The organism is Variovorax paradoxus, assembly GCF_030815855.1.
GTDB classification, from domain to species: Bacteria; Pseudomonadota; Gammaproteobacteria; order Burkholderiales; family Burkholderiaceae_C; genus Variovorax; species Variovorax paradoxus_M.
Genome location: NZ_JAUSXG010000001.1, coordinates 1,512,976 through 1,739,800, shown reverse-complemented (window position 1 = coordinate 1,739,800; position 226,825 = coordinate 1,512,976). Strand labels below are relative to the sequence as shown.

The 226,825-nt window shown below is 66.8% G+C and carries 202 protein-coding genes, 2 tRNA genes and 1 riboswitch (2 of these 205 running past the window's edge); of the genes, 116 read left to right on the top strand and 88 right to left on the bottom strand.

What is annotated here, in order from left to right; genetic code table 11:
* The 6 genes from QFZ42_RS08050 to QFZ42_RS08025 all read right to left on the bottom strand — a co-directional run.
* Window positions 1-36 carry the 5' end (the start) of a branched-chain amino acid ABC transporter permease gene (locus tag QFZ42_RS08050; protein ID WP_307700467.1) on the bottom strand. The gene continues 948 nt to the left of window position 1, outside the view, so 36 of the gene's 984 nt are visible here — the first part of the coding sequence; it begins with the start codon at window positions 34-36; the stop codon falls past the left edge of the window.
* Between the two features lie 151 nt (window positions 37-187).
* Window positions 188-916 carry an ABC transporter ATP-binding protein gene (locus QFZ42_RS08045; protein WP_307700466.1) on the bottom strand — a complete coding sequence of 243 codons (729 nt, stop codon included), beginning with the start codon at window positions 914-916 and terminating at the stop codon, window positions 188-190.
* Window positions 917-1,055: 139 nt separating this feature from the next.
* Window positions 1,056-1,823, bottom strand: coding sequence for an ABC transporter ATP-binding protein (locus QFZ42_RS08040; protein ID WP_307700465.1), 768 nt, complete (start codon window positions 1,821-1,823; stop codon window positions 1,056-1,058).
* A 39-nt stretch (window positions 1,824-1,862) separates the two neighbouring features.
* Window positions 1,863-3,320, bottom strand: a complete 1,458-nt coding sequence (locus QFZ42_RS08035; protein WP_307700464.1) for an extracellular catalytic domain type 2 short-chain-length polyhydroxyalkanoate depolymerase — start codon at window positions 3,318-3,320, stop codon at window positions 1,863-1,865.
* A 173-nt stretch (window positions 3,321-3,493) separates the two neighbouring features.
* The gene (locus QFZ42_RS08030) at window positions 3,494-4,681 is read right to left on the bottom strand and encodes a substrate-binding domain-containing protein (protein ID WP_307700463.1); all 1,188 of its coding nucleotides are present in this window, start codon (window positions 4,679-4,681) and stop codon (window positions 3,494-3,496) included.
* A gap of 198 nt (window positions 4,682-4,879) precedes the next feature.
* A complete protein-coding gene (locus tag QFZ42_RS08025) occupies window positions 4,880-6,418 on the bottom strand; it encodes a sigma-54 interaction domain-containing protein (RefSeq protein ID WP_307700462.1) in 1,539 nt (512 codons plus the stop codon).
* 157 nt (window positions 6,419-6,575) lie between these two features.
* Here QFZ42_RS08025 and QFZ42_RS08020 point away from each other — a divergent pair, with 157 nt between their 5' ends.
* The 5 genes from QFZ42_RS08020 (at window position 6,576) to QFZ42_RS08000 (ending at window position 14,491) form a co-directional block, all read left to right on the top strand.
* Entirely contained in the window at window positions 6,576-7,298 is a 723-nt protein-coding gene (locus QFZ42_RS08020; RefSeq protein ID WP_307700461.1) for a CerR family C-terminal domain-containing protein, read from the top strand.
* Window positions 7,295-8,782 carry an efflux transporter outer membrane subunit gene (locus QFZ42_RS08015; protein ID WP_307700460.1) on the top strand — a complete coding sequence of 496 codons (1,488 nt, stop codon included), beginning with the start codon at window positions 7,295-7,297 and terminating at the stop codon, window positions 8,780-8,782. Before QFZ42_RS08020 ends, QFZ42_RS08015 begins: the two co-directional genes overlap by 4 nt.
* Entirely contained in the window at window positions 8,779-10,008 is a 1,230-nt protein-coding gene (locus tag QFZ42_RS08010; protein ID WP_307700459.1) for an efflux RND transporter periplasmic adaptor subunit, read from the top strand. Before QFZ42_RS08015 ends, QFZ42_RS08010 begins: the two co-directional genes overlap by 4 nt.
* Complete coding sequence (locus QFZ42_RS08005; protein WP_307700458.1) at window positions 10,005-13,115, top strand: efflux RND transporter permease subunit; 3,111 nt, start codon at window positions 10,005-10,007, stop codon at window positions 13,113-13,115. The genes QFZ42_RS08010 and QFZ42_RS08005 overlap by 4 nt, the downstream gene beginning before the upstream one ends.
* Window positions 13,116-13,525: 410 nt before the next feature.
* The gene (locus QFZ42_RS08000) at window positions 13,526-14,491 is read left to right on the top strand and encodes an IS110 family transposase (protein WP_307699896.1); all 966 of its coding nucleotides are present in this window, start codon (window positions 13,526-13,528) and stop codon (window positions 14,489-14,491) included.
* A 440-nt stretch (window positions 14,492-14,931) separates the two neighbouring features.
* Here the strand turns inward: QFZ42_RS08000 and QFZ42_RS07995 are convergent, their stop codons facing one another.
* The 3 genes from QFZ42_RS07995 to QFZ42_RS07985 form a co-directional block, all read right to left on the bottom strand.
* Window positions 14,932-16,446 (bottom strand): tripartite tricarboxylate transporter permease, encoded by a 1,515-nt coding sequence (locus tag QFZ42_RS07995; protein ID WP_307700457.1) that lies wholly within the window; start codon window positions 16,444-16,446, stop codon window positions 14,932-14,934.
* Between the two features lies 1 nt (window position 16,447).
* Complete coding sequence (locus QFZ42_RS07990; protein WP_307700456.1) at window positions 16,448-16,984, bottom strand: tripartite tricarboxylate transporter TctB family protein; 537 nt, start codon at window positions 16,982-16,984, stop codon at window positions 16,448-16,450.
* 125 nt (window positions 16,985-17,109) lie between these two features.
* Window positions 17,110-18,069 (bottom strand): Bug family tripartite tricarboxylate transporter substrate binding protein, encoded by a 960-nt coding sequence (locus QFZ42_RS07985; protein WP_307700455.1) that lies wholly within the window; start codon window positions 18,067-18,069, stop codon window positions 17,110-17,112.
* Between the two features lie 126 nt (window positions 18,070-18,195).
* Here QFZ42_RS07985 and QFZ42_RS07980 point away from each other — a divergent pair, with 126 nt between their 5' ends.
* The 4 genes from QFZ42_RS07980 (at window position 18,196) to QFZ42_RS07965 (ending at window position 21,601) form a co-directional block, all read left to right on the top strand.
* Window positions 18,196-18,876, top strand: coding sequence for a response regulator transcription factor (locus QFZ42_RS07980; RefSeq protein WP_307700454.1), 681 nt, complete (start codon window positions 18,196-18,198; stop codon window positions 18,874-18,876).
* Window positions 18,873-20,294, top strand: a complete 1,422-nt coding sequence (locus tag QFZ42_RS07975; protein ID WP_307700453.1) for a sensor histidine kinase — start codon at window positions 18,873-18,875, stop codon at window positions 20,292-20,294. The genes QFZ42_RS07980 and QFZ42_RS07975 overlap by 4 nt, the downstream gene beginning before the upstream one ends.
* A gap of 3 nt (window positions 20,295-20,297) precedes the next feature.
* On the top strand, window positions 20,298-20,732 hold the full coding sequence (locus tag QFZ42_RS07970) for an RNA-binding S4 domain-containing protein (RefSeq protein WP_307700452.1): 435 nt from the start codon (window positions 20,298-20,300) through the stop codon (window positions 20,730-20,732).
* A gap of 62 nt (window positions 20,733-20,794) precedes the next feature.
* Window positions 20,795-21,601 carry a PPK2 family polyphosphate kinase gene (locus tag QFZ42_RS07965; protein ID WP_307700451.1) on the top strand — a complete coding sequence of 269 codons (807 nt, stop codon included), beginning with the start codon at window positions 20,795-20,797 and terminating at the stop codon, window positions 21,599-21,601.
* Window positions 21,602-21,647: 46 nt separating this feature from the next.
* Here QFZ42_RS07965 and QFZ42_RS07960 read toward each other — a convergent pair whose 3' ends face one another.
* The 7 genes from QFZ42_RS07960 to cysS form a co-directional block, all read right to left on the bottom strand.
* Window positions 21,648-22,316, bottom strand: a complete 669-nt coding sequence (locus tag QFZ42_RS07960) for a hypothetical protein (protein ID WP_307700450.1) — start codon at window positions 22,314-22,316, stop codon at window positions 21,648-21,650.
* Between the two features lie 438 nt (window positions 22,317-22,754).
* Window positions 22,755-22,847, bottom strand: a tRNA-Ser gene (locus QFZ42_RS07955).
* Window positions 22,848-22,873: 26 nt separating this feature from the next.
* Window positions 22,874-24,142, bottom strand: coding sequence for an aspartate kinase (locus QFZ42_RS07950; protein ID WP_307700449.1), 1,269 nt, complete (start codon window positions 24,140-24,142; stop codon window positions 22,874-22,876).
* 67 nt (window positions 24,143-24,209) lie between these two features.
* Window positions 24,210-25,187, bottom strand: coding sequence for a tRNA lysidine(34) synthetase TilS (gene tilS / locus QFZ42_RS07945; protein WP_307700448.1), 978 nt, complete (start codon window positions 25,185-25,187; stop codon window positions 24,210-24,212).
* A 13-nt stretch (window positions 25,188-25,200) separates the two neighbouring features.
* Window positions 25,201-26,181: an acetyl-CoA carboxylase carboxyltransferase subunit alpha gene (locus QFZ42_RS07940; RefSeq protein ID WP_307700447.1), complete on the bottom strand. Its 981-nt coding sequence runs from the start codon at window positions 26,179-26,181 to the stop codon at window positions 25,201-25,203.
* Window positions 26,182-26,197: 16 nt separating this feature from the next.
* A complete protein-coding gene (locus QFZ42_RS07935) occupies window positions 26,198-26,851 on the bottom strand; it encodes a DNA-3-methyladenine glycosylase family protein (RefSeq protein WP_307700446.1) in 654 nt (217 codons plus the stop codon).
* Window positions 26,852-26,868: 17 nt separating this feature from the next.
* A complete protein-coding gene (gene cysS / locus QFZ42_RS07930; RefSeq protein WP_307700445.1) occupies window positions 26,869-28,245 on the bottom strand; it encodes a cysteine--tRNA ligase in 1,377 nt (458 codons plus the stop codon).
* Window positions 28,246-28,437: 192 nt separating this feature from the next.
* On the opposite strand from cysS, the gene QFZ42_RS07925 reads away from it, so the two are divergent.
* From QFZ42_RS07925 to QFZ42_RS07900, 6 genes are all read left to right on the top strand, one after another.
* On the top strand, window positions 28,438-29,028 hold the full coding sequence (locus QFZ42_RS07925) for a tetratricopeptide repeat protein (protein ID WP_307700444.1): 591 nt from the start codon (window positions 28,438-28,440) through the stop codon (window positions 29,026-29,028).
* Window positions 29,029-29,105: 77 nt separating this feature from the next.
* Window positions 29,106-29,711 carry a peptidylprolyl isomerase gene (locus QFZ42_RS07920; RefSeq protein WP_307700443.1) on the top strand — a complete coding sequence of 202 codons (606 nt, stop codon included), beginning with the start codon at window positions 29,106-29,108 and terminating at the stop codon, window positions 29,709-29,711.
* Between the two features lie 29 nt (window positions 29,712-29,740).
* Entirely contained in the window at window positions 29,741-30,253 is a 513-nt protein-coding gene (locus QFZ42_RS07915) for a peptidylprolyl isomerase (RefSeq protein WP_307700442.1), read from the top strand.
* A gap of 32 nt (window positions 30,254-30,285) precedes the next feature.
* Window positions 30,286-31,056, top strand: coding sequence for a UDP-2,3-diacylglucosamine diphosphatase (locus QFZ42_RS07910; protein ID WP_307700441.1), 771 nt, complete (start codon window positions 30,286-30,288; stop codon window positions 31,054-31,056).
* Between the two features lie 8 nt (window positions 31,057-31,064).
* Window positions 31,065-31,856 (top strand): M90 family metallopeptidase, encoded by a 792-nt coding sequence (locus QFZ42_RS07905; RefSeq protein ID WP_307700440.1) that lies wholly within the window; start codon window positions 31,065-31,067, stop codon window positions 31,854-31,856.
* Window positions 31,857-31,949: 93 nt separating this feature from the next.
* Window positions 31,950-32,546: a hypothetical protein gene (locus QFZ42_RS07900; RefSeq protein ID WP_307700439.1), complete on the top strand. Its 597-nt coding sequence runs from the start codon at window positions 31,950-31,952 to the stop codon at window positions 32,544-32,546.
* 78 nt (window positions 32,547-32,624) lie between these two features.
* On the opposite strand, the gene QFZ42_RS07895 is transcribed toward QFZ42_RS07900, so the two are convergent.
* Window positions 32,625-35,573, bottom strand: a complete 2,949-nt coding sequence (locus QFZ42_RS07895; RefSeq protein WP_307704191.1) for a DUF349 domain-containing protein — start codon at window positions 35,571-35,573, stop codon at window positions 32,625-32,627.
* A 132-nt stretch (window positions 35,574-35,705) separates the two neighbouring features.
* Window positions 35,706-39,542, bottom strand: coding sequence for a DUF748 domain-containing protein (locus QFZ42_RS07890; RefSeq protein ID WP_307700438.1), 3,837 nt, complete (start codon window positions 39,540-39,542; stop codon window positions 35,706-35,708).
* A 593-nt stretch (window positions 39,543-40,135) separates the two neighbouring features.
* On the opposite strand from QFZ42_RS07890, the gene QFZ42_RS07885 reads away from it, so the two are divergent.
* The 3 genes from QFZ42_RS07885 (at window position 40,136) to nrdR (ending at window position 42,912) form a co-directional block, all read left to right on the top strand.
* A complete protein-coding gene (locus QFZ42_RS07885; protein WP_307700437.1) occupies window positions 40,136-40,993 on the top strand; it encodes a lytic transglycosylase domain-containing protein in 858 nt (285 codons plus the stop codon).
* Between the two features lie 41 nt (window positions 40,994-41,034).
* Window positions 41,035-41,161: riboswitch (ZMP/ZTP riboswitch) on the top strand.
* Between the two features lie 41 nt (window positions 41,162-41,202).
* A complete protein-coding gene (gene glyA, locus QFZ42_RS07880) occupies window positions 41,203-42,447 on the top strand; it encodes a serine hydroxymethyltransferase (protein ID WP_307700436.1) in 1,245 nt (414 codons plus the stop codon).
* A gap of 21 nt (window positions 42,448-42,468) precedes the next feature.
* A complete protein-coding gene (nrdR, locus tag QFZ42_RS07875; RefSeq protein WP_007836918.1) occupies window positions 42,469-42,912 on the top strand; it encodes a transcriptional regulator NrdR in 444 nt (147 codons plus the stop codon).
* A 33-nt stretch (window positions 42,913-42,945) separates the two neighbouring features.
* Here the strand turns inward: nrdR and QFZ42_RS07870 are convergent, their stop codons facing one another.
* Genes QFZ42_RS07870 through pilV form a run of 6 tightly spaced genes read right to left on the bottom strand, consistent with a single transcriptional unit; the run spans window position 42,946 to window position 50,138 of the window.
* Entirely contained in the window at window positions 42,946-43,512 is a 567-nt protein-coding gene (locus QFZ42_RS07870) for a GspH/FimT family pseudopilin (protein ID WP_307700435.1), read from the bottom strand.
* Window positions 43,500-43,925 carry a type IV pilin protein gene (locus tag QFZ42_RS07865; RefSeq protein WP_307700434.1) on the bottom strand — a complete coding sequence of 142 codons (426 nt, stop codon included), beginning with the start codon at window positions 43,923-43,925 and terminating at the stop codon, window positions 43,500-43,502. The genes QFZ42_RS07870 and QFZ42_RS07865 overlap by 13 nt, the downstream gene beginning before the upstream one ends.
* A complete protein-coding gene (locus QFZ42_RS07860; protein ID WP_307700433.1) occupies window positions 43,922-47,890 on the bottom strand; it encodes a pilus assembly protein in 3,969 nt (1,322 codons plus the stop codon). The genes QFZ42_RS07865 and QFZ42_RS07860 overlap by 4 nt, the downstream gene beginning before the upstream one ends.
* Before the next feature lie 33 nt (window positions 47,891-47,923).
* The gene (locus QFZ42_RS07855; RefSeq protein WP_307700432.1) at window positions 47,924-48,577 is read right to left on the bottom strand and encodes a pilus assembly PilX family protein; all 654 of its coding nucleotides are present in this window, start codon (window positions 48,575-48,577) and stop codon (window positions 47,924-47,926) included.
* Window positions 48,574-49,554, bottom strand: coding sequence for a PilW family protein (locus QFZ42_RS07850; protein ID WP_307700431.1), 981 nt, complete (start codon window positions 49,552-49,554; stop codon window positions 48,574-48,576). Before QFZ42_RS07850 ends, QFZ42_RS07855 begins: the two co-directional genes overlap by 4 nt.
* Window positions 49,555-49,562: 8 nt before the next feature.
* On the bottom strand, window positions 49,563-50,138 hold the full coding sequence (pilV, locus tag QFZ42_RS07845; RefSeq protein WP_307700430.1) for a type IV pilus modification protein PilV: 576 nt from the start codon (window positions 50,136-50,138) through the stop codon (window positions 49,563-49,565).
* A gap of 164 nt (window positions 50,139-50,302) precedes the next feature.
* Between pilV and ribD the strand changes: the two genes are divergently transcribed.
* From ribD to QFZ42_RS07795, 10 genes are all read left to right on the top strand, one after another.
* Entirely contained in the window at window positions 50,303-51,439 is a 1,137-nt protein-coding gene (gene ribD, locus QFZ42_RS07840; RefSeq protein WP_307700429.1) for a bifunctional diaminohydroxyphosphoribosylaminopyrimidine deaminase/5-amino-6-(5-phosphoribosylamino)uracil reductase RibD, read from the top strand.
* 87 nt (window positions 51,440-51,526) lie between these two features.
* Complete coding sequence (locus QFZ42_RS07835; RefSeq protein ID WP_307700428.1) at window positions 51,527-52,210, top strand: riboflavin synthase; 684 nt, start codon at window positions 51,527-51,529, stop codon at window positions 52,208-52,210.
* Window positions 52,207-53,361 (top strand): bifunctional 3,4-dihydroxy-2-butanone-4-phosphate synthase/GTP cyclohydrolase II, encoded by a 1,155-nt coding sequence (gene ribBA, locus QFZ42_RS07830; protein WP_307700427.1) that lies wholly within the window; start codon window positions 52,207-52,209, stop codon window positions 53,359-53,361. Before QFZ42_RS07835 ends, ribBA begins: the two co-directional genes overlap by 4 nt.
* 6 nt (window positions 53,362-53,367) lie before the next feature.
* Window positions 53,368-53,829 (top strand): 6,7-dimethyl-8-ribityllumazine synthase, encoded by a 462-nt coding sequence (gene ribH, locus QFZ42_RS07825; RefSeq protein ID WP_307700426.1) that lies wholly within the window; start codon window positions 53,368-53,370, stop codon window positions 53,827-53,829.
* Entirely contained in the window at window positions 53,826-54,374 is a 549-nt protein-coding gene (gene nusB / locus QFZ42_RS07820) for a transcription antitermination factor NusB (protein ID WP_307700425.1), read from the top strand. The genes ribH and nusB overlap by 4 nt, the downstream gene beginning before the upstream one ends.
* 52 nt (window positions 54,375-54,426) lie before the next feature.
* Window positions 54,427-55,623, top strand: coding sequence for a pyridoxal phosphate-dependent aminotransferase (locus QFZ42_RS07815; RefSeq protein ID WP_307700424.1), 1,197 nt, complete (start codon window positions 54,427-54,429; stop codon window positions 55,621-55,623).
* Window positions 55,620-56,078, top strand: a complete 459-nt coding sequence (locus tag QFZ42_RS07810; protein ID WP_307700423.1) for a YbgC/FadM family acyl-CoA thioesterase — start codon at window positions 55,620-55,622, stop codon at window positions 56,076-56,078. Before QFZ42_RS07815 ends, QFZ42_RS07810 begins: the two co-directional genes overlap by 4 nt.
* Window positions 56,075-56,797, top strand: coding sequence for a protein TolQ (gene tolQ, locus QFZ42_RS07805; RefSeq protein WP_307700422.1), 723 nt, complete (start codon window positions 56,075-56,077; stop codon window positions 56,795-56,797). Before QFZ42_RS07810 ends, tolQ begins: the two co-directional genes overlap by 4 nt.
* A 15-nt stretch (window positions 56,798-56,812) precedes the next feature.
* The gene (locus QFZ42_RS07800) at window positions 56,813-57,250 is read left to right on the top strand and encodes an ExbD/TolR family protein (RefSeq protein ID WP_307700421.1); all 438 of its coding nucleotides are present in this window, start codon (window positions 56,813-56,815) and stop codon (window positions 57,248-57,250) included.
* 3 nt (window positions 57,251-57,253) lie between these two features.
* Complete coding sequence (locus QFZ42_RS07795; protein ID WP_307700420.1) at window positions 57,254-58,174, top strand: cell envelope integrity protein TolA; 921 nt, start codon at window positions 57,254-57,256, stop codon at window positions 58,172-58,174.
* Between the two features lie 80 nt (window positions 58,175-58,254).
* Here the strand turns inward: QFZ42_RS07795 and dnaE are convergent, their stop codons facing one another.
* Window positions 58,255-61,770 carry a DNA polymerase III subunit alpha gene (gene dnaE / locus QFZ42_RS07790; protein WP_307700419.1) on the bottom strand — a complete coding sequence of 1,172 codons (3,516 nt, stop codon included), beginning with the start codon at window positions 61,768-61,770 and terminating at the stop codon, window positions 58,255-58,257.
* Window positions 61,771-61,918: 148 nt separating this feature from the next.
* On the opposite strand from dnaE, the gene QFZ42_RS07785 reads away from it, so the two are divergent.
* Window positions 61,919-62,704 (top strand): sulfurtransferase, encoded by a 786-nt coding sequence (locus QFZ42_RS07785; protein ID WP_307700418.1) that lies wholly within the window; start codon window positions 61,919-61,921, stop codon window positions 62,702-62,704.
* Between the two features lie 34 nt (window positions 62,705-62,738).
* Here QFZ42_RS07785 and QFZ42_RS07780 read toward each other — a convergent pair whose 3' ends face one another.
* From QFZ42_RS07780 to QFZ42_RS07765, 4 genes are all read right to left on the bottom strand, one after another.
* Window positions 62,739-63,650 (bottom strand): pirin family protein, encoded by a 912-nt coding sequence (locus QFZ42_RS07780; protein WP_307700417.1) that lies wholly within the window; start codon window positions 63,648-63,650, stop codon window positions 62,739-62,741.
* Between the two features lie 15 nt (window positions 63,651-63,665).
* Window positions 63,666-64,229 carry a flavodoxin family protein gene (locus QFZ42_RS07775; protein WP_307700416.1) on the bottom strand — a complete coding sequence of 188 codons (564 nt, stop codon included), beginning with the start codon at window positions 64,227-64,229 and terminating at the stop codon, window positions 63,666-63,668.
* 51 nt (window positions 64,230-64,280) lie between these two features.
* The gene (locus tag QFZ42_RS07770; protein WP_307700415.1) at window positions 64,281-64,718 is read right to left on the bottom strand and encodes a DoxX family protein; all 438 of its coding nucleotides are present in this window, start codon (window positions 64,716-64,718) and stop codon (window positions 64,281-64,283) included.
* A gap of 69 nt (window positions 64,719-64,787) precedes the next feature.
* Window positions 64,788-65,489 (bottom strand): pirin family protein, encoded by a 702-nt coding sequence (locus QFZ42_RS07765; RefSeq protein ID WP_307700414.1) that lies wholly within the window; start codon window positions 65,487-65,489, stop codon window positions 64,788-64,790.
* Window positions 65,490-65,662: 173 nt separating this feature from the next.
* Between QFZ42_RS07765 and QFZ42_RS07760 the strand changes: the two genes are divergently transcribed.
* The 6 genes from QFZ42_RS07760 (at window position 65,663) to trmB (ending at window position 70,189) form a co-directional block, all read left to right on the top strand.
* Window positions 65,663-66,616, top strand: a complete 954-nt coding sequence (locus QFZ42_RS07760) for a LysR family transcriptional regulator (RefSeq protein WP_307700413.1) — start codon at window positions 65,663-65,665, stop codon at window positions 66,614-66,616.
* 89 nt (window positions 66,617-66,705) lie between these two features.
* On the top strand, window positions 66,706-66,978 hold the full coding sequence (locus tag QFZ42_RS07755) for a type II toxin-antitoxin system Phd/YefM family antitoxin (protein WP_307700412.1): 273 nt from the start codon (window positions 66,706-66,708) through the stop codon (window positions 66,976-66,978).
* Window positions 66,975-67,298 (top strand): type II toxin-antitoxin system RelE/ParE family toxin, encoded by a 324-nt coding sequence (locus QFZ42_RS07750; RefSeq protein ID WP_307700411.1) that lies wholly within the window; start codon window positions 66,975-66,977, stop codon window positions 67,296-67,298. The genes QFZ42_RS07755 and QFZ42_RS07750 overlap by 4 nt, the downstream gene beginning before the upstream one ends.
* 122 nt (window positions 67,299-67,420) lie before the next feature.
* Window positions 67,421-68,512, top strand: coding sequence for an NAD(P)/FAD-dependent oxidoreductase (locus QFZ42_RS07745; protein WP_307700410.1), 1,092 nt, complete (start codon window positions 67,421-67,423; stop codon window positions 68,510-68,512).
* A gap of 7 nt (window positions 68,513-68,519) precedes the next feature.
* Window positions 68,520-69,446, top strand: a complete 927-nt coding sequence (gene gluQRS, locus QFZ42_RS07740; protein WP_307700409.1) for a tRNA glutamyl-Q(34) synthetase GluQRS — start codon at window positions 68,520-68,522, stop codon at window positions 69,444-69,446.
* Window positions 69,443-70,189, top strand: coding sequence for a tRNA (guanosine(46)-N7)-methyltransferase TrmB (gene trmB / locus QFZ42_RS07735; RefSeq protein ID WP_307700408.1), 747 nt, complete (start codon window positions 69,443-69,445; stop codon window positions 70,187-70,189). The genes gluQRS and trmB overlap by 4 nt, the downstream gene beginning before the upstream one ends.
* A 27-nt stretch (window positions 70,190-70,216) precedes the next feature.
* On the opposite strand, the gene pdxR is transcribed toward trmB, so the two are convergent.
* On the bottom strand, window positions 70,217-71,662 hold the full coding sequence (gene pdxR, locus QFZ42_RS07730; protein ID WP_307700407.1) for a MocR-like pyridoxine biosynthesis transcription factor PdxR: 1,446 nt from the start codon (window positions 71,660-71,662) through the stop codon (window positions 70,217-70,219).
* A gap of 92 nt (window positions 71,663-71,754) precedes the next feature.
* On the opposite strand from pdxR, the gene QFZ42_RS07725 reads away from it, so the two are divergent.
* Both QFZ42_RS07725 and QFZ42_RS07720 read left to right on the top strand, forming a co-directional pair.
* Entirely contained in the window at window positions 71,755-72,504 is a 750-nt protein-coding gene (locus QFZ42_RS07725) for an NAD-dependent epimerase/dehydratase family protein (RefSeq protein ID WP_307700406.1), read from the top strand.
* Window positions 72,501-73,031 carry a cupin domain-containing protein gene (locus QFZ42_RS07720; RefSeq protein ID WP_307700405.1) on the top strand — a complete coding sequence of 177 codons (531 nt, stop codon included), beginning with the start codon at window positions 72,501-72,503 and terminating at the stop codon, window positions 73,029-73,031. The genes QFZ42_RS07725 and QFZ42_RS07720 overlap by 4 nt, the downstream gene beginning before the upstream one ends.
* A 255-nt stretch (window positions 73,032-73,286) precedes the next feature.
* Here the strand turns inward: QFZ42_RS07720 and QFZ42_RS07715 are convergent, their stop codons facing one another.
* From QFZ42_RS07715 to QFZ42_RS07705, 3 genes are all read right to left on the bottom strand, one after another.
* The gene (locus tag QFZ42_RS07715) at window positions 73,287-74,066 is read right to left on the bottom strand and encodes an alpha/beta fold hydrolase (RefSeq protein WP_307700404.1); all 780 of its coding nucleotides are present in this window, start codon (window positions 74,064-74,066) and stop codon (window positions 73,287-73,289) included.
* A gap of 274 nt (window positions 74,067-74,340) precedes the next feature.
* Complete coding sequence (locus QFZ42_RS07710; protein WP_307700403.1) at window positions 74,341-75,123, bottom strand: SDR family oxidoreductase; 783 nt, start codon at window positions 75,121-75,123, stop codon at window positions 74,341-74,343.
* On the bottom strand, window positions 75,120-75,284 hold the full coding sequence (locus tag QFZ42_RS07705; RefSeq protein WP_307700402.1) for a hypothetical protein: 165 nt from the start codon (window positions 75,282-75,284) through the stop codon (window positions 75,120-75,122). Before QFZ42_RS07705 ends, QFZ42_RS07710 begins: the two co-directional genes overlap by 4 nt.
* Window positions 75,285-75,383: 99 nt before the next feature.
* On the opposite strand from QFZ42_RS07705, the gene QFZ42_RS07700 reads away from it, so the two are divergent.
* Window positions 75,384-76,313 (top strand): LysR family transcriptional regulator, encoded by a 930-nt coding sequence (locus QFZ42_RS07700; protein WP_307700401.1) that lies wholly within the window; start codon window positions 75,384-75,386, stop codon window positions 76,311-76,313.
* Window positions 76,314-76,360: 47 nt separating this feature from the next.
* On the opposite strand, the gene arr is transcribed toward QFZ42_RS07700, so the two are convergent.
* Both arr and QFZ42_RS07690 read right to left on the bottom strand, forming a co-directional pair.
* Window positions 76,361-76,756 (bottom strand): NAD(+)--rifampin ADP-ribosyltransferase, encoded by a 396-nt coding sequence (gene arr, locus QFZ42_RS07695; protein WP_307700400.1) that lies wholly within the window; start codon window positions 76,754-76,756, stop codon window positions 76,361-76,363.
* Between the two features lie 73 nt (window positions 76,757-76,829).
* Entirely contained in the window at window positions 76,830-77,543 is a 714-nt protein-coding gene (locus QFZ42_RS07690; protein ID WP_307700399.1) for a FadR/GntR family transcriptional regulator, read from the bottom strand.
* 201 nt (window positions 77,544-77,744) lie between these two features.
* On the opposite strand from QFZ42_RS07690, the gene QFZ42_RS07685 reads away from it, so the two are divergent.
* The 9 genes from QFZ42_RS07685 to QFZ42_RS07645 all read left to right on the top strand — a co-directional run bounded on the left by QFZ42_RS07685 (window position 77,745) and on the right by QFZ42_RS07645 (window position 87,306).
* On the top strand, window positions 77,745-78,935 hold the full coding sequence (locus QFZ42_RS07685; RefSeq protein ID WP_307700398.1) for an ABC transporter substrate-binding protein: 1,191 nt from the start codon (window positions 77,745-77,747) through the stop codon (window positions 78,933-78,935).
* 91 nt (window positions 78,936-79,026) lie between these two features.
* Window positions 79,027-80,127: an ABC transporter ATP-binding protein gene (locus QFZ42_RS07680; protein ID WP_307700397.1), complete on the top strand. Its 1,101-nt coding sequence runs from the start codon at window positions 79,027-79,029 to the stop codon at window positions 80,125-80,127.
* Entirely contained in the window at window positions 80,124-81,047 is a 924-nt protein-coding gene (locus tag QFZ42_RS07675; RefSeq protein WP_373423318.1) for an ABC transporter permease, read from the top strand. The genes QFZ42_RS07680 and QFZ42_RS07675 overlap by 4 nt, the downstream gene beginning before the upstream one ends.
* Before the next feature lie 2 nt (window positions 81,048-81,049).
* Window positions 81,050-81,892 carry an ABC transporter permease gene (locus QFZ42_RS07670; protein ID WP_307700395.1) on the top strand — a complete coding sequence of 281 codons (843 nt, stop codon included), beginning with the start codon at window positions 81,050-81,052 and terminating at the stop codon, window positions 81,890-81,892.
* Window positions 81,893-81,903: 11 nt separating this feature from the next.
* Window positions 81,904-83,106 (top strand): mandelate racemase/muconate lactonizing enzyme family protein, encoded by a 1,203-nt coding sequence (locus QFZ42_RS07665; RefSeq protein WP_307700394.1) that lies wholly within the window; start codon window positions 81,904-81,906, stop codon window positions 83,104-83,106.
* A gap of 4 nt (window positions 83,107-83,110) precedes the next feature.
* Window positions 83,111-84,091: an aldose 1-epimerase gene (locus QFZ42_RS07660; protein ID WP_307700393.1), complete on the top strand. Its 981-nt coding sequence runs from the start codon at window positions 83,111-83,113 to the stop codon at window positions 84,089-84,091.
* Window positions 84,084-84,989, top strand: a complete 906-nt coding sequence (locus tag QFZ42_RS07655) for a dihydrodipicolinate synthase family protein (protein WP_307700392.1) — start codon at window positions 84,084-84,086, stop codon at window positions 84,987-84,989. The genes QFZ42_RS07660 and QFZ42_RS07655 overlap by 8 nt, the downstream gene beginning before the upstream one ends.
* A gap of 1 nt (window position 84,990) precedes the next feature.
* Entirely contained in the window at window positions 84,991-85,956 is a 966-nt protein-coding gene (locus QFZ42_RS07650) for a Bug family tripartite tricarboxylate transporter substrate binding protein (RefSeq protein WP_307700391.1), read from the top strand.
* 189 nt (window positions 85,957-86,145) lie between these two features.
* Window positions 86,146-87,306: an ABC transporter substrate-binding protein gene (locus tag QFZ42_RS07645; protein WP_307700390.1), complete on the top strand. Its 1,161-nt coding sequence runs from the start codon at window positions 86,146-86,148 to the stop codon at window positions 87,304-87,306.
* A 10-nt stretch (window positions 87,307-87,316) separates the two neighbouring features.
* Here the strand turns inward: QFZ42_RS07645 and QFZ42_RS07640 are convergent, their stop codons facing one another.
* Entirely contained in the window at window positions 87,317-88,036 is a 720-nt protein-coding gene (locus tag QFZ42_RS07640) for a Crp/Fnr family transcriptional regulator (RefSeq protein WP_307700389.1), read from the bottom strand.
* Window positions 88,037-88,138: 102 nt separating this feature from the next.
* Between QFZ42_RS07640 and QFZ42_RS07635 the strand changes: the two genes are divergently transcribed.
* The 10 genes from QFZ42_RS07635 (at window position 88,139) to QFZ42_RS07590 (ending at window position 99,366) form a co-directional block, all read left to right on the top strand.
* A complete protein-coding gene (locus QFZ42_RS07635) occupies window positions 88,139-88,729 on the top strand; it encodes an HD domain-containing protein (RefSeq protein ID WP_307700388.1) in 591 nt (196 codons plus the stop codon).
* 23 nt (window positions 88,730-88,752) lie between these two features.
* Window positions 88,753-89,520 (top strand): class II aldolase/adducin family protein, encoded by a 768-nt coding sequence (locus tag QFZ42_RS07630; RefSeq protein ID WP_307700387.1) that lies wholly within the window; start codon window positions 88,753-88,755, stop codon window positions 89,518-89,520.
* Between the two features lie 99 nt (window positions 89,521-89,619).
* Window positions 89,620-90,498, top strand: coding sequence for a bile acid:sodium symporter family protein (locus tag QFZ42_RS07625; protein WP_307700386.1), 879 nt, complete (start codon window positions 89,620-89,622; stop codon window positions 90,496-90,498).
* Between the two features lie 7 nt (window positions 90,499-90,505).
* On the top strand, window positions 90,506-91,432 hold the full coding sequence (locus tag QFZ42_RS07620; protein ID WP_307700385.1) for a LysR family transcriptional regulator: 927 nt from the start codon (window positions 90,506-90,508) through the stop codon (window positions 91,430-91,432).
* A gap of 77 nt (window positions 91,433-91,509) precedes the next feature.
* Window positions 91,510-92,937, top strand: coding sequence for an FAD-dependent tricarballylate dehydrogenase TcuA (gene tcuA / locus QFZ42_RS07615; RefSeq protein ID WP_307700384.1), 1,428 nt, complete (start codon window positions 91,510-91,512; stop codon window positions 92,935-92,937).
* Complete coding sequence (tcuB, locus tag QFZ42_RS07610) at window positions 92,921-94,147, top strand: tricarballylate utilization 4Fe-4S protein TcuB (protein ID WP_307700383.1); 1,227 nt, start codon at window positions 92,921-92,923, stop codon at window positions 94,145-94,147. Before tcuA ends, tcuB begins: the two co-directional genes overlap by 17 nt.
* Window positions 94,148-94,182: 35 nt before the next feature.
* Entirely contained in the window at window positions 94,183-94,971 is a 789-nt protein-coding gene (locus QFZ42_RS07605; RefSeq protein WP_307700382.1) for a class II aldolase/adducin family protein, read from the top strand.
* 83 nt (window positions 94,972-95,054) lie between these two features.
* The gene (locus tag QFZ42_RS07600) at window positions 95,055-96,032 is read left to right on the top strand and encodes a Bug family tripartite tricarboxylate transporter substrate binding protein (RefSeq protein WP_373423380.1); all 978 of its coding nucleotides are present in this window, start codon (window positions 95,055-95,057) and stop codon (window positions 96,030-96,032) included.
* Between the two features lie 25 nt (window positions 96,033-96,057).
* Window positions 96,058-97,029 carry a D-2-hydroxyacid dehydrogenase gene (locus QFZ42_RS07595; RefSeq protein WP_307700380.1) on the top strand — a complete coding sequence of 324 codons (972 nt, stop codon included), beginning with the start codon at window positions 96,058-96,060 and terminating at the stop codon, window positions 97,027-97,029.
* A 57-nt stretch (window positions 97,030-97,086) separates the two neighbouring features.
* Window positions 97,087-99,366 carry a glycoside hydrolase family 3 N-terminal domain-containing protein gene (locus tag QFZ42_RS07590; RefSeq protein WP_307700379.1) on the top strand — a complete coding sequence of 760 codons (2,280 nt, stop codon included), beginning with the start codon at window positions 97,087-97,089 and terminating at the stop codon, window positions 99,364-99,366.
* 103 nt (window positions 99,367-99,469) lie between these two features.
* On the opposite strand, the gene QFZ42_RS07585 is transcribed toward QFZ42_RS07590, so the two are convergent.
* The 8 genes from QFZ42_RS07585 to urtA form a co-directional block, all read right to left on the bottom strand.
* Complete coding sequence (locus tag QFZ42_RS07585; protein WP_307700378.1) at window positions 99,470-99,820, bottom strand: alpha/beta hydrolase; 351 nt, start codon at window positions 99,818-99,820, stop codon at window positions 99,470-99,472.
* A gap of 148 nt (window positions 99,821-99,968) precedes the next feature.
* Complete coding sequence (locus QFZ42_RS07580; RefSeq protein WP_307700377.1) at window positions 99,969-100,316, bottom strand: FmdB family zinc ribbon protein; 348 nt, start codon at window positions 100,314-100,316, stop codon at window positions 99,969-99,971.
* Window positions 100,317-100,323: 7 nt separating this feature from the next.
* On the bottom strand, window positions 100,324-101,556 hold the full coding sequence (fmdA, locus tag QFZ42_RS07575) for a formamidase (protein ID WP_307700376.1): 1,233 nt from the start codon (window positions 101,554-101,556) through the stop codon (window positions 100,324-100,326).
* A gap of 27 nt (window positions 101,557-101,583) precedes the next feature.
* Window positions 101,584-102,273 (bottom strand): urea ABC transporter ATP-binding subunit UrtE, encoded by a 690-nt coding sequence (gene urtE, locus QFZ42_RS07570; protein WP_307704190.1) that lies wholly within the window; start codon window positions 102,271-102,273, stop codon window positions 101,584-101,586.
* 327 nt (window positions 102,274-102,600) lie between these two features.
* On the bottom strand, window positions 102,601-103,344 hold the full coding sequence (urtD, locus tag QFZ42_RS07565) for an urea ABC transporter ATP-binding protein UrtD (protein WP_307700375.1): 744 nt from the start codon (window positions 103,342-103,344) through the stop codon (window positions 102,601-102,603).
* Between the two features lie 19 nt (window positions 103,345-103,363).
* Window positions 103,364-104,569 (bottom strand): urea ABC transporter permease subunit UrtC, encoded by a 1,206-nt coding sequence (gene urtC / locus QFZ42_RS07560; protein WP_307704189.1) that lies wholly within the window; start codon window positions 104,567-104,569, stop codon window positions 103,364-103,366.
* 34 nt (window positions 104,570-104,603) lie between these two features.
* Window positions 104,604-105,518, bottom strand: a complete 915-nt coding sequence (gene urtB / locus QFZ42_RS07555) for an urea ABC transporter permease subunit UrtB (RefSeq protein ID WP_307700374.1) — start codon at window positions 105,516-105,518, stop codon at window positions 104,604-104,606.
* Between the two features lie 140 nt (window positions 105,519-105,658).
* Window positions 105,659-106,924: an urea ABC transporter substrate-binding protein gene (urtA, locus tag QFZ42_RS07550; RefSeq protein ID WP_307700373.1), complete on the bottom strand. Its 1,266-nt coding sequence runs from the start codon at window positions 106,922-106,924 to the stop codon at window positions 105,659-105,661.
* Window positions 106,925-107,184: 260 nt separating this feature from the next.
* Between urtA and QFZ42_RS07545 the strand changes: the two genes are divergently transcribed.
* On the top strand, window positions 107,185-110,580 hold the full coding sequence (locus QFZ42_RS07545; RefSeq protein WP_307700372.1) for a hybrid sensor histidine kinase/response regulator: 3,396 nt from the start codon (window positions 107,185-107,187) through the stop codon (window positions 110,578-110,580).
* Entirely contained in the window at window positions 110,558-111,463 is a 906-nt protein-coding gene (locus QFZ42_RS07540; protein ID WP_307700371.1) for a response regulator transcription factor, read from the top strand. Before QFZ42_RS07545 ends, QFZ42_RS07540 begins: the two co-directional genes overlap by 23 nt.
* 59 nt (window positions 111,464-111,522) lie before the next feature.
* Here QFZ42_RS07540 and QFZ42_RS07535 read toward each other — a convergent pair whose 3' ends face one another.
* Both QFZ42_RS07535 and QFZ42_RS07530 read right to left on the bottom strand, forming a co-directional pair.
* Complete coding sequence (locus tag QFZ42_RS07535; RefSeq protein WP_307700370.1) at window positions 111,523-111,969, bottom strand: hypothetical protein; 447 nt, start codon at window positions 111,967-111,969, stop codon at window positions 111,523-111,525.
* 138 nt (window positions 111,970-112,107) lie between these two features.
* Window positions 112,108-113,259 (bottom strand): sensor histidine kinase, encoded by a 1,152-nt coding sequence (locus tag QFZ42_RS07530; RefSeq protein ID WP_307700369.1) that lies wholly within the window; start codon window positions 113,257-113,259, stop codon window positions 112,108-112,110.
* Between the two features lie 406 nt (window positions 113,260-113,665).
* On the opposite strand from QFZ42_RS07530, the gene QFZ42_RS07525 reads away from it, so the two are divergent.
* Together QFZ42_RS07525 and QFZ42_RS07520 are read left to right on the top strand one after the other, a co-directional pair.
* On the top strand, window positions 113,666-114,484 hold the full coding sequence (locus tag QFZ42_RS07525) for a substrate-binding domain-containing protein (protein ID WP_307700368.1): 819 nt from the start codon (window positions 113,666-113,668) through the stop codon (window positions 114,482-114,484).
* 57 nt (window positions 114,485-114,541) lie between these two features.
* Entirely contained in the window at window positions 114,542-115,285 is a 744-nt protein-coding gene (locus QFZ42_RS07520; protein WP_307700367.1) for a transporter substrate-binding domain-containing protein, read from the top strand.
* Window positions 115,286-115,309: 24 nt separating this feature from the next.
* Here QFZ42_RS07520 and QFZ42_RS07515 read toward each other — a convergent pair whose 3' ends face one another.
* The 4 genes from QFZ42_RS07515 to alaS form a co-directional block, all read right to left on the bottom strand.
* Window positions 115,310-115,720, bottom strand: a complete 411-nt coding sequence (locus QFZ42_RS07515) for a hypothetical protein (RefSeq protein WP_307700366.1) — start codon at window positions 115,718-115,720, stop codon at window positions 115,310-115,312.
* Window positions 115,721-115,737: 17 nt separating this feature from the next.
* Window positions 115,738-117,960, bottom strand: a complete 2,223-nt coding sequence (locus QFZ42_RS07510) for a M1 family metallopeptidase (protein ID WP_307700365.1) — start codon at window positions 117,958-117,960, stop codon at window positions 115,738-115,740.
* Window positions 117,961-118,641: 681 nt separating this feature from the next.
* Window positions 118,642-119,673 (bottom strand): 2-dehydropantoate 2-reductase, encoded by a 1,032-nt coding sequence (locus tag QFZ42_RS07505; protein WP_307700364.1) that lies wholly within the window; start codon window positions 119,671-119,673, stop codon window positions 118,642-118,644.
* Window positions 119,673-122,297 carry an alanine--tRNA ligase gene (gene alaS / locus QFZ42_RS07500; protein ID WP_307700363.1) on the bottom strand — a complete coding sequence of 875 codons (2,625 nt, stop codon included), beginning with the start codon at window positions 122,295-122,297 and terminating at the stop codon, window positions 119,673-119,675. The genes QFZ42_RS07505 and alaS overlap by 1 nt, the downstream gene beginning before the upstream one ends.
* 248 nt (window positions 122,298-122,545) lie before the next feature.
* On the opposite strand from alaS, the gene QFZ42_RS07495 reads away from it, so the two are divergent.
* The gene (locus QFZ42_RS07495) at window positions 122,546-123,367 is read left to right on the top strand and encodes a ferritin-like domain-containing protein (RefSeq protein ID WP_307700362.1); all 822 of its coding nucleotides are present in this window, start codon (window positions 122,546-122,548) and stop codon (window positions 123,365-123,367) included.
* Between the two features lie 128 nt (window positions 123,368-123,495).
* A complete protein-coding gene (locus QFZ42_RS07490) occupies window positions 123,496-123,894 on the top strand; it encodes a hypothetical protein (RefSeq protein ID WP_307700361.1) in 399 nt (132 codons plus the stop codon).
* A 24-nt stretch (window positions 123,895-123,918) separates the two neighbouring features.
* On the opposite strand, the gene QFZ42_RS07485 is transcribed toward QFZ42_RS07490, so the two are convergent.
* Complete coding sequence (locus QFZ42_RS07485; protein ID WP_307700360.1) at window positions 123,919-124,218, bottom strand: hypothetical protein; 300 nt, start codon at window positions 124,216-124,218, stop codon at window positions 123,919-123,921.
* Window positions 124,219-124,315: 97 nt separating this feature from the next.
* The gene (locus QFZ42_RS07480) at window positions 124,316-124,699 is read right to left on the bottom strand and encodes a hypothetical protein (RefSeq protein WP_307700359.1); all 384 of its coding nucleotides are present in this window, start codon (window positions 124,697-124,699) and stop codon (window positions 124,316-124,318) included.
* A 404-nt stretch (window positions 124,700-125,103) separates the two neighbouring features.
* Between QFZ42_RS07480 and QFZ42_RS07475 the strand changes: the two genes are divergently transcribed.
* Both QFZ42_RS07475 and QFZ42_RS07470 read left to right on the top strand, forming a co-directional pair.
* On the top strand, window positions 125,104-125,457 hold the full coding sequence (locus QFZ42_RS07475; protein WP_307700358.1) for a HigA family addiction module antitoxin: 354 nt from the start codon (window positions 125,104-125,106) through the stop codon (window positions 125,455-125,457).
* Window positions 125,458-125,591: 134 nt separating this feature from the next.
* Window positions 125,592-125,665 (top strand) — tRNA-Gly (locus QFZ42_RS07470).
* 23 nt (window positions 125,666-125,688) lie between these two features.
* On the opposite strand, the gene QFZ42_RS07465 is transcribed toward QFZ42_RS07470, so the two are convergent.
* A complete protein-coding gene (locus QFZ42_RS07465; protein ID WP_307700357.1) occupies window positions 125,689-126,456 on the bottom strand; it encodes a TIGR04325 family methyltransferase in 768 nt (255 codons plus the stop codon).
* A 31-nt stretch (window positions 126,457-126,487) separates the two neighbouring features.
* Entirely contained in the window at window positions 126,488-127,378 is an 891-nt protein-coding gene (locus QFZ42_RS07460) for a class I SAM-dependent methyltransferase (RefSeq protein ID WP_307700356.1), read from the bottom strand.
* A gap of 708 nt (window positions 127,379-128,086) precedes the next feature.
* Between QFZ42_RS07460 and QFZ42_RS07455 the strand changes: the two genes are divergently transcribed.
* The 21 genes from QFZ42_RS07455 to QFZ42_RS07355 all read left to right on the top strand — a co-directional run bounded on the left by QFZ42_RS07455 (window position 128,087) and on the right by QFZ42_RS07355 (window position 159,480).
* Entirely contained in the window at window positions 128,087-135,517 is a 7,431-nt protein-coding gene (locus QFZ42_RS07455) for an amino acid adenylation domain-containing protein (protein WP_373423317.1), read from the top strand.
* Window positions 135,514-140,517 (top strand): non-ribosomal peptide synthetase, encoded by a 5,004-nt coding sequence (locus QFZ42_RS07450; protein ID WP_307700354.1) that lies wholly within the window; start codon window positions 135,514-135,516, stop codon window positions 140,515-140,517. The genes QFZ42_RS07455 and QFZ42_RS07450 overlap by 4 nt, the downstream gene beginning before the upstream one ends.
* A 6-nt stretch (window positions 140,518-140,523) precedes the next feature.
* Window positions 140,524-141,240 (top strand): 4'-phosphopantetheinyl transferase family protein, encoded by a 717-nt coding sequence (locus QFZ42_RS07445; RefSeq protein WP_307700353.1) that lies wholly within the window; start codon window positions 140,524-140,526, stop codon window positions 141,238-141,240.
* Window positions 141,241-141,313: 73 nt separating this feature from the next.
* Window positions 141,314-142,132 (top strand): alpha/beta fold hydrolase, encoded by an 819-nt coding sequence (locus QFZ42_RS07440; RefSeq protein WP_307700352.1) that lies wholly within the window; start codon window positions 141,314-141,316, stop codon window positions 142,130-142,132.
* Between the two features lies 1 nt (window position 142,133).
* Entirely contained in the window at window positions 142,134-143,054 is a 921-nt protein-coding gene (locus QFZ42_RS07435) for a hypothetical protein (RefSeq protein WP_307700351.1), read from the top strand.
* A 46-nt stretch (window positions 143,055-143,100) separates the two neighbouring features.
* Window positions 143,101-144,291 (top strand): polysaccharide biosynthesis/export family protein, encoded by a 1,191-nt coding sequence (locus tag QFZ42_RS07430; RefSeq protein ID WP_307700350.1) that lies wholly within the window; start codon window positions 143,101-143,103, stop codon window positions 144,289-144,291.
* A gap of 53 nt (window positions 144,292-144,344) precedes the next feature.
* A complete protein-coding gene (locus QFZ42_RS07425) occupies window positions 144,345-146,660 on the top strand; it encodes a polysaccharide biosynthesis tyrosine autokinase (RefSeq protein ID WP_307700349.1) in 2,316 nt (771 codons plus the stop codon).
* Window positions 146,657-147,319 carry a sugar transferase gene (locus QFZ42_RS07420; protein WP_307700348.1) on the top strand — a complete coding sequence of 221 codons (663 nt, stop codon included), beginning with the start codon at window positions 146,657-146,659 and terminating at the stop codon, window positions 147,317-147,319. Before QFZ42_RS07425 ends, QFZ42_RS07420 begins: the two co-directional genes overlap by 4 nt.
* Window positions 147,320-147,383: 64 nt before the next feature.
* Window positions 147,384-148,361, top strand: coding sequence for a GDP-L-fucose synthase family protein (locus QFZ42_RS07415; RefSeq protein WP_307700347.1), 978 nt, complete (start codon window positions 147,384-147,386; stop codon window positions 148,359-148,361).
* A gap of 36 nt (window positions 148,362-148,397) precedes the next feature.
* Window positions 148,398-149,726, top strand: a complete 1,329-nt coding sequence (locus QFZ42_RS07410) for a hypothetical protein (RefSeq protein ID WP_307700346.1) — start codon at window positions 148,398-148,400, stop codon at window positions 149,724-149,726.
* 9 nt (window positions 149,727-149,735) lie between these two features.
* Complete coding sequence (locus tag QFZ42_RS07405) at window positions 149,736-150,833, top strand: glycosyltransferase (protein ID WP_307700345.1); 1,098 nt, start codon at window positions 149,736-149,738, stop codon at window positions 150,831-150,833.
* Window positions 150,830-151,771 carry a hypothetical protein gene (locus QFZ42_RS07400; protein ID WP_307700344.1) on the top strand — a complete coding sequence of 314 codons (942 nt, stop codon included), beginning with the start codon at window positions 150,830-150,832 and terminating at the stop codon, window positions 151,769-151,771. Before QFZ42_RS07405 ends, QFZ42_RS07400 begins: the two co-directional genes overlap by 4 nt.
* Before the next feature lie 58 nt (window positions 151,772-151,829).
* A complete protein-coding gene (locus tag QFZ42_RS07395; protein ID WP_307700343.1) occupies window positions 151,830-152,762 on the top strand; it encodes a hypothetical protein in 933 nt (310 codons plus the stop codon).
* 28 nt (window positions 152,763-152,790) lie between these two features.
* Entirely contained in the window at window positions 152,791-154,056 is a 1,266-nt protein-coding gene (locus tag QFZ42_RS07390; protein WP_307700342.1) for a polysaccharide biosynthesis protein, read from the top strand.
* On the top strand, window positions 154,053-155,300 hold the full coding sequence (locus QFZ42_RS07385) for a glycosyltransferase WbuB (protein WP_307700341.1): 1,248 nt from the start codon (window positions 154,053-154,055) through the stop codon (window positions 155,298-155,300). Before QFZ42_RS07390 ends, QFZ42_RS07385 begins: the two co-directional genes overlap by 4 nt.
* Window positions 155,301-155,420: 120 nt before the next feature.
* Window positions 155,421-156,146, top strand: coding sequence for a LuxR C-terminal-related transcriptional regulator (locus QFZ42_RS07380; RefSeq protein WP_307700340.1), 726 nt, complete (start codon window positions 155,421-155,423; stop codon window positions 156,144-156,146).
* 34 nt (window positions 156,147-156,180) lie between these two features.
* Window positions 156,181-157,692: a mannose-1-phosphate guanylyltransferase/mannose-6-phosphate isomerase gene (locus QFZ42_RS07375; protein ID WP_307700339.1), complete on the top strand. Its 1,512-nt coding sequence runs from the start codon at window positions 156,181-156,183 to the stop codon at window positions 157,690-157,692.
* A 9-nt stretch (window positions 157,693-157,701) separates the two neighbouring features.
* On the top strand, window positions 157,702-157,986 hold the full coding sequence (locus QFZ42_RS07370) for a hypothetical protein (RefSeq protein WP_307700338.1): 285 nt from the start codon (window positions 157,702-157,704) through the stop codon (window positions 157,984-157,986).
* A gap of 35 nt (window positions 157,987-158,021) precedes the next feature.
* Window positions 158,022-158,615, top strand: coding sequence for a hypothetical protein (locus tag QFZ42_RS07365; protein ID WP_307700337.1), 594 nt, complete (start codon window positions 158,022-158,024; stop codon window positions 158,613-158,615).
* An 81-nt stretch (window positions 158,616-158,696) separates the two neighbouring features.
* The gene (locus QFZ42_RS07360) at window positions 158,697-158,927 is read left to right on the top strand and encodes a hypothetical protein (protein WP_307700336.1); all 231 of its coding nucleotides are present in this window, start codon (window positions 158,697-158,699) and stop codon (window positions 158,925-158,927) included.
* A gap of 7 nt (window positions 158,928-158,934) precedes the next feature.
* Complete coding sequence (locus QFZ42_RS07355; RefSeq protein ID WP_307700335.1) at window positions 158,935-159,480, top strand: 2'-5' RNA ligase family protein; 546 nt, start codon at window positions 158,935-158,937, stop codon at window positions 159,478-159,480.
* Here QFZ42_RS07355 and QFZ42_RS07350 read toward each other — a convergent pair.
* The 4 genes from QFZ42_RS07350 to imuA all read right to left on the bottom strand — a co-directional run bounded on the left by QFZ42_RS07350 (window position 159,477) and on the right by imuA (window position 165,964).
* Window positions 159,477-160,418 (bottom strand): hypothetical protein, encoded by a 942-nt coding sequence (locus QFZ42_RS07350; protein WP_307700334.1) that lies wholly within the window; start codon window positions 160,416-160,418, stop codon window positions 159,477-159,479. The two genes, QFZ42_RS07355 and QFZ42_RS07350, sit on opposite strands and share 4 nt — an antisense overlap.
* A gap of 69 nt (window positions 160,419-160,487) precedes the next feature.
* A complete protein-coding gene (locus tag QFZ42_RS07345) occupies window positions 160,488-163,844 on the bottom strand; it encodes an error-prone DNA polymerase (RefSeq protein ID WP_307700333.1) in 3,357 nt (1,118 codons plus the stop codon).
* Window positions 163,837-165,189 (bottom strand): Y-family DNA polymerase, encoded by a 1,353-nt coding sequence (locus QFZ42_RS07340; protein WP_307700332.1) that lies wholly within the window; start codon window positions 165,187-165,189, stop codon window positions 163,837-163,839. The genes QFZ42_RS07345 and QFZ42_RS07340 overlap by 8 nt, the downstream gene beginning before the upstream one ends.
* The gene (gene imuA, locus QFZ42_RS07335) at window positions 165,158-165,964 is read right to left on the bottom strand and encodes a translesion DNA synthesis-associated protein ImuA (RefSeq protein ID WP_307700331.1); all 807 of its coding nucleotides are present in this window, start codon (window positions 165,962-165,964) and stop codon (window positions 165,158-165,160) included. Before imuA ends, QFZ42_RS07340 begins: the two co-directional genes overlap by 32 nt.
* A 120-nt stretch (window positions 165,965-166,084) precedes the next feature.
* Here imuA and QFZ42_RS07330 point away from each other — a divergent pair, with 120 nt between their 5' ends.
* Together QFZ42_RS07330 and QFZ42_RS07325 are read left to right on the top strand one after the other, a co-directional pair.
* Window positions 166,085-167,212, top strand: coding sequence for an ABC transporter substrate-binding protein (locus tag QFZ42_RS07330; protein ID WP_307700330.1), 1,128 nt, complete (start codon window positions 166,085-166,087; stop codon window positions 167,210-167,212).
* A 324-nt stretch (window positions 167,213-167,536) separates the two neighbouring features.
* Complete coding sequence (locus QFZ42_RS07325) at window positions 167,537-168,370, top strand: aldo/keto reductase (RefSeq protein ID WP_373423316.1); 834 nt, start codon at window positions 167,537-167,539, stop codon at window positions 168,368-168,370.
* A gap of 15 nt (window positions 168,371-168,385) precedes the next feature.
* Here the strand turns inward: QFZ42_RS07325 and QFZ42_RS07320 are convergent, their stop codons facing one another.
* From QFZ42_RS07320 to QFZ42_RS07290, 7 genes are all read right to left on the bottom strand, one after another.
* Window positions 168,386-169,360: a Bug family tripartite tricarboxylate transporter substrate binding protein gene (locus QFZ42_RS07320; protein ID WP_307700329.1), complete on the bottom strand. Its 975-nt coding sequence runs from the start codon at window positions 169,358-169,360 to the stop codon at window positions 168,386-168,388.
* Between the two features lie 14 nt (window positions 169,361-169,374).
* A complete protein-coding gene (locus QFZ42_RS07315) occupies window positions 169,375-170,511 on the bottom strand; it encodes a porin (RefSeq protein WP_307700328.1) in 1,137 nt (378 codons plus the stop codon).
* A 112-nt stretch (window positions 170,512-170,623) separates the two neighbouring features.
* Window positions 170,624-172,324 carry a dihydroxy-acid dehydratase gene (gene ilvD, locus QFZ42_RS07310; RefSeq protein ID WP_307700327.1) on the bottom strand — a complete coding sequence of 567 codons (1,701 nt, stop codon included), beginning with the start codon at window positions 172,322-172,324 and terminating at the stop codon, window positions 170,624-170,626.
* Window positions 172,321-172,776, bottom strand: coding sequence for an aconitase X swivel domain-containing protein (locus QFZ42_RS07305; RefSeq protein WP_307700326.1), 456 nt, complete (start codon window positions 172,774-172,776; stop codon window positions 172,321-172,323). The genes ilvD and QFZ42_RS07305 overlap by 4 nt, the downstream gene beginning before the upstream one ends.
* A 196-nt stretch (window positions 172,777-172,972) precedes the next feature.
* Window positions 172,973-174,268 carry an aconitase X catalytic domain-containing protein gene (locus tag QFZ42_RS07300; protein ID WP_307700325.1) on the bottom strand — a complete coding sequence of 432 codons (1,296 nt, stop codon included), beginning with the start codon at window positions 174,266-174,268 and terminating at the stop codon, window positions 172,973-172,975.
* Between the two features lie 42 nt (window positions 174,269-174,310).
* Window positions 174,311-175,153 (bottom strand): IclR family transcriptional regulator, encoded by an 843-nt coding sequence (locus QFZ42_RS07295; RefSeq protein ID WP_307700324.1) that lies wholly within the window; start codon window positions 175,151-175,153, stop codon window positions 174,311-174,313.
* Between the two features lie 82 nt (window positions 175,154-175,235).
* Window positions 175,236-176,687 carry an FAD-dependent oxidoreductase gene (locus QFZ42_RS07290; protein ID WP_307700323.1) on the bottom strand — a complete coding sequence of 484 codons (1,452 nt, stop codon included), beginning with the start codon at window positions 176,685-176,687 and terminating at the stop codon, window positions 175,236-175,238.
* Window positions 176,688-176,852: 165 nt separating this feature from the next.
* Here QFZ42_RS07290 and QFZ42_RS07285 point away from each other — a divergent pair, with 165 nt between their 5' ends.
* Both QFZ42_RS07285 and QFZ42_RS07280 read left to right on the top strand, forming a co-directional pair.
* A complete protein-coding gene (locus QFZ42_RS07285) occupies window positions 176,853-177,851 on the top strand; it encodes a Bug family tripartite tricarboxylate transporter substrate binding protein (protein WP_307700322.1) in 999 nt (332 codons plus the stop codon).
* The gene (locus QFZ42_RS07280; RefSeq protein WP_307700321.1) at window positions 177,848-178,861 is read left to right on the top strand and encodes a Bug family tripartite tricarboxylate transporter substrate binding protein; all 1,014 of its coding nucleotides are present in this window, start codon (window positions 177,848-177,850) and stop codon (window positions 178,859-178,861) included. Before QFZ42_RS07285 ends, QFZ42_RS07280 begins: the two co-directional genes overlap by 4 nt.
* Before the next feature lie 21 nt (window positions 178,862-178,882).
* Here QFZ42_RS07280 and QFZ42_RS07275 read toward each other — a convergent pair whose 3' ends face one another.
* Window positions 178,883-179,755, bottom strand: a complete 873-nt coding sequence (locus QFZ42_RS07275) for an alpha/beta fold hydrolase (RefSeq protein WP_307700320.1) — start codon at window positions 179,753-179,755, stop codon at window positions 178,883-178,885.
* A 43-nt stretch (window positions 179,756-179,798) separates the two neighbouring features.
* The gene (locus QFZ42_RS07270) at window positions 179,799-180,623 is read right to left on the bottom strand and encodes a DODA-type extradiol aromatic ring-opening family dioxygenase (RefSeq protein WP_307700319.1); all 825 of its coding nucleotides are present in this window, start codon (window positions 180,621-180,623) and stop codon (window positions 179,799-179,801) included.
* A 99-nt stretch (window positions 180,624-180,722) separates the two neighbouring features.
* On the opposite strand from QFZ42_RS07270, the gene QFZ42_RS07265 reads away from it, so the two are divergent.
* On the top strand, window positions 180,723-181,664 hold the full coding sequence (locus QFZ42_RS07265; protein ID WP_307700318.1) for a LysR family transcriptional regulator: 942 nt from the start codon (window positions 180,723-180,725) through the stop codon (window positions 181,662-181,664).
* Between the two features lie 30 nt (window positions 181,665-181,694).
* Window positions 181,695-183,554 (top strand): ABC transporter ATP-binding protein, encoded by a 1,860-nt coding sequence (locus QFZ42_RS07260; RefSeq protein ID WP_307700317.1) that lies wholly within the window; start codon window positions 181,695-181,697, stop codon window positions 183,552-183,554.
* An 8-nt stretch (window positions 183,555-183,562) separates the two neighbouring features.
* On the opposite strand, the gene QFZ42_RS07255 is transcribed toward QFZ42_RS07260, so the two are convergent.
* Window positions 183,563-183,991, bottom strand: a complete 429-nt coding sequence (locus tag QFZ42_RS07255; RefSeq protein WP_307700316.1) for a VOC family protein — start codon at window positions 183,989-183,991, stop codon at window positions 183,563-183,565.
* Window positions 183,992-184,064: 73 nt separating this feature from the next.
* Here QFZ42_RS07255 and QFZ42_RS07250 point away from each other — a divergent pair, with 73 nt between their 5' ends.
* The 7 genes from QFZ42_RS07250 (at window position 184,065) to QFZ42_RS07220 (ending at window position 191,069) form a co-directional block, all read left to right on the top strand.
* Window positions 184,065-184,685 (top strand): TetR/AcrR family transcriptional regulator, encoded by a 621-nt coding sequence (locus QFZ42_RS07250; RefSeq protein WP_307700315.1) that lies wholly within the window; start codon window positions 184,065-184,067, stop codon window positions 184,683-184,685.
* Between the two features lie 424 nt (window positions 184,686-185,109).
* Complete coding sequence (locus QFZ42_RS07245) at window positions 185,110-186,510, top strand: DUF2868 domain-containing protein (RefSeq protein WP_307700314.1); 1,401 nt, start codon at window positions 185,110-185,112, stop codon at window positions 186,508-186,510.
* Window positions 186,511-186,514: 4 nt separating this feature from the next.
* Window positions 186,515-187,927, top strand: a complete 1,413-nt coding sequence (locus QFZ42_RS07240) for a GTPase/DUF3482 domain-containing protein (protein ID WP_307700313.1) — start codon at window positions 186,515-186,517, stop codon at window positions 187,925-187,927.
* Between the two features lie 136 nt (window positions 187,928-188,063).
* Entirely contained in the window at window positions 188,064-188,423 is a 360-nt protein-coding gene (locus QFZ42_RS07235; protein WP_307700312.1) for a hypothetical protein, read from the top strand.
* Window positions 188,424-188,515: 92 nt separating this feature from the next.
* Window positions 188,516-189,136 carry a PAQR family membrane homeostasis protein TrhA gene (trhA, locus tag QFZ42_RS07230; RefSeq protein WP_307700311.1) on the top strand — a complete coding sequence of 207 codons (621 nt, stop codon included), beginning with the start codon at window positions 188,516-188,518 and terminating at the stop codon, window positions 189,134-189,136.
* Between the two features lie 93 nt (window positions 189,137-189,229).
* On the top strand, window positions 189,230-189,670 hold the full coding sequence (locus QFZ42_RS07225) for a helix-turn-helix domain-containing protein (RefSeq protein WP_307700310.1): 441 nt from the start codon (window positions 189,230-189,232) through the stop codon (window positions 189,668-189,670).
* A 97-nt stretch (window positions 189,671-189,767) separates the two neighbouring features.
* A complete protein-coding gene (locus QFZ42_RS07220; RefSeq protein ID WP_307700309.1) occupies window positions 189,768-191,069 on the top strand; it encodes a UDP-N-acetylglucosamine 1-carboxyvinyltransferase in 1,302 nt (433 codons plus the stop codon).
* 9 nt (window positions 191,070-191,078) lie between these two features.
* Here QFZ42_RS07220 and bla read toward each other — a convergent pair whose 3' ends face one another.
* A complete protein-coding gene (gene bla / locus QFZ42_RS07215) occupies window positions 191,079-191,969 on the bottom strand; it encodes a class A beta-lactamase (protein WP_307700308.1) in 891 nt (296 codons plus the stop codon).
* Between the two features lie 208 nt (window positions 191,970-192,177).
* On the opposite strand from bla, the gene QFZ42_RS07210 reads away from it, so the two are divergent.
* The 8 genes from QFZ42_RS07210 to QFZ42_RS07175 all read left to right on the top strand — a co-directional run bounded on the left by QFZ42_RS07210 (window position 192,178) and on the right by QFZ42_RS07175 (window position 198,297).
* Window positions 192,178-192,816, top strand: a complete 639-nt coding sequence (locus QFZ42_RS07210) for a CDP-alcohol phosphatidyltransferase family protein (protein WP_307700307.1) — start codon at window positions 192,178-192,180, stop codon at window positions 192,814-192,816.
* Between the two features lie 35 nt (window positions 192,817-192,851).
* Window positions 192,852-193,433: a glutathione S-transferase family protein gene (locus QFZ42_RS07205; protein WP_307700306.1), complete on the top strand. Its 582-nt coding sequence runs from the start codon at window positions 192,852-192,854 to the stop codon at window positions 193,431-193,433.
* A gap of 9 nt (window positions 193,434-193,442) precedes the next feature.
* Window positions 193,443-194,084 (top strand): histidine phosphatase family protein, encoded by a 642-nt coding sequence (locus QFZ42_RS07200; protein ID WP_307700305.1) that lies wholly within the window; start codon window positions 193,443-193,445, stop codon window positions 194,082-194,084.
* A 45-nt stretch (window positions 194,085-194,129) separates the two neighbouring features.
* Complete coding sequence (locus tag QFZ42_RS07195; RefSeq protein WP_307700304.1) at window positions 194,130-195,092, top strand: DnaJ C-terminal domain-containing protein; 963 nt, start codon at window positions 194,130-194,132, stop codon at window positions 195,090-195,092.
* 2 nt (window positions 195,093-195,094) lie between these two features.
* The gene (locus QFZ42_RS07190; RefSeq protein WP_307700303.1) at window positions 195,095-195,406 is read left to right on the top strand and encodes a chaperone modulator CbpM; all 312 of its coding nucleotides are present in this window, start codon (window positions 195,095-195,097) and stop codon (window positions 195,404-195,406) included.
* Between the two features lie 104 nt (window positions 195,407-195,510).
* Complete coding sequence (chrA, locus tag QFZ42_RS07185; protein ID WP_307700302.1) at window positions 195,511-196,905, top strand: chromate efflux transporter; 1,395 nt, start codon at window positions 195,511-195,513, stop codon at window positions 196,903-196,905.
* A gap of 10 nt (window positions 196,906-196,915) precedes the next feature.
* Window positions 196,916-197,842 carry a Fe-Mn family superoxide dismutase gene (locus tag QFZ42_RS07180; RefSeq protein ID WP_307700301.1) on the top strand — a complete coding sequence of 309 codons (927 nt, stop codon included), beginning with the start codon at window positions 196,916-196,918 and terminating at the stop codon, window positions 197,840-197,842.
* Window positions 197,839-198,297, top strand: coding sequence for a chromate resistance protein ChrB domain-containing protein (locus QFZ42_RS07175; protein WP_307700300.1), 459 nt, complete (start codon window positions 197,839-197,841; stop codon window positions 198,295-198,297). Before QFZ42_RS07180 ends, QFZ42_RS07175 begins: the two co-directional genes overlap by 4 nt.
* A gap of 39 nt (window positions 198,298-198,336) precedes the next feature.
* Here QFZ42_RS07175 and QFZ42_RS07170 read toward each other — a convergent pair whose 3' ends face one another.
* The 5 genes from QFZ42_RS07170 to QFZ42_RS07150 all read right to left on the bottom strand — a co-directional run bounded on the left by QFZ42_RS07170 (window position 198,337) and on the right by QFZ42_RS07150 (window position 203,144).
* Complete coding sequence (locus QFZ42_RS07170; protein ID WP_307704187.1) at window positions 198,337-198,972, bottom strand: DUF2894 domain-containing protein; 636 nt, start codon at window positions 198,970-198,972, stop codon at window positions 198,337-198,339.
* Between the two features lie 71 nt (window positions 198,973-199,043).
* Window positions 199,044-199,697 carry an OmpA family protein gene (locus QFZ42_RS07165; RefSeq protein ID WP_307700299.1) on the bottom strand — a complete coding sequence of 218 codons (654 nt, stop codon included), beginning with the start codon at window positions 199,695-199,697 and terminating at the stop codon, window positions 199,044-199,046.
* Window positions 199,697-201,793: a DUF802 domain-containing protein gene (locus QFZ42_RS07160; RefSeq protein ID WP_307700298.1), complete on the bottom strand. Its 2,097-nt coding sequence runs from the start codon at window positions 201,791-201,793 to the stop codon at window positions 199,697-199,699. Before QFZ42_RS07160 ends, QFZ42_RS07165 begins: the two co-directional genes overlap by 1 nt.
* Window positions 201,790-202,482, bottom strand: a complete 693-nt coding sequence (locus QFZ42_RS07155; RefSeq protein ID WP_307700297.1) for a DUF3348 domain-containing protein — start codon at window positions 202,480-202,482, stop codon at window positions 201,790-201,792. The genes QFZ42_RS07160 and QFZ42_RS07155 overlap by 4 nt, the downstream gene beginning before the upstream one ends.
* A 128-nt stretch (window positions 202,483-202,610) precedes the next feature.
* Complete coding sequence (locus tag QFZ42_RS07150; RefSeq protein WP_307700296.1) at window positions 202,611-203,144, bottom strand: DUF2867 domain-containing protein; 534 nt, start codon at window positions 203,142-203,144, stop codon at window positions 202,611-202,613.
* A gap of 165 nt (window positions 203,145-203,309) precedes the next feature.
* On the opposite strand from QFZ42_RS07150, the gene QFZ42_RS07145 reads away from it, so the two are divergent.
* The 3 genes from QFZ42_RS07145 (at window position 203,310) to QFZ42_RS07135 (ending at window position 207,405) form a co-directional block, all read left to right on the top strand.
* The gene (locus QFZ42_RS07145) at window positions 203,310-206,399 is read left to right on the top strand and encodes a helix-turn-helix transcriptional regulator (RefSeq protein ID WP_307700295.1); all 3,090 of its coding nucleotides are present in this window, start codon (window positions 203,310-203,312) and stop codon (window positions 206,397-206,399) included.
* A 110-nt stretch (window positions 206,400-206,509) separates the two neighbouring features.
* Window positions 206,510-206,869, top strand: coding sequence for a group I truncated hemoglobin (locus QFZ42_RS07140; RefSeq protein WP_307700294.1), 360 nt, complete (start codon window positions 206,510-206,512; stop codon window positions 206,867-206,869).
* A gap of 65 nt (window positions 206,870-206,934) precedes the next feature.
* Window positions 206,935-207,405, top strand: a complete 471-nt coding sequence (locus tag QFZ42_RS07135) for a cupin domain-containing protein (RefSeq protein ID WP_307700293.1) — start codon at window positions 206,935-206,937, stop codon at window positions 207,403-207,405.
* Window positions 207,406-207,450: 45 nt separating this feature from the next.
* Here QFZ42_RS07135 and QFZ42_RS07130 read toward each other — a convergent pair whose 3' ends face one another.
* The 4 genes from QFZ42_RS07130 to metE form a co-directional block, all read right to left on the bottom strand.
* Complete coding sequence (locus QFZ42_RS07130) at window positions 207,451-207,726, bottom strand: DUF4242 domain-containing protein (protein ID WP_307700292.1); 276 nt, start codon at window positions 207,724-207,726, stop codon at window positions 207,451-207,453.
* A 212-nt stretch (window positions 207,727-207,938) separates the two neighbouring features.
* Window positions 207,939-208,280, bottom strand: a complete 342-nt coding sequence (locus QFZ42_RS07125; protein WP_307700291.1) for an alpha/beta hydrolase — start codon at window positions 208,278-208,280, stop codon at window positions 207,939-207,941.
* A 190-nt stretch (window positions 208,281-208,470) separates the two neighbouring features.
* Window positions 208,471-209,340 carry a hypothetical protein gene (locus tag QFZ42_RS07120; RefSeq protein WP_307700290.1) on the bottom strand — a complete coding sequence of 290 codons (870 nt, stop codon included), beginning with the start codon at window positions 209,338-209,340 and terminating at the stop codon, window positions 208,471-208,473.
* A 58-nt stretch (window positions 209,341-209,398) separates the two neighbouring features.
* Window positions 209,399-211,753, bottom strand: a complete 2,355-nt coding sequence (gene metE, locus QFZ42_RS07115) for a 5-methyltetrahydropteroyltriglutamate--homocysteine S-methyltransferase (RefSeq protein ID WP_307700289.1) — start codon at window positions 211,751-211,753, stop codon at window positions 209,399-209,401.
* 101 nt (window positions 211,754-211,854) lie between these two features.
* On the opposite strand from metE, the gene QFZ42_RS07110 reads away from it, so the two are divergent.
* Entirely contained in the window at window positions 211,855-212,781 is a 927-nt protein-coding gene (locus tag QFZ42_RS07110; RefSeq protein WP_307700288.1) for a LysR family transcriptional regulator, read from the top strand.
* Here the strand turns inward: QFZ42_RS07110 and gcvA are convergent.
* Complete coding sequence (gene gcvA / locus QFZ42_RS07105) at window positions 212,750-213,694, bottom strand: transcriptional regulator GcvA (RefSeq protein WP_307700287.1); 945 nt, start codon at window positions 213,692-213,694, stop codon at window positions 212,750-212,752. The genes QFZ42_RS07110 and gcvA overlap by 32 nt on opposite strands.
* Window positions 213,695-213,793: 99 nt before the next feature.
* Between gcvA and QFZ42_RS07100 the strand changes: the two genes are divergently transcribed.
* Both QFZ42_RS07100 and QFZ42_RS07095 read left to right on the top strand, forming a co-directional pair.
* A complete protein-coding gene (locus QFZ42_RS07100; RefSeq protein WP_373423315.1) occupies window positions 213,794-215,248 on the top strand; it encodes an amidase in 1,455 nt (484 codons plus the stop codon).
* A 4-nt stretch (window positions 215,249-215,252) separates the two neighbouring features.
* The gene (locus QFZ42_RS07095; RefSeq protein WP_307700286.1) at window positions 215,253-216,518 is read left to right on the top strand and encodes an MFS transporter; all 1,266 of its coding nucleotides are present in this window, start codon (window positions 215,253-215,255) and stop codon (window positions 216,516-216,518) included.
* 12 nt (window positions 216,519-216,530) lie between these two features.
* Here the strand turns inward: QFZ42_RS07095 and mmsB are convergent, their stop codons facing one another.
* The 5 genes from mmsB to QFZ42_RS07070 are packed head-to-tail and all read right to left on the bottom strand — an operon-like array spanning window position 216,531 to window position 221,677.
* Window positions 216,531-217,427, bottom strand: a complete 897-nt coding sequence (mmsB, locus tag QFZ42_RS07090) for a 3-hydroxyisobutyrate dehydrogenase (protein ID WP_307700285.1) — start codon at window positions 217,425-217,427, stop codon at window positions 216,531-216,533.
* A gap of 30 nt (window positions 217,428-217,457) precedes the next feature.
* Window positions 217,458-218,573 (bottom strand): enoyl-CoA hydratase/isomerase family protein, encoded by a 1,116-nt coding sequence (locus QFZ42_RS07085; protein WP_307700284.1) that lies wholly within the window; start codon window positions 218,571-218,573, stop codon window positions 217,458-217,460.
* A gap of 28 nt (window positions 218,574-218,601) precedes the next feature.
* Entirely contained in the window at window positions 218,602-219,756 is a 1,155-nt protein-coding gene (locus tag QFZ42_RS07080) for an acyl-CoA dehydrogenase family protein (RefSeq protein ID WP_307700283.1), read from the bottom strand.
* A complete protein-coding gene (locus QFZ42_RS07075; protein ID WP_307700282.1) occupies window positions 219,753-220,136 on the bottom strand; it encodes a lysozyme inhibitor LprI family protein in 384 nt (127 codons plus the stop codon). Before QFZ42_RS07075 ends, QFZ42_RS07080 begins: the two co-directional genes overlap by 4 nt.
* Before the next feature lie 17 nt (window positions 220,137-220,153).
* Window positions 220,154-221,677, bottom strand: a complete 1,524-nt coding sequence (locus tag QFZ42_RS07070; RefSeq protein ID WP_307700281.1) for a CoA-acylating methylmalonate-semialdehyde dehydrogenase — start codon at window positions 221,675-221,677, stop codon at window positions 220,154-220,156.
* Window positions 221,678-221,817: 140 nt separating this feature from the next.
* Here QFZ42_RS07070 and QFZ42_RS07065 point away from each other — a divergent pair, with 140 nt between their 5' ends.
* A complete protein-coding gene (locus QFZ42_RS07065) occupies window positions 221,818-222,729 on the top strand; it encodes a LysR family transcriptional regulator (protein ID WP_307700280.1) in 912 nt (303 codons plus the stop codon).
* Window positions 222,730-222,855: 126 nt separating this feature from the next.
* Here QFZ42_RS07065 and QFZ42_RS07060 read toward each other — a convergent pair whose 3' ends face one another.
* The 3 genes from QFZ42_RS07060 to QFZ42_RS07050 all read right to left on the bottom strand — a co-directional run bounded on the left by QFZ42_RS07060 (window position 222,856) and on the right by QFZ42_RS07050 (window position 225,768).
* Complete coding sequence (locus QFZ42_RS07060) at window positions 222,856-224,241, bottom strand: CoA transferase (RefSeq protein ID WP_307700279.1); 1,386 nt, start codon at window positions 224,239-224,241, stop codon at window positions 222,856-222,858.
* Between the two features lie 83 nt (window positions 224,242-224,324).
* A complete protein-coding gene (locus QFZ42_RS07055; RefSeq protein WP_307700278.1) occupies window positions 224,325-224,963 on the bottom strand; it encodes a 3-oxoacid CoA-transferase subunit B in 639 nt (212 codons plus the stop codon).
* A gap of 1 nt (window position 224,964) precedes the next feature.
* Window positions 224,965-225,768, bottom strand: a complete 804-nt coding sequence (locus QFZ42_RS07050) for a CoA transferase subunit A (RefSeq protein ID WP_307700277.1) — start codon at window positions 225,766-225,768, stop codon at window positions 224,965-224,967.
* 101 nt (window positions 225,769-225,869) lie between these two features.
* Here QFZ42_RS07050 and QFZ42_RS07045 point away from each other — a divergent pair, with 101 nt between their 5' ends.
* A complete protein-coding gene (locus tag QFZ42_RS07045; protein WP_021007927.1) occupies window positions 225,870-226,436 on the top strand; it encodes a LuxR C-terminal-related transcriptional regulator in 567 nt (188 codons plus the stop codon).
* 146 nt (window positions 226,437-226,582) lie between these two features.
* Window positions 226,583-226,729, top strand: a complete 147-nt coding sequence (locus QFZ42_RS07040; protein ID WP_307700276.1) for a hypothetical protein — start codon at window positions 226,583-226,585, stop codon at window positions 226,727-226,729.
* Between the two features lie 63 nt (window positions 226,730-226,792).
* On the opposite strand, the gene QFZ42_RS07035 is transcribed toward QFZ42_RS07040, so the two are convergent.
* On the bottom strand, window positions 226,793-226,825 hold the final stretch of the coding sequence (locus QFZ42_RS07035) for a hypothetical protein (RefSeq protein ID WP_307700275.1). The gene runs 738 nt beyond the window's last position; 33 of the gene's 771 nt are visible here — the last part of the coding sequence; its start codon lies off the right edge, out of view; the stop codon is at window positions 226,793-226,795.

The window sequence follows — 226,825 nt, the reverse complement described above, 5'->3', positions numbered from 1 at the left end:
AAGCAGGGGCTTCCAGTCGAAGTCGAGCGCCTTCATGAGCGGGTCTCCTCTTGCTCTTGCTCCTTCCCCCCCTGGGGGAAGGTTGGGATGGGGGCTGACGGCACTCGCAAGGCCGTGCCGTATCGAAGGCCGCGGGCCCCCACCCCAGCCCTCCCCCAGAGGGGGAGGGAGAAATACGTCGAATACGTCATAGAGCCAGTCCCAGCAGCGATTGCTGCAATTGCGCATCCGCGGAGAACGCCGCCATGCTGCCGCTGTGCACCACGCGGCCGTTGTCCATCACCGCGACGTTGTCGCCCAGGCGTTGGGCGAAGTTGATGTTCTGCTCCACCAGGAGAATCGTCACGCCACTGCGCTTGAGCTCGGCGAAGGCGTCGATCATGTTGTTGATCATCACGGGCGCAAGGCCTTTGCTGGGCTCGTCGATCAGCAGCAGCTCGCGCGGCTCTACGATCGCGCGCGACACGGCCAGCATCTGCTTCTGCCCGCCCGAGAGTTTGCCGGCCGGGTGGTTCCAGAATTTCTCGACCGCGGGGAAGAGCTTGAAGATCCACTTGAGCCGCGTGTCGTCGATCTGCTCGGCGTTCTTCGCGCCGCGGGCGGCGAGCAGCATGTTCTCCTTCACCGTGAGGTCGGAGAAGATGCCCATGTTCTCGGGCACGTACGCAACGCCCAGGCCGGCGATCTGCGGCGTCTGCATCGCGGTGATGTCCTTGTCCGCAAAGCGCACCCTGCCCTCTGACGCATGCCACAGGCCCATGATGGTCCGCAGCGTGGTCGTCTTGCCCGCGCCGTTGCGGCCCAGCAGCATGGTGAGCTGGCCCTTGGGCACGTGCAGGTCGACGCCATGGAGGATGTGGTACGCCCCGATGTGCGTCTGCACGCCTTCGAGGGTCAAGAGGTTCGTAGCGGTCATCGGTCTTGCTCCTTCCCCTTCCGGGGGAAGGCTGGGATGGGGGCAAGCGGCGCTTGCAAGGTTGCTGCGACGTGAAGGCCGTCGGCCCCCACCCCTGCCCTCCCCCAGCGGGGGAGGGAGAGATTCATCGTCAGACGCGTCATGCAGCCGCCTCCTTCGCAATGCCCAGGTAGGCTTCTTGCACCACCGGCGAGGCAATCACCTCGGCCGGCTCCCCATCAGCCACCAGTGTGCCGTTGTGCAGCACGATGATCCGGTCCGCAAGCTCGCGCACCACGTCCATCTTGTGCTCGACCAGCAGGATGGTCTTGCTCTTGTCCTGCTTGAGCTTGCGGATCAAATCGAGAATGACCGGCGCCTCGGCCGCGTTCATGCCGGCCGTGGGTTCGTCGAACATGAAGACCTTGGGCTCCAGTGCCATCAAGAGCGCTACTTCGAGCTTGCGCTGATCGCCGTGCGGCAGGCTTGCCACGATTGCATGCTCGCGCGACTTGAGCGCCACGTCGGCGAGGATCTGATCGGCGCGCTCGGTCAGCGCCTTGTGGTCGCTCCAGATGCTCCACAGGTTGAGCCCGCGCCGATGCGCGCCCTCGCGCGTGGCCTGCACCGCAAGGCGCACGTTCTCCAGCACCGTGAGGTTCGGGAACAGGTTGGTGAGCTGGAAGGCCCGCCCCAGCCCCGCATGCGTGCGTGCGGAAGGCGACAGGCCCGAGAGCGATTGCCCATCGAGCGACACCGTGCCCGCGCTCGCCTTGAGCTGGCCCGAGATCAGGTTGAAGTACGTGGTCTTGCCCGCGCCGTTCGGGCCGACGATGGCCGTCAGTGTGCCCGGCGCGAAGGCGCAGCTCACGCTGTTGACGGCCACGTGCCCGCCGAAGCGGATGGTCAGATCTCGGGTCTCAAGCATCGTTGGTCATTGCAAAAAGAAAATAGCGTTTGCTGGGCCTCAGCAGGTGCCGATCACGTAGTAGTTGGGCCCGGTCTGCTTCAGCGTCGTGGTGACGTAGATGTTCCACAGCCCCATGGCCTGCGCCGAACCGTAGGCATAGGTCAGGCCATACAGCGCGTAGGCGCGCCCGGCCACGGTGTGCGCATAGTTGCTGGCGGTGTAGCAGGTGCCGCCGCCACCGCTGCCAGCCAGGGTGGTGCCCGTGGCCGCGGCCGACATCGTGCCCTGCGCGTTGCTCGCGTCCAGAGCCGCCACGGTCCAGCTGTAGGTGGTGGAGGCCGCCAGTCCGGTGTCGGTGTAGTTGGTGCCGGCCACGGGTGCAGCGTTGACCTTGCTGCCGCCGCGGTAGACGTTGTAGCCGCTCGCACCCGAGACGCCGGCCCAGCCGATCACCATGCTGCTGCCGGTCGCGCCCGAAGTGCCGACGCCGGTGGGCGCAGGCAGCGACGAGCCGCCGCCGGAGCCGGTCACGCGGTCGACCATGGCCTTGAGCGCCGCCATCTGCGGGCCCGACTTCTTTGCGTAGTTTGCGTTGTCGTAGCCCCACCAGTCCCAGCAGCTGTTGGTGGCTGCGGTGCTGGTCTGCGGGTAGATCAGCACGATGTTGTTGGTGTCGGCCCAACGGTTGTAGCCCGTCTTGCGCACGTACTGATCCGAGACGTCGGTGTAGTTCTGCTTGCAGCCATGCAGCACCATGTGTACGCGGCACGAGGCCGTGGTGCAGGCCTGCGGCACGTAGATCCAGCCGGTCGCAGCCACGCCGTGGCCGGTGACGAATTCCGACTGGTTGAACTCGGTGAAGGTGCCGCCCAGCGTGCCGTTGTTGCGCGGGTTCAGCGGGCCGTAGAGATGTGTCAGGATCTCGCCCGCAAGATCGAAGCCGCAATTGTTGATGTAGGGCGCGGCGGTGGTGCTGCAGGCACCGCCGTAGTCGTCGGTGACCATCGCATGGCCCGCTCCGATGTTGTTCTTGTAGACGGTGTTGGCCGCGGGCACGAAGCTCTGGTAGTAGGTCTTCAGGTCGTCCATCACTGCCTGCTTGACGGTGTTGTCCGAGGTGCCGGAGAACAGGTACACCTTGGAGCCCGTCATGTTCGACACCGGGTCGATCGCGCCGCTGGCGGCCCAGCTGTTGGTGGTACTCACTAGCGACGACACCGGAATGCTGCTGCCGTGCGCCATGCAGCGCCCGGTGGCGTTGAGCACCGAGCCTTCGGCGCAGTAGTACGGCCCGCCGGCGACCACGCCCGCGCCGCGCTTGAAGGTGGCCGAATAGGCCACGTGCAATTGCACGGCCATGAAGCCGCCGGCCGAGAGGCCGGACACGCTCACCTCCGCCGGGTTGGCGCCGAGAGACGGCAGCGGCACTGCCGCGGTTGCCGTGCAGGCATGCGCGCCAAACGCCATTGCCGCCGCCGCGGCCAATCCCTTCCAGTTCCATCGCATCGCTGCCATCGCTGTCTCCTTCTGTTGTAGGTGTGTCGAACGCTTGCTTGATTGCTGACGAATCGGCCGTTGCTTGCGCCGCGCCCGCGCCACGAAGGCGCAGGCTGGCGCTTCGCCCGGAGGCCATCCGGGGCGAAGAGAGTGCGGCCAAGGGCCGCGGGTACCAGGTGCCGGGCTACCGATCAGCGCTTGTTCTTGATCGGGACGTCCATCTCTTCAGGCTTGATCTCGCGCACCAGCTCGGGCACGCCCCACGCAAACGCCGGGTCGGCCTTGATCTTGAAGTGGTACATCGACTGCATCGCCTGATGGTCTTCCTTGCGGAAGGTCATCTTGCCCTTGGGCGTGTCGAAGCTCATGCCTTCCATGGCGCCGATGAGCTTGTTGGTGCCGGTGTCGCCGCCCGTCTTCTTGAGCGCCGTGACCACTGCCATGGCGGCCGAGAAACCGCCGGCCGTGAAGAAGTCCGGCGGCGTCTTGAACTCCTTGTAGTGCGCCGACACCAGCGCTTCGTTCACAGGATTCTTCGGAATGCCGAAGTAGTAGTACGCCGCGCCTTCCATGCCCGGCAGGTTCTTGTAGGCCGCCATCGCCGGCAGGATGTTGCCACCGGTGGCAATCTCGATGTTGTAGCGCTTGAGGTCGAGATCGACGATCTTGAACGGGTTGCCCGCACCGGCCCAGACGATCCAGATGATCTTGCGGCCCGGCTGGTCTTTCAGCTTGTCGATCAGGCGCTGCGCGCCGGCCGTGAAGTCGGTGGTGGCGGGCGGGAGATATTCCTCATGCACCAGCTTCGCCTTCTTGAGCGCCGCGCCGAAAGCCTTCACGCCGTCGCGGCCGAAGGCGTTGTCCTGTGCGAGCGTGGCCACGGTCACGCCGGCCTTGTCGATCGCCACCGCGTTGGAGATCGCGTCCTGGCTCGAATTGCGGCCGGTGCGGAAGATGTACTTGTTCCACTTGTCGCCGGTGATCGAATCGGCCACCGCGGGCTCCACGATCAGGATCTTCTTGTACTCCTCGGCCACCGGCAGCATGGCGAGCGCCACGCCCGAGGCCGTGGGGCCCACCGCGAGCGCGGCCTTGTCATCCGAGTAGGCGGCAGCCAGCAGCGACTTGCCGAGGTCGGGCTTGCCCTGGTCGTCCTTCTCGATGACCACCAGCTTCTTGCCATTGACCGTCATCGTGCCGCCGGTGGCGTAGTCCAGGCCCATGGTGAAGCCGGTCTGCGTCTGCTTGCCGTACGCCTCGAGCGGACCGGTCTTGCTGTAGATATGGGCGATGCGGATTTCGTTGGACTGGGCCCAGGCGGGTGCAGTGACGGCGCAGGCAGCGAGTGCGGCCAAAGCGACGAGGTGGCGACGGTTCATTCTTTGTCTCCTTTGATAGGTGACTGAATATTGCACAGTTCGTGCCACACACCAACTCGTTGATTACAAAGGTTTCTTCATTGGGAGATAGCCCGCACCGACTGAACTTAGAACACTTGATGTGCATTAATTTCAGGCAACTGTTTGAATTTCAGTCAGGGTTTCCGAGGGTGCGTGCGCCCTGTTCGGCCGCGCGGTTCAAAGTCCCTGGCTGGTCATCCGCTCATACAAGGTCGCGCGTGAAATGCCGAGCAGCCTCGAGGTCGCCAGCTTGTTGCCGCCCGTGGCGGCGAGCGCCGCCGCAATGGCCTTGCGCTCCAGTTCCGCGACCTGTTGCGCGAGCGGCCGCAGCAAGGCTGCCTCTTCATCGGCATCGTGGCCCGTGTGCGATGTGTCGGGCAAGGCAATCTGCTCCAGCCCCGCTTCGCGCAGGATGCTTTCGAGCTGCGCGGCGTCGATGCGCTGCGAATCGCTGCGCATCGTCACTTGCTCCAGCACGTTGCGCAGTTCGCGGATGTTGCCGCGCCAATGCTGGCCGGCGAGCAACGCCAGCGCATCGGGCGTGAGCTCGGGCGGGGCCTCGCCGCTGCGCAGCGCCATGTCTTCGCCGAGTGCTTCGACCAGCGCCGGGATGTCGCTACGCCGTTCGCGCAATGGCGGTACGCGCAGCGGCAGCACATTGAGGCGGTAGTACAGGTCTTCGCGGAACAGGCCGCGGCGCACCAACTCGGGCAGGTCGCGCGAGGTGGCCGCGATCACGCGCGCATCGAAGGGCACGAGCTTGTTGGAGCCGAGCGGCTCGATCTCGCCCTCCTGCAGCGCGCGCAGCAGCTTGGCCTGCAGGCCGAGCGGCATGTCGCCGATCTCGTCGAGGAACAGGCTGCCGCCGTCGGCGAGCTTGAACTTGCCTTCGCGCCCGCGTCGGTCGGCGCCGGTGAAGGCGCCGGGCGCAAAGCCGAAGAACTCGGCCTCCAGCAGCGTGTCGGGCACGGCCGCGATGTTGACGCTGACGAACTGCCCCTTGGATCGCGCCGATGCCGCATGAATCGCATGCGCCAATAGCTCCTTGCCGGTGCCGGTTTCGCCGAGCAGCAGCACCGGGCTCGTCGACTGCGCGGCGCGTCGCGCATGGCGCTTCACCTCCACCGCGGCCGGGCTGCTGCCGATAAAGCTCGCAAAGGTGTATTTCGAGCGGCGCTGGCCGTCGGCCGCATGCAGGTAGAGCGGGTTGTTGCGCTGGCTCGCCAGCTCGCGCCGTGCATCGTCGAGGTCGCGCTGCAGCAGCGCAAACTTGCTGATCAGCGGCTGCAGCGTGGTTTCGGGCTGGTCGAACAACACGATGCCGATCGCGCCGATGACCTCTCCCGCCCCGCCCTCGCGCCCGTCGTGCTCGGCGCGCAACGGGATGCGGCTGACAACGAAAGTACCCGCTTTGTTGGTGAGCAGGTCGACCAATATCGGCTCGCCGGTTTCGAGCACGCGCCGCATCTGCGTGTTGGGAATCACGTCCTCGACCATGTGGCCCATGAACTGGTCGATCGAGGAAAAACCCAGCGCCGGCAGGAAGCGCCGGTAGCCTTCGTTCACCCACACGATGCGCCCGCTGCGGTCGACCAGGAACATGCCCTGGCTGATGCTCGAAAACAGATGGAACATCGAGCGCGCGGCCAGCGCGAGGATGCCCTCGGCGTCGAGAGGCAATGCGGGCGGTACGGCAACAGGCGGAGCGGCGGACATGGGCGGATCGTAGCGCGCATCAATCGGCGCCGAATCGGGCATCAATGCGGCGGCGGAAATGTCCAGAATGCACATTTGCCCGGCCAGTGCGAAGAAAGCCCTCATGCAGCGATAAGTAAATCAATCGTTTGATTAGCTGCATGCTTTAATCGCGGGCATGAGCGCCACAGCCCTCCGAGCCCTTTCCGCCCGTGCCCCGCGCAGCGATGGCGTCGAAGCGCGCCAGCGTCTTCTCTACGCCGCGCTTGCCCTCTTTGCGGCCAACGGCTATGCCAAGACCTCGACGCGCGAGATTGCGCGCGCGGCCGATGTGAATATCTCTGCCATCAGCTACTACTTCGGCGACAAGGCCGGGTTGTACGCCGCCACTTTCGGCGAACCGATGGGCGGCAACGCGGGCGATTTCATCCCGCTCTACGCAGCGCCGGAGCTGGCGACGGAAGAAGCCCTGCACATCTTCTTCACGCACATGATCGAGCCCCTCAAGCAGGGGGAGATCGTGCGGCAATGCATCCAGCTGCACATGCGCGAGATGCTCGAGCCCACCAGCCAGTGGGCCGAGGAACTGGAGCGCGACATCAAGGGCCCTCACAATGCCATCGCGGGCGTGCTGTGCCGCCGCCTCGGCCTCGCACGGCCCGACGACGATGTGCATCGGCTGACCTTCGCCATCACCGGCCTGGCCATGCAGCTCTTCGTGAGCCAGGACCTCGTCGAAGCGATACGCCCCTCTTTGCTGAATACGGCGCGCGGCGTGGACACGTGGGCGCAACGCCTCACGGGCTATGCCATTGCGCTGGTCGAGGCCGAAGCCCTGCGCCGCAAGACGGCCGCCAGGCCCGCGCCCGCATCCGCCCGTTCCGGGAGAAAGAAGACATGAGACGACTCCGATCGATTGCAGCCCTCTGCCTGCCGCTGAGCCTCGGCCTTGCCGGCTGCGGCCTGACGCGTCCGCCGGCCACGGTGGAGGCGCCGTTCCCCGCGCAGTGGCATGCGCCTCTGCCCCACGGCGGCTCGCTCGCGTCGCTGGCCGACTGGTGGCGCCAGCTCGACGACCCGCTGCTGGTCGAACTCATTGCAGCGGCTGAGGCCGCAAGCCCCAATCTTGCAAGCGCCGCGGCGCGCGTGGCCGAGGCGCGTTCCACGCGCGTGCAGGCCGGCGCGGCGCTGCTGCCCAACCTCGACGGCACGCTCTCGGCGAGCCGCGGGGTCTCGGGCTCGTCCTTCGGCTCGGGCGCAACGAGTTCGTCTTCCAGCAGCAGCACCGCCATCGCGCCGGTGACCACGTTGCAGGCCGGCCTGCAGTCCAGGTGGGAGATCGACCTGTTCGGCCGCCTGCGCGCCGACCGCGATTCGGCCGAGCAGAAGCTCAACAGCGCCACCGCCAAATGGCACGACGCGCGCGTGGCCGTCGCGGCCGAAACCGCCAACGCCTATTTCGCCGAACGCGCCTGCCAGCAGCAACTGCGAGTGGCCGAGTCCGACGCCAAGTCGCGCGGCGAAACCGCGCGGCTTACCGATCTTTCGGCGCGCGCCGGCTTCACCGCGCCGGCCGATGCCGCGCTGGCACGCGCCAGCGCCTCCGACGCATCGGGCCGTCTGACGCAGCAACGCGCCCAATGCGCGGTGCAGCGCAAGGCGCTGGTGGCGCTCAGCGGCATCGACGAGTTCACGCTCGAACAGAAGCTCGCCGCCTCGCCCACGCAGCGTGCGCTGCCGGTGGTCGGCAGCATCGCCAGCGTGCCGGCAGAGGCCATCTCGCAGCGGCCCGATGTCTATGCGGCCGAACTCGGCGTGGCATCGGCCAGCGCCGACGTGGGTTCCGCCGAAGCCGAGCGCTACCCCAAGCTCAGCATCTCGGGCTCCATCGGCCGCATGCAGATCCGCACCAGCGGCTTCCGGGAATCGCTCGACACGTGGACGATCGGTCCGGTGTCGCTCACCGTGCCGCTGCTCGACGGCGGCGCCCGCGCGGCCAACAGCGATGCGGCCAAGGCGCGCTACACCGAAGCCGTGTCGCTCTACCGCGCGAACGTTCGGCAGGCGGTGCGCGAGGTGGAGGAAGCGCTGGTCAACCTCGACGCCACCGATGCACGCACCACCGATGCCGACGCCGCGGTGAAGAACTACCAGGCCTCCTTCGACGCCACGCAGGCCCGCTACAGCAGCGGCTTGGCCAGCCTGTTCGAACTCGAGGATTCGCGCCGCACGCTGTTCACGGCGCAAACCGCGCGCGTCTCGCTGCAGCGCGAGCGCACCGAAGCCTGGGTGGCGCTCTACCGCTCGATGGGCGGTGGCTGGGCCCGTCCCGAATCGCTCTCAATGACCTCCAACCCGGCCGCCAAGGCCGCGACGTCGCCATGAAAAGAATCAAACGCTCTACCCTCGTCATCGCGCTGCTGGCGCTCGTCGTCGTCATTGCCGCGGCGGTGTGGCTGACGCGCAAGCCCGCAAACGAACCCGGCACCCCGCCCGCGGCCGCCAAGAGCAAAGACGGCGCACCGCCCCCGCGGCCGACGTTGACGGTCACGGTCGCCAAGCCCGAGCTCACCGAGCTGACGCTCACGCTGGCAGCCAACGGCAACGTGGCCGCCTGGCAGGAGGCCAGCGTGGGCTCCGAATCCAGCGGCCTCAAGCTCGCCGAAGTACGTGTGAACGTGGGCGACGTGGTGAAGAAGGGCCAGCTGCTCGCCGTCTTCTCGCCCGAAACGGTGCAGGCCGACATCGCGCAGTCGCGCGCCTCGCTGGCGGAAGCCAGGGCCACCGCAGCCGATGCGGCCGGCAATGCGGCGCGCGCGCGCACGCTCCAGGCCACCGGCGCATTGAGCCAGCAGCAGATCAACCAGTACCAGACGACCGAGCAGACCGCCAAGGCCCGCGTGGAGGCCGCGGAGGCCGTGTTAAAGGCGCAGGAAGTGCGCGGGCGCAACACGCAGGTGCTGGCACCCGACGACGGCGTGATCTCGTCGCGCACCGCCACGGTCGGCAGCGTGGTGGCCGCCGGCACCGAATTGTTCCGGCTGATCCGCCAGGGCCGGCTCGAATGGCGCGCCGAGGTCACCTCGGCCGAGCTCAGCCGCATCGCGGTGGGCACCACGGCCTTCGTGGTGAGCGCAAGCGGTGCGCAGGTGCGCGGCAAGGTGCGCAGCATCGCGCCCACGGTCGATCCGCAAACGCGTGCGGCGCTGGTCTATGTCGACCTGCCGAACGTGCAGCAGAACACCGGCATCAAGGCCGGCATGTTCGCGCGCGGCGACTTCGAACTCGGACGCAGCTCTGCGCCGACCGTGCCGCAGGCCTCCATCGTTCCGCGCGACGGCTTCAACAACGTGTTCATGCTGCTGCCCGACAACCGCGTGGCGCAGCTCAAGGTGCAGACCGGCCGCCGCGTCGGCGAACGCGTCGAAATCACCAGCGCGCTGCCCGAGGGCGCGCAGATCGTGGTGCAAGGCGCCGGCTTCCTGAACGACGGCGACCTGGTGCGTGTCGTGGCCTCAACACCGGCAGCAGCGGGAGCCCAGCCTGCCGCTGCGCCTGCATCGTCCGCCGCGGGCAACGCGGGCACCAACGAAACGAAGGCACGCCCATGAATGTTTCCGCATGGTCCATCCGCAACCCGATTCCGGCGGTGATGCTGTTCGTGCTGCTCACCTTCGGCGGGCTGCTGTCGTTCAACGCCATGAAGGTGCAGAACTTTCCGGACATCGACCTGCCGACCGTCACGGTCTCGGCGTCGCTGCCCGGCGCCGCACCTTCGCAGCTGGAGACCGACGTTGCGCGCAAGCTCGAGAACTCCATTGCCACGGTGCAGGGCCTGAAGCACATCACCACCAAGGTGCAGGACGGCGCCGCCACGCTGATTGTCGAGTTCCGTCTCGAAAAGCCGGTGCAGGAAGCCGTGGACGACGTGCGCTCGGCGGTGCAGCGCGTGCGCTCCGACCTGCCGGCCGACGTGCGCGACCCGGTGGTCACCAAGCTCGACTTCGCGGCACAGCCGGTACTGGCCTTCACCATCGCCTCGTCGCGCATGGATGGCGAGGCGCTGAGCTGGTTCGTCGACAACGACGTGACCAAGAAGCTGCTCGCGCTGCCCGGCGTCGGCGCGGTGAACCGCGTGGGCGGCGTCACGCGCCAGGTGCACGTCGACCTCGACCCGGCCAAGCTGCAGGCGCTGGGCGCTTCGGCGGCCGACATCTCGCGCCAGCTGCGCCAAGTGCAGACCGAAAGCGCGGGCGGCCGCATCGACCTGGGCGGCAGCGAGCAGCCGGTGCGCACGCTGGCCACCGTGCAGTCGGCCGACCAGCTTGCCGACATGCAGATCGCCCTTTCGGACGGCCGCCGCATCCGGCTCGACCAGGTGGCGCGCATCAGCGACACCATCGCCGAGCCGCGCGCCGCGGCGCTGCTCAACGGCAAGCCGGTGGTCGGCTTCGAAGTGGCCCGCAGCCGCGGCGCCAGCGAGGTGGAGGTGGGCCGCGCCATCCAGAAGGCGCTGGGCGAGCTGCGCGCGCAGCGCCCCGACATCGAGCTGACGGAGGCCTTCAACTTCGTCGACCCGGTGGAAGAAGAGTACGACGGCTCGCTGCACCTGCTGTACGAGGGCGCGATTCTGGCGGTGATCGTGGTGTGGCTGTTCCTGCGCGACTGGCGCGCCACTTTCGTCTCGGCCGTGGCACTGCCCATGTCCGTGATTCCGGCCTTCATCGGCATGCACCTGCTGGGCTTTTCGGTCAACGTGATCTCACTGCTTGCGCTCTCGCTGGTGGTCGGGATCTTGGTGGACGATGCCATCGTGGAGGTGGAAAACATCGTGCGCCACCTGCGCATGGGCAAGTCGCCGTACGAGGCCGCAATGGAGGCGGCCGACGAAATCGGCCTGGCGGTGATCGCCACCACTTTCACGCTGATTGCGGTGTTCCTGCCCACGGCCTTCATGAGCGGCGTGGCCGGCAAGTTCTTCAAGCAGTTCGGCTGGACGGCATCGCTGGCGGTGTTCGCTTCGCTGGTGGTGGCGCGGGTGCTCACGCCCATGATGGCGGCCTACATCCTGAAGCCGGTCGTCGGCGCAGAAAAGGAACCGCGCTGGCTCACGGCCTACATGCGCGCGGTGGAATGGAGCACGCACAACCGCTTCAAGACGATGGTGCTGGCCACCCTCTTCTTCTTCGGCTCGCTGGCAATGATTCCGCTGCTGAAGACCGGCTTCATTCCGCCGGACGACAACTCGCAGACGCAGATCTATCTCTCGCTCGCGCCCGGCTCCACGCTCGCGCAGACCACCGCAGCCGCGGAAGAAACGCGAAACCGCGTGATGCAGATCAAGCATGTGAAGAGCGTCTACACCACGGTGGCGGGCGGCAGCGCGGGCGGCGATCCGTTCGCCAACTTCGGCACGCCCGAAACGCGCAAGGCCACGCTGACCATCAAGCTCGACGACCGCGGTGACCGGCCGCGCAAGCAGGTGATCGAGAACCAGATTCGCGCCGCGCTCGAAACGCTGCCCGGCGTGCGCAGCACCGTCGGCCTTGGCGGTTCGGGCGAGAAATACATTCTTGCGCTGACCGGTGAAGACCCTGCTGCCTTGGCCAGTGCAGCCAGCGCGGTCGAGAAAGACCTGCGCACCGTGCCCGGCCTCGGCAACATCACCTCCACCGCGAGCCTGATCCGCCCCGAGATTGCCGTGCGCCCCGACTTTGCGCGCGCCGCCGACCTGGGCGTGACAAGCTCCGCCATCGCCGAGACGCTGCGCGTCGCCACGCTCGGCGATTACGACCAGGCACTGGCCAAGCTCAACCTCGCGCAGCGGCAGGTGCCGATCGTGGTGAAGCTCGAGGATTCGGCGCGGAAGAATCTCGACCTGCTCGGCCGCCTCTCGGTGCCCGGCACGCGGGGCCCGGTCATGCTCAGCCAGGTGGCTTCACTGACGATGGAAGGCGGCCCCGCAGTCATCGACCGCTACGACCGCTCGCGCAACGTCAACTTCGAGATCGAGCTCTCGGGCGTGGGCCTCGGCGACGCCAAGGCCGCCGTCACCTCGCTGCCGTCGATCCAGAAGCTGCCGCCCGGCGTGCGCGTGACCGAGATCGGCGACGCGGAAGTGATGACCGAGCTGTTCGCGAGCTTCGGCCTTGCGATGCTCACGGGCGTGTTATGCATCTACATCGTGCTGGTGCTGCTGTTCAAGGACTTCCTGCACCCGGTGACGATTCTTTGCGCATTGCCCTTGGCACTCGGCGGAGCGTTCGTGGGCCTGCTGATCGGTCAGAAGGCTCTTTCGATGCCTTCGCTGATCGGGCTGATCATGCTGATGGGCGTCGCGACCAAGAACTCGATCCTGCTGGTGGAATACGCCATCGTGGCGCGCCGCGACCACGGCATGAGCCGCTGGGATGCCCTGCGCGACGCCTGCCACAAGCGCGCACGGCCCATCATCATGACCACGCTGGCGATGGGCGCGGGCATGTTGCCGATTGCGGTGGGCATCGGTACCGCCGACTCGAGCTTCCGCTCGCCGATGGCGATGGCGGTGATCGGCGGGCTGATTACTTCTACGGTGCTGAGCTTGCTGGTGGTGCCGGCTGTGTTCACTTATGTGGACGACATCGAGCACTGGATTCGGCGTACGGCGCGCAAGCTGCGGGGGCAGCCGGCGGATCCGCATATTGATGATGACTTGGTGGAGGGGCCGGCCAGTTAACTCGGGCTCTCTTTGACGCTGCGCGGCGTTTGCTTCCGGAGGCCGGGTCTCGCCCCGGCGGGCGACTCACTTTCTTTGCTTCGCCAAAGAAAATAAGCAAAGAAAGGCGACCCTACTGTCTGCGTCCCTCCGCTGCGCTACGGGCAACCTGCGGTGCTCGATTCCGGCGGGGGTCCGCAGAACTCGCTTCGCTTGTATGGTTGAGGCGCTGGGGTGGAGGGACTCGTTGCGCATTCGGCCGCGGCAGCGGACCGACGGTTTTGAGATTTCTCCCGCCCCACCTTCCAACGTCGATTAGGAACTGAGCGGAGCTCCGTTTTTGGACGGGGCGACCGCCGATCTAGACGCAAGCAAACGTCGTCGGTGGGCTGCACCCCAGCTTGGCAAATTGTCCAACCGGAGGTGTCGTCATGCAAGAGCCAACCCTGTTTATCGGCGTGGATGTTTCCAAGGCCGAATTGGTCATTTCTCTGGGGTCTGGGCACCGGCCTCGCAGCGTGGTCAACAATGCCGCGGGCATTGCCGATTGGCTGCGGGAAGTGCCGCCCCATGCCCTGGTCGCCATGGAATCCACCGGGCGGTACCACGGTCTGTTGGCGCACCTTGCAAGCCAGGCTGGCCTGAAGGTGTTCGTGCTCAATGCACGCGACGTGCACTTCTACGCTCAAGCCTTGGGAATGCGGGCCAAGACAGATGGCGTTGACGCCCAGCTCATCGCTCGCTATCTGGCGGAACACCACGGTCATCTGCATCCCTGGCAGCCGGCCAGCGCAGTGCAGCAACGACTGCAAGATCTGCTCACGCGCCGAGCGCAATTGGCGGCGCAGCGCTCGGCCTTCAAGCAGATCGTGACGGGTGTGGACGCCAGCGATATCGACACCGGCGAGTTGCAAAGGGCCTTCGATACCCTTCTGAAGGCAATGGATAGCAGGATGCAGGAGTTGGTTACCAGCGATCCGCGGCTGTCCGCTGGCTGCCAGAGATTGCTCACGATCACCGGTGTAGGACCGCAGACCTCGGTGTTGCTGGCGACGCTGTTCAGTCGCTTCAACTTCGGCAATACCGATGCCTTGGTGGCCTATTGCGGACTCGATCCAAGACCCAACGATTCGGGTGCCCGGCATGGGCGACGTCGCTTGAGCAAAAAGGGGCCGTCGCTGTTGCGCCGACAGATCTATCTGGTGGGCTTTGCTGCAAGTCGTAGCAAGGCGCTCAGGCCGTTGTATGAGGCCATTCGGGCCAAGGGCTTTGCAACCACTGCGGCCTTCATCATTCTCGGGCGCAAGCTGCTGCGCGTGGCGTTTGCTGTTTGGAAAGGTACGCAGTCGTTCGATCCGGCCCGGTTGATGCCGAAGAATGACTTGCAAAAAACATAGAACCTCAAACAGCTGCGGCCCTGATCCCGCCTCCATCTGCGCTCCTCGGCGCATACAGAAGGGGTGGGAGCGGGCGGCCTTCGCTTCGCTCGGCCCCAACAGCCAACAGCCAACAGCCCAACTCAATACCAACCACCGCGGCGCGCAGCGCCGCGGTGGCTTGGTGGCCGAGCGAAGCAAAGGCCCGTTCGGTTTCCAAGCCCCTCTGTATGCGCCGAGGAGCGCAGGGTTTCGCGGATCAGGGCTCGCAGCTGTTTGAGCGAAGCGAGTTCTGCGAGACCCCGCGAAACCCGAGCACCGCAGGTTGCCCCGTAGCGCAGCGCAGGGGTCGCAGACAGTGGGGTCGCCTTTTCTTTGCTTACTTTCTTTTGGCGAAGCAAAAGAAAGTGAGTCGCCCGCCGGGGCGAGACCCGGCCCCGAAAAACAAACCAGTCAAAGAGTCAGGCCGCTAGCCGAGCCAACTTCCGATCACTCATCCGCTTCGCAACCCGCGGCAACACCAGCACAGCCACGATGATGACCACCAGCGTGATCGACATCGGCCGCTGGAAGAACACCGAAGCGCTCCCTTCGCCGATCGACATGGCATTGCGCAACTGCGCTTCCGCAAGCGGCCCAAGAATCATCCCCACCACCACAGGCGCGGTCGGAAAGTCGAAGCGCCGCATCACCACGCCGAGCAGGCCGATGCCATAGAGCAGGAACAGGTCGAACGCGCTTTGGCGCATGCCGTAGGCACCCACCGTCGCGAAGATCAAGATGCCCGCATAGAGCTGCGGCTTCGGAATCTTCAGCAGCTTGACCCACAGGCCCACCATCGGCAGGTTCAGCACCAGCAGCATCACGTTGCCGATGTAGAGCGAGGCGATCAGTGCCCACACCAGCGCGGCCGATGTGGTGAAGAGTTGCGGGCCCGGCTGAATGCCGTAGTTCTGGAACGCACCCAGCAAAATGGCCGTGGTGTTCGACGTGGGAATGCCCAGCGTCAACAGCGGAATCAGCGCCGCGGTCACGGTCGCGTTGTTGGCGGCTTCCGGACCGGCCACCCCTTCGATGGCGCCCTTGGTGCCGAACTCGGCCTTGGCGTCCGCGTCCTTGGCCAGTTTCTTTTCCGTCGCATAGCTCAGGAAGGTCGGAATCTCGGTGCCGCCGGCCGGGATGCAGCCGAACGGCGTGCCAATGGCCGTGCCGCGCAGCCACGCCGGAATCGAGCGCTTCCAGTCGCGCGCCGTCATGTGCACGCGGGTCAGCGTGTTCTGTGCTTCGACCACTTTGCCTTCATAGAGCACGGCGTACAGCACTTCAGCCACCGCGAACAGGCCCACCGCCACCAGCACGATCTCGATGCCGTCGAGCAGCTCGGGAACGCCGCCGGTGTAGCGGCCCTGGCCCGAGATCTGGTCGAGCCCGACGCAGCCGGCCGCAAGGCCGATGAACAGCGCCGTCATGCCGCGCAGCGTGCTCTTGCCGAGCACCGCGCTCACGGTGGTGAACGCCAGCAGCATCAACAGGAAGTACTCGGGCGGCCCGAGCTTGACCGCGAACTCGGCCACGAAGGGCGCGAACAGCGTGACGATGACCGTGGCGATGGTGCCCGCCACGAAAGAGCCGATGGCGGCGGTGGCGAGCGCAGCGCCAGCCCTGCCGCTCTTGGCCATCTTGTTGCCTTCCATCGCCGTGACCATGCTCGCCGTTTCGCCCGGCGTGTTGAGCAGGATCGACGTGGTCGAGCCGCCGTACATGGCACCGTAGTAGATGCCCGAGAAGAAGATCATCGAGGCCGTGATATCGACCTTGCCGGTAATCGGCAGCAGCATGGCCACCGCCACGGCAGGGCCGATGCCGGGCAGCACGCCGACGGCCGTGCCCAATGCACAGCCCACCAGGCACCAGAGAAGATTGGCAGGGGTGATCGCCGCGGCGAAACCCGTCATGAGTGCGTTGAAGATTTCCATGTCAGAGCCACCCCGTGGTCGTGAGGCCCGGCAGGTTGATGGCCAGGAACTTGGTGAACATCCAGAACACGGGCGCGGAAATGAGCCCGCCCGTCAGCAGATCGATGGCCCAGGTGCGCGGCGAGTTGGCCGAAGGCTGGCCGCTTGCACGGCGCAGGCCCTGCACGGCGAGCACGTAGCACAGCGTGCAGCTCAGGATGAAGCCGAGTTGCGTGATGAGCGCCGCGTTGAGCAGCAGGCCGGCCGATACCCAGACGAAGCCGGGCCAGTACGCGTGCTCCGCGCCCGTCGGTGCATCAAGCTCGCGAAAGCCGCCCGTACGTGCTTCCCAGAGAATCCAGCCGCCGCACAAGGTGAGCACACCCGACACCAGCCAAGGCAGGAAGTTGGGGCCGACGCCGCCATAACCTGCTTCGGAAGAAATGCCGATGGCGCCGAAAGCCAGCGCCAGGCCGGTCAGCAGCACACCGGCGCCGACCAGGGTTTGCGGCCAGGTGGCCGCAGATTGCGGCGAGACCGAGGATTCTGGAGTTGTCATTTTTTGCTCCCGCAGTCAGGGAATGGAACGGGGCCCGTCAAAGGCCCCAATGGTTCGAAAGAGCCCCCGCCGCTTCCAGAAACACCGCGGCCCGGTGTTGCCGGGCCGCTGGGGGCGAGCCAAATTCAGATCATTCCGGACTTGGCCATGATGGCGCGCAGGCTCGCGAAGTCGTCGTCGACGAACTTGGCAAAGGCCTCGCCCGAAAGAACGGCCGGCGTCCAGTCGTTCTTCTTGAGCGACTCGGCCCACGACGGGCTCTTGAGCGCCGCCAGCACCATGTCGGTCAGCGCCTTGCGCTGTTCGGCGGTGATGCCGGGCGCGCCGTACACGCCGCGCCAGTTGCCGATTTCGACGTCGATGCCCTGCTCCTTGAGCGTGGGCACGTTGATGCCCGGCAGGCGCTGCGCGGACGTAACGGCGATGGCCCTCATCTTGCCGGCGGCGATGTATTCGGCAAATTCGCTGTAGCCGCTGCCGCCGACGGTGACGTTGCCGCCCAGCACGGCGGCAGTGGCTTCGCCGCCTCCCCGGAAGGCCACGTAGTTGATCTTCGATGGATCGGCGCCGACCTTCTGCGCGATCATGGCCGCGGCGATGTGCTCGGTGGAGCCGCGCGAACCGCCGCCCCACTTGACACTGCCCGGGTCTTTCTTGAGCTGGTCGACCACATCCTTCATGGTCTTGAGCGGCGAGTTGGCCGGCAGCACGAACACGTTGTATTCGGTCGTCGTGCGGACCAGCGGCGTGGCTTGCGACAGATTGACCGGCGGCTTGCCGGTGATGATGCCGCCGAGCATGACGGAGCCCATCACCATGAGCGCGTTCGGATCGCCCTTGGAGCCGTTCACGAACTGGGCCAGGCCCAATGCGCCCGCGGCGCCGCCCTTGTTGTCATAGGTGACCGTGTCGGCCAGCTTGGCTTCGGTCAGTGCCTTGCCCAGCGCGCGGCCCGTGGTGTCCCAGCCACCGCCCGGGTTGGCTGGAATCATCATCTTGACGTTGGCTGCGGCGCGCGCCGACAACGGCAGGGCTCCGGCGGCGGCCAGCGCGGCCAATGACTTCAAAAAGGTGTCGCGACGCATCGTTGTCTCCTGAGAACTAAAGAAAACCTGACTTGGACCTGAGCCGCTATCATGCGCCGCCCCGCTGTCAGTTGGCTGTCCACCGGACTGGGGAAAACACCGAAGTACCATTCCCCACCTCACCCCATGAAGCTGCTGCTGGTCGAAGACGATCCCTCGATGCAGGTCACCCTGCAGCGCGCCCTCGCCCGCAACAAGATCGACGTGCGCATCTGCGGCGACGGCGCCCTGGCCGTCGAGCAGTGGCGCCAGCTGGAGCCCGACGTGGTGGCGCTCGACCTGAGCCTGCCGAACCTCGACGGCCTGCAGGTGCTGGCCCAGGCGCGGGCCGCCGGGCTGCGCACGCCCGTGCTGCTGCTCACCGCCCGCGGCACGGTGGGCGACCGCATCATGGGCCTGAATGCCGGGGCCGACGACTACCTGCCCAAGCCCTTCGACCTCGACGAACTCGAGGCACGCATCCGGGCGTTGCGCCGGCGCCACCAGAACGCCGGCCCCGATGTGGGCCTGAACCCCCAGGAGGTGGGCGGACTGCGCTTCGAACCGGAAAGCGGCGCGGTCTACCACCGCGGCGGCATCCTAGAACTCACGCCGCGCGAGCTGGCGCTGCTCAAGGCGCTGATGATGAAGCCGGGCCACGCGGTGAGCAAGGAACGGCTCTTCGAACTGGTGTTTCCGGGCGAAACCGATGTTCAGTACGAAGCCGTGGAAGTGGTCGTGTATCGCCTTCGCAAGAAGCTGGCGGGCACCGGCGCCGCGCTGATGACGCTGCGGGGCCTGGGCTATCTTTTGCGCGCGGAGCCATGAAGAAGGCCCTGTCGCTGCGCGCGAGGCTGCTGTTCGGCATTCTCGCGCCGGTGGCGCTGTTCATCGTGATCAACAGCGTGAGCCTGTACCGGCAGAGCCTGGCCGCGGCCACCACGGCCTACGACCGCACCCTGCTCGCGTCGGCCAAGACCATCGGCGAGCAGCTCGACGTGGAAGGCTATGACGAAGGAGCGCGGTTGCGTGCCATCGTGCCCTATTCCGCGCTCGAGGCCTTCGAGGCCGACAACCGCAGCCGGCTTTTCTACCGCGTCTCCGCGCTCGACGGTGAAATGGTCTCGGGCTTTGCCGAACTGCCGTTCTGGCGCGGCCGCATTCCCGACCGGGGCGCATATTCGGCGCTGGTCGATTTCTACGATGCGCGCTTTCGCGACCAGCCGGTGCGCGTGGCGGTCTTGCTGCAGCCCGTCGCCAGTGCCAAGGGCCGCGGCATGGCCGTGGTGCAGGTGGCTGAAACCCTCGAGCTGCGCGAAACGCTGGTGCGCAAGCTGCTCGTCGACATGCTGTGGCGCCAGCTGCTGCTGATGGGCGTCATCGCGCTGGTCACGGTGTTCGTGGTGCAGCGCGCCACGCGGCCGGTACGCGAGCTCGGCGAGGCCATCGAGAAGCGCGCGGCCGACGATCTTTCTCCCATCGATGCGCCCGATGCGCCGCGCGAACTGCGGCCGTTGGTCGACGCCACCACCGAGGTCATGGGCCGGCTGCAGCGCCTGCTCGACCACCAGAAGCGCTTCGTGCGCGACAGTGCGCACCAGTTGCGCACGCCGCTCGCGGTGCTGAAGGCCCAGGTGCAATCGGCGAGGCGTGGCGACGTAGCGCCCGATCAGGCGCTGAGCGAGATCAGCCAGACCGTGGAACGCGCCACGACGCTTGCCAACCAGATGCTGTCGCTCGCCAAGGTCGAGCAATTGCGCCAGCAGCCGGAATCAGTGCCGCTCGAGCTCGGCGAAGTGGTGCGGCAGATTGCACTGGACCTGTCTCCGCTGATCGCCGACAAGGCGCTCGACTTCGAACTGGCGATGGACCAGCCCGTGACGGTGCGTGCGCACCAATGGATGCTGCAGGAGCTCACGCGCAACCTGCTGCACAACGCCATCAAGCACAGCCCGCACGGCGGCGCCCTGTCGGTGATGGTCCAGCGCACGGCCGAAGAGGCGGTCTTGACGGTGCGCGACGAGGGGCCCGGCATTTCGGCTGAATTGCGCCAGCGCCTGTTCGCGCCCTTCTCTGCCGGCGACACGGGCAGCGGCTCCGGGCTGGGCCTCGCGATCTGCCGCGAGATCGTGCTGGCGCTCGGCGGACGCATCGATCTCGACAATCGCGGCGTGCGGGAAAATTCCGCACAGGGGGTCGGGCTCGACGCTGTCGTGCGGCTCCCCGTCTACCACCACAATTCCTGAACTATGGATCGCCTGCGCATCGACAAATGGCTTTGGGCCGCCCGCTTCTTCAAGACGCGATCCCTGGCTGCGGACGAAATCGGCAAGAACCGGGTGCAGGTGAACGGCGATGTCGCCAAGGCCTCCCGCGAGGTCAAGGCGGGCGATACCGTCGCCATCCGCCTCGGTGCGTTGACACGGACAGTCACGGTGCGCGGCCTGAGCGGCCAGCGCGGTCCCGCTCCCATCGCACAGCAGCTCTACGAAGAAACGCCAGAGAGCATCGCCGCGCAGGCCGCCGCGCGCGAACAGCGCCGCATGGGCAGCGAGCCGGCACTGGCCATCGAGCAAGGTCGGCCGACCAAGCGCGACCGCCGCGAACTCGACGGCGCGGCGCGCCATGCCGACTGGGACAACCGCTGGAGCGCTTCCATCGACCCGGACGACACCGACCGCTGATTGCCGATCATTGACGCCCCTGATCGCGTACGCTGCGTGTCTTTTGCACGGAGTCCCGGGTCATGGCCAGCCTCAAGAAATACCGCGTCGACAGCAAGTTCAAACTCGCGCAGGTGAGCCCCGGCGACACGCCCTTCCTGGAGGGCAACGAAGCCGCGCAAGTCGCCGAGATCGACGCCCTGGCGGCCGAACTCGACGAAATGCAGGACCTGCTGCATGCCGAAGGCCGCCGCAAGCTCCTGCTGGTGCTGCAAGGCATGGACACCAGCGGCAAGGACGGGACCGTGCGCTGGGTTTTTTCGCGCACCTCGCCGCTCGGCGTTCGTGTCACCGCCTTCAAGGCGCCCAGCGACGACGAACGCGCGCACGACTACCTCTGGCGCTGCCACGCAGTAGTGCCGCGCACGGGCGAAATCGCGGTGTGGAACCGCAGCCACTACGAAGACGTGCTGGTGCCCGTAGTCGAAGGCTGGATCGACAAGGCCGAGGCCAAGCGCCGTTATGCGCAGATCAACGATTTCGAGCGCCTGCTGGTCGAGACCGGCACGGTCGTCGTCAAATGCATGCTGCACATCGACAAGGACGAGCAGCGCGAACGCCTGCAGGCGCGCATCGACACGCCCGGCAAGCAATGGAAGTTCAGCATGGGCGACCTCGAGGTGCGCACCAAGTGGAACGCGTACCAAGAGGCCTATGACAAGGCGCTGCGCGCCACCTCCACCGATCACGCACCCTGGTACGCGATACCTGCCAACCACAAGCGGCACCGCAACCTGATGATTGCGCAGTTGCTGATGAAGACCCTGCGGCAGATGAAGCTCAAGGCGCCGCCCGCCGACCCGGCGCTCAAAGGCATGATCATCAAGTGAGCGTTGCCCATGCGTGCCCAGGCAGGCCGGCACGCTCGGGCGTTGGTCAGGAGCGGCGAATGACCGGCTGGCCCAGCACCCGGCACTTGCCGAATTCGCAGCGCACGGCCCAGGTCGCCCCGTTCGAGCAGGGCACGCTGTAAGACTCGTAGCCGGGGCCCTTGGCCGTCAGTTCCGCCCGCGGCTGGATGCTGCAGCGACCGGCCTTGGCGAGCACTTCGGCGTTGTAGGTGTCCACGCCCGTGCGGCGCGGCGCCAGCACCACTTCGGGATTGAAGGAGTGGCCGTAGAAAGTGTCGCGCACGTTCGGGTCCAGATTGCGGTAGCCGCGCTTGGCCATGCAATGCACCAGCGCGATCTGCTGGTGTTCGGCAATCAGCTCGGCATCGGGCCGGTAGGACATGTCGATCACGGCTGCCGCAATCCCCCCCTGCGCGGCCGCGGCCACAATGCCCTGGCCGTGCACGGTGATCAGGCCGAGGCCCAGCGCCAGCCACATGGCGTCGCCCGTTTCGCTGCGCGCGGTGATGCGCGTCGCCGCGATGCGGCAATCGGCCACGTCGCTGTCGTAGCGGGCCTTGTCCACGCCTTCCATGGCCACCATGGGCACATAGGAAAGCCCCGACCCCGTTCCAGGTTCCGTCGGTGTCGGCGGCGTGCTGACGCACCCGGCCAATGCAACAACGGCGCACACGACGCTCAGCAGCAGCTTCATGGAGATCCCTCGTCCTCTTCGCGATAATTCGGGCGATTTAACCATACAGATGGTTACTTTTGTCCCTGTTTTGTCGCAAAGCTGCGACGTCGCGAGCCATTGGGTGAGATTTATTTGTTCTCGTTCAGAACGAACAGAAAGATGCGCGCCTGCTCGCAATTCGCCTTCGGAAAATTTGAATACTTTGGCAAACCTTTTCACTTCAGGCGCGCTCGTGGCCTGGCTTCGGTCAGAAAAACGTATGGGCCGGAATCGGGCAACTGACCGGGCATGACACGGCCCGAGCATCCTCGAAGGCCTCGCGGCCAAACTCGACCGAACCGCAAAGATGAGAAGCAGGCGCTGCTACAACTGAGCGCGCTGATCAACGCCTTGCCGGAGGAAGGCGAGCAAGAAAAAAGCCCTGTCAATCCGAAGATCAACAGGGCTTCACTAGCTTGGCGGAACCGGAGGGATTCGAACCCTCGATGAGGCTCTACACCCCATACTCCCTTAGCAGGGGAGCACCTTCGGCCACTCGGTCACAGTTCCTGAAAGAAGCCGAGATTATGCCACTGTCAGGCGGCCGGTTGGTCCAGATCGAAGGCTTTGTGCAACGCGCGCACGGCCAATTCCATATATTTTTCGTCGATGACGACCGACGTCTTGATCTCGCTGGTCGAAATCATCTGGATGTTGATGCCCTCTTCGCTCAGCACGCGGAACATCTTGCTCGCCACGCCGACGTGGCTGCGCATGCCGATGCCGACGATGCTGACCTTGCAGATCTTGGTGTCGCCCACGATCTCGGTCGCGCCCAGCGAGGGCATGACCTTCGACTGCAGCAGGTCGACGGTCTTCGCGTACTCGTTGCGGTGCACGGTAAAGCTGAAGTCGGTGCGGCCGTCCTTGCTGAGGTTCTGGATGATCACGTCGACCTCGATGTTGGCGTCCGCCACGGCACCGAGGATGTGATACGCGATGCCCGGCTTGTCGGGCACGCCGAGCACCGAGATCTTGGCTTCGTCGCGGTTGAAAGCGATGCCGGATACGACGGCTTGTTCCATGTTTTCGTCTTCCTCGAAAGTGATCAGCGTGCCGGACTTGGCCTCTTCATTGATGTCGATGTCCCAGGGCGTGAAGCTCGAAAGCACACGCAGAGGAACCTTGTATTTGCCGGCGAATTCCACCGAGCGGATTTGCAGCACCTTGGAGCCTAGGCTCGCCATTTCGAGCATCTCTTCGAAGCTCACGGTCGAGAGGCGCCGCGCATCGGGCTCCACGCGCGGGTCGGTGGTGTAGACGCCGTCCACGTCGGTATAGATCAGGCACTCGTGCGCCTTCATGGCGGCGGCAATAGCCACCGCCGAGGTGTCGCTGCCGCCGCGGCCCAGCGTGGTGATGTTGCCGGCGTCGTCCACGCCCTGAAAGCCGGTGATGACCACCACCTTGCCGGCGTCCAGGTCGGCGCGCACGCGTTCGTCGTCGATGCTCTCGATGCGTGCCTTGGTGTACGAGTTGTCGGTGCGCACCGACACCTGCCAGCCCGCGTAGCTCACGGCTTCCATGCCTTCGGCTTGCAGCGCAATGGCCAGCAGCGCGGACGACGCCTGTTCGCCGGTCGAGGCGAGCATGTCGAGCTCGCGCCCGTGGGCGTCGCTCGGTTTGCTGGGCGCCAGTTCCTTGGCCAGGCCGAGCAGGCGATTGGTTTCGCCGCTCATGGCACTCGGGACCACGATCATCTGGTGGCCGGCGCGTGCCCACTTGGCAACGCGCTTGGCGACATTCTTGATGCGCTCGGTCGAGCCCATCGACGTACCGCCGTATTTGTGAACGATCAATGCCATGGGTGAATTCAGAGAAAGAGAAAGGGCCGCTTCACTCCCGAGTGCCAGCGCGGCGCCCTGCAAGCCGTCAGCGCGAAGCCTTGGACGAGGGCGGGGCATTGTACCAATGCAGCAAATCACCCCTTCGTTCGATGAAGCCGTTGGCCACCTTGAGGTGGATCCGATGGCCGCGCGTGGTGCAGGCACGCACCTGGCCGAGCAGCTGGTCGAGCTGCGCCGCGCTGGGCGCGCAGCCGTGCGCCTGCATCAGCCAGTGCCGCAGCACATTGGCCTGCCGCGCACGCGAAAGCCCCTGCAGACTGGCGATGCGGGGCGGATGGCCCACCACGGCAAGGTCTTGCGCCGCGAGTTCGCCCAGCAGTTCCTGCGCCTGCGCGGCATGGCCGATGCTGCGGGCAAAGGTGGTGCGGAATTGGGGGAATGTGCGCTCCAGCGCGGGCAGCAGTACCGCACGGATCCGGTTGCGGGTGTAGCGCTCGTCTTCGTTGGTCGGGTCTTCGATCCAGGGCAAATCGAGACCTTCCAGCCAGGCGTGGATATCGGCGCCGGGCACTGACAGCAGCGGCCGGTAGATGTCGAGTCCAGCGCGCTGCGCATGGGCCGGCATGGCAGCCAGACCCGGCAACCCCGCGCCCCTGGACAGGGCGAGCAGCAGTGTCTCGACTTGGTCGTCGGCATGGTGCCCGAGAACTATTGATTTGACAGCGCCAGCCGGCAGGCCCGCACCGGCCATCGCTGCAAAAGCGTCATAACGGGCACGCCGCGCCGCATCCTCGGGACTGTCGCCCTGCGCGTGCCGAGCGTCGACGCGGTGCACCATCAATGGAACACCCAGGCGCTCGCACACGGCGACGCAATGCTGCTCGAAATCGTCGGCGGCAGCCTGCAGGCCATGGTGCACATGAAACGCGACCACCTGCCCCGGCCACGCCGAGGCGCAAGCGGCCAGCAAGGCCGTGGAATCCGCACCGCCGCTGAAGCCCACTGCCAGCGGCAGATGCGCCGGCTCGAACGCGGCCATTGCGCGTTCGAAGGCTTCGTTCATGGAGCGCGCTTGCTTATCTGCCGGTATCGGCCTTGGTGTCGTTGAAGCGCCCGTAGCTTTGCAGGCGTTCGTAGCGGCGGTCGAGCAGCTCCTTCGGCTTCAGGTCGCTGACCTGGCGGAAGGCGTCGTTGAGCGCGCGCTTGAGAAATGCGGCCATCTGGCGATGGTCGCGGTGCGCACCGCCGACCGGCTCGTTCACGATCTTGTCGACCAGGCCCAGGGCCTTCAAGCGATGCGCGGTGATGCCGAGAGCGTCGGCCGCTTCCTGTGCCTTGTCGCTGGTCTTCCAGAGAATGGAGGCACAGCCTTCGGGGCTGATCACCGAATAGATCGAGTACTGCAGCATCACAAGCTGGTCGCCCACCGAAATGGCGAGCGCGCCGCCGGAGCCGCCCTCGCCGATGATGGTCACGATGATCGGCACTTCGAGTTGCGCCATTTCGTAGATGTTGCGGCCGATGGCCTCGGACTGGCCGCGCTCCTCGGCATCGATGCCGGGATAGGCGCCCGGGGTATCGACGAAGGTGAAGACCGGCAGCTTGAACTTCTCGGCGGTCTTCATGAGGCGCAAGGCCTTGCGGTAGCCCTCGGGCTTGCTCATGCCGAAGTTGCGCGCGGTGCGCTCCTTGGTGTCGCGCCCCTTCTGGTGGCCGAGCACCATGCATGGCGTGCCGTTGAAGCGCGCGAGGCCGCCCACGATCGACAGGTCGTCCGAAAAATGCCGGTCGCCGTGCAGCTCGACGAAATCGGTGAAGATTTCGTTCACGTAGTCGAGCGTGTAGGGGCGTTCCGGATGCCGCGCGATCTTGGTGATCTGCCAGGGGCTCAGGTCGCTGTAGATATCCTTGGTGAGCTGCTGGCTTTTCTTGCCGAGCTGGTCGATTTCCTCCGAGATGTCGACCGCCGATTCGGTCTGTACATAGCGCAGTTCTTCGATCTTGGATTCGAGTTCAGCAATGGGCTGCTCGAAGTCGAGGAAGGTTCGTTTCGCCAACGTCTTCTCCTGTTGTTCAGTATGCGACCGGTACCGGGTCGAGCGAGCGCCAAATATACCAAGTTGCCACGCTGCAAAAAGGCGCCCAGGCCACGGCGACGTCGCGGGCATCGCTGCGGCTCACCGGATCGCCCGAAAAATAATTCACGCTGATGCCGTTGAGCAGCCCCAGGTCATCGACCGGCAGCACATTGGGGCGCATCAGGTGAAAGATGAGGAACATTTCGGCCGTCCAGCGGCCGATGCCGCGAATGGCTACGAGCTCTTCGATGATGAGCTCATCCGACATGTCCTTCCAGGCGTCGACGTGCACCGCGCCCGAATCGAAGTGGATGGCCAGGTCGACCAGGTACTCGACCTTGCGCGCCGACAGCCCCGCCCCGCGCATGTCGTCGACCTTGAGCTTGAGCACGTTGGCCGGCGTAAGCTTTCGCGGCAGCAGCGCGAACTTGTCCCAGACGGTTTGCGCGGCTTTCACCGAAATCTGCTGGCCCACGATGCTTCGCGCGAGCGTGGTGAACGCATCGCCGCGCGACTCGAGGCAGGCATCGCCGAACTTCGGGATCAACCGCTTCATCACGCGGTCTTTCTTCGCCAGGTGCTTGCAGGCCTCTTCCCAGTAGTCCGGCGTGTAGATCTGGACCGTCGGATTCTTCGATGAAGCAGGCATGGGGTTGGTGGTTCCGTTCACTGCGCTGCGGCCCAGGTCGTGCCCGTGGGCGAATCCTTGAGCACGATGCCCTGCGCCAGAAGGTCGCTGCGAATGCGGTCCGCCTCGGCGAAGTTCTTCGCAGCCTTGGCGGCCGCGCGGGCGTCGATCTGCGCCTGGATGGTTGCTTCGTCCAGCGTGGCGCCGGCACGCAGGAAGCCGGTCGGATCGCTCTGCAGAATGTTCAGGCATCCGCCCAGCGCCTTCAGCAGCCCGGCTTGCGCGGGCGAGCGCGTGCGGTTCACTTCGCCCGCCAGATCGAACAGCACGGCAACAGCTTCGGGCGTTGCAAAGTCCTCGTCCATGGCGGACTTGAAGCGTGCCGCATAGGGGTCGTTCCAGTCGATGGCCACGGTCTGCGGCGCCACCAGATCGAGCGCCGTATAAAGCCGCTTGAGCGAATTGCGGGCGTCGTCGAGATGCACGTCGCTGTAGTTGAGCGGCCGGCGATAGTGCGCGCGCACCACGAAGAAGCGGATGGTTTCGGCGTCGTACTTCTTGAGCACGTCACGGATCAGGAAGAAGTTGCCCAGGCTCTTGGACATCTTCTCGTTGTCAGTCACGATGAAGCCGTTGTGCATCCAGTAGTTGGCCAGCGGCTTGCCGGTTGCGCCTTCGCTCTGCGCAATTTCGTTCTCGTGATGGGGAAACTGCAGGTCTTCGCCGCCGCCGTGAATGTCGAGCGTTTCGCCGAGCAGTTCGCAGGCCATGGCCGAGCATTCGATGTGCCAGCCGGGACGGCCCGGGCCGAACTCGCTGGCCCATTTCACCTCTTCGGGTTCAGTCGCCTTGGCACTCTTCCAGAGCACGGGGTCGAGCGGGTCGTCCTTGCCGTCCAGCACGGCCACGCGCTCGCCGGCGTGCAGCTCGTCGATGGACTTGCCGCTGAGCTTGCCGTAGCCCGGGAACCTGCGAATCGCGTAGTTCACATCGCCGTTGTCGGCACGATAGGCCAGCCCCTTCTTCTCGAGCGTGCCGATCATCGACAGCATCTGCGGGATGTAGTCGGTGGCGCGGGGTTCGTGCGCTGGCCGCTCGATGCCGAGCGCGTCGGCGTCTTCGTGCAGCGCGTCGATCATGCGATCGGTGAGCGAGCGGATCGTCTCGCCGTTCTCGACGGCGCGGCGGATGATCTTGTCGTCGATGTCCGTGATGTTGCGCACGTAGGTCACGCCATAGCCGCTGGCCTTGAGCCAGCGCTGCACGACGTCGAACGCGATCATCGAGCGGGCATGGCCCAGATGGCAGAGGTCGTAGACCGTCATGCCGCACACGTACATGCGCACCTTGCCAGGTTGCAATGGGGAGAATTCCTCCAATTCACGCGAGAGCGTGTTGTAGATGCGCAGACTCATGAGGCTCGGAAAACGTCGCTTCGCGCTCGTGCGGTACGGGCGAACGACGTTGAATTTCAGGGGTGACGGGACAGTGGCCACGAGGGGTTGGACATGGCCCCTCGGCTACAATGCACCGCAGTATAAACGGCTGCTGCCGTGTACATTCCGGGTGTTTTCGAGGCCCGCATTCCCCAATCTTGCCGAGGCTTCATGAAGCACGTCGCGTTCTCCAAACTCTCCATCGCCTTCGCATTGCTCTTCAGCCTGTGGGGTTCCGCCGCGTACGCCAACGACTACGACGACGTGAATACGCTGCTGCGCCAAGGCAAGTCGAACGAAGCGCTCGCCAAGGCCGATGCCTATATTGCGGGCAAGCCGCGCGATCCGCAGATGCGCTTTCTGCGGGGCGTGATCCTCACCGAACAAAAGAAACAGAACGAGGCGATCGCCGCGTTCACGCAGCTGACGCAAGACTTTCCGGAACTGTCCGAGCCGTACAACAACCTGGCCGCGCTCTACGCATCGCAGAGCAAGTTCGATCAGGCACGCGCCGCGCTGGAGCAGGCGCTCAGACTCAACCCCAATTACGCCACCGCGCATGAAAATCTCGGCGACGTCTATGCGCGCCTGGCAGCCCAGGAGTATGTGCGGGCGCAGCAATTCGCCAGCACCAACGCCAGCGTTGCGCCCAAGCTCTCGCTGATCCGCCAGATCTTCAACCCGAAGACCGAGGCGCAAGCCGCCACCCTGCCGGCCGCTCCGCCGGAAGTCCGCAAGCCGGTCGGCCGCCCCAGCAAGTAACTGGCCGCCAGTGCATTGGCCACGGCAACTTGCGTTGCCGGGCTTGCACCCCACATCATTCGCACACGGAGCTTTCCTTGACGACCCAAGCCTTCTTCACTTCCCCGTCCACCCGATTCAGCCGCCGCGGCGCGCTCGCGTTGGTGGCCTCGCTGGCCCTGGCCGGTGCCGTGCATGCGCAGCAGGCCGGGCCGCGCGTGAAGCTCGCCACCTCGGCCGGCGACATCCTGGTCGAACTCGACCAGGCCAAGGCGCCCAAGACGGTCGAAAACTTTCTGCAATACGTCAACGACAAGCACTACGACGGCACCGTGTTCCACCGCGTGATCGACGGCTTCATGATCCAGGGCGGCGGCTTCACGGCCGACATGCAGCAAAAGCCCACGCGCGCGCCCATCGCGCTGGAAGCGAGCAACGGCCTGAAGAACGACAGGTACACCATCGCCATGGCGCGCACCGGCAACCCGAACTCGGCCACCTCGCAGTTCTTCATCAACGTGAAGAACAACGACTCGCTCAACGCGCCCAACCCCGACGGCTACGGCTACACGGTGTTCGGCCGGGTCGTGTCGGGCACCGACGTGGTCGACAAGATCCGCGCCGTGCAAACCGGTAACAAGGGCGGCATGCAGAACGTGCCGCTCGAGCCCATCATCATCAAGTCCGCCACGCTGGCGAAGTAATTTCCGAACATCCGAAAGAAGGACTCCTCATGAGCAACCCCAAAGTCGAACTGCACATCAAGAACTACGGCGTGATCACGCTCGAACTCGACAGCGCCAAGGCGCCCAAATCGGCCGAAAACTTCGTCAGCTATGTGAAGAACGGTCACTACGACAACACCGTGTTCCATCGCGTGATTCCGGGCTTCATGGTGCAAGGCGGCGGCTTCGAGCCCGGCATGAAGCAAAAGCCCACCGGCGCTGAAATCGAGAATGAGGCCAACAACGGTCTCAAGAACGACAACTACACCGTGGCCATGGCCCGCACGAGCGCACCGCACTCGGCCACCGCGCAGTTCTTCATCAACGTGTCCGACAACGGCTTTCTGAACCACACCGCTCCTTCGGCCCAAGGCTGGGGCTACGCGGTGTTCGGCAAGGTCACCGGCGGCACCGACGTGGTGGACAAGATCAAGGCCGTGAAGACCGGCCGCAAGGGCTTCCACGACGACGTGCCGCTCGAAGACGTGGTGATCGAAAAGGCTGTCGTCGTCTCCGAGTAACGACCGCGCACGAGATCAGGCGCAGCATCGGCATGGCGGCACATCCGGCTTTCAGGGAACTGCTCGCCCCACCCACGTGGCGCACCGTCGACCTGATTTCCGACCTGCATCTGCAGGCCGATGAGCCCGCCACCTTCGAGGCTTGGCAGGGCTATCTGCAGACCACACCGGCCGATGCGCTGATCATCCTCGGCGACCTGTTCGAAGTCTGGGTGGGCGACGACGCGGCCGCCCTGCCCGGCTTCGAAGCCCGCTGCGCCGAACTGCTGCGCCGCACCGCCGAACGGCTGCCGGTGTACTTCATGCATGGCAACCGGGACTTCCTCGTCGGCCCGGCGCTCGCCGCCCAGTGCGGCTTCACGCTGCTCGACGACCCCACGGTGCTGGTGCTGCACGGTGAACGCTGGCTGCTGAGCCATGGCGACATTCTTTGCCTGGACGACACCGACTACCTCAAGTTCCGCGCCCAGGTGCGCACGCCCGAATGGCAGGCCGCTTTTCTGGCTCGGCCCCTGGCCGAGCGCCGGGCGCTCGCGCGGTCCATGCGCGCGCAAAGCGAAGACCGCAAGCGCGATCCGGCAGCGCGCTGGGCCGACGTGGATGGCGGTGCCGCGCGCCAGTGGCTTCAGCAGGCGCGCGCAGGCACGCTGGTGCACGGCCATACGCACCGGCCCGCTGACCACGATCTCGGAGACAGTCTCAAGCGCATCGTGCTGAGCGATTGGGACGCCGCGGCCCATCCGCCGCGCGCGCAGCTGCTCTGCCTTTCCCCCGCTGGCGCACAGCGCGTCGACCTGCGCTAGCTGCCGCAATGTTCAAGTGGCTGCGCCGTTTGCGCGCCCTGCCCCCGATTCCCGAGGCTGCCTGGCAGTCCACGCTCGAGCGCTACGCGTTCCTTGGCGAACTGCCCTATGCCGCGCAACAACGGCTGCGTATCCTCGCGGCCGAATTTCTGCGCGACAAGGAATTCCATGGCACCCAGGGCTTCGTCATCACCGATGAGGTCGCGCTGGCCATCGCCGCACAAGCGGTGCTGCCGGTACTGAACCTGAAGGCCGGGCTGGACTGGTACGACGATTTCGTCGGCATCGTGGTGCACCCGTCCGAGGTCGTTGCCCGCCGAAAGATCGTCGACGAAGCGCAGGTGGTGCACGAGTACGACGAAGTGGTGGCCGGCGAAGCCATGGACCGCGGGCCGGTGATGCTGAGCTGGCAGGATGTGCTCGCGAGCAGCATCACAAGCGACGGCGGCTACAACGTCGTGATCCATGAATTCGCCCACAAGATCGACATGCGCGGAGGCGACGCCGATGGCTGTCCGCCGCTACCGCCCGGTTTTGCCGGCAAGAGCAATGCGCGGGAAGCCCGCGCCGCCTGGCTTGCGGTGCTGCAGCCCGCTTATGAAGATTTTCGCGAAAAGACGATCCTCGCCGATCGCTTCGGCGCCGAGCCGCCATGGCTCGACGACTACGGCGCGGTCTCGATCAGCGAATTCTTCGCGGTGGCCTGCGAAGCCTATTTCGTGAATCGCGCGGCGTTCGGGCGCGACTTCCCCGAAGTGCTCGCGCTCTTTGATGAATTCTTTCTTCCTAAACAGGCGTAAAGCTACGCCCAGCTTAAGTAGTTCGCTACTCGATCGATAGCAATTCACCCCTTACCATTCACGAGTTATCAACTCGGAAAAAAGGTAAACAACATGAGGGATTGGTTCTATCAACTCACCGGCAAGGCATGGATCGCGCTGCTGTTTGGCGTTGGCATCCTGGGGTGGGCGGCGTACGCGCAAATCAAGGCCGGCGCCGACACGCATGGCACGGCGGTGGAAGATCTGGTTGCCAAGCGCGGGACTGTCGTCAGCGGCAGTGAGATCACCGAAACCGCCAAGCGCCGCCGCGGCGGCAGCACCACCCGCCATTATTTCGTGCTCGACGCCAAACTGGCCGACGGCAGCACCGAGAAATGGCGCGTGGACTATGCGGTGGGCCGCAAGAAGCTCGAACCCTTGATCGACGAAGCCATCGAGGTTCGCATCGATCCCTCGGACAACAACCTGGTCTACGAGGTCAAGCTCAAGGGCCAGCCGGTGGTCACGCTGGCCGACGTGCAGAAGATCATGGAAACCAAGGACAAGGCCGCGGCGTCGAGCGCCACGGACAAGGGCACACTGATCGTCGGTGCCCTCGCGCTGCTGCTGGGCATTGGCGGGTTGCTCATCCGGCGCAAGATAGCCAGCGGCTACGCGGCAGCGCAAGCGGCGATGGTGCAGATGCCCACGATCGGCGAGAAGGTCTAACCGCCTGCAACGGCCGGAGCGCCTCAAAAAAAACGGCGCCCCGCGGGGCGCCGTTTTTCATGGCCGGGCGTCGGCGCCTTACTTGCGCAGCAGCGCCTTCAGCGCGTTCTGCAGGCGGCGTGCGCTGGCAGCGTCGTGCGCTGCAGCCAGCACCTTGCCAGCATCCTGGCCCCAGGTCTGGGCTGGAACCGGGTCGCCCCGCTTCGTCAGCAGCTTGAGCTGCAACGCGCGGCGCGCATCGAGCTGCTCGGCAGGCGTCGGCACTTCGGCGGCCATTTCGAGGCGCAACAGTGCCTCGGCGGCTTCATCGGGAGCGGCCTTGGGGGCCGAGCCGATGGCTTGAGACCAGCCGCTGCGCACCGCGGGCGTTACCGCGCGCCCCAGTTCCTGAACGCTGGGCAGCTTCGAGGCATCGCGCTGCTCCCAGGCGCCGAGCACTTGCGTGAGCGCTTCGCCGTGGGCCTGGGCCGCCAACTTGCGCAGCGCCATGTCCGCACGCTCGAGCGCTTCGCGCTGCGCCCGGAAGGCCGCGTCGCCGAGCCGCGGACCGCGGTCTTCGAAACGCGGCGGCCGGTCGCCGAAACGTCCGGCCGGTGCACCGCGGTCACCGCGGTCACCCCGGCCGTCGGGACGGGGCGCGCCGCGGTCGCCGGGGCGACCCGGGCCGCCCGGTCCGGAACGGGCACCAGCGCCATCGCGCCGGTCGCCGAACCGGCCACCGGCACGGCCTGCGGGAGCGGCTTCGGCCTTCTTGTTGCCGGGACGGTCGTCGCCGCGAACGGCAACCACGGGCTTGGGGGCCGGCTTCGGCGGCGCAGGGGGTGCCTTGGCTTCTTCGGCCGAAGCGGCTTCGTCGCCTTCATGCGCCGCGCCGTCGGCACGCGCCGAAGAGTCGGCGCCGTCGTCCGGCGCCACGAGGTCGGGGGCGGCAGCCGGGGCCGACTCGGTGCGCGTGCCGGGCAAGGCTTCCGCATCGCTCGAGCCCGGCGCCTGTTCGGCGCTTTCGCCGAATTCGGCTGCGGCCTGTCCGGGTGCAACCACGTCGGTGGCACCGACCGGGGGGCCGTCGCTGGATGCGGCGGTTGCCGGCTCCGCCTTCGTGGCGAGAGCCGGCGGGGGCGCCTCGCCGCGCAGCGCGGCTTCGAGCCGGGCGATGGCGGCGCGGATCTTCTGCACGTCGCCGCCGGCGTTGGCAGCGTCGAGCGCCTTGGAGGCCTCGAGCACATGGCGGTCATGTTCGCTCATCGCGGTCGCGGACTTCTCGCGCTCCGCCGTTTTGCGATTGAAGGCTTCGTCGATGGGTGCGCGAAATGCGTCCCACAGCTTCTGTTCGTGGCGGCGGTCGAGCGGCACGCTCTGGGCCTCGGCCTGCCAGCGCTGCTGCAAGGCCTTGACGGCATCGATGCGCAGCATCGGCTGAGCGCCGAGTTCGGCGGCCTCGGCGATCATGGCCTGGCGCCGTTCGATGCTGGCTTTTTGGGCCGCCTCGAAAGGAGCGCGCGCGGCACCGAATGCCTCGTTCCATAGCGGTTGCAGCTCGGCGAAGACCTTCTCGCCCACGTGACCGCCATCGCGCCAGCGGTCGGCGAACTGGTGCAGTGCACGGTTGTGCGCCTTCAGATCGGTGGCGTCGGCATGCTCGGCCGCCCAGGCCTTGACTTCTTCGATCAGGGCGACGCGATGGGCGCGGTGCTCGGCCGCATCGGCGCGAACCTTTTCGAGCCAAGCCTCCACCACCTTGTGGGCTTCGTTGCAGGCCTCGTCGAAGCGCTTCCAGAGCGCATGGTTGGGCACGCCGCCCTGGTCGGCCTGCTTCCACTGGTCGCGCAGCGAACGCAGCGTTTCCTGCATCTTGCGGCCGCCGAGCGCCTGGCCTTCGGGGCGCTTGAGCAGGCCTTCGGCCTTGGCGACGAGGTCTTCGCGCACCTTGTCGGCGCTCCAGCGCTGCCAGCCTTCGAGTTCGCCCGCTGCCACCAGCGCCGCATGCACACGGGCTTCGAGCGGCGCATCGACCAGCTTGCCGTGCTCCTTGAGCACCGCGCGCAATGCGGCGGCCGCACCGGCGCTGGCTTTGCCGTGGCCCTCGGCGGTTTCCTGTTCGAGCTTGGCAAGGGCCGCCTGCACGGCTTCTTGCGCCGCTGCGCGCACGGACGGATCGACCTTGGGCGCCGCGGGTTTGGCGGGCGCCGCCTTGGGCGCGACCACTTCGCCGCGCGCGGTGCGGAGTTCGTCGGCCCACACCGGCACCGGCGGCAACGGTGCCGCAGCATCGGCAGCCGCGGCCTGCGCCTGCGCCAGCGCGGCATGGAACGCGTCGGACACGACCAGCAATTGCGCCTTCGACGACTCGAGCTGCGGGGCAAAGCGGGCGTCGAGGCTGTTCCAGTTGGCATCGGCCGTGATGTCGGCCGCCTGCTGCTGCCAATGGCTCACGTCGGCGCGCAGCGATTCCTCGGCGGCCTGCGCGTCCTGCCAGCCCTTGGTCGAAAGCACTTCGAAGCGCTGCGCGAGCAGCACCGCGGCCTCGCGGTGCACCTGCGCGCGATGCTGCAGGTCTTCGATGCCCTTCACACGCTCGGCGAGCTGCACCTTGAAACCCGCGAGCGGCTCGCGCGAAAGCGGCGCACCGGCCTTGGCGGCGTCACGCTGCCAGGCGAGCGCATCGGCGATGTTGAGCTTGGACTGGGCCAGCAGCGCCTCTGCCTTTTGGGCCCATTCGGCGGCGATGGCCTCCTGGCCCTTGGCGCGCTTGAGCTCGTCGAGTTTTTCGCGCAAGAGGCGCGCCGCGCCCTTGTCGCGGCCGCTCAGCTCCTTGAAGACCTCCTGCATCTGCTCGGGCGCGGGGTTGCCCGCGAGCCAGTCGCGGATGCGCGCGGCGCGCTCGCCCGAGGTTGGCGCGGTGAAGGCGCCGCCGGTGAGCGTGTCGAGGGCCTGGAGGTCGTGTGGCTTGGAAGAAGTAGAGGTCACTTGCGCGAGATCGTTGTCTGAAGAGAGAAAGCGAAGGCGCCGGCAAAGGCCGGCGCACATCGACATTTTCACCCAGTTGTGGCGGGCGGTTGAATTCCCTGCCGGGACAGCAGCCAAATGACTGCCGGAAGGCTGGGCGGGCTGCCTACATATATAGCAAGCGCGCGAAAAAAACCAAGTGTCTCTTCTTCTTCACCGCATGGCCAGGTCGAGTTCGGCGCCGGGCTTCCAGTCGGCCCCGCTCGCCTTGGTTTTCACGGCGCCGAGGAACAGGCGTTCGCTCGGAAGCTTCTGCGCCAGGAGGTAGTCGCGCACCACGGCACCGCGCTCGACGGCCAGCTGCCGCATCGACTCCTCGTCGACCGGAATGCTCGTGAGCAGCAGGGTTTCCATTTCCTTGACCGGCAAGTCCTTGGCCAAGCCGACCATGTTGCGCGGCTTGGTGATGTCGGAGCGCTTGTACACGGCGGTCAGCAACTCGGGGTATTCGGCATCGGTAACCGGCGGCACGTCGGTGCCCGCCTGGCCGCCGCGTACCGCCGCGCGCCGCTTCTCGGCCTGGGTCAGCTGGCGCAGGCGCTGGCGCTGGTAGGCCTCGCGCTCCCGCTCGAGGCTGGAAGTGCCGACCACGGTCATCTGCAGGTTCGGCCGCTCCACCAAGGCCTTCACGACTTTGTCCAGGCCTTCTTTCGCGCTGGTGCCGAGCACCGAACTGCCGGGTTCGAACGTGATGGTGCTCGATTCACCGCTGCCGCCGCCGAGCCCCCCGGTCAGCAGGCTGAACGGCGATGTCGCGGCCTTGACCACGAGGTTGACGATCGCCTTGAAGATCAGCGGGCCGATGCTGAACTGCGGATCGTTGAGCGAACCGCTGAGCGGCAGGTCGACGTCGATCACGCCGTTGCGGTCGGCCAGCAACGCCACCGCGAGCCGCACCGGCAGGCTGTTGGGGGCGCCCTGCACTTCATCGCCGAACTGCAACTGGTTGAGCACCAGCTTGTTGGTGGCCGTGAGCTGGCCGTCGGCCGCGATCTTGTAGTTGACGTCCATGCTCATCTTGCCGCGCTCGATGCCGTGGCCCGAATAGCGCACCGAGTACGGCGACAGCGGGGCCAGGTCGAGATCGCGCATCTTGGCGGTGACGTCGAGCTCGAGCGGCTTGGCCAGCGGATTGAGCTTGCCGGTAATTTCCAGCGCGGCCGTCTGCTGCGCCTTGCCGCGCAGTTCCAGGTCGGCCAGCGCGGGGCGTCCGCTCTCGCCCTTGGGCGGGTTCGACGAAAAGGAGCTGAGCTTGCCGGTCAGTTCGCTCAGGTCGGCCGAGTAGTTGGGCTTGACGAACAGGTCGGTGAAGTCGATTCGGCCGTTGACCATGCTCATCGGGCCGAAGTTGATGACCGGCTTGGGCCCGCTATCGGTTTCGGCCTGCGCGGTGGCAACAGGCGCCGAAGCCGGCCTGGCCGGCTCGGGGCTGCCGCCGACCATGGCCTCGGCCGACGCCGGGGCGCCGCCCGACTGCGGCGGAGTACGGGTGGTGGTGCTTGTTCCGCCCAGGCTCCTGCGGGTCTTCGCCTCGGCGCTGGTCGCGGCGGCCGCATTGGCTTCCGCTTCGCCCTTCTTCGTCAGGTTCAGCAGGTTCAGCCGCCCGGTGGGGTCGACGATCACCCGGGCGAAGAAGTCGGTCAGGGTGGTTTCGCGCACGTCGACCGCCGGTGCCGCATTGGGCGCCATGCTCACCTGCAGGCCGCGCAGGCTCAGGGTCTTCCAGCTCAGCAGCTGGTTGGTGTTGCGGTCGAAACCGGGCGACTGGGTGAGCGAGACGCTGTTGGCGCGGAAGTCGTCGAGCGCGGTGTCGCCGGCCAGCTTCAAGGTCATGCCGGCCGGTGCGCTTGCATAGCGCACGGTGCCGCGGTAGCTCGCGAAGGCGCGGCGAATGTCGACATTGAGTGCATCGGCGTAGTAGGCCTTGAAGGCATGGGCGGGAAACGACGCCACGTCGAGGCGGCCTTCGGCCGAGAGCGGTTTCAGCACCACATGGCCCTTGTAATCGAAGCGGCCCGGCTCGCCGCGCCGCGAGCCGATACGGCCTGAAATCTCCAAGGGCGATACCGTGCTGGTGTCAGGTGCGACTTTTTGTGCCTTCAGATCAAGGGCCGTGACCTCGACCGCGACCGGCGTGGCGCTGGCCTTGTCCGCATACGAAAGATCGCCATTGGCCACCGCCAACGTGCCGATGGTCAACGCCCAGGGCTTGGTGTTTGCATTGGCATTGGCATTGGCATTGGCATTGGCATTGGTGCCGGGCGCTGGCCCGGTGCCCGCGGGCTTGGACGCGGCCGCCTTAGCCTCCGCGGCTCCGCCGGCCGGCGTCTTGAGCCAGCGCTCGAACATCCAGCGCTTTTCGCTATCGCGCTCTATATGCACCTTCGGGTTGGTGGCGGTGAACGAGGCCACGTTCAGCGTGTGCTTCGTCATGTCGACTTCGGCGTCGACCAGTTCGAATCGGCCGACGCTCGCCAGCGCGGTCTTCGCCTGGGTGAGCGCCAAGCCATCCACGGCCAGTCGCCGCGCCTTGAACCTGAGATCGGGCTGGGCCCAGGCGATGTCGACCTGCCCGCTGAGCTTGCCGTCGAGCGTGGGCTCCAGGCTGTGCGCCAGATAAGGCGCCGCCAGCGACAACGGCAGCGCATCGACTTCGGTCTGCACATCGGCCACCTTGTCGGTGGCACTGCCCTGGAACTTGAGCGTTGCGCCGCCGATGGCGGTGCTGCCGTTGAACTGCGCCGGCTTCTGCATGGGCCAGGTGACGCCGGTCACTTCGAGGCCGAGCGCGCTCGCCTCGACGGCGGCGGCCGGCTGAACGGTTTCGTCGCGCCATCCGATGCGCCCGCTGCTGAGAGCCACTTTGTCGACCTGAACCTTCAGCGTCGGCTTTGCGGCGGCCTTGCCGTCCGGGGCGCTTGCCGCCGCGGCGGGCGCCGGGGCCGCCACCTTTTCCGCAGCCCCGGTGGCCGGATCGGTGGCGAGCAGGTTGAGCTGGCCTTTCGCATCGCGCGCGACCGCGAGTTTCGGATTGGTCAGTGCAACTTCGCTCAGATGAAACACCGATTCCAGCGGGCGCACGTCCGCCAGTGCCAGCTTGAGCCCATCGAAGCCCAGCAGGTCCCGTCCCCGCGCGTCGCCGAGCTTGGCGCCATGGGCCTCGACGGTGCCGGTGATCTTCAGGCCGGCCGTGGCCGCCTGCGCAAAGTCGATCTTCAAGTCGGCATCCAGGCTGCCCGCCTGCAGCTTCACCGGCAGACCACCCGGGAGGTAACCCAGGTAGGGCACCAGGTCCAGGCCCTTGAACTGCACATGAGCGTCGGTCTTGCGGCTTTCGGCGAAGGGCGTTGTGAGCGCAGCCGAATCGAACTTGCTGCCGTTGAGCGTGAAGGCGAGTTTGGGCTCGGTATTGACGTCGCGCTTGGAGGCCAGATTGCTCAGGAACGGCACGTTGAGCACGAAATCGCGCAGCTCGTGCTTGCGTTTGACGGTCTGGTCGTCGAAGTCGACCGCGCCGTTCTTGATCGAGATGTTGTAGATCGCGAAGCGCGCCGGCTCGGCCTTGGGGTCTGGCGGCGGGCCGGCCGCGAGCTTGGCCACGATGTCGTCGATGTCGTACTTGCCGTCGGCAAGGTGCGTGAGCAGGACGGCCGGCGACTCGACGGTGACCGCGTCGATCACCGGCGCCAGGCGCACGAGCGACTGCAGTTCGGCGTCGGCGTAGATGCGCTTGACCGCCACCTGGGGCCGGCTGCCGTCCGCTGTGGCAATACGGAGATCGTTCAGCGCGAGTTCGAGGGTCCAGGGCTTGAAGTCGATCTTGCCGACGGTGACCTGCCGGCCGAGTTTCTCGCTTGCGATCTTCTGGATCTGGCTTTTGGCGATGGGCGGTACCGCCAGCCAGGCAATGACCCACAGAGCCAGAAGAACGAGCAAGGCGACGATCCCACGTCGCATCCATTTGTTTTGTTTGAGCGAAGCTACATCCATCGCGGAAGTGTGCCGCAAAGAGGGACGAAGCCAGAAACAAGAAAGCCCGGCAATTCGACGAATGTCTCATTACCGGGCTTGATGGCGGGCATAAGACCCATGCCATCGTTTCGCGCGACCGGAAGTCAATGGTTCCTGCCGTGCTGGCAGCAAGAGATTGCCACCATGGATCCTCCATCGTTCCAGCCCTTGACTTGCACCTCGGGCTGCCGGATTTCGGAAAACCGCCTGAGAACTCAGGCCTGTTTAGATTAGGCGTCGGACGCTTGCATTGCAATCCCCGCCTCCAAGGGATTTCCCTGGTGCATGAATCAAAAGGTTGGTTTTGTTTAAATATGTAATCACATAAGAAAATAGATCCTTATGCTTGACCGAGTATTTAGCCACGCTAGAATCCGCCTGCCCCTGGCCTGCCCCAGACCCAGCAGGGGCCCCTGAACCCGCTGCCGAACTCCCCCGGCTTGATCAGGTCGCCGCGCCCTCACCCCTACACCTCCACGCGCGGAGCCTGATTCGTACCAATCCAAGCGCCGCTGCCTTCATCCATCGCCCTCCGGGCGCTGCGATCAGGTGCCGCATAGAAAGGAAGAGCGATGAACAAGGCGTTTGATGCCACGGCCCGCGGGCTAAGGACCTTTGCGTCCGATGTGGCAGACGGCTTTTTTGAGATCACCCACAACGGGTTTGCACTGGTCGGCCTGGCCATCGTGTTCGCGGCGCTCGCCCTCGTGGCACGGCCCGACCTGCGCCAGACCGGCGAAGAGCAGCTCATGGGCTGGCTCCAGTCGCGCAAGCCCGCGCCCGAAGCCACCGACCTGGAGCCGACCGCCATCGTGCGCACCACGGCCGCAAGCCCCGGCGACCTGCCCAAGCAGCAGGCCGCCGTGGCTTATTGGCTCAGCAAGAAGTACCGCGTGGCGGCCGAACCGCTGAGCGTGCTGGTCGCAGAGGCGTACCACCTGGGCAAGCGCACCAAGCTCGACCCGACACTGATCCTCGCCATCGTGGCCGTCGAATCGAGCTTCAATCCGTTCGCCCAGAGCCATGTGGGTGCCCAGGGCCTGATGCAGGTCATGACCCGCGTGCACGGCGACAAGTACGAGAGCGCGGGCGGCACGCTCACTGCCTTCGACCCGGTGACCAACATGCGCGTCGGCGTGAAGGTGCTGCAGGAATGCATCGCCCGCGCCGGCTCGCTCGAAGGCGGCCTGCGCTACTACGTGGGTGCCGCCAACCTCGACGACGACGGGGGCTACGCAAACAAGGTTCTCGCCGAGCACGAACGCCTGCTCCAGGTGGCCAACGGCCGCAATCCCCCCACGGTGGCGACACCCTCGGCGCCTGTCTTGCGTGCGCAGCCGATTCCCATCGCGATTCCGCCCAAGCGGGAACAAGCCGCCGAGCCGGCGGCCGACCCGCAAAAAGTCGCACTGCTTTCGGAAGTTTCCTGAGCCCCTGCCCCATGGGCAAATCCATGGCGTGAGCTACACTCCATCCCGTACGCGACTGGCGATAGGCGCAGCACCTCCAAAGGTGCCACGCGCTGACGTGGAATACCACTGGGAAGCGTGCCGCCTGGCATCCATACAGGCGTTCAGCCGTTCGCCTGGGCAGCCCTTGTTTGGTTGAAGAACAAGGACCTCGTCTTCAAAGGACTGCCATGTACCACCGCAATATCCTGGTCGAACAGACCGATCCCGAAATCTGGGCTGCCATCCAGGCCGAAAACGCGCGCCAGGAACACCACATCGAGCTGATCGCGAGCGAAAACTACGCTTCGCCGGCCGTCATGGCCGCCCAGGGCTCGCAGCTCACCAACAAATACGCCGAAGGCTACCCGGGCAAGCGCTACTACGGCGGCTGCGAGCACGTCGACGTGGCCGAGCAGTTGGCCATCGACCGCGTGAAGCAGATCTTCGGCGCCGACGCCGCCAACGTGCAGCCGCATTGCGGCGCCTCGGCCAACGAAGCCGTGATGCTGGCTTTCTTGAAGCCCGGCGACACCATCATGGGCATGAGCCTGGCCGAAGGCGGCCACCTCACCCACGGCATGCCCCTCAACATGAGCGGCAAGTGGTTCAACGTGGTGAGCTACGGCCTGGACGCCAACGAAGCCATCGACTACGACGCGATGGAACGCAAGGCGCACGAGCACATGCCCAAGCTCATCATCGCCGGCGCCTCGGCTTATTCGCTGCGCATCGACTTCGAACGCTTCGCCAAGGTGGCCAAGGACGTGGGCGCGATCTTCATGGTCGACATCGCCCACTATGCCGGCCTGGTGGCCGCGGGCGTGTACCCCAACCCGGTGCCGCATGCCGACATCGTGACCTCCACCACCCACAAGAGCCTGCGCGGCCCGCGCGGCGGCATCATTTTGATGAAGTCGCAGCACGAAAAAGCCATCAACAGCGCGATCTTCCCGGGCCTGCAAGGCGGCCCGCTGATGCACGTGATCGCCGCCAAGGCCGTCGCTTTCAAGGAAGCCATGACGCCCGAGTTCAAGGCCTACCAGCAGCAAGTGGTCAAGAACGCCCAGATCGTGGCCGACACCCTCACCGAGCGCGGCCTGCGCATCGTGAGCGGGCGCACCGAAAGCCACGTCATGCTGGTCGACCTGCGCGCCAAGGGCATCACCGGCAAGGAAGCCGAAGCCGTGCTGGGCGCCGCCCACATGACGATCAACAAGAACGCGATTCCCAACGACCCCGAAAAGCCGATGGTGACCAGCGGCGTGCGCATTGGCACCCCGGCCATGACCACCCGAGGCTTCAAGGACGAAGAAGCCCGCATCACAGCGAACCTGGTGGCCGACGTGCTCGAGAACCCGCGCGACGCCGCCAACATCGACGCGGTGCGCGCCAAGGTGCACGCGCTCACGAGCCGTTTCCCTGTCTACCGCTGATCGTCCGCAAGACCTGGCCGCATGAAATGCCCTTTTTGCGGTCATCTTGAAACGCAGGTCGTGGAGACCCGTGTTTCGGAAGACGCCGACTTCGTGCGCAGGCGCCGCCAATGCAGCGCCTGCGACAAGCGCTTCACCACCTATGAGCGGCCGGACGTCAACTTTCCGGTGGTCGTCAAGAAGGACGGCAGCCGCGCCGACTTCGACTCGACCAAGGTGCGCGCCTCGATGATGCTGGCGCTGCGCAAGCGGCCGGTGAGCATCGAGCAGATCGACAACGCCCTGTTGCGCATCGAGCAGAAGCTGCTCGCCAGCGGCCTGCGTGAAATCGACTCGACCAAGGTCGGCGAACTCGTGATGCGCGAACTCAAGAAGCTCGACAAGGTGGCTTACGTCCGCTTTGCCTCCGTGTACCGCAGCTTCGAGGACGTGGACGAGTTCAGGCAGCTGTTGCGGGACATCTGAGCAAGAGGCGTCGGGGCAAGCCCCGGCGCCTGTTCATTTGCCGCCATTGCCGCAAGCGCCGCTTCCGCAATCGCCTCGCACATCGGGGTTGCAGACCCTGGCGCGGCCCGATGCCGACACCACGACGGACGCCCGGCGTCCCGACTCCGCTTTCAGCGTCAGGCACCCGGCGCCGAAGCCCGATCCACCCGCCCGGCGCGAGAAGCCGTTGCTGTCGTAGTCCAGCCCGTGGACGAACCCGTCTCCGAGCGTGGCATCGATGCTCACGCCGCTCGGGAGCCTTTCGAATTTGCGCAGCGTTTGCAGTGCGTTGTCGGGCCCGATCCGCACCGCCCACCCGGTCGACCAGTCGCGTCCCTCGAGCGCCACCACGTGGACCTTCTGCGAACGCTGGATGGCTTCGCTGCGGGCCAGATTCAGGGCGGCCACGAAGCCGCCGGACGCAGCGGCAAGGCGCTGGTTGAGCAGCAGGTCGCGAAAGGCCGGAACACCGAGTGAACCCAGAATCGCCATGATGGCGAGAACCGCCATCAACTCGACCAGCGTGAAGCCCGACTCGCAGATTTTCTGCCAACGTCCGCCGCGCCTCACTGCCAACACCTGGCCCCCGCCGTACCGTTGCAGCCCTTGTCGCCCATGCTGTCGACCCAGAGCGCGCCGAGCTCTGGATCGGAGAAGCCCGCCTTCGGGGTGGCCGTCAGCCGAATACAGCGGTCGATGCTGCCTTGCCCCTCGCAGTTGCCGCTCTCGACGACGTACTTGCCCCCCGCGCCGCCATCACCCGACTCGCCTTGGTAGCGCGTGTACTGTCCGGTCACGGTGTAATTGCGCTCCTGCTGCTGCATCTGCTGCATCAGGGCCGATCGTGCTTCGGTGCGCCAACCCTTGCGCACGAAGCCCAGGTACGACGGATAGGAGATGGCCGCCAGAATAGCGACGATTGCAATCACGATCATCACTTCGACCAGGGTGAAACCGCGGCTTCGTTGGGCCGCACGTTGCACGGCCTTCATGGCTTCGCCTCCTGGAAATCGACGACCTGGCGCCAGTTCAAGCGCCCCGCCATCTGCGAAACCCGGCCACCCTCCACCGGCTGCACGGTCGAAATACCAGCCCTGCCCGATCCGCCGCGGGAGCCGACGTTGACGACCGAAAGTTTCTTCGTTTCCGACCGGCGTCCAAAGGCATCGGTTGCGCTGTAGGCACCCTCGCCCAGTTCGACCAGCAACGGCGATGACAAGGGCCCGACGCTCGAAGGCACGCAGGTTCCGCCTTGCGAGAGCCCCGTCCATGCATTGACCGCGCAACTGCGGCCGCCTCCATTTGCACCGCACGCCTTGCCGTTCGGTATCAGCGTGTTGAAGAACAGATAGCCATCGCTCAGCGCCAAGCGCGAAACCTGCCGCTCGCCCGACTCCTCCGAGCCGGGAAGATCGAAATACCAGCCGCGGCGGCTCGCATTGCTTCGGGTCCCGGTGCCATAGACGAAAGGCTCGCCCACGATGGCCGGCAACGCCTGGCCCGAGGTGGCGACGGCCGTGCGCGCCTGAAGCTGCGTGCGCGCCTCGCGAGCCGGAATGGCCGTGCCGGCGTCGTACACGCCGTAGAGCGTCTGCACACTCTGGCTTAAGTGCCCGATATCTTCGGCGGTCACGAATTTGCCGGTGCCGAACAGCACGATGGCGCCGCCGTTCGGCCCCGCCCCCACTTCCGGCACGACGGTGATGGGCTGGCGCTTCGCGTTCGCGCCGCCCGACGTGGCGACCATCAGCGGAAGCCCTTTCAAGCCGAGCGCGTTGTCCTCGCTCCACGGCGCATTGCCGGTGAAGTCGAACTTCCAGAGATTGCCCTGCGTGTCGCCGGCGTACAGCCAACGGGCCCAGCCTTCCGCCGCAGCGAAGTCGCCGGGCACGCCGAGGGCGTTCACGAGCGCACGGTCTGCCGGGGCCGGCAGCACGATCTTGTGATAGTTGATGCTCCGCTTCCATGCCGCGCCAGCGGGCTTGTCGAGCGAGAGCAAGAACAGCGCCGCGCGTTGGTCCGGATTGGCGTGGTTGAAACCCGATGGAACGACGGCGAACCAGCCATAGGCCGCAGCCCCGGTACGGGTGGGCGCAGCCGTGCGGAACTTCATGATGCGTGGCGCCTGGAACACGTGGCCCATGTCGCTGTCGTCGAGACCGGTGAACTCCCACAGCACCTTGTCCGCCGAAAAGGCGGCGGGGTCGGAGACATCGAGCGCGAAGACGCCGGTCGCTCCCGCGCCAGTGCCGGAGACCAGCACGGTCTTCCATGTGCCATCGGCCATCCTCGCTTCCGCGGCGGCAGGCGACCCGTCGACATAGGACTGATGCACATAGTCGGGCGAGGTGTAGTCCGAGAGCTTCGGGAACACCGCGCGCGGTACGTACGCAAAGAGTTCGCTCCCGGTCGCGGCCGAGAACGCATGCAGCATGCCGTCGTTGGCGCCGACGTACACCGTCTGCGACCGCGCCTTGTGCGCTTCGAGAAACTGCCCGTAGCCGGGGCCCTGCACGCGCGAGCTTGGCGGGCCTGCGAACAGCGGATTCGAATTCGCGACATCGCCCATGACCGAGTCGCGCACGCGGAAGATGCCGCCCGGCGCCGACAGTTCCCTGCGCCGGTCGCCGCGCAAGTAAGCCACACGATCGGACCCCGGCAGGTCGGACGCCATGGGCACCGCATAGGACGTGGCATTCAGCTGGCCCCGCTGCACGTTATCGAGCGCCTCCCAACGAAAAGGCGTCCCGAGGCCCGCCGACGAGAGGGTGAAGATGCTCCTGTCCGATGGTTCGCGCGCAGCCATCGCCGGCTGGGCCGTTGCATTGCCGGTCAACAGAGCTCCCGCGTCCCAGGCCGGGTCGTCAGCCTGGCGAACAGCGCCCGAGGCTTCGTCGTAAGCCAGCGAATACGACAACAGCGTGCCCGACCAGCGGCGCCCGGCGAATCGGGACACATAGAGGCTGCTGCCGGCTGCTCCGATCCGGTCCGATGAAATCGCCGCATCCGCCGTGCTTCCGCCCGATGGCGCGGCCGCCGATTCGAAGATCCGGTGGATCGCGCCGAGCAGTTGCCGTGGCTCGCCGGCCAGGAAGTAGTTGGACGGCTTCGGTTGGCCATCGCCGTCGATGCCTTCGGCCCATTCGGCATTGCCCGCCGCGTCGGGCCTTCCGATGCCGCCCGACGCACGGAACGGATTGCCGTCCGCATTGCCGTCGTCGAAGCCCCCGTACTTCGACGCGAGATAAAGGGCGCTGCCTCGCTGCCCCTGCCGGATCACGCCCTGCCCGCCTGCGTCGAGATCGATGCCGAAGGTCTGCACCCGCACATCGGGAAAGTCGGCGCGAATCTTCTGCGTGTTGGCCCAGTAGGCCAACCCCGCGATGCCGAACGAGCCCTTGTCGCCCCCCGTTTCAGCGCCCGCAATGGTGCCCGCCGTCAGTTGCGCGCCGCCTTTGTAGTTGAACGCCGGCAAGCCGTGGTTGCCGGTGGTGGCAAGACCGTCCTTGCCCGAGGGATGTGTATAGGCAAGCGACTCGCGGTTCTCGAACGCGCCGACCAGACGGGTCCAGTAGGAAGTGTCGGGCTCGAACGACGCGTTGCTGAAGCTGCGGCCGCCGCCCGGCAGCCCGGGCAAGGAGCGGTCGCCGTGCGTTTCGAGATCGCCGATCGCGAGGATGTAGTTCTTGCGGCAGCCGGCACCCACGGGGTCCCAGCTCTTGTGCCCGTCGGTGCGCCATTGCGCGGTGTCGTTGTAGACCGGCAGCCCGTCCTTTCGCGGGTCGTCGACGGCGCCTATGCCCGCCATTGCGTCGCGCGTGGGCACCTTGCCTTGCAGGTAGCGCAGCGATTCGTAGTAGAGCTCGCCCGCGGGATCGAACTTCTTGTACGCACCGGCACGTCCGAACCGGTTCAGGGAGTTGATGACGCCGCTGAATCGGGTGCCCTGCACAGTCGGAACCGGATCGTCGAGGAAGACGCCTGTACTGGCGTTCCACTCGGTTTGAAGGTTGTCCACTCGGTCGAGGTTCGCTTCCAGCTTTTTCGGCCCGGCGTACTTCATCGGAGCACGCAGCACGCCACCATAGCGGTCCGGATCGTTGTCGAGCAGATAGCCGAACACGGCGAAGCGCAGCCGGTCCGCATGGCGCTGGATCTCGCCCACAGGCTTGAAATGACCGCTCGGGTACTTGAAGCAAAGATCGCCACGCGTCGCGGCTTCGGCCGCGGTACAGACCTCGACCCGTGCGAAGTAAGGCGCACTCGCGGCCCCAGGACCGTACTGCTGGTCGGTGCCGGGGTTGGCACAACTGCCACTTGCGCTCGGCCCGATGAAGATGCGGTCGAGGCAGCTGCTGAAGTGAAGCGTGCCCGCCGCGCGCACGCCAGTGCCGTTGCCCGTCACCAGCGGCGTGAGCTTGTCCAGGTTGCCCGTGATGGTCTTGTCTGGAAAGTGGCTGGCGCGGTAGAAATCTTGCTGCAGCACCGCGCGCTGCAGCACGGTTCGATCAGTTTCGTCCGCCACGCGGTCGCCGCCCGTCAGCGCGAGCCGCAGCCCGTCAAGGGCGGAAGTTGCCGCCCAGTTCAGCAGATTGCCGCTCCATTGATTGGGGCATGCAATCGCGCCACCGGCGAGCCTCGTTGCCGGAGCCAGCCGCTTGAAGTAGCCGTCGGCCGCGGCATAGCCGTAGCAGGCCATCGGGTCCCAGTAGCCGTGGTAGACCTTCTTCCAGTCGAAGCTGCCGCGGTAGGCGGCGCCGGTGTTCGAGAACTCCAGCGCAAGATCGAGCACCATGTTCGGATCAACGCGCGATGCGATGGAAGACAGCGGCTCGCTCGGCAGCTCGACAACCGGTGCGGTGAGTGCTTCCGCTGCGGATGCGCAGGAGCCGATGCAGTGCCCCAACGCAATAACCGCCGCCGCCTGGACGCCACGACTTTCAAGAAGAGAACGCATTCGGAACTCCGTTTCGGCAAGAAAGAAGGAACGTCATGGAGGGCAGCCCGGGCTGGCCGCCGGTTTGTACAAATTGGTCTGCAGCACCACCCGCGTCTCTTCCCGCATGCCATAGCCGACGGCCGTGACGCGAAAGAGATGCGAGGCGTTGCGCACGCTCGCGCTGCGCAATTGGCCGGCCTGCCACCCGCCGAGATTGCGAACCGCTTCCACGATGTAGCGCGGCGCACGCGCGGGCAATGCGCCCGCACGTGTGCCTGTCGCTGCATTGCCCGCGGCGTAGGTTTGTCCGGTGAAGGCGCCGTAGGCGACCGAGGTTGCGCTTTCGGCCGCAAAGTCGGCGCTCATCCACACCGGCTTGGCGCCGGCCTCGCCCTGCGCGCACAGCCCTTGGCGCACGCCCGCGCCGCCGCACCCGGGAACGAAGGCCGAGGCATCCTTGCCGTTGAAAAGACAAAGGCGCTGCGCCGCACTGTCGTTGGGGCCGAGCACATCGCGCTCGGCGTCGGCGAGCGCGGCCTCGGCGGCCTGAAACGCGATCTCGGTGTCGCGGTCGTTGCGCGCGCTTCGCTCGCCGACCAGCGAAACCTGCGCCGCGCCGATGCCCAGCACCATCGCGATGGCCAGCATCAGCAGCACCACGATGAGCGCAAAGCCTCGTGGCACCGAGCGCCGGGCCCGGCTCATGGCCCCGGCTCCTTCATGGCGTTGCGCAGCATCACCGTGAAGGTGGAAGTGCGCCGCAATCGGCCATCGGCCGGCGGCTTGAAGCTCGCGCCCGGAAATTCTGCGCCGAGCGGGTAGAGAAGTTCGCCTTGACTTGGAGACCCGCTGTTGTCGCGGCCGCCGCGCGCAACCATGCCGACGCGAAGACCAACGACCTTGCGCCATTCACCGTTGATGGCGGCAGCCGAGCCCGCCCGCGCCTCCAGCTGCGCGGCATCGATCCAGCGATCGGGCACGCCATCGCCATTGCCGTCGTAGGCATAGACGACCTTGAACACCTCGATGCCGCGCGCGAGCGGTTCGGACCTGAACGCGCCGTGCCTGTCGCTGCGGTACTTGCAATACAGCTCGGGCTCCCTGTCGGCCGCTTCCGCCACATGGAAGAAGCTCCATGCGCGATCGGCGAGCGAGGGTTGACCGTCCGAAGGACCGGCCTGAGCGAAGCCCATGCAATCGACCATGGTGCCGTCGGGTTCGCTGTCGTCGCCTCCCACACGGCTGCGCCCGAAGAACCGCACGCGCAGCGAGTCGCTCCCGTTCACGCCCCGGCTGTTGTGTGTGCCGTGGCTTTCGCCCGAGAAACCGACCCGGGCATTGCTGGCGCCGACGATGTCCAGGTCGGAAGGATCGTCCGACGAGCCCAGCAGATTGGCGCTGCTGCCGATGACCACGGTGCCGTCGAAACCCGCATGGTCGGGCGCATAGTCGGAATAGCCGGCCTGCCGCACGATGCTCCTGACGACGAAGCCCGCGAACCTCAGCGAATCTTCCACCGCCTGGGCTTCCGCATTGGCGGTAAAGAGTTGCCTGCTGCCGATGAACGTGGCCGTGGCGGCGAGCACGACCATCAGCCCGATGGCGGCGGCGACCATCAGCTCGACCAGGGTCATGCCGCGTTGGCGGTCATGCGCTGGGTGATCGGGAGTTCGCACGGCCATGCGTATGCCTACCCAGAAACCAGCTGCATCACGAGACGAGGCGGTAGCTCCCGCTGCGGCTTGGCCTCCTGCTTCGCGGCAGCGGTATCGGCATGCGGCACCCAGCCGAGCTTCACGACCATATGGCGGCCGGACTGGCTGCATGCCCAGTCGTATTCACCGGCCGCCGCATTCCAGGGCTTTTCGTCGAAACACACGCGGAGGCGGACGCCGGGCAACGCCTTGGCCACGCGGCGCTTCCACTCGCCCATGTCCCAGGTGGCCAAGCCTTCCGCATTGCAGGCAGTACCCGCCGCCGCGCATCCGCTGTGGACCGCGCCGGTGCCGGAATCCTCAGTCCAGTCGGCGACGAGGTACGTGTTGCCCGCATCGTGGCGTACCGCAACGCCCGGGTTCATGCGAACCTTTTCGGACAGGTCGCGAACGAGGTTGACTGCCGCGGCGAAGGTGGCGGCTTCCTTGCCCGTACGCACCGCGGCAAGCAGCATGCCGATGGAACCGAGCAGGCCGATGCTCAGCACCACGATGGAAACCAGCACCTCCACGAGCGAGAAGCCCGCGGCGGCCTGCCTGGATGTCGCCATTTCGATGTCCTCCTCCATCCTGCAACTTGGGTTGCTTCTATGTTCCCGCCATCGAAACCGCAGCGTAGGCTCGGCCCTCGCGAGCGGGTTTGCCGTTCATCCGCTTTTGACTGCCGCTCGTATGATCCGGCGGCTCCGGTGTTAAATAATTCTTCTCGCAGCCCATGCCCTCCCCTGAACAAGATGCACAAGACGCGCAGCACATCGCCACCGCATTGCGGCTGGCTTCCGCCGCGCTGTGGCTGACCGATCCCAACCCGCGCGTCGGCTGCGTCCTGAGCGATGCGGTGGGCCGCGTGCTGGGCCAGGGGTACACGCAGCAGGCCGGCGGACCGCATGCCGAAGTGATGGCGCTGCGCGACGCAGCGGCCAAGGGCCATTCGGTGGCGGGCGCCACCGCCTACGTCACGCTCGAGCCCTGTTCGCACCACGGGCGCACTGGCCCCTGTTGCGACGCGCTGATCGCGGCGGGCGTCGGCAGGGTCGTCGCATCGCTCGCCGATCCGAACCCGCTGGTGGCAGGGCAAGGCTTCGCGCGCCTGCGCGCAGCGGGTGTCGAGGTGCAGACCGGCCCGGGCGCGGCCGAGTCGCGCGAACTCAATATCGGTTTCTTCAGCCGCATGGTCCGCAAGCTGCCCTGGGTGCGCCTGAAGGTAGCGGCCTCGCTCGACGGCAAGACCGGCCTTGCCAACGGCGTGAGCCAATGGATCACCTCCGAGGCCGCGCGCGCCGACGGCCACGCGTGGCGGGCCCGGGCCAGTGCGGTGCTGACGGGCGTCGGCACCGTGCTCGAGGACAACCCCCGGCTCGACGTGCGGCTGGTCGAGACGCCGCGCCAGCCGCATCTGGTGATCGTCGACAGTCACCTGCAGACGCCGCCCGATGCTCATGTTTTCATAGCAGGCCGTCCGGTATGGATCTACGCCGCCTCGCGCGACGCGGCCAGGGCCGCCGCGCTGGAAGCCAGCGGCGCCACGGTCACCTGCCTGCCTAATGCAAGCGGCAAGGTCGACCTGGCGGCGATGCTGCAAGACCTGGCGGCGCGCGGCGTCAACGAACTCCACGTCGAAGCCGGCCACAAGCTCAACGGCTCGCTGATCCGCGAAGGCTGCGTCGACGAGCTGCTGGTGTATCTGGCGCCCAAGCTGATCGGCAGCGGCCTCGACATGGCGAGCCACCTGCATGCCGGCGGGCCGCTCACCTCGCTGGCGGGGGCGCTGGCGCTCGAATTCAAGTCCGTGCAGATGCTCGGACCGGATCTGCGGATCGTGTCTCGGGTGCGCGGCCGCGACAGCTTTTAGCGGCCCGTCTCAGGCAAGCGGAGGCGGATTGCACGGCCAAAGCGCCGCGGAAAGGCCGAGGCCCCCCGCATCTGCGAAAATGTACGAATGTTCACCGGAATCATTACCGGCGTGGGGCGCATCGCCGCCATCCACGACCTCGGCCCCTCCTCCTCCTCCTACGGCAAAAGACTCGGCATTTCGGTGCCCGACGGGTATCTCGACGATGTAGGCCTCGGCGACAGCATTGCGCTCAACGGCGCCTGCATGACCGTGACCACGCTCGATCCGGCACAGCAACTGTTCACCATCGACATTTCGGCCGAATCGCTCGACAAGACCGCGGGCCTCATCGAAGAAGGTGCCCGCATCAACCTCGAGAAGGCACTGCGCGCCAGCGACCGGCTCGGCGGCCATATCGTTTCGGGCCATGTGGACGGCATCGGCACCGTGAGCCATTTCGCGCCCGTGGGCGAAAGCTGGGAACTGCGCGTGGTGGCGCCGCCTGCGTTGGCGCGCTTCCTGGCCTACAAGGGCTCCATCACGGTCAACGGGGTCAGCCTCACGGTCAACACCGTGGCCGACAATGCCGACGGCAGCGAGATCAGCATCAACCTGATTCCGCACACCGTCGACAACACCTCCCTGGGCGGCCTGACGGCAGGCTCCAAGGTCAATCTCGAAATAGATACCGTGGCGCGCTACGTGGAGCGCATGCTTCAGGCCGGCGTTCTTGCGCCCTCGGCCGTCGGCTCCACGCAATCAACGTATTCCAAGGACACTGCCGAATGAACGCTTCCGTCACGCCCATCGGCGCTTCCCGCGGCACGCGGGCACCCGCGCCGATTTCCCCGGTCGAGGAGATCGTGGCCGAGCTCGCCGCCGGCCGCATGGTGATCCTGGTCGACGAGGAAGACCGCGAGAACGAAGGCGACATCGTCATTGCAGCCGACCACATCACGCCCGAGGCCATCAACTTCATGGCGCGCCACGCACGCGGGCTGATCTGCCTCACGCTCTCGCGCGAAATGTGCGAGCGGCTGCAGCTGCCGCCCATGGTTTCGCGCAACGGCGCCAAGCATTCGACGGCCTTCACCGTGTCGATCGAGGCGGCCGAAGGCGTGACCACCGGCATCTCGGCCGCCGACCGCGCGCGCACGGTGCAGGCGGCGGTGGCGCGCAACGCCGTCGCGAGCGACCTCGTGCAGCCCGGCCACATCTTTCCGTTGCAGGCGGTGGACGGCGGCGTGCTGATGCGCGCGGGCCATACCGAAGCCGGTTGCGATCTCGCCGCGATGGCCGGCTGCTCGCCCGCCTCGGTGATCTGCGAAGTGATGAACGAAGACGGCACCATGGCGCGCCTGCCCGACCTGCAGATCTTCGCGGCCGAGCATGGGCTCAAGATCGGCACCATCGCCGCGCTCATCGAGCACCGCAGCCGCGTCGAATCGCTGGTCGAGAAAGTCGGCTGCCGCGAAATCCAGACCGCCTGGGGCACGTTCACCGCCCATGCCTTCACCGACAAGCCCAGCCGCGGCGTGCACCTTGCGCTGGTGCGCGGCAAGTGGGCGCCCGAAGACACGGTGTCCGTGCGCGTGCACGAGCCACTTTCAGTGCTCGATGCGCTCGAAATCAACCGCTCGCTGCACTCGTGGAGCCTTGACGCCAGCCTCTCGCACATCGCGACCGAAGGCAAGGGCGTGGCTGTGCTGCTGAACTGCGGCGAAACGGCCGGTGAACTGCTCGCCCAATTCGACGGCACCGCGCGCCCCGCGCAAGCCCCCGAGCGCGGCCGCATGGACCTGCGCAGCTATGGCATCGGCGCGCAAATTTTGCGCGAATGCGGCGTGCACAAGATGAACCTGCTCGGCACGCCCCGCCGCATGCCGAGCATGGCCGCGGGCTACGGCCTCGAAATTGCCGGCTACCTCACGAAAGACTGACACGACATGCAAGGTTCAAACAAGGGCGAGAGAACGCTCAACGGCAAGGGCCTCCGCATCGGCATCGTGCAGGCGCGCTTCAACGCCGACGTCACCGATGCGCTCGCCGCTGCCTGCCTCGCGGAGCTCGAGACGCTGGGCGTGGCCGCGGAGGACATTCACCATGTAGAGGTTCCCGGCGCGCTCGAAGTGCCCGTAGCCTTGCAGGCGATGGCCGTGCGCGGCGGCTACCACGCACTCGTGGCGCTGGGCTGCATCATCCGCGGCGAGACCTACCATTTCGAACTGGTGGCCAACGAATCCGGTGCAAGCGTGAGCCGCATTGCGCTCGACCATCGCCTTCCCATCGCCAACGCGATTCTCACGACCGAAAACCTCGAGCAAGCTGTTGCCCGGCAGACCGACAAGGGCCGCGATGCAGCCCAGGTGGCTGTCGAAATGGCGCAATTGCTGGCCTCCCTGAAATGACCGAAGACAACAACAACAAAGCAGCCGGTGCCAAGCCGCGCCCGGAGCGCCAGGTGCGCACCGGCCTCACCAGCACCGGTGCACGCAAGGCTTCGGCCAAGTCGAACCGCAGCCGCGCGCGCGAGTTCGCGCTGCAGGCGCTCTACCAGCACCTGGTGGGCCGCAACGACCCGACCGACATCGATCACTTCACGCGCGACCTCGCGGGCTTTCACAAAGCCGACGCCGCGCACTACGACGCGCTGCTGCACGGCGCCATCGAAGGCGCCGAGCAGCTCGACGCACTGATCCGGCCGCTGCTGGACCGCAAGTTCGAGGAGATATCGCCCATCGAACACGCCGTGATGTGGATCGGCGTGTACGAGTTCCAGCATTGCCTCGACGTGCCGTGGCGCGTGGTGCTCAACGAATGCATCGAGCTTGCCAAGGAATTCGGCGGCACCGACGGCCACAAGTACGTGAACGCCGTGCTCAACGGCCTGGCGCCGCAATTGCGCGCCGCCGAAGTGGAGGCCGACCGCAGTTCCGGCAAGGCCAGACCGTGAGGAGCGCCGCCCGGCCGCCCGAAAGCGCGCAGCGCCGTAGCTTGGGGGTGCAATGAGAATTTCGGCGCGCGCGCAGCGCATCGAACCGTTCTATGTGATGGAGGTTGCCAAGGCCGCCGGCGTGTTGGCGCGCGAGGTGGCGCATACCGACCGGCCGATGATCTTCCTGAACATCGGCGAGCCCGATTTCACCGCACCGCCGCTGGTGCAGGAAGCTGCGGCCCGCGCGGTGCGCGCCGGTGCCACGCAGTACACCCAGGCCACCGGGCTCGACCATTTGCGTGAGCGCATCAGCGGCTGGTACAAGAGCCGCTTCAATGTCGGCGTGCCGGCCCGCCGCATCGTGGTGACGGCCGGTGCCTCGGCCGCGCTGCAGCTGGCGTGCCTGGCGTTGATCGAGTCCGGCGACGAGATCCTGCTGCCCGACCCGAGCTATCCCTGCAACCGCCATTTCGTGAGCGCAGCGGACGGCACGGCCGTGCTGATTCCCACCACGGCCGAAGAGCGTTTCCAGCTCACCGCCGCCAAGGTGGAAGCCGCGTGGACCGACAAGACGCGCGGCGTGCTGCTCGCCTCGCCTTCCAACCCCACGGGCACCTCGATTGCGCCCGACGAGCTGCGACGCATCCACAACGTGGTGTCGCAGCGCGGCGGCATCACGCTGATCGACGAGATCTATCTCGGACTTTCCCACGACGACGCTTTCGGGCAAACGGCGCTTGCCATCGACGACAACGTCATCAGCATCAACAGCTTCAGCAAGTACTTCAACATGACCGGCTGGCGGCTCGGCTGGCTGGTGGTGCCCGAAGCGCTGGTGCCTGTGGTCGAGCGGCTCGCGCAGAACCTTTTCATCTGCCCGAGCACCGTGTCGCAGTACGCGGCACTGGCCTGCTTCGAAGACCCGAGCATTGCTGAATACGAGCGCCGCCGCGCCGAGTTCAAGGCGCGCCGCGACTGGTTCATTCCGCAGCTCAACGCACTCGGCCTCAACGTGCCCGTGGTGCCCGACGGCGCCTTCTACGCCTGGGCCGACTGCACCGGCGTGGCGGAGAAACTCGGCATCTCCGGCAGTTGGGATTTCGCCTTCGAAACCATGAAGCGCGCCCATGTCGCCGTCACGCCCGGCCGCGACTTCGGCACCGCCGAAACCGGCAAGTTCGTGCGCTTTTCCACCGCCAGTTCGATGGCGCATCTCGAGGAATCCATCGAACGCCTGCGGGCCATGATCGCGAACCCGGCCCGATGAGCTACGCGTTTCCGATCCGCGTGTATTGGGAAGACACCGACGCCGGCGGCATCGTGTTCTACGCCAACTACCTCAAGTTCATGGAACGCGGCCGCACCGAATGGCTGCGCTCGCTGGGCGTGGAGCAGCGAAAGCTGCGCGAGGAAACCGGCGGCCAGTTCGTGGTGAGCGAAACGCAGCTCAAATACCATCGCCCCTCCCGCCTCGACGACGAACTGCTGGTTACAGCCGACCTCCGGCAACTGGGCACGGCGTCGTTGATAATCGGACAGCGGGTGCTATCAAAAACAGAGCAAGAGCGAGCGGGCGCCGCGGCACCCGTCCTTCTGTGCGAAGGCACCATCCGCATCGGCTGGGTGGATGCCACCACATTGCGCCCCGCGCGCATTCCGACCCAAGTTTCGGGAACCCTCGAGCGCTCCGGCGGCTCCATGACTCAACCTTTCAAGCCATGAACCAAGACCTCTCGATCATCAATCTCCTCCTCCACGCGAGTTTCGTGGTTCAACTGGTCGTGCTGCTGCTCGTGATCGTTTCGATTGCCAGTTGGGCCGCGATCATCCGCAAGTACTTTGCACTGCGCCGCATGCGCGCCTTGAACGACGACTTCGAGCGCGAGTTCTGGTCGGGCACCAGCCTCAACGAGCTGTTTGCCTCGGCCGCGCAGAACGCCAAGTTCGCGGGCCCGATGGAGCGCATCTTCGCTTCCGGCATGCGCGAGTACCAGAAGCTGCGCGAGCGCCACGTGAGCGACGCCAGCACGCTGCTCGACGGCGCCCGCCGCGCCATGCGCGCGAGCTTCCAGCGCGAACTCGATGCGGCCGAACAGAACCTGTCGTTCCTTGCCACCGTCGGTTCGGTGTCGCCGTACGTCGGCCTCTTCGGCACGGTCTGGGGGATCATGCATGCCTTCACCGGCCTGGCCGCGCTCGCGCAAGTGACGCTGGCCACCGTGGCGCCCGGCATTGCCGAAGCACTGGTGGCCACGGCCATCGGCCTGTTCGCCGCCATTCCGGCGGTGGTGGGCTACAACCGCTTCGCGCGCGAGATCGACAAGATCGCCATCGCCCTCGAAACCTACATCGAGGAGTTCTCCAACATCCTGCAGCGCAACCTTTCGGCCAACCCGGCCGCGGTGGCATCGGCAGTTTCGGCGGCTCCGGCCAACCGCTGATCGGAGTCCCAGCGCATGCCCGCCGTTTCATCCCGGGGCCGAGGCCGCCGCACGATCAACGAGATCAACATGGTCCCGTTCATCGACGTGATGCTGGTGCTGCTGATCATCTTCATGGTCACCGCGCCGCTGATCACGCCGAGCGTGATCAACCTGCCTACGGTCGACCGTGCCAACAAGCAGCCCGACAAGCCCATCGAGATCGTCATCAAGAGCGAAGACGAAGTGCAGATCAAGAAGGACCCGACCACCGGCAGCGGCGGCGTGTCGATCCCCATGACCCAGATCGGCTCCGCGGCCAAGACCGCCCAGGGCGGCGACGACCAGCGCCCCGTGGTCATCAGCGCCGACAAATCCGTCAAGTACGAAACCGTGGTGAAGGCGATGAACCAGCTCAAGCGCAGCGGCATCGAGCGCGTGGGCTTGTCCGTCACCACCACGGGCGGCAAATAAGGCATGTCGCTCGCCCTGGATCGCCCCGAGTTCGCACCACCGCCGCAGCGCGGCACGCCGCGCGCGGTGCTGCTCGCACTCGTTGCGCACGCGCTGCTGATCGCGGCGCTGACGTGGGGAGTGCGCTGGCGCAGCGACGCCGACGAAGGCGCCGTCGATGCGGAGCTGTGGTCTTCCACGGTGCAGCAGGCCGCGCCGCGCCTCTCCGCACCGCAGGCCCCGGCGCCCGCTCCCGCACCTCCGCCGCCGGCTCCCCCGCCGCCACCGCCGCCGCCGCAGGCGAGAGCCCCCGAGCCGGCACCGCCGCCGCGCGCACCGGACATCGCGCTCGAGCGCGAGAAAAAACTCAAGGAAGAAAAAGAGCAGAAAGAGCGCGAGCTCGAGCGCCAGCAACAGCAGCGCAAGAAAGAACTCGAAGCCAAGCAGCGCGCCGAAGACGAAGCCGAGCGCAAGAAGGCCCAGCAGCAAAAGCTCGCCGAAACGAAGAAGCAGCAGGAAGCCGAGGCCAAGCAGGCAGAGGCGAAAAAGGCCGAAGCGGCCGCCAAGCAGGCCGCCGCCGACCGCGCCGCAACGCTCAAGCGCATGCAGGGCCTGGCGGGCGCGAGCGGCAGCGACGATTCCAAGGGCACGGCCCTGCGTTCGTCAGGCCCGTCGAGCGGCTATGCGGGACGTATCGCCGCGGCAGTGCGGCCGAACATCACCTTCCCCGATGCCGAGACGGTCAACGGCAATCCGGCGGCCGAGTTCGAAGTGAGCCTGGCGCCGGACGGCACTATCGTCGGCGTCAAGCTGAGCAAATCGAGCGGGCTGCCAAGCTGGGACGAAGCCGCCGAACGCGGCCTGCGCAAGACAGACAAGCTGCCGCGCGACACCGACGGGCGCATCTTCCCGTCGCTGATCGTGTCGCTGCGGCCCAAGCGCTAGGAACGCCGCCGTCTTCGGGCCGTGTCCCGAAGACGAGGCGCACGGGATGCGTGAGATGCCTCACTCACTCATTCACCCCCTCATTCGTAGACGACCGAAGCTTTGCCTGCTTCGGCCTGCGCCGTCCAGCTCGCGAGCGCGGCATCGGTCGGGAAGAACTTGGCGCGCTCGCCCAGTTGCAGTTCGACCTGCGCACCGCCACGCGCCATCGAGAGCCGCACCGGCAGGCCCTGCACCAGGTCGCCGACTTCGGTCTGCTCGGTGCGCGGCGGGAAGTCTTTCACCAACCGCGCAATGTCCGGCGCCTTGCCGTTCACGGCCACGCGCAGGAACTTGCCGAAGCGGCAGCGCGCCGTGGCCAGGTCCCACACCTGCTGCACCTGGAAACGCGCCTCGAAGCCGCCGCGCGCGGGTTGCAGCCGGCCGCTCACGATCACGAGCTCGTCGTCCTTCAGCGTGTTGCGGTTGGCGTTGATCAAGGCCTCGTCGGCCGTGGCGTCGATGGCCTCGGACTTGTCGTCGAGCTTGAAGATCGCGAGCCGCCCGCGCTGGCCGTTGATCACGCGGAAATCGCTCACGATGCCCGCAATCACCTGCTGGTCGCGCGTGTCCATCAAATCGCCGATCTCGCGCTTGCAGAAGCGCCGCACCTCGTGCGAGACCTCGTCGAACAGATGGCCTGAAAGGTAGAAGCCGACGGCCGTCTTTTCGAGCGTCAGGCGCTCCTTCACGCCCCACGGCGTGGCATCGACCAGTTCGGGTTCCTGCGTGGCCGAGCCGTGCTCGCAGTCGCCGAAGATGTCGACCTGCGAGGCATTGGCCGCCGTGGCGTTCGCGAAGTCGAAGGCCCGGTCCACCGACGCGAGCAGCGCGGCGCGGTTCTGCTGGATCGCGTCGAACGCGCCCGCCTTGATAAGCGCTTCGACCGTGCGCTTGTTGATGCGCTGGCGGTCGATGCGCACGCAGAAATCGAACAGGCTCTTGAACGGCCCGCCCTCTTCCCGCGCCCGCACCACGGCCTCGACCGCGAGCTGGCCCGTGCCCTTGACGGCGCCCAGGCCGTAGCGGATCACCCGGTCGGTGACCGGCTCGAAGCGGTAGTTGCCGCGGTTCACGTCCGGCGGCTCGAAGGTGATGCCGAAATTCTTCTGGGCGTCTTCGAACAGCAGCTTGAGCTTGTCCGTGTCGTCCATTTCCACGGTCATGTTGGCGCAGAAGAACTCGGCCGTGTAATGAACCTTGAGCCAGCCCGTGTGGTACGCCAGCAGCGAGTAGGCGGCGGCGTGCGACTTGTTGAAGCCGTAGCCCGCAAACTTCTCCATCAAGTCGAAGATTTCGTCGGCCTTGTCCTGCTCGATGCCGTTCTTGGCCGCGCCCTTGCGGAAGATCTCGCGGTGCTCGGCCATTTCCTCGAGCTTTTTCTTGCCCATGGCGCGGCGCAGCAAGTCGGCGCCGCCGAGCGAGTAGCCGCCCAGGATCTGCGCGGTCTGCATCACCTGCTCCTGGTAGACCATGATCCCGTAGGTTTCCGAGAGCATTTCTTCCACCAGCGGATGCGGGTACTCCACCGGTTCGCGGCCGTGCTTGCGCGCCACGAAGCTCGGAATCAGGTCCATCGGGCCCGGACGGTACAGCGCGTTGAGCGCAATCAGGTCTTCGAGCCGCGTGGGCCGCGCGTCCTTCAGCATGCCCTGCATGCCGCGGCTTTCAAACTGGAACACCGCTTCCGTCTTGCCTTCGGAGAACAGCTTGTAGGTCTCTCGGTCGTCGAGCTTGATGTTCTCGAACGCGAAGTTCTCCTGCCCCTTGTGGCGCTTGACGATGAACTCTTTGGCAATCTCGAGGATGGTGAGCGTGGCCAGGCCCAAGAAGTCGAACTTCACGAGGCCGATGGCTTCGACGTCGTCCTTGTCGTACTGGCTCACGGCCGAGTCGCTGCCGGGCTGCTGATACAGCGGGCAGAAGTCGGTGAGCTTGCCGGGCGCGATGAGCACGCCGCCGGCGTGCATGCCGATGTTCCGCGTCATGCCTTCGAGCTTCTGCGCGAGCTCGACCAGCATGCGCACTTCTTCTTCCTTCTCGATGCGCTGCGCGAGCTGCGGCTCCATCTCGATGGCGTAGTTGTTCTTGTCGCCCTCGATCTTTTTCTCGGGCGGATACTGCAGCGTGACCGACATCCCCGGCTTGTTCGGAATCAGCTTGCTGATGCCGTCGCAGAACATGTAGCTCATGTCCAGCACCCGGCCCACGTCGCGGATGGCGGCGCGCGCGGCCATGGTGCCGAAGGTGGCGATCTGGCTCACGGCGTTGCGGCCGTACTTGTCCTTCACGTAATCGATCACGCGGTCCCGGTTGCCCTGGCAGAAGTCGATGTCGAAGTCGGGCATCGAGACGCGTTCGGGGTTCAGGAAACGTTCAAACAGCAGCTTGTATTCGAGCGGGTCGAGGTCGGTGATCTTCAGCGCGTAGGCCACCAGCGAGCCCGCACCCGAGCCCCGGCCCGGGCCCACCGGGCAGCCGTTTTCCTTGGCCCACTTGATGAAGTCGCCGACGATCAGGAAGTAGCCCGGGAACCCCATCTTCAGGATGGTGTTGATCTCGAATTCCAGCCGTTCGACATAGCGTGGCCGCTCGGCATCGCGCCTGGCCACGTCGGGGTAGAGGTGCGCAAGCCGCGCCTCCAGGCCTTCGAACGATTCCTGCCGGAAGAAGTCGTCGATCGGCATGCGAACGCCTTCGCTGATGAAGGGCGTCGGAAAGTCGGGCAGCTGCGGCTTGCCGAGCACCAGCGTCAGGTTGCAGCGCTTGGCAATCTCGACCGTGTTGGCCAGTGCGCTCGGCACGTCGGCGAACAGCGCCTGCATTTCGGCGCTCGACTTGAAATACTGCTCCTCGGTGAACTTGCGCACGCGGCGCGGGTTGCCCAGGATTTCACCCTCGGAGATGCAGACGCGCGCCTCGTGCGCCTCGTAGTCCTGGCGCTCGGCGAACTGCACCGGGTGCGTGGCCACCACCGGCAAGCGCAGCCGCGCCGCGAGCTTCACGGCGGCGATCACATGCGGCTCGTCTTCCGGGCGGCCGGCGCGCTGCAGTTCGATGTAGAAGCGGTGCGGGAACATGCCCGCGAGTTGCAGCGCCAGCTCGGCGGCGCGTTCTTCCTGCCCCTGCAGCAGCGGCGCGCCCAGCGGCCCCGCCTGCGCGCCCGACAGGGCAATCAGCCCGCCCTGCAGTTCCTCGAGCCATTCGAGCTTGCAGGCCGCTTGCGACTGGCCCCGGCCCACGTTCTGCGTCCAGGCCCGCGCCAGCAGCTCGGACAGGTGCAGATAGCCTTCCGTGTTCTGCACCAGCAGCACGATGCGGGTGAGCACGCCGGGCTCCTTGCCCAGCCCCTCGATGAAGATTTCGGCGCCGATGATGGGCTTGACGCCCTTGCTTCGCCCCTGCTTGTAGAACTTGACGGCCCCGAACAGGTTGTTCAGGTCGGTGATGGCCAGCGCGGGCTGCTGGTCGGCAGCGGCGGCCTTGACGACTTCGTCGATTCGGTTGGTACCGTCGACGACGGAAAACTCGGTGTGCAGGCGCAGGTGAACAAACATCCGCCCATTGTAGAAACCGGCACTCCACGATGTGGGTTGGCAATCCCTAAATTGAGCCCCCCGGCTTGCCACTTCGTGTGCTTCGCCACCCCCCGAGGGGGAGGCTCGGTGCCTTGGGGCGGCCCGGCGGCACCTACAATTCCGCCCCGTGCAAGAGATTTTGAATATTGCGGCCTACAAGTTCGTGGCCATCGACGACGCGCCCATGCTGCGGGAAGACCTGCGCGCCCGCGCCCAAGCCCTGGGCCTCATGGGCACCATCCTGCTGGCGCCCGAAGGCATCAACCTGTTCCTCGCGGGCGCGGCCGACGCCATCCACAGCTTCCTGACGAGCCTGCGCGCCGATGCACGCTTCGCCGACCTCGAAACCAAGGAAAGCTGGTCCGCCGCGCAACCGTTCCGCCGCATGCTGGTCAAGCTCAAGCGCGAGATCATCCGCATGGACCACCCCGCGATCCAGCCGTCGGCGGGCCGGGCTCCCGGCGTGGACGCGCCGACGCTCAAGCGCTGGCTCGACCAGGGCCACGACGACGAAGGCCGCGAGATCGCGCTGCTCGACACGCGCAACGACTTCGAGGTCGACGAAGGCACCTTCGACGGCGCAATCGACTGGCGCATCACGAAGTTCACCGAGTTCCCGCCCGCACTGAAAGCGCACCGCGCCGATTTCGCGGGCAAGACGGTAGTGAGCTTCTGCACCGGCGGTATCCGCTGCGAAAAAGCCGCCATCCTGATGCGCGAGGAAGGCATCGAGCACGTGCTGCAGCTCGAAGGCGGCATCCTGAAATATTTCGAAGAAGTCGGCGGTGCGCACTACCACGGCGACTGTTTCGTGTTCGACGGCCGGCGCGCGCTGGCGCCCGACCTGAGCGCACGCGCGGCCGATGCCAGCGCACGCGCTTCCGAAGATCCGGATCTGGAACGAAAGAACTGAAGGCCGCAACGGGGCCTTCTTCGCTGCGGGCTCGTCAGATGGGCGTGCTGCCGACGTCGGGCTCGCGCACGCCGAAGGGCTTGCCCGGCAGCGGAATGAACTCCGTCTCGCCCGGCACATGGCCCATGCGCTGTGCGGCCCAGTCGGAGCCGGCTTCGAGAATGCGCTCGCGCCGGCTCGAAACAAAATTCCAGGTGATGTAGCGCGGCCCGTCGAGCGGCTCGCCGCCGATCACCATCAGGCGCACCGCGGTGGCTGAACTCAGCACCGCGCCTTGGCCGTCCGGCAGAACAACCATGGTGTGCAGTGGAATGGTTTCGCCGTTGATGACGGCATCGGCATCGACGGCATAGACAGCCAGTTCGGGCGCCAGCGCGGGCAGTTCGAAGCGGCCGCCCGCGGGCAGCGCGATGTCCAGGTAGAGCGTCTGCGACAGCGTCTTCACCGGCGAGCGTCGACCGAACGCCTCGCCCACCAGCACACGCACCGCGGCACCCTGCTCCACCAGCTCGGGAATGGCACTCGCCGGCGTGTGCTCGAAACTCGGCTCGGCCTCTTCATGCGCCTGCGGCAATGCGGCCCAGAGCTGCAGGCCGTGGTTCACGTAGGTGTCGGCCTTGAGCCGCTCGGGCTTGCGCTCGGAGTGCACGATGCCACGGCCCGCCGTCATCCAGTTGATGGCGCCGGGCAAGATTTCCTGCACGCTGCCGAGGCTGTCGCGATGCATCATCGCGCCGTCGAAAAGATAGGTGACCGTGGAAAGACCGATGTGCGGATGCGGCCGCACGTCGTGCTCGGCGCCGGGCTGCTCGGTGGCCGGGCCAAAGTGGTCGAAAAAGACAAAAGGCCCGACCGAGCGGCGCTTCGCGGCCGGCAGCAGGCGCCGTACCTTGAAGCCGCCGCCGAGGTCCTTGTCGGCGGGGTGCAGCGATAGAAGGGAGTCCATGCGCCGCATCATGCCTCAGGCCTTGCCGGTCACCCAGCGAGCCGCGGCCTTGGCCACGCGCTCGCCGAAGAGGCGCGCGGTGTCCAGGTCGCCCTGCGGCATTTCCGCCGGCGACGAGTCCGAGGGCGACTGCGCCATGGCGCCGCTGAACGAAGCCACGTAGTTGATGTCGTTGCGCTGCGCGGCCTTGGTGTTGCTCGGCATGATCGCGGTACCGACCCAGACGCCGCCCTGCTGCATTGCCAGCGTGAACAGGTAGTGCAGCGTCGACAGCTTGTCGCCGTTCATCGATGCGCTGTTGGTGAAGCCCGCGAACATCTTGTCCTTCCAGGCCTGCGTGAACCAGGGCTTGGACGACGCGTCCGCGAACTTCTTGAACTGCCAGCTCACGCTGCCCATGTAGGTCGGCGAACCCATGATGATGGCGTCGGCCGCGTTCAACGTCTCCCAGCCTCCGGCCGGAAGGTTGCCGTCCGCGTCGATCTGGACCAGCTCGGCGTTGGCGCCTTCCGCCACGGCCTGGGCCATGCGTTGCGTGTGGCCGTAGCCCGAATGAAAAACGACTGCGATCTTGGACATGAAGTTACTTTGTGTTGGAGTTGAAAAAATCAGGGGAGCAGGCGCAACCGATCAGCGCTTGTCGATGCTGAAGCGGCCGGCGCCGAAGGCCACGAAGGCGAGCAGGCCACCCGAGATGGCGATGTTCTTGAAGAACATCAGCTGGTTCACGAAGGCCTTGTCGGCGGGCATGCTCCAGTAATTGTGGAACAGCACCGAAGCCGCCACGGTGAACACCGCCAGCACGATGGCCGCCAGGCGCGTCTTGAAGCCGACGAGCAGCATCAGGCCCAGGCCCAGCTCCACGATGATCGCGATGACTGCCGCAACCTGCGGCAGCGGCGCGCCGACCGACGAGATGTACCCCACCGTGCCGGCAAAGCCCATGAGCTTGCTGAAGCCCGCGGGCACGAAAAGCAGTGCCAGCAAGATGCGGCCGACGAGGGCCAGCGTGTCCTGCGCGGCGGTGGGGTTGGACGTGGCGCTTGCGTTGATTGCGGTGGTTGTCATGATGAAACTCCTCGGTTGTTGAAAGTTGAAATTCGAGAGAAAAGAAACAGGAGCAAAGAGCGCGCCTGCTCAGGCGGCCAGGTCGAACACCAGCACTTCGGCGTCCTTGCCGGCGCCGAGCGTGAGCTGCGATTCGCCCTGGAGCATCGCGGCGTCGCCGCCCGAGAGCTTCTGGCCGTTGACCTCGAGCTCGCCGCGCACCAAGTGCACATAGCTCTTGCGCTGGGGGTCGAGCGCCAGGCTGGCCTTCTCGTCGCCGTCGAGCAGGCCTGCGAACAGGCGCGCATCGGCATGCACAGTCACCGAGCCGTCGGCGCCGTCGGGCGAGGCCACGAGGCGCAGCTTGCCGCGCTTCTCAGCGTCGCTGAACTTCTTCTGCTCGTAGCCGGGCGCAATGCCGCGCACGTTCGGCTCGATCCAGATCTGCAGAAAATGCGTGGTCTCGTCGGCCTTGTGGTTGAACTCGCTGTGCATCACGCCGCGGCCCGCGCTCATGCGCTGCACGTCGCCCGGCGGAATGGACTCCACGTTGCCCATGCTGTCCTTGTGCGCCAGTTCGCCCGAAAGCACGTAGCTGATGATTTCCATGTCCTTGTGGCCATGGGTACCGAAGCCGGCGCCCGCGGCCACCCGGTCTTCGTTGATCACCCGCAGGTTGCCGAAACCCATGTGGGCCGGGTCGTAGTAGCCGGCAAAAGAAAAGCTGTGAAACGAGCGCAGCCAGCCATGGTCGGCATAGCCGCGTTCCTGAGATTTACGGACTTGCAACATCGTCGAACTCCTTCGGCCCTTTCCCCGATGGGATGCTCGGGCCTTCTTCGTATGCCGCGCCGGATGCGCAGCGGATGTGAAGAACTTTAGGCCCGCACCCCACGGGTAAAAGCGCCCGGTTTTGATGGCATCATTCAAATTTTTTGATCAATCGATCGATGAATTGAGCCGAGATGCCCAGCGCCAGAGACGTACTGACCCCCGATGCGCTCGCCATGCTGCAAACCGTGGCGAGCACCGGCAGCTTTGCCGGCGCGGCCCGCGAGCTCAACCTGGTGCCCAGCGCGCTCAGCTACCGCGTGCGCCAGATCGAAGATGCGCTCGACGTGCTGCTGTTCGACCGCAGCGCCCGCCAAGCCCGCATCACCGAAGCCGGCGCCGAGTTGCTGCGCGAGTCGGCGCGGCTCCTGGGCGAAATCGACGCGGTTGCCAACCGCGTGAAACGCGTGGCCACCGGCTGGGAGCCGATGCTCACCATTGCGGTCGACAGCGTGATCGCGCGCGACCCGCTGCTCGACCTGGCCACCGCCTTCTTCGCGCTCGACCCGCCCACGCGGCTCAAGCTGCGCGATGAAACCCTGCTCGGCACCATCGAGGCGCTGACCAGCGGCGAGGCCGACCTGGCCATCGGCGCCGTGCTCGACGCCGCGAGCCTGGCCTTCACCGCCACCGGCATCCGCAGCCGGCCCATCGGCGAACTGTGCTTCGTTTATGCGGTGGCGCCGCACCATCCGCTGGCGCGCTTGCCGGAACCATTGACCGATGCGGTGCTGCGCCAGCACCGCGCGGTCGCGGCCGCCGACTCGGTGCGAAGCGGGCCGAGCATGACGGTCAACCTGGTCGGCGGGCAGGACGTGCTCACGGTGCCGAGCATGCACGCCAAGCTGAACGCGCAGCTGCACGGCCTCGGCGGCGGATTTCTGCCTGAGCCGATGGCTCGCCCGTACATCGAGGCGGGCCACTTGGTCGAACGCAAGACCGAACGCCAGCCGCCGCTCGCGACCATGCACTGCGCCTGGCGCGTGCGCAGCGCCGGCGGGCCGGGCCGCGCGCTCGAATGGTGGCTCGCACAGTTCGACCATGAAGCCACGCGGCGGGCGCTGCTGGAGCGGCATCGGGGGCGTTGAGGCGGCATTACCGGGTTGCTATTCGGACTGAATTCAGTCCAAAATCAGTCCACTCCGATCCGTTCAACAAACAACTCAGGAAGCAGCCCATGAAGTTCTCCACCCAGGTCAAACCCATCAGCTACCTCAAGAGCCACGCCGCCGACATCGTCAAGACCATTTCCGAAAACCGTGAGCCGATGGTGATCACGCAGAACGGGGAAGCCAAGCTCGTGGTCATGGATGTCCGCTCCTACGAAGAGCAGGAGGAGACATTGGCCCTGCTGAAGATTCTTGCCCTCGGCCATCGCGAAATCGAGCAAGGCCAGTTCCGCTCCGCGACAGAAGTCCTTGCCACGCTGGACGGCGAAGACGCCCAGTGAAAGTCGTGTTCCTGCGGTCCGCCGAGGCCGATCTGATGGACTTGCGGCGCTACATCGTGAAGAACTTCGGCGCCGGCACATGGGCGACCAGCTACGGAAAAATCAAGGACGCGATCGCGGTCATTGCGACCCACCCGCATGCAGGCAGGATTCCGGGCGAGCTCGAAAGCCTTGACATCGGCCAATACCGGCAGGTCATCTCGGGCTTGAACCGCATCATCTACGAGGTGCGCGAGGACACGGTCTACATCCACGTGGTCTGCGACACGCGGCGGGATCTGAAGAACCTGCTCATGCGGCGCATGACCGGCTTTCGGTGACAGGCACGACAAGCTTCCGGCTCGGAATCCATTCGCAGCAGGGCGCGCGGGGGACGGGCCGGCGGACCGATGTAGAGTCCGAACACATCCATCCGTCTCCCTACACAAGAAAAGAGTCCCGCATGACCACTCGCGCAACTGCCAAGACGGCAAAGGCCACCGACCGCCACCGAACTCCCGCCGCTCCACGCCACTACGCCGTCGTCGGCGCCGGCATTGCCGGCGTGGCCTGCGCCCGAACGCTGATGCAGGCCGGCCACAAGGTCACGGTGTTCGAACGCGAAGCCGCGCCCGGCGGGCGCATGGCGAGCATCGACACCGCCTTCGGCCGCTTCGACAGCGGCGCACAGTACTTCACCGTGCGCGATGCCCGCTTTGCGCTGGCACTCGAAGCCACGCCCAACCTCTGCCGTCCCTGGAGCGCCAACCTCGTGCGGGTGCTCGATGCACACGGCCGCGTGGCCGAAGCGGCACTGCCCGGGCGCGAGTCGCACTGGGTGGCGCAGCCCGGCATGGATGCGCTCGTGGCCCACTGGGCCGCGCCGCTGGGCAGCAACATCGTGGCGGGCACGCAAGTCACGCAGATCGAGCCCGACGCGCTCGACCCCAAGCGCTGGCAGCTGCGCACCGCGGGCGCGGACGATTCGCAGCACGTGTACTCGGGCTTCGACGCCGTGCTGCTCGCTGTGCCGCCTTCGCGCACGCGTGCGCTGCTGGGCGACGGCAAGCTCTCGGCCACCATCAGCCAGAAGATCGAGCCGGTGCGCATCGCCCCCTGCTGGACGCTGATGATCGCCTTCCCCCAGGCCAACCAGGCCAACATGTCGCACCTCGGCCCGCAATGGAATGCGGCGCGCAGCACCCACCACCGCGTGGCATGGCTGGCACGCGAGTCGTCCAAGCCCGGCCGCGAGCGCGTCGAGCGCTGGACGCTGCAGGCCAGCGCTGCGTGGTCGCAGGAGCACCTGCGCGACGACGCGGCGCGCGTCGAAGCCAAGCTGCTGCGCGCTTTTTCCGAAATCACCGGCATCCATGCCGCGCCCACGCACGCCCAGGCGCGCTGCTGGACCGAAGCCCAGACGCAGGTTCCGCTCGGCAAGAGCCACCTGTGGGACGCCAAGGCACGCATCGGCGTGGCCGGCGACTGGTGCACCGGGCACCGGGTCGAAGACGCGTTCCTGTCGGGCCTCTCCTTGGCGCTTGCAGTGATCTGATCCGCGGATGCGTGAGACCGGCCGTTTCGCGCCCTCGCCCACCGGCCCGCTGCATGCCGGTTCGCTGGTCGCCGCGCTGGCGAGCTGGCTCGACGTGCGCGCCCGTGGCCCCGGGGCGCGCTGGCTGATTCGCATCGAAGACGCCGACACCGAGCGCTGCCTGCCCGGCATGGGCGAGCACATCCTCCGGCAACTGACGGACTGCGGCCTGCTGCCCGACGAAGCGCCGGTTTGGCAGACGCAGCGCACCGCGCGCTATGAAGCCGCGCTTGCAAGGCTGCAGGCCGTCGGTTTCGCCTACCCCTGCGGATGTTCGCGCAAGGACATCGATGAGGCGCTGGCCCGGCTCGGCCGGCCGCACGCGCGCCATGGAGAGCGCGTCTACCCGGGTACCTGCCGCAACGGACTGCATGGCCAACCTGCGCGAGCGTGGCGCTTTGCCACCGAAAAATTCGAATCCGCCCAACCGGCGCTTCCATCGGGCGAGCTCTGCTGGACCGACCGCCGCCTCGGCCGCCAATGCCAGCACGTCGGCCGCGAGGTCGGCGACTTCGTGTTGCGCCGCGCCGACGGCCCCTGGGCCTACCAGCTCGCGGTGGTGGTCGACGACGCCGAGCAAGGCGTGACCGACGTGGTTCGGGGCGAAGACCTTGCCGACAACACCGCGCGCCAGATCCTGCTTCAGCGCGCGCTCGGCCTGCCAACGCCCAGCTACCTGCACACGCCGCTGGTGCGCGGGGCCGACGGCGACAAGCTCTCCAAGCAGAACGGCGCCACGCCCGTCGCCACCGAAACGCCGGAGGCCGCGTTGGCGTCGCTCGACGCGGCCGCGCGCGTGCTCGGCCTCGGCGCGGCGCGGGGCGGTTCATGCGCCGCGGCGCTGGCCGGCTGGGTGCCCGAATGGCGCGATCTCTACAATTCGCGGCTGCAATGACCTTTCCCGACACAGTGCCCCACGACCTTCCGCCCGGCGGCGACGACCACGCGGCCGACGACACACCGCATCCGCTGCACCGCCGCCTCAAGAGCTTCGTGAAGCGCGCCGGCCGCACCACAGACGGCCAGGCACGCGCCTTTGCCGAACTGGGCCCGCTGTTCCTCATCCCCTACAAGCCCGAGCCGCTCGACCTGACGGCAGCCTTCGGCGGCCGCGCCGCGCCGACCGTGCTCGAAATCGGCTTCGGCATGGGCGAGGCCACCGCGCACATCGCCACGGTGCGGCCCGAGACCAACTTTCTTTGCTGCGAGGTGCACGAGCCGGGTGTGGGCGCGCTGCTCAAGCGCATCGGCGAGCAGTCGATCACCAACATCCGCATCTGCGCGCACGATGCCGTCGACGTGCTCGACCACATGCTGCTGCCCGACACGCTGGCCGGCGTGCATGTGTTCTTTCCCGACCCGTGGCACAAGAAGCGCCACAACAAGCGCCGGCTGATCCAGCCCGAGTTCGTGAAAAAACTCGCCGCGCACCTGCGCCCGGGCGGCTACATCCATTGCGCCACCGACTGGCAGCCTTACGCCGAGCAGATGCTCAAGGTGCTGGCCGCGGAACCGCTGCTGCGCAACACGGCCGAAGGCTACGCGCCCAAGCCCGAGTACCGGCCGCTGACCAAGTTCGAGAACCGCGGCATCAAGCTCGGCCACGGGGTCTGGGACCTGGTGTTCCAGCGCGCCTGAGCCGCACTGGGCTTTCAGGCCCGGGCTTCAGAGCCTGCGGTCCAAGGCGGCCTTCAGCGTCGTCGCAAGCTGCTGCGCCTGCACGGCGGAGCCGATGTTGGTAAAGCCCATCAGCAGCCCCTGGTCACGGAAATTCGCCGTGCCTCTCACCGACAGCGGCTGGCAGTTCAAGCCGGCGAGCTGCGCGCGGCGGGCCAATTCCTCGTCGCACTCCTGCCACCGATCGAAGCGCGCGATCAGGTGCATGCCGCCGCTTTGCAGGTCGATGCGCACTTCGTCGCCGAGTGCCTTCAGCAGTGCCTCCGCGAGCATGTTGCGGCGGCGGGCATAGAGCAGCCGCATCTTCTTCAGGTGGCGCGAGAAGTGGCCTTCGCGCATGAAATCGGCCACCACGGCCTGCGTGATCTGCGGCGATCCGTTGGACCACGTCTGCGCGGCCTGAGCGAAGACATCGCGCAGCGAGTCGGGCGCCACCACGTAGCCCAGCGCCAGGCCGGGGTACAGCACCTTCGAGAAGCTGCCGGCATACAGCACACGATCGTGGCCGTCCAGGCTCTTGAGCGCGGGCAGCGGCGGACCGGCGTAGCGGTACTCGCCGTCGTAGTCGTCCTCGACGATCCAGGCCTTTGCCTGCGAGGCCCAATCGAGCAGCTGCAGCCGGCGCGCCAGTGACATCGAAACACCGAGGGGTGCCTGGTGCGAAGGCGTGACGACAGCCATCTTCGCCTTCGCTGCCTTGCGCATGCCCTGCGCGACGACCATGCCTTCTTCGTCCACCGGCACGGGCACCACGCGCTGGCCGGCGCTGCGCAGCACCTGCCGTGTCGGCGGGTAGCCCGGGTCTTCGATCCACACGCGGTCGTCCTTGCCGAGCAGCGTGTGCGAACTGAGCGCGAGCGACGCGCGATATCCGCCGGTCACGAACACCTGCGACGGATGGCAGAGAACGCCGCGCGACACCCGCAGGTAGGCCGCAATGGCCGCGCGCAGCGCCGGGTGGCCCGAGGGATCGCCATAGAACATGTCGGCGGTGGTCGTCGCCCGCGCCCGGCGCGACACCAGTCGCGCCCAGAGCTTGCGTGGAAACGCATCGAGCGCCGGAATGCCCAGCTGCAGGGGCAGCGGCGGTGCGATTTCGGCAAGCGTCTGCTCAAAGGCCGGCACCTCTGCCTGCCGGGGCCCACGGCGGGCCGACAGACGCGACGGCAGCGACGGGGACACCACCGTGCCCGCCTGCCCCTGCGCTGAAAAATAGCCTTCACCCGCAAGCTGGTTGTAGGCCGTTTCCACGGTGCCCCGGGCCACGCCCAACTCGCTGGCCAGGCTGCGTGCCGACGCCACCCGATCGCCCGCGCGCAGCACGCCCTGCTCGATGGCCGCCCTGAAGCGCTCGTAGATCTGCCGGTGCAGCGGCGTCAGCGTTGCGCGATCGATCTTCAGGAGGGTTGCGGGAGATTTCTTCTCTTGGATCATGGCCTGGTCATTTTGACGAATCTTGGCTCTTTGGAATGGGGCATCGAAAACCTAAGCTCGGAAACGTCGAACGGCCAGAACAAGGACATGCCATGAGCGAGAAGATATTCCTGGCGGGTGCGGCGGGTGCCATCGGCACCGCGCTCGTCCCGCTGTTGATCGATGCGGGCTACACCGTGTACGGCAGCACCCGGCGCGCCGAGCGAGCGCGGGGGTTGGAGGCGCGCGGCGTGGTCCCGGTCGTGGTCGATGTGTTCGACGCTCAGGCGCTGCGCGCGGCGCTGATGCGCATCGCGCCGACGACCGTGATCCACCAGCTCACCGACCTGCCGCCGGACCTGGACCCGAAGCTGATGGCCGATGCCGTCCATCGCAACGCCCGAGTCCGCACCGAAGGCACGCGCAACCTCGTGGCCGCGGCGCTGGCCGCCGGCAGCCGCCGATTGCTGGCGCAAAGCATCGCCTGGGCCTATGCGCCGGGGCCCCTGCCCCACCTCGAAGAACATCCGCTCGACCTCGAAGCCGAAAGCACCCGGCGCGTCAGCGTGGACGGCGTGGCGGCGCTGGAGCGCAGCGTGCTGGGCGCCAAGGGCATCGAGGGAACGGTGCTGCGCTATGGGCAGTTCTACGGCCCGGGCACGTCGACAGCCGGGCCCAAGGGTCCGTGCCCGGTCCATGTGGAAGCCGCGGCCTGGGCGGCGGTGCTTGCGCTGCGGCATGCGCGCGGCGGCATCTTCAACATCGCCGAGGACAACCCCGAAGTCAGCAGCGAGAAGGCGAAACGCGAGCTGGGCTGGCATGCATCGATGCGGCTGCACCAGCGGCTGGGAGCCGCGTCGTGAAGGCGCCCCGGTTTCATCGCGACCAGTGGGGAGCCGGCGTTGCGGCGCTCTCCGTGGTGCTGGCCGCCGGCTGGGCACTCGTGCCGCACGGCAACCGCCAGGCCGCAGTGCAATGGTTCGCGGATGTGTGCAGCACCGCGGCACGGCCGATGTTCTCGTCCGCTCCGGCGCCCGCAGGCTCGGGTGCCGATGCAAGGCCCGCCACCTCGGTCAAGGTGCTCTCGTGCGAAGCGCTGCCGAATGTGCCGGGCAAGTCGGTGACCACGGTGCTCGTCGACTTTCCGCCGCTCGCCTATTCGCCGGCGCACCGGCATCCGGGCTCGGTGACTGCGATCATTCTCGAAGGCACGATCCGCTCGCAGCTCGGCGGCGGGCCCGTGGGAACCTACAAGAGCGGCGAAACCTTCTTCGAGCCGCCGCGCACGCTGCATCTTTTTGCGGAGAACCCGGACCCGGTGCGCCACGCGAAACTGGTCGCGGTGTTCGTTGCCGACGAGAACTGCGGACCGCTGGTGCTGCCACCCTGACGCCGGTTGATCGCGCACCGGCAAGCTCGACGGCAGTCGGTATCAGGCAGCATTTTCTCCGCTTGCACGCGATCGAACGCGTCTGTGCGTTCGCATTGCTGATGATGTGGAGGAAGTGTCTCTGCGGCTGAAGGACGGCCAAGCTATGACCTTGGAGAAGTCGGCGAATCGGGGCCTTCGCTGTACGGTTCGTGAATCGGAGCCGACCCGTCGTTGCTCGCGGCCCAGCGCACGATCGCCTCGAATTCAGGGGATTCACTGAGCTTTCCGCCCAGCTTCCCTGGCAGCACGATCGATCACGTCGGCGACTTTCTTCGGTTGGGTCATGAAGACCGCATGGCTTGCCTTTACCTCTTCCACCGTGGCACCAATGCGCTTGGCCATCTTGTGCAGCATACGGACGTCGAAGGCCTTGTCCTCGGTCGCAATCACAGCCCAGCTTGGCTTGGTTCGCCATGCGGCGTGATCGAGCCTGGTCGCAAACACCGACATGTTGATCGGCACCTGCGAGTCACGCAAGAAAGCCGCGTCCGCATCGCTGGCATCACTCGCGAAGCCGATCTTGAATTTCTCCAGATTGATGAATCCGAATCCGTCGGCTTGCGTGTCGATCACGAAGTCGGGGGCTGTAAATCCAGCGTACTGCTCGCTCGTGGTTTCGCCAGCGTCGGGCGAGAGAGCGGAGACATAGACAAGACCAACCACCTTCGGATCGATGCCCGCCTCAGTGATTACCGTGCCACCCCAGGAGTGACCGACCAGGACGGTGGGGCCGTCTAGTCGGGCGAGCGCCCGCCGCGTCGCCGCCACATCATCGGCCAAGGACGTCAGTGGATTCTGAACAATGGTGACTCGGTAGCCTCGGCTGATCAGCTGGTCGTAGACGCCGCGCCACCCGGAACCATCGGCAAAGGCGCCATGCACCAGCACGACGTTCTTTGCGTGCACCTGTTGAGCATGGGCGCCACCGCCGGGACCCACGATGCTGGCGGTCGCCGCAGCGGCGACAAGAAGCTTGCGAATGAGTGAGTTCATTGGGTTACTGCGGTGGGATTGATGGAAAGAACCGGAATCGAAATGGTAGAAAAAAACGTGCTTTACAGGGTTGCGAAGTTGGTCTCGCTATTGACGCTTTGAGCGCGCAAATCGCTCGAGCGAGAAATTTAGATTCGAGTTTCTAGACAACCGCGCAACAAAATGGAAGATCGCCTTGGGGCTGACTGGCGTGTAGTCCCGAGGCTCTTGCGGCCCTCGAGGCTTGCCTGCTTTGTCTTGAAGACGCATGCATGCTGTGAGGCACGTGGCTCGCCTAGACCGTAGGGACGGTCCCTCCATCGATCAGGTGCTCGGAGCCAGAAATCGAGCCTGCCCGTGGCGATGCCAGGAAGATGATGAGATCGGCGACTTCCTGAGGCCTGGCCGGCCGGCCGAGCGGAATGCCGCCAAGCGATTGCATGATGATCCGCTTGCCACCCTCGTAGTCCGTGCCGGCTTGGTCGGCCAGGCGCTCGGCCAGCGCAACCGACGCTTCGGTCTCGACCCATCCCGGCGACACGCGCAGCACGCGCACGCCCTTCGGCGTCACCTCTTTCGACAGCGCCTTGCTGTAGGTAGACAAGGCCGCCTTTGCCGCCGCATAGGCGGTCGTCGATTCCGGCAAAGGCAACATGCGCTGGATCGAGCCGACGTGGATGATGACGCCTGAGCCCTGCGCGAGCATGGCGGGCAGCAGCGCTCGATCGAGCCGGACGGCCGGCATGAGGTTTTGATTCAATTCAGCGAACCACCGTGCATCGTCAAGGGCGGCAAAGCCGCCGCCCGGTGCGCTGGAGCCGCCGAGTACGTTGACCAGGATGTCTACGCCGCCCCAATGCTCGAGCACCGATTGCGCTACCTTGCCGGCGCCCTCGGCCGTCGAAAGATCGGCGGCAACATGAATCACGTCCCCGGTCGAGCGCGTGGGCGCCGAGCGTGCCGTGGCCATCACCTGCACACCGGCGTCGTGCAGACCTTGGACGACAGCGGCGCCAATACCCTTGGTACCGCCCGTGACCAGCGCGCGCCGACCCGCGAGTTGGAGGTCGAAGCTCATGCCGTGATCTCCCACGCCTTGATCGTTTCGGGGCCGGTGTAGGTGCGGCCTTCGTCTTTCACGACGGCTTGTGCAGTGAAGCAGCGGGCAAGCGCCTCCGGGTTCTGTTGATCAGCCGCGTAATAAGCGGTGATCGGCTCTGGAATGTTCAGGGGGCTCATGAAGATGACTTCTTGGTGGTGAAGCCGTCAGGATGCCCCTCCGATAGAAATTAGGGAATCATCTAGAATTTTCATGGGCTATGAAGAAGGCAATACATAATGCGCGGCTCCGATTTTGCCGAGTTGAAGGCTTTTGCAGCAGTGGTCGAGCGGGCAAGCTTCGCGCGTGCCGCGGAGCACCTCGGGCTCTCCCCTTCAGCGCTGAGCCAGACCATCCGCCAACTCGAGGCGCGACTGAATACACGGCTGCTGAACCGCACCACGCGCAGCGTGGCTCCCACCGTCACGGGAACTCAGTTGTACGGACGCATCGCTCCGCTGTTCCGGGAAATGGCCGATGCTGTCGACGAGGCGAGTGCGGCGGGCGGACAGACGCGCGGCGCCTTGCGCATCAACACGTTGGGAATGGCGGCCCGGCAGGTCATCGCTCCAAGACTGGGGCGGTTTCATCGCATGCACCCCGACGTGGCACTGGACATCGTCGTAGACGATGCATTGAGCGACATCGTCGCCGGTCGCTTCGATGCCGGCATCCGCGTTGGAGGACGGCTGGAGAAAGACATGATCGCCGTGCGTCTGACGCCGGATGTGAAGATGATCGCTGTCGCGTCGCAAGACTATCTGGCGCGTCGCGGCACGCCGCGCACGCCAGCTGACCTGCACGGCCACACCTGCATCAACTGGCGACTCCAAGTCGATGGACGCGCCTACCGCTGGGAGTTCGAAAAGAAGGGAAAGCGGATTGAAGTTTCAGTCGAAGGACCGTTGGTCACCAATGATTCTGAAATCGGAGTGGCCGCGGCCCTGCAGGGACTGGGCATTGCCTATGCGTTCGAGCGTACGACCGTGGATGAGCACCTTCATCGAGGGCAGCTGGTGCAGGTGCTCGGCGATTGGTCGATCACACGGCCGGGGTTATTTCTGTACCACCCCAGCCGCCGCCATGTACCGCCCGCACTGCGCGCATTCATCGACTGCATGCTGGACAAGCGTGAATCGGAGGCGTACCAAGATGCTGTCGCCATATGACGGCGGCACCAGCGGATCGCTACCCGGCGCGGCATGGCAGGAGGGATTCAATTGATGATCTCTCCCATGCCTGTGCGTATGCGCTCCCTCAACTGCTGGATGTACGCCGCATCGAACGGTTCCCATGTCTCCAGTTCACCGACGATCCGAAGCGGCTCGCGGCTGCGGTACGAGCGTGTGGGGTTGCCCGGAAACTTCTTGTCGGTGACGTTGGGGTCGTCCTCGAAGGCGCCCGTGGGTTCGACGATGTAGACGCGGGCACGGCCGTCGCCCTTCGCTATTTCGGCCGCCAGCCCGGCGCCCTTGGCCCACGCGGTGAAGTAGATGTGGTTCATGACGACGCGGCCGTCGTAGTTTGAGCGGAAGCCTGCGGTGAGCAGGTCGCCCACGTGAAGGTCCGCCCGCGTTCCGTGGAAGTAAGGACCGGTGTCCAGCACAGCCATCGCGAGTCGCTCCTCTGCGAAAAGGAAAAGCCGCGGAGTTTAGCCAGCGAACGGGGCTCCAGGCCGCCGCGCTCTACCGCAATTTCGCCGCGTCGAAGATTCGTCGCTTGGCGTTGAGGATATGGAGCCGTGTGGCCTCGGCGGCGTCGGCCGGGGATCGCTTCTCGATGGCGTCGAGGATCTGCTCATGCTCCCTCTGGACCAGCCGGGCACGCTCGACGGTCATCTTCGATCGCACGCTGCGCGCCAGCTCCATGAATTGCCTGATGGGCGCGACACTCGTTTCGACGGCGGCCACGAAGAACTGGTTGTGCGAGGCCTTCGCGATCGCCATGTGGAAGCGGACGTCGTCTTCGATGCCCTTGTTTCCACCCTCCATGGCCAGGGTCTGCGCTTCCAGGCAGGCTCTGATCGTCGCCAGGTCGTCGGCAGTGCGGAACTCCGCAGCAGCGGCCGCCGCCCCCGATTCAACCACCGTGCGGTAGGCGTAATACCGCTCGATGTCCGAATAATTCCTGATGGGGGGCATGCTCGATGCCGGCGTGCCGGGGGCGCGCACGACGTGGCTGCCCGAGCCGCGGCGGGACTCGATGATTCCATCCGATCGCAGCCTCGACAGTGCCTCCCGGACGGTCGGCCGCGAGACCCCGAATCGAGAGGCCAGTTCGCTTTCCGTCGGCAGCTTTTTCGAGTCGATGTAGTCCCCGCGCAGGATGGCTTCGACCATCCGGGCGTAGATCTGGTCGGGCAGCGTGCCGCCATGGACGTCTAGCAAGTGTTCCGCCATCGAACCGATACCCCTTAGTCTTTGTCAGACAACTATAGCGGATCTTCGCGATTTGACGGGAGCAACGAGGCCCCTTCCCCCAACCATCTTTGCTTCTCCAGAGTTGGGCGAGTATCCGCGGGCTCAGCAAAAACCCGGGTGACAACTCAGAAGTTGTCTTACAAAATCCCGCCTGCCAAGCCCACCACCAGGAGATTCCGAATGCGCCAAGTTTCTTTCTCGCGGCATCGCCACGCCCTCCTCGCGGCCGTTCTCGGGGCGGCGAGCTGTGCCGGCATCGGCTTGGTCCAGGCGCAGGAACTGCCGAAGTCGCCGGTGGTGATCAACGTGATCGACGCCGCCGGCAACCTGGCGCTGACGCAGGGGGCGTTCGAGGCCTACCAGGCGCAGAACCCCAAGTTGGTCTCCAAGTTCACCTTCACCAAGGCGCCCGCGCCGGAGATCCCGGCCAAGATCAAGGCGATGCAGAACGCGGGCCGCAGCGACATCGACATGATCATTGTCGGCACCGACGCGCTCGCCGCCGGCCTCGAGATGAACCTGTGGGTCAAGTTGTTCCCCGACTACGCGGCCAAGTTCCCCAAGCTGCAGGAGAACTACCTTCCCAACGCCTACAAGATGCACGCGCTCGCGAAGGACCATGGCCTGGCCATCGTCTTCATGCCTGCCGGCCCGCTGGTCGAGTTCAATCCCGACAAGGTCAAGACGCCGCCGACGACGCCCCAGGAGCTGCTGGCCTGGTGCAAGGCCAATCCCAACAAGCTGATCTATGCACGGCCCGCCAACTCCGGTCCGGGACGCACCTTCATGATGGGGCTGCCCTATCTTCTGGGTGACAAGAATCCTGCCGATCCGGTCAACGGTTGGGACAAGACATGGGCATTCCTGAAGGAGCTCGACACCTGCATCGAGTACTACCCGACGGGAACCGCGGCCGTGATGAAGGAGCTGGGCGAAGGCTCGCGCGACATGACGCTGACGGTGACGGGTTGGGACATCAACCCCAGGGCGCTGGGCATCGTGCCGAAGAACTTTCGGGTGCTGCCCTTCAAGGGCATGACGTGGGTCAACGACGCGCACTACATCGTGATTCCCAAGGGTGTCCCGCCGGAGAAGCAAGCGGTGGTTCTCGACCTCATGGCATTCCTGCTCAAGCCGCAGCAGCAGGCGATGACCTATGACAAGGGCTATTTCTATCCCGGCCCGGCAATCAAGGACGTGCCGCTGTCGCTGGCGCCCAAGGAGAGCCAGGACGTGATCAAGGAGTTCGGACGGCCTGAGTACGACCAGTGGCTGGCCCAGTTCCCCCATGCCGTGCCGCTCGAGACCAAGGCCATGGTCGATGCATTCCGCCGCTGGGACCAGGACATCGGCACCCGCAAGACCAAGTGATTCGCGGCCCGCACTGCGCCGCGCCCGACCGATGCTGCATGCGCCCATGCGGGCGCTTGCGGGCTGCTTCTTTTCCTAGGATTGCGTCTCCATGACTTCAGACTTTTCCGAGCTGCGCCTCGATGGCGTCACGCGCCGCTTTGCCGCGGGCAAGGGCGTGCAGAGCTTCACCGCGCTCAATGCCTTGACCATGACGGTCAAGCGCGGCGAGTTCATCGCGCTGCTTGGACCTTCGGGCTGCGGCAAGTCGACGGCCCTCAATTGCCTGGCCGGGCTGCTGCCCTTGACGGATGGAAGCATCTGGCTCGACGACACGCGCATCGATGTGCTGCCGCCTGAAAAGCGGGGCTTTGGCATGGTCTTTCAGAACTACGCACTCTTTCCGCACATGAGCGTGGCGCGCAATGTCGCGTTCGGGCTCGCGATGCGCGGCGTGCCGGCCGCCGAGTCGGCGCAGCGCGTGAAGCGGGCGCTGGACCTGGTGCAGCTGAACTCGCAGGCGCACAAGCTGCCCGGCCAGTTGTCCGGCGGACAGCAGCAGCGGGTCGCGATCGCCCGGGCGATCGTCATCGAGCCGCCCCTGGTGTTGATGGACGAGCCCTTGTCGAATCTCGACGCCAAGTTGCGGCTGGAGATGCGCGCCGAAATCCGCCGCATTCACCGCGAACTGGGACGATCGACGATCTACGTCACCCACGACCAGGATGAGGCGCTGTCGCTGGCCGATCGCGTGGTCGTCATGAAGGACGGCGTGTCACAGCAGATTGCCGAACCACAGCGCATCTACGCGGAGCCGGCCAACCTGGACGTGGCCCGCTTCATGGGCTATCGCAACCTGGTGGAGCTGAACGTGCGCTCGGAGGGCGGCGCGTCGGTGCAACTCGCCGGCAGCGGCCTGGCGCTCACCGCGCGCGCGATGCAGCCACTCGCGGGCGGCAAGGCGATGCTCGCTATCCGGCCCGAGGAAATCGACGTCGTCTCTTCACCGGTGGACAACAGCTTCGCCGCCCGGGTGCTCAATGTCGAATACTGCGGCCACGACAACATCGTCGACGTCGAGGTGGCCGGCGGGCTCAAGCTGATCGTGCGCACGACGGCGCGCCTGCGAGTCGGCGATCCGGTCACGCTGGCCATTGCGCCGGACAAGGCGCTGGCCTATCCCGTCGATGCAGCCACGGGCACGGTGCCATGAGCCGCACGGCCGTTCCGAAGGCGAATAGCACCGCAGCCGAAGGCGAAGGTACTCCAGTGACCAGCGCCAGCCCGTCTTCGTTCGACCGGTCCCTGCTGCTGCTGGTGCCGGCGACGCTGTTCATGGTGGTGCTGTTCGTCTATCCGTTTCTCTACGGCTTGCAGCTGTCGTTCCGTCCGATGGAAGGCAACTGGCTGGCGAACTACACGCAGTTCTTCACCACCGACAACCTGCGCGACACGGTGTGGACCACGCTCAAGCTGGCCATTCCCGCCACCGTGATCAACGTCGGCGTGGCGCTGCCGATCGCCTATCAGATGCGCCGCAGCAGCCGCTTCCAGAAATTGATCACCACCTTGCTGGTCATTCCGTTGACGCTGGGCACCGTCCTGATCGCCGAGGGCATGCTCGGCTACTTCGGCCCGAAGGGCTGGCTGTCGCAGTCGCTCCAATGGCTGCACGTCTACGAAGGCCCGATCCGGCTGACGCACAACTACTGGGGCGTGCTGATTTCGCTGATCATTTCGGGCTTCCCGTTCGCGTTCCTGCTCACGCTGTCGTACATCACCGGCATCGACCCCAACCTGCCACGCGCCGCCTCGACCCTGGGCGCAACGCCGTGGAACCAGTTCCGGCATATCTATCTGCCGCTGCTGGTCCCGGGGCTGGCGATGGCCTTCGCGCTGTCGTTCGTGCAGGCCTTCTCGGTGTTTCCGTCAGCGGTCCTGCTCGGATCGCCGGCCGGTGCCACCCGAGTGATCTCGATCGCGGCGTATGAGGCCGCCTTCGAGCGCTACGACTATTCGATGGCTTCGGCCGTCGCGATGCTGATGGGCGTGGTGCAGCTGATCGTCGTTGCCGCGGTCCTGGGCGCGCGCGGAATGTTCTATCGGGGCCCCGTCTCCGGCGGCAAAGGTTGACCATGGATACGCACCGCCTGCTGATGAAACTCTGGAAGTCGCTGGTTGCACTGGTGATGGGCTTCTTCATCGTCAATGTCGCACTCATGGTGGCCGCGGTCGGCACCAGCTCGGTGGCCCGCCGCTGGCTCGGCACCTGGCTGCCCGATGGCTACACGTTCAACTGGTACCAGACCGCCTGGAAGGAGTTCCAGCTCGACAGCGTGCTGTGGGTCACGATCGAGGTGGTCGCCGCCGTCGTGTTCCTGTCGATCCTGATCGGCGTGCCGGCGGCCTACGCGCTGGCGCGGCGCGACTTCCGCGGCAAGAACCTGCTGATGGGGCTGTTCCTGCTGCCGCTGATGATCCCGCCGATCACCTACGGCATTCCGCTGGCGACCGTGATGTACCAGGCGCACATCGCGGGCACCATCTTCGGCGTGATCCTGGCGAACATGATTCCGGCCGTGCCGTTCATGATCCTGGTGATGACACCGTTCATCGAACAGATCGATGTCAACCTCGAATCCGCCGCGCGCGTGTTCGGTGCCAACACCTTCAAGCTGTTCTGGCACGTGCTGTTGCCGCTGCTGGCGCCGGGCATTCTGGCGGCCTCCCTGCTGGTGCTGGTGCGCACCATCGGCATGTTCGAGCTGACCTTCCTGACGGCCGGCCCGGATTCGCAGACGCTGGTGGTGGCCCTGTACTACGCAGTGTTTGCGGCGGGCGTTCGTGCGCCGCAGTCGGTCGATGCCATGGCAATGGTCTACATGGCGGTCACGCTGGCCTGGCTGCTGATCGCGCTGCAATTCGTCAACCCGACGCAGCTGGTCAGCCGCGTCAAGGAACATCCAAAGACGGCCTGAGGCCGAGCCCCATGAAGATCACGCAAGTCGATACGGTCCACGCGGCGGCCTATCCGAACATCCTGTGGGTGCAGATCCATACCGACACCGGCCTGGTGGGCCTGGGGGAAACCTTTCGTGGCGCGCAGGCCGTGCAGGCGCAGATCCACGAGCTGGTCGCACCCTACCTGCTGGGAAAGGATCCGCTCGCCATCGAAGCCCACAGCCAGCACCTGCTGTACGGCTATGTCGGCTTTGCCAGCAGCGGCGCCGAAACGCGCGCCGCTTCGGCGGTCGACATCGCGCTGTGGGATCTGTTCGGCCAGGTCACGCAACAGCCGCTCTACCAGTTGCTCGGCGGCGCCGTGCGCGAACGCGTTCCGGTCTACAACACCTGCGCGGGCTACACCTACAACAAGGCCCCGCAGCGTCGCTCGGTGACGCAGGCCAGCGCCGACGTCGCGCCCGAAGGGCCTTACGAGGACCAGGTTGCATTCGTCAAGCGCCCCGCGGCGTTGGCCGAAAGCCTGCTGTCCGAGGGCTACAAGGCGATGAAGATCTGGCCCTTCGATCCCTTCGCCCAGGCCAGCGGCGGGCAGTCGATTTCGGCCCGCGACCTGGACACCGCGCTCGCGCCATTCCGGGAAATCCGGCGCGCTGTCGGCGACGAGATGGACATCATGGTGGAGCTCCATTCGATGTGGAACCTGCCGATGGCCGTGCGGATCGCGCAGGCGCTCGAGGAGTTCAAGCCTTACTGGATCGAGGACCCGGTCCAGATGTCCAACCTGGACACAATCGCCGAATTCCGTTCGCGCACGCGCATTCCGGTCTGCGGCAGCGAGACGCTGGCCACCGTCCAGCCATTCATCCAGCTGCTCAAGAACAATGCGGTGGACTATGTGATGCTGGACCTGGGCTGGGTCGGGGGTCTTTCCGAAGCCAGAAAGATCGCGGCCCTCGCGAAGGCCTTTCACAAACCGGTCGCGCCGCATGACTGCACCGGCCCGGTCGTGCTCGCGGCGTCGCTCCACCTGGCGATGAGCACGACCAACGTGGTGCTGCAGGAAGTGGTGCGCGCCTACCTGGGAGGCTGGTATCGCGAGCTCGTGACGCAGCTGCCCGATGTCCGCGCCGGCCATGCGACGGTTCCGCCCGGCGCGGGCCTGGGCCTGGCGCTGTCGCCGGCGCTGCTGCAGCGGTCTGACGTCACCATCCGCAGTTCGAAGTCGTGAGCGGATGGCGATGCATCTGAACGTGACGCCCGAAACCACGCTGCGCAGCGCAGCGCTGACGGCAACGCTGGCACCGGCTGCCGGCGGACGCGTCACCGGCCTCAGCTCCCGCGCCACCGCGGGCGAACGAATCGACTGGCTGGTGCCGCTCGGCGACGCCGTCCGCGCCGGCGGCTTCGAATCCACCCAGTGGCCCAAGGCCGGCTGCTATCCCCTGGTTCCGTTCTCGAACCGCATCCGCGATGGGCGCATCGCGGGCACGCAGGGCAAGGTGCAGTTGCCGCTTCATCCGGGGGAACGGCACGCGCTGCACGGCGTCAGCCAGCAGCGTCCATGGCGCCTGGAGCAACACGCAGCTGATCGCGCCACCATGACCTATGTGCATGGGCCGGGGGATCACGGCTGGCCATGGGCCTTTCGGGCCAAGCAGGCGGTGGCGCTCGACGCCGCAGGCATCACGCTGAGCCTGCGGGTCATCAACGACGACCGAGAGCCGATGCCGGGCGGCTGCGGCTTTCATCCCTACTTCCCGGCCCGCTTCGCGCACAGCCTGCAGTTCGATGCGCGAACCGTCTGGCCGGCGGACGCCGAATTCCTCGCGAGCACGCCGGTGCCGATCGGTCCGGCGGACGACTACGCGTCGGCGAACGCCTTGCCCGATGTCGAATGCACCCGCTACTACGGCGGGTGGAACGGACAAGCGCGGATGGCGGCGGCCGATGGCCCCGCCATCGAACTGCTGGCCAGCGCCGCGCTGCAGCACCTGGTATTGCATCGGCCAGGTCCGGGCGCGTACTTCTGCGTGGAACCGGTCTCGCATGTCGCGGACGCCGCCAACCTGACTGCGGCGCGCGCCGACACCGGCTGGCGCGTGCTCGCGCCCGGCGAGGCGATGGCATGCAGCCTGCGCCTGTCCGTCTCTTCTCTGCCCAGGCAGGCCAACGACAACACCCGCGCAACCACACGAGACCGACCACATGACTGAACCGAAAACTCCCCTCAGGACCGCCCTGGACGGCATCTCGGGCATCCTGGTGACGCCCTTCGACGATGCGGACCGCATCGCGCCCGACCGCCTGGGGCCCGTCGTCGACCGCGCCATCGAGGCCGGCGTCCATGTGCTGGTGGCCAACGGCAACACCAGCGAGTTCTTCGGCCTGACCATGGCGGAGGCCGAGCGCATGGTGCATGCGGCGGCGGAACATGTCCGTGGCCGCGTGCCCTTGCTGGGTGGCGTGGGGCGCAGCGTCCACGACGCCTGCGCCCTGGCGCGCGCCTCGCGCAAGGCAGGTGCCGCCGCCCTGATGGTGCATCAGCTGACCGACCCCTTCGTCGCGCCCAGCGGCGTGGTCACGTATGTGCGCCGGGTTGCCGACGCGGCGGACGGCCTGCCCGTCGTGCTCTATCTGCGCGACGACGCGATCGGCCTGCCGGTGATCGAAGCCCTGTGCCGAATTCCGCAGGTCATCGGCGTGAAATGGGCGTCGCCCACGCCCTTGCGCCTGGTGCAGGCCATGGCGCAGGTCGCCGATCGCGGCCTGGCCTGGGTGTGCGGACTGGCCGAGCCCTGGGCCCCGCCGATGTATGCGGTGGGCGCCCGCGGCTTCACCTCGGGGCTGATCAACGTGCGGCCCGACCTGTCCGTGCGCATCCACGCCGCGCTGGCGAAGGGGGACCACCAGCTGGCGATGGAATTGATCGGCGGCATCGCGGCCTTCGAGGAATTGCGCACGCATGAGCGCAACGGCTCGAACGTGAGCGTGGTGAAAGCGGCGCTGCAATACGCCGGGCGAGACTGCGGCGCGGCCCGGCCGCCCAGCACCTGGCCGCTGCCGGAAGCGGACCTGGCGCAACTCAAGCGGCTGGTCGACGGCTGGAAATAGCATGGAACGCCGCTTCTTCGCCGCCCTTCTGTTCGGCCTCGCCGCTGCTGCGGGCTGGCCTGTTGCCGCACAGACTTATCCAGCCCACCCGGTGAAGCTGGTCATCCCGGTTCCACCCGGTGGCAGCGCCGACGTGGTCGGGCGCCTGCTTGCCAATGCGGTCTCAGCGGAGCTGGGGCAGCCCGTCATCGTCGATAACCGTGCCGGAGCCGCCGGCAGCGTGGGAACGGCGTCGGCGCTGAAGGCGCGGGCCGACGGCTACACGCTGGTCCAGTGCAGCATCGGCAGCTGCGCCATCAATTCGAGCCTGTACAAGAACGTCGGCTACGACCTGTTCAAGGACATGGCGCCGGTGATCCTGCTGGGCGCATCGATCAATGTGCTCGCCGTCAACAACGAAGCGGGCATCCGCAGCGTGAAGGACCTGGTAGACCGGGCCAGGCGCCAGCCCCTGGCCTACGCGTCTTCGGGCGTGGGCGCGTCCAACCACCTCGCCGCCGAGCTGCTCAAGAAGATGGCGGGCATCGAGATGACCCATGTGCCCTACAAGGGATCGGGGCCTGCCATCACCGACCTCATCGGCGGCCAGGTCCCGGTGTTCTTCGACAACGAGCCTTCCATCCTGCCCTTCATCAAGCAGGGCAAGGTGCGTGCGCTGGCGGTGACGGGCAAGACGCGCTCGGTCAACCTGCCGGACGTTCCGACGATGGAAGAACTGGGTTTTGCCGGCTTCGTCATCGAGCCGTGGTACGCCTTCGCGGCCCCGGCGGGCACGCCTGAGCCGGCGATCCGGCGACTCAACACCGCATTCAACAGCGCGCTGAATCAACCGGCGGTGCGCGACAGGATGGTCGCCATGGGCATCACCCCGGCGGGCGGCGCGCCCGACGTGCTCGGCCGCCTGATTCGCAGCGAATACACACGCTGGGCGGAGTTGATCCGCGTGCAAGGTATCAAGGGAGACTGAGGGCCAGCGGCCGCAATGCGGTTCGGATGCGCCCGTCCCATCAGCGAACCGCGAAGGCAAGCGTCAGCGATTCGCTGGAGCTTCGTTCCGGTTGCGTTCCGCACCTGGCTTCCAGGCGTTCGGGTTTCTCTTCCCTGCGGGCACCGAAATTGCTACACTTTTTTACTAATGTGAACAAAGGGGTGGCATATGAACAGCTCTCGAAGAACCCTACTGGGCAAGGCGTGCGGCGCACTGCTGCTGGGCAGCGGCGTTTCTCTTCCGGCTCTCTCGCAATCCACCAAGGCGGCCGCGGGCGCCCGGGTCGTGCTGCTGGGCCAGTCGGTCCCACTGACCGGCGCGGCCGGCGAAATCGGCCTGGCCTTCGCGGCCGGGAGCCGGCTGGCCGTGAGCGACTTCAACGAGCGCAATGCGGCCAGCGGCCTCCAGCTCAAGCTGCTGCAGCTCGACGACGGCTACGACGCCGCCCGTGCCACCGCCAATGCCCGCACCCTGCTCGGCGCCGACAAGGCCGACATGCTGTTCGGCTTCGTGGGCACCGCGAGCAGCGATGCCGGAGCGGCCGTGGCCGCGCAGCAGGGCAACCTGCTGTTCGCGCCTTTCGCCGCTTCCGACTCGCTGCGCGAGGCGGCCCACCCGAACGTGTTTCACGTGCGCCCCGGCATGATCGACGAGGCCCTGAAGATCGTGCGCCAGTGCGCGACCGTGGGGCAGACGCGCATCGCGCTGGTAGGTGACGACGACGCCATGGGGCGCGCCGGCCTGGCCGCCGTGCAGCAGGCCATCGCCGAACTCAAGGTCCCCGCGCTGGTGGCCACCGCCCTGGTTCCCGCCGGTGGCGACAAGCTCGACGCGGCGCTGAAGACGGTGCAGCAGCAAACGCCGCAGGCCATCGTGCTGGTGTCGCTCTCGGGCACCACGGCCAACGCGATCCGCAAGCTGCGCAAGAGTGGCTACACCGGCAGCTTCATGGCCTTCTCGATCGTGGGCATCGACCCGCTCTATGCCGAGCTCGGCAAGGACATCGGCGGCATCGTGATCTCGCAGGTGGTGCCGTCGCCCCGGCCCTCGGCCATTCCCATCGTCAAGGAATACCGCGCCGCCGTCGACAACTCCGACCAGACGCCGTCGTACGAAGGCCTCGAAGGTTTCATCGCGGCCAAGGTCGTGGGCGAAGCGGTGCGCCGCGCGGGCCGCGGCTTCACCACCGCGAGCCTGCAGCGCGTGATGACCGCGATGACCGACTACGACGTGGGCGGCTTCCGCGTCAACCTGCGCCCCGGTTTGCGCGACCCGTCGAGAAACATCGACCTGATCAGCATCTCGGCCGACGGGCGGGTGTTGCGCTGAATGCGCTGAACTATCCGCTGCTGACCAGCGCCTGCAGCGCATCGAGCGACAGCAGCTCGATGCGCCCGTAGCCCAGCCCAATCACGCCCTCGCCCGCCAGCGCATTGAGCTCTTTCGAGAGCGTCTGGCGCGTCACGCCGAGCATCATGGCCAGCGCTTCCTGCGGCAGCATCAGCGTGCGGCGCAAGTGCACCGACTGGGTGGCATCGCCGCGCGCCAGCACCAGCAGGCGGTGCGCCACGCGTGCGCGCAGGCTGCGCAGCGTGGCATCTTCGGTCAGGCCGTAGAGCATGCGCACCCGCGCGGCCAACATGGCGGCAATGGCGTTGGCAAAGACCACGTCGCGCATCTGCTGGGCAAACGCCTCGGGCGGCACCACGAGCACGTCCAGGGCCTCGAGCGCGGTGGCGTCGTGCGTGCGCGGCGAGCCGTCGATCAGCGTGATCTCGCCGAACCAGTTGCCGGGTTCGAGCACCGCGAGGATGGCCTCGCGCCCGTCTTGCCGCAGCGACGAGATCTTGATCGTGCCGGCCAGCAGGCCGTAGAAGCCGCCGCCCGCGGCATGGATCGGGTCGCCCTGGCGAAACATCATCGCGCCGCGCCGGACATGGATGAGTTCGCCCGCCCCCAGCAGTGCTTCGCGCTGTGCCCGCGGCATGCTCATGAACCATGGGTTGCGCTCCATCGCAGCGCGATGGGAGGCGGAAAGACGCGGTTTGGGCAGCGGCATCGGGGGTTTACCAGAGCCCTGCATTGTCAAATTCTTGACAGTTGAACGTCAAGCCCGGGTCTACAGTGGCCGCCATCCCCCAGGAACACGGAGACAAATACGATGAGCGAACGGGCAAGTTTCAAGAGCATGCAGGAGAGCACGCGCGAAGACTGGCAACTGATCGGCGGCGAGTTCATGCAGTTCACGGGCGGCCTGCCCGCGCGCGTGGTCAGGCACCTGCAGATTCTCGAAGGCGACTACGGCGGCTTTCCGGTCGACCGCTACACCCACTCGCTGCAGACCGCCACCCGGGCCCTGCGCGACGGCCGCGACGAGGAATACGTGGTGTGCGCGCTCTTGCACGACATCGGCGACACGCTCGGCAGCTTCAACCATCCCGACATCGCGGCCGCCATCCTCAAGCCCTTCGTGAGCGAGGCCAACCACTGGATGGTGCAGCACCATGGCATCTTCCAGGGCCACTACTTCTTTCACCACATCGGGCTGGACCGCGACATGCGCGACAACTTCAAGGACCACCCGCACTACGAGCGCACGGCCGAGTTCTGCGCGCTCTACGACAACCCCGCCTTCGACCCGAAAGCCGAGACCTTGCCGATCAGCGAATTCGAGCCCATGCTGCGTCGTCTGATGGCGCAACCCAAGCACAGCATCTACAAGACGGTGCTGAAAGAACCGGCCACCGCCTGACCCCAGACAAAGGAAACACCACCATGAACGCCAACTCCCAATCCGAAATTCAGAAACTCGTCTCCGCCGAAGAGTGGCAACTGCGCATCGACCTCGCAGCCTGCTATCGCCTCGTAGCGCTCTACGGATGGAGCGACCTGGTGTTCACGCACATCAGCGCGCGCATTCCCGGCCCCGAGCACCACTTCCTGATCAACCCCTACGGCCTGATGTTCGACGAGATCACCGCGTCGAGCCTGGTCAAGGTCGACCAGCAGTGCAACAAGATGATCGACTCGCCCTACCCCGTGAACCCGGCCGGCTTCGTGATCCACAGCGCCGTGCATGCCGCGCGCGAAGACATCCAGTGCGTGCTGCACACCCATACCAGGGCCGGCATCGCCGTGAGCGCGCAGAAAAATGGCGTGCTGCCCATCAGCCAGCAATCGACCTTCGTGCTGGCCTCGCTGGCTTACCACGACTACGAAGGCGTGGCCTTCCGCGACGACGAAAAGCCGCGCCTGCAGGCCGACATGGGCCACGCCAACTTCCTGATGCTGCGCAACCACGGCCTCTTGACCTGCGGCAAGACCATTGCAGACGCCTTCCTTTCGATGTACACCTTCGAGAACACCTGCCAGATCCAGATTGCGGCGCAGTCGGGCGGCAGCGAACTCACGCAGGTGAACCCGAAAATCGTCGAAGGCGTGGGCCAGGCGATGAAGGTCCAGACAGGCGGCCTGGGCGGGCAGTTCGTCTGGCCGTCGCTGATCCGCAAGCTCGACCGCATCGACGACAGCTACAAGCAATAAGAACACGCGCCGATTCCGGTTTGCACGGCTGCCGGTGCCTGCGCGACAGGTGCCGGCAGCCATTTTTTTAGAAGAAGCACAAAGAGGAGACAACAAGGCATGGACGCTACGCTCATCGTGACCCGCTTTCTGTTCGGCGCACTGGCGCTGGTGATGTTCGGGCTCGGGCTTTCGCTCTCGCTGGACGACTTCCGGCGGCTTTTCAAGCACCCCAAGGCGGTGACCATTGCGCTCACGCTGCAGGTCGTCGGCCTTCCGCTGGCCTGCTACGCCATCATCGTGGGCTTCGGGCTGTCGCCGGTGTTCGCCATCGGGCTCATGCTGCTCGCGGCTTCGCCGGGCGGCATTTCGGCGAACCTGTTCTCGCACCTGTTCGGCGGCAACGTGGCCATGAACATCTCGCTCACGGCCGTGAACACGCTGCTGTCGATCGTCACGTTGCCGCTCATCGCCAATTGGGCCATCGGGCATTTTGCGCAAGGCGGCCAGGTGGTGCCGCTGCAGACGCGCAAGCTGGTGGAGGTGATTGCCATCGTGCTGGTGCCGGTGGTCATCGGCATGTTCGTGGCCTCGCGCAAGCCCGGCTTCGCGGCGCGCATGGAAAAGCCGACCAAGATCTTCAGCGCCGTGGTGCTTGCGGTGGTCATCGTGCTCGCCATTGCGAACGAATGGAAGACCATCACAGCGACCTTCGCCGAAATCGGACTGCCGGTACTGCTGTTCAACCTCTTGAGCCTGCTCGCGGGCTACTACCTGAGCAGAGCCGCGGGCCTGGACAAGCCGCTGGCCACGGCTATCAGTTACGAGATCGGCATCCACAACTCCACGCTGGCCATCTTCATCGCGGTGAGCGTGCTGGGCAGCTTTCAGCTCGCGCTGCCGGCCGCGATCTATTCGGTGGTGATGTACATCACGGCCCCGCTGTTCGGCTGGTTGCTGCTGCGCAAGCGGCAACCGGCGGCCATGCCTGCGCGATGATGCGGGCATGGAACTGAGGCAACTGCGCTACTTCGTCAAGGTCTGCGAACTCCGCAGCATGGGCCGCGCGGCCGTCGAGTTGGGCGTGGTCACGTCGGCGCTGAGCCAGCAGATCAGCCGGCTCGAAGGCGAGCTTTCGACGCGGCTCTTGCAGCGTAGCTCGACCGGCGTGACGCCGACCGATGCCGGCTTGGCCTTTCTGCACCAGGCGCAACTCACGCTGCGGCATGCCGACGACGCCGTGCGCGCGGCGCAGCAGGCGCGCCTCTCGGGCCATGTGAGCGTGGGCCTCGCGCCCACCACCGCCACGGTGCTCGGCGTGCCGCTGATGCGCGCCATGCAGGAGCGCTACCCCGAGGTGCGGCTGCACATGGTCGAGGCGCTCTCGGGGCACCTCACGACCATGCTGCACGCGCGCCAGCTCGATCTGGCGGTGCTGTTCCAGACCGACACGCCACGCCGCTGGAGCGTGCTGCCGCTGCTCGCGGAAAAGCTCTTCGTGATCGCGTCGCCGGATCTCGCGCAACGTCCCACCGGCACCAAGGTGCGCTTGTCGCAGCTGGCCGAGGTACCGCTCATCCTTCCCAGCGGCAGCCACGGACTGCGCGCCACACTCACGGCGGCTTTCGCGCGGGCGCGCATTGCGCCGCGCATCGTTGCCGAAGTGGACGGCCTGGCGCTGTTGATGGACGCGGTGCGCGCCGGCCATGGCGCCACCATCCAGCCCGGCGCCGCCACGGCCCGGCACGACCGCGACGACCTGCAGCTCACGCAGATCAGCGATGCGCATGTAGGCCGCCGCAACCTGCTCGTCAGCCTCTCCGACGACGAGCTTTCGCCCGCCGCGCTGGCGGCGCGCGTGGTGCTTGCCGACACCGCCCGCGCCCTGGTGCGCGAAGGCCGCTGGACCGGCGCCAGTCTTCTCGAAAACTGAACACCCGTTGCCTCTTTCGGCCTTTCGCGTGAAGGCCCCGCTGCCTAAAGTCTCCTGCATTCCAAGGAGGCCCACGAGTGATAGACGTACTGGTTGTCGGCGGCGGCAATGCCGCGCTGTGCGCCGCGCTGATGGCGCGCGAGGCCGGCGCCTCCGTGCTGCTACTCGAGGCCTCGCCCAAGGAATGGCGCGGCGGCAATTCGCAGCACACCCGCAACCTGCGCTGCATGCACGACGCGCCGCAGGACGTGCTGATCGACGCCTACCCTGAAGAGGAGTACTGGCAAGACCTGCTCAAGGTGACCGGCGGGCTCACCGACGAGCGCTTGGCGCGCCTGGTGATCCGCGCCTCTTCCAGCTGCCGCGACTGGATGCGCAGCCACGGCGTGCACTTTCAGCCGCCGCTCTCGGGCGCGTTGCACGTGGCGCGCACCAACGCCTTCTTCATGGGTGGAGGCAAGGCGCTGGTCAACGCCTACTACCGCAGCGCCGAACGGCTCGGCGTGCAGATCCGCTGCGACACGCCCGTGGCCTCGGTCGAACTCGATGGCGAACGCTTCGTGGCGGTGCGCACCGAAGCCGGCGAACGCATCGAAGCAAAGAGCTGCGTGCTGGCCGCGGGCGGTTTCGAATCGAACCGCGAATGGCTGCGCGAGGCCTGGGGCCAGAACGAGCGCGGCGAATGGCCGGCCGACAACTTCCTGATCCGCGGCACGCGCTTCAACCAGGGCGTGCTGCTCAAGTACATGATCGAAGCCGGTGCCGACAGCATCGGCGATCCGTCGCAGGGCCACATGGTGGCCATCGACGCGCGCGCGCCGCTCTACGACGGCGGCATCTGCACGCGCATCGATTGCGTCTCGCTCGGCGTGGTGGTCAACCGCGACGCGCAACGCTTCTACGACGAAGGCGAAGACTTCTGGCCCAAGCGCTATGCGATCTGGGGTCGGCTCGTGGCGCAGCAGCCGGGGCAGATCGCCTGGTCGATCATCGACCAGAAGGCGGTCGGCCGCTTCATGCCGCCCGTGTTCACCGGCACGCAGGCGGCCACGCTCGGCGAACTGGCACAGAAGATCGGCCTCGACGAAACCACCTTCGTGCGCACCGTGCAGGACTACAACGCCGCCTGCCGCGTCGGCCGCTTCGACCACACCGCGCTCGACGACTGCCACACCGAAGGCATCGCGCCCGCCAAGACGCACTGGGCGCGCCCGCTGGACACCGCGCCCTTCTACGCCTACCCGGTGCGCCCCGGCATCACCTTCACCTACCTGGGCCTGAAAGTGGACCAGACCGCGGCCGTGCGCTTCGGTGGCCGGCCGAGCCCCAACCTCTTCGTGGCCGGCGAAATGATGGCCGGCAACGTGCTGGGCAAGGGCTATACGGCCGGCGTGGGCATGAGCATCGGCACCGCCTTCGGCCGCATCGCCGGCGCGCAGGCTGCAAAAGCCGCCAAGAACCTTTCGAAGAATTCCCCGGAGACCGCCCTTGCAGCAGCTCACTGACCTCGTCGCGCGCGCCCGTGCGGACGCCGACGGCATCGGCAGCGCCTCGGCCCGCGTGATCCCCATTCGCCCCGCCCTGCCCCTCACAGCGAGCGAAGGAGAGGTCGCGCGCATCCTGCAGATCTGCAACGCCTGCCGTTATTGCGAAGGTTTCTGTGCGGTGTTCCCCGCAATGACGCGGCGGCTCGAGTTCGGCAAGGCCGATACGCACTACCTGGCCAACCTGTGCCACAACTGCGGCTCCTGCCTGCATGCGTGCCAGTACGCGCCGCCGCACGAGTTCGCGGTGAACGTGCCGCAGGCCATGGCGCAGGTGCGCATGCAGACTTACCACGACTACGCCTGGCCATCTGCAATGGGTGCGCTGTACAAGAAGGCCGGCCTCACCGTCGCGCTTGCACTCGCCGCCGGCCTCGCGCTGTTCCTGGTGCTGGCCGTGGCCATGACGGGCGCGCTGCTGCACGAGCCGCTCGCAGGCAATTTCTACGCGATCTTTCCGCACAACTTTCTTGCGCTGGTGTTCGGCGCGGTGTTCGGCTTCGTGGTGTTCGCACTGGGCATGGGCACGCGCCGGTTCTGGCGCGAGGTGTCGCCGGCGCAGGAAAGCGCGCCCGCCGAAGTGGCCGGCGTGCGCGCCGCAGCCAGCGCCGAGGCCGCGCACGACGTGCTGCGACTCACCTACCTGGACGGCGGCCACGGCGAAGGCTGCAACAACGCCGACGACCGCTTCACGCTCTGGCGCAGGCGCTTTCACCACTTCGCCTTCTACGGCTTCATGCTGTGCTTTGCCTCCACGTGCGTGGCAACGCTCTACCACTACCTGTTCGGCCTGCAAGCGCCCTACGCGCTCACGAGCCTGCCGGTGCTGCTGGGCACTGCCGGTGGTATCGGATTGGTGATCGGCCCCGTCGGATTGCTGTGGATGAACCTGCGGCGCAATGCGGCACACGGCGACATTGCGCAGCGGCCGATGGACCGCGGCTTCATCGCGCTGCTGCTGCTCACGAGCCTGACCGGCCTTGCGCTGCTCGCCTGGCGCGACACCGCCTTCATGGCGCTGCTGCTCGCGGTGCATCTGGGCGTGGTGATGGCGCTCTTCCTGACCCTGCCCTACGGCAAGTTCGCGCACGGCATCTTCCGCTCGGCGGCATTGCTCAAGTTCGCGATCGAGAAACGCCTGCCCAGCCGCTTGCAGCTGGGCACCGACTGAACGACCTGAATCCTGCAATCGAAAGGAACCCCGCGATGACAACCCCTGGCGTGCTCCAGATCCCTTCCATGAAAGACCGCTGCTCCGACGCCGAATGGCAGGCCCGCGTCGACCTTGCGGCCTGCTACCGGCTCGTCGATCTGTACGGCATGTCGGACATGATGGCCAACCACATCTCCTCGCACGTGCCGGGCGAGCATGGCGCGTTCCTCATCAACCCCTACGGGATGATGTACGAGGAGATCACCGCGTCGAGCCTCATCAAGGTCGACCAGGACGGGAATATCCTCTCCAAGCCCGACTTCGGCGACCTGAACTACGGCATCAACAAGGCCGGCTACGTGATCCACAGTGCCGTGCACGCCGCGCGGCCCGACGTGGCCTGCGTGATCCATACGCACAGCTGGGCCTCGATGGCGGTGTCCTCGCTCGAATGCGGCCTGCTGCCGCTCACGCAAACCGCGATGCGATTCCTGAAGATCGGCTACCACGACTACGAGGGCGTGGTGCTCAACACCGAGGAGCAGGCCTCGCTGCTGGCCGACTTGGGCCAGGGCGAAGCGGTGATCTTCCGCAACCACGGTGCACTGGTGGTGGGCCGCAGCGTGGGCGAGGCCTTCAACTGGATGCATCGGCTCGAGCTGGCCTGCCGCGCGCAGATCGGCGCCATGTCGTGCAACACGCCTTTGGTGGAGGTGCCGCAGCACATCCTGGAAGAAACCTGGAACAACTACCAGCCCGGCACTCGCCGCCCTTACGGACTCATGGAATGGCCCGCGCTGCTACGGAAGCTCGACCGCATGGACCCGGGCTTTCGCGACTGACAGTCCATTGCAACTGAACCATCCCATCAGAGGAAAAGAAAATGAGACGAGACAAGCTTTCACCATCCATCGATTCACTTGCCATGCGGCGCCGCGGCTTCGCGGGTGTCGCGGCACTGGTCCTGCTCACCGGCGGCCTGGCCGCGGCTCAACGTGCCGACGCGCAAGCGGCCTACCCCTCGAAGCCGGTGCGCGTGGTGGTGGCCTTCACGGCCGGCGGCACCACCGACATCCTGGCGCGCGCGGTCACGCAGCAGATGTCCGAGAAGCTCGGGCAGCCCTTCGTCATCGACAACAAGCCCGGCGGCGGCGGCAACATCGGCACCGAGTTCGTGGTGCGTGCACCGGCCGACGGCTACACGCTCATCGTCAATTCAGTCGGCCCCATGGCCGTGAACCAGACGCTCTACAAGAACCTGCCGTATGACCCGCTCACCGACCTCGTGCCCGTGGTGCAGATTGCCGACGTGCCCAACGTGCTGGTCGTGAACCCCGAGGTGCCCGCCAAGACGATGGAAGAGTTCATTGCCTACGCCAAGGCCAACCCCAACAAGCTGAACTACGGTTCCACCGGCGTCGGCACTTCGTCGCATCTTTCGAGCTTCATGCTCAGCAAGCGCATCGGCGCCGAAACGCTGCACATTCCCTACAAGGGCGCCAACGCGTTGAACGACCTGCTCGCGGGCCGGGTGCAATTCATGTTCGCGACCATCCCTTCGGTCATCTCGCACATCAAGGCGGGCAAGCTGCGCGCCGTTGCGGTCAGCAGCCTGCAGCGCTCGCGCTCGCTGCCCGATGTGCCCACGGTGGCCGAAAAAGGCTTTCCGGATTTTTCGGCAGGTTCGTGGTTCGGCTTCTTCGCGCCCAAGGGCACGCCGGAGCCGGTGATGGCACTGCTCAACAAGGCGGTCAACGAGGCCCTTCCGGGACTGAGCGCACAGATGGTGCGCGAAGGTGCCGACCCGGTCGGCGGCACGCCCGCGCAGTTCGGGCAATTCACGCGCCGCGAGTATGAGAAGTGGAAGCTGATCGTGCGCGAATCGGGCGCCACCGCCGAGTAACGTGACACCGCACCGGAAGACGCCGATGCAGCCGCTGCGCATCCTCATGTCTGCCGAGGCCGCGCGCCAGACCGCGGGCGGCCTCGCGGCGGCACTGGGCCACAGGCCGTATGTGCTCGCGGCCGTTGGCGACGATGCCGACGTGGCCTTCGTCTCGCGCGACATTACCGGGCTCTCCACCAAGCACGCGGTGCTGCCCGCAACGCAGCGCTTTCACGATGCGATGCGCGGCGCACCGTCGCTGCGCTGGGTGCATGCCCACTCGTCGGGTGCGGACAGGCCGGTGTATGGCGAACTGCGCGCACGCGGGGTGGCGGTAACGACCTCTTCGGGCGCCAATGCAGGTGTCGTGGTGCAGACCGCACTCGCCGGCGTGCTGATGCTGGCGCGCTGCTTTCCGCAGCTGCTGGCGGCACAGCGCAACCGAAACTGGGCACCGCTCGTGGGCAGCGGGCTGCCACGCGACCTTGCGGGACAGACCGCGGTCATCGTCGGCTGGGGGCCGATCGGCCAGGGCTTGGCCTCGCTGCTTTCCGTGCTGGGCCTGCGCGTTGTCGCCGTTCGCAACAGCAGCGCCACGGCCGCGCCGCCCGCGGCGGAAACAGTGAGCTACGAGCGCATCGGCGAGGTGCTGCCGCAGGCCGACTGGCTCGCACTGTGCTGCCCGTTGACCGAGCGCACGCGCGGCCTCATCGATGCAGTTGCGCTCGCGCGCTTGCCGGTGGGCGCGCGCCTGGTGAACGTGGCGCGCGGAGAGGTGGTCCACGAGGCCGCGCTCATCGATGCACTGCAAGCTGGCGCACTGGCCGGTGCCTACCTCGACGTGTTCGCGCACGAGCCGCTGCCGGCCGAATCGCCGCTGTGGGAGATGCCCAACGTCATCGTCACGCCGCACACCGCGGGCCACTCCGACGGCAACGAGGCGCGGGTGGCCGCCATCTTCCTGGACAACCTGCGCCGCTGGGCCGAGGGGCAGCCGCTGTTGAACCAGGTGTAACAGCGCCAAAGACCGACCGCGCCATGCGGTCAGGCTTTGGCGTGAGAATGGCGGGCCATGCACGTTCGAATCCCCGCCATGGCGGCCCTGCTGGGCCTGGCCTGTTTTCTCTCCTCCCCCGCCTCCCATGCTGCCCCGGCCTCCGCCGAGAGCCCCCAGGGGGGCGCGGACGCTCGTATCGATTCGCTCGTCGCCCGCATGACGGTCGAGGAAAAAGTCGGCCAGCTCAGCCTCTACGGCCCCGCCGACACGAACATCCCGGGCAATCCCCAGGCCGCCCAGCGCAATGGGCAACAAGAGATCGACGACGTGCGCGCCGGCCGGCTCACGGGCCTGTTCAACAACCAGGGCCTGGAGCGCAAGCGCGTGCTGCAAGAGGTGGCGGTGCGCGAATCACGACTGGGCATTCCGCTGCTCTACGGCGCCGACGTGATCCACGGCTTTCGCACCATCTTCCCCATGCCCCTGGCCGAGGCCGCCAGCTGGGAGCCCGAACTGGCCGAGCGCACCGCGCGCGCGGCGGCGGTGGAAGCCAGCGCCGACGGATTTAGATGGACCTTTGCGCCCATGGTGGACATTGCCCGGGATGCGCGCTGGGGCCGCGGCATCGAGGGCGCGGGCGAAGACGTGTACCTGGCCAACCTGTTCGCGGCGGCGCGCGTACGCGGCTTCCAGGGCAGCGATCTCTCGCGCGGCGATGCATTGCTGGCCACGCCCAAGCACTTCGCGGCCTATGGTGCGGCCGAGGGCGGGCTCGACTACGCCGCGACCGACATCTCCGAGCGCACGCTGCGCCAGGTGTACCTGCCGCCGTTCCGCGCGGCGGTGGACGCGGGCGCGCTCTCGATGATGAGTGCCTTCAACGAGATCTCAGGCATCCCCTCGATCGCCAACCCGGCGCTGCTCACGGGCGTGCTGCGCGACGAGTGGAAGTTCAAGGGCTTCGTGGTGTCCGACTACACCGCCGACGAGGAACTGATTGCGCACGGCTACGCCGCCAACGGCCGGGAAGCCGCCAAGCAGTCATTCCTGGCCGGCACCGATGTCAGCATGCAGAGTGGCCTGTACATGCGCTACCTGCCCGAGCTCGTGGCCTCGGGCGAAGTGCCGATGGCCCGCCTGGACGATGCGGTGCGCCGCGTGCTGTGGGTCAAGCAGAAGCTCGGCCTGTTCGACCAGCCGCTTCGCGGACTCGACGGTCCACCGGCGCAGGCCCGCGCCGAAAACCCCGCGCACATTGCGCTGGCGCGCGAGGACGCACGCCGCTCCATCGTGATGCTGAAGAACGAACGCGCGGTGCTGCCCCTGCCCAGGTCCGGCAAGAAGATCGCGCTGATCGGGCCTTTCGCCTCGGGCACGCAGGACCTGCTCGGCGCCTGGAGCCTGTTCCCGGGCCAGTCGGCCCCCGTCGGCATCGAAGACGGCCTGCGCGCCGGGCTGCGTGACCCTTCGGCGTTGACCGTGGTGCGCGGCTCTGGCATCGAGTCGCCGCTCGCGGGCGGCATCGAGGCCGCGGTGTCCGCCGCGCGCGACGCCGACGTGGTGGTGCTCGCCATCGGCGAAGGCCAGCTCATGTCGGGCGAGGCCCGCTCGCGCACAGACATCGGCCTTCCCCAGGCGCAGCAAGATTTGGCCGAGGCGGTGGCCGCGACCGGCAAGCCCGTGGTCGTGCTGCTGAGCAACGGCCGCGCCATGGCGCTGCGGGGCGCGGTGCGCAACGCCGACGCGATTCTTGTCACCTGGTTTCTCGGCGTGCAGACGGGCTCCGCCATTGCGGACGTGGTGTTCGGCGACTTCAATCCCTCGGGCCGGCTGCCGGTGAGCTTTCCGCAAACATCGGGGCAGGTGCCCTTCTACTATGGGCAGAAGCGCACCGGCCGCCCGTTGCCCGACAACGACCAGGCCATGGCGTTCAAGACCCGCTACGTGGACACCACGAACCAGGCGCTCTATCCCTTCGGATACGGCATCGGCTATGCACCGGTGCGCTACGACGGCGTCGAACTCAGCCGCGACAGGGTGCCGCTCGGCAGCACCCTGCGAGTGCGCGCCACCGTCACCAACACCGGCCAGCGCGAAGCCGAGGAAGTGGTGCAACTCTATGCCGCCGAACGCGCCGCGAGCGTGACGCGGCCGGTTCGCGAGCTCAAGAGCTTTCGCAAGGTGCGCATCGAGCCTGGCACGTCGAAGGTGGTCGAGTTCACGCTCGGTGCGGAAGACCTGCAGTTCATCGGCCGCGACATGAAGCCGACCGTCGAACCCGGCGAGTTCGATTTGTGGGTGGCGCCTTCGGCTACCGGTGGCATACGAAAGAGCTTTGCGTTGACGCGCGAGTGATGCGCAACGCGCAGTGCCTCCGCCCTCCGGGGCTTTCTGCAGCAACGGAAAACGGGCCCAACGAGGGCCCATTCTTCATTGCGCTGATTCGCGAGAGATCGGCTTACAGGCCAGCTTGGCGCGTGAACGACACGCTGGGCTTCTTGTAGGCTTGCGGCACTTCGTCGCGGTAGAACGCGCGGCGGTCGAGGCTCGCGAGCGGGTCATGCGCCTTGGCGACGGCTTCGGCCTGGATCACCGAGCGGTCGGCGGTCGAGTTGAAGGCTTGTGCGCCGGCGCTGGCGCCTTCGCCGTATTCGTTGCCGGCGCGAGCGGCGGCAGCGGCTTGCGGTGCGACTTCGGAACGCGAAACGCCGGAGTTCACGGTCAGCACGCCTTCATAGGTTTCTGCGTGCGCACCGGCAGCAGCCAGGAGCGAGAGAGCAGCGGCAGCGAGGATCTTCGAGGCATTCATTTCAATCTCCTAATGGGTTGGTTGGTGAGATGAAGTTTGATCCCGAACACCCATTGAAAAACGCCGCAAAACGAATCACGGCGTTCACGAGATTGAAACAATCCGGCAGATGCCAAGGCGCCACCCGCCTCGCAGTCTTGGCGCAGGATTAGTGCGAAATCATCCAGGGCCGCTTCGACGGCGCCGACTTCGCACCGTTGGGCGCAGTCACTGTCGCGCTGCTGCGCCGCGACGATCCCGAGCAGCAGCCGCAGCCCGCCGGATGCTTGAAGCGCGCGTAGTCGCGTGAGCTGCCCGGCTCATGCCTCGCGCGCTCGTTGGTCTCCATTGCGCGGCGCGTGCCCGATGCCATCAGCGCGAGCCGCGGTGCGGCCGAAAGCACGCGTGGCGATGCGCATCCGCAGTCGGGGCAAGCGGCCGGCTCATCGCGCTGGCCCGAAGGCCGCAGCGCTTCGAAGCCGCCGCATTGCCCGCAGGCATAGTCGTAGGTGGGCATGGGCGCGTCAGGCCAGGTCGTGCGAGAGCGGCATGTCGATGCTGCCGTCGATCATCTTCACCGGCCCCGCCGCATTCGGGTTGATGTCGAAGTCGAAGATCTGCGTGGGCAGCCACAGCGTGGCGCAAGAATTGGGCACGTCGACCACGCCGCTGATGTGGCCCTGCACAGGTGCCGTGCCCAGGATCGAATAGGCCTGTGCGCCCGAGTAGCCGAACTTCTTCAGGTACTCGATGGCGTTGAGGCACGCTTGCCGATAGGCCACGTTCACGTCGAGGTAGTACTGCTTGCCGGCCTCGTCGACCGAGATGCCTTCGAAGATCAGGTAGTCGTTGTATTGCGGGGTGATCACGCTCGGCTTGAAGATCGGGTTCTTGATGCCATACTTGGCCATGCCGCCCTTGATGAGCGTGACCTTCATGTGCACCCAGCCGGCCATTTCGATGGCACCGCAGAAGGTGATCTCGCCGTCGCCCTGGCTGAAGTGCAGGTCGCCCACGCTGAGGCCCGCGCCATCGACATACACAGGGAAGAACACCTTGGAGCCCCGCGACAGGTCTTTGATGTCGCAGTTGCCGCCGTGCTCTCGCGGCGGCACGGTGCGCGCGCCTTCGGCGGCAGCCTTGATGCGCGCTTCGCCGGTCATCTTGCCCATGTGGGCGGTGCCTGCGAACGGCGGGTTGGCAAGGCCGGGAACGCGGTCGGGATCGGTGGCAATGAGCTTGCCTTCGCGCTCGTTCCACATGTCGAGCATGGGCTTGTCGGGCAGGCAGCCGATCAGGCCGGGATGGATGAGGCCCGCAAAGTTGACGCCCGGCACATGGCGCGAGCTGGTGAACATGCCCTTGAAGTCCCAGATGGATTTCTGCGCTTCGGGAAAATGGTCGGTCAGGAAGCCGCCGCCGTTCTTCTTCGAGAAGAATCCGTTGAAGCCCCAAAGGCTGTCCTGCTTGGCACCGATGTCGAGCAGGTCGACCACCAACAGGTCGCCTGGCTCGGCGCCTTTCACGCCCACGGGGCCCGAGAGGTAGTGCACGGTACTCAGGTCGATGTCGCGCACGTCGTCAGCGCTGTCGTTGTTCTTGATGAAGCCGCCGGTCCAGTCGAAGGTCTCGAGAATGAAGTCGTCGCCCGGGTTGACCCAGCAGGCCATCGGAATGTCCGGATGCCAGCGGTTGTGGATGTTCTCGTTCTCGGTAGGCGACTTGGTCAGGTCGACCTTGATCAGCGTGTCCGTCATTTGCAGTGGCTCCTGGTTGGGTTGTGGTTAAACGGAGAGATAGGCTTTGATGTGGTCCACATCGGTCTTGTCGCGCGCGGTCTCATGCACGAGCCGGCCGCCTTCGATCACGAAGAGCCGATCGGCCACGTCCATCGCAAAGCTCAGCACCTGTTCCGACACGACGATGGTGATGCCGCGAAGCTTGCGAATCTCGTTGAGGGCCTTGGCGATGTCCTTGATGATCGAAGGCTGGATACCTTCGGTAGGCTCATCGAGCAGCAGCACCTTGGGGTCGGTAACGAGGGCACGCGCAATGGCAAGCTGCTGTTGCTGGCCGCCGGAGAGGTTGCCGCCCTTGCGGCGCTTCATGTCCCAGAGCACAGGGAACAAGGCGTAGATTTCTTCCGGAATGCGGCGGGTCTTGGAGTTCTCGAGGCCGGTCTGGATGTTCTCTTCCACCGTGAGCGTCGGAAAAATCATCCGGCCCTGCGGAACGTAGGCAATGCCCTTGGCCACGCGCTTGAAGCTCTCGTCGCGCGACACGTCCTGCCCCGCCACTTCGATGCGCCCGCTCTTGATCGGCAGCACGCCCATGAGGCTCTTGAACAGCGTGGTCTTTCCCATGCCGTTGCGGCCCATGATGGCGATGGTTTCGTTGGCATGGCCGTCAAACGAGATGCCGTGCAGAGCCTCGCTCTGACCGTACGCGGTATGCAGGTCATCGACCTTCAGCATGATGTTGCTCATTCAGTGGCTCCTTGAGTGCTTCTGTTCAGGGCGCGTGCACAGGCCACCGGGTACTCCCCTCCACGAATGTCCCCCGGCTTCGCCTCCTCCTTGATTTCGCTGCGGGGAGCACCCGATGCCCTGTGCACTGGGACACGCTCGTGGTGTACGGCCGATCAACGACCGGCGTGCATAACGCTCACGTCGATGGGGTGCCTTGCGCAGCGAAATCAAGGGGGAGGCCGCAGGCCGGAGGACATTCGCGGAGCAAGGTACCCCGTCGGCGGGAGCGCGCCCCGAATGACCCACACAGCGACGAATGAAACGACAGGTCATCTAGTGCCCCAGATAAACGTCGATGACCTTCGGGTCCGCCTGCACCTTTTCCATCGGCCCTTCGGCGAGGATCTTTCCCTGGTGCATCACGGTCACCTTGTGCGCGATCTGCTTCACGAAGGCCATGTCGTGTTCGATGACGATCACCGCGCGGTTCTTGCAGATGCGCTTGAGCAGGTCGGCCGTGAGTTCGCGTTCGCGGGCGCTCATGCCCGCAATGGGCTCGTCGAGCATCAGCAACTCAGGCTCCTGCATCAGCAGCATGCCGATCTCCAGCCACTGCTTCTGGCCGTGGCTCAGCAGGCCGGCTTCGGTGCGAAGCCTGTCGGCAAGGCCGATATCCTCGGCCACCGCCTGTACCTTGGCCTTGACCTCGTCGTCGCATTTGAACGCCAGCGCGCCGAGCACCGACCGGCCCTTCGGGAACGACACCTCGAGGTTCTGGAACACGCTGAGGTTCTCGTAGATCGACGGCGTCTGGAACTTGCGGCCGATGCCCAGCCGCACACGCTTGTGCTCGGCCATCTTCGTGAGCTCGGTGTTCTTGAACTTGATGCTGCCGCCGCTCGCACGCGTCTTGCCGCAGATCAGGTCGAGCAGCGTGGTCTTGCCGGCGCCGTTGGGGCCGATGATCACGCGCAACTCGTTCTTGTCGATGTAGAGCGTGAGGTCGTCGATGGCCTTGAAGCCGTCGAAGGAGACGGTGAGGTCTTCCACCGCGAGCGCGAAGTCGGTATTGCTCATGAAGTGTTCCGTTCGGTTCTCAGGCGCGCTGGCTGCCGACACCATCGGGCAGTTGGGGCTCGGGCGACGGCGATGGAGAAAGAGAAGCCGGTGCGGGTGCTGTCGCGGTGGACGTCGGCGGCTTCACCGCGGCTTCGCGCAAGGCCTGGCGGCGGCCCTTCCACCAAGGCCTGATCTTTTCGTCCCACAGGCCCGCGAGCCCCATCGGAAAGGCCATGGTCACGCCGATGAAGAGACCTGCCATCAGGAACAGCCACAGGTCCGGAAAGCTCTCGGAGAACAGCGTCTTGCCCGCATTCACCAGCAACGCGCCGTACACCGCGCCCACGAGGCTCATGCGGCCGCCCACGGCGCAGAAGATCACCATCTCGATGGACGGCACGATGCCCACGAAGCTCGGCGACATGAAGCCCACCTGCAGCGCGAACATTGCGCCGCCGATGCCCGAGAGCCCGGCCGCCAGGCAGAAGGTGAAGACCTTGAAGTTCGACACGTCGTAGCCCGAGAAGCGCACGCGGTCTTCCTTGTCGCGCATGGCCAGCAGCAGCGTCCCGAGCTTGCTGGTCTGCACCCATCGGCACAAGAGGATGCTCAGCACCAGCAGGCCCACGCAGACGTAGTACAGGATGTACTTGGCGCTGTCGGTGCGCGTGTCCCAGCCCAGCATGGTCTTCAGGTCGGTCATGCCGTTGACGCCGCCGGTGTAGCCTTGCTGGCCGATGATGAGCACGGTGCAGATCAGGGCCACCGCCTGCGTGATGATCGCAAAGTACACGCCGCCCACGCGGCGCTTGAACATCGCAAAGCTCACGAGCCAGGCCAGCGCCATCGGCGCCAGCACCACCAGCGCCAGGCTCAGTGGCAGGCTCTTGAACGGCTGCCACAGGGCTGGCAGTTCGGTGATCTGGTTCCAGTCCATGAAGTCCGGAATGCCGGGCGTCGACTGGATCTTGGTGGTGATCGGGTCGGAGGCCTCGAGCTTGAGAAACATCGCCATCGCATAGCCGCCGATGCCGAAGAACACGCCCTGCCCCAGGCTCAGCACGCCGCCGTAGCCCCACACCATGACGAGCCCGACGGCGACGAACGCATACGTAAGGTACTTGCCCACGAGATTCAGGCGAAAGATGTCGAGCGACAGCGGCAGCACCACCGCGAGCAGCAGCACCAGCAGCAAGAGGCTGCCGAGCTGGTAGCGCAGGATCGAGGCCTTGATGAAATTCATCATCGGAACGTTCTCCAGGAAGAAAGCGGGTTCATCAGCGGCGGACTTTCACGGCGAACAGCCCTTGCGGACGAATCATCAGAATCAGCACGATCAGCGAGAGCGTCAGCACCTTGGCCATCGAGCCGGTCATGAAGAACTCCGAGATCGACTGCGTCTGCGCAATGCCGAAGGCCGAGACCACGGTTCCGAGCAGGCTGGCCGCGCCGCCGAAGGTGACGACCAGGAACGCATCGACGATGTAGAGCGAGCCCGAGGTCGGCCCGGTCGAGCCGATGGTGGTGAAGGCCGCGCCGGCCATGCCCGCAATGCCGCAGCCGATGGCGAAGGTGAGGCGGTCGGTCTTCATGGTGTCGATGCCGGTCGCGTTGGCCATCGTGCGGTTGGCCACGGTGGCGCGCACACGCAGGCCCCAGCGGCTCTTGTGCAGCGCGACCAGCACGCCGCCCGTGACCAGCGCAGTGAGCATCAGCACGAACAGGCCGTTGATCGGAATGTCCAGGCCCTCATGCGGCGTCCACGAGCCCATGAGCCACTCGGGCAGCGTCGGGCTCACTTCCTTCGGGCCGATGAAGGTGCGGAAGATCTGCTGCAAGCCCAGGCTCACGCCCCAGGTCGCGAGCAGCGTGTCGAGTGGCCGCTTGTAGAGATGCCGTATGAGCACCCACTCCACGATCCAGCCGACGATAAACGCGAACACGAAAGCGAGGCCGATCGCGATCGGAAAGTAATACGGCATGAACGCGGGCGTCAGGCTTTCGGTGACGCGCGCGGCCAGGTAGATCGAGTAGGCGCCGATGGTCATGAACTCGCCATGTGCCATATTGATGACGCCCATCTGGCCGAAGATGATCGCGAGCCCGAGGCCCATCAGCAGCAGCACCGCGAAGAGGCTCAGCCCCGCGAAGCCCTGCATCAGGCCGATATTCATCATGTCCGACAGGTTCATGGCAGCGAATTCCGATGTTGGGTATTAGCTCCTTCCCCTCCGGGGGAAGGTTGGGATGGGGGCAGGCAGGGCGCGCCCGGCAGTGACGCCGCATGCCCCCACCCCGGCCCTCCCCCGGGAGGGGAGGGAGCAAGACAGGGTTACTGATAGCCCTTCGGAAACGGATCCGGCTTGATCAGCTCGCTCGATTCCGCCACCACCTTGAACGTCCCATCCAGCTGCCCCTGCCCGATGCGCGCCTTGCTCCACAGGTGATGGTTCGCGTCCAGCTTCACGTAGCCTTCGGGCGCGGTCTTCAGCTCGATGCCCGGCGAGCCGGCCACGACCTTGTCCACGTCGAAGCTGCCGGCTTTCTCGACAGCAGCCTTCCAGAGCCACGGCCCCAGATAGCCCGCCTGCGTCACATCGCCAATCACCGCGTCCTTGCCGTACTTCCCCTTGAAGGCTTCGACGAACTTCTTGTTGTTCGCGTTGTCGAGCGACTGGAAGTACTTCATCGACGAGTAGAAGCCCGCGAAGTTCTCGCCGCCCACGCCGGTCATCTCGTCTTCGGTCACGGCCAGCGTCAGCAGGAACTGCTTGTCGCCCGTGATGCCCGCGGCCTTGAGCTGCTTGTAGAAGGCCACGTTCGAGCCGCCCACCACGGCCGCGAAAATGCAGTCGGGCTTTGCCACCTTGATCTTGTTGATCAGCGAGTTGAAGTTGGTGTGGCCCAGCGGGTAGTACTCCTCGCCCTTGACCGAACCCTTCTGGAAGTTCTCGATGTGCTTGCGCGCGATCTTCATCGAGGTGCGCGGCCAGATGTAGTCGGAGCCGACCAGGAAGAAGGTCTTGGCCTTCTTCTCCTTTGCGCCCCAGTCCAGGCCCCAGATGATCTGCTGCGTGGCTTCCTGGCCCGTGTAGATCACGTTCTTGCTCTGCTCCAGGCCCTCGTAGAAGGTCGGGTAGTACAGGAGACCATTCTCCTTCTCGAACACCGGCAGCACGGCCTTGCGCGAAGCGCTGGTCCAGCAGCCGAACACCGCGGCGCAGTGATCGTTGACCAGCAGCTTCTTCGACTTCTCGGCAAAGGTCGGCCAGTCGGAGGCGCCGTCTTCCTTGATCACCTTGATCTTGCGTCCGAGGATGCCGCCCATGGCGTTGATCTGGTCGATGGCGAGCTGCTCGGCCTGGATCGAGCCGGTTTCCGAAATGGCCATGGTGCCCGAGGACGAGTGCAGCTGGCCCACCGTCACCTCGGTGTCGGTCACCGCGAGCTTGGTGGTGTTGACCTTGGCCGTGGGGAACTGCGACTGGCCGAAGCTCAGGCCGGAGAGGCCCATCACGGGCAGCGCGGCGGCGCCCTGCAGCAGTCGGCGGCGGCGCAATGCCAGGGCATCGAGGGAAGTATCGGAATCACGCGACATCAGGAACTCCAGGCAGGTTGAGGAAAAAATCAAGGGTGGGCCGGCGCACCATCAGAGTGCATCGGACGGTGCCCCGAGCACCACGGCTGGTACTTTAGAAATCACTTGTGCTGCCGCGAATACGTCATTCAACGTAGCGGCGAGAAACGCTCCGGCACGCAGACTCGCAGGCCGTGCACTGGGCAGAAAGCACGCACGGAGCGCTTCTTGCTCTGCTGCCTTCCATGCCGCCGCCCTCGCCCTTGCCGCAAGACCCCACCATGCAACCCGTCACCGGCCAGAAGATCTTCCGCATCCGCCGCGACTACAACGCGTGGGTCGCGAACGAAACGCTGGAGGACTACGCGCTGCGCTACACGCCGCGCAGCTTTCGCAAGTGGTCGGAGTTCCGCGTCGCCAACGCGGCCTTCGGCGCCACCTCGTTCCTGGCGCTGGAGGCCATCGGCGGCGCCATCGCGCTGAGCTACGGCTTCTCGAATGCCCTGTGGGCCATCCTGGTGGTGGGGCTCATCACCTTTCTCACCGGCCTGCCGATTTCCTACTACGCGGCAAAGCACGGCATGGACATGGACCTGCTCACGCGCGGCGCGGGCTTCGGCTACCTGGGCTCCACGCTCACCTCGCTGATCTATGCGAGCTTCACCTTCATCTTCTTCGCGCTCGAGGCCGCCATCCTCGCGCTGGCGCTGCAGATGTACCTGGACTGGCCGCTGTGGCTGCTGTACCTGGTGTCCTCGATCGTCATCATTCCGCTGGTGGCGCGCGGCATCACGCTCATCTCGGGCCTGCAGTTGTGGACGCAGCCGATCTGGATCGTGCTGTTCGTCTGCCCCTTCATCGCGGTGATGGTGAAGAAGCCCGAGCTGTATGCCGACTTCACCGGCCTGGTGGGCCGCACCTCCGGCAGCAGCGGCTTCGACCCGTTGATGTTCGGCGCGGCCGCCACGGTGGCCTTCTCGCTCGTGGTGCAGATCGGCGAGCAGGTCGACTACCTGCGCTTCCTGCCCGAGAAAACCACCACCAACCGGGGCCGCTGGTGGGCCGCCGTGCTGATCGCCGGGCCGGGCTGGATCGTTCCCGGCATGCTGAAGATGATGGGCGGCGCGTTTCTGGCGTTCCTCGCGCTGCAACACGAGATACCGGCCGTGCACGCGATCGAGCCGACACAGATGTACCTCACGGGCTTCGCGTACGTGCTGCGCGACCCGGCGTGGGTCCTCGGCGCCACGGCGCTGTTCGTGGTGGTGTCGCAGATGAAGATCAACCTCACCAACGCCTATGCGGGCTCGCTGGCATGGTCGAACTTCTTCGCCCGCCTCACGCACAGCCATCCGGGCCGGGTGGTGTGGCTGGTGTTCAACGTGGTCATCGCGATCCTGCTGATGGCGCTGGGCGTGTTCGCGGCGCTGGAGCACGTGCTGGGCTTCTACAGCAACATCGCCATCGCCTGGGTCGGCGCGCTGGTGGCCGACCTGGTCATCAACAAGCCGCTGGGCTGGAGTCCGCGCACCATCGAGTTCAAGCGCGCGCACCTGTACGACATCAACCCGGTCGGCCTGGGCGCGATGCTGGTGGCGGCCGGGCTTGCCATGCTGGCCTATTCGGGCCTGCTGGGCCAATGGGCCCGCGCGTTCTCGCCCTTCATCGCGCTCACGACGGCGCTGGTCGTTTCGCCGCTTCTCGCCTGGCGCACGCGCGGGCGCTACTACCTCGCGCGCACCGACATCCGGCGCTGGGCGCCCGGGCAGATGGTCAAGTGCTCGGTGTGCGACAACCATTTCGAGTCGGAAGACATGGCGCACTGCCCGGCCTACAGCGCACCGATCTGCTCGCTGTGCTGCACGCTCGAATCGCGCTGCCACGACCGCTGCAAGACCGACTCGCGCGCGGCCGAGCAGATGAGCGGCTGGCTGCAGGCGCTGCTGCCGCCCGCGCTGTCGGGCCGGCTCAACTTTCGCGTGGCGCACTACCTGATGGTGGCCACCTCGCTCGTTGCGTTGCTGGCCACGGTGATGGGCGTGGTGTATGCGCAAGAGACCATCGTGGGCTCGGATCTCGTGGACCCGGCCCTTCAGAGCGCCTTTCTCAAGGTGTTTGCGCTGCTCTCCCTGGTCGCGGCGGTGGCCGCATGGTGGATCGTGCTGGGCAGCGAGAGCCGGCAGATGGCGCAGGAGGAATCGAACCGCCACAACCACCTGCTCACGATCGAGATCGAGGCGCACCAGCGCACCGACGCCGCGCTGCAGACCGCGAAGGAAGCCGCCGAAGCCGCCAACCAGGCCAAGACCCGCTACGTGGCCGGCATGACGCACGAGTTGCGCACGCCGCTCAACAGCATCCTGGGCTATTCGCAGATATTGCTCAAGGGCGAGGCCGTGGCGCCGCCGCGCGAAGCCGTGCAGACCATCCAGCGCAGCGGCGAACACATGCTCGGGCTGATCGATGGGTTGCTCGACCTGGCGCGCATCGAAGCGGGCCGACTGCAACTGGAGCCCGCGCCGCTCGCGCTGCCCGCCTTTCTCGACGAGCTCGTGCACATGGTGCGGCCGCAGGCGGAAAGCAAGGGCCTTGCCTTCATCTACACGCACAGCGGGCGGCTGCCGCCCTGGGTGCATGCCGACGCCAAGCGGCTGCGCCAGATTCTCATCAACCTGCTGGCCAACGCGGTGCGCTTCACCGACAGCGGCACCGTCACGCTGCATGTGGATGCGCGGCGCGAGGTGCTGCGCTTCGACGTGGTCGACACCGGCATCGGCGTGGCGCCACAAGACCATCAGCGCATTTTTCTTCCGTTCGAGCGCGGGGCCGCCGGTCGGCGGCGCGGCGAGCCTGGAACCGGCCTCGGCCTCACCATCACGGGCCTCCTCACATCGCTGATGGGCGGCGAACTGGCGCTGGCCGCCACCTCGCCCGCGGGCAGCACCTTCGGTGTGCGGGTTTATTTGCGCGAAGTGGCGGACCCCGGCCCGCAGGCGCAGGCCGGTGCATTGCGGCGGCAAGTGTCGGGCTACATCGGCGCGCGCCGCACGCTGCTGGTGGTCGACGACCAGCCGGTGCAGCGCCAGATGCTGGCCGGCATGCTCGCGCCGCTGGGCTTCGAAGTGCGCGAGGCCGCGAGCGGCACCGAGTGCCTCGACAGCCTGCGCGAGAACCTGCCCGGCGCGATTCTTCTGGACCTCACCATGGACGACATGGACGGCTGGCAAACCGCGGCGCTGGTACGCGCCTCGGGCTTCGACCGCATCCCGATCATCATCGTCTCGGCCAACATGTTCGAGAACCGGGCCGAGCTGCTGCGCGCCGCGGACTGCCAAGCCTTCGTGGGCAAGCCTGTCATCGAGTCGGAACTGATTGCGGCGCTGGAACGGCACCTCGGCCTCGAGTGGCTGGCGCCGAGCGATCCCATGCCGCCCACCGTCGACATCGCGCCGCGGCCGGAGCAGCTCGCGCTGTCCGAAGACGACCGCGCCGAGCTGATGCGGCTGGTGCAGATGGGCCACGTGCGCGGCCTGCACCAGGTGCTCGACCGGCTCGCCGCCGCGTCTCCACCGGCCGCCGTCACGTGCACCTGGCTGCGCGGCATGGTCAACCGCTTCGAACTCGACAACTTACGCAAGGCGCTCGCAGAAGAAGATGCAGACACTCTCGCCCCCTGAAACCGAACGCCCCGTGGTGCTGGTGGTGGACGACGCCCCCAGCAGCCTGGGCATGCTGTGCGACACGCTCGAATCGAGCGGCTACACGGTGCTGGTCGCGGCCGACGGCGAGGCCGCGCTGCAGCGCCTGGAGCTGGTGGTGCCCGACGCGATCCTGCTCGACGGCCTGATGCCCGGCCTTTCGGGTTTCGAGACCTGCAGGCGCATCAAGGCCAACGCGGCGCTTGCGCACATTCCGGTGCTGTTCATGACCGGCCTTTCGGAAACCGCGCATGTGGTCGAGGGCTTCGAATGCGGCGGCGTCGACTACGTGGTGAAGCCGATTCGCGCGCAGGAGGTGCTCGCGCGCCTGCATACGCACACGCGCAATGCCCGCATCACGCGCATGGCGCGCGACGCCGTCGATGTGGCGGGCATGGGCGTGGTGTTTGTCGATGCGCGCGGGCGCGTTGCATGGCGCTCGCCGCAGGCCGCGCTGTGGCTGCATGCGATGGATGCGCCGCCGGCACCGGGCCTGCTGCCCGCTTCGCTGGAGCCCGTGCTCGTGCCCGGCGCCGCAATCGCCGCCATGACCACGGCCGGCGCGCGGCTCTCGGTGCGCAACCTGGGCGCCGCCGCGCTCGGCGAGACCATGCTTCTTTTCGCCGTGCAGCGCGAAGGGGCCGTCGGAGCGCCCTCGGCGCGGCTCGCTGAAGCCGCCCTGACGCCGCGAGAGACCGAGGTGCTGTCATGGCTTGCCAAGGGCAAGACCAACCGCGACATCGGCGAAATCCTGGGCACCAGCCCGCGCACGGTCAACAAGCACCTCGAGCACATCTTCGAGAAGCTCGGCGTCGAGACACGCGCCGCCGCTGCGGCATTGGCGAGCGGACAGCTCGCCTGAAAAAACGGGCCGGCAGCGCCATCGCTGTGCCGGCCCTCGTTTGCCTTGTTTGCCGCCGGCTACCTCTTGGGCGCGGGCGTTGCAGGCACCGCAGGCGGGGTCGTGCTGTTGTCCGACCTGGATGCAGGCACGGCGGGTGTTGCAGGCGTTGCGGACATCGTCGATGACGTCGACGAAGAAGACTGCGGCGACGGCGTGGCCGGGGTCGCGGGCGTGGCCGGCGTCGTGGCCGTGGTGCCCGTGCCAGGCGTCGCCGGGGTCGCGGGTGTCGCGGGCGTTGCGGCATTGGCCGACGCGTTGGAACCGCTGGTCGCACCCGCGCCGTTGCCGTTCGCACCAGCGGCTGCGCCTACGCCGGCACTGCCGCTTCCTCCGCCGCTACCGCCAGAACCCGCACCGCCTCCGCCACCTCCCCCGCCGCCGCCCGCTGCAAGGGCAAGCGGTGCAACGCAGGCGCCCATGACGATGGCCAGCAAAGCCGGTGTAATACGTTGTTTCAGCTTCATCGAACTCTCCTTGTTGGTGTTTCGAGAAAGCCAAGCTAGACGAGGCCGGAAACCCGGCTTGTAGTCCAAAGTCTTCATGACGGGCCGGTCCAGTCGTCAGTGCCATGCAATGCACTGGCTGAGCGGCGCCTCTCCGGCTCAGGTGACGGGCTGGGTGGCCTGACTGCCGCTGCGGGGCAGATGAACGGTGAATGCCGTGCCTTCCGCCTCCGACGAGGTCACGGTGATGGTGCCGCCGTGTCCCGTGACGATCTCGCGGGCAATGTAGAGGCCGAGACCCAGGCTCGTGGCGGGCCGCTCGTGCGGCGCCGACTCTCTGGTCGGCACCTGCACCAGCGGATTGAAGATGACCTGCATCGCGTCGGGAGGAATCGGCCGCCCCTGGTTCTTGACGATCAGGGTTGCGTGCGCGTCTTCGTTCCTCACCACCAGCGTGACGGGATGGGCGGGATCTCCGTGCTGCACGGCATTGCTCAGCAGGTTGGTGAGAACCTGGCGCATTCTTGGCGCGTCGAACATCAGGACCACGTCGGCCGGAAGCTCGGCAACGAGTGCCCGCTTGGGATAGGCCGCGCAGACCTCGTCGAAGGCCTCCTGGCACAGGGCGCTCAGGCTGCCCCGTTGCGGAACCACCTCGATGCCGCGGCCGAGCCGGGTGCGGGTGTACTCGAGCAGGTCGGTGACCATGTCGTTGATCGAGGCGATGCTGCGCCTGGCGATCTGGAGGGTGCGCTCCTTGGGCTTGGTATCGCCGGCCAGCTCCAGAAGGTGAATGCAGGAGCTGAGCGCGCTCAACGGGTTTCGCAGGTCGTGCCCCAGAACCGCCAGGAAGGTGTCCCTCGAATTGGCGACGTGCTCGGAATAGGTGGCCATGGCCTCGGCAAGGCCCTGGTCGATGCCTTCGTTGAAGCGCCCCACTTCCTCGAGCACCGCGGCATCGACCACAACGACGTTCCGCATCCACAGGCGAAGGACCGTGGCGCGCAGGGCGCGATACTCCGCGCCCAGCTGGGAAAGATCGAAACCCACCCGCTGCCGCAAGCCACCATGCTCGGCGGCGAACGTCTCTTTCAAGAACGGCAGCGCGAGTCCCTTGGACTTCGCCTCGCGCTCCTTTTCGGACTGGACGGACTCCATTTCGCCGGCGATGGCCAGCAGGATTTCATGCGCATGGTCCCGCAGTTCGACGACGGACATTGTTTCAGCCGGTGGAATCATCGTGCGTGCGAAGGATTCCCACTCGATGAGGATCGGCTCGACGTTGTTTTTGATGAATTGGCTCAGGCGCATGCAGGCGGAGTATGGCACCTTGCAGGACGACAGGAGGCACGCTGCGCGAGTTCAATCTACCCCGCAGTTGAATCGACGCGCGCGCCTCGCCCGCAGACACCGCTGGCATCAGCGCCCGCCACAGCAGCCACGGCATGAGCAGGATCGCCGACCATGCACTGACAATGGCCACGCCCTGCCATGCGCCAAGTCCCGCGCGCCTGAACGACAGCGTGAAGCCGGCCCATAGCGCGGCCGCGAGAAGCGAAGCGCTGGGTGCGAAGGTAGGTCATTGGTTCGAAAAACAGCAGGGCCGCTTCTCCCGGATTCTGCCAGCCGGGCCACGGCCCTGGTGTTTACCCCGAAGACGCTGAAGGCCGATTGACAGCCTCGCTAACTAGGATGAGGTGATTCATCAGGAGACACCATGAAGACCCAGACCTTCTCGCTCGACCGCCTGACCCGCCGCGCCAGCCTGCTGGTAGCGGCTTCCGTTCTTGCGGCGTGCGGCAGCTTCAGCAAGGCGCCGCCCGCCGGCGGCGACATTCACGTGATGACCTCGGGCGGCTTCACGGCCGCATACAACGACCTGCGCCCGGACTTCGAGCGCAGCAGCGGCCGCACGGTCAAGACGGCGTACGGCGCTTCCATGGGCAATGCCGAGGATTCCATTCCGAGCCGGCTCTCGCGCAACGAGCCGGCCGACGTGGTGATCCTCGCGCGGCCGGCGCTCGACGCACTGGTGGCGCAAGGCAAGGTGGTGCCGGGAAGCCAGGTCGACCTGGTGAAATCGTCCATCGGGTTTGCCGTGCGCAAGGGCGCGCCCAAGCCCGACATCTCGACCGTGGACGCACTCAAGCGCACGCTGCTGGCGGCGCCTTCCATCGCCTACTCGGCCAGCGCGAGCGGCACCTACTACGAGACCGAGCTGCTGAAGAAGCTCGGCATCGAAGATCAGGTCAAGCCCAAGAGCAAGCGCATCCTGAGCGAGCGCGTGGGCACCGTCGTGGCGCGCGGCGACGCGGCACTGGGGCTGCAGCAAGTGAGCGAACTGCTGCCGATCGACGGGATCGATTACATCGGCCCGCTGCCGGCCGAGGTGCAGCGCGTGACGGTGTTCTCGGCCGGGGTGGCCACGGCCTCGAAGCAGCCCGACGCCGCGCGCCAGCTGATCCGCTACCTCAACTCGCCGGCCGCCGCGCCCACCATTGCGAAGACCGGCCTGGAGCCGCTGGCGGCGCGTTGAACCCGCGCTCGTAAACTGGCGTTCATCCCTTTCCTCCTTTACCGACGAATGGACGCCATGACACAGCCGACCCCCTCGCCCGCCCTCGTCTCCGCCTTCGCGCCCACCGGCACGCTGCGCGCATCGATCAACCTCGGCAATCCGATCCTCGCGAACAAGGATGTGGCCACTGGCGAGCCGCAGGGCGTGTCGATCGACCTCGCGCGCGAGTTCGGGCGGCGGCTCGGCGTAAGCGTCGAGCTCGTGGTGTTCGAAAAAGCGGCGGCGTCGGTCGATGCGGTGAAAAACGAAAAGGCCGACATCGGCTTCTTCGCCATCGACCCGGCGCGCAGCGAAGGACTGCGCTTCACCGCGCCCTATGTGCTGATCGAGGGCAGCTACCTCGTGCGCGACGCATCGGAGCTCACCGACAACGCGCAGATCGATCGTGAGGGCCATCGCATTTCGGTGGGTGCGGGCAGCGCCTACGACCTGTTCCTCACGCGCGAAATCGGCCAGGCCGAGATCGTGCGGCTTCAGGGCGCAGCCCCGGCACTGGCCGCGCTGCGTTCCGGACAGGTCGAGGTGGCCGCCGGCATTCGCCAGCTGCTCGAAGCCGAGGCGCTGCGCGAACCGGGCGTGCGCGTGCTGCCTGGCCGCTTCATGGTAATTCAGCAGGCCATGGGCACGCCGGCCAGCCGTGGCGCAGAAGCACAGGCGCTGCTGGCGGCCTTCGTCGAGGAGATGAAGGCCACCGGCTTCGTGGCCGATGCGCTCAGGCGCCACCGCATCGAAGGCGCGGTCGTCGCGCCAACGGCCTAGCCAGCAGGCTTCATCGCGCGCAGCTCACAGCTTGTGGGCCTCGACAGGTCCTCGCGAATAGAACAGGAAGTACCCGGTGCCGGTGCTGAAGTCGTTCTTCTTCCAGCCCGGCGGCACCTTGAACACGCCGAGCTGCTCGCTCGCGACGCCGACGAACTCGGTGTTCTCGGTGTCGGTGGTGATCCTGCGCCAGGCCTCGCGCGTGACGGGCTCCATCTGCATCTTGGGCTCGCTCCACTCGGGCGTGCGAACCTTGTCGCGCATGATGTAGCGACCGCCCTGGCGCTCGATCTTCACGAGCTCTTTCAGGACGCCGTTCTTCTTCACGGCATAGACGCCGACCAGCTCCGCCTCGGGCCCGCCGCCCGGGCCGCAGCCAGCCAGCAACAGCAGCGCAGATGTGCCGATCGCCAGGTAATTGAGTGCCTTTGTCATGACGGTGCTCCTCCTCCTCAGCGCTTCTCGTTGTCGCGCAGCTTCAGGCTGCCCTGGTAGCGCAGCGCGTGGGGGTAGTCTTCCTTGCCACCGGCGTCTTGCGCCAGCATCTTCTGCTGGCTCGCCTCGGTCTTGGCCAGGAGCGTCGACGGCAGGTTGACGATGCCCTTGATCTGGTCGTATTGCCCCTGGGTGATGCGGCCGATCGACAGCAGCCGGAAGGCGTCTCTCTCGATGTTGAGCAGCAGCGGCTTGTTGTCGGCAAAGTTCTGCGCCTTGGCCAGCAGGTCGCTCCACGACTGCGTGCTGTAGTTGCTCACGTAGTAGTCCTGCCCGGTCGGCCCGGCCAGCACCGCGGTGCAGCCCGGAAGCTCCAGCTGCGTGGTGCTGGTGGCCATCACGAAGGTCTTGCGCTGATCCATCGCGTCGCCGTAGGCCAGCGTCACGGGAATGGTCCAGGCCGATGCCGGGTAGGCGTTCTGGTTCGGAAACGGTTCCTGGCTGATCGACACGAAGGTGCGGTCGCCCGCGCATTGCGCATCCACGGTGAGCAGCGGCACCCCGGTCTGCCGGATGAAGCTGTCGCCGATGTCCGCCACTTTCTTTCCACCGCTCGCCTTCTCGATGGAGTTCCACAGCCGCGACGGCGTGGCGTTGCCGAACGCGTAGTCCTTCAGGTAGATCTGCAGGCCCTTCTGCATCGCTTCTTCGCCGACGTAGTTCTGCACCATCTCCAGCACGTGGCTGCCCTTGTTGTAGACGAAGATCGAAGGGCTGATGAAGCCGAACGAGCCCGCATCGTTGAGGTTGCGCTGCACGGGCACCGCGGTGTTCTTCAGGTCGGCCACGATCACGGTGTGCTTGTCGAGCACGTAGTCCGAAAAGCTGTAGTAGTTCGGATGAAACTTGATCGTGGTGCGGCGGTCGAACCAGCGCGCGAACGATTCGTTGAGCCACACGTTGTCCCACCAGTCGAGCGTGACCAGGTCGCCGAACCACTGGTGCGCAATTTCGTGCGTGACCACCGTCACCGAATACAGCGTGGGCGTGTCGCCCGGCTTGGTCAGCACGCGGTCGGCAAACTCGAAGATCGAGCCCCAGTTCTCCATGCCGCCGAAGCCGGTGTTCGGCTTGTTGTCGTAGCTGTCGTTGGCCGCCACGGTGTCGAACTTCTTGAACGGCAGCGGAATGCCGGTGTAGTTGTAATAGTAGTCCATGGCGACCTTGGTCCACTCCATCGCGAAGGTGGCCCAGGTGGAGCGGCCCGGCGGCGTGAACCAGCGCAACGGCATCTCGCTGCCGTCGAGCGGGTTCTTGAAGGTGTCCGAAAGAACGTCGAACTTGCCGCCGCCGAAGAAGGTGAGGTACATCGGCATCGAAGGCGTCTTCTCGAACGACACCTGCTGGTAGCCGTCGGGCAGCTTGACGGCGGACTTCTGCGCGGCGTTCGACACGGTCTGCCAGTCGCCCGGCACCTCGGCGGAAATCTCGAAGCTGTGGCGGAACGCCGGTTCGTCCCAGCCCGGGAACCATTGCCGCGCATAGTTGGTTTCGCCCTGCGTCACGATGGCATCGCTGCTCACGCCCTCTGGGGTGGAAAGGCCCACCTTGAAGACGCCGGTCGCGGCCGAACAGAACGGATTGCGCGCCATCTCGTCGGGCGGACAGTACTCCGCATCCGAGAACTGGATCTTGCCGTCCCATTCCATGTGCAGCAGGTACTTGCCCTTGGCAATCTGGCCGTCGTTGCGCCGCAGCTGGACGAAGTCGCCCAATGTTTGCGGCGTGGGAATCAGCGGAATGGCCTCGGAGGGGTTCGACAACTTGCGCAAGGTGGTGCGGCCGTTCGCAAACTTGAGGTTGTGCGCGGCAACGACGATGGCGTCCACCGGCTTGAGCACTTCGATCTCCACATCGCCGCGTCCCACGAATGTCTTCAATGCCGCATCGGGCCGGAACCACAGCTTGTAGTTGATGGGCCAGACGGTATCGGGCAGCTCCATCGGCTTCACGGAGCGGTCGACCTGGGCCACGGCGGCCGAGTCGGGTGCAAGCGCCAGTCCGTCATCGGGCGCCTTGGGCGACGCCGCGCTGTCCGCCGACGCACCGGAGGCATTCAGCGCCGTGCCCCCGAACGACGATTCGCCGCCACCTCCGCCACCACCGCAAGCCACGAGGGTGGCAAGGGTCACGGCGGTAATGGCCAGGTTGTTGACGACTGGCTTGACAAGTTTCTTCATGATGATCGCCTCTTGGTAAGGACAAGCGCCGCTTCGCATGTGCCGGCGGATAGCCGGCCCTGCGCAAGCACGCGCGGGAATGGAATGAACAACACATCGAACGAACAAACGAACAGGCAGCACCGCACCCTCCTAGCGAACGAAGCGTTCGCAGGAAAGTGCAGAGAACGTGTCTTGTTTTTTTTCAGCCGGCGTGGCACGGACGTGCCACGCCGAACCCCACCGCGGGCGAGGCGGGTGGTCCCAGGATGCGGGGAGCGAGGGGTTCCATTCCCGTCGAACGCGAGGGCTATGGAATGGCGGTGCCGGACGGAGCCTGAATGCCTGAAGCGGCGGCTCAGCGCATGCGCTTCAACGCTGCGTATGGATGTGTCAGGCGGGCGTGGAATGGGGGCCGCGACGACAAGTTCTGGTGGGCTGTTGTGGATAGCTTCACGTGCGCTCTCCCTCCTTGGAAGTGCGAACATTTTTAGCTGATCGGCTATGACAGCGTCAACGAAGCGCGGAACTTTTCCCTCTCAAAATGTTCGCGCGCCTTACGACAAAGGAAGTCATTGAACGCAGGCGCGCAAAGCACTACGAAGATGGTTCTTTGTTCTTGCAGCGCACGGACTGTCGGACGGAAAAAACGGACGCATGCAACGTGACCACGCAGCCACACTGCATGCATTCAACACGACGCTAAAGCCCGAGCGCGTCCTGCAATTGCCGCGCGGTCCAGCGCCTGGGCTGCCGCGGCCAGTCTTCGAGCAAGGTGAACATCCTCGCGTTGCGCGGCGCGTCCACGTCGTGGTCTTGCGCAAGCCGCACGATCTCGCCGCTGAGCGCGTCGATCTCGGTGCGGCGCCCGAGCGCGAGGTCGTCGGCCATGCTGGAGCGCGCCTTGGCATCGATGCGCAGCATGCGCGCAGCGACGATGCGAAACAGCCAGTCGGGCAGCCGCAACACCGTCGGCAGCCGCTGTGTCGGCACGGCGGCCACCTGCGCCGGTGCGATGCCGGCGCTGCCGAGCACACTCAGCGCCTCATCGATCAGCGCGGCAAAGCAGCGCCGGTAGCCACGCTGCATCAACTGGTCGCGCAGCGGCAGGCCCGAGAGCGCATTGACGGGGTTGTTGAGGTTGAGCAGCAGCTTGCCCCATTGCACGGGCAGCAAGTCGGTGTGCAGGTCGATGGGGATGCCCGCGCGCTCGAACACCGGCAGCCAGGGCCGCAGCGATGGGTCGTCCTTTGCGGCCAGCCGTCCGGCCGTGCCCCGGTGGAAAGCACCTGGCCCTACCTCCGCCACGTTGTACGGCACCATGCCGGGCAGCACGTCGAGCGTGGGGCCGGCCTTCGAAGCCGCGGCGCAGTTGGAAACACCGTTCTGCAGCGAGACGACCAGCGTGCCCGCGGGCAACGCGAAGGCAAGCTCGGCGGCCGCCTCGGCCGTGGCACCGCTCTTCACGCACAGCAGCACCAGCGCAGGCGTGGCACCCACGGGAATCTGTTCGCTCAAGCGCAGGCTGGCGGCAGGCAAGCGGTGCGCGCCGCCTTCGAGATCGGTGAGCGTCAGGCCGTGTGCTTCAAGACTCTGCAGCACGCGCGGTCGCCCGACAAAGGTGACCGGGACGCCCGCGGCGGCAAGGCTGCCGCCGACAAAGCAACCGATGGTGCCCGCCCCCATCACCAGCACTTCGCCGGGAGGGAGGCCGAGCACCTCGGTCGCGGCCATCAGGTGCGTTCCGCCACCCAGGCTTGCACCGACTGGAGCGCGGCGGGCAGGCCCGCGGCATCGGTGCCGCCGGCCATGGCCATGTCGGCCTTGCCGCCGCCCTTGCCGCCCACCTGCTGCGCCACGAAGTTGACCAGCTCGCCGGCCTTGACCTTGCCGACCGTGTCGCTCGTGACACCCGCGGCCACCTGCACCTTGGCGCCGTCGACCGCGGCCAGCACGATCACGGCCGTCTTGAGCTTGTCCTTGAGCTTGTCCATGGTGTCGCGCAGCGTCTTGGCGTCGGCGCCGTCGAGCTTGGCGGCCAGCACCTTGATGCCCTTGACGTCGACCGCCTGCGCCAGCAGCTCGTCGCCCTTGGACGACGCGAGCTTGCCCTTGAGCGAGCCCACTTCGCGCTCCAGTGCCCGCACCTGCTCGAGCACCTGCGTGAGGCGGCCTTGCAATTCGGCCGCCGGCGACTTGAGCGTGGCGGCCACGCTCTGCACCGTGGCTTCGAGGTCTTGCAGGTAGCCGAGCGCATTGGCACCGGTGACGGCTTCGATGCGCCGCACGCCGGCGGCCACGCCGCCTTCGCTCACGATCTTGAACAGGCCGATGTCGCCCGTGCGGCCCACGTGCGTGCCGCCGCAGAGTTCGCGGCTGCTGCCGATGTCGAGCACGCGCACGCTCTCGCCGTACTTCTCGCCGAACAGCATCATGGCGCCGGTCTTCTGGGCCGACTCCATGTCCATCACGCGCGCATGCGTCTCGGTGTTGGCCAGGATTTCGGCATTCACGCGCTTTTCGATCTCGAGGATCTGGTCGTGCGTGACAGCCGCGTTGTGCGCGAAGTCGAAGCGCGTCTTGTCGGCATCGACCAGCGAGCCCTTCTGCTGCACATGCGTGCCCAGCACTTCGCGCAGGGCCTTGTGCATCAGGTGCGTGACCGAGTGGTTGCGCATGGTGGAAGCGCGGCGCGCGGTGTCGACCGCGGCCCTGACCTTGTCGCCCACCTTCAGCGTGCCTTGGGTCTGCGTGCCGTGGTGGCCGAACACGTCGGCCTTGATCTTCTGCGTGTCTTCGACGCCGAACTGCACGCCTTCGGCCACGAGCACGCCTTGGTCGCCGACCTGGCCGCCGCTCTCCGAATAGAACGGCGTGGTGTCGAGCACCACAATGCCGGGCTGGCCCTCCTTCAGTTCTTGCACGGGGGCGCCTTCGACGTACAGCGCGACGACCTTCGCGCTTTCTTCGAGGTGTTCGTAGCCGGTGAAGACATTGCCCGCGCCGCCGTACTCGACGTTGCGGTCCATCTTGAACTTGCCCGCGGCGCGCCCCGCCGCCTTCTGCTTTTCCATGGCGGCGTTGAAGCCGGCTTCGTCGACGCTCACGCCGCGCTCGCGGCACACGTCGGCCGACAGGTCGAGCGGAAAGCCGTAGGTGTCGTGCAGCTTGAAGGCCACGTCGCCCGGCAGCGTCTTGGCATCGCCGGCCAGCGCCGCGTCGAGAATTTCCATGCCGTTGGCCAGCGTTTCGAAGAAGCGCTCTTCCTCGGCCTTCAGCGTTTCGGTGATGCGCTTCTCATCGGCCACCAGCTTGGGGTACGCGTCGCCCATGAGCTTGACCAGGTCGGGCACCAGCTTATGGAAGAAGGGCTTCTTCTGGCCCAGCTTGTAGCCGTGGCGAATCGCGCGGCGAACGATGCGGCGCTGCACGTAGCCGCGGCCTTCGTTCGACGGAATGACGCCGTCGGCCACCAGGAACGAGGTGGCGCGGATGTGGTCGGCAATCACGCGCAGCGAGTTGTTGCCCAGGTCTTTCTCGCCGGTTTCGCGCGCGGCAGCCTTGATGAGCGCATCGAAGATGTCGATTTCGTAGTTGCTGTGCACGTGCTGCAGGATCGCGGCCAGCCGCTCCAGGCCCATGCCGGTGTCCACGCAGGGTGCGGGCAGCTTCTTCACGCTGCCATCGGGCTGCATGTCGAACTGCATGAACACGTTGTTCCAGATCTCGATGTAGCGGTCGCCGTCTTCGTCAGGTGAACCGGGCGGGCCGCCGGGAATCTCGGGGCCGTGGTCGAAGAAGATCTCGGAGCACGGGCCGCAGGGGCCCGTGTCGGCCATCATCCAGAAGTTGTCGGACATGTAGCGGCCGCCCTTGTTGTCGCCGATGCGCACCACGCGCTCGGGCGGCAGGCCGATTTCTTTCGTCCAGATGTCGTAGGCCTCGTCGTCCTCGATGTAGACCGTGGCCCAGAGCTTTTCGGCCGGCAGCTTGTAGACCTCGGTCAGCAGTTCGAAGGCCCACTTGAGCGACTCGCGCTTGAAGTAGTCGCCGAAGCTCCAGTTGCCCAGCATCTCGAAAAAGGTGTGGTGGCGCGCGGTGTAGCCCACGTTCTCCAGGTCGTTGTGCTTGCCGCCGGCGCGCAGGCAGGCCTGTACCGAGGCGGCGCGCACGTAGGGGCGCTTGTCTTCGCCGAGGAACACGTCCTTGAACTGGACCATGCCCGAGTTCGTGAACATCAGCGTCGGGTCGTTGCCCGGCACCAGCGAGCTCGAGGCCACCACGGTGTGGCCCTTGGAGGCGAAGAAATCGAGAAAGGTCTTGCGGATGTCCGCGACCGTGAATGTGAGCTGGCTCATCTTTGGGTTTCGTCTTCTGTCGAGGGCGGCCTGGCGATGGCGACCCTCTCGTCGAACCCACTGCGTTGAACCGACCTAACTGCTTGATTTGCTTGAACAAACGATTATAGGTTTGGCCACCGGCCCGCGCGCTGCCCCAGAGCGGCCGTCAGCTCCCCGTGGGTGTCGCCGCTAAGATGGCTGGTACCGGGAGAACCAAACGCGTTCGGCTTCGTCCTATTCATTTCGACGTGAATCAAGGAGCATGCATGGCAGGTCAGGAGTCGCCACACTGGAGGATCGAGGATCTGGACTTTTCGCGCATTGCGCGCGATGAGGTCCGCCAGGACGAGAATCTCTTCTACCTCGTTGCTTCCGCCTCGTTCATCGAAAGCGGCTCGGACCTGTACACCCAGAACCTGGTCGACTTCTTTCGCGGCGACGACGAAGTGACCGAGTGGCTCACCCACCACTGGGAGGCCGAGGAGCTGCAGCACGGCAAGGCCCTGCGCGCCTACGTGGCGCATGTGTGGCCCGAATTCGACTGGGAGACCGCCTACCGCGGCTTTCTCGGGGAATACGCCACCTACTGCAAGGTCGAACTGCTGGCCCCCACGCGCGGCCTCGAACTGGCGGCTCGCTGCGTGGTCGAAACCGGCACCGCCACCTATTACCGGGCCATGGCGCGCGGCGCGGCCGAACCGGTGCTGCGGGACCTCATGGGCCGCATCGCGGCCGACGAGGTCAGCCACTACAAGCACTTTTATCGCTTTTTCCGCCGCTACCGCGACGCGGAAAAGCTGAGCCGCTTTCGGGTGCTGGGCACCATCGGCCGCCGCACGCTGGAACTCAAGAGCGAGGATGCCGATTGCGCCATCCGCCATGTGGTGCGCTTCCGGGCGCCCGCGCGCGCCGGCGACACGGCGTTTGTCCAGCAACTGAGCGCCCGCATGAACAGCACCGTGCGCACCAATCTGAGCGCGGGCGCCACCCTCAAGATGCTGATGCGTCCGCTGGAACTGCCGTCCGGGGTGCAAACCGTGATCCAGTTTCCGATCAGGCAGTTCATGGAACATGTTTTCCTGCGCTGACGTTTTCTGGCTGACGCCAGGCGGTGGCGCTGCCGGGCAGATCGAAATCTTCATTCGAATCGGATTGACATGCACCAAAGTCGAACAGGCAGATGTATACTTTAGAGGTACTTTCTGGGTTGAGCGAAATGCCTGAATTTGTCCCGAGGAATGCCCGCCTGGAGTGGGCGTCGTTGTTCGCTGCCGAGTGGACCCGCTTGGCCGGCGGGCGTGCCGATCATGAATTCCTGATCGACCAGGGCCTGACGCTCGTCCGCGTGGTCGGCGACAGGCCGCCCGCGGATGTGGCGCGCCAGCATTTCGAAAACACCCCCGAACCCGAGCAGCTGGTGCGCGACTCCGAGTCGAACTTCACGGCGCTGGCGGCTGAACTCGGCCTCATCAAGCCAGGCGACCGGCTCGACCAGATGCATATCGATTTCGCCTACGGCATCGCGGAACTGTGCGCGGCGGTCGGCGACAACTATGGCGACTCGTCCTCCGCCAGTGCAGGCCAGCACATCAGGGCGCTCTACGGCCCGCTTTGAAGCCGGCATAGCGGCCTTCGCCGATCAATCGATCTTCGGCAGCCCAAAGCCGAACCCGAAGACCGAACCGCCCTTCCTTGCGGCCCTGGCCGGCTCGGGCTCTTCTTCTTTCTCTCGCGGCCCGATGTCGATGTCTTCGACCATCTTTTGCAGCTCGAGCAGGCCGGCGGCCATGGCGGCCTTGTAGGTCTTCACGGCCCTCGGCTGCTGGCGCAGGACGCTCCAGCCCTCCCCGTTGCCCTCGAGTTCGACCAGGCGCCAGCGGTAGGCGGCGCCCTCTTCCGCTTCAAAGACGGTGACCGCGATGGTTCGGAGTTTCGACATCGCCCGGATGGTCGGCCATCGGCGGCCGGCGGCGTGTCGGACGAACGCGATTTGTCTGCGCGGCATTCGATGGCGGACCGACGCCCTGCCTTCCGCCTCAAGCCGCGGGCGCCATGCAGTAGCTGCACACCGGAACGTTCGGCTGATGAGGCGCGCCGCATCGGGTGCAATGCTTTCTGTGCACGTCATTCGCGGCAGCGCGTTCACCGCGGTGATGCCTCCAAGCCGCCCGCCGCGCCGCAGCGGGTCGCATCCGTTCGGTGCGCAACTTCGTGATCTCGGCGAAACCATCGTCGGTGATCGCGGTCACGATGGCGGTTCGGGCCACGTTGAACTTGCCCGACATGTCTATGGCCGGCGCTATCTCCGCCTCGATCAGGCCGGTGGCCTTCAGAACCGAAACATGCTTGATTTCCTCGGGCCTCACTATCTCCGTGGGTAACTCGACGTGCTGAAGCCGCAGCAAGAAGAGCAGATGCATTTCTTGATCCCCTCAACGAATGCTTTTTGTTGGCGCCGAGGGTGCCGGATTCTTTTTGCGCGATGTGGCGCCGGCCAGATTAATCGGGCAAAAAAGTCGGATTTGGGGGCTTACTTGGCGCGCAGGTCGAGATCTCCGATGCCGCACGCGGTATGGTGGTCAATGCCGACGGTACCGAGCTCTCGCTCACTTGTCTCTCTCTCGAAGACTTGCCCTTCGGATTTCTTACCGTTTGCCGCATGGCACGTCAGGGTCAACCAGCAATGGCGCCTGACGTTCAAGCGGGGCGAGTCAGGGCCGTACGAGGTCTTGATAGAAGATCCTCACTGAGCTTACGCTGCGCCGGGTGGCGTGTTTCTCTCCCGGCAGATTGGCTTGCTGATAAGCGAGCAGTAAGGAACAAGATGTTCAAGAATGGGATGCGTCCGGTCCATCCGGGCGAGGTCCTCCGTGAGGACTATTTGAAGCCGCTCGGAATGACGGCGAACGCGCTGGCCAAGGCGCTGCATGTGCCCGCTTCGCGCATCAATGACATCGTTCTCGAGCGCCGCGGTATCACGCCCGATACCGCGCTGCGCCTGACCCGCTATTTCGGCGGCGAAGAGGCTGACGCACAAGGCTGGATCAACATGCAGGCGACTTACGATTTCAAGATCGCGCAAAAGGCCGTTGCCAAAGTCATCGCCAAGGAGGTAACGCCGCGCGACCCCGCGAAAGTTTCCGCACCCAACGACGAACGGTTTGCGCTGGGCGCTTGATCGGTTCGCAAACTCATCCAAGAGCTGGCGTGAGTGGATGTCGCCATTGCCGAAAGTCGTCATGGAAGAGTCGTCCCATGCGGGATGAACATCTCGAAGTACCCTCGGGAGACACGGTAGAATTCGCGCCTGCTGCGGGTGTAGTTCAATGGCAGAACGGCAGCTTCCCAAGCTTCATACGAGGGTTCGATTCCCTTCACCCGCTCCAAACCAGCCAAGCACTCGCAGCGCTTATCCGGCCAGATCGAAACAACACCCCGCGTAATAAGGCTTGTCCCCGCCTTCGACGAACGGCACTTCGATCAGCTTGCCTTCGTTGCGCCACGCATCGCGCCGCTTGTAGCCGCACTTTCTCAGCTCGGCCCACAGTTCCTCGTCGTGCTGAATGCGGTAAGGGCACACGGCAAATCCGATGCTGTTGAGCGTATAGATCGTTCGTTCAGGGTGAACCGCCGTCGTGTTCAGCACGATGCGTTTCGGTTTCACGGCGAGTGAACCGATGATTTCCGAAATCCGGACCGGCAGGTACTGCAGGCTGCCCGAGGCATAGAGCACGTCGCAGCCGCTGGCCTCGGTGTAGTCGGTGGTGAAGTTCAACTGCGCGGTCGCCTCGCGCTGCACGGCCAGCTCCCGCCCGGTTTGCACCACGCCCGGCACGTCGCAGACCGTCCAGCGCAGACTTTCGGGATAGCTCATCACGCGGCGGAACGCGTAGTACTTGATGCCCACATGCCCACCCAGATCGAACACGCGCGACATGCCCGCATCAATGGATCTCGAGAGCCAGAAAAGGCCCGGGTAATCGTAGAAATAAATCTGGTGGCTGTAGATTTCCCAAGCCGCTTCGGCGTTGTCGTAGCCGACCGCCTTCGAGGCGGGTGCGCCGGCCTCGGCGGCGGCAAAATTCTCGAAGGACCCCATGAAAAGATTCTCGTCCTGGTTGTCCAGGAACTTGCGCTCGTAGGCGCCGGGACTCAAGGACTGCGGACTCGAAAGCATGGGTTGGTCTCCTCTGTGTTGTGGGGCAGGCTCACTCCGCCGCTGCCGCTGTGGATGCGTCGCCGCGACGCTTGGCCACGCACATCAATGACAACGCGCTGGTCGGTGCGGACGGCCGGCGGCCAGAGAGCACGTTGCCCAGGCGGTATTTCCATTGCGCCGGCCCCACGATACCGCGCAGCGCTTCGGCGCCTATCTGGTGGTTGTGCGGATAAATGCTGACGTCGAAACCCAGCGGCTCCAAGGTCGACCGGAAGAACTCTTTCGTGACCCCGTCGCCCGGGCGGTGATGGATCTCGGTTTTCAAGCCCCACGACTGCTGGCTGCCGGTCTTGTGAAAGCCATGCCCGATCGCGCGATAGACCCACAGCCGTGCATCCCACATCAGCTTGGCGAGCCCCTTGTAGTCCCATGCGGTGAGTTGCGGATCGTGATCGGTTACCAAAAGGCCATGCGGCTTCACGAGCCGGGCGCCTTCGCGCAATACAGCGGCCATATCGTCGCAATGATGCAGCGACGCATTGATGGCGACGATGTCCGCCACGTGCGAGCGAAAAGGCGTATAGGCCGCATCGGCCAATACCGGCGTATAGCCCAGCTTTGCCGCCAGTTCCAGCGAACCGGGCGCGACATCGACGCCGACCAGCAGCCGCGGCTTTCCACCCAGCGTTGCGAAGATGTTGCCCGGCCCGCAGCCGAGGTCGATGACGACCTTGCCCGTCCAGTCGCCGGCAGCGGCCAGCCACCGGCTTCTGAAATGCGGGTCGCGATGGCAAAAATCCAGGTATTCCTGGGCCCACTGTGCATTTCCAAAGTAGGTGGCGTTGGCGGTAATGGCATCGGTTTTTCGCTGAATCCCCGATTCGAAGTAGGCCCCCGCATGCGTCAAAGTCACATCTGGCAATAAGATATCCCGAAGCATTTGGCATCCTTTGAAGTTGCGATGACGTTGAGACAAGTTATTGCGGGAGAATTACACGGCTTTCGATTTCGCGCGGAATATTTTTAACTTGGTTACAAGCCCGGCTAATTAATAACACGGTGCTTTTACCCACATCACCCTTACATCCATAGTTCTCGGTCTGAGGGCGTCGTGTTCCCGCCACTTCGGTGCGGCTTCCGCGCATTGCCGGGGCGCCGAAAACCGCCCCGGTGAAAACCCGGCTCCGGCGCAATGCCGGGGCTTCCACGCCCCTCAGCGGCGGACGGCTCGCCCGGCGGGCAGGCGCTTTGTCATGGTTGCACTTGGGACGAGCGGGGCGATTGTCTCCCCTCAGAGGGGGCACACCGCTCATGCGCCAATGCGGCGAAATTTTTAAATTGGTTCTCCCGTGAACACGCCACGACACGCTGCTTTCGCGCAGGCCGGGGAACTCGGTGCGCCTTCAAGGCTGAGTTACCTACCTGAATTCGGCGATTGGCTACCCCGTTTGGGCGATACCTGGTAGTACGTTTATGTAACATTCGATTCAAGACTGTAACTTGGAGAACATTTGCCCCCACCGTCTTCGCCAAAGCCCCTAGGATTGCCACCGAAATATGACCAAACGTACTACCTCTTTTTTTAATTACTTAATGGTTTTTTTCCGTATTCAATTTACTGCCGAGCATTACTCATTCGAGCTTCTTCATGAAATTTCAGCCTGTCCTTCCGGTGCAATTCGAAGCCCCCCCGCTCTCGTTGGGCGACCTGTTCGTTTCGCCGGTCAATCCGAAGAATTCGGAACGAATTGGCGGTTCGATGCCACTCGAACTGGAAAATACTCGGCGCTGGAGGCAATGGACCGGAGCCACGCCGCAATTGCCGGACACTCCTTTTGCTGCAGCCTGGTTGCTGTTGCAGGCAAGCTGGCTCGGCGTGCAAGAACCTGTGTTGCACGAAGCGCTCTTGAACGGGCCGGAAGCGAAGCAAACCACGCTCGCCGCGGCGTTCGACACCGAGCAGCCGGCCAGCGCCTGGCTGGCCGCACTCGACCAGAAGCGGCGCGAGCCGATCACAGCCCGCGCGGCTGAGCCGTCGCCAGATGTCCTCTGGCTGCGCAGCGCCGCCAGCCCCCTCGAAATCCAGGCTCCGCTTCATCTCTGGCTGAGCACCGAATCGGGATCGCCGTGCCTGCACGCCGACGCCGCAGCAAGCCTCCTGGACGCCGCATCGATCGAGCAACTGCTCTCGGCACTGGCCGACACCGCCGCTGATCTGCTCGGCCGCGCCGACGCTCCGCTCGGCGACATCCGTACCCTGCTCCCCACCGACCGCGAGCACCAGCTCGCCACCTGGAACACGGCGCTCGCTCCGCTGGACCGCAGCCTCACCGTGACAGGACTGTTCAGCCGCCAAGCCGCCGCCACTCCCGATGCCATGGCCCTCGCCGAGGGCGACGCCCGGATGAGCTACGGCGAACTCGAGCACCGGTCCGGCCAACTCGCCCGCCGTCTCCAGCACCTGGGCGTGCAGGCAGGCGACAGTGTCGGGCTGCTGCTCGACCGGTCGATGGCAGCCGTCGTGGCGCAGCTCGGCATCCTCAAGGCGGGTGCGGCCTATGTGCCGGTTCCACCTGACTTTCCGGCCGAGCGCATGGCCTGCATGCTCGACGAGGCGAACGCCCGGCTGGTGATCACCATGCCAGCGCACCGCAGCCTGCTGCCCGCGTCCAGGGCCGTGCTGCTGCTGCTGCTGCTCGACGAGTCTGGAACATGCGAGCCATCCGCGGGCTCCGACGACATCGATTCCGCTTCGCCGACCACCCCCGCGATCGACGGCGACTCGGTCGCGTACGTGATGTACACCTCGGGCTCGACGGGCGTTCCGAAGGGCATCGAGATCTGCCACCGCGCGATCCTGCGCCTCGTCGTCGATGCCGCCTATGTCGACCTGGTCCCCGGGCGCGCCATGCTGCACGCCGCGCCGCTCGCCTTCGATGCCGCCACGCTCGAGATCTGGGGGCCGCTGCTCAATGGCGGCTGCTGCGTCGTTCACGACGAGCGCGTGCCGACGGGCGCCGGCCTGGCCCGCACCATCGCGCGCCACGATGTGCACACCGGCTGGCTCACGGCCGCGCTGTTCAACGCGCTGATCGACGACGACCCGGCGCATCTGTCGGGCCTTCGGCATCTGCTGACCGGCGGCGAAGCCCTGTCGGTACCGCATGTGCGGCGCGCGCTGGCCGCGCTTCCGCAACTGACGCTGAGCAACGGCTACGGACCCACCGAATGCACGACCTTCGCGGCCACCTACCGCATTCCCGCAGCCTTGCCCGCCGACCTGCGTTCGGTGCCGCTCGGCCGCCCGATCAAGGACACGGTGCTGCGCGTGCTGAGCCCCGCGATGGCCTTGCTGCCGAGCGGCCTCGTGGGCGAACTCTGCGTCGGCGGACACGGACTGGCACGCGGCTACCTGGGGCAACCCGCGTTGACGCAAGAACGCTTCGTGCCCGATCCGTTCGGTGCACCGGGCGAGCGCCTGTACCGCACCGGCGATCTCGCGCGCTGGCTGCCCGACGGCACCCTCGAGTTCATCGGCCGCCGCGACGGACAGGTGAAGATCCACGGCCACCGCATCGAAACCGGCGAGGTCGAGGCGGCCATCCTGGCCCACCCGGCCATCAAGAGCTGCGCCGTCGTCGCGCGGCCCGATGCCGATGGGCAACTGAGCCTCGTCGCCTACCTGGTTGCGCGTTCGCAAGAAAAGCTGTCGTGGGAAGCGCTTCGCGCGCACCTTGCGGCACGCCTGCCTGCTGCGCTGCTGCCCTCTGCGCAAGTCTGGCTCGCGCAATTGCCGGTCACGGCCAACGGCAAGCTCGACCGTAAGGCGCTCCCCGAACCGGCCGGCGAGCGCCCCGACCTCGCGCAGCCGTTCGAAGAAGCGCGCAACGCCGCCGAGCAGCGCGTGTGCGAAGCCTTCGCTCGCGCGCTGCGCATCGAAAAGGTCGGCCGCAACGACAACTTCTTCGACCTCGGCGGCGATTCGATGCGGGTGCTGCAGGTGCTGGCGGAATTGCAACGCGGCAGCGCAGCGCCGCTTTCGACCAACCTCTTCTTCCGGCATCCGACACCGAGCGCCATGGCGGCCCACCTGGAACCGGCCGGTGATGCAACACCTGCAGTCGCCGTCCGGCCGCGCGCGGCACAGGCACCGGCCGACACAGCCGACATGTCGGATGCCGTCGCGCTGGTCGCCACCGCGGGCCGCTTTCCAGGCGCGGCGGATGTCGAGCAGTTCTGGGACAACCTCGTCGCCGGCCGCGACACCATCAGCTTCTTCGACGACGAAACGCTCGACGCAGGCGTCACCGAAGCCTTGCGCACCGACCCGGCCTACGTGCGGGCCCGCGGCGTCATCGAAGGCATCGAGAATTTCGACGCCGCCTTCTTCGGCATCGGCCCGAAGGAAGCCGCATTGATGGACCCGCAACAGCGCGTATTCCTCGAGATCTGCTGGGAATGCCTCGAGCGCGCCGGCTATGTGCCCGACGCCGCACCGGGCCCCGTGGGCGTGTATGCCGGCATGTACAACGCCAGCTACTTCCAGCGCCACGTGAGCACGCGGCCCGACCTCATCGAAGCGGTGGGCGAATTCCAGGTGATGCTGGCCAACGAGAAGGACTACATCACCACGCGCGTCGCCAACCGGCTCAACCTCACGGGCCCCGCGGTGAGCGTGCACACCGCCTGCTCGACCTCGCTGGTGGCGGTGGCCCATGCCTTTCATGCGCTGCGCACCGGCCAGTGCTACATGGCACTCGCGGGCGGCGCGTCCGTCACCTGCCCCACGCGCAGCGGCTACCTGTACCAGGAGGGCTCCATGCTCTCGCCCGACGGCCGCACGCGCAGCTTCGATGCGCAGGCCCAGGGCACCGTGTTCAGCGACGGCGCCGCGGTGGTGCTGCTGAAGCGCCTGGCCGACGCGCAGGCCGACGGCGACACCATCTACGCGGTGCTGCGCAGCGCCTGCGTGAACAACGACGGCGGCGCCAAGGCCAGCTTCACCGCGCCCAGCGTGGACGGGCAAGCCGCTGTGATCCGCGCCGCGCTGGCGGCAGCCAACGTCGACGCGCGCAGCATCTCGTATGTCGAGGCGCACGGCACGGCCACGCCGATGGGCGACCCGATCGAAGTCGAAGCGCTGGCCTGCGCCTACGGCGAACACACCGATGCACTGGGCTACTGCACGCTCGGCTCGCTCAAGAGCAACGTGGGCCACATGGTGACGGCCGCCGGCGCCGCCGGGCTCATCAAGGCGGCGCTCTCGCTGCACCACGAAGTGATTCCTCCCACGGCGCACTTCACCGCGCCGAACCCGTCGATCGACTTTGCACGCACGCCCTTCTACGTCACGCAGAGCCTGCAGCCGTGGCCGCGCGCCGGCGAGCCGCGCCGTGCCGGCGTCAGTTCTTTCGGCGTCGGCGGGACCAACGCGCACGTCATCGTCGAAGAGGCGCCGCCGCGGCCCGCCTCGACGGGCGCGGCGGGCCTGCAGGTGCTGCCGCTGTCGGCCCGCTCCGAGGCCGCGCTCGCCGTGGCCACGGAACAGCTCGCGGCGCATCTCGAGGCAACGCCCGGGCTGCCGCTGGCCGATGTCGCCTACACGCTGGCCGTCGGCCGCAAGGCACACGCGTTCCGCCGGGCCGTGGTGGCCAGCGATGCGGCCGAAGCCATCGCCGCGCTCCGCGGCAGCGACAGCGCGTGGCGCGTCAGCGGCCACGTCGATTCGCGCGCGCCGCAGCTGGTGCTGATGTTCCCCGGCCAGGGCGCGCAGTACGCCGGCATGGGCAAGAACCTGCATGCGAACGATCCCGTCTTCGCGGCCGCGTTCGACGCCTGCCTGAAGGCCTTCGGCGACGCGCTGGATTTCGACCTGCGCGAGCGGATGTTCGGAGACGACGCCCAAGCGCTCGCGCCCACCGCCGTCACGCAGCCCGCCATCTTTGCGCTGGAATACGCGCTGGCACGCCGGCTTCTCTCGCTGGGCGCGCGGCCGCATGCGCTGATCGGGCACAGCGTCGGCGAGTTCGTCGCCGCGGTGCTGGCGGGCGTGATGCGCCTCGAAGACGCCGCCCGGCTCGTCGCCCGCCGCGGCGCGCTCATGCAGGCCCAGCCCGCGGGCGCGATGCTGTCGGTGCGCCTTGGCGCGGCCGAACTCACGGCCAGGCTCGGCCCCGCGCTCTCGCTCGCCGCGGACAACGGTCCCACGGCTTGCGTGGCCGCCGGCCCCTTCGATGCCATCGCGGCCCTGCAGGCTTCGCTGCAGGAAGAAGACATCCCGAGCCGGCCGCTGCAGACCTCGCACGCGTTCCACTCCGCCATGATGGACGGCGCCGTCGCGCCTTTCGAAGCGCTGGTCGGCGAGGTCACGCTGAGCCGGCCGGCGATTCCGATCTTTTCGACGCTCACCGGCCGCCTGCTCGAAGACACCGAAGCCACCAGCGCGGCCTACTGGGCCCGGCACCTGCGCGGCACCGTGCAGTTCTCGTCGGCCGTGCGCAATGCCGTGGCGCAGACAGCGCGTCCGCTGTTCGTCGAAGCCGGCCCTCGCAACATGCTCTCGACGCTGGTGCGCCAGCACAGCGCCGGCGAAGTGATGCCTCTGCTGCACGGCGAGCCGGCCGACGAGGCCCGCACCCTGCGGCTGGCGCTGGCCCGCCTCTGGACATGCGGCGCCGATGTCGAGTTGTCGCGGCTCGCTGTGCGCACCGGCGCACAGCGGGTTCGCCTGCCCACCTATCCGTTCGAGCGCAAGCGTTTCTGGGTCGACATCGCGGCCCCTGCTGCGAAGCCGGCCGTTTCGCCAATGGCCACACCGCCCGCGCCCGCTCTTTTCATTTCACCCCCCGTTTTGGAGACGACCGTGACAGTTGCTGCAGCGCCCCCGCCACTTGCTTCTTCCGCACTGGCTTCTTCCGCCCCGTCGCTGGACGCGCGGTTGCGGTCCTTGTTCGAAGACATCTCCGGCATCGACATGGCCCAGGCGGACGGGCACGCCGCCTTCGGCGAGCTCGGCCTGGACTCGCTCACGCTGACCCAGGTGGCCACGCAGATCAAGAAACGCTTCAAGGTCAACCTGAGCTTTCGCCAGCTCATGGAGAACTACCGCAGCTTCGATGCGCTCTGCGCGTTCCTGCGGGAGAGCCTGCCTCCTGAATCCGAGCCCGCGCCCGGACTGGTGGCGTCCGCGCCGGCTCCTGTTGCTGTTGGCGTTTCCGCGCCTGCGCAAGCGGTCAGCGTCATGCCGGCGGCGGCACCCTTTGCACCGCTGTACACGCCGTTTCGAGGCGGCGGCATGGGCGCCACCCCGCTTGTACAACTCGTTACGCAGCAAATGGAATTGATGCGCCATCAACTCGCGCTGCTGTCGGGCACGGGGACGGACGCGCTCTCCTCCGAGGCCGGGGCACAAGCAATGCAACCGTCGATGCAGGCCACGCCGGTGCAGGCGATGCCGACCCCGGCTCCGGCCCCTGCCGCGCCGCCCGCCGCCGACGAACCCGTCGCCGCCAAGGAGCCGCAGCGCTACGACGTTGCGAAGGCGTTCGGTGCCATCGCCCGGATTCACACCCAGCGCACCGCCGAGCCGAGCGGCCGGCAGAAGGCCCGCCTCGCCACCTTCATGCGGCGCTACGTGGAGCGCACGCAAAAGAGCAAGCAGTTCACCGAAGCCAACCGACCCCACATGGCCGATCCGCGCGTGGTCAACGGCTTTCGCCCGCTGACCAAGGAGATCACCTACCAGATCGTCATCGAGCGTTCGAAGGGTTCGAGGCTCTGGGACCTCGACGGCAACGAATACGTCGACGCGCTCAACGGCTTCGGCATGAACATGTTCGGCTGGCAGCCGGACTTCGTGCAGGAAGCGGTGCGCCGGCAGCTCGACGACGGCTATGAGATCGGGCCGCAGCATCCGCTCGCGGCCGACGTCACCGCGCTCATCTGCGAACTCACGGGCTGCGACCGCGCGGCCTTGTGCAACACCGGTTCCGAGGCCGTGATGGCCGCGCTGCGCATCGCGCGCACGGTCACGGGGCGCAGCACCGTGGTGGTATTCACCGGCTCCTACCACGGCACCTTCGACGAAGTGCTGGTCCGCGCCGGCAAGGGCGGCAAGGGTCTCTCGGCCGCACCGGGCGTGATGAGCGGCATGTTCGGCGACATCCGCGTGCTGGACTACGGCACGCCCGAGGCGCTGGCCTTCATCCGCGAGAACGCCGACGACCTCGCGGCCGTGCTGGCCGAACCGGTGCAGAGCCGCCGGCCCGATTTCCAGCCGCGCGAGTTCCTGCAAGAGGTGCGCGCCATCACCGAAAAGAGCGGCACCTGCTTCATCTTCGACGAGGTCATCACCGGCTTTCGCGTCGGGCTGGGCGGTGCGCAGGAACTGTTCGGCGTGCGTGCCGACCTCGCCACCTACGGCAAGGTCATCGGCGGCGGCTTTCCGGTCGGCGTGATTGCGGGCAAGCGCGAATTCATGGACGCCCTCGACGGCGGCGCCTGGCAGTACGGCGACGACTCGATCCCCGGCGTCGGGGTGACGTACTTCGCCGGCACCTTCGTGCGCCATCCGCTCGCGCTGGCCGCGGCGAAGGCCTCGCTCACGCACCTGAAGGAAGCCGGGCCTTCGCTGCAGACCGAACTCAGCGCCAGCACCGGCGCCATGGCCGAAGAGCTCACGGCCTGGTGCGCCGGGGTGGGCGCGCCCATCGCGATCCGGCACTTCGCTTCGCTCTGGCGCGTGAGCTGGCTCGAAGACCATCCGCTGCAAGACCTGCTGTTCGCCATGATGCGCAGCCGCGGCGTGCACATCCTCGACAACTTCCCGTGCTTCCTGACCAGCGCGCACAGCGCCGAAGACATCGCGACCATCCAGCGCGCATTCAAGGAGTCGGTGGCCGAGATGCAGGAATCCGGATTCCTGCCGCGCCGCGCGACGGTCGTCACCGGCTTCGACTACCGCAAGTCCCAGGAAGAAGACGGCTCGGTCCTCGCCCGCGACGTCGACGGCCAGCCCTTCTGGTACGTGCCGGACACCTCGCCCTCCAGCAGCCTCATCAATGGAAAGGCCACAGCATGAACGCCGTTCTTCGCCCCCCCGCCGCCGGCGGCCTCATCGAATGCGTCATCCCGACGACGGAATCGCAGCGCGAGGTCTGGCTCGGCGCGACGATGAGCACCGAGGCCTCGCTGGCCTACAACGAATCGGTGCTGCTGCGCCTGCGCGGCGCGCTCGACCGGGACGCCATGGCACGTGCCGTGGCCCGGCTGGTCGAGCGCCACCAGTCGCTGCGTTCCACCGTTTCGCCGGACGGCACCTGCATGCTGGTCGGCCAGCCCCCCGAAGACCCGATGGCGCAGAAAGACCTGGGCGGCCTTTCGCCGGAAGCACAGGCAGAGGCGCTGAAGGCGGCCCACGACGCCGCCGTGTGCACGCCTTTCTCTCTGGAGCAAGGCCCGCTGTTCCGTGCCGTGCTGTACCGGCTCGGCGACGCCGAGCATGAACTCGTCATGTCGGCGCACCACGTGGTGTGCGACGGCTGGTCCTGGGTGGTCATCACCGAGCAGCTCGGCCATCTCTATGCCGAGCAAACAGGCAACGGCCTGCGGCTCAAGCCGGCGCCGACCTATGCGAGCTTTGCCGCCGAAGAAGCGGCCGAAGCCGCGCACCCCGATATGCAGGTGCATGTCGACTATTGGCTCGAGCGCTTCCCCGGCGGAACGCCGCCCGTGCTCGAGCTCCCGGTCGACCACCTGCGCCCCGCCACACGCACCTTCAGCTCGCGGCGCGCCGAACGGCTGCTCGACCGCCGGCTCGTGACCACGCTGCGCTCGATGAGCGCGAAGACGGGCGCCAGCCTGTTCGCGGGCCTGCTCAGCGGCCTAGTCGCAACACTGCACCGCCTCACGGGCCAGGACGACATCGTGGTCGGCATTCCGGCGTCGGGGCAGATGGCGCGCGACATGCCCGACCTGGTGGGCCATTGCGTCAACCTGCTGCCGCTGCGTCTTTCCGCGCACAGCCAATTGCGCTTCGACGCGCTGCTGGGCGAGTGCAGCACCGCCGTGCTCGATGCCTTCGACCACCAGGCACTGACCTACGGCGCGCTGCTGGGCAAGCTGGCGCTGCAGCGCGACCCGAGCCGCCTGCCGCTGGTGAGCGTGGTGTTCAACGTCGACCCCGACGTCGCCAGCAGCACGCAGGCTTTCACGGGCCTGGACGTCACGCAGGACACCATTGCGCGCCAGTACGAGAATTTCGAGCTCTTCCTGAACCTGCGCCCCCTCGACGGCGGACTGCAGATCGAGGCGCAATACAACACCGACCTGTTCGACGAAGCCAGCGTGCAGCGCTGGCTGGACATGTACGAGTGCGTGCTTCGCTCGGCCGCGCGCAACCCGAGCGAGGCTGTCGGCCGGCTCGAGGTGCTGTCCCCCGAGGGCACGCAGGCGCTCATCGCGCTTCAGCCGCCGCCCACCGAGCTGGAAGGCGCACCGCATGCGCTCGCCCGCTTCCTGGCGCGCGTGCCGCTGCAGCCCGACCGGCCGGCGGTGCGCGACGGCGCGCGAATCTGCACCTATGCCGAGCTCGATGCGCAGTCCAACCGGCTAGCCCGCGCGCTGCGCGAGCGCGGCGTTTGCCGTGAACATCGCGTGGGGCTGTGCCTGGAGCGCAGCCTCGAGATGGTCGTCTCGATGGTGGCCGTGCTGAAGGCGGGCGCTGCCTATGTGCCGCTCGACCCGTCTTTCCCGCAGGCGCGGCTCGACCACTACGCCAAGGATGCCGGGCTCAGCCTGCTGCTGACCTCGTCGGACATCGCGGCGGCGCCGCGCAGCTGGCGCGCCGATCCGGGCGAACGCGTGTTCGAGATCGATCGCGACACCGCCTGGCAACAGGCCTCCGGCGAGCCCCTGCCGGCCAGCGACCAGGACGCCGGCCCCGACGATGCGGCCTATGTGATCTACACCTCGGGCTCGACCGGCCTGCCCAAGGGCGTGTCCGCGCGGCATGTGTCCGTGGCCAACCTGCTGCAGTGGATGCAGAGGAAATCCGGCATGAATGCGAGCGACCGGATTGCCGCGGTCACGACCCTGTCGTTCGACATGGCGGTGCCGGACCTGCTGCTGCCGCTCGCCGTGGGCGCCGAGATCGTGATGGTGCAGCGCGACCTCGCCATGGACGGCGTGCGCCTGAGCAAGCTGCTCGAGGAAGAGCAGATCAATTTCCTGCAGGCCACGCCCGGCATGTGGCAGCTGCTGCTCGACGCCCAATGGCCGGGCGCGCCCGGCTTCCGCGGCTGGATCGGCGGCGAGCCGCTGCGGCCCAGCTTCGCGCTCGCCTTGTGCGAGCGGCTCTCGGAACTCTGGAACGGCTACGGTCCGACCGAAACCACGGTGTACTCCACGGCCTGGCTCGTCGATCCCGCCACTGTTGCATCGCGCGGCGTGTCGATCGGCCACCCTGTCGACAACACCGAGATCTGGATTCTCGACGCCGACCTGCAACCCTGCCCGATCGGCGTACCGGGCGAGATCTGCATCGCGGGCACCGGCCTTGCGCAGGGCTACATCGACCGTCCCGAACTCACCGCCGAGCGCTTCGTCACCGCCCGCATCTTCGGCGCCGCGAAGCGGCTCTACCGCACCGGCGACCGCGGCCGCTGGGGCAACGACGGGCTCATTCACCATCTCGGCCGGCTCGACTTCCAGCTCAAGGTGCGGGGCTACCGCATCGAGCCGGGAGAGATCGAGGCGCGCTGCTGCGAGGTGGCCGGTGTCTCGCGCTGCGTGGTGGTGGCGCGCGAAGACAGCCCCGGCGACGTGCGCCTGGTGGCCTACCTGGCGCTGACGCCCGGGGTCGCGTTCGACCAGGACGCGCTGATGGCGCACCTGCGCGAGCACCTGCCGGCCTTCATGCTGCCGCAGCACGTGGTCGCGCTGAAGGCACTGCCGACGTTGCCGAACGGCAAGGTCGACCGCGTCTCGCTGCCGCCGCCGCAAGCGGTCTCGCGCGACGAGGCACGGCGCGGCGCCGCGCCGCGCACCGAATGCGAACGCAAGGTGCTCGCCACCATGGAGAAGGTGCTGAGCCTGCCGGGCCTCGACATGCGCGACGACTTCTTCACGATGGGCGGCCATTCGCTCCTGGCCTCGCGCCTCACCACGCTGCTGAGCCGCGAGTTCAACATCACGCTGCCGCTGCGCTCGCTGTTCGAGGCGCCCACGGCCGAACGGCTGGCCGCCGTCGTCGATGGCCTGCAGCGCGCGGGCGCCGGCGTGCAGGCGCCGCTGCCCTGCCGCCTCCATCGCAAGACGGCCCCGCTGACGCCGTCGCAGGAACGCATCCGCTTCATGGAGGACCTGCACCCGGGCCGCTCGGTCTACAACGCGCCGGCCGCCCAGCGGCTCACCGGCAATTTCGATGCGGCCCGCTTCGAGGCCGCGTTCAGGGAAATCATCCGCCGCCAGCCCGCGCTGCGCACCCGCATGGCGACGGACCCGCACACGGGGCAGCCGGTGCAGGCGATGTCGGAGGCGGTGGACTTCGAACTGCCTTTCATCGACCTGCGCAACCTGCCGGCCGACCAGCGCGAAGCCGAGCTGGCCGACCGCATGCAGGAGCTTGCCGACCGGCCAATCGACATCCACCGCGCGCCGATGATGCATGCGGCGGTGTTCCAGCTCGATGCGCACGAGCATGTCTTCGTGTTCGTGCCGCACCACCTGATCTGGGACGGCTGGTCTTTCGACCTGCTCCAGCGCGAACTCTCCGCCATCTACGACGCGGCCGAGCGCGGCCGCCCGCATGACCTGCCGCCGCTCACGACCACCCACGGCGACTATGCCGAATGGCAGGCGACCTGGATGACGGAGCCGGGCTTCCAGGAGCAGCTCGACTTCTGGCTCAAGCGCTTCGCCGACGCGCCGATGCCCAAGCTGCCCAACACCGACATGCCGCGGCGCGCGGGCAAGAGCGGCCAGGGCGGCGCGCAGTGGCTGCGCGTCGATCTCTCGACCACGCAGCAGCTGCGCAAGGTCGCCCGCGACATGGACGTGACGCTCAGCATGCTGACCTTCGGCATCTATGCGCTCACCATGAGCCGCGTCATCGGCTCGGAGGCCATCGTCATCGCGAACCCGGTGCGCGGCCGGCAACAGCCCGAGACCGAAGACGTGATGGGCTTCTTCAACAACGTGCTGCCGGTCTCGCTGCAGGTGGGCCTGCAGCAGCCCCTGGCGGAGTTCATGCGCTACGTGAAGCGCGAGCTGCTGTCGCTCATGAACTACCAGCAGGTGCCGTTCGAGCGCCTGATGGCGGAGCCCGCGGTCGCCGCCCGGATCCGCGCGGTCGGCCCGTACCAGTCGATGTTCTCGTTCCAGGACGCACGCGACCGCGCACGCCGTCTCGGCAGCCTGCAGACCCGGCAGCTGCACCTGATGCAGCACGGCGCCACCGACGACATCGGCGTCTGGCTGATGGACAAGCCGCACGGGCTGGAGGGCGCGCTGATCTACAACGCCGACATCTATCTGCGCGAAACCGGAGCGCATCTGCGCGACCGCTATCTCGAATTGCTGCAGCGGGCGGCCGACCGTCCCGAAGCGACGCTGGCCGATCTTTCCTCGGACGAAGGCTCCCCCAGCGCCCTCTACCTGCGCAAGCTCGCGGTGGCCGATCCGATCAAGGTTCCGGCACCGGCGAATGGAACGGCCGCGACGCCAAAGGCGGAAGACACCCTCCTGAACCCGGAGCACGCGCGGCTCGCGCAGATCTGGGCCTCGGTGATCGGGATCGACGTCAACGACATCCGCTCGACCGACAACTTCTTCGACCTGGGCGGAGATTCGCTGCTGGTGCTGCGGGCGCTCCAGCAGACCGAGCAGACGCTGGGTTACCGCGTGCATTCGCGCCGCTACCTGTTCGAAAACCTCGGCCAGATCGCGTCGTCCGCCCTCGAGGCGCACGACAGCACCGAGCTGTCCGATCTTGCAGCGCTGCCGCTGGGCCACCTCAAGGGCGCGCCGCGCGGCGAGGGCCTGCTGAGCCGCACCTTCGGCGGCTGGCTGCGCAAGGAGTGACCGATCATGGGACACGCGGCTTTCGCCCTTTCTTCCGTCGAGGCACCGGTCTGCCGGTACCTCGAGCTGGATGACTGCGCCGGTCCCGGCGCCGCGCTGATCCTCTCCAAGGAGGAGCGTGCGCGCGCCGGACAGTTCCGGTTCCCTGCCGACCGGCAACGCTTCGTGGCGGCGCACGCCGCGCTGCGATACGCACTGGCCGAGCAGACCGGCGAGCGCGCCGACGCGCTGCGCTTTACCCACAGCGCGTTCGGCAAGCCTTCGCTGTCCCGCTGGCCGCGCGTTCATTTTTCGCTGAGCCACTGCCAGGGGCTTGGCCTGATCGCCATCGGCGGGCGCGGCCCGCTCGGCGTGGACGTCGAACAGCTGCGCCCGGTGCCGGATGCGATGGCGCTCGCCGCAACGCATTTCACGCGGCTCGAGAACGAAGCGCTCGCCGCCCTTCCCGCCGACGAGCGCGAGCGTGCCTTCATGACCTGCTGGACCCGCAAGGAAGCCTGCCTCAAGGCCATCGGCCTCGGGCTGATCGTGCCTACCGAGCGATTCGAGGTGGGCCTGGCGGCGGACTGCCGCAGCGTCGAGGTGCCTGTGGCGGGCCGCATCCTGTGGCTGGTACTGCAGCCCGCGCCCTCTCGCATGGACAGCGTGGGTTCGGTCGCGGAATGGCGGCAGACCCACACCCGCGCGAGCGTGCCGCGCGGCGCAATGGAGACTTTTGCATGACCGCCGCGCCGGGCCGCCCCAAGCAAGGTCGCCCCCGCTTGGCGGGGAGGCGCGCAGCGCCAGGAGTGCACCAATGACCGCCTTTCCGTTCCTGTTCGGCCCCGCGTCGCGGCAGATCTTCGGCCTGTTCCATGCCGCCGAGGAAGCGAAGCCCGGAAACACCGCGGTGCTCATCTGCCCGCCTTTCGGGCAGGAAGGCATGCGCACCCACCGCTTCTTCAAGGTGCTCGCCGAGCGCCTGGCGCGCGCGGGCATCGCGACCCTGCGTTTCGACTTCTACGGCACGGGCGACTCGCCGGGCGACGAGGACGACGGCGAGCTCGACGGCTGGCGGCGCGACCTCTGCTCGGCGCATGAAGAACTGCGCCGGCGCGCGCCGGCCAGCCGCATCGTCTGGGTCGGTGCGCGGCTCGGCGCCACCCTGGCCGTGCTGGCGGCGCGCAACGGGCGCTGCGATCCGGCGCGGCTGGTGCTGTGGGAGCCGGTCATCGATGGCCGGCGCTACGCACGCGAGTTGCGCGAGCAGCATGTCGCCGCCATCGACACGACCTTCTGCATACCCGACCTGGCCTGGCGCCGCGGCCTCTCGCGCGAGCCCGACGCCATGCCCGAAGAGGCCCTTGGCACGTCGCTCTCGTCCGAGTTGCGCATGCAGCTCGCCGCGCTCATCCCCGAATCGCTCCCGCTCACGGCCTTGCACGACACCCTGGTGCTGACAGCGCCCGACGACGAGCAGACCGCGCAATGGGCGGCCGAGCAGCAGTCGCGCTACATGCCTGTGCGGCTTGCCTATTTTCAGCACCGGCTCGACTGGACGTCCGACCCCTATCCCAACAGCGCCATGGTTCCGGCCGATGCGCTCAACCGCTTGCAGGGTGCCCTCCATGAATGACATGACACAACGCCCGGTCCGGTTCGGCACCAGAGACTCGCTGGTCGGCATGGTCACCCGCCCCGCGCACCAGGTGCCGGCCACCGTCGCCTGCCTGATGTTCAACATGGGCGCCAACCATCGGATCGGGCCGCGGCGCATCAACGTCAAGCTCGCGCACGTGCTGGCCGGGCGCGGCGTGAGCAGTTTGCGCTTCGATCTGGGCGGTGTCGGAGACAGCGAAACGTCCGACTTCGCGCACGACCTGCAGACCCGCGCGGTGCATGACCTGCAGGCCGGCATGGACCTGCTCGAAAGCACGCTGGGCATCCGGCAGTTCGTGATCGTGGCCATGTGCTCGGGCGTGGAGCACGCCATGTCGGTGGCCGAGGCAGACACGCGCGTAGTGGCGCTTTCGCTGTTCGACGGCTTCGCGTTTCCGGAACGGCGCTCGCGCTGGGAGCGGACGGTGCGGCGTGCCATTGCGGCGCCCGCGCACCCCGCCTTCGCGGGCAAGGCCAAGCGCTGGCTTCAGCGGCATTTGCTGCAAAGCCATTCGACGAAACCGCTGCCCGGCTTCTTCACGGAAAGAAAGCCGCCCGAGGTCAACGCCGTGTGGTTCGCCGCCACCATGAAGCGCCTGGTCGAGCGGAAAGTGGCGGTGCAGCTGCTGTATTCGGGTTCGCTGCATGTCTCGGACCGCGGCCACGACCAGCTCGGCGCCTTCCGGCGCGAACCGTTCGCGCAAGCCCTGCAATACGAGTTCATGCGCGAGCTCGACCACACGTTCTGCACGGTCAAGGGGCAGCAGCTGTTTCTGCAATCGGTCGGCGATTGGGTGGCCGCATGCGCCTGGGGCGCCGGCATGGAGCGCCGCAGCAGCGTCAGCCCTGCGGCCACCGTCGCCGAGCGCCCCCTTCGCGGCAGCTACGTCCCGCAGTGAACCATTTCCAGAAATCCAAGGATCCCCCAGGAGCAAAGGACACACCATGGCACACCTCGACTCAGCCAGTTCCTCGCGCGGCGCACCCGTTGCACCCGCTCCCACCCAAGCCTCGGCCCGAGCCCGCATCCGATGCCGGATCGGATCGGTGGCCGTGCTTCTGCTGCCGCTGTGCCTGGGCGGCTGCGGGATTCCCGGCTTCTCGACGCCGGACACCCGGAGCTGGAGCAACTCCCACGCGGAAGGCGAACCGAAGATCGTCGCCATCACGCCCGAGCTGATCCGCACGCGCGCCGCGCAGGAGCCGCAGGGCGTGCCCGCCGATGTGCGGCAGCTTTTCGGCAAGGCACCGGCCTACACGATCGCTCCGGGCGACGTGATCGGCATCGTGGTGTACCGGCATCCGGAGCTGTTGCCCAACGCAGGCGCCGTGATCTCGCAGCAGTCGGATCCGACGGGCGTGAGCGTGGCGCCCGGCTTCATCGTCGATGGAGAGGGCGAGATCAGCTTTCCCTACATCGGCCGCACGAAGATCGACGGCCTGACGGAAAGCGCCGCCTCCGAGCTGATCACGCGGCGGATTTCGCCCTTCGTCAAGGATCCGCTGGTGAGCGTGAGGATCCAGTCGTTCCGCAGCCGCCGCGTGTACGTGGAGGGCGAGGTCCGCACGCCGGGCCTGCAGATCTTCACCGACGTGCCGATGACGCTCGCCGAGGCGCTCAACCGCGCCGGCAGCATCAACCCCGGAGGCGACCGCTCGCGCGTGAGCCTGACGCGCGGCGAGCGCACGATGGTGATCGACCTGCCGCTGCTTCAGCGCTTCGGCCAGGATGCGAGCCGCATCCCGCTGCAGAACGGCGACATCGTGAACGTGGGCACCCGCGAAGACAGCCGCGTCTACGTGATGGGTGAGATCCGCAACCCGTCGGCCCTGCTGATGCGCAATGGCCGGCTGAGCCTCAACGAGGCGCTGGGCGATGCGGGCGGGCCCGATCTGCTGACCTCTTCGCCGGGCCAGATCTACGTGGTGCGCAACTCCCAGGGCAGCGTGCCCGAGGTGTTCCATCTGGACGCGAAGAACCCGGTGGCGCTGGCCCTGGCCGACCGCTTCCCGCTGCAGCCGCGCGACGTCGTCTACATCGACCCGGTGCCGCTGGTGCGATGGAACCGCGTCATCAGCCTGATCCTCCCCGCCGCGCAGGTCGTGAACCTCGGCGGCACCGCCAGCCGGCGCTGAGCGCGGCCCCTTCATTCGCCATTCCCCGTCCAGGCAACACAAAAGGTGATCTCATGAATGCGCACTGGCAACCTCTGATTCCCGCCCCTTCGGATGCGGCACCGGCTTCCGACCAGCCTCCTTCGAGACTCCGGGAGCATATCGACCTGCTGCTCGACAGCCGATGGAAGATTGCGAAATTCACCGCCGTGGCACTGCTGATCGGCGCAGCGTATGCCATGTTCGGCCCGCGCGTGTACGAGGCCAACGTGCTGATCCAGGTCGAAGACCCCGAGCGCTCGGGCGGCACGCTGGTCGGCGACTCTGCGAGCAGCGCATTGAACGCCAAGACGCCGACGGCGGGCGAGGCCGAGATTCTGAAATCGCGCCTCGTGCTCGGGCAGGCCATCGAAGACACCAAGCTCTACATCGAGGCCGAGCCGCTCTATGTGCCGATCGTCGGCCCCTGGCTGGCGCGCCGCGCAAAGACGCTCTCCGAGCCCGGCTTTGCGGGCCTTTCGGGTTACGTGAGCGGCAACGAGCGGATCGTGGTCGCGCAAATGGACGTGCCGGCGGACCTGGAAGGCACGCGCTTCCTGCTGACCGCGGGCGAGAACGGCGCCTACACGCTGACCCATCCCAAGCTGGATGCGCCGATCGAAGGCAGGATCGGTACGCCGCTCGACGCCGAAACTCCGATCGGGCCGATCCACCTGCTGGTGAGCTCCGTCTCGGGGCTGCCGGGCGCTGCGTTCTCGCTGGTGCGCCAGTCGAAGCAGCTCACCCTGCTCGAGCTCCAGAAGGACTTGCGCGTGATCGAAAAGGGCAAGCAGTCCTCGGTCATGGACGTGAGCTGGCAGACCGGCAACCGCACGCAGCTGGCAAACCTGCTCAATGAAGTCGCGCGGCTGTATGTCCGCGTGAACATCGACCAGAAGACGGCACAGGCGCAGCGCGCGCTCAACTTCCTGGGGAGCGAACTGCCCAAGTTCAAGCAGCAGCTGGAAGACTCCGAAGAGGTCTACAACCAGTACCGCAACCGCAACGGAACGATCAGCCTCGACGACGAAGCACGCAACGCGCTGTCGCAGAACATCGAGCTGCAGACGAAGCTCTTCGACGCGACCCAGAAGCGGCTCGAGCTCACCGAGCGCTTCACGGCCCGCGATCCGAGCGTCATGACCATCGACGCGCAGATTGCTTCGCTGAAGAAGGCCCTCGGCGGCGTGGAACAGCGCATCCGCCGCATGCCGATGATGCAGCAGGACTCGCTGCGCATGCAGCGGGACATCAAGGTCAACACCGACCTCTACGTGTCGCTGCTCAACAGCTCGCTGCAGATGCGGCTCGCGAAGGAGGGGCGCATCGGCAACGTGCGCGTGCTCGACCAGGCGCTGACGCCCGAAAAGCAGATCCGGCCCAAGGCCTCGATCACCATGGCGCTCGCGCTGCTGGCAGGCCTCTTCGCCGGCGCGGCCTCGACCTTCCTGCGCAGGTCGTGGCGCAACACCATTGCCAGCCCGGCCGAGATCGAAGCCCACACCGGCCTGGACGTGTACAGCACGGTCACGCTGAGCGAGCAGCAGCGCCATCTCGACCGCGCCGTGCTGCACGGGAAGCCGGGCGTGCACGTGCTGGCGGCGGTTCATCCGGACGACCCATCCCTTGAGGGACTGCGGCGGCTGCGCACCGCGCTGAAGTTCGCGATGCCGCGCGCGCTGAACAACCGCATCATGATTTCCAGCGCCACGCCCGGCGCCGGCAAGACCTTCGTGTCGGCCAACCTCGCGGCGGTGCTCGCCTCGAGCGGCCGGTGCGTGCTGCTGATCGATGCCGACCTGCGGCGCAGCAGCGTGGCGCCCCGCTTCGGACTGAGGCGCAATGGCGGGCTCTCGGAGCTGATCCAGGGCAACATCGAACTCGACGGTGCCATTCACAAGGGCGTGCTTCCGTATCTCGACGTGATGACGACCGGCGCCTTGCCGGCGGACCCGACGGGCCTTCTCACGAGCGACGCCTTCGCCCGCGTGCTCGAAAAGGTCTCGGCGCGCTACGACGCGGTGATCGTCGACACGCCGCCCACGCTGCTCGCCTCCGAGACGGCCGAGATGGCGACCTGCATGGGCACCCTGCTGATGGTTGCGCGCGCCGGCGACAACGAGGTGGGCGACCTGACCGAAAGCATGAAGCAGCTGCGCCACGCGGGTGCGCGCTTCCAGGGCGTGGTGCTCAACGCGCTGGACACGCGCCAGCGCTACTACGGCAGCCTTGCCTACCGCTATGGCGCCTACAAGCTGCGGGCGCACGACTATCCGACCGCTCCGCCCGAACTGCCCCGCCCCGCAACGCCGGTCGCAGCCTCGGCCGCGACGGAGGGAGCGACAGCGTGAACACCCTCCCATCGAATGCGCCCGTCGAGTGGGCGGGCAACTCGCGGTTGCTGATGGCCACCAAACGGGGCGCGGACATCGCGATGGCGAGCTGCTTCTTCCTCTTCCTGGGGTGGGCCTACGCGCTGGTGTGGCTCGGCGTGCTGCTGACCTCCGGCAGCCCGGCGATCTACAAGCAGCCGCGCTACGGCCGCGACGGGCGTGTCTTCAGCTTCTACAAGTTCCGCTCGATGGTGCCCGACTCCGATGCGGTGCTGGCACGCCACCTGCGCGAGAACGAAGAGGCGCGGCGGCAGTGGGCCATGTACCAGAAGCTCGATCATGACCCGCGCATCACGCCCTTCGGCGCGTTCCTGCGCAAGTACAGCCTCGACGAGCTGCCGCAGTTCTGGAACGTGCTCAAGGGAGACATGAGCATGGTCGGCCCGCGCCCTTGCATGTTCTCGCAGAAGGACCTGTACGGCCCGTACTGGAACCACTACTGCGCCGTGCGGCCGGGCATCACCGGCCTGTGGCAGGTGAGCGGCCGCAGCGAGGTCAGCTACCGGCGGCGGGCGGCCATGGATGCCGACTACGTCGCCACGCTGTCGCTGCGCCAGGACATCGCCATCTTGCTGAAGACCTTCCTGGTGGTCGCGGGCGCCAAGGGTTCCGGCTAGGCGCCGAAGCCCGCGCACTCCCTGTTCCGACATCTCGATCCTCAACCTTCAACCGAAAGAACATATGCGTATATACGTTGCTGGTCATCGCGGCATGGTGGGTCAGTCGCTCATGAAGCGGCTGCGGGGCCTCGGGCACGAGGTCGTCACGCGCGGCCGCGAGGAGCTCGACCTTCTCGACCAGGAGGCGGTCCGCCGATTTTTCGCCTCGGAGCCCATCGACCAGGTGTATCTCGCGGCGGCCAGGGTCGGCGGCATCCACGCCAACATGACTTACCCGGCGGAGTTCATCTACCAGAACCTCCTGATCGCCGCCAATGTCACGCACCAGGCGTTCCTTGCGAACGTCAGGCGTCTCCTGTTCCTCGGCTCGAGCTGCATCTACCCGCGGCTTGCCGAGCAGCCCATCCACGAAGATGCGCTGCTCAGCGGCAAGCTCGAGCCGACGAACGAACCCTATGCCATCGCGAAGATCGCGGGCATCAAGCTGTGCGAGAGCTACAACCGGCAGTACGGCGCCTCGCACGGCATCGACTACCGCAGCGTCATGCCGACCAACCTGTACGGGCCGGGCGACAACTACCACGCGCAGAACAGCCACGTGGTGCCGGCCCTCATCAGGCGCTTTCACCTGGCCAAGACGGAAGACGCGCCCGAGGTGGTGATCTGGGGCACCGGCTGCGCGCGGCGCGAGTTCCTCTATGTCGACGACATGGCCGACGGCTGCATCGCGGTGATGGACATGACGCGCGACAGCTACGAGCAGCACACCACCCCCATGTGCGCGCACATCAACCTGGGTACGGGTGAAGACCTGTCGATCGGCGAACTCGCGGCGTTGATCGGCGACGTCGTCGGCTACCGCGGCCGCATCCGCTTCGACACCTCGCAACCGGACGGCGCGCCCAGAAAGCTGCTCGACGTGTCGTGCGCCGCCGCCATCGGGTGGCACGCCACGGTGCCGCTCGAAGAAGGCCTGCACCGCACCTATGCGGCCTACCAGGAGGCGATCCGTCCGGTGCAAGAGATCGTCCACGCCTGAGCCGAACGCCCACACCTTGACCCACGAGGCCCTCTCATGAGAACACTCTGCTTCTGGTTCGGCATTGCGGCTGCGTTCGCATGCGCCCAGGTGGACCCGGTCTGGGGCTACGCGGCGGTGTGCGTGCTCTCGCTGGTACAGCTTGCCATGCTCGGCACCCCGGGAACGAGCATGTTCCTGCTGATTCACTACGCCGCGGTCCTCACCTACTTCTCCGTGGCGCCGGCCATGCAGATCGCGGCCGACGTTTCGTTCTGGGACACGGGCGTGATCGGCGCCGAGGCGCACACGCACGCCATCACGCTGCTGCTGCTGTACATGGCGGGCGTGGAAGCCGCCCGGTTCGGCATGCATGAGGCGGCGGCCCCGGCCTCCGCGCGCGGGGGCGGGGTGCGCGAGACGCAGATCGCCGGCGTTGCGCACCCCGTGCTGCTGCTGCTGAGCGGCACGGTCGCTGCGTTCGCATCGCTGTTCATCCGCCCCGAGCTGAACTTCATCGCGCGCGGCCTGCCCGACGAGGGCCAGAACTTTCCGGTCGATTTCATCATCTTTTCGACGCTGCCGAAGCTCATCGTGCTGATGTGCTTCGTGGCGCTCGCCATCCACGCCTACCGCCGCCGGACCGTCTGGTCATGGTGTGCCGCCGGCTTTGCGCTGGTGCTGGCCGGCATCGCGGCCTATCCGGTCAACACGCCGCGGCAGATCCTGCTGATCGGCCTCCTTCCGCTTTTCATCTACGTGCTCGGCGCGAAACGCCGCTGGCTGCTGGCCATGCTGATCTTCGGCGCCATCGCCGGCCTTGGCCCGGTGCTGAACCTGATTTCGCGCGGGAGCTTCTGGGGCGAGACGCTCACCACGTTTCCTTACAGCCAGGACTTCGACGCGATGTACATCGTGGCCGGGCTGCTGGAGCGCGCCCCCGAACCCGAGCTCGGCCTTGGCCGCTATCTGTTGTCGGCCTTCTCCTTCATGCTGCCGCGCGACCTGAAGATGTATCCGGACTTCGATCCCCTCGGATGGCCGGCCGTCCTCGGCAACTTCTCGCAGAGCAACCTCTCTCTGCCGCCCTTTGCCACGGCGTTCTTCGACTTCGGCCTGGCAGGGCCGGTGATGCTCGGCCTGGCGGTCTCGGCGCTGTTCCGCATGCTCGACAGGGTGGCCCAGCCGCATGCCGCGCTGTCGGCCACCTACCTCTGCGCGCTGGTGCTGCTGGCGGCCTACGTGCCCTTCATGCGGGGGCCGATTCTCGGTTGGGGTCCGTTCGCGGCCTCGGGGCTGATTGCCGCGGTTTTTGCCGGGCTGCTGAGTTCACGGTTCCGCCAACCGCGCCGCGATGCAGCGACGTACGCGCACGGTACGACCTGAGGTTTCACCATGTACAAATACCTGTTCTACGACTCGATCAGCCTCAACAGGGGCGCGGGCGGCGTGCTGAACGTCTCCGATCTTCTGCTGCGCCGGATGCGCATGTGCAAGGGCGACCATATCCAGCCGATCAGCGAACGGAACCCGCGCATCTACGCCGCCGCGCAGCGCCTGAAATTCAGCCGGTTCCTGCTGGAAATCATGCTCTACAACTATCACAGGCTGCGGGCGCTGGTGTCCGGCGAGACGGTGTTCTCGCTGTTCCCCAACTACTTCCTGCCGTTCACGCTTTTCGGCCGCCATCGCGATTCGATCGTGGTCGTCCACGACCTGCAGTACAAGGCCTACCCCCAGTATTTCAGCCGCACCAAGCGCCTGTGGCTCGACTGGTGCCTGCGGCGCGTGGCGCGCAGCGCGGCCGACGTGGTGTTCATCAGCAGAAGCAGCCAGCAAGATTTCGAACGGTACTTCGGGCGCTGCGAACACCCCACCGTCATCTTCAATCCGGTGGATGCAACGCGCTCGCCCGGCCCGCCAGGCCCGATCAAGCCGGCGCGCGCGGCGACCATCGGCGAGCGCTATCTGATCGCCTCGTACCACTACTATCCGCACAAGAACTTCGACGGCACGCTGAAGCTGTTCGAGCGCATGAAGCGGGAGGGCCTGGTCGACTGGCTGGACGTCACGGGCAACGGTGCGGCGGAAGTGAAGAGAATGGCCGCCCGCATGGGCCCCGCCATCAGCGGCTGCGTGCGCCACAGGGGAATGGTGTCGCGCAAGGAGCTGACGCAGCTGTACTGCGGCGCGGCCGCCTTCATTTCGCTGTCGGCGTTCGAGGGCTTCAACCTCTCCGCCGCCGAGGCGGCCACGCTGGGCGTGCCGCTCCTGCTGTCGGACATTCCGGTGCACAGGGAGCTGTTCGGCGACTACGCCTTCTTGATCGGCGACGGCTCCTGCGACCTCGGCGGGCTGTCACGCTACCTGGCCGAGCACCGGTCCAAGCAGCCGGCCTGGCCGCTTGCCGAAGCCTGCGCGCCGGGGACGGTGGCGAGGCGCTACCTCACGCTCAAGCATGACGCCGTTTCGCTCGCGGGGGCCATGCAATGACCCCGTTTGCAGGCGCTCTTCGGCGGCTTCTCCCGGTGTGGCTGCTGTGCGCGGCCTGCGCGGCATCGGCCGCACCGCCGGCGATGGGTTTCGGCGTGATGGTGCACTACCTGCCCGACAAGCAATCCATCGCCGATGTGGCGCGCTTCGACGCCGAGGCGCTTGCGGCATCGCTCGCGCGCATGCGGGCCTCCTACCTCATCCTGACGCTCGGCCAGAACAACGGCCAGTTCGTCGCGCCCAATGCCGCGCTGGAGTTGTTGTGCCCCGGCAGCATCGAGAACCGCTCGCCGCGCGATCTGCCGATGGAGATCGGCCGCGCCCTGCAGCGCCGCGGCATCGCGCTGGTGCTGTACCTGCCCTTCCGCGCGCCGCAGGGCGACGCCTACCTGATGGATTGCCTGGGCGATGTTTCGGAGCAGAAGCCACCGCCCGCGCGCTTCATCGCCGGTTGGACCGCGGTGATCCGCGAATGGTCGGAGCACTACGGCGCGCTCGCCAAGGGCTGGTGGTTCGACGGCGTCTACAACACCCAGGGCATGTCGGCCGAAGACTGGAACGGGCTCTGCGCCGCCGCGCGCACCGGTGCGCCGAAGCGGTGGCTCGCCTTCAACGCCGGCGAGGGGCCGCAGCGCTTCAACGCCAGGGCCGCGCCGTGCCAGAACCTCATGGCGGGGGAGCTCCTGCAGCCTCCAGCGCCTTCGGTACCTTCCGCCGACTCGGCATCGGGCCTGGCGTTCCATGTGCTCACGCCGCTCGGCGCGTCGTGGGGCCAGACCACTGCACCGCGCTTCACGGCCACCCAGGTGCGCGATTGGATTGCCGGCGCGAAAGCGCGCGGCGGGCTGTTCACGCTCGACCTGCCGCTGGACTCGGACTTCCGCTTTCTGCCCGCGCACGTCGCGCTGGTGCGCAGCGCCACCGCGCCGCGCCCCTGAGCGCCAGTTACTCCCGATTGCCTTCGGACTCACCACCAACGCCATTCGTCCACAACCCATGACCAACGCTCTCGCATTCATCGTGGTGGAAGACCGCCAGAACAAGACCCTGCTGCTGTGCCGCGAGTCCGCGGCCCTGGCGCAGGAACACCTCGTCGTGCTGGCGGGCACCAACGCCGGCCCCGACTACGAACGCCTGTGCAATCACTATGTGCACCTATCGAGCAATTCGCCGGAGTTCGAGAAGATCTGCTTCCGGCGCTATTTCCTGCTGGCCGAGTACCTCAAGGCGCATCCGGAGTGCCGCGAGTTCGTGCTGATCGACAGCGACGTGCTGCTGTTTCGCGGCGTCGGCGCGCACATCCGGCGCGTGGCCGGCAAGGCGGATTTCTCCGGCTCGTACGTGCGCCCCCGCGACGGCTGGGACCCGTGCCAGATATCGCCGCACGTGAGCTACTGGACCGCGATGGGCCTGCAGCGCTTCATCGCGTTTGTGCTCAACACCTACGCCGCGCCCGCCGGCCGCAGAAAGCTGCGCGCCATCGCGGCGCGGTTCGCAGCCCGCGGCGTGCGCGGCGGCGTGTCCGACATGACCCTGCTCCACCTCTGGGCCCAGGCGAGCGGCAATGCAGACCCGATCAACCGCGTCTTCGGCGGACGGATGATCGACCACAACATCAACGGCGGCCACAACCTGCTGCTGAACGAATTCCAGGCGCGGGGCGGCGCCAAGCGCATCGTGTACGTCGACGGCCAGCCCAGCGTGGTGACGCCGTCCGGCGAACTGGTGGGCGTGATGGCTCTGCACTTCCAGGGCAGCGCGAAGATGGCCATGTCGCACGTGCTGCATGGCCGCGTGCACACGGCGGCCGCGCTGACGTACGCGCTGCGGGCGGCGCGCCGCGCCAAGAACTGGGCCTTCGGCCGCGGCCTGCTCGCACAGCGTGCCGCCGGCGTGGGGCCATTCGCGCGCGCCTCGGCGCCGAAATGACGCGCCCGGCACGCAGCAGGCGCACGCCATGAACCTCCTCGACCGCTCCATCACCCTGCCCGGCTTTCGTGCCGTGCAGCTGCGCGGCCTGGGTGCGCTGGCCTCGCGGCTCTATGCCTACCTGTCGGGCTTCCTGGCCGTCTTTCTGATGGCGGCGTATGTCTCGCCCGCCGAGTTCGGCGAGTACTCGATCTACCAGTCGGTGCTGGAGGCGGCGCTGGTGGTGGGAACGCTGGGCAGTCCGCTGTTGTTCTCGCGCGAAGCCGCCAGCGTGCCGCCGGGCGTGCGCCGGGGCGATGTGCTGCGCACGCTGGCCATCGGCATTCCGCTGGCCACCCTGCTGGTCGCATTGATCCTCAAGGTTCAGCACCTGCAGGTGGAGGGCCTGCCTTTTGCGCTGATCGTGTGCACGCTGGCGGTCTTCTCGTTCATCAGCCTGCGCCTTTCCTACAGCCGGGGACTGGGCTACGCGGGGCTGCTCAACCTGGAGACGGGCATCCGCTCGAGCATTCTGGTGCTGGGCATCGCGGCGCTCATCGTGCTCGGGTTCGAGCTGGGGGCTTGGCAGCTGCTGCTCATCAACCTCGTGGCCTTCCTGCTTGTGGGCGCGGCGAGCCTGCGCACCGGCTGGGCCGCCGGTCCGCCGCGCGGCCCGCCCGCGCTGCGTCTCCAGTCGCAGGGCGGCGCTACGGTCTATTCGCTGCTGATGTTCCTGCTTCGCAAGTCCGACCTGCTGGTGGTTGCCTTCTTCATGCCGCTCGGATACGTGGGCGCTTTCAAGGTCGCGTTTCTGCTGGCGGAAGCACCATCGCAGTTCGTGCAGGCGTTTCTCTATACGAAGACGCGCGCCATGCTGGACGCCGAGGCCGGCAAGCTCGATGCGTCGACGCTGCAGCTGGCGAAGCAATCGTTTCTGCTGGGCTGCGTGCTCTTTGCCGCGCTGGCCGCGCTGATCACGGTGGCCGCGCCGCTGCTGAAGGTCGGGCGCGAAGCGCTCGAGATCTTCATCTGCATTGCGCCCTACTTTCTGCTGCGCACCTACACGATCCACCACGAGATGCTGCTGGCGCTCAAGAGCCCCATGGGCACGCTCGGCGGCTGGGCGCTGCTCGAAGTGGTGTTGCGGCTCCTGTCCTACGGCGTGGTCGTGTCGTTGTTTCCCGGCAAGCCGCACTACGTGTTCTTCGTTGCCTTCGTCTCCGATTTTCTTCTCTACGAGGTGCGGATGCGCGCGCTGTTCGGCTTCTATCCGATCGCGCGGCTGGTTCGCGGTTCTTTTGAAAGGTCGTCGTGAAAATCCTGCTCTATTCGATGAACTTCACGCCCGAGCTCGTCGGCATCGGCAAGTACTCGGGCGAGATGGCGCAGTGGCTGCACGCCAAGGGACACGACGTGCGCGTGATTGCGTCGCCGCCCTTCTTTCCGCACTGGGCGCTGTTCGACGGCCATTCGGCCTGGGCCTACCGCAAGACGGACTGGAACGGCGTCACGGTCTGGCGCGCACCGACCTGGGTGCCCGCGCGGCCGCGGGCGCTGGCCCGCATCGCGCACCTCTTCTCGTTCATGGTGTCGAGCATGCCGCTGCTCTTTGCGCAGATCCGCTGGAAGCCGGACCTGGTCTTCGTCGTCGAGCCGCCTCTTTTCTGCGCGCCGGCCGTGCTCTTCTTCTCCCGCATGCTCGGCATCAAGTCGTGGCTGCACATCCAGGACTACGAGGTGGACGCCGCCTTCGGCATGGGGCTGGTGCGCGGCGCCCGGGTGCGGCGCTTCGCACTCTCGATGGAGCGCTGGCTCCTCGGCCGGTTCAACCGGGTCTCGACCATTTCGGCCACCATGCTCGACAAGGCAAGGGACAAGGGCATCGACGGGACCCGGCTGGTGCTGCTGCCCAACTGGGTGGACGTGCGTTCGATCTTCCCGCAACCGGCCACCGCATCGGCCGAGGGCGAAGCCACCAGCGGCTATCGCGCCGAGCTCGGCATTCCGGCGGACGCCGTGGTGGTGCTCTATGCGGGGAGCCTGGGTACAAAGCAGGGCATCGAGCTGCTGGCCGACGCGGCGCACCGCCTGGTCGCCGCGGCGCACATCCATTTCGTCTTGTGCGGCAACGGCCCGAGCCGCGAGCCGCTGAAGACCGCCTGCGCCGACCTGGCCCGGGTTCACTTTCTCGACCTGCAGCCCGCCGAGCGGCTCAACGAACTGCTCGGAATGGCGGACATCCACGTGCTGCCGCAGCGCGCCGACGCTGCGGACCTGGTGATGCCGTCGAAGCTGGCCGGCATGCTCGCGAGCGGCAAGGCCGTGATCGTGACGGCCCATGCGGGCACCGAACTGAGCAACGTGGTGTCCGGCCGCGGCATGGTGGTTGCGCCCGGCGATGCCGCTGCGTTGGCCGACGCCATCGCGCAGCTCGCGCTGTCGCGCCCGCAGCGCGAAGCGATGGGTGCGGCCGCACGCTCGTTTGCCGAAAGCGAACTGGATCGGAACGCCATCCTGCTGCGCCTCGAACGGGAGTTGCTGCGCTGCGTGGCCGACTGACGCCGCCCACCGCCCCGCCTCCTCCGACCTTATCAACCAACTGACCAGGGAATCGTCATGCCAGATAACGTGCCTCACTCTTCCGACCCCCCGGATTCCGCTCGGGCGTCCGAGCGCCGCATGGGTTATCCCGGCGTCTGTCCTCCGGCCGAACCGCTGTGGCCGCATTTCCTGACCGGGCAGGAAGATGCGCCGGTTCGCGTGCTGCTCGTGGACGACGACGAATTCATGCGCCGGGTGATCGCCCAGGAGCTGCTGTCGGACATGCGTATTCAGCTCGAGGCGCAGGCCGGCAGCGTCCGCGACGGCCGCCGCCTGCTGACGACCCACGAGTTCGATGTGCTGATGGTCGACCTGCGGCTCGGCGACGGATCGGGGTTCGAACTCATTCGCGAAGCCCGCAAGCTGCACCGCTACTGCGAGATCATCGTGATCTCCGCGATAGAAGACGACGCCCACGTGATGCACGCCTTCGAGCTCGGCGCCACGGGCTACCTGCTCAAGCACGCCTGGCTCCAGAGCTTCGCCCAAGCCGTGCTGCAGGTGGTCAACGGCGGTGCGGCCATCACGCCCAAGCTGGCGCGCCGGCTGCTGACGCGAATGAACCTGCAACCGGGCGGCGAGCCGCCTCCGGTAGAAACGCCGCAGCGTGAAGTGACGCTGACGACACGCGAGCGGGAAGTTCTTCGCTGCGTGGCACGCGGCTGCGTGTCAAAGGAGATTAGCATGAGGCTCGGGATCTCGGGACAGACGGTCAATGCCCACATCAAGAACATCTACAAGAAGCTTCAGGTGCATTCGCGCGCACAGGCGGTGAGCTTCGCCACCAACACCGGCCAGCTCTGACCGGGCAGTCATCCCTTTCACAAGGACGTTTGCCATGAACACTCCCGCCATCCATCCCGTCGTGCTCTGCGGAGGCAGCGGCACGCGCCTGTGGCCGCTCTCGCGCAAGACGCTGCCCAAGCAGTTCGCGCCGCTGATCGGCGACAAGAGCCTGCTGCAAATGACGCTGGAGCGCCTGTGCAGCCTGAACAGCAACATCACCTGCATTGCATCCGAAGACCACCGCTTCCTGGTGCGGGAGACGGTCGAGAAGGCCGGCGCGACCGGGCGGCAGATTCTCGAGCCCGTGGCGCGCAACACCGCGGCGGCCATGGCGGCCGCGGCGCTGCTGGCCGACAGGAACGACCTGCTGCTGTTCGCGCCGGCCGACCACCACATTCCCGACACGCCTCTTTTCGCCGAGACGGTGCGCCGCGGCGTCGACGCCGCACTGGCCGGGCACATCGTGACCTTCGGCGTGGCGCCCTCCTTCCCCAGCACTGCCTACGGCTACATCGAGGCTGGCGCGGTATCGGCCGACGGCTGCAGCCGGGCCGTCGTGCGCTTCGTGGAAAAGCCGACGGCGGACGTGGCCGAGTCGCTGATCCTGCACGGCGGCTACAGCTGGAACGCGGGCATCTTTCTCCTGCAGGCCGGCACGCTGATCTCGGCGTTGCAGGCCCATGCGCCCGACATCCTGCTGGCGTGCCAGCGCGCGACCACCGCCGTCTCCCGCGACGGCAGCTTCGACCGTCTGGAACGCGAAGCCTTCCAGGCCTGCCGCAGCGACAGCATCGATTACGCGGTGCTCGAAAAGCAGCAGGACATCGCCGTCGTGAAGTTCGACGGCGCCTGGAGCGATGTCGGGAGCTGGAACGCGGTGGGCAAGCTGCATCCGGAGGACGCAACCGGCAACCGCCTGAGCGGCAAGGCCAGCGCGCTGCGTTCGCGCAATACCTTCATCCATGCGCCGTACCGGCCGGTCGTGGCGCTGGGCACCGACGACCTGATCATCGTGGACACGCCCGACGCCGTGCTGGTGGCAAAAGCGGACTGCGCGGAGCAGGTCGGAGAGGTGGTGCGCATGCTCGCGCTTGCGGGCCACGCCGAAGCGACGGAGCATCGGCGCGTGGTCCGGCCCTGGGGGGCCTACGACAAACTCGACTTCGGCGAACGTTTTCAGGTGAAGCGCCTCACCGTCATTCCGGGGGGCAAGCTGTCGCTGCAGATGCACCACCATCGCGCCGAGCACTGGATCGTGGTACGCGGCACGGCCAAGGCCACCTGCGACGGGCAGGTCACCCTGGTGCGGGAGAACGAATCCATCTATCTTCCGTCGGGCGCCATTCACCGGCTGGAAAACCCCGGCAAGACGGTGCTGGAAGTGATCGAGGTGCAAACCGGCAGCTATCTGGGCGAGGACGATATCGTGCGCTTCGATGACACCTACGGCCGCTGCGCGCCCATCAAGACACTGCCTGAAGCAGCGGTTGCGTTGCCCCTCGATGGCGGCGGCAATGGCGGTCTTGCCGGTGAGACCCTGCAGGCGGCGACACGCATCACGTAGCATCCGCCCATGAGCTACACAGTGAACCTGATCGACTTCCCCGATGCACCGGCCGAAGTCATTTCCGCGGCAGAGTCGCGCTTCCGGCGCGAACTCGACAAGTTGCTGGGCGACGGCGTGAAGCCAGCGCTGAAGGCCTTCGAAAACGCCAGCGAGTCGAGCGCGAACGAACTCACCAAGGACGAGATTGCGCTGGCCGCGAGTTGGGCCAAGGCCTACGAAGCCGCCAAGACGGCCGGCTTCCGCGCACTGGGCGAAGCCGACGAAGCGTATTTCGAAGTCCGGCTGGACTGACGGCCGAGGCACGTCACCTGTCGAGGCAGACCTCCATGACGAAGCTCTGGTCTGCCCTGTTGACGGCTGCCGCCCTGCTCTCGGGGTGCGCCGCGCCGCCTGCGGCACCTCCCGCCACCTCGGCTCCGGCCGTCGGTGCGGTGCAATGGCATTACGTGCGTTCGACCTCGTACGAGGCACGCCAGCCGGGCTTGGGCATCAGCCACCGCCATGAAAGCAAGGTGGGCTGGGTCGATGTCTACGTGTACGGCATGAAGCGAAGCAATTGGGCCGCAGGCATCGGCGATCCGGAGTTCGACGAACATTTCAGGGCCGCCGTGGACGAGGTCCGGCTTGCAGGCGCAAGGGGCGTCTATGCCAACGTGGAAGTCGGTCCGGTCAGCGACGAATTGATCGAAGGCCAGGCCTTTCGCCGCGTGAGCTTTCGCGTGCTGCACGCCGCGAGCCAAAAGACCTACGACTCGTTCACTTACCTCACGGGGCGCAATGGCCGGTTGCTGAAATACCGCATGTCGTTCGCCGCCCCTGCCCCGGCCAACCTGGACGCCATCGCCCGCGAGTTCATCGAGCGCAACCTGCGCAGCGGCCCCGACACGCCGAGGGCCGCTCACCCCCTTCTCAGCATTTGAGGCGACGCAAATAGGCTGTACGTTCATACAGTGTTTCCTCTAGAATGACTCGTCTCCCAGAGCAACATTCGAGGCGACACCATGACCACCGCCAGCCCGCCAGCGCCCTCTGCGCGGATTCTGTTTTTTTCGCCGCTGCGGCGCCCGCTACCCCGATCGCATGCAGGCCGAATTTCGACCTGGCCTTTTCGCGTGCGCTCCGACAGGGACCGCGACGACGGCAGCGCGCCTCACGACGGCAACGACATCCGCATGCAGGCGGCGCGCATCATCCGCACGACGGCAGAACAGTGGTGGCCGCCCGCGGAGTGAGAAGGCAGTGGACGAGCGAACACAGGCGTTGGCAGCACGGGCGCTCGTTATCGGGCTGTTCCCCGACGCAGCAGTGCAAGCCGCCATCAAGGCGCATTGCGCCGAATGGTGGTGGCCCAGGGGCCACTACTTTCCGCCCGGACATCGCCTGCATCTCACGTTGCATCGCGTGGAAGATCGCGGCCATGCCATCGAAGAGCTGTTGCGCCATGCACTCGCCGAAGTGCCGATGCGGCCGCTGGAACTCACACTCGACAGCTCATGCACCTGGCGCAACGACATTTCGGTGGTGCAACCGGCCGAGCATGAGGGTCTGCGCGCGCTTCATGACGACATCGTGCGAGCGGTGCGCAACACCGGCCTCGCCAGACCCGCGGCATCCACCGCCGGATGGACGCCGCATATCACCATCGCCAGGCAAACCGAGCGCGCCGCACGGCCCCCGTGCCTGCCGCCGATCCGCTGGAGGGTGCGGGAGTTCAGGCTGATCCGCTCGCACCGCGGCAACTTTTTTTACCACGAGCTGCTGGCGCGCTATCCCATGCAGCGCTAAGCCGCGTCCTCGGCGAGCTCGCCGAGCATGTCCTGCGCATCGTCGTCGAAGCCCGCAATGGGCTGGGCCTTTGCGAGCGCCAGCCACACCCCGAACGGAATGCGGTCGAAGGCGCGATGCACGGCGGCGCGCGCCACCACGAGCCGTTCGCCTTCGAGCACGAGCACGCCGCATTCGGGCGGAATTTCGTCGGGTGACGCAATCGAGCGGCCACGCGCGTCGTTGCCCAGCACGTACCAGCACTCGCCGCCCAGGTCGAGGTAGGCCGCGCGCTTGTCGGGCTTGCGCAGGTCGCCCAGCAGATCGGCGCGGCTCACCTTCACCTCGTGCACGATGGGATGCGCATAGGCCTCGACGCTGGTATTGCGAATCGAGAACACATCGGGTTTCGCGATGCACCAGCGCGGCTTGCCGCCCTCTTCGAGCGGCGGCAGGCGCGCGCGCAAGCCGAGGCCGCGCCAGGCGATGCGGCCGCCGCGCGTCATCTCGCGCGCCACGCGCTCGACCAGTGCCTCGTGCGGTGAGAGCGCCGCGCGGTTGAGGGTGAGCGTGGTGGCAATGCGCGCAATGCCGGCGTCGGTCACGCGCAGGGTCTCGTGGCCCTGCGAAGTGCGCACGCGTTCGAGGAAGCCGCCCGCAAGCAGCTCGACCTCGATGGCATCGCAGCAGGGCCAGCCCGCCGAGCGGTAGATTTCGCGCAGCCGCCGCGCGTGCAGTTTTCCGAAAGGCACTTCACCGGCTTTCTGCAAGGGCGGCGGAGGATCCACCACGGGCGGCGGGAAACCGGGATCGGTGAACGGCGGCTCGACAGGCGGCGGATCGCCTTCGGGCGGCAATCCGGGCGGCGGTGGCGGCGGCATGGGTATCGGCACATCGGGCGCGGGCGGCGGCGGACCGATCGGCGCGGCAACGGCAGGGTCAAGGGCGAGTGCGGGCATGGGAGAAACAGGTTAGCGAAAAGTCGTGGGGCGCGCGAGACATGGAACGATCGGTTGCATTCGATGCCGTCAATGGAAATCGCGGCTGGTGTTGCTCAGCGCCAGACGCCCCATGAGCGGCGTCAGGTCCTTGAAGCCGGTGGCGATCAGGTGCTGCACCTTGCCGCCGGTGTCGTCGTCGCGCTGCCAGGTGCCCTGCACCGCGAGCAGGTGCGACTTGAGAAGCGGCTCGCGCCAAGCCTCGATGACGTGGCTCCAGACGATGACGTTGACGTTGCCGGTCTCGTCCTCGAGCGTGACGAAGATGGTGCCGTTGGCGGTGCCCGGACGCTGCCGCCCCTTGACGATGCCGCAGGCGCGCGCGGTCTGCCCGCTGGGCAGCGAACGCAGCTCTTCGGCGCTCATGAGCTTCATGCGCGCGAGGCGCGGGCGCAGCAGCGCGAGCGGATGGCGCCGCAGCGTGAGGCCGAGCGCGGCGTAGTCGCCCACGATTTCCTCGCCCTCGGGCGCCGCGGGCAGTTGCAGGACCTGCTCATTGATCGGCACGCCCTTGAGCAAGGCCGGCGAGCGCCGCTGCGCCGTGGCGTCCCACACCTGCTGGCGGCGGTGGCCCGAGAGCGACATCAGCGCATCGGCGGCGGCCAGCGCGGCCATGTCCTTGCCGTCGAGTTCGGCGCGCAGCGCGAGGTCTTCGGTGCTGGTGAAAGGCGCTTGCGCACGCGCGTCGAGCAGGCGTTCGGCACCCTCCTTGCTGAGGCTTGAAACACGGTTCAGCCCGAGCCGCACGGCGGGCTGGTTCTCGTTGCCCAGGCGCTCGGCGTAGCGCGCGTCGGTGCCGCTCGGCATGCGCGGCGCATCGGGGCCGCGGGCCTCGAGCGTGGTGTCCATGTCGCTGCACGTGACATCGACCGGCCGCACCTCGACGCCGTGGCGGCGCGCGTCCTGCACCAGCTGCGAAGGGCTGTAGAAGCCCATCGGCTGCGAATCGAGCAGCGCCGCAAGAAAGCAGGCGGGCTCGTAGTTCTTGAGCCAGCTGCTCACGGTGACCAGCAGCGCGAAGCTTGCGGCATGGCTTTCGGGAAAGCCGTAGTCGCCGAACCCGAGGATCTGCTTGAAGATGGCTTCGGCGAACTCGGCTTTGTAGCCGTTGTCGACCATGCCCTGAACGAGCTTGTCGTGGAACTTGTCGAGGCCGCCCTTTCGCTTCCACGCCGCCATCGCGCGCCTCAACTGATCGGCTTCATCGGCGGTGAACTTGGCCGCGATCATCGCGATCTGCATCACCTGCTCCTGGAAGATCGGTATTCCCAGCGTGCGTTCCAGCGCCGGCCGCAGTTCTTCCTTCTCGTAGTGAATCGCCAGGCCCTTGGCCACCCGTTCGCGCTGCTTCAGATACGGATGCACCATGCCGCCCTGAATCGGCCCCGGCCGCACGATCGCGACTTCGATCACCAGGTCTTCGTAGCAGCGCGGTTTCAGCCGCGGCAGCATCGACATCTGCGCCCGGCTCTCGATCTGGAACACGCCGATGGTGTCGGCGTCGCAGATCATGTCGAACACCTTTTCATCGTTGTTCGGAATGTGATGCATCTCCACCACCGATCCGCGCCAGCGGTTCATGTGGTCGAGCCCGCGTCTTATCGCGCTGAGCATGCCGAGCGCGAGCACGTCGACCTTGAGCATGCCCATGGCCTCGAGGTCGTCCTTTTCCCACTGGATGACGGAGCGGTCTTTCATCGACGCCTTTTCGACCGGCACCAGCCGCGTGAGCCTGGTGTGCGTGAGCACGAAGCCGCCGACGTGCTGGCTCAGGTGGCGCGGAAAGCCCTTGAGCCGCTGCGTCATCTCGATCCATTGCACCAGCTTGAGTTCGTCTTCCTGCACGCCGACGCGCGCCGCGGCCTGCCGCAGTTGCTCCCCCAGCACGGTGTCGTCGAACCAGTAGTGGTCCTTGGCGAATTCGTCGATCAGCCGCTCGTCGATGCCCATGGCCTTGCCCACGTCGCGCAAGGCGCTGCGGGAGCGATAGCAGATGACGACGGCCGCAATGGCGGCGCGTTCCCGGCCGTATTTCTCGTAGATGTACTGGATGACTTCTTCGCGCCGCTGGTGCTCGAAGTCGACGTCGATGTCGGGCGGTTCGTTGCGATGCCGGCTCAGGAAGCGCTCGAACAGCAGGTGGCTTTTTTCGGGATTGACCGCGGTAATGCCGAGGCAGTAGCAGACGACCGAATTGGCCGAGGAGCCGCGCCCCTGGCAAAGGATGTGCTGCGAGCGCGCAAACCGCACGATGTCTTCCACCGTGAGGAAGAACATCTCGTACTTCATCTCGACGATCAGCGCGAGCTCCTTCTCGACCTGCTCGCGCACTTTGTTCGGAATACCCTCGGGAAAGCGCACCGCCGCGCCCTCCCAGGTCTTGCGCATCAGCGTCTGCACGGGCGTCTCATGGGTTCCCACGGTTTCGAGTGGATATTTGTAGGTTTCCCGGATCACCTCCGGATCGAACCGGCATCGCCCGGCCACCACCAGCGTGTTCGACAGCATCTCGGACAGATAGAGCTCGGCCAGCCGCACCCGCTGCCGCAGATGCCGCTCGGCATTCGGCTGCAGCGCAAAGCCGCACTCGGCCACGGTCTTGCCTTCGCGCACGGCCGTGAGCACGTCGTGCAGCGGCTTGGCCGAGCGCGCATGCATGTGCACGTCGCCGGCCGCCACGAGCGGCACGCCCGTCTGCTCGCCCGCCTGCATCAGCGTGACGAACCACAGGTCGTCGTCGAGCTCGTTGAGCATCTCGACTGCCAGCCACAGGTTCTCTCTGTAGAGCGCCTTGGCGGCCAGCAGGTCTTCGTGCAGCGTGGCGATGTCCATGGCACCACCCGGTGCGCGATGCGGCACGAAAAGGACCTGGCAGTGCTGCAGCGAAGCCACGTCGCTCTCGTCCCAGCTCACGCGGTATTCGCCCTTGGGCAGCTCGGTGTTGCGCGCGGCGGTGATGAACTCGCAGAGGTTGCCCCAGCCCTCGGTGTCGTTGGCAATCACCACGAGCCTGAAGCGCTCGAAACGGAACTCGCTGCCGAACAGCAGCCGGAAACCGGGGTTGCGCGGAATCGGCGGCTCGTCGGGATGATCGCGCTTGTATTCCTCCAATTTGGCCGGCAGCTCGCGCAGGCAGACATGCGCGCGCACGATGCCGGCCACCGAGCATTCGTCGGTGATGGCCAGCGCCGCGTAGCCAAGCTGGTAGGCGCGCTCGACCATTTGCTCGGGCGTCGAGGCGCCGCGCTGGAAGCTGAAGTTGGTGAGGCAGTGCAGCTCGGCATAGTCGGGCAGCGCAGGGACCGGCTTCCTGCGCAAAGGCAAGGGCAGCGCATGCACCTTGGCCGAATTGCGGCCGCGCAGCTGTTTTTCGCTCAGGTCAGGCATAGAACCCCTGCAGGTACCAGCGCACTTCGCCCGGAGAAAACCGCGCCGAGGGCCGCTCGCGAAAGATCCACACCAGCCCGGCTTCGGGGCTTTCTGCCACGTAGTAGTCGCGCATGGCGGGTTGGCCGCCATCTTCTTCACCGCCCCACCAGCCGGCCTCGACGCGCTGCGGCCCGATCAGCTTGCTGAGCGGGCCGCGGTAGCACGGGCGCTCGCCGTCCATCTCGAGCCGCAGGGGTTCGGGCAGCAACCACGGCGGGTAGATGGCATCGGGCTGCGAGGCCGCGGCCTTCGCTTCCTTGCGGGTCTTGGTGTCCGGCAGCGCCTTGTCTTTCTGCAGCGCGGGTTGCCAGGCTTGCTTGCGCTCGGGGCGGTGATCGGCCTGCGCGGCCGGCACGACCACCTGCTGCGGTCCGAGCCGCACGCTGAGCCGCTCCACCATTTCATGCAGCTTGTCGCCCTTGCGGTTGTCTTCGGGCAGGAAGCTGGTGCTGGCGCCGGCCCACGGATCGGTTTCGAGCGTGCGCAGCCGGAGCCAGCTCGCGGGCGCCGCAAGCGTGGTGAGTGCCAGTTTCTCGGACAGCAGGCGGCGCAGGTGCGCCATGTCCTGCGTGGGTTCGGCCGTGCGCACGGTGACCTGCTGGTGCGGCGGCAGGTTCACGCCGTTGAAGCGCTTGAGGTCGAGCGTCCATTGCAGCTCGAGCGCACGCGCGCCGCGCTGGCGGGCACGCAGCCAGAACTGCAGCGCCGTGAGCAGCCGGTTGGCCGACCACATCAGCTCGGGCGCGGTCTCGGCCAGGGCGGGCAGCTCCAGCTTCTGCTCGAACACGTCGGGCAGCGTAAGCCAGCTGTGGCTTTCGGGCCGCAGGCCCCAGGCGGCGTCGAGCGCTTCGCGCAACGCCGCGCCGAATCGCCGCGTGAGGCCACCGCGCGGCAGGGCCGCCACCTCGCCCCAGGTGCGGCAGCCGAGCCGCGCAAGCAGGTCGAGGTGCTCGCGCGCGGCGCTCAGCGTATCCAGCGGCAGGCCGGCGGGAATGTCCTTGGGCCGACCTTCGTTGCGCTCGAACAGGCGCAGCCGGGCCAGCGCGATCAGGCTCGTGGCGCCCTGCGCGCCGCGCATCACGGCGCCGGGCGCGGGGTTTTCGTGGGCCAGCTGCCGCATCAGCGACGAGCGCCCGCCCCACAGGCGCTCGCAGGCCGAGACCTCGAGCATCAGCGCCTCGTCCTGCCAGGCAACGTGCGGCGTGTATTGCAGCGCCCACCAGCCCAGCGCTTCGGTCGTGGGCAAGGTTTGCGTTTCAGGCGCGTCGGCTTCAAGCGACCACCGCAATGCGATCCAGTGCATTGGGGCCTCCTTTCCATGCGTCGATGCGCACCACCGTGGCCGACGTTGCCGCTTCGCCGGCCGGCGCCGTGCCTTGCTGCTGCAAACGCAGTTTGCGGCGCAGCCGGGCAGCCGCCAACAATGCGGCCATGCGCTCGTTGCGCGCCGGCAGCATCACCGGCGCGGCCAGCGGCGGGCCGCGGCGCTTGAGGATGCGCAGTTCGATCTGCGAGCTGTCGGTCTCGCAACTTTCCACCTGGAGCCGAAGCCGCGCCGGCGATGCACCGTGCGCGGCCGACTCGGGCCGGCACACGAAGAGCAGCACGTCGTGCTGGGCGGCCGCCAACTGCAGCCGCCGCAGTTCACCGACCCGGGCCTGGGGCAGCCAGGCGAGCACCGCAGACACGTCGGCGCAGCGCAGCGCCTGCTCGCAGGCCCACAGCCGCGCGGCCGATGCTTCGCTTCGGACCCACATCAGCGCCTCCACCGGCAGGCCCTGCGCCGCGAGCGACGGCCCGCAGGGTTCGTAAGGCGCGCCGATCAACACCACCGGCCCCCCGCGCGTCTGGACTGCTTGCGCCAAGGCAGGCAGCAGCAGCCGCCAGACGTGGGCTTCTGGCGCGGTTTGCAGCAACTCCGTCATGGCGCCCACAGGCCAGCCGCCGCCCGGCAATTCGGCGTCGAGCGCGGCGTGGCCGGTGGCGACGACCTGTGCATCGGCCAGGCCGAGCTCATCGGCGTGCCAGACGCCACGGCCTGCGGCAGCGGAAAAGGAGTCAAGGAAAGGGAGGCCCATGATGCAATCGTTAACTGTATTTTTATACAGTATTTCATGAGCCGCAACTCAAATAGCGATTTACCCGAAGAGGGGGGCGGCGCCTTGGCGTCTAAGATCAATCATTAACAATTTGTGACCATGAAATACACAAAGATTCACTTGCTGGCTTCGGCCTTGGCTGCTTTCGTCCTGGGACTTTCGCCGGCCGCACAGGCGCAAACCAAGCCCATCCTGATCGGCCAGACCTACGTGCAGACCGGGCCGCTCGCCTCTCTCTCGCCCGAGCCGCTGATCGGCATTCGTGCCTTCTTCACCACACTGAATGCCGGCGGTGGCGTCAACGGTCGGCCGGTCGAACTGCGCCAGCTCGACGACGCTTTCGACCCCGCCAAAGGCGCCGAGAACGTCAAGACCTTCGTGAAAGAGGGGGCCGTCGGCATCCTGATGCCCATCGGCACGTCGTCGTCGGTCGGCGCGCTGAAGGCCGCCAACGAGCTCAAGATTCCCGTCGTCGGCCCCTACACGGGCGCGGCCCCGGTGGTGAAGGCCTCCGAGTACGGCTTTCCGGTGCGCATCAGCTACGACGAGGAATACAACCGCATCGTGAACCACCTGTTCACCATCGGCCTGTCCCGCATCGGCTTTGCGCACAACGACAACCCCGGCGCACGCTCGGCGCTGGAAAGCACGCAGAAGTTCATTGCCGAGCGCGGCGAAAAAATGGTGGGCAGCGTGGCGATCAAGAACGACGGCTCCGACGCCGCCGAACGCGCCGTGGAGTTGGCCAAGCTCAAGCCCAAGGCGGTGGTGTTGTCGGCCACCAACGAGGTAGCGGCAAAGTTCATCTCGGCCTACCGCGCGGCTGGCGGCGAGACGGCGTTCTATTCGTTCTCGCTGCTGAACGGTCAAAAGCTGTTCCAGGACATCAAGAAGGACGCGGCCGGCGTGGTCATCTCGCAGGTCGTGCCCTATCCATGGAACAGCGCGATGCCGGTGATTGCCGAGTACCAGGCGGCCATGAAGAAAATCGGCGCGACCGAATTCAGCTACGCAAGCCTCGAGGGCTATGTGGCGGCCAAGATCATGATCGAAGGGCTGAAGCGTGCGGGCGCGAACCCGACGGCCGATTCGCTGCACAAGGGCCTCGAGTCGTTCAAGACGCTGGACATCGGCGGCATCGCGGTGTCTTACCGGCCGGGCGAGCACCGCGGGCTGACCTTCTCCGAACTGTCGATGCTGAAGGCTGACGGGCGCTATCTGCGCTGAGGGTTGTCTATACGTGGTAAGGGGGAATTCATTCAGCGTGCGTGCAAAGGCCACGGGGTACTCCCCTCCGCGAATGTCCCCCGTCGGCGAGAGCGCGCCACGAATCAAGCCCAGAACGATGCACGTGACCCACGTGGATCGTGGACAAGCCCAAGGCCTTTCGTTCTAAGCCCTCCTTGGCGCAGAATTTCGCTGGTGACGACTCCACCCACGAACGCACCACAGCGCCCCGCCCTCACCCGCGCCCAGCTGCTCAGGCTCGGCGCTGCTCTCTGCGCCGGTGCCGCGCTCCCCTCCTTCGCACAGCAACAAGGCAGGCCTGCGATGACCATGAACACCCGCCCCATTCCTTCCACCCAAGAGGCCTTGCCGGTTGTCGGCTGCGGCACCTGGATCGGGTTCGACCAGCGCCCCGGCACGGACGAATACAAGCGCTTGCCCGGCGTGCTCGAAGCTCTTTTTGCCGCCGGCGGTACGGTGATCGACAGTTCGCCGATGTACGGCCGCTCCGAGGAAACCACCGGCGAACTGCTGGCCGCTGCATCGAAGCGGCGCGAGAACAAGGCCTTTCTCGCGACCAAGGTCTGGACCTCGGGCCGCGAGGCCGGCATTGCACAGATGGAACAGTCGTTCGCGCGGCTTCGCACCCAGCGCATGGACCTGATGCAGGTGCACAACCTGGCCGACTGGAAAACGCATCTCGCCACGCTGCGCGGCTGGAAAGAGCAAGGCCGCGTGCGCTACATCGGCATCACGCACTACACCGCCTCGGCCTACGACGAGGTCGAGGCCGTGCTGCGCGCCGAGAAGCTCGACTTCCTGCAGATCAACTACTCGATCGACGCGCGCGACGCCGAGCAGCGCCTGCTGCCGCTCGCAGCCGAACGCGGCGTGGCGGTGATCGTCAACATGCCCTTCGGCGGCGGCGGCCTGCTGCGCCGACTGCGCGACAGGCCGCTGCCCGCGTGGGCGTCCGAGATCGGCTGCACGAGCTGGGCGCAGGTACTGCTGAAGTTCGTTCTGAGCCACCCCGCCGTGACCTGCACCATTCCCGGCACCAGCCGCGCCGAGCACATGGCCGACAACGCCGCGGCCGGCGCGGGTACGGTTCCGGATGCGGCGTTCTGGCGCGGCAAAGCGGACTCGATCGGGCGCTGAACGCACCTCCTCCGGCTACTCGAACTTCACGTTGTGCTGCCGCACCGTGGCACCGAAGGCGTCGTACTGCGCACGGAAGAATTCAGCGAACTTGGCCGGGCTCATGCCATAGCCCTCGAAGCCCTGCTGCACCAGCTGCGCATGCACTTCCGGTCGCTTCAGCGTGTTCTGCAGTTCCTGCGACAGCTTCTCCGATATCTCCTTCGGCAACCCCGGCGGCCCGAAGAAGCCGGCCCACGGCGTGATGGTCAACTTGCCCAACCCCAGCTCGCCGCCTGTCGGCACGTCGGGGAGCAAGGCGCTGCGCTGCGGCAGCAGCGTAACCAGCGCGCGAATGCGACCTTCCTTCACGAAGCTCGGCGCCAGCGTGCCGGTGGTGAACATCATGTGGATCTGGCCGCCCAGCAGGTCGGTCATGGCTTGCATGTCGCCCTTGTAGCGCGCGTTGACCACCTTGCGCTCGCCCAGCAGCTGCAGCATCGCGAGCTCCGACGCGCTGTTGCTCGACGCCGAGTTGTAGGCGCCGGGCTTGGCCGCCACCATCGCCAGCAGTTCGTTAACGTTCTTCACCGGCAAGCTCGAAGGCACCACGAGGAACATCGAGAACTGCCCCGCCGAACTGATCGGCGCGAAGGCCTTGAACGGGTCGTAGGGCGAGGTCGGCCGCAGCGTGGGCGCGGCCACCATCGCGGTGTTGGTGCCCATCAGCAGCGTGTAGCCATCGGGCTTGGCAGACGACGTGGCCTGCGCCGCCAGCACGCCGTCGGCGCCGGGGCGGTTCTCCACGATCACCTGCTGGCCGAGCTGCTTCGAGAGCCCCTCGGCAATGATGCGCGTGAGCGCATCGGCGCCGCCGCCAGGCGCAAAGCCGACGATCAGGCGCAGCGGCTTGTCCGGATAGCGCTCGGCGCTCCAGGCCGCCGCGCCAGGCAGCATAGCGAGCGTGCCGCCGGCCGCGAGGGCCGCCAGGGTGAGGTTTCTGCGTCGCATTTTTTGCTCCTTGTTCAGAAGAGATGCCGCACGCCGAGCTCCCAGCCCGACGAGCGGCGGCCGCCGGCCGGTGCCACGCCGCCGCTCACGACATAGCGCGCCTGGCCGCTGTTCATGAGCCGCGCGTAGGTGCCGTAGAGCGCGGTGCGCTTCGAGAGGTTGTGCACATAGCCGACACCGAACTGCCTCGCATCGTCGCGGTTGCGCGGCATGCCGTTGGCATTGCGCAGGCTCTCGTCGCTGCGGTCGTCGAGGTAGGCGTAGCTCACGCGGATGCGGCCCACCTCGAAGGCCGGAATGTGCGCGCCGATCTCGGCGGTGTTCTTGCGCACCGTGCCGGCCGCGAGCTTCACGGTCACCTTGTTGTAGAGCGCGAAGAACTTCGCAAAGCCCGCGTCCCAGGTGCCGCCGATGTTGGCGTGCGTGTAGTTGCCGATGGTGGCGGTGGCGTCGTAGTGAGTGCGCGTCACGGCCGCGGCGATGTCGAACGCGCCCGAGGCAAAGCCGAAGCGCGCGCCGGCGAAGTTGCCGTCGTCGCGGTTGGGCGCGGTGGAATCGTTCTCGCCCGTGCCGATCATCGCCATGCCGTAGAAGCCGCCGAGCGTGGGCGGCAGCCAGTAGCTCACCGTGTTGCTGCCCGTGATGCCGGTGGGCAGCGGCCCGGTGCCCGCGCCCGCGAACGTGAGGTTGCCCGCGCGCGCCACGCCATTGGCGTTGAAGGGATCGAAGTAGATGCTGTTGTAGTGCGTGGGAATGAAGTCGCGGCCCAGGCGCAGTTCGCCGACCTTGTCGTGCGACAGGCTCACGAAAGACATGCGGTCGAAGGTGATCGGCCCCGCGGTGCCCGCGCCGCTCGTCTGGTTGTTGCTGTTGCTCGCGCGGCCGGTGCCGGTGTCGGGGTTCAGGCTGCCTTCGAGCCAGAAGCCCGCGCGCAGGCCGCCGCCCAGGTCTTCGGTGCCGCGGAATCCGAGCCGGCTGGTCGAGAGGCCGCCATTCGACAGCGCCTTGACCGAGCCGCCGCCTTCGCCTTTGGTGTACTGGACCCCGAGGTCCATCACGCCGAACACGGTGACGGTGGATTGCGCGTGCGCCGCGCCGCTGCTTGCCCATCCCAGTGACGCCAGCGCCGACCACATCAAGATCTTCTTCATGGTTTCGTTGTCTCCTGCTTCTTCTCTTGGTTTGAAAAAAACTCGCGCAGGGCTGCGCCACCGGGCGCGCACAGGGGTGCGCACCGGTCGGCGAAGGCCGGATGAAAAGGTCTTAGCCCGAGGGCTCGGGGCGTTCGGTGCGCACGAGCACGGCGCCCTTCGACAGCGGGCTCACGTTGCGCCGGTACTGCTGCAGCCAGCCGGTGTCGAAGGCCGGCGGCGGTGCCTGCCAGTCGGCGCGGCGTGCCTGGAGTTCGGCGTCGGTCAGTGCAATGTCGAGCCGGCGCGCGTCGAGGTCGATGGTGATCACGTCGCCATCGCGCACCAGCCCGAGCGGCCCGCCGAGCGCGGCTTCGGGCGACACTTCGGCCACCACGAGCCCCTTGCAGACCAGGCCCGAAAGATGCCCGTCGGTCAGGATGGCGACCTGGTCGCCCAGGCCCGCGCCGTCGACGGCGAACACCACGCGCGAGGCGCCGCCGCCCATTGCCGGGCCGCCGTAGGCACCGGCGCCGCGCATCACGACCACCTGGCCGGGGACGATCTCTCCATTCTTCAGCGCCGCAATGGCTGCGTCCGACGTCCAGAAGCACACGGCCGGACCAGTGAAGCTGCGCACCTTGCGTGGCGCGATCCCGGTCTTGATGAGGCCCGACTCGGGCGCCAGGTTGCCGCGCAAGAGCACGATGGCCGGCAGCGGCGCGACCGGGCGAGCGATGGGTCGGATCACCTCGGCGTCGCTCACTTCAGCGTTGCGCAAGTTGTCGGCGACCGTGTCGCCGGTCACCGTCAGCGCGCCCGTGTCGAGCAAGGGCGCGAGCTGCTTCATCAGCGCGCGGCAGCCGCCTGCCGCCTCGAAGGCTTCGATGCTGTGCTCGCCGATCGGCCGCACGCCGGCCAGCACCGGCGTCGTGGGGCCAAGGCTTTCGAACAGGCCGTACACGTCCACGCCGCACTCGCCTTCGGTCGATATCGCCTGCAGATGCTTGGCCGTGTTGAGCGAGCCGCCGACGGACAGCACCGCGCGCACCGCGTTGGAAAAGGCGCCGGCCGAGAGGATGTCGCGCGGCTTCAGGTCATCCAGCACCATCTGCACGATGCGCGTTCCGGCCGCGCGCACGTCGTCCATCATCTTCGCGCTCAGCGCGGCGACTGGCGCGCTGCCGGGCAAGGCCATGCCGAGTGCTTCGCAGACGATGTGCATCGAGTTGGCCGTGCCCAGGCCCGAGCACACGCCCGGCCCGCGGATCGCCTCGCGGCTCATGCCCACGAGTTCTTCGACCGGCAGCTTGCCGGTGACCGCGTGCATCGCGCCGATGAACACTTCCTCGATGTCCATGTGCTTGCCGCGGTACTCGCCGCTGGGCTGGTAACCGCACGGCACCAGCAGCGTCGGAATGTTGAGCCGCGCGGCCGCCATGAGTTGGCCCGGCACGGTCTTGTCGCACGAGGTGAGGCACACCATGCCGTCGAGCTGTGCGCCTTCGACGGCCACCTCGATGTCGTTGGTGACCAGGTCGCGCGCACCGAGCATGTAGGCGCCGCGCGCGCCCGCTCCGGTGATGAAGTCGCTGGGCGCTGCGGTGCGGATCTCGAACGGCACGCCGCCCGCCGCGCGGATGGCGGTCTTGATCTCTGCCGCCACCTTGTCGAGATGGCTGAAGCATGCGGCGAGCTCGGACGAGCTGTTGACGATGGCGATCTTCGGCTTCTCGCAATCCTCTTCCGGAATGCCGAGCGCGCGCCAGTGCGCATTGCGCACCGACCAGAGATACGAGCCGCGTGGAAAGTTGCTGCGCAGGGGGCGGGTCATGGGCGGTCTCCGGACTTGTTGTTCTTCTTGGTGATTTCGATCACGCCGCGGTCGGCGTCCACGCGCACCCAGTCGCCGGTCTCGATGCACTCGAGCGGATCGCACTCGAAGTCGGTCATCGAGGGTGCGTGCGTGACCACCGCGCCGAGCGCCATCTTGGTCGTCATCTCGTTGAACAGGAACGCCGCGGGCGCGGAGTTCATGAGCCGCGTCATGTGGAACATGGCCGACCATCCCGACGAGCCCTTGGCCCCGGGGAACACCAGCACCTTGCCCGCGAAGCTCTGGCCACGCAACTCGTGCCGCGTTTCGATGACGGTGCCGGTGCGCGGATCGATGCCGCCCCAGCCCGAAATGCGGTCGCGCGTGACGAGCGCCTCGCCTTCAGCGATGCCGCCTACGACCTTGCGGCCATGGATGACCAAGGTGGATGTGTTGTCGCGTGCATTCATGGTTTTGCTCCTTCCCCTGCTGGGGCTGAGGGCTGCGGCTCCAGTTCCGCCTGCGCGGAACTGGACAGCCCGAAGAGCGGCAGCCTCTGGCTGCCTGCACCGAGGTGGGGATGGGGGCATCCAGAGCGCTCGATGGGTGCGCCGCTGGCCCCCACCCCTGCCCTCCCCCAGAGGGGGAGGGAGAAAATCCGGAGCCTCATTGCATGCCTCCATTCCACCGGCCGGTGCATGCTGCATCTACACATTCAGCCGTGCTGCCGAACCACGCCTGCACGCCGAGAATCGCGGGCAGGTAGTGCGCCTGCTTGGCCGAGTCGAGCGCCACCGTCTTCGTGCCCTTGGGCACGGCGCGGCTCATGGCGGAGCAGCTGTCGGTCATGAGAATGCCGCCCGCGGCCTCGATGATCCTGGTATAGCCGTTGCGGTCGGCCAGCGACTTGATGGCGCGCGGCGTGAAGATCCACAGCTCGCAATCCGGGTGCACCTTGCGCCCTTCGATGAGCTGCGCGGCCTCCCAGATCTGTTCGATGGTGTAGTGCGGGCAACCGAGCATCACGTACTGCACCTCGGCGTCCTTGCCGGTCGCGTTGATCTTCTCGTAGGTGGCGCGGCGCTCGGCCTCGCCGTAGCGCAGCACCTCCACCGGCGCACGGCCGCCGAGTGCCTGTTCGAGCGTCAAGGCCTCGGGCGTGATACCTGCAATGTGGTACATCTCGACGCCGCCCGACGACGAGGCCGCCGCGCCGAAGTGCTTGAGCCGCGGCAGGTTCGGCACGCGGCTGATGCCGCGCCGGCTGTGCACCACCGGCACGCGCTCCTGCACGTGCTCGCCGATGTAGTAGCCGAGCAGGCCCCAGTCCTGCACCGATTCGACCTCGACGTCGAGCTCGACCACATGCGTGGCGCGGCGGTTCTCGTCGAGGTGATAGCCCCAGTATGGAATGCGACCGGTGAGCATGGCCGCGCCGGTGCTCTCTCGGCCTTCGGTGTTGGTTCGCGCGCCGAGCACCGAATTGCAATACACCACCGCCGACGATTCCATCCACGCGCAGTGCTCGCCGCGCGTCGGGATGTTGCCGACCTGGTAGGGCGTGCAGGTGTTCATGATCTGCGCGCCAAGGCCCGCCGCATGGCGCTCGCTCTTGTTGTAGAACTGCACGATCTCTTCGCTCACGCCCATGCGCTCGGGCTGGCCGGGGTCGAAGCCCAGCTGCAGGTGGCTCGTGAAAACCTTGAACTTCGGAATCTCGACAGTCTCCTGGCTGTCGAGGCTGAATTCGGAGAACACCGCATCCATGCCGCCGCCCTTGGCCAGCGCGAAGTCGCGCTGGAACGGCGTGGTCGAGGTGATGGTGGCGCAGACGTTACGCGTCTCGACCAGCCGCTCGGCGCCCAGCGCTTCGCCGTAGCGCATCAGGAGGTCCATCGCCTTCTGCACGGCCGGTCCATCGCGCCCGTCCATCATGGCTTTTTCTTCATCGCTCAGGTGCATGGCCTGTGTCTCCGTTCTTGTGCTGTCGTGGGGTCGGCCGGGCTAGCCCGGCAAGGGCGTGGGCACATGGCCGCCTATGTCGCGTGCAATGGTCAGCGCGATGTCGTGCAGGCGCGGTGCGAGTTCGTTGCGCAGGCGCTCCTCGCTGAACACGAAGGCCGCGCCGCCGCCGTTGAGCGCCATCACTTCGCCGTCGGGGCCGATGAGTGGCACCGACACCGAGTTGATCTCGCGGTGGAATTCACCGAGCGAAAGGCAGTAGCCGAGCCGCCGGGCTTCGCCGATCGCGCGCGTCATGCCGGGTGCGATGCTGTCCCACTCGGGGCCGCGCAAGAGGCGCATCGAATCGACCAGCTGGCTGCGCTGCGTCTCGGGCAATGCCGAAAGGTAGGCGCGGCCCAGCGCCGAGTTGGCCAGCGGCGCGCGCGAACCCACGTCGAGCCGCGCCGAGAGCATCGACGAACGCGGCCGGCAGGCTTCGATCAGCACCATCTCCATGCCGTCGCGTATGGCCAGGTAGACCGAGGCGCCCACCTCTTCGGCCATCGCCTGCATGCTGGGGCGCGCCGCGGCGCGCACGTCGAGACTGCCGAGGAACACGCGCGACAGCGACACCACGCCCGGCCCGAGCATGAAGCGGTCGGCCACCTGTGCGGCCTTCAGCATGCCCATGGAGAGCAGCGTGGCGACGAGCCGGTTGACGGTCGGCCGCGGGATGCCGGTCATGCGTGCGATATCGGCATGACCCAGCACGGGGCGCGCCTCGCTGAAGCAGCGCAGCACCGAGATGCCGCGCTCCAGCGCGCTCACGGTATCGGAGCGGTCGCCGCGCGCATCGGTGGATTCGGAGGCGGAAAGAGAGCTGTCGTTTTTGTCGTTGGACATGGGGAGACCCTTTGAACGCTTTGCAAGACTCTGCAATGTAGAGGCTGGCGAAAGGAGGTCGACAGGGTTCATGGTGGAACGTTCAGACACCGGCTTCGGCCGTGGCCAGCACCTGCGCGCCCTGCCCCGCACCGGCACGCAGGTACACGCCCTGGCCGAGGAGCGCGGACTGCAGCGCGCCCACATCGACGAAGCGCGGTTCGATGCCGCCCTGCGAGGCCAGCGCCGCCGCCACGCCGGCGGCCTGCCCCGTGATCCAGCATTGCGGAATCTCGCGCATGAAGCCATGCGAGTTGCGGTCGCACGAGATGTGGCGGCCGCACGCCAGCAGCCCGTCGAGCTGCTGCGGCACCAGCGCGCCGTAGGGAATGGAGATGTTCGGAAACTTGGGCGACACGGCGGGCGTCACGCCCACTTCGTCGGCCAGCGCCACGCCGTCGGGCCACTGGCTGCGCAGCACCGCGCCCACACCGGAGAGGCGCCGCGCATGGCGCACGCCGATCTGCGGCGCGCTCAGCATCAGGTAGGCGTCCTCGAAGCCCGGCGCATGCGCCTTGAAGTAGTCCAGGTGCGCGGCCATCGCGCGGTGCGAGCGCACCTCCACAGCCGTGAGGTCGTCCACGTCGAGCGCCGAGTAGCCCGACTGGCGCGGCCCCATGAACAGCGCGACGTCGTTGCGCCACGAGACGAAGGGCCGCTCGAACAGGCCGCACACTTCGCGCCCGCGCGCCATGAAGGCAGTGAACGCCTCGGGCTGGCCGGCCTTGAACTCGATCCAGCGGTTCATGTCCACGCCGCCGAAAAGCCAGGAGGTGTTCATGCAGTGGTGCACGTCGGCCTCCTCGATATCGTTCACGAAAGCCGCGCCGGCGCGCGCGAACAGGTCGCCGTCGCCGGTGGCGTCGACCACCACGTCGGCCATGATCGCCATGCGGCCTTCCTTGCTCTCGAACACCACGCCTTTCACCGCGCCGCCCTGCACGATGGGAATGGCCGCCCACGAGTGGTAGATGAGCTTGACCTTGCGCTCCAGCACGATCTCCTGCGACAGCAGCTTGAGCCGCTCGGGGTCGATGGTGGGCGACCATGTGACCACGCCGTGGTAGGCCGCCGTGCGCTGCGACCAGTGCGCGGCCTTGGCCGCATCCTGCGAGCCCCAGTCTTCACGCGCCGGGCCGGCGATGGCGTCGGCCGGCAGGCGGTCGAACAGCTCTTCGGCAAAGCCGCGGATCACGAGCTTGCCTTCCCAGTCGGTCATGCGGTCGATCCAGATCACGAGGCCGCCGGTGGAAAGCCCGCCCAGGTGGTTGTAGCGCTCGAGCAGCGCCACGTCGGCCCCGGCGCGGGCTGCAGCCGCGGCGGCCGCGGTGCCCGAAGGCCCGCCGCCCACCACCAGCACGCCGCAGCGGTGATAGACCGGAATGTCCTTGCCGGGCTCGGCCCAGCTGCCGTGGTCAGGGCGCTTGACGCGGCTGTCGCGGTCGAAGATGTCGGAGGACAGGATGCGCTCGTCGGTGCGGACGACAGTTTTCATGGAAGAGTGTCTTGAATGGGCTGTTTCGCTGTATTTTGATTTCAATGTTCATTTTGTCAAACACAAAAGTACATAAACGCCCGTTTTTCGGGGTATTCCCTAGATGATCTGGATTTTTATGATTTTCTAAATCAATATGAGAAGAACATTCCAACGGAGACATCGATGAAGAAACCCTGCGGCACCCGCCGCGCATTCGGCGCGGCGCTCGGCGCGGCCGCCTTTCTGGGCTTGGCGCCCCTGGCCGTGGCGCAAGACTTTCCCGTGCGCGGCGGCAAGCCGATCCGCATCGTGGTGGGCTTCACGGCCGGCGGCGGCACCGATGCGCAGGCGCGCATCGTGGCGCAGAAGCTCGGCGAGGTGCTGGGCACCGGCGTGATCGTCGACAACAAGCCCGGTGCCAGCACCATGCTGGCCGCGAGCGAGGTGGCGCGCGCGCTGCCCGATGGCTACACGCTGCTCTACGCGCCCTCGTCGACCATGGCGCAGAACCCGCACACCTTCTCGCAGGTGCCCTACGACCCGTTCAAGGACTTCACCGCCATCTCGATGGGCGGCCGAGGCCCGCTCGTGCTGTCGATCAGCACCACCGTGCCGGCCAGCAACGTGAAGGAACTCATCGCCTACGTGAAGGCGAACCCCGGCAAGGTGAGCTACGCCTCCTTCGGCGCGGGCACCTCGTCGCACATCTACGGCGAGGCCTTCGTGAAGAAGGCCGGCATCGACGCGGTGCACATTCCCTACAAGGGCGGCTCGGATGCGGCGAAGGACCTGATCGGCGGCCGCGTGCAGTACATGTTCGACTCGGCCTCTTCGGCCCTCATCACCTCGGGCACCGGCAAGGTGAAGATCCTGGCGATTGCCGCGAATGCGCGCATCGCTGCATTGCCGGACGTTCCCACTTTCGCGGAGCAAGGCGTGACGGGGCTCGACCTGCCGAGCTGGCTCGGCTTCTACGGCCCCGCGCACATGCCCGCCCCGGTGGTCGCCAGGCTCAATGCCGCGCTCACGCAGGTGCTGGCAATGCCGCAGGTGCGCGAGTTCTACCGTTCGGGCGGCTACGAAGCCGGCGCGTCCACGCCGGAGGAGTTCGCCGGCATCACGCGCTCGAGCTATGAGCGCTGGGGCGCGATGGTGCAGCAGGTCGGGTTGGCGAAGCAATGAACCGATTGCCTTGCGCCATCAGCCGCCGCCGCGTTGCCGCCTGGCTCGGGCTGGCACTTGGCGCAACCGCATTGCCGCCGAGCGTGCTCGCGGCCGAGCCCGTGCCCTTCCCCGAGAAGGGCCGCAGCATCCGCATCGTGCTCGGCCTGGCCGCAGGCGGCGCCTCCGACGCGCAGGCGCGCTTCGTCGCCAACAAGCTCGGCGAGGTGCTGCAGACGCCGGTCATCGTCGAGAACCGGCCGGGCGCGAGCTTCATCCTCGCGACCGAAGAAGTGATTCGCGCGGCGCCCGATGGCTACACGATGATGTACGCGCCCTCTTCCGTGGTGGCGCAAAACCCGCAGACCCTGGCGCAGGTGCGCTACGACCCGTTCAAGGACCTGACGCCCATCTCGCTCGGCGCACGCGGGCCGCTGGTGCTGACCGTGCATGCGAGCGTGCCCGCGCGCAACGTGCAGGAACTCGTGGCCTACATCAAGGCCAATCCGGGCAAGATGAGCTACGCCTCCTTCGGCACCGGCACCTCGTCGCACATCTACGGCGAGGCCTTCGCGCAGCAGGCGGGGCTGGACGTGGTGCACGTGCCTTACAAGGGCGGCGCCGATGCCGCGAAGGATTTTCTCGCGGGCCGCGTGCAGTACTACTTCGACGCGGCTCCCAACGCCATCCAGAACACCGCCACGGGCAAGGTGCGCATGCTCGCGGTGGCGGCGCCCAGGCGCAGCCCGATGCTGCCCGACGTGCCGACGATGACCGAACAAGGCGTCGCCGGCGTCGACATGGCGAGCTGGCTCGGTTTCTATGGCCCGGCGCGCATGCCGACGCCGGTGGTCGCGAGACTCAACGCCGCGCTCGCGCAAGTGCTGGCGATGCCCGCCACGCGCGACTTCTTTCGCCAGGGTGCTTATGAGGCCGAGTCGTCGACACCGCAGCAACTGGCCGACCTGACACGCACCACCTATGACCAGTGGGCCGAGACCATCCGAAAGCTTGGGCTCACGAAGCAGTAGCCAGTCACGGTCGCTGAAGGTTCAGCCGAAGAACTTCAGCAGCCGCGCGTTGATCTCGTCGGCGCGCTCGTACTGCACCCAGTGCCCGGCGCCGTCGACGACCACGCCTTCGCGGTTCGGCCCCTCGCTCGCGAGCTGCGCCACCAGCGGACGCGGATCGGCCGTGACGTCGTATTCACCCCAGAGCAGCAGCGTCGGAACGGCCAGCGCGTCGATCGCCTTCTGGAGACCGCCCGCCTGCGACACCTCCTTGCTGCGAAAGCGCGTGCCGTGGCAGGAGATGTCGTGGATCTCGAAGGCCAGCGCGTCGATGGCCGAGGTGTCGTGCAGCATCAGCGCGCCCAGGTTGTGCCGCAGTGCGGCGCGCTCGGCCTCGCGGTCGGGTGCGGCGCGCCAGTTGATCATCTGGGCCGTCATGCGGCGCAGCGTGCCGTGGCCGCCGCTGCCCAGAAGCGCGAGCTTGCGCACCGCGCCGCGTTGCACCGCAAACCGCGCGGCAGTGAGGCCGCCGAACGAGAAACCGCCGAGATCGACGGGGACGCCCGCGCCGACGATCGCGTCGAGCGTGCCGCCGAGCGCCTGCAGCAACGGGAGGAGCGAATCTTCACCGGGCGCGACGCGGGGCAGCGCATCGGAATCGTGAAAGCCCGGCATGTCGGACAGCAGCAGCGTGCGTTCGGCCGACAGCGCCTCGGCGTTGCGCAGCCAGTGCATCCAGCTGCCGTGGCCGCCGTGGAGCAGCACGATGGGCGGCTTCGTCGTGTCGGTGCCGAAGCGGCGCCAGCGCACGCGCACGCCGTCGTGCACCGGGTCGTAATGGGTGGAGAGCGCGTCGATGCGCGCGATTTCGCGGCGCGCCGCAGAGGCGCCGAGACTGTCGAGGGTCGGTGGCATCACCCGATTTTGCCGCGCGGCCTCGCGCCCTGCACCGCGAGGGTCAGACGCCGCCGAAGCGGTAGCTCGACACCACGAGCCCGCCCATGAAGGCGTCCTCGTGGTACACGCGCTCGCCGGGCTCCTGCTCGGCCGCGCCGGCCGCGACCAGCAGCGGAATCAGGTGCTCCTCGCGCGGATGCGCCATGCGCGCGGCCGGTGCTGCTTCCCAGTTCTGCAACTGCGCGGCGCGTTCGGCGGGTGCGCCTTTCACCACCGCCGCGTCGAGCCAATCGTCGAAGGCCTTCGATACGCCATGCGCCTGCGGACCGAAGTTGCGCAGGTTGTGATAGCTCAGGCCGCTGCCGACGATCAGCACGTCCTCGTCGCGCAGCGGTGCGAGCGCACGGCCCAGCGCCAGGTGTTCGGCCGGATCGAGCCCGCGCCGCAGCGACAGTTGAACCACCGGCACGTCGGCCTTCGGGTACATCGCGGCCATCGGCGCGAACATGCCGTGGTCGTAGCCGCGCTCGGGGTCGATCTGCACCGGCAGGCCGGCCGCCGCGATGAGCGACTGCACGCGCTGCGCGAGTTCGGGCGAGCCCGGCGAGTCGTAGTGCACCTCGTAGGTATGGGGCGGGAAGCCGCCGTAGTCGTAGATCATGGGCGGCGTCGGATGGCCCTGCACCGTGAAAGCCGGAGCCTCCCAATGCGCCGACACCATGAGGATGGCCTTGGGCGTGCGGCCGATTTGCCGTGGCATGTCGGCAAGCGAGGCGGCCAGCTGGTCGTAGATGGGGCCCATCTCCTTCTTCATCCAGGGCCAGGGGCCGCCGCCATGCGAGATGAAATACGTGGGCAGGCGCGAAGAGGTGTTGTCTTGGGTCAAATCGATGCTCCTTAAAGCGTTGCATTGACTGTAGACATTTCCCGAAAGGAAATCGACAGGCTACGATGCATTGATTCATTTCTCCACAGGAAACTATCGATGGACCGCCTGACCAGCCTGCGCGTATTTCGAGAGGTTGTCGAATCGGGCAGCTTCGTGGCTGCGGCCGAGCGGCTGTCGATGTCGCCGCCTATGGCCAGCAAGCATGTGGCGCAGCTCGAAAAGTCGCTCGGCGCGCGGCTTCTGCACCGCTCGAGCCGTCACCTCAGCCTGACCGAGGCCGGCACCGCCTGGTACGAACAGAGCCGGCGCGCGCTCGACCTGCTCGACGCCGCCGAGGCCGCCATCGGCCAGAAGAGCGAGGCGCCGCGAGGCCAGCTCAAGGTGAGCGCGCCGGTGTGGTGTGCCACGCCGCGCTTCGCGCGCGTGCTGGCCGACTACCGCGAGCGCTTTCCGGAAGTGCTGGTCGACATTCACCTGGAGAACCGCAAGGTCGATCTCGCGGCCGACGGCTACGACCTGGCGCTGCGCGCCACCCAGGAGCCTTCCCCGGCGCTGATTGCGCGGCCGCTGTGCCGCGTGCCCTTTCATCTGGCCGGTACGCCCGCCTACCTGCGCCGCATGGGCTACCCAGCGGTGCCGGCCGACCTGGGCCGGCTCGGCGCCATCGTGCCGAGCTACGTGAACCTCGACAACCTCTCGCTCAAGGGGCCGGGCGGGCGGATGTTCCCGCTGCGTCTCACGCCGGCCCTGCGGTCGGACGACACCACGCTCACGCTCCATGCGGTGCATGCGGACATGGGCATTGCCTTCCTGCCCGAATGGCTGGTCGGCGACGACCTGGCCGCGGGCCGGCTGGTGCGGCTGCTGCCGGACCACGCCCCGCATCCGGTCACGCTGTTTGCCGTGTACACCAGCCGCCAGTACATGGCACCCAAGCTGCGCAGCTTCATCGACTTTCTCGGCGAGCGGCTGGGCGGCCAGGCCTCCGCGGCACCGGAACGCACCCTTTCGGGGCAAGGACATGCCACCCCGGGCTAAAGTCGCGGCTTGCCCTGGAGACTGCCCGCCTTGTTCCGCTTCTTCGAAAAACTCCTCCCCCCGTATCCCTCGGCCGAACCGGCACTTCCTCCGGCGGGCTTCTTCGCCTTCTTGTGGGCCTGCACGCAGGGCCTGCGCCTCAAGATGGCGGTCATGGCGGCGCTCACCGCAGCGATCTCGGGATTCGAGGCGCTGCTGTTCGCCGTACTCGGGCGCGTGGTCGACTGGCTCGGCGGGCAGGTTCCTTCGCGGCTTTGGGCGGATCGCGGCAACACGCTGATGTGGCTGGCCGCGCTGCTGGTCATCAGCATTGGCGTGGTCGCGCTGCAGACCATCGTCAAGCACCAGACGCTGGCGGTGAACCTGCCGATGCGCCTGCGCTGGAACTTTCACCGGCTGATGCTGGGCCAGAGCATGGCCTTCTATCAGGACGAGTTCGCGGGCCGCATCACGGCCAAGGTCATGCAGACCGCGCTGGCGGTGCGCGACACCCTGTTCGTGCTGGCCGACGTGGTGGTGGCCATGGGCGTGTACGTGGTGACCATCCTCGTGCTGGTGAGCGTGCTCGACGTGCAGCTGGTGGTGCCGTTCATCGTCTGGCTCGCTCTGTATGCGGTTTCGCTGATGTACTTCGTGCCGCGGCTGGGCAAGGTGGGCAAGGCGCAGGCCGACGCGCGTGCGCTGATGACCGGGCGCGTGACCGACGCCTACACCAACATCGCCACCGTGAAGCTGTTCTCGCACACGCAGCGCGAGGCCGGCTTCGCGCGGGACGCGATGCGCGAGTTCATGTACACGGGCTACGGGCAGATGCGGCTGGTGAGCGCATTCGAAATTGTCAACCATGCGCTCAGCATGGGCCTGACCGCAGGCATGGCCGGCACCGCGCTGTGGCTCTGGTCGAACGGCACGGTGGGCGTGGGCGCGGTGGCGGCGGCCACCGCGATGGCGCTGCGCCTGCAGGGCATGTCGCACTGGATCATGTGGGAGATGACCAGCCTGTTCGAGAACATCGGCACCGTGCAGGACGGCATGAAGACGCTGTCGCGCCCGCGCACGGTGCTCGACGCGCCCGATGCCGGCGTGCTCGAGGTGCCGCACGGCGAGGTGCGCTTCGAGCACGCGAGCTTCCGCTACGCGGATGCGGGCCGCCGCGTCATCGACGACCTGAACCTGGTCGTGAAACCGGGCGAAAAAATCGGCCTGGTCGGCCGTTCGGGCGCCGGCAAGTCGACGCTGGTCAACCTGCTGCTGCGCTTTCATGACCTGGAGAGCGGCCGCATCCTGATCGACGGGCAGGACATTGCCCATGTGACGCAGGATTCGCTGCGCAGCCACATCGGCATGGTGACGCAAGACACCTCGCTGATGCACCGCTCGGTGGCCGACAACATCGCCTACGGGCGGCCCGACGCCGCGCCGGCCCAGATCGAGGCCGCCGCCAAGCGCGCCGAAGCGCACGACTTCATCCAGACGCTGGGCGACGCCACTGGCCGGCGCGGCTACGAAGCGCACGTGGGCGAGCGGGGCGTCAAGCTCTCGGGCGGCCAGCGCCAGCGCGTGGCGATTGCGCGCGTGATGCTCAAGGACGCGCCGATCCTGCTGCTCGACGAGGCCACCAGCGCGCTCGACTCCGAGGTGGAAACCGCCATCCAGCAGAGCCTCTACCGGCTGATGGAAGGCAAGACCGTGATTGCCATTGCGCACCGCCTGTCGACCATTGCGGCAATGGACCGGCTCATCGTGCTCGACGAAGGCCGCGTGGTGGAAGAAGGCGACCACCGCTCGCTCCTGGCGCAAGGCGGGCTTTATGCGAGGCTCTGGGCTCATCAGAGCGGCGGCTTCCTGGGCGACTCGCTCGAAGAAGACGACGAAGCGCTGCGGGCCTGAGCAGGGCCTCAGGTCGGTAGTGCGCCGGCTTCGTACTGCGCAGCGAACTCGGCGCTCGGTGGAATCGGCTTGACGATGTCGATCAGCACGCCGTTTGGGTCGCTGGTGATGAAGTGGCGCTGGCCGAAATCCTCGTTGCTCAACGCCAGGAGAATCGGCAGGCCGGCCGCCGCGAGCCGGTCGTGAACCGCGTCGGGGTCGTCCACCTCGAAGTTGAGCAGCAGGCCACCTGCCACCTGGCCGCGCGCGGTGGCGGGGATCGTCTCGTGGCGGCCATCGAGCACGGCCAGGTTCACCGAGGGCTGCTCCGCCAGTTGGAGATGCACATACCAATCGCTCGTGAACAGCGGCAAGAAGCCGAAGTGCGCCTGGTAGAAGCTGGCTGTCCCAGCGACGTCGTGGGTCATGATCACCGGGTAGTAGCTCGTCACTTTCATGACGTCGGTCCTTTCAATTAACATACAGACTGCATGTATATTGCAATATAATATACAAACAGCCTGTATGTAAATGCCAAAATCAGTCGCCACGTCTCCGTTCAGAACCAACCGCGAGCGCACGGAAACCACCCGCCTTGCGCTGATCGATGCGGCGCGCGCCCTGTTCATCAGCAAAGGCTATGGCGAAACCTCGACGCCGGGGATTGCTGTTGCCGCCGGTATCACCCGTGGCGCCCTGTATCACCACTTCGTGGACAAGCGCGACCTGTTCAGGCAGGTGCTGGTGCGTGAAGCCGAAGCCGTGGCAGCCGACATCGAAGCGGCCACGCCAGGGCAGCTGACGCCGCGCGAAGCACTGCTGGAGGGCAGCAAGGCCTACCTGAATGCGATGAGCACGCCCGGCCGCACGCGGCTGCTGCTCATCGAAGGCCCCGCCGTGCTGGGCCTCGAAGAAATCATGGCCATCGACGAAGCGACCTCCGCCGGCTCGCTGCGCCAGGGGCTGAAAAAAGCCGGGCTGGGCAAGGGAGAAGTTTCGCTGGACGCTCTTTCCCGGCTGCTCTCGGCGGCCTTCGACCGGGCGGCACTGGAGATCGATGCCGGCGCCGACGCGAAAGAAATCCATTCGGCAATGCGCTGGCTGCTCGAGCAGGCGCTGGGCCCCGAGCCGCGCCGCAGGCCCTCCCCGTGAAGCGCGCGGGCACGGCGCATGCGCTCGCCCGGGTCTTCGCGAGTCCTACAGCACGGGCCGCCCCTCGCCGACAGCCCCGGCCCGACCGGAGCGCGATGCTGAAGCTGTCGTCAACAACGAGGAGTCCTCGCGTGAATTCCATCATCTATATCGTCGGTCTGGTCGTGGTTGTCGTGGCCGTGCTTTCGTTCTTCGGCCTTCGCTAAAGATGGGCCCTCCCCCAGGCTGCGCGCACTTCGTGTCGCTTCTCCTCCCCCCTCGCCGGGGGCAACACCTGCGGCCCGGCAGAGCCGGTTCCGCGGTGTTCCACGAAAGGGACCGCTTGAGGTCCCTTTTCCAGTCGTTCGCATAGAGTCCTTCGCAGCGCGCCGGGCATAATTCGCGCGCCCCGGCCATCGCCGGTGCCACTTGCGAAGGGACCCTGTTGACCAACACCGCGTTGCGCGAACCTGCCTTTCCGGACGCGGTCATCACCGAGGCGATCCGATGGACTGAAGACAAAGGTCCGCTCGACGATGCGCAAGCCATGCGCACTGCCGCCTCGCGGTCAGCTGACGCGCACGCACGCATCACGGCCCGCGCGCTTCAGCTTGGCGAGCGCATCGGCCTTCAACCCGAACTGGCACGCGCGCGGCAATGGGGCCCGTGGGTGCTGCTTGGCCTGGTAGCGCTGGTCGTCGTCGCCGGCTTGACTCTGGCGGGGAACGTGGTTGGGGGCGGCGACCGGCACATCAACGTGATCGTCGCGCTCGTGAGCCTGCTCGGCGTTCACCTGCTCACGCTGCTGCTGTGGCTGGCCGGCCTGTGGCTCCCCCTTGGCTCGTTCAACACAAGCTCGCTCGGATGGATATGGCTCTCGCTCACGGCGCGCGTGGCCGGCGGCAAGCGGGGCCAAGCCCCCCTGCTGGTACGCGCAGCCACCGGGCTGTTGACCCGCGCCAGACTGCTGCCGTGGGCTTTCGGGCTCGTGAGCCACGGCATCTGGGCGCTCTCGTTCGCGGTGGTGCTGGCCGCACTGCTGTTCGCGCTGGCATTCCGCAGCTACACGCTGAGCTGGGAAACGACGATTCTCGAACCGGCTTTCTTCGTGCGTGCGGTCCACGCGCTGGGCTGGGCGCCGGCACAACTCGGCTTTGCGGTGCCCGATGCGGCAACCGTGCTCTCGGCCACTCCCGCCGCCGCAGGCCAGCGTGCATGGGCGCTGTGGCTCACGGGCTGCATCGTCGTCTACGGACTGCTGCCGCGCCTTGCCCTCGTACTGCTGAGCACGGTGGTGTGGCACCGGCGCCGACGGGCGCTGCACCCCGATTGGAGCGAGCCCTACTATCGCAAGCTGATGGCCCGCTTCGCCGCGCTAGCGCCACCCACCATCGTCGATGCCGACCCCGGTCGTCCACAGGGCGCCCCACCTGCCGGCCTGGCGCCTTCGGAATTGCGGGACGCGCTCTTCGTCGTCGGCTTCGAACTGCCTTCGGATACGGCATGGCCGCCCGAAGGATTGCCCCTCGCAGAGGTGCAGCGCATCGACGGCAGCGCCCCCGCGCGCCGCGCTTTGCTTGATCAGTTGGCCCAGGTCCGTCCGCGCGCCGTGCTGCTGGTGTGCCATGCCGCATCGAGCCCCGACCGCGGCACCGAGCGCTTCCTGCGCGAAGTGCTGGCCCATTGCGGTGAATGCCGGCTGTGGCTGACCCAGGCCGCAAAAGATGCGACCGCCCCCGACATGATTCAACGCTGGATCGACTGGCTGCAGGGCACCGGCCTGCAACGTGTCGCGGCCACGCACGGGCTCGAAGACGCCTTGCAGCAACTCGGCACGACACCATGACGCCATGACGCAGCAGCAAGCCATCCGCATCGCCGTCGTCGGCCACACCAACGCAGGCAAGACTTCGCTGCTGCGCACGTTGACGCGGCGCGCCAACTTCGGCGAGGTGTCGCAGCGCCCGGGCACCACGCGCCACGTGGAATCGGCCGACCTCGAAGTGAACGGCCGGGCCGCCGTGCGCTTCTTCGACACGCCGGGGCTCGAAGATGCGGTGGCCCTGCGCGAGCACCTGGCCGGGCTCGACCCAGAGGCCACGCCGCCCGAGCGCATCCGGAACTTTCTCCAGGGCCCTGAGGCCCACGGCGTGTTCGAGCAAGAGGCCAAGGTGCTGCGCACCATGCTCGATATCGATGCGGCCTTTCTCGTCATCGACGTGCGCGAGCCGGTGCTGCCGAAGTTCCGCGACGAGATCGAGCTGCTCAATTCCTGCGCGAGGCCCGTGCTGCCGGTGCTGAACTTCGTACGCGACGCGGCAAGCCGCGAGCCCGCGTGGAAAGAACTGCTCTCGGCCTATGGCCTTCACGTGCAGGTGCGCTTCGACGCCGCCGCGCCCTTCGTCGGTGCCGAGCGTGAGCTCTACAACGATCTGTCGACGCTGCTGCGCGACCGGCGCGAACTGCTGCACAACGTGGTGGATTCGCTGGCCGCCGAAGCCGTCGAGCGGCGCCGCGCGGCCTGCGCGCGCATCGCGGAAATGCTGGTCGACGCCGCCGCGCTGCGCCGGACTGTAGCGGCCGAAGAGTTCGCGGACACCCCGCGCCGAAAGACACTCGTGGCTGCGCTGCAGAAAGACGTGTTCGACAAGGCACAACGCTGCACCGACGACCTGCTCGCGCTCTACGGCTTCCGCCAGGACGATGCCGGCGAAGCGCCGCTGCCGCTCGTCGAAGGCCGCTGGACGCTGGACTTCTTCAGCCCCGAAGCCATGAAGGAGGCGGGCCTGCGGCTCGGCAAGGGTGCGGTCGTCGGCGCGGCGATCGGCGTGGTGGCGGACCTGGCCGTGGCCGGCATTTCGCTGGGCGCGGGTGCCGCCGTGGGCGGCGCCATCGGCGGCGCCGTGTCGCAAGGCTGGGGTCCGTTCGGGCGCAAGCTGGTGAACAAGTTGCGCGACGTGCATGAGCTCACGGTCGAAGACGGCGTGCTGTTTGCGTTGACGGCATGGCCGCTGAAGCTCACGCGGGCATTGGAGCAGCGCGGCCACGCGGCCACCGGGCGCATTGCGGCCGAAACGAGCGCGACGCAGGATGCACCGACACGCGCCACGGCGGCGGCCGTTCGCGCGGCGCGACCGGCGCGCAGCCATCCGGAGTGGGAATCGGCCGGCGTGGCCACGCGCAGCTTCTGGCGCCCCGCGCCGCAGCGCGAGGCACTCGTGGCCGAGTTGGCGCGCACGCTTCAGGGTGCCTTCGAAAGCTGAGCGCCCAGCCTTCGCTTGCAGGCGGAGGCGACGGATTCCTACGCACCGGCGCCGGTGCGGGTTCCAGTCTTTTCCGTGACATCGACGGCCCACAGGGTGCCGTTTGTTTTGTCGTCATCGGAAACAAGGAGCACCCATGTCCGTCGAATGCAAACTGCTCGCCACCCCTCTGATCGGACGCGTGTGGCAAGGCCGCACGCCCATTGCGCGGGCCGACGAATACCTGCGCTACAGCTTCGAGCACGGCATTCAGGAAATCGCGAAGAAACCCGAATGCCTGGGCGTGCAGTACTTTCGCAAGTTGAATGGAGACACTGCCGAGTTCAGGACGGTGTCGTATTGGCAATCGATCGAGCACATGCACGCCATGCACGCGCAGCGCGGAGACCCGCTGCGCGTGGCGCCGCTGGCCAGAGATCCCGAGTTCCTGCTCGAATTGCCGGAGTTCGTGGACATCGTCGAGGTGCATGTGAACTCGTTCGGCAAGGAAAGATAGGCCTGGGGCCGCAGCGGTCACCGTGCCGTCACGAGGCCGGCCTAGCATCCACGGGCCCTTGCCTCTCCCCAGACACGACCGCACCTGACCCGATGTACCCCGGCGAACGGCTCAATGGATACAGCCATCTGCTGGGCCTGCTGCTTGCATTGCCGGCCGCTGGTCTGCTGCTTGCCAAGACCGTGCCTACGGGCGATGCCGTTCGGATTGCCGGCGCACTGGTGTTCTCGCTTTCGACCGTGGCGCTGTACGCCGCGTCCACCCTGTTCCACAGCACGCGCGGAAGCCTGAAGCGCTTCTGGGAGCGCGCCGATCACTGCGCCATCTACCTGCTGATTGCAGGCACCTACACGCCATTCGCACTCGTCACGCTGCATGGCCTATGGGGATGGCTGCTGCTCGTTGTGGTGTGGAGCGCCGCGTTCTTCGGCATCGGGCGCGAACTGCTGCAGGCGGACGGCGCAGCATCGAAACCACCGCTGGCGCTGTACATCGGCATGGGCTGGCTCGGCGTGCTGGCCGCCGTGCCGTTGGCCGCGCGGCTCGATAGCGGCGGCCTCGCCTGGCTGCTGGCGGGCGGCGTGCTCTATACAGTCGGCACGGTGTTCTACCGGAACCCCCGGGGCTTCCGGCATGCGCATGGCACCTGGCACCTGTTCGTGCTCGCGGGCACGGCGAGCCACTACGTATCGGTGGGCTGGTTCGTGCTTTGACCACGGCTTGGCAGCTGCCCCGTCCGACCTTAAATAAGCACTTTTTTATTACTTGTCGGTTCGGCTTCGCGCAAGATGTGCAAAATGCGCTCCATGCCAAATATCGCCTCCATCCTCAAAGCCGAGATTTCCCGCGTCGCCCGCAAGGAAGTGCGCACCGAGATCGAAACGCTCAAAAAAGCGTCCACGCACCACCGCGCCTCGATCGCCGCCTTGCGCCGGCAGGTCGAGAAACTGGAGAAAGAACTGCGGCGCGCCACCAAGGTTTCGGCGCGTGTCTCTCCGGCGGACGATGCCGGCGAGGCTGCGGAATCGGGGCCGTCGCGCCGGTTCAGCGCCACCCGTTTGGCGACGCACCGTGAAAAGCTCGGCCTTTCGGCGGCGGCTTACGGAAAGCTGGTGGGCGTGACCGGCCAGACCATCTACAAATGGGAACAAGGCAAGGCGCGGCCGCGCAAGGCACAGCTGGAGGGCCTGGCATCGGTGCGGGGCCTGGGCCGGCGCGAAGTGACGGAACAGCTGAACGCGGAATAGTTCACTACCGCGCTCCGCGCTTCGGGGCGCCTGGCGGGTACAGTTCCGGCACTCATTCTCCGGTTCGTTCCCGCCCCGTTTCCGCCCCCCTATTCCCATGTCCAATCTCATCGTGCACGGCGGTACGCCGCTCCGTGGCCGCATCACGCCCTCCGCCAACAAGAACGCCGTGCTGCCGGTGCTGTGCGCCACGCTGCTCACGCGCGAGCCGCTGCGGCTGCACGGCGTGCCCGACATCACCGACGTGCGCAAGATCCTCGACATCTTCCGCAGTCTGGGCAGCGAAGCGCACATGGACCACGCCACCGGCACGCTGGCGCTGCACCACCGCGAAACGGTGTTCGACGCCGCACGCGACCGGCTGCCCGAAGAGATGCGCTCGTCGATCATGCTGGTGCCTCCGCTGCTCGCGCGCTTCGGCATTGCCCGGCTGGAAGACAACGTCAAGGGCTGCACGCTCGGCGTGCGCGAGATCGATCCGCACGTCGACGTGTTCCGCCGCTTCGGCGGCAAGGTAGAGCGCGCCAGCGGTTCGCTGCTCGTGCGCTGCGACGGGCCGCTCACGCCCACCGAACACTGGCTCGACTACGCCTCCGTCACGACCACCGAAAACTTCGTGCTGTGCGCGGCGGCGGCCAACGGCACCTCGACGCTCACCAATGCGGCTTCGGAGCCGCACGTGCAGGAGTTCTGCCGCTTCATGACGATGCTGGGCGTGCGCATCGAGGGCATCGGCACCTCGCGGCTCACGGTGCATGGCGGCAACACGTTGGGCGGCGGAGAGTTCCGGTTCGACGAAGACTTTCACGAGATCACCACCTTCCTGGCGCTGGGTGCCATCACGGGCGGCGACGTGGTCGTGCGCAACAGCGCGCCCGAAAATTTTCCGCTGATCGACCGCACCTTCGCGAAGTTCGGCGTCACGGTCACGCACGAAGACGGCTGGTCGCGCGCCAGCTGCGCCGGTCCGCTGAAGGTGCAAACGCCGTTCACGAGCAACGTGCTCACCAAGGTGGAGGCGGCGCCGTGGCCCTACTTTCCGGTCGACCTGCTGCCCATCTTCATTGCGCTGGGCGTGCGCGCCCAGGGCAACGCGATGTTCTGGAACAAGGTGTACGACGGCGCCCTGGGCTGGACCAGCGAACTGTCGAAGTTCGGCGCCCATGTGTTCTCGTCGGATCCGCACCGGCTCATCAGCTTCGGCGGCAGTCCGCTGACGCCGGCCGTGGTCGAGAGCCCCTACATCATCCGCGTGGCCATTGCGCTCTTCATGGTGGCGGCCAGCATCGAAGGGCGCTCCGAAATCCGCAACGCCGCGCCGATCCGCCGCGCCCATCCCCGCTTCGCCGAGAACCTGCGCAGCCTGGGCGTGCAGGTCGAGTGGACGAGCGAGGAATAAGCGCGGGGCTCAGCCCCTCAGCGCGTTCACCACGATGCGCGCCGCCGAGGCGATGACATCGTTGCGGGCCGGTGCATCCTGCTTCGGAAAGGTCAGGTAGACCGCCAGCACCAGCGGAGCACCCGCTTGGGGCCACAGCACGCCGGTGTCGTTGTTGGTGCCGTAAGAGCCCAGCCCGGTCTTGTCCCCCACCTTCCAGTCGGCCGGCACGCCGGCGCGAATGCGTGTGGCACCGGTGGTGTTGCCCAGCAGCCAGGTTTCGAGCTGGCTGCGTTGCGCCGCGCCGAGCGCGTCGCCGAGCACCAGCCGCTGAAGGCTCGAGGCCATGGCCTCGGGCGAGGTCGTGTCGCGCGGATCGCCCGGAATCGCGCTGTTGAGTTCGGTCTCCCAGCGGTCCAGCCTGAAGGTCTGGTCGCCGATGGAACGCGCGAAGGCGGTTACGGCGGCGGGGCCGCCGAGAATCTTCATCAGCAGGTTGGCGGCGGCGTTGTCGCTGTACTGGATGGTGGCGGCGCACATGGCGGAAACCGTCATGCCCTGCCCGAGGTGTTTCTCGGTGATGGGTGAATTGGTCAGGAGGTCGCTCTTGCCGTAGCTCACGCGGCGCTCGAGCAGGCTGCTGTCGCGCTCGCTGCGCGCGAGGATGGCCGCGGCGAGCATCGTCTTGAAAGTGCTGCACAGCGGAAAGCGTTCGGTCGCCCGGTGCAGCACGCGCGCGCCGCTGCCGGTGTCGAACGCGGCCACGCCGAGCCGGCCGCCCACGGCGCTTTCGAGCGCCGCAAGTTGCGCCTCTGCGGATGCGGTCTGATGCGTTTTCGCCGACCAGGCGGTGCAGGCGCTGGCCAGCGGCAGTGCGGAAGTGGCAAGCAGAAAGGTGCGGCGGTTGGCAAAAGATTTCATTGGTTTGTCAGCGAGTGGATGGAACGAACGGAATCGTAGGAGCACCATTGCGCGGGCTCCAGCGCCAGGCGGCGCGACCGCGTCTCTTCTGTATCGCGTGTAACGCAGGCTCGACCGCGGGCCCAGCTTACGGAGTCGGATGCCGACTACAGGCAAGCGGCCCCGCTTGCGTTAAGGTGCGGTGCATTCGCCGACTCTGAAGCACCCCATGACCACCCCCTCCCCCGCACCGGCCCGCAAGCATTTTTCGATGATCCGCGGCTTTCACCTGGCCGATGCATTCACGCTCGGCAACGCCGCATGCGGCGTGGGCGCGGTGTTCCTTGCCATGGCCTTCATGGCGAGCCAGTCGCTCGCGCAATTCCTCTGGGCCGCCGCGCTCGCGCCCGCGGCCTTCGTGTTCGACGTGTTCGACGGCCGCATCGCGCGCTGGCGGCAGACGCATTCCGCCCTGGGGCGTGAGCTCGACTCGCTGGCCGACGTGATCTCCTTCGGCGTGGCACCCGCCGCGCTCGCTTTCGCCGCGGGCCTGGACGGCGGCTGGGACTGCGTGCTGCTGATCTATTTCGTCGGCTGCGGCGTGAGCCGGCTCGCGCGCTACAACGTCACGGCCGAGGCGCTTTCGGCGGGCGCGGACAAGGTCAAGTACTTCGAAGGCACGCCCATCCCCACCAGCGTGGTGCTGGTCGGCGTGCTGGCCTGGGCGGCCTGGCAAGGCCGCATCGGAGACGCAGTGTGGGGCGGCGCATGGGCGCTCGGCCCCTGGCAGCTGCATCCGCTCACGCTGCTGTTCGCGCTCTCGGGCACGCTGATGATCAGCAAGACGCTGCGCATTCCCAAGTTCTGACCGGCCGCCGCGCCGATACCAAGGAGACTTTCCTCATGACGCTGAAGCTGTATTTCGATCCGCACAGCCGCTCGCAGGTTGCGAAATGGATGCTCGACGAAGCCGGCGTGGACTACGAGATCGTCCCGACGCTCATCCGCGAAAAGGCGCACAAGAAGCCCGACTACCTGAAGATCAATCCCGCGGGCAAGCTGCCGGCGCTGGTGGACGGCCGCACCCGCGTGTTCGAGAACGCGGCCATCTGCATGTACGTGGCCGAGAAATTTCCGCAAGCGCGGCTGGCGCCGCCCGTGGGTTCGCCCGACCGAGGCCGCTACCTGTCGCTCATGGTCTATTCAACCGCGCAGCTGGAGCCCTCGATGGGCGACAGCCTGCTCGGGGTGCGCAGCAACAACAGCGCGCGGGGCTGGACCAACTTCGAGCAGGCCAAGGATGCCGTGGAGCGCGAGCTGGGCGAAGGCCCCTATCTCTTCGGCGCGCGGTTCACCGCGGCCGACGTGATGATCGGCTCGATGTTCATCTGGCACCGTGCGTTCGGCGGGCGCTCCAATCGGCCCAAGATCGATGCCTACATCAATCGGCTCCAGGCCCGGCCCAAGGGCATGAAGTTCGGTTGAACCACGGCCATGTCACAGGCCCCCTTCCCCCATGGCGCGACCGCCGGCCTCGACCAGCTGGTGCGCATTGCCGCCGCGCAGCCGCTGGCGCCGGCCTGCGACCACTTCTACTTCCTGCGCCACGGCCAGACCGGCCGCAATGCGCAGCGCATCTTCCAGGCCGTGGACGAGCCGCTGAGCGAGCTCGGGCTCCAGCAGGCAGCCCGCGCCGCCCAACTGCTCGCGGGCGAGCCGATCCGCACCATCGTCTGCAGCGACGCACGGCGCGCCCACGACACGGCGCATACCGTGGCGGCGGTGCTCCGCCTCGAGCCCACGCCGCAGGCGGCGCTGCGCGAGCGCAACTTCGGGGCGCTCATCGGCACCTCTTCCGCAGAGATCGACTGGGCCTGTGAACCCGACGGCGGCGAAACCCTCGAACAGTTCGTGGCGCGCAAAAGGCAGGCGCTCGACGCCGCGCTGGCCCAGCCGGCGCCCGTGCTGGTGGTGGCGCACGGCGGCACGCTCTACGCGCTGGCCGCGCTGATCGGCGTGCCCATCGACCTGGGCCTGCTCGGCAATGCCCAGCCATTGCGTTTTTCGCGCAGCGGCCCTACATGGGCTGTAACGCCGCTGCTGCGGCATGCCGACGGCGACTCGGCCCTGGCCTGACCGGCCGGGGAACGCACCGCTCGGCGTTCATTCAAACCGACAGCCATGGAATTCAAGGACTACTACAGCGCCCTTGGTATCGAACGCACGGCGTCCGAGGACGAGGTGCGCAAGGCCTACCGCAAACTTGCGCGCAAGTACCACCCCGACGTCAGCAAGGAAGCCGACGCCGAGAAGCGCATGCGCGACATCAACGAAGCCTACGACGTGCTGCGCGACAAGGAAAAGCGCACCGCCTACGACGCGCTGGCCGACCGCGTGGCGCGCGGCGGGCATCCCGAAGGCGACTTTCAGCCGCCGCCGGGTTGGGACACCGGCTTCGAATTTCACCGCGGCCCGCGCCAGGGTCCGGCTGACCACGCGGACTTCAGCGACTTCTTCTCGTCGCTCTTCGGCGAGGCCGAGCGGCGCGGAGAAGCCAAGCGCAACTACCGCGCGCGCGGCGAAGACCATCACGCGGCCATCGAGATCTCTCTGGAAGACGCGCTCAACGGTGCCGAGCGCGAGATCACGCTGCGCGCGCAGGAACTCGACGCGCAAGGCCGTCCCAGCTTCAAGACGCGCACGCTCAGCGTCAAGATTCCGCCGGGCATGCATCCGGGGCAGTTCATCCGGCTCGCCGGCCATGGCATGCCCGGCCATGGCGGCGAACCCGCGGGCGATCTGTACCTGGAAGTGCGCATCGCGCCGCACAAGCTCTATCGCGTCGACGAGCGCGACCTCTACATGACGCTGCCCGTCACCCCGAGCGAGGCTGCGCTCGGCGCGCAGGTGAAGGTGCCCGTGCCCACCGGTGGTGCCGTCGAGGTGACCGTGCCGCCCAACGCGCGCAGCGGCCTCAAGCTCAGGCTCAAGGGCCGCGGGCTTGGCGGCAAGCCGCCCGGCGACCTGTACCTGCTGCTCGAGATCGCCCTGCCCCCGGCCGCCACGGATGCCGTGCGCAAGGCCTATGAGCAGCTGGCGCAGGCGTCGGCTTCGTTCAACCCACGCCAGCATCTGGGAGTGTGAGCATGGCGACCGTTTCCGTCACGACAGCCGTCAGCGCATCGCAGCCGCTCGCCGCGAGCGAACTGGCGCATGCCTGCGGTGCCGATACCGAATGGGTGGTGCAACTCGTCGAAGTGGGCATCGTGCAGATTTCCGCGGCCGAGGCGCCGCCCGAGCGCTGGCGGTTCTCGAGCGCCGACCTGCAATGCGCGCTCGAGGCGCGCAGGCTGGAGCGCGACTTCGGCGTCGGCCTCGATGCCGCTGCGCTGATTCTCGACCTGCAGCACGAGGTGCGGAGGCTCAAGGCCGTGATCCGGGCGCACGGGTTGCGTTAGCCGGCAAGCCTGCTACGATCCGCTTTCCCGGGAAAACAGCCTCCCGGTCTGCAAAGTCAGACGGTGTCCCGTCCAAGCGCTGGTGACTCACAACGGAGCACTCCGTGGACACCGCCTTGCCTGACTCACCTGCAGCCTCTCCAGCACCGCCCGCGCTTTCTGCGCCCCTCCTCCAGCCTGTCTCCTTCATCGAAGCCCTGCGCTTCTGGCTCAAGCTCGGCTTCATCAGCTTTGGCGGGCCCGCCGGCCAGATCGCGATCATGCATGCCGAGCTGGTCGAGCGAAGGCGCTGGATCAGCGAAAAACGCTTCCTGCATGCGCTGAACTTCTGCATGCTGCTGCCCGGACCCGAGGCCCAGCAACTGGCCACCTACATCGGATGGCTCATGCACCGCACGCGCGGCGGCATCGTGGCCGGTGCGCTGTTCGTGCTGCCCTCGCTGTTCATCCTGATTGCGCTGTCGTGGATTTACCTGCGCTACGGCAATGTGCCGGCGGTAGCCGGCATCTTCCATGGCATCAAGCCGGCGGTTACCGCACTGGTGCTGCATGCGGCGCACCGCATCGGCAGCCGCGCGTTGAAGAACCGGTGGATGTGGGGCATTGCCGCGGCCGCCTTCGCGGCCATCTTCGCGTTCGATACGCCGTTCCCCGCGATCGTGCTGGCGGCCGGCCTGATCGGCCACTTCGGGGCGCGATGGGCGCCCGAGGTGTTCGCCCTTGGTGGCAGCCACGCAAGCGCCAGCCGGCGCTACGGCCCGGCGCTGATCGACGACGACACACCCACCCCGCCGCATGCGCGCTTCTCGCGCTCGCACCTGATCCGGATTCTGGCCATCGGACTGGGCCTCTGGCTGCTCGCGATGGGCGTTCTCATCGCCTCGCAAGGGCTGCATGGCACGCTCACGCAGATGGGTTGGTTCTTCACCAAGGCGTCGCTGCTGACCTTTGGCGGCGCCTACGCGGTGCTGCCTTACGTGTACCAAGGAGCGGTCGAGCAATACCACTGGCTCTCCGGCGCACAGATGATCGACGGGCTGGCGCTGGGCGAGACCACGCCGGGACCGCTGATCATGGTGGTGGCCTTCGTCGGCTTCGTCGGCGGATGGCTGAACCAGGTGCTGGGGCCCGAGTCGCTGTTCCTCGCGGGTGCGTTGGCTGCGACGGTCGTCACCTTCTTCACCTTCCTGCCGTCGTTCATCTTCATCCTGGCCGGCGGGCCCGTCATCGAGGCCACGCACGGCAAGCTGGGCTTCACGGCGCCGCTGTCGGCCATTACCGCGGCGGTGGTGGGCGTGATCCTGAACCTGGCGCTCTTCTTCGCGTACCACGTGCTGTGGCCGCAAGGCTTCGGCGGCCGCTTCGATGCGGTCTCGGCGGCCGTCGCCGCGACGGCAGCCATTGCCCTGTTCCGCTTCAAGGTCGGTGTGATACCGCTGCTCGGTGCCTGCGCGGCCATCGGGTTGGCGGCGACCTTGTTGCTTCCCCCACTGCGCTGAAGGAAACACCATGGACGCCCGGATTCAACCTCTGCCCTTCGACGCCGCCACGCTGCGCGGCCTGTCGGAAAAACTGCTGGCCAGCCATCACCAGAACAACTACGGCGGCGCGGTGAAGCGCCTCAACGCCATTCGAGCCCAGCTCGCCGCAACGCCTTACGCATCCACGCCGGGATTTCAGCTCAACAGTCTCAAGCGGGAAGAGCTGATCGCGACCAACTCGATGCTGTTGCACGAGCTCTACTTTTCAACGCTCGGTGGCAACGGCCAGCCGATGGAGCCGGCCATGGCCCTCGCGCTGGCCGCCAACTTCGGCAGCGTCGAACGGTGGCGCGAAGAGTTCGCGGCCATGGGCAAGGCACTGCGGGGCGGCTCGGGCTGGGTGCTGCTGACCTTCCAGCCGCGCGAGGGCACGCTGGTCAACCAATGGGGCGCCGACCACACCCATGCGCTGGCGGGCGGCACTCCCATCCTGGCGCTCGACATGTACGAGCATGCCTACCACCTCGACCATGGCGCTGCGGCGGGCGCCTATGTCGACGCCTTCATGGACAACATCCACTGGGCCCGCGTGTACGAACGCTACCAGCAGGCCGTGCACGCCACCAGCGAACCCTTCGGCGCAACGCAGGATGAAGCCGCCGGATCGATGCTGCTCGACGTGCGCCGTGCCGGCGTGTTCGAGCAGGCCACCACGATAATCCCGGGCGCCACATGGCTCGACCCGTCGGGCGTGGAACGCTGGGCCTCCGAACTTCCGGCCGGCCGCGACGTGGTGGTCTATTGCGTCTATGGTCACGAGGTCGGTCGCAGCACCGCGATGCGGCTGCGCGCCGCCGGCCTCAACGCGCGCTATCTGCGCGGCGGCTTCGATGGTTGGCAGGCCGCGGGCCGGCCGCTCGCGGCCAAACCCGCCGTGCAAGGAGCAGCGTCATGAAATGGATCACCCGCGAACGCCCGAAGATCGACCGCATTGCATGCCCCTGGCTGATCCTGCGGTTCATCGATCGCGAAGCCGAGTTCCTGTACGTTCCGGCGGGCGAGGTGCTTGGCCAGGCCGACGAGACCGGGGCCACGCCGTACGACATTCCAGGCGTCGAAATGAGCCACGTCGGCGAGCGCTGCAGCTTCGATGCCTTCGTCGCCAAGTACCGCCTCTCCGACCCGGCGTTGCACCAGATGGCGGACATCGTGCGTGGCGCCGACACCTCGCGGCTCGATCTCACGCCGCAATCGGCGGGTCTCTATGCGATCTCGCTGGGCCTGTCGCGTGTCTTCGCGGACGATCACGCCATGCTGAAGCACGGCCTCGTGATGTACGACGCGCTGTATGCCTGGTGCGGCGAGGGCCGCGAAGAGACGCACAGCTGGCCACCCGTGATGCCAGGCTGAAAACCCGGCCGCTCGTCGGCACCCGCCGACGCATCGACATCAACCGGATCTGCCGCGCGCCGCCTTCTTCGGATTCTCGGCGCGCGGCGCATTCGCAGCCGACGAGGCGCTGCCGGCGTTCGCCTGATCGACCCACAACAGGGTGTCGACATAGGTCATGAAGCGGTTGAGGTACTCCGGCGACAGCTCGCGCATCAGCAGGAGCGATCGATGCACCAGGTGATGCGAGTTGAGCGGACCGGCGTTCTCCGGCACCTTGGCGAGCGATTGCGTCAGCCGCCGATCGGCGCTGAGCCGTGACCAGGTGCTCTTGAAGTAGCTGAGCGTCTTCAGTTCGGGAGCCGGTGCGAGGCCAGGCACGACGCCATTTGCCGCAGCGCCGTCGCCAGGCGCCGGTGCATGCCGGGCGATATGGTCGACGAGTTCCGCGAGCGGACCGCGAGCAGACGAGGCTTGCTGCTTTGCACCGGTGCCGCCCGCTGCCGCGGGGTTGCCCATGCGCTGCGCCTCTTCAAGACGGTCGCCATACGCCGCAAGCAACGGCGCCAGCTTGGCGTCGAGAATGCGCCGCGCTTCGCCATGGTGCGGGGCCGCGCGCCGCGCCAGCGCTTCCATGAAACGAAAGCGCACGGGGTCCACGCGATCTTCGCCGCGCGTGCGCCATGCCGCGAGCATGGCAACCGGGTCGAGGTGCTCGGACACCCGCTCGGCGGCGCCACTTCTGCGTGCCTGGCTGCTGCTGCTGTTCACGGGCGCTTCGCGCTGGCGTTGGACTGTCTCGGCGTGGGCGCCATTTCCACGCGACGGTTCTTCGACCGGCCTTCGGCATCGGCGTTGGAGGCCACGGCCTGCTCGGACCCGAACGCCGCGGCAAACACCGAGGACGAGGGCACACCCTCTTCGATCAACGCCCGCGTCACCGTCAACGCGCGCTGGGCCGACAGCTCCCAGTTGTCGGCGAACGGGCGGTTGCCTTCCTTCGACTGCCGCATCTGCCGGTCGTCGGTGAAGCCGCTGACCATCAGCACCTCGTCGCGCGCACGCAAGTAGGCCGCTACCGGCGCGGCCAGGCTCTTCAGCAGCTGGCGGCCTTCGGGCTGCAGGTCGGCGGAGTTGAAGGTAAACAGCACGCTGCCGCTGATGCCGATGCGGCCGTTGTTCAGCGTGACGCGCCCGGCCGCCAGCGGCCCCGCCAACGCCTGTTCGAGCGCTTCGCGGCGTTGTGTTTCAGCCTGCCGCTGCTGCACTTCGGCCTCGAGCTTGGCCGCCAGGTCCAGCTGCATGCCGAGCGCACCGACCAGAATGAGCACAAAGGCCCCGACCAACCCCGCCATGAGGTCGCCGAACACCGCCCATACCGGAACGGTCGGCTCCAGGCCGCCGTCGGCTTCTTCACTCATCATGCTTCGCTGCCCACAGCAGCGGCTTGCCGGTTGGCAATCTGCTGCAGGTCTTCGACGATCTGCTTCTGCGACATGATGCTCAGGTCGATGACCTCCCGCGCCTGCGCAACGTAGTACGCCAGCTGCTCGTCGCTGCGCGCAATGGACTTGCCGAGCGCGCCCTCGACGCGCTGCAGATGCGCCACGAGCTTGTCGTTCGATTCGCTGAACAGCTGCACCGCGAAACCGAAGGCCTCGCCGAGGCTCGCCACCTCGACGGCGCTGCCGGTGATCTGCGCGGCGACGCTCTCCAGCTTTCCGGTTTCGGCCTCGACCTTTTCGGTGAAGCGGCTGCCCACGCGTTCGAGCACATCGGCCGACGCGCCGACCAGTGCATCGACCGCCGAGCGCTGCTCGGTGGAGGCATGGTTCACCGCGTCGAGCAAGGTGCCGAGCGTTTCCATGATGCGGCTGCGTTCCTCCAGCAGCGCGTTGTCGCGCGCCATGCTGTCCGAGAGCTTCTGCCGCAGTTCGGCCACCACTTCGGCAGCAACGCGCGGTGCGTCCGAAGCAGCTTGCAAGAGCTGGGCGATCTCCGCGACGGTGCTCTTCGCATGCACTTCTGCCTGCGCCGACATCTCGCGCGCGGTTTGCGCCAGCATTTCGAAGAGCTGCTGCTGCTGGCTGGCCGTGTTCGCGCCGGCCTGCTGCCATTCTTGCTGCAGCGATGCCGCCATGGACGACAGCGCCCCGGTCCAGGCCGACAGCCGCTGCGCGTCGCGCGACGCCATATCGGTTTGCAGGCTGGCATGCGCCTGGTCCACCGTGCGCAGCAGCGATGCCGAGTGCTGCTCGAAGGTGGCCGCGGCCGCCGCGAGGGACTGTTGCGTGTCGCCCGACAGCTTCTCGCTGGCGCGCTGGTGTTCTGCGAGCGCACGGACCCATGTGTCCGATACGCTGCCCACGGTGCTCTCGAGCCGCGCGGACACGGTCTCCACCAGCGAGGCCGAACGCTGCTCGAAGGTTTCGGCAAAGCGGTCTTGCGAAACGCGCAAGTCCCCGGCCAGCGCCTCGTTGCTGCGCTGGTGTTCGGCCAGCGCGGCCTTCCACGTATCGGCCACGGTGGCCGTGGTGGCCTCGAAGCGGCTCGAAAGCCCTTCGAGCTGCTGCTGCACGGTGTTCGCGACCGTGCCGTGCAAGGAGGCCGTCTCGCGCGCGATGCCGGCCATGGTGGCTTCAACCACCGGCTGGATCGTCGCGCCGGCAATGCGGGCACTTTCGGTCAGGCTTTGCTTCAGCGACTGGTCGACCGACGAGGCCAGGCCGGCGTACACCGCCTCGGCCTTGCTGTGGAACTGCGCCTGGCTGGTGATCAGGCGCTCGTTCAAGGCCTGGCTTTGCCGCTCCATTGCGGCCAGCATGGCTTGCAGCTGGTCGACCAGCACAGGCATGGCCTGGGCCTGCTGCTCGAGCAGCTGGAACGATGCCTCGCGCTGGTGGGCCAGGGAGTACACGCGCAAGCTGGTCGCAATCTTCGTGTCGAGCATCTGCCCGGCCTGCATCCGCTCGCGCCGGCACAGCGCGGAGGCCAGGCCCAGCATCGCGGATGCGGCCACGCCGGCCACCGAGGTGCCGAACGCCAGCCCCAGACCCTTCACCGGCGCGGAGAGCGAGGCGCGGATGGCCTGCAGATCGGTTGCGCTTTCCAGCGCCATTCCGGTGCCGTTCAGCGTCACCACCATGCCGAGAAAAGTGCCCAGCATGCCCAGCAGCACGAGCAGTCCGGCCAAGTACGGCGTGAGCGACGGGCCGGGCAAGCCGACGCGTTCGCCCTCGATGCGAAGGCGCACCGCATTGCGCAGCGAAGGATGCAACTGCTCCAGCCACGAACCCAGGTGGGCCGGGGCTTCGGTCAACCGCGCCGCGGCACTGGCCAAGGTGGACGTGGCCTGCCTGAAGCGATGCAGCTCCACCACCCCCATCAGGTAGAACGTACCCACCAGCACCGTGATCGAGAGCGCCAGCGGATGGTTCGAGCCGACGTAGCCCGCGCCAACCCAGCACACGGCGGCCAGGCCGGCGGCAAAAACAGCGTATTGAAGAAATCTAGTCATGGCACTCTGGTTGCCTCGCGAAAGGCTTCAAGGAGCCCTTCGACGGGTTGAAATCGGAAGTCCAGTTCGGCGAGCAGCACGTTCTTCATGTCCTTGCGGAACACGTGCAGCCACTCGCCGGCCTGGGCCTCGCTGGCGGGTTCGGCCGCCGTCGGCAGGCCGTCCTCGCTCAAGCGGGTGAAATGTTTTTCGAGCAGCGCGGGCACGCCGGCCAGGAGGCTGTGCTCGCGCGCAGCCAGCACCTGCTCCATGACCACGTCCACGGCGGCCAGCCGGGCCATGGCCGGCGACTTGGCGGCCAGGGCGGCCCGAAGGCGCCCGCGCAAGGGGCCGATGCCCGCTTCCATGGCTTGCTGCAGCGCGAGGTAGCGGCGGCGAAACGGCGCGAAGTCAGTCGCTGCCGCGGCCGTGCCGTCTTCCGCGATGGCGTTGGCAAGCGCGGTCCGCGCACGGGCGCACTCCCGCTCCTCGGCGTTGGCAGCGGGCCGCAGTCGGGACGAAGAAGTTGCCGCCGCCGGAACGCCGTCCAGCGCCGCGGACAGCGAAATGGCATCGGTCCAGCCGAACCATTGGCTCAATCGATCCGCGGTCGCTTGTCGAGGTTCGCGGACGTCCGTTTCGGCCAGTCGGGAAAGCAAACGAACGAGCGCCGAGCCATTGAAAACTGTGCGCTGTGAAACGTGCGCCATACCCCAGAACGAAAAACCTGGCAGTCTACACCGGCCACCCCTTCGGAAGCCCTGGTTGGCGCCCCTCGCTCCAGTGAAACTTCCGGTAACGCAGCGGGCGGTAACCGGGCGTTCTTTGCACCAGGCTGTTATCGGGCCGGCCAGCCCGCGCGCGCGGCCTGTTGGAGTGCCGAACGCACCACCAGCCGATGAAACGGCGCAATCAAGCGGATGTAATTGCGGCCGAACAGGTTGTGGCAGTGCACCACCGTCACCGCCGTGAGCGAATCTCCCGCCGGTGAGCGCATGACCGAGACGCGGAAATCGAGGTGCCGGTCGTCCTCGCCCAGCACGACCTCGTCCGCATGCGTTTCGTAGATGCGGAAGAAGCCGATACGCGGCCCGCCACCCGCGGTGCCGGCGCGCAAGTCGCTGGCCTTCTTGAGGCCGAAGCCACCGACCAGCCGGTCGCGCAACGCCATCAGCCTTTCAACCCACGGCGCGGGGCGTTCAAACGCGAAGCGCGCCAGCACCATGATGTCGGGGGTGGCGCCCTTCGGCAGGCCGATGGCGTAGGCGTCGGCCAGAAATGCACCGCGATAAAGGCCCGCCACACGCGCGCCGGAGGGCAGCTCCTCCCTGCGTGCGTAGCTCGGCGAAATGGATTCTCGATCTGGTGCCATGCGGCCTCGCGGTGTTGAGTGATGGGGCTCATCATCGCCTCAAAGGACACGCGGAGCTCAAGGTGCGCTTGACGTGGCGTGGCGTAAGTCCCAAGTCCTACAGGCGCTCGCCGCGCGCAGACTCCCCCATTCCGGCCCATGGCCGGAAAAAGCACAAGGAGCGGCATGGCCACGCTGGATCGGATTGCTTGTCACCGCTGTGGGCGGGTTTGCCTGCACGCCGACGTGCCGTGTCCGGCCTGCGGTGCGGCGCCGGCGGCGAGCCCCGCGGTAGCGGGCGCGACCGAGCCCTTCGTGGGGCGCCGTGGTGAGCTGCAGCTGGTGCACGATGCGCTCGGCGGCGCTCTTGCCGGGCGCGGGCGCGTGGTCATGCTCAGCGGCGAGGCCGGCATCGGCAAGACCCGGCTGGCGCAGGAGGCGGCAATGCTGGCCGTGCGGCGAGGCATGCTGACCTTGTGGGGCCGCTGCCTCGAGGAACCCGGCGCACCGCCCTTCCTGCCCTGGACGCGCGCCATGCAGGCCTGCCTTCGGGCCTGCCGCGACGAGCGCCTCCCGGCACTGCTCGGCCGGGATGCCGCCGCCGCGGCCGAAATTGCGCCCGAACTCGCCGAACGGCTGCCCCCCGGCACCGCTGTTCCGACCATCGGCGAAGGCGACCAGGCGCGCTTTCGCCTGTTTGCCGCGGTCGCGCATTTCTGGCGCCAGGTGGCCACCGTGCGCCCACTGCTGCTGATTCTCGACAACCTGCACTGGGCCGATGCGTCATCGCTGCGGCTCCTGGGCTTCATCGGGCAGGAACTCGCCGACAGCCGCATCGTGCTGCTCGGCTCCTGCCGCGAAGTGGATCTGTCGCGCCAACACCCCTTGGCCGCAACGCTGGCTGAACTGCTGAACACCCGGCAGTTCAGCCGCCTGCCGCTGCAGGGCCTCAGCCTGGAGGAAACCGAGCGCATGGTCGCCGCGGCAAGCGCCGTGACGCCGCCGCCCGCGGTCATTGCGACCATGCACCGCCGCACCGAGGGCAACCCGCTGTACCTGGTGGAGACGCTGCGCTTCTTGCAGGGGCCCTGCGGAACCGACCCGCATGCCGCTGCGGCGCTGGTCGACACCGTGCCGGGCGGCATTCGCGCGGTGATTGGCCGGCGGCTCAACCAACTCTCGGCGCCCTGCTGTGAATTGCTCGCGATTGCGGCCTGCATAGGCCGCGATTTCGATCTGCCGCTTTTGGCGGAACTTGCCGATGCCCAGGACGAGACCGAGCTGCTGGGCAGGCTCGACGACGCGCTGACGCACCGCATCATCGAGATATTGCCGCCTGGTGCGCAGTACCAGTTCAGCCATGTGCTGATCCGCGAGGTGCTCTACGACGAACTGCCCGCGGCGCGCCGCGTTGCGTTGCATGGGCGCATTGCCGAATTGCTCGAGGCGCGCCACGCCGGCAATTCCGAGCCGGTGCTGGCACAACTGGCCTACCACGCAGCCGCGGCACTGCCCGTGGGCAGCCCGGCGCGCGCGCTCGATATTGCGCAACGCGCCGCGGCGCAGGCCGTTGCGGTGATGGCGTATGAAGAGGCGTTGCGCTGCTACCGGCTCGCGCTGCAGTTGCAGGAGCGCTGGCTGCCGGCCGAGCGCGCGCGGCACGCTGCGCTGCTGCTGGCGCTTGGCGCGGTGCAGATGCACGCCGGCGAGAACGACGCCGGCGCCGCCACTTTCCTGGAGGCCGCTACGCTGGCGCGCGCGCTCGGCGACGCGGAGCTGTTCGCGCGGGCGGCGCTCGGCTTCGAGAACAACGGCTGGCGCATCAGCCGCCCTGGGGAAGAGGCTGCCGCCCTGCTCGAAGAAGCGCTCGCGGCGGCCGATGGCTTCGATGCCGCGCTGCGGGTCGACCTGCTTGCCGCGCTGTGCCGCGCCTGCATCTTCTGCGGCCGCCAGCAGCAGGCCAATGCGGCGCAGCGCAGCGCCGTGGCACTGGCGCGCGAACTGGCCATGCCGCAGCCGCTGTTCAAGGCGCTGGCCGCGATCCTGCCGGCGCGCGGCTACCCCGAGCAGCTCGAAGAGCGCCTGCACTGCGCATGCGAGGCCCTCGACGTGGCCGAACGCGCGGGCCATGTCGAATGGGTGGACGCGCTCACCGGCTGGTATTTCGGCGATCTGGTCGAGAAGGGATCACTCGGCGCGGCGCGCTCGCTGGCGCAGGTGCACGCGCGGGTGGCCGACGCGATCCGCCAGCCCTTCATGCAGGCCATGGGCCTGGCCAGCCTCACCCTGCTTGCCGCATACGAAGGCCGGTTCGCGGATTCCGAGCGGCTGGCGGGCGAGACCTTCACGCTCGGGCAGCGCTTTCTCGCGGGCAATGCGCAAGGTGCCTATAGCCTGCAGATCTTCGTGCTGCGGCGCCAGCAGGGGCGGCTCGGCGAGGTGCTGCCGGTGCTGCGCGGGCTGGTGGGCAGCGTGCCGCGCAACAGCCTGTGGCAGCCCGGCCTCGCATTGATCTGCGCCGAACTCGATCTCCACGAGCCCGCCCGCGAGGCTTACGAGACGCTTGCGGGCGACGGCTTCACCGGTATTGCGCGCGACGGCATGTGGCTCACCAACATCGTCTTTGCCGCCGAGGTCTGCGCGCGCCTGGCGGACGTGCCGCGCGCAGCAACGCTCTACCGGTTGCTCGCGCCCTACGCCGGGCGCAATGTGGTCACCGGTACCAACATTGCCTGCTTCGGCGCGGTGGACCGCTACCGCGGCATGCTGGCCGCATTGATGGGAGAAGACACAAGCGCCGCGGCCCATTTCGCCGCTGCGGCCGCGCTGGACGAGCAAGGCGGCAGCCGGCCCTGGCTGGCGCACAGTCGCTTCGAATGGGCGCGCTGGCTGGCCCTCCGCAGTGGCGACGGCGGCGGCAAGGATGCCGCAGCAGTGCAACTCGGCGCGGCGCTGGCAATAGCCCGCGAGTTCGGCATGGCCGGCCTCGCCCGGCGCTGCGAAGCGCTACAGCGGGAGCTCGAAGGCGGCACCTCTGCAGGGTCGCCGGCATCCGAAGGCCTGAGCCGGCGCGAGGTTGACGTGCTGCAGCTGCTCAGCGCCGGCCACAGCAACCAGGCGATCGCCGAGCGTCTGTTCATCAGCCCGCACACGGTGGCGCACCATGTGCGGCACATTCTTTCCAAGACCGACTGCCGCAGCCGCACCGAAGCCGCGGCCTGGGCACACCGCCATCGCGTCGCGTCCGCAGGTCCCGCGACACCTGCCGGCCAATAGCCGCGCGCCCCCCGAATGGTCAATCCGGGCGATGCGCGGGCGCACGGCCCGTCCTATGGTCTGTTCCAGGCCCGGCGCCGCCGGACCGGCCACCAGAAGGAGTGTTTCGTATGCCCGCAACCCTGTATGAACGGCTCGGCGGTGGGGAGCGCATTCAGCGGCTCGTTACCGACGTGGTCGAGAACCACTACAACAACGCGCTCATTCGCGCCCGCTTCGCCAACAGCAACCGACCCGAGGTCGAACGCCACGTGTTCGAGTTTCTCTGCGCCGGCAGCGGCGGTCCGGAGTGCTACACCGGCAAGGACCTGGTGACCGCGCACAAGGGCATGAACATCAACGAGCAGGAGCTGGTCGCCGCCATCGACGACATCGTCGAGGCGATGGCAAAGAACGGCTACGACCAGGCCGAAAAGAACGAAGTGGTTGCCATTCTTTATTCATTGAAGGGCGATGTGGTGCGGCTGTAGACACAGCCGCGCTCTCGCCAACGCCCCGGCGGCGTCTTCGCCGGTCACACGAGAAGGAAAAGACCATGACACGCCAACCATTTGCCGCCTGGGCCATCGGTGCCACGCTGCTCGCCGCCATTGCGACGAGCTGGGGCCAGACTGCGGACCACCGGATGATTTCGCCGGCCGACCTGAAATGGGCCGATGTTCCCTCGCTGCCCCCGGGCGCAAAACTCGCGGTGCTCGAGGGGCCGATGAGCGAAGCCGTGCCCTTCACGGTGCGTATCAAGGTGCCGGCCAACTACCGGATCCCGTCGCACTGGCATCCGGCCATCGAGCGGGTGACCGTGCTCTCGGGCACCTTCCACATGGGCCTGGGCGACAAGCTCGACATGCAGAAGTCGATGCCCGTGACCGCCGGCGGCATGATGATCCTGCAGGCCAAGACGCCCCACTTTGCGTGGACGCAGGAGGAAACCGTGGTGCAGCTTCACGGCACCGGGCCCTGGGGCGTCACTTACGTCAATCCGGCGGACGACCCGCGTTCGAAGTAGGCGGAAGGGAGCGAACGAGCGGCGCAACGCCGCTCGTCCTGCGTTTCAGGCCGCAACGGCTTCGCCCTGCACAGCCGGCGGGCGCAATTGGTCGACCTCGATCACCACGTCGGCCGGCAACCCGTTGCGCTGCGCCGCCTCGCGGATCATCTCGGCGCTGGGTGCCTCGTACAGGCAGTAGGTCTTCTTCTTGTCGGCGCTCAGGAACGAGTACAGCCAACGAACCCCGACATCGTCGTTGATGCGCATGATGCTGGCCGCGCCCTCGGGCGAGACCTCGAGTTGATCGGCAAAGGTGCGTTCGATCAGATAGAGAGGCATGGCAGCTCCTTCGTGGGGGATGGAACTGCCATCGTAGGCCGGGCAAGCGCCGGACTACGCATGTGTTTCTCCCCCCTGGCCGTTCGGACTACCCTGCGGCCTACCCATGCCTTGACGGCCAAAAAGCAAAAAGCCGGACGGCGCACACGGCGTCGTCCGGCTTTTTTCGAGAGCAAGCGGCCTGATGCCGCTGTTCCCATGCCTGCCGTGATTTACAGGCCGGCCTGGCGCGTGAAGCTGCGCGCTTGCGACGGAACCACGCTGCCTGCGAAGGCTTCGCGGCGCAGGTTCTGGCCCGGAGCGTGCGCTGCGGCGACGGCTTCGTTGCGCACCGCGGCGCGGTCGGTCGAAGCGGCCAGGGTCGGAGCCACGGCCGACGAAGCGGCATCGCTGTAGACGTTGCCTTCGCGGGCTGCGGCGGCAGCCTGGGGCGCGACGTCGGCGCGGCTGTAGCCGGCGGTCAGGGGCTGCACGCCTTCGTACGTTTCTGCCTGGGCGCCAGCGGCGGCGAGCAGGGAGAGGGCGGCGGCGGCGAGGATGTTCGAGGTCTTCATTTCAATTTCCTTCTTGATTGGGCTTTGGATGCCCTGAAGTTTGCACCACGATTACAAGGGAAAACCCTAGACAATCGAATCGCAGTGTTCATGAAACTGAAACAATGACGGGGAACTTTCAGAACGAGAGGGCAAAAGTGCACAGGTCGTTCAAGAAAGCCCGACAGGTACGCCGCCGCACGCACCGCCGTCAGGAACGCGGCCAGCCGCGCACCAGCGTCCGGATCGCCACGGCACCGCTCCCCTTGACCTCGGCGCGGTAGCTGCCCACCAGCGCTTCGCGCTCGGCCGCGGCCTGCGGCTCGTTGCGCCAGGCGAGCAAAGCGGCGACGTCCGCGTCGGGCAATGCCGCGAGCAGCGCCTGCGTGACCTGCTTTTCCAACTCGCGCGCCACGGTCAACAGGTTGCGCGGGCGCGGCGACGTGACGCCGCGCGACCACAGCGTGTCGATGGCCATGTCGAGCGTGCGGTCCGGCAACGACGTGAACTGGCCGGCGTTGCCTCGGGCCAATTGCTTGACGACGGAGCTCAGCAGCAGTTGGCTCGAGAAGTCGACTTCGCGCAGGTCGGCCACTGCCATGCGCTCGAGCAATTCCGTGCGCACGGAGTCGGCCGGCTTCGCGCGCTCGCGGTTGAAGAACTCGAACTTGCCCGCCTGGTCCTTTGCGGCGTAGTCCGCACGCAGTTGCGCGAAGCGCGTCACTGCAGCGAGCACCTGCGGGCTCGGCGCCGCACCGCCCTTGCCGGCAGCCGCCACCTCCTGCCGGATGGCGGCGACGGACGCGGCCACGTCGAAAGACCGCGTGGCCGCTGCGTCGAGCGCCTTGAGCGCGCTGTCGGCAAGGGCCTGGTCGGCAGGCTCCAGCAGCTGCCTTGCATCGCGCGACACGGCGCCTGGGGCATAGGCCGCCTGGTAACGCTCGTGCACGCCTTCGAACTGCAAGAGCGTCTGGGCTCGGTCCTGTGCCCAGCCCATGGCCGGTGTGAGCCCCAGCGACAGCAGGAGAAGAAAAAAAGATGCGAGGGAGAAACGTTTGGCAACGAGGGGGGAAGCGGTCATGGCGCCATTATTGGCGCTCGCGATTGCACCATCTCCCCCTCGCCGCGGCCACTCGGGTTCAGGCGGCCGCCAGTTCCTTGCGCAGCAGCTTCGCGGCGGTCACCATGTTCGACAGCGCGGCCTCGGTCTCCGGCCAGCCGCGGGTCTTCAGGCCGCAGTCGGGGTTGATCCAGAGGTTTTCGTGCGGCACCACATCCGCCGCCTTGCGCATCAGGCGCACGATCTCGTCGACCGACGGCACGCGCGGCGAATGGATGTCGTACACGCCCGGGCCGATCTCGTTCGGATAGCGGAAGCCGCCCGCGTCGCCGGCACTGTCGTTGCCGCCGAAACCGCGCAGCAATTCCATGTCGGAGCGGCTGGTCTCGATGGTGATCACGTCGGCATCCATGGCCGCAATCTCGGAGAGGATGTCGTTGAACTCCGAATAGCACATGTGGGTGTGAATCTGCGTCTCGTCCCGCACGCCCGAGGCGCTGATGCGGAAGGCGCGCGTGGCCGACTTCAGATAGGCCGGCCAGCCGGCGCGGCGCAGCGGTAGGCCTTCCCGGATGGCGGGCTCGTCGATCTGGATGATGCCGATGCCGGCACCTTCGAGGTCCACCACCTCGTCGCGGATCGCCCAGGCGATCTGCTCGCAAGTGATGGCACGCGGCTGGTCGTCGCGCACGAAGGACCATTGCAGGATGGTGACGGGGCCCGTCAGCATGCCCTTCATCGGCAGCTTGGTGAGGCTTTGCGCATAGGCGGTCCATTCGACCGTCATCGGCGCGGGGCGCGCCACGTCGCCGAAGATCACCGGCGGCTTCACGCAGCGCGAGCCGTACGACTGCACCCAACCGTTGGCGGTAAAGGCAAAGCCGTCGAGCCGTTCGCCGAAGTACTCGACCATGTCGTTGCGCTCGGCCTCGCCATGCACCAGCACGTCGATGCCCAGCGACTCCTGCTTGCGCACCGCGAGCGCGATTTCGGAGCGCATCTTCTCGCGGTAGCCGGCCGCGTCGAGCTCGCCGCGCTTGAAGGCGGCGCGGGCGGCGCGGATCTCCGCGGTCTGCGGGAACGAACCGATGGTGGTGGTCGGCAGCGCGGGCAAGGCGAAGCGCGCGCGCTGCACCGACTGGCGCTGCGAAAAGACCGAGGTGCGAGCGTCGTCACCGGCCACGCTGCGTGCAAGCCGCAGTGCGACATCTGCGCGGTGCACGCGTGGGCTGCTGCGCCGTGCGGCCACTGCGGTACGAGCGGCCGTGAGTTCTTCGGCGACCGAGCCTTCCCGGCCGTCGAGCACGGCACGCAGCACGCGCAATTCGTCGAGCTTTTCGACCGCAAAGGCGAGCCAGGACTTGAGCTCCACGTCGAGCTTGTCTTCCGCAGCCAGGCTGAACGGCACATGCAGCAGCGAGCACGACGGCGCAATCCACAACTCGCCGCGGTTCTTGTCGACCACCGGGCGCAGCGCGGCAAGCGCGGCGTCGGGGTCGGTGCGCCAGATGTTGCGGCCGTCGACGATGCCGACCGACAGCACCTTGTGCGCCGAGAGCCAATCGGCCACGCCGGTCAGCTCCTGCGGCGAGCGCACGGCGTCCACGTGCAGACCTGCCACCGGCAGCTGGCACGCCAGGCGAAGGTTGTCGGCGAGCGGCGAAAAATACGTGGCCAGCAACAACTTGGGCGCGCTGCGGGCCAGCTGCCAATAGGCACGCTCGAACGCATTGCGCCAGGCATCGGGCAGGTCCAGGCCGAGGATCGGTTCGTCGATCTGCACCCATTCCACACCTTGTTGCTTCAGGCGATTGAGCACCTGCTCGTAGACAGGCAGCAGTGCATCGAGCAGCGAGAAGCGGTCGAAGCCCGGCTCCTTCTCCTTGCCGAGATACAGGAAGCTCAGAGGCCCGAGCAGCACGGCCTTCACCGCATGCCCGGCCTGCTGCGCCTGGGCCACTTCATCGAACAGCCGCGTCGATGCCAGCTTGAACTGCGTGGCCGCATTGAACTCGGGCACGAGGTAGTGGTAGTTGGTATCGAACCACTTGGTCATCTCGAGCGCGAAGGTGCCTTCAGCGCCATGGTTGCAATTGGCGTCGTGCACGTGGCCGGCTTCGTCTTCCACGCCGCGCGCCATCTTGAAGTAGCGCGAAAGCTCGGGCTCATCGCCCTTGAAGTCGAAGCGCGCCGGCTCGCAGCCGAGCAGCTGGATGTGGTTGGCGACGTGGTCGTAGTAGGCGAAGTCGCCCACGGCCACGTAGTCGAGCCCCGCGTCCCGCTGGCCCTGCCAATGGCGTGCGCGCAGCTGTTCGCCGACGGCTTCGAGCGCCGCGCGGTCGATGTCGCCGCGCCAGTGCTTTTCGAGTGCGAACTTCAGTTCCCGGTTGGCGCCCATGCGCGGAAAGCCGAGGGTGTGGGTACGGGTGGTCATTGCAGATGTTCCGGTCGCTAGATCTTGAGAATCCGCAATGGTCGGGCTTTGGGGCATATGATTCAAACGAAACCTTTTGCCCTTTCACTTGAAATGCATTCATGTTGCAATCGATCCTGGAAATACGCCACCTGCGCACGCTCGTTGCGCTGCGCGACACCGGCAGCCTGGTGCGCGCGGCGCAATTGCTCAACCTCACGCAGTCGGCGCTGTCGCACCAGATCAAGCTGCTCGAAGACCGCTACGGCGCGCAGCTCTTCGAGCGCAAGTCGGTTCCGCCTCAGTTCAGCACCACGGGGCTGCGGCTTCTGCAGCTGGCCGATACGGCACTGCCGCTGATCGAGGAGGCCGAGCGCGACGTGGCGCGGCTCGCGCTGGGCCGCAGCGGGCAACTGCGCATCGTGGTCGAGTGCCACACCTGCTTCGACTGGCTGATGCCCGCGATGGATGCCTTCCGGCAGCGCTGGCCCGAGATCGAGCTCGACATCGTCTCGGGCTTTCACCCCGACCCGATCGCGCTGGTCATGCAGAACCGCGCCGAGGTGGCGATCGTCTCCGAGCAGGACCCCGATGAAACGGTGGACTACCACGCGCTGTTCCGCTTCGAGATCGTGGCGCTCCTTGCCAACGACCATGCACTGACGGCAAAGCCGCATCTCACCGCGCGGCACTTCGCCGACCAGACGCTCATCACCTACCCCGTGCCCGACGAAATGCTCGACATCGTGCGGCAGGTGCTGGCACCGGCCGGCGTGGAGCCCGCGCACCGGCGCACGACCGAACTCACCGTGGCGATGCTGCAGCTGGTGGCGAGCGGCCGCGGCGTGGCGACCCTGCCGCTGTGGGCGGTGCAGAACTACCTCGACCGCGGCTATGTCACGGCGCGCCGCGTGAGCGCCAAAGGCCTGACGGGGCGGCTCTACATGGCTTGCACGCAGAACACCTCGGGCCAACCGTGGCTTGCCGATTTCGTGCGCATCACGCGAGAGAGCTGCTTCAAGAGCCTGCCCGGGATCGAGCTGCTTTGACAGGCGTTTTCCTGCGAGGCCTGGCGGATTTTCTGCCGGCCTCGGCGGCAATCCATTCGCGGAAGGCCGCGACCTTCGGCCGGTCGCGGCTGTTCTCGGGGCAGACGAGGTAGTAGGCGAAGTCTTCGAGCCAGCTCACGTCCGAGAGCTGGACCAGCCGTCCTTCTGCCAGGTCATCGGCCACCACCGCGCAAGGCAGCAGGGCCGCGCCCTGCCCCGTGAGTACCGCTTTCAATAGCAGGCCTGAATCATCGAAGGACGGGCCGCGGGCCGGTCCCGTGTCGTCGATGCCCTGCACCTGGAACCACAGTTGCCAGGCTTTGCGCTCGGCATCGTTCACGCGCGGCCAACGCGTGAGTTCGGCGGGGGCCGTCGGCATGCCGAGACGCTTGACCAGCGCCGGCGCAGCGACGGGAACGATTTCCACCGTCAGCACGCGCTGGCTGCTCAGGCCTGCGTAGCGGCCCAGGCCGTGGCGAATGGCAACGTCCACGCCATCGCGCGAGAAGTCGGCCAGCGCAGTGCTGCTCACCACTTGCAGATCGATGTCGGGATGCGCAACCTGAAAACCCTTGAGGCGCGGCACCAGCCATGCGGAGGCGAAGAATGGCGTGGTGCTGACCGTGAGGATGCCGGTCTCCGCGGGCACGGCGACACGGCGCGTGGCGTCGCTGATCTGCCGAAAGGCATTGCGCACCGGCGGCAGATAGCCCTGGCCCGCATCGGTCAGAAAGATGCCGCGGTTCGCGCGCCGGAAGAGCGGCACGCCGAGGTGCAGCTCCAGCGACTTGATCAACTGGCTCACGGCGCCGGCGGTCACGCACAGCTCGTCGGCCGCATTTTTCACCGACAGGTGGCGGGCGGTCGCCTCGAAGGCGCGCAGTGCGTTGAGCGGCGGAAGCTGGTGTTCCATGGTTTAGTTAATCTGATCTGAATTCTTCAGAAAATCGGGTTTGCGGAGCAGCGCTCGAGGGATGAATATTGACACGTCATAAGCCAAAGAGAAACCATCTTGCATCACCTCCGCGATTTTCCTGAACATAGATATTCTGAGCCTTCGAGCGCTCTCGGAGATGCCGGTCTTCATTACCTCGAACTCACCGAACTCGCGGAACGCATCCGCACGCGCCGGATCTCGCCCGTTGCCGTGACGCGCGCACAACTCGATCGCATCGCCGCGCTGGACGGCACGCTCCGCAGCTACGCGCTGGTGATGGCCGATGCCGCAATGGCACAGGCCGAGGCGGCGGAAGCGGAGATCGCGGCGCGCCGGTATCGCGGCCCGCTGCACGGCATACCCATTGCCGTGAAAGACCTGTGCGACACCGCAGGCTTCCGCACGGCGGCCGGCATGGCAGTGCACCGGCATCGCATCCCGAACGGGGACGCGACCGTGGTGCGCCGCCTGAAGGAAGGCGGCGCAGTGCTGCTCGGCAAGCTGCAGCTCACAGAAGGCGCTTACTCCGACCACCACCCTTCCATCGAGCCGCCGCGCAACCCATGGCATGCGGACCACTGGCCGGGCATGTCCTCCAGCGGCTCGGGCGTGGCGACGGCAGCCGGCCTTTGCTACGGCTCGCTGGGCTCGGACACCGGCGGGTCAATCCGCTTTCCGTGCGCTGCCAACGGCCTGACGGGGCTGAAGCCCAGCTGGGGCCGCGTGAGCCGCCATGGCGTTTTCGAGCTCGCCGCATCGCTGGACCATGTGGGGCCGATGGCCCGCAGCGCGGCGGATGCCGGCGTGCTGCTCAGCGTGATTGCTGGGAGCGATGCAAAAGACCCGACCGCCGCGCTCGATCCGGTGCCTGACTATCTCGCGGCTGCGGGCCAAGGCGCGCGCGGCCTGCGCATCGGCGTCGATGCCGCGTGGAACAGCGACGGTGTGGAGCCCGCGACGCAGGCCATGCTGGCGGATGCCGTCGACACCTTCCGCGTGCTCGGCGCTCGCATCGTCGACGTGCGTGTTCCCGATGTGGAGCACGCCGTGGCGGACTGGTTTCCGCTGTGCGCGGTGGAGGCGGCGGTCGCCCATGCGGCCACCTACCCGCTTCGCAAGAATGACTACGGCCCGGTGCTCGCCTCGGTCATCGAGGTCGGCCTTTCGGTCGGCGGCACCGGGCTTCAGCAAATTCTCCTGCGCCGCATGGCCCTGCGCGGCCGCGTCGCCGCGCTGCTCGGCGATCTCGATGTGCTGCTGGTCCCCGTGCACCCCTTCGGCTCTCCCACGGTCGCGGCGATGCAGGCGCTGGGCGAAACGCCATCGCTGGTGTCCGCGTTGCTGCACTACACCGCCCCGTTCAACATGACCGGCCATCCGACGATCACGCTGCCCGGCGGGTTCACCGGAGCGGGAATGCCGCTTGCGTTTCAGCTTGTCGCGGCGAACATGGGCGAAGCCACGCTGGTCCGCGCGGGCGCCGCGTTCCAGAGCGCCACCCACTGGCATCGGCATCATCCGCTGGATTGAGACCATGAAGACCCACCCTTTGAACCCATCGTCCACACCGCCACGCGCACGCCTCTTCTACGGCTGGTTCGTGGTTGCCGGCGCTTTCGCCGTGACCCTCGTGGGCTTCGGCAGCGCCTACACCTTCAGTGCCTTCCTCGATTCGCTGCAACGCGATTTCGGCGCCTCGCGCGGATCGGTGTCGCTGGTGTTCTCGCTCGCGGGCTTTCTCTATTTCGGGCTCGGCGTGGTCAGCGGCCCGCTCGCGGACCGTTGGGGTTCGCGGCGGCTCGCGGTCGCGGGCATGGTGCTGGTCGGCCTGGGCCTCGCGGCCGCAGGGCAGGCCCGCAGCCTGAACCAGGTCTACATTGCCTATGGGCTCGGCGTGGGTCTCGGCGTCGGCGCATCCTATGTGCCGGTGCTGGGCGCAGTGCAGCGCTGGTTCGTCAAGCACCGCGGATTCGCTTCGGGGCTGGCCGTGAGCGGAATCGGCGTGGGCACGCTGGTGATGCCGCCGCTGGCGTCGCTCCTCATCGAGAGCATCGGATGGCGCAACGCCTACCTGGCGCTCGGCGTGCTCGCCGCGGTGGCAGGCACGGGCATGGCGCTGCTGATCGAGAACGATCCGCGCGACCGCGGGCTCGAGCCCGACGGCAATCCGCCGCAGCCGCAAACCCCATCGGCGACGCCGGCAGGCGCCACGGTGCGTGAGGCGGTGACTTCGCGGCGCTTCGCCGGGCTCTACGCAGCATGCCTGATCAGTTCGTTCGGGCTGTTCGTGCCCTTCGTCCACCTCGTGCCCTATGCACTCGACCATGGCGTGGCATCGACCTCCGCGGTGCTGCTGCTGGGCGCCATCGGCGTCGGCAGCACGGCGGGGCGCTTCTTTCTCGGCGGGCTGGCCGACCGCATCGGCCGCCAGCTCGCACTGCCGCTGATGTCGGTGGGCATGGCGCTCTCGCTGGTCGTGTGGGCGGTGTCCGGAGGGTTCTGGGGCTTGGCCGTGTTCGCATTCGCCTACGGCGTGTTCTACGGCGGCTTCGTTGCGCTGCTGCCGGCGCTGGTGATGGACTGCTTCGGCGGCCGCAACATCAGCGCGATCATCGGCGTGCTCTACACCAGCGTGGCGGTCGGCACCCTGGTCGGGCCGAGTGCGGCGGGTTTTGCGTTCGACATCAGCCGCAGCTACCTGCTGCCGATCGTGGCCAGCATCGGCGCGAATCTCGTCGCGGCCGCCCTCCTGCTGGCCATGGCACGGCGCAAGACGCTCGGCAGACGCCTTGCGTCCTGAGCGCCGAGCGAATCACGAAGCCTTCTGAACCAGCTTCAACACGCTTGAAAAATCCAGCGCCCCGTGGCCCGCGAGGCTGTGCGCCGCATACAGGCTGCGCGCCAGCCCGCCCAGCGGCGTGGCGGCACGCACGGCGGTGGCGTTTTCCTGCGCCAGGCCCAGGTCCTTGAGCATCAGGTCCGTACCGAAGCCGCCCGCGTAGTTCTTCGATGCGGGTGCCGTTTCCATCACGCCCGGCATGGGGTTGTACTTCTCGAGCGCCCAGTTGCCGCCCGAACTGCGGCGCATGATTTCGGACAGCACCTTGGGATCGAGCCCGTTGGCCACGCCGAGTGCCAGCGCTTCGGAAGTGCCGATCATCAGGATGCCGAGCAGCATGTTGTTGCAGATCTTCGCGGTCTGGCCCGCGCCCGCGGCACCCGCATGGAAGATGTTGGCACCCATTTTTTCGAGCACCGGGCGCGCGCGCTCCAGATCCTTCGCGTCTCCGCCGACCATGAAGGTCAGCGTGCCTGCAATGGCGCCGCCGGTGCCGCCGGACACCGGTGCATCGATCATCGCGATGCCCTTGGCGGCGGCCGCCTCGGCCACCTTGCGCGACGTGGCCGCGGCGATGGTGCTGCTGTCGATCACGAGCGTGCCCGCCGCGATGCTGTCGAGCAGGCCCGGCCTGCCGGCACCGCCGAGAAAGAGGCCTTCGACATGCGCGCTGGCCGGCAGCATGCTGATCACCACCTCCGCACCGGCCACCGAATCGGCGGCTGAGGCGGAAATCCGGAGGCCTTCGGCTGCGTATTTCTTGCAGGCCTCGCCCGAGAGGTCGAAGGCCTCGACCGCATGGCCCGCCTTCTGCAGGTTCATGGCCATCGGGCCGCCCATGTTGCCGAGGCCGATGAATGCGATTTTCATTTTTGTCTCCGTTGTATTTGCTGAAGAGGGTCAGGCCAGCGCGGCCAGCTCCGCGGGCATTTCGCCGCGCGGGCGCAGATGGTCTTCGATGAACGCAGGCGTGATCTCTTCCATGGTGGAGGGGTTCCAGCGCGGATTGCGGTCCTTGTCGATCAGCACCGCGCGGATGCCCTCGGCAAAGTCCTTGTGCGCGCAGAAGCCCAGCGAAGCCCAGTATTCGAGCCTGAACACCTCGGCCAGCGACATGCGGTGCACGCGCTGCCAGAGTTCGAAGCTCAGGGCAGCCGAACTCGGCGCGCCCTTCACGAAGGTCTTGGATGCGGACTGCAGCCAAGGGTCGTCGCTTTGCAGGTTGCGCAGGCGCTTCGCGATGTCGAGCAGGTCGTCGCCCGCCATCAGCGCGTTGATGGTGTCGTAGTGTTCGCGCACCTTCGACGGCGGCATCTCTGCGCCTTCTCCGGCGTGGGCAAGAATTCGCGACAGCTCGGCGCGGTCGGCCTTCTGCTCGCCGTGCCACTGCGTCGTAGCGATGGCCTCGAGCACCTGGCCCTTGCGCTCGTGCGGCACCAGCACATCGGCCAGTCCGCAGAAGATGGCATCGGCCGCATTGAGATTGGCGGCCGTGAGCGCCAAGAACAGGCCCGTGCGCCCGGGCGTGCGGCGCAGGAACCAGCTGCCGCCCACGTCGGGGTACAGGCCGATGCTGATCTCGGGCATGGCGATGCGGCTTTGCGCCGTGACCACGCGGTGCGAGCAGCCCGACATCAGCCCCACGCCGCCGCCCATCACGATGCCGTGGCCCCAGCACAGAAAGGGTTTGGGAAAGGTGTGGATCAGGTAGTCGAGCTCGTACTCCTCGCGGAAGAAGTCTTCGGCGTAGGTGTTGCGCGCGGGACCGCATTCGAGCAGTGTTTGATACAGCTGGCGCAGGTCGCCGCCGGCGCAGAAGGCCTTTTCGCCGGCCGCCTGCATCAGCACGCCGACGATGCCTTCGTCCTTCGCCCATTCGCGCAGCTTGGGCGTGAGCAGGCGCACCATGTCGACGGACAGCGCGTTGAGCGAAGCGGGTGCGTTGAGCGTGGCGGTGGCAAAGCGCTGGCCGCCGGCGGTCTTGATTTCGTCGAAGAGAACTACGGAGTCGGTCATTGTCTTGAGAGGTTCTGGGTGCGGAGCGTCAGCGGATATCGCTGTCTCCTTCCAGCAATTTTCGCGCAACGATCACACGCATGATCTCGTTGGTGCCTTCGAGAATCTGGTGCACGCGGGTATCGCGCACCAGCCGCTCGAGCGGAAACTCGCTCAGGTAGCCGTAGCCGCCGTGCAGCTGCAGTGCGTCGTTGCAGATGTTGAAGCCCGCATCGGTCGCGAAGCGCTTGGCCATGGCGCAATAGGTGCTGGCGTCGGCGTGGCCTGCATCGAGCTTGCTCGCGGCCAGGCGCACCATCTGCCGCGCCGCCACCAGTTCGGTCGCCATGTCGGCCAGCTTGAACTGCAGCGCCTGGAAGCTCGCGATCGGCTTGCCGAACTGCTGGCGCTCATGCAGGTAGCGGCGCGCCGCGTCGAGCGCGCCCTGCGCCGCGCCCACCGAGCAGGTCGCGATGTTGATGCGCCCGCCGTCCAGCCCCTTCATCGCGATGCGAAAGCCCTCGCCTTCCTTGCCCAGCAGGTTCTCGGCCGGCACGCGCACGTTGTCGAAGTTGATGGCGCGCGTGGGCTGGCTGTTCCAGCCCATCTTGTGCTCTTTCTTGCCATAGCTCACGCCGGGTGCATCGGCCGGCACCGCGAAGGCCGAGATGCCGCCCGCGCCGCCGCCGCCCGTGCGCGCCATCAGCACCAGCACGTCGGTCGCGCCCGCGCCCGAGATGAAGGCCTTGCCGCCGTTGATGACGTACTCGGTGCCTTGCAGCTCGGCGCGTGTCTTGAGCGAACCGGCATCCGAGCCTGCGCCCGGCTCGGTGAGGCAATAGGAAGCGAGCTTGCGCCCGGCCGTCAGGTCTTCACCCCATTGCGCGGCCACGGCATCGGTCGCCCAGGTGCCGAGCATCCAGGTCGCCATGTTGTGGATCGTGATGAAGGCGGTGGTCGAGGGGTCGACGGCCGCCATCTCCTCGAACACCAGCGCCGCATCGAGCCGCGGCAGCCCGAGGCCGCCGACGCGCTCGGGCGCATAGAGTCCGCAGAAGCCCAGCTCGCCGGCCTTGGCGATGGCCTCCTTCGGAAAGATGGCCTCGGCGTCCCACTGCGCCGCATGGGGCGCGAACTCGGCCTGTGCAAAGTCGCGCGCGGTCTGCGCAAAGGCGTTCTGCTCTTCGGACAGTTCGAAGTTCATTGTTGTTCGCGCCCCTTCCAGCGGTCCAGTTCAGCGGTCCGTTTCCGGGTCGATTTCTCCAGGCATGCGCTGAACACGAGCGGCCAGATGGAGCCACCCTCGTTCGCTTTCGAGGCCCGCTTGCAAGCGGGGTCGCGGCCCTTGAGCCAGGCGCGCTGCTCGTTGCGCAGCGCGACGCGCATCTGCGGAGAGAGCGTCTTCATCACTTCGCCATACCGGATGTTGAGCACCGCATCGGCCGCGCGAAAGTCGCGCGCCGCGCAGTCGTTCATCTGCTGCTGGTTGCCATTGGGATCGCAGCCGGCCGCGCCGGCATCGGCGGCCGCCTGCGCCCTGCCGGCGGCGAGCAATGCGACCGCCGCCACCGCGCCCCAGGCCACGACACGAAGCCCGTGCCTCATTTGAGGCTGATCGTGGTGTTGACGCCGTGCGAGACGGTGCTGTCGTCGAACCAGCGTGCCGTCACGGTCTTGGTCTGCGTGTAGAACATGATGACCTGCTTGCCGTACGGGCCCAGGTCGCCGAGCTTCGAGGCACGCGAACCGGTGAAAGAGAACATCGGCACCGGCACCGGAATCGGCACGTTGATGCCGACCTGGCCCACGTCGATGTCTTCCTGGAAGCGGCGAGCGGCGGCGCCGGACTGCGTGAAGATGGCAGTGCCGTTGCCGTTCGGGTTGCTGTTGATCAGCTCGATGGCCTCGTCGATGGTCTCCGCATCGGCCACGCACAGCACCGGTCCGAACACTTCCTGGTCATAGATCGTCATGCCGGGTTTCACGCCCGAGAAGATCGTCGGTCCGACGAAGTTGCCCTTCTCGTAGCCGGGCACGGTGGGCTTGCGGCCGTCGAGCTCGAGCTTGGCGCCGTCGGCCACGCCGCGTTCGATGAGGCCGTTGACGCGCTCGTAGGCGGCGCAAGACACCAGCGGCCCCACGTCCACGCCCTTCTCGGTGCCGGCGCCGATCTTCAGCGTCTTGGCCTTGGCGATCAGCTCGGGCACCCAGTTGCGCGCCTCGCCCACCAGCACCGCCACCGACACCGCCATGCAGCGCTGCCCGGCCGCGCCGAAGCTCGCGCCCGCCAGTGCATTGAGCGTCTGCTCCTTGTTGGCGTCGGGCATGACGATGGCGTGGTTCTTCGCGCCCATCATGCATTGCACGCGCTTGCCGGCCAGCGTGGCGCGGTGGTAGACATGCGTGCCGACCTTGGTCGAGCCGACGAAGCTGATCGCCTTGATGTCCTTGTGGTCGCAGATGCCGTTGACGGTGGCTTCGCCGCCGTGCACCACATTGAGCACACCGGGCGGAATGCCGGCTTCCAGCGCCAGTTCGCACAGGCGCATGGTGACCATCGGGTCTTGCTCCGAAGGCTTCAGCACGAAGGTGTTGCCGGTGACGATGGCCATCGGGAACATCCACAGCGGGATCATCGCGGGGAAGTTGAAGGGCGTGATGCCGGCGCACACGCCCAGCGGCTGCAGCAGTGTGTAGGTGTCGACGCCGTTGGCCACGTTGTTGGCCAGTTCGCCGAGCTGCAGGTTGCCGATGTTCGATGCGTGCTCCACCACCTCGAGGCCGCGGAACACGTCGCCCTCGGCGTCGGGCAGGGTCTTGCCCTGTTCAGCGGTGAGGATGGCGGCCAGCTCGCCCATGTTCTCGCGAATGAGCTGCTGGTACTTCAGAAAGATGCGGGCGCGCGCGCCAAGGGGGGTCTTGCGCCAGGTCTTGAAGGCGTCCTTGGCGGAGGCCACGGCGGCATCGAGTTCAGCCTGCGTCGCAAACGGCACGCGGGCCAGCACTTCCTGCGTGGCCGGGTTGACGATGTCGCGCCATTCGGTGGTCTTCGACTCGACGAACTTGCCGCCGATCAAGAGCTTGACCGTGGCGACTTGGGTCTTGGGGGTGGTGGTGGCGTCCATGGGGTTTTGTCTCCTGTGAATAGGGGCCTGGGTGGCAGGTTCAAGCCGCATCCTAGCTTTGCAGATTTGCCATGACAATAGACAAATATGCGCTATCGCTTTGCAAAAATGCAGAGCGCAACCCGAGGCAACGCGAGCACATGGACTGGGACAACCTTCGCTACTTTCTGGAACTGGCCCGCTCGGGCACGCTGATGAGCGCGGCACGCCGCCTCGAGGTGGACCACACCACGGTGGCGCGACGCATCCAGGCACTCGAAAAGGAAGTGGGCGCGCCGCTTTTCTCGCGGGAAGCCGGTGGGCACCGGCTCACCGAGGCGGGCCGCAAGCTGCAGCCGCAGGTCGAGGCCATGGAGAGCGCATTCCAGGCGGTGGAGAGCACCGCACCGGCTTCGCAGGAAGGTCTGTCGGGGCTGATCCGCATCGGCGCCACCGAGGGCTTCGGCACCGTGGTGCTGGCGCCGCAGCTCGCGCTCTTCGCGCAGCAGCATCCCAAGCTCACCATCGATCTGCTGGCCATGCCGCGGCTGGTGCACCTGTCGCGGCGCGAGGCCGACATCGTGATCTCGCTCGAACGCCCGGCGCGCGGGCCGGTAGTGGTGACCAAGCTCACCGACTACACCTTGCGGCTCTACGCGTCGAAGGCGTACCTGGCCGCGCACAAACCGATCAAGACGCGCGAAGACCTGCGCGGCCACACCTTCATCAGCTACGTGGACGACCTGCTCTTCAGCAAGGAGCTGCAGTACCTCGACGAACTGCACCGCCCCGAAACTTTCGCGTTGCGAAGCACCAGCGTGCTCGCGCAGCATCAAGCCGTCGCAGCGGGAGCGGGCATTGCGGTACTGCCGGCCTTCGTCGCCGACCGGGACAAGGCGCTGCGCCCGGTGCTGCCGGGGCAGGCGAGCTTCACGCGCACGTTCTGGATGTCGATGCCGGTGGAGACCAAGCATCTGGCTCGCATGCAGGCCGTGTGGGAATTCCTGCGCGAAACTGCCACGGCGCAACGAGGGCTTCTCTTGCCTGGCAGCACCGTGGATGCAGCGCCCTGAAAAGCAGCCATAGACACACGAACTGCGTGGTCCCCGCGAGCGGGCTCTCAGGCATACGCGTGTTCCCCAACGAGCCGCTCGAGCGGCTGCGCAGCCTCGCCGACAAGTGCGCGTTGCGCTCGACGCCTAGAACCCCGGCCAGGCCGGCACATGGCTGCCCGGCGGCATCGACGGGCGCGGCCATGCCGCCGGTGTGCGCGACAACTGCGCGCCGTGGCGCAGCGCGGTCAGTTCGCCGAAGCCGGAGGCCGAAGTCTCGAGATAGGGCTTGAGATCGGGCCGGGCGATCGACAGCCCGCCAGACACGCGCCCGAGCCCGCGCAGCCAGTGCCCCGTCTGCGCCAGCGACACCTGCACATGCCAGCTGCCGCCCTCCTGCTGCTGCCGCCAGAGCGCCGCGGCGGCCCCGCAGGCGATCAGGTAGCCCGTGCCCTCGTCGAGGATCTGCATCGGCAGCGGCTTCGGCTGGCCGTCGCCGGCCGCTTCGCCTTCGGCATGGTTGAAGCCCATGGCGGTCTGCACCAGCGAATCGAAGCCGCGGCGATGCGCCCAGGGCCCCTGCGTGCCATAGGCCGTGAGCGACACGCAGACGATGCCGGGCGAGAGCCGCGCGAGTTCCGCCGGTCCGAAACCGAGCGCCGCAATGCCGCCGGGACGATAGCCCTGCACGAAGACGTGCGCCTGCGCGGCGAGTTGCCGCAGCGCGGCGTGGCCCGATTCGGTACGCAGGTCCACATGCGCCGACAGCTTGCCGCGGCTGGTTTCGGCGATGGACTCGATGTTCGGCAGGTGCGGCGAATTGACGAGCATCACGTCGGCGCCATACGCCGCCAGCGCACGGCCACCCACGGGGCCCGCGAGAATGCGCGTCAGGTCGAGTGCGCGCACGCCTTCGAGCGGCCGCTGGTCTTCGCGCAGCGGCGCGAGCGCGAGCGGCGGCGCGTCGCCGATGCGCTCGATCGTGAAGAGCGGTTGTGCCGCAATGGCCTGGCCTTGCGGCGAGGCGTCCCATTGGTCGAAACGGCGCAGCGCGCTCGCCACCAGGCCCTGCGCGGCGGCTGCGTCTTCGAAGTCGAGCGCGCGCCAGGCCGCCATGACCGCCTCGGCATCGGCACGCTTGGCGGTGGCGGGATCGAGCTTCATCAGCCGCAGCGCCTCGTCGCGGTGGTGCGCGAAGTTCGCGTGAATGCGCACCCAGCCGTCGGCGCAACGGTACGGCCCGGAAAAGGTGTCCCACAGGTCGGGCACGCGGCCGTCGAGGCTGAACCATCCGGTGCAGTCGAGCGCCGCGTGCCGCATGTCGACGGCGACCTGCTGGCGCCCGGCGCCGCGCAGATGCCCCAGTTCACACGCCGCGAGCGCAGCCGCCGCCATGGTGCTCTGCGCGGCCGCGCCCACCGCGAAAGACGAGGGCAGCACCGGGTCTTCACCCGTGAGCCGCACCTGTTGCAGGGCCTCGACCGGCAGTCGCGCGTGCCGCCAGATGCTGTCCAGAGCTTCGCTCGCGTTCATTTCGTTTCTCCAGAATGTCCAAAGCAAAAAAGCAGGGCCCGCTCTCGCGGCCCTGCCCTTCGTCGTCGTTGCGTTGGCGCCCCTTACTGGATCAGCTTGGCGCCGGTCTTGGCCTGCAGCGTGTCGAAGCTCACGCCCGGCGCAAGCTCGACCACCTTGAGGCCTTCGGGCACCACGTCCATTACAGCCAGGTCGGTGATGATGCGGTCGACCACGCCCACGCCCGTCAGCGGCAGCGTGCATTGCTCGAGGATCTTGAAGTCTTCAGTGCCGTCTTTCTTCTTGGCGACGTGCTCCATGAGCACGATCACGCGCTTCACGCCGGCCACGAGATCCATGGCGCCGCCCATGCCCTTCACCATCTTGCCGGGGATCATCCAGTTGGCGAGGTCGCCCTTCACGCTGACCTGCATGGCGCCGAGAATCGAGAGATTGATCTTGCCGCCGCGGATCATCGCGAAGCTGTCATGGCTGCCGAAGATGGCCGAGCCCGGCAGCGTGGTGACGGTCTGCTTGCCGGCGTTGATCAGGTCGGCATCGACCTGGTCTTCGGTCGGGAACGGGCCGATGCCGAGCATGCCGTTCTCGCTTTGCAGCCACACTTCCTTGTCGCCGACGAAGTTGGCCACCAGCGTGGGAATGCCGATGCCCAGGTTCACGTAGAAGCCGTCTTCGAGTTCTTGCGCCGCACGCGCGGCCATTTGGTCTTGGGTCCAGGGCATCTCAGGCTCCTTTGTTGTTCTTGACGGGGGCGGGCACTTCGCTGCCGGCGGCGGCTTGCGCGATGGCGGCCTGCGCCTCGACCTTGGCGGCCGCGGCATCCACCGGCACTGCGGCACTCACCGTGCGCTTCTCGATCCGCTTTTCGGGCGTGGCGTTGAGCACGATGCGGTGCACGTAGATGCCGGGCAGGTGAATGTCGTCCGGCGCGAGTTCGCCCACTTCGACGATCTTCTCGACCTCGACGATGCAGATCTTGCCGGCCATGGCGGCGGCGGGGTTGAAGTTGCGCGCCGTGAGGCGGAAGCGCAGGTTGCCCGACTTGTCGGCCACGTCGGCCTTCACCAGCGCCACGTCGGGCACCAGCGAGCGCTCCATCACGTAGGTTTCGCCGTCGAACTCGCGCAGTTCCTTGCCCTCGGCCACTTGCGTGCCGACACCGGTCTTGGTGAAGAAGGCCGGAATGCCCGCGCCGCCCGCGCGCAGCTTCTCGGCCAGCGTGCCCTGGGGCGTGAATTCGAGGGCGAGTTCGCCCGCGAGGTACTGGCGCTCGAACTCCTTGTTCTCGCCCACGTACGACGCGATCATCTTCTTGATCTGGCGCGTCTCGAGCAGCTTGCCGAGGCCGAAGCCATCGACGCCCGCGTTGTTCGAGATGACGGTGAGGTTCTGCACGCCGGTGTCCTTGAGCGCATCGATCAGCGCCTCGGGAATGCCGCACAGGCCGAAGCCGCCGACCGCGAGCATCTGCCCGTCGGCCACGACCCCCTTGAGTGCCGCGTCTGCGGAGGGATAAATCTTGTTCACTCGGGCTCCTTGATGGATGGTGGAGAGTTGGCAAAAGCTTTGAAGAGCCTTGAACGATACTACGTACTCGCATACGTAGTATTTCGTAATGGTGACCCCCGATGCCCGAGATCGATTACCGGCTGGCCTTTGAGCATGCACCCGTCGGCATGGTGGTGTCGAGCAACCGCACCATCGTGGCCTGCAACGAGCGCGTGTGCGAGATCTTCGGCGCAACGCCCTCGGCACTGGTCGGGCATTCGTTCAGCATTCTGTATCCGAGCGTGGCCGAGTTCGAGCGCATCGGCAAGCGCATGGAGCCGTTCCTGAACGCCAGCGGCCGCTATGCCGACAACCGCATGATGAAGCGCCTCGGGGGCCTGCATGGCGCCATCGCGGGCGAGACCTTCTGGTGCCATGTCACGGGACACGCCATGAACCGGGCCGCGCCGCACGAAGCCGGCATCTGGACCTTCGAAGACCTCGGCTCGCGCCGCGCCGTGAAGGCCGAGCTCACGCCGCGCGAGCGCGAGGTGGCCGCGCAGGTGATGCGCGGGCTCACGTCCAAGGAGATCGGCAAGGCACTGGGCATCAGCCACCGCACGGTGGAACTGCACCGGGCGCGGCTGATGCGCAAGTACGCGGCGGCCACCACGGCGGAGCTGGTGCAGAAGCTCATTGCGGGCTAATTCTTCGGAGCTACCCTGAGCCGATCCCGCGCCGATCGTTGCAAAAACGGAAACGCGGTATCGCGCAAAGGCATGTGCCGGAGCGCCCTGCAATGCCTATCGTGGAGGCATGCGGGCAAGTTGCCCGCAGCCACTCAGGAGCCGATATGACCACACCTCTTCATTCCGACAAGAACCTTCTGCTCTCGCCCAAGCTGTCGCTTGCACGGGCGCATGCACTGGCCTCCCACCGGCTGCCGGTGACGCTGACCCTCGCGGCCATCATCCTGTCGGTGCTCGGCGTCAAGCCGTAGACCGGTCACCCGGGCTGAGACCGCTCAGCCCGAAGGCCGGAGCTTGTTCGCCTTACTTGCTCTCTACTTCTTCCTGGCCAGCGCGGGCTTGGCGGC

Bases quoted from the DNA above. Each gene is read 5' to 3' on its own strand.
- QFZ42_RS08045 (WP_307700466.1), bottom strand. From the start codon at position 916: ATGACCGCTACGAACCTCTTGACCCTCGAAGGCGTGCAGACGCACATC.
- QFZ42_RS08040 (WP_307700465.1), bottom strand. From the start codon at position 1,823: ATGCTTGAGACCCGAGATCTGACCATCCGCTTCGGCGGGCACGTGGCC.
- QFZ42_RS08035 (WP_307700464.1), bottom strand. From the start codon at position 3,320: ATGGCAGCGATGCGATGGAACTGGAAGGGATTGGCCGCGGCGGCGGCA.
- QFZ42_RS08030 (WP_307700463.1), bottom strand. From the start codon at position 4,681: ATGAACCGTCGCCACCTCGTCGCTTTGGCCGCACTCGCTGCCTGCGCC.
- QFZ42_RS08025 (WP_307700462.1), bottom strand. From the start codon at position 6,418: ATGTCCGCCGCTCCGCCTGTTGCCGTACCGCCCGCATTGCCTCTCGAC.
- QFZ42_RS08020 (WP_307700461.1), top strand. From the start codon at position 6,576: ATGAGCGCCACAGCCCTCCGAGCCCTTTCCGCCCGTGCCCCGCGCAGC.
- QFZ42_RS08015 (WP_307700460.1), top strand. From the start codon at position 7,295: ATGAGACGACTCCGATCGATTGCAGCCCTCTGCCTGCCGCTGAGCCTC.
- QFZ42_RS08010 (WP_307700459.1), top strand. From the start codon at position 8,779: ATGAAAAGAATCAAACGCTCTACCCTCGTCATCGCGCTGCTGGCGCTC.
- QFZ42_RS08005 (WP_307700458.1), top strand. From the start codon at position 10,005: ATGAATGTTTCCGCATGGTCCATCCGCAACCCGATTCCGGCGGTGATG.
- QFZ42_RS08000 (WP_307699896.1), top strand. From the start codon at position 13,526: ATGCAAGAGCCAACCCTGTTTATCGGCGTGGATGTTTCCAAGGCCGAA.
- QFZ42_RS07995 (WP_307700457.1), bottom strand. From the start codon at position 16,446: ATGGAAATCTTCAACGCACTCATGACGGGTTTCGCCGCGGCGATCACC.
- QFZ42_RS07990 (WP_307700456.1), bottom strand. From the start codon at position 16,984: ATGACAACTCCAGAATCCTCGGTCTCGCCGCAATCTGCGGCCACCTGG.
- QFZ42_RS07985 (WP_307700455.1), bottom strand. From the start codon at position 18,069: ATGCGTCGCGACACCTTTTTGAAGTCATTGGCCGCGCTGGCCGCCGCC.
- QFZ42_RS07980 (WP_307700454.1), top strand. From the start codon at position 18,196: ATGAAGCTGCTGCTGGTCGAAGACGATCCCTCGATGCAGGTCACCCTG.
- QFZ42_RS07975 (WP_307700453.1), top strand. From the start codon at position 18,873: ATGAAGAAGGCCCTGTCGCTGCGCGCGAGGCTGCTGTTCGGCATTCTC.
- QFZ42_RS07970 (WP_307700452.1), top strand. From the start codon at position 20,298: ATGGATCGCCTGCGCATCGACAAATGGCTTTGGGCCGCCCGCTTCTTC.
- QFZ42_RS07965 (WP_307700451.1), top strand. From the start codon at position 20,795: ATGGCCAGCCTCAAGAAATACCGCGTCGACAGCAAGTTCAAACTCGCG.
- QFZ42_RS07960 (WP_307700450.1), bottom strand. From the start codon at position 22,316: ATGAAGCTGCTGCTGAGCGTCGTGTGCGCCGTTGTTGCATTGGCCGGG.
- QFZ42_RS07950 (WP_307700449.1), bottom strand. From the start codon at position 24,142: ATGGCATTGATCGTTCACAAATACGGCGGTACGTCGATGGGCTCGACC.
- tilS (WP_307700448.1), bottom strand. From the start codon at position 25,187: ATGAACGAAGCCTTCGAACGCGCAATGGCCGCGTTCGAGCCGGCGCAT.
- QFZ42_RS07935 (WP_307700446.1), bottom strand. From the start codon at position 26,851: ATGCCTGCTTCATCGAAGAATCCGACGGTCCAGATCTACACGCCGGAC.
- cysS (WP_307700445.1), bottom strand. From the start codon at position 28,245: ATGAGTCTGCGCATCTACAACACGCTCTCGCGTGAATTGGAGGAATTC.
- QFZ42_RS07925 (WP_307700444.1), top strand. From the start codon at position 28,438: ATGAAGCACGTCGCGTTCTCCAAACTCTCCATCGCCTTCGCATTGCTC.
- QFZ42_RS07915 (WP_307700442.1), top strand. From the start codon at position 29,741: ATGAGCAACCCCAAAGTCGAACTGCACATCAAGAACTACGGCGTGATC.
- QFZ42_RS07910 (WP_307700441.1), top strand. From the start codon at position 30,286: ATGGCGGCACATCCGGCTTTCAGGGAACTGCTCGCCCCACCCACGTGG.
- QFZ42_RS07905 (WP_307700440.1), top strand. From the start codon at position 31,065: ATGTTCAAGTGGCTGCGCCGTTTGCGCGCCCTGCCCCCGATTCCCGAG.
- QFZ42_RS07900 (WP_307700439.1), top strand. From the start codon at position 31,950: ATGAGGGATTGGTTCTATCAACTCACCGGCAAGGCATGGATCGCGCTG.
- QFZ42_RS07895 (WP_307704191.1), bottom strand. From the start codon at position 35,573: ATGTGCGCCGGCCTTTGCCGGCGCCTTCGCTTTCTCTCTTCAGACAAC.
- QFZ42_RS07890 (WP_307700438.1), bottom strand. From the start codon at position 39,542: ATGGATGTAGCTTCGCTCAAACAAAACAAATGGATGCGACGTGGGATC.
- QFZ42_RS07885 (WP_307700437.1), top strand. From the start codon at position 40,136: ATGAACAAGGCGTTTGATGCCACGGCCCGCGGGCTAAGGACCTTTGCG.
- glyA (WP_307700436.1), top strand. From the start codon at position 41,203: ATGTACCACCGCAATATCCTGGTCGAACAGACCGATCCCGAAATCTGG.
- nrdR (WP_007836918.1), top strand. From the start codon at position 42,469: ATGAAATGCCCTTTTTGCGGTCATCTTGAAACGCAGGTCGTGGAGACC.
- QFZ42_RS07865 (WP_307700434.1), bottom strand. From the start codon at position 43,925: ATGAAGGCCGTGCAACGTGCGGCCCAACGAAGCCGCGGTTTCACCCTG.
- QFZ42_RS07860 (WP_307700433.1), bottom strand. From the start codon at position 47,890: ATGCGTTCTCTTCTTGAAAGTCGTGGCGTCCAGGCGGCGGCGGTTATT.
- QFZ42_RS07855 (WP_307700432.1), bottom strand. From the start codon at position 48,577: ATGAGCCGGGCCCGGCGCTCGGTGCCACGAGGCTTTGCGCTCATCGTG.
- QFZ42_RS07850 (WP_307700431.1), bottom strand. From the start codon at position 49,554: ATGGCCGTGCGAACTCCCGATCACCCAGCGCATGACCGCCAACGCGGC.
- pilV (WP_307700430.1), bottom strand. From the start codon at position 50,138: ATGGCGACATCCAGGCAGGCCGCCGCGGGCTTCTCGCTCGTGGAGGTG.
- ribD (WP_307700429.1), top strand. From the start codon at position 50,303: ATGCCCTCCCCTGAACAAGATGCACAAGACGCGCAGCACATCGCCACC.
- QFZ42_RS07835 (WP_307700428.1), top strand. From the start codon at position 51,527: ATGTTCACCGGAATCATTACCGGCGTGGGGCGCATCGCCGCCATCCAC.
- ribBA (WP_307700427.1), top strand. From the start codon at position 52,207: ATGAACGCTTCCGTCACGCCCATCGGCGCTTCCCGCGGCACGCGGGCA.
- ribH (WP_307700426.1), top strand. From the start codon at position 53,368: ATGCAAGGTTCAAACAAGGGCGAGAGAACGCTCAACGGCAAGGGCCTC.
- nusB (WP_307700425.1), top strand. From the start codon at position 53,826: ATGACCGAAGACAACAACAACAAAGCAGCCGGTGCCAAGCCGCGCCCG.
- QFZ42_RS07815 (WP_307700424.1), top strand. From the start codon at position 54,427: ATGAGAATTTCGGCGCGCGCGCAGCGCATCGAACCGTTCTATGTGATG.
- QFZ42_RS07810 (WP_307700423.1), top strand. From the start codon at position 55,620: ATGAGCTACGCGTTTCCGATCCGCGTGTATTGGGAAGACACCGACGCC.
- tolQ (WP_307700422.1), top strand. From the start codon at position 56,075: ATGAACCAAGACCTCTCGATCATCAATCTCCTCCTCCACGCGAGTTTC.
- QFZ42_RS07800 (WP_307700421.1), top strand. From the start codon at position 56,813: ATGCCCGCCGTTTCATCCCGGGGCCGAGGCCGCCGCACGATCAACGAG.
- QFZ42_RS07795 (WP_307700420.1), top strand. From the start codon at position 57,254: ATGTCGCTCGCCCTGGATCGCCCCGAGTTCGCACCACCGCCGCAGCGC.
- dnaE (WP_307700419.1), bottom strand. From the start codon at position 61,770: ATGTTTGTTCACCTGCGCCTGCACACCGAGTTTTCCGTCGTCGACGGT.
- QFZ42_RS07780 (WP_307700417.1), bottom strand. From the start codon at position 63,650: ATGGACTCCCTTCTATCGCTGCACCCCGCCGACAAGGACCTCGGCGGC.
- QFZ42_RS07775 (WP_307700416.1), bottom strand. From the start codon at position 64,229: ATGTCCAAGATCGCAGTCGTTTTTCATTCGGGCTACGGCCACACGCAA.
- QFZ42_RS07770 (WP_307700415.1), bottom strand. From the start codon at position 64,718: ATGACAACCACCGCAATCAACGCAAGCGCCACGTCCAACCCCACCGCC.
- QFZ42_RS07765 (WP_307700414.1), bottom strand. From the start codon at position 65,489: ATGTTGCAAGTCCGTAAATCTCAGGAACGCGGCTATGCCGACCATGGC.
- QFZ42_RS07760 (WP_307700413.1), top strand. From the start codon at position 65,663: ATGCCCAGCGCCAGAGACGTACTGACCCCCGATGCGCTCGCCATGCTG.
- QFZ42_RS07755 (WP_307700412.1), top strand. From the start codon at position 66,706: ATGAAGTTCTCCACCCAGGTCAAACCCATCAGCTACCTCAAGAGCCAC.
- QFZ42_RS07745 (WP_307700410.1), top strand. From the start codon at position 67,421: ATGACCACTCGCGCAACTGCCAAGACGGCAAAGGCCACCGACCGCCAC.
- gluQRS (WP_307700409.1), top strand. From the start codon at position 68,520: ATGCGTGAGACCGGCCGTTTCGCGCCCTCGCCCACCGGCCCGCTGCAT.
- trmB (WP_307700408.1), top strand. From the start codon at position 69,443: ATGACCTTTCCCGACACAGTGCCCCACGACCTTCCGCCCGGCGGCGAC.
- pdxR (WP_307700407.1), bottom strand. From the start codon at position 71,662: ATGATCCAAGAGAAGAAATCTCCCGCAACCCTCCTGAAGATCGATCGC.
- QFZ42_RS07725 (WP_307700406.1), top strand. From the start codon at position 71,755: ATGAGCGAGAAGATATTCCTGGCGGGTGCGGCGGGTGCCATCGGCACC.
- QFZ42_RS07715 (WP_307700404.1), bottom strand. From the start codon at position 74,066: ATGAACTCACTCATTCGCAAGCTTCTTGTCGCCGCTGCGGCGACCGCC.
- QFZ42_RS07710 (WP_307700403.1), bottom strand. From the start codon at position 75,123: ATGAGCTTCGACCTCCAACTCGCGGGTCGGCGCGCGCTGGTCACGGGC.
- QFZ42_RS07705 (WP_307700402.1), bottom strand. From the start codon at position 75,284: ATGAGCCCCCTGAACATTCCAGAGCCGATCACCGCTTATTACGCGGCT.
- QFZ42_RS07700 (WP_307700401.1), top strand. From the start codon at position 75,384: ATGCGCGGCTCCGATTTTGCCGAGTTGAAGGCTTTTGCAGCAGTGGTC.
- arr (WP_307700400.1), bottom strand. From the start codon at position 76,756: ATGGCTGTGCTGGACACCGGTCCTTACTTCCACGGAACGCGGGCGGAC.
- QFZ42_RS07690 (WP_307700399.1), bottom strand. From the start codon at position 77,543: ATGGCGGAACACTTGCTAGACGTCCATGGCGGCACGCTGCCCGACCAG.
- QFZ42_RS07685 (WP_307700398.1), top strand. From the start codon at position 77,745: ATGCGCCAAGTTTCTTTCTCGCGGCATCGCCACGCCCTCCTCGCGGCC.
- QFZ42_RS07680 (WP_307700397.1), top strand. From the start codon at position 79,027: ATGACTTCAGACTTTTCCGAGCTGCGCCTCGATGGCGTCACGCGCCGC.
- QFZ42_RS07675 (WP_373423318.1), top strand. From the start codon at position 80,124: ATGAGCCGCACGGCCGTTCCGAAGGCGAATAGCACCGCAGCCGAAGGC.
- QFZ42_RS07670 (WP_307700395.1), top strand. From the start codon at position 81,050: ATGGATACGCACCGCCTGCTGATGAAACTCTGGAAGTCGCTGGTTGCA.
- QFZ42_RS07665 (WP_307700394.1), top strand. From the start codon at position 81,904: ATGAAGATCACGCAAGTCGATACGGTCCACGCGGCGGCCTATCCGAAC.
- QFZ42_RS07660 (WP_307700393.1), top strand. From the start codon at position 83,111: ATGGCGATGCATCTGAACGTGACGCCCGAAACCACGCTGCGCAGCGCA.
- QFZ42_RS07655 (WP_307700392.1), top strand. From the start codon at position 84,084: ATGACTGAACCGAAAACTCCCCTCAGGACCGCCCTGGACGGCATCTCG.
- QFZ42_RS07650 (WP_307700391.1), top strand. From the start codon at position 84,991: ATGGAACGCCGCTTCTTCGCCGCCCTTCTGTTCGGCCTCGCCGCTGCT.
- QFZ42_RS07645 (WP_307700390.1), top strand. From the start codon at position 86,146: ATGAACAGCTCTCGAAGAACCCTACTGGGCAAGGCGTGCGGCGCACTG.
- QFZ42_RS07640 (WP_307700389.1), bottom strand. From the start codon at position 88,036: ATGCCGCTGCCCAAACCGCGTCTTTCCGCCTCCCATCGCGCTGCGATG.
- QFZ42_RS07635 (WP_307700388.1), top strand. From the start codon at position 88,139: ATGAGCGAACGGGCAAGTTTCAAGAGCATGCAGGAGAGCACGCGCGAA.
- QFZ42_RS07630 (WP_307700387.1), top strand. From the start codon at position 88,753: ATGAACGCCAACTCCCAATCCGAAATTCAGAAACTCGTCTCCGCCGAA.
- QFZ42_RS07625 (WP_307700386.1), top strand. From the start codon at position 89,620: ATGGACGCTACGCTCATCGTGACCCGCTTTCTGTTCGGCGCACTGGCG.
- QFZ42_RS07620 (WP_307700385.1), top strand. From the start codon at position 90,506: ATGGAACTGAGGCAACTGCGCTACTTCGTCAAGGTCTGCGAACTCCGC.
- QFZ42_RS07605 (WP_307700382.1), top strand. From the start codon at position 94,183: ATGACAACCCCTGGCGTGCTCCAGATCCCTTCCATGAAAGACCGCTGC.
- QFZ42_RS07600 (WP_373423380.1), top strand. From the start codon at position 95,055: ATGCGGCGCCGCGGCTTCGCGGGTGTCGCGGCACTGGTCCTGCTCACC.
- QFZ42_RS07595 (WP_307700380.1), top strand. From the start codon at position 96,058: ATGCAGCCGCTGCGCATCCTCATGTCTGCCGAGGCCGCGCGCCAGACC.
- QFZ42_RS07590 (WP_307700379.1), top strand. From the start codon at position 97,087: ATGCACGTTCGAATCCCCGCCATGGCGGCCCTGCTGGGCCTGGCCTGT.
- QFZ42_RS07585 (WP_307700378.1), bottom strand. From the start codon at position 99,820: ATGAATGCCTCGAAGATCCTCGCTGCCGCTGCTCTCTCGCTCCTGGCT.
- QFZ42_RS07580 (WP_307700377.1), bottom strand. From the start codon at position 100,316: ATGCCCACCTACGACTATGCCTGCGGGCAATGCGGCGGCTTCGAAGCG.
- fmdA (WP_307700376.1), bottom strand. From the start codon at position 101,556: ATGACGGACACGCTGATCAAGGTCGACCTGACCAAGTCGCCTACCGAG.
- urtE (WP_307704190.1), bottom strand. From the start codon at position 102,273: ATGCTGAAGGTCGATGACCTGCATACCGCGTACGGTCAGAGCGAGGCT.
- urtD (WP_307700375.1), bottom strand. From the start codon at position 103,344: ATGAGCAATACCGACTTCGCGCTCGCGGTGGAAGACCTCACCGTCTCC.
- urtC (WP_307704189.1), bottom strand. From the start codon at position 104,569: ATGAATTTCATCAAGGCCTCGATCCTGCGCTACCAGCTCGGCAGCCTC.
- urtB (WP_307700374.1), bottom strand. From the start codon at position 105,518: ATGAACCTGTCGGACATGATGAATATCGGCCTGATGCAGGGCTTCGCG.
- urtA (WP_307700373.1), bottom strand. From the start codon at position 106,924: ATGTCGCGTGATTCCGATACTTCCCTCGATGCCCTGGCATTGCGCCGC.
- QFZ42_RS07545 (WP_307700372.1), top strand. From the start codon at position 107,185: ATGCAACCCGTCACCGGCCAGAAGATCTTCCGCATCCGCCGCGACTAC.
- QFZ42_RS07540 (WP_307700371.1), top strand. From the start codon at position 110,558: ATGCAGACACTCTCGCCCCCTGAAACCGAACGCCCCGTGGTGCTGGTG.
- QFZ42_RS07535 (WP_307700370.1), bottom strand. From the start codon at position 111,969: ATGAAGCTGAAACAACGTATTACACCGGCTTTGCTGGCCATCGTCATG.
- QFZ42_RS07530 (WP_307700369.1), bottom strand. From the start codon at position 113,259: ATGCGCCTGAGCCAATTCATCAAAAACAACGTCGAGCCGATCCTCATC.
- QFZ42_RS07525 (WP_307700368.1), top strand. From the start codon at position 113,666: ATGAAGACCCAGACCTTCTCGCTCGACCGCCTGACCCGCCGCGCCAGC.
- QFZ42_RS07520 (WP_307700367.1), top strand. From the start codon at position 114,542: ATGACACAGCCGACCCCCTCGCCCGCCCTCGTCTCCGCCTTCGCGCCC.
- QFZ42_RS07515 (WP_307700366.1), bottom strand. From the start codon at position 115,720: ATGACAAAGGCACTCAATTACCTGGCGATCGGCACATCTGCGCTGCTG.
- QFZ42_RS07510 (WP_307700365.1), bottom strand. From the start codon at position 117,960: ATGAAGAAACTTGTCAAGCCAGTCGTCAACAACCTGGCCATTACCGCC.
- QFZ42_RS07505 (WP_307700364.1), bottom strand. From the start codon at position 119,673: ATGGCCGCGACCGAGGTGCTCGGCCTCCCTCCCGGCGAAGTGCTGGTG.
- alaS (WP_307700363.1), bottom strand. From the start codon at position 122,297: ATGAGCCAGCTCACATTCACGGTCGCGGACATCCGCAAGACCTTTCTC.
- QFZ42_RS07495 (WP_307700362.1), top strand. From the start codon at position 122,546: ATGGCAGGTCAGGAGTCGCCACACTGGAGGATCGAGGATCTGGACTTT.
- QFZ42_RS07490 (WP_307700361.1), top strand. From the start codon at position 123,496: ATGCCTGAATTTGTCCCGAGGAATGCCCGCCTGGAGTGGGCGTCGTTG.
- QFZ42_RS07485 (WP_307700360.1), bottom strand. From the start codon at position 124,218: ATGTCGAAACTCCGAACCATCGCGGTCACCGTCTTTGAAGCGGAAGAG.
- QFZ42_RS07480 (WP_307700359.1), bottom strand. From the start codon at position 124,699: ATGCATCTGCTCTTCTTGCTGCGGCTTCAGCACGTCGAGTTACCCACG.
- QFZ42_RS07475 (WP_307700358.1), top strand. From the start codon at position 125,104: ATGTTCAAGAATGGGATGCGTCCGGTCCATCCGGGCGAGGTCCTCCGT.
- QFZ42_RS07465 (WP_307700357.1), bottom strand. From the start codon at position 126,456: ATGCTTTCGAGTCCGCAGTCCTTGAGTCCCGGCGCCTACGAGCGCAAG.
- QFZ42_RS07460 (WP_307700356.1), bottom strand. From the start codon at position 127,378: ATGCTTCGGGATATCTTATTGCCAGATGTGACTTTGACGCATGCGGGG.
- QFZ42_RS07455 (WP_373423317.1), top strand. From the start codon at position 128,087: ATGAAATTTCAGCCTGTCCTTCCGGTGCAATTCGAAGCCCCCCCGCTC.
- QFZ42_RS07450 (WP_307700354.1), top strand. From the start codon at position 135,514: ATGAACGCCGTTCTTCGCCCCCCCGCCGCCGGCGGCCTCATCGAATGC.
- QFZ42_RS07445 (WP_307700353.1), top strand. From the start codon at position 140,524: ATGGGACACGCGGCTTTCGCCCTTTCTTCCGTCGAGGCACCGGTCTGC.
- QFZ42_RS07440 (WP_307700352.1), top strand. From the start codon at position 141,314: ATGACCGCCTTTCCGTTCCTGTTCGGCCCCGCGTCGCGGCAGATCTTC.
- QFZ42_RS07435 (WP_307700351.1), top strand. From the start codon at position 142,134: ATGACACAACGCCCGGTCCGGTTCGGCACCAGAGACTCGCTGGTCGGC.
- QFZ42_RS07430 (WP_307700350.1), top strand. From the start codon at position 143,101: ATGGCACACCTCGACTCAGCCAGTTCCTCGCGCGGCGCACCCGTTGCA.
- QFZ42_RS07425 (WP_307700349.1), top strand. From the start codon at position 144,345: ATGAATGCGCACTGGCAACCTCTGATTCCCGCCCCTTCGGATGCGGCA.
- QFZ42_RS07415 (WP_307700347.1), top strand. From the start codon at position 147,384: ATGCGTATATACGTTGCTGGTCATCGCGGCATGGTGGGTCAGTCGCTC.
- QFZ42_RS07410 (WP_307700346.1), top strand. From the start codon at position 148,398: ATGAGAACACTCTGCTTCTGGTTCGGCATTGCGGCTGCGTTCGCATGC.
- QFZ42_RS07405 (WP_307700345.1), top strand. From the start codon at position 149,736: ATGTACAAATACCTGTTCTACGACTCGATCAGCCTCAACAGGGGCGCG.
- QFZ42_RS07400 (WP_307700344.1), top strand. From the start codon at position 150,830: ATGACCCCGTTTGCAGGCGCTCTTCGGCGGCTTCTCCCGGTGTGGCTG.
- QFZ42_RS07395 (WP_307700343.1), top strand. From the start codon at position 151,830: ATGACCAACGCTCTCGCATTCATCGTGGTGGAAGACCGCCAGAACAAG.
- QFZ42_RS07390 (WP_307700342.1), top strand. From the start codon at position 152,791: ATGAACCTCCTCGACCGCTCCATCACCCTGCCCGGCTTTCGTGCCGTG.
- QFZ42_RS07380 (WP_307700340.1), top strand. From the start codon at position 155,421: ATGGGTTATCCCGGCGTCTGTCCTCCGGCCGAACCGCTGTGGCCGCAT.
- QFZ42_RS07375 (WP_307700339.1), top strand. From the start codon at position 156,181: ATGAACACTCCCGCCATCCATCCCGTCGTGCTCTGCGGAGGCAGCGGC.
- QFZ42_RS07370 (WP_307700338.1), top strand. From the start codon at position 157,702: ATGAGCTACACAGTGAACCTGATCGACTTCCCCGATGCACCGGCCGAA.
- QFZ42_RS07365 (WP_307700337.1), top strand. From the start codon at position 158,022: ATGACGAAGCTCTGGTCTGCCCTGTTGACGGCTGCCGCCCTGCTCTCG.
- QFZ42_RS07360 (WP_307700336.1), top strand. From the start codon at position 158,697: ATGACCACCGCCAGCCCGCCAGCGCCCTCTGCGCGGATTCTGTTTTTT.
- QFZ42_RS07350 (WP_307700334.1), bottom strand. From the start codon at position 160,418: ATGCCCGCACTCGCCCTTGACCCTGCCGTTGCCGCGCCGATCGGTCCG.
- QFZ42_RS07345 (WP_307700333.1), bottom strand. From the start codon at position 163,844: ATGCCTGACCTGAGCGAAAAACAGCTGCGCGGCCGCAATTCGGCCAAG.
- QFZ42_RS07340 (WP_307700332.1), bottom strand. From the start codon at position 165,189: ATGCACTGGATCGCATTGCGGTGGTCGCTTGAAGCCGACGCGCCTGAA.
- imuA (WP_307700331.1), bottom strand. From the start codon at position 165,964: ATGGGCCTCCCTTTCCTTGACTCCTTTTCCGCTGCCGCAGGCCGTGGC.
- QFZ42_RS07330 (WP_307700330.1), top strand. From the start codon at position 166,085: ATGAAATACACAAAGATTCACTTGCTGGCTTCGGCCTTGGCTGCTTTC.
- QFZ42_RS07325 (WP_373423316.1), top strand. From the start codon at position 167,537: ATGACCATGAACACCCGCCCCATTCCTTCCACCCAAGAGGCCTTGCCG.
- QFZ42_RS07320 (WP_307700329.1), bottom strand. From the start codon at position 169,360: ATGCGACGCAGAAACCTCACCCTGGCGGCCCTCGCGGCCGGCGGCACG.
- QFZ42_RS07315 (WP_307700328.1), bottom strand. From the start codon at position 170,511: ATGAAGAAGATCTTGATGTGGTCGGCGCTGGCGTCACTGGGATGGGCA.
- ilvD (WP_307700327.1), bottom strand. From the start codon at position 172,324: ATGACCCGCCCCCTGCGCAGCAACTTTCCACGCGGCTCGTATCTCTGG.
- QFZ42_RS07305 (WP_307700326.1), bottom strand. From the start codon at position 172,776: ATGAATGCACGCGACAACACATCCACCTTGGTCATCCATGGCCGCAAG.
- QFZ42_RS07300 (WP_307700325.1), bottom strand. From the start codon at position 174,268: ATGCACCTGAGCGATGAAGAAAAAGCCATGATGGACGGGCGCGATGGA.
- QFZ42_RS07295 (WP_307700324.1), bottom strand. From the start codon at position 175,153: ATGTCCAACGACAAAAACGACAGCTCTCTTTCCGCCTCCGAATCCACC.
- QFZ42_RS07290 (WP_307700323.1), bottom strand. From the start codon at position 176,687: ATGAAAACTGTCGTCCGCACCGACGAGCGCATCCTGTCCTCCGACATC.
- QFZ42_RS07285 (WP_307700322.1), top strand. From the start codon at position 176,853: ATGAAGAAACCCTGCGGCACCCGCCGCGCATTCGGCGCGGCGCTCGGC.
- QFZ42_RS07280 (WP_307700321.1), top strand. From the start codon at position 177,848: ATGAACCGATTGCCTTGCGCCATCAGCCGCCGCCGCGTTGCCGCCTGG.
- QFZ42_RS07275 (WP_307700320.1), bottom strand. From the start codon at position 179,755: ATGCCACCGACCCTCGACAGTCTCGGCGCCTCTGCGGCGCGCCGCGAA.
- QFZ42_RS07265 (WP_307700318.1), top strand. From the start codon at position 180,723: ATGGACCGCCTGACCAGCCTGCGCGTATTTCGAGAGGTTGTCGAATCG.
- QFZ42_RS07255 (WP_307700316.1), bottom strand. From the start codon at position 183,991: ATGAAAGTGACGAGCTACTACCCGGTGATCATGACCCACGACGTCGCT.
- QFZ42_RS07250 (WP_307700315.1), top strand. From the start codon at position 184,065: ATGCCAAAATCAGTCGCCACGTCTCCGTTCAGAACCAACCGCGAGCGC.
- QFZ42_RS07240 (WP_307700313.1), top strand. From the start codon at position 186,515: ATGACGCAGCAGCAAGCCATCCGCATCGCCGTCGTCGGCCACACCAAC.
- QFZ42_RS07235 (WP_307700312.1), top strand. From the start codon at position 188,064: ATGTCCGTCGAATGCAAACTGCTCGCCACCCCTCTGATCGGACGCGTG.
- trhA (WP_307700311.1), top strand. From the start codon at position 188,516: ATGTACCCCGGCGAACGGCTCAATGGATACAGCCATCTGCTGGGCCTG.
- QFZ42_RS07225 (WP_307700310.1), top strand. From the start codon at position 189,230: ATGCCAAATATCGCCTCCATCCTCAAAGCCGAGATTTCCCGCGTCGCC.
- QFZ42_RS07220 (WP_307700309.1), top strand. From the start codon at position 189,768: ATGTCCAATCTCATCGTGCACGGCGGTACGCCGCTCCGTGGCCGCATC.
- bla (WP_307700308.1), bottom strand. From the start codon at position 191,969: ATGAAATCTTTTGCCAACCGCCGCACCTTTCTGCTTGCCACTTCCGCA.
- QFZ42_RS07210 (WP_307700307.1), top strand. From the start codon at position 192,178: ATGACCACCCCCTCCCCCGCACCGGCCCGCAAGCATTTTTCGATGATC.
- QFZ42_RS07205 (WP_307700306.1), top strand. From the start codon at position 192,852: ATGACGCTGAAGCTGTATTTCGATCCGCACAGCCGCTCGCAGGTTGCG.
- QFZ42_RS07200 (WP_307700305.1), top strand. From the start codon at position 193,443: ATGTCACAGGCCCCCTTCCCCCATGGCGCGACCGCCGGCCTCGACCAG.
- QFZ42_RS07195 (WP_307700304.1), top strand. From the start codon at position 194,130: ATGGAATTCAAGGACTACTACAGCGCCCTTGGTATCGAACGCACGGCG.
- QFZ42_RS07190 (WP_307700303.1), top strand. From the start codon at position 195,095: ATGGCGACCGTTTCCGTCACGACAGCCGTCAGCGCATCGCAGCCGCTC.
- QFZ42_RS07180 (WP_307700301.1), top strand. From the start codon at position 196,916: ATGGACGCCCGGATTCAACCTCTGCCCTTCGACGCCGCCACGCTGCGC.
- QFZ42_RS07175 (WP_307700300.1), top strand. From the start codon at position 197,839: ATGAAATGGATCACCCGCGAACGCCCGAAGATCGACCGCATTGCATGC.
- QFZ42_RS07170 (WP_307704187.1), bottom strand. From the start codon at position 198,972: ATGCTCGCGGCATGGCGCACGCGCGGCGAAGATCGCGTGGACCCCGTG.
- QFZ42_RS07165 (WP_307700299.1), bottom strand. From the start codon at position 199,697: ATGAGTGAAGAAGCCGACGGCGGCCTGGAGCCGACCGTTCCGGTATGG.
- QFZ42_RS07160 (WP_307700298.1), bottom strand. From the start codon at position 201,793: ATGACTAGATTTCTTCAATACGCTGTTTTTGCCGCCGGCCTGGCCGCC.
- QFZ42_RS07155 (WP_307700297.1), bottom strand. From the start codon at position 202,482: ATGGCGCACGTTTCACAGCGCACAGTTTTCAATGGCTCGGCGCTCGTT.
- QFZ42_RS07150 (WP_307700296.1), bottom strand. From the start codon at position 203,144: ATGGCACCAGATCGAGAATCCATTTCGCCGAGCTACGCACGCAGGGAG.
- QFZ42_RS07145 (WP_307700295.1), top strand. From the start codon at position 203,310: ATGGCCACGCTGGATCGGATTGCTTGTCACCGCTGTGGGCGGGTTTGC.
- QFZ42_RS07140 (WP_307700294.1), top strand. From the start codon at position 206,510: ATGCCCGCAACCCTGTATGAACGGCTCGGCGGTGGGGAGCGCATTCAG.
- QFZ42_RS07135 (WP_307700293.1), top strand. From the start codon at position 206,935: ATGACACGCCAACCATTTGCCGCCTGGGCCATCGGTGCCACGCTGCTC.
- QFZ42_RS07130 (WP_307700292.1), bottom strand. From the start codon at position 207,726: ATGCCTCTCTATCTGATCGAACGCACCTTTGCCGATCAACTCGAGGTC.
- QFZ42_RS07125 (WP_307700291.1), bottom strand. From the start codon at position 208,280: ATGAAGACCTCGAACATCCTCGCCGCCGCCGCCCTCTCCCTGCTCGCC.
- QFZ42_RS07120 (WP_307700290.1), bottom strand. From the start codon at position 209,340: ATGACCGCTTCCCCCCTCGTTGCCAAACGTTTCTCCCTCGCATCTTTT.
- metE (WP_307700289.1), bottom strand. From the start codon at position 211,753: ATGACCACCCGTACCCACACCCTCGGCTTTCCGCGCATGGGCGCCAAC.
- QFZ42_RS07110 (WP_307700288.1), top strand. From the start codon at position 211,855: ATGTTGCAATCGATCCTGGAAATACGCCACCTGCGCACGCTCGTTGCG.
- gcvA (WP_307700287.1), bottom strand. From the start codon at position 213,694: ATGGAACACCAGCTTCCGCCGCTCAACGCACTGCGCGCCTTCGAGGCG.
- QFZ42_RS07095 (WP_307700286.1), top strand. From the start codon at position 215,253: ATGAAGACCCACCCTTTGAACCCATCGTCCACACCGCCACGCGCACGC.
- mmsB (WP_307700285.1), bottom strand. From the start codon at position 217,427: ATGAAAATCGCATTCATCGGCCTCGGCAACATGGGCGGCCCGATGGCC.
- QFZ42_RS07085 (WP_307700284.1), bottom strand. From the start codon at position 218,573: ATGACCGACTCCGTAGTTCTCTTCGACGAAATCAAGACCGCCGGCGGC.
- QFZ42_RS07080 (WP_307700283.1), bottom strand. From the start codon at position 219,756: ATGAACTTCGAACTGTCCGAAGAGCAGAACGCCTTTGCGCAGACCGCG.
- QFZ42_RS07070 (WP_307700281.1), bottom strand. From the start codon at position 221,677: ATGGACGCCACCACCACCCCCAAGACCCAAGTCGCCACGGTCAAGCTC.
- QFZ42_RS07065 (WP_307700280.1), top strand. From the start codon at position 221,818: ATGGACTGGGACAACCTTCGCTACTTTCTGGAACTGGCCCGCTCGGGC.
- QFZ42_RS07060 (WP_307700279.1), bottom strand. From the start codon at position 224,241: ATGAACGCGAGCGAAGCTCTGGACAGCATCTGGCGGCACGCGCGACTG.
- QFZ42_RS07055 (WP_307700278.1), bottom strand. From the start codon at position 224,963: ATGCCCTGGACCCAAGACCAAATGGCCGCGCGTGCGGCGCAAGAACTC.
- QFZ42_RS07045 (WP_021007927.1), top strand. From the start codon at position 225,870: ATGCCCGAGATCGATTACCGGCTGGCCTTTGAGCATGCACCCGTCGGC.
- QFZ42_RS07040 (WP_307700276.1), top strand. From the start codon at position 226,583: ATGACCACACCTCTTCATTCCGACAAGAACCTTCTGCTCTCGCCCAAG.